The sequence below is a fragment of the Streptomyces sp. SP18BB07 genome (genome assembly GCF_036322545.1).
Classification (GTDB): Bacteria; Actinomycetota; Actinomycetes; order Streptomycetales; family Streptomycetaceae; genus Streptomyces; species Streptomyces deccanensis.
On the sequence record NZ_JAQYWT010000370.1, the window covers coordinates 1 to 230,686 of the forward strand.

The 230,686-nt window shown below is 70.3% G+C and carries 189 protein-coding genes, 1 other RNA gene, 5 pseudogenes and 1 riboswitch (1 of these 196 cut by a window edge); of the genes and pseudogenes, 103 read left to right on the forward strand and 92 right to left on the reverse strand.

Features of this window, described 5'->3' with window-relative positions:
• Positions 1–155: 155 nt before the first annotated feature.
• Both PUR53_RS45460 and PUR53_RS45465 read left to right on the forward strand, forming a co-directional pair.
• Positions 156–1,172, forward strand: a complete 1,017-nt coding sequence (locus PUR53_RS45460; protein ID WP_329901224.1) for a helix-turn-helix transcriptional regulator — start codon at positions 156–158, stop codon at positions 1,170–1,172.
• 61 nt (positions 1,173–1,233) lie between these two features.
• Positions 1,234–1,752 carry a DUF4240 domain-containing protein gene (locus PUR53_RS45465; RefSeq protein WP_329912614.1) on the forward strand — a complete coding sequence of 173 codons (519 nt, stop codon included), beginning with the start codon at positions 1,234–1,236 and terminating at the stop codon, positions 1,750–1,752.
• Positions 1,753–1,789: 37 nt separating this feature from the next.
• Here PUR53_RS45465 and PUR53_RS45470 read toward each other — a convergent pair whose 3' ends face one another.
• Positions 1,790–2,074 carry a hypothetical protein gene (locus PUR53_RS45470; protein ID WP_329912381.1) on the reverse strand — a complete coding sequence of 95 codons (285 nt, stop codon included), beginning with the start codon at positions 2,072–2,074 and terminating at the stop codon, positions 1,790–1,792.
• A gap of 110 nt (positions 2,075–2,184) precedes the next feature.
• Positions 2,185–2,985: a peptidoglycan recognition protein family protein gene (locus tag PUR53_RS45475; protein WP_329901282.1), complete on the reverse strand. Its 801-nt coding sequence runs from the start codon at positions 2,983–2,985 to the stop codon at positions 2,185–2,187.
• A 369-nt stretch (positions 2,986–3,354) separates the two neighbouring features.
• On the opposite strand from PUR53_RS45475, the gene PUR53_RS45480 reads away from it, so the two are divergent.
• Positions 3,355–4,539, forward strand: a complete 1,185-nt coding sequence (locus PUR53_RS45480) for a MarP family serine protease (protein WP_329901222.1) — start codon at positions 3,355–3,357, stop codon at positions 4,537–4,539.
• A gap of 72 nt (positions 4,540–4,611) precedes the next feature.
• On the opposite strand, the gene PUR53_RS45485 is transcribed toward PUR53_RS45480, so the two are convergent.
• Positions 4,612–5,100: a GNAT family N-acetyltransferase gene (locus tag PUR53_RS45485; protein WP_329901221.1), complete on the reverse strand. Its 489-nt coding sequence runs from the start codon at positions 5,098–5,100 to the stop codon at positions 4,612–4,614.
• 134 nt (positions 5,101–5,234) lie between these two features.
• On the opposite strand from PUR53_RS45485, the gene PUR53_RS45490 reads away from it, so the two are divergent.
• Together PUR53_RS45490 and PUR53_RS45495 are read left to right on the forward strand one after the other, a co-directional pair.
• Positions 5,235–6,155, forward strand: a complete 921-nt coding sequence (locus PUR53_RS45490) for a TIGR01777 family oxidoreductase (RefSeq protein ID WP_329912382.1) — start codon at positions 5,235–5,237, stop codon at positions 6,153–6,155.
• Positions 6,156–6,558: 403 nt separating this feature from the next.
• Complete coding sequence (locus PUR53_RS45495; protein WP_329912383.1) at positions 6,559–7,956, forward strand: NAD(P)/FAD-dependent oxidoreductase; 1,398 nt, start codon at positions 6,559–6,561, stop codon at positions 7,954–7,956.
• A 161-nt stretch (positions 7,957–8,117) separates the two neighbouring features.
• On the opposite strand, the gene PUR53_RS45500 is transcribed toward PUR53_RS45495, so the two are convergent.
• Positions 8,118–9,557, reverse strand: coding sequence for a regulator (locus PUR53_RS45500; protein WP_239753574.1), 1,440 nt, complete (start codon positions 9,555–9,557; stop codon positions 8,118–8,120).
• A gap of 398 nt (positions 9,558–9,955) precedes the next feature.
• Between PUR53_RS45500 and lipB the strand changes: the two genes are divergently transcribed.
• The 4 genes from lipB (at position 9,956) to PUR53_RS45520 (ending at position 13,357) form a co-directional block, all read left to right on the forward strand.
• Positions 9,956–10,747 (forward strand): lipoyl(octanoyl) transferase LipB, encoded by a 792-nt coding sequence (gene lipB, locus PUR53_RS45505; RefSeq protein ID WP_329901218.1) that lies wholly within the window; start codon positions 9,956–9,958, stop codon positions 10,745–10,747.
• Positions 10,748–11,069: 322 nt separating this feature from the next.
• Complete coding sequence (gene lipA / locus PUR53_RS45510) at positions 11,070–12,035, forward strand: lipoyl synthase (RefSeq protein WP_329901217.1); 966 nt, start codon at positions 11,070–11,072, stop codon at positions 12,033–12,035.
• A gap of 290 nt (positions 12,036–12,325) precedes the next feature.
• Complete coding sequence (locus PUR53_RS45515) at positions 12,326–12,529, forward strand: SCO2195 family GlnR-regulated protein (protein ID WP_239753577.1); 204 nt, start codon at positions 12,326–12,328, stop codon at positions 12,527–12,529.
• 126 nt (positions 12,530–12,655) lie between these two features.
• Positions 12,656–13,357, forward strand: coding sequence for a DUF4191 domain-containing protein (locus PUR53_RS45520; RefSeq protein WP_319100080.1), 702 nt, complete (start codon positions 12,656–12,658; stop codon positions 13,355–13,357).
• Positions 13,358–13,447: 90 nt separating this feature from the next.
• On the opposite strand, the gene PUR53_RS45525 is transcribed toward PUR53_RS45520, so the two are convergent.
• Positions 13,448–13,915 carry an RDD family protein gene (locus PUR53_RS45525; protein ID WP_329912384.1) on the reverse strand — a complete coding sequence of 156 codons (468 nt, stop codon included), beginning with the start codon at positions 13,913–13,915 and terminating at the stop codon, positions 13,448–13,450.
• A gap of 198 nt (positions 13,916–14,113) precedes the next feature.
• Between PUR53_RS45525 and glnA (PUR53_RS45530) the strand changes: the two genes are divergently transcribed.
• The 4 genes and pseudogenes from glnA (PUR53_RS45530) (at position 14,114) to pspAB (ending at position 17,653) form a co-directional block, all read left to right on the forward strand.
• Positions 14,114–15,523, forward strand: coding sequence for a type I glutamate--ammonia ligase (gene glnA, locus PUR53_RS45530; protein ID WP_329901216.1), 1,410 nt, complete (start codon positions 14,114–14,116; stop codon positions 15,521–15,523).
• A gap of 117 nt (positions 15,524–15,640) precedes the next feature.
• Positions 15,641–15,898 (forward strand): SCO2583/SCO2584 N-terminal domain-containing protein, encoded by a 258-nt coding sequence (locus PUR53_RS45535; RefSeq protein WP_329901215.1) that lies wholly within the window; start codon positions 15,641–15,643, stop codon positions 15,896–15,898.
• Between the two features lie 123 nt (positions 15,899–16,021).
• Positions 16,022–16,927: pseudogene (gene htpX, locus PUR53_RS45540) on the forward strand (zinc metalloprotease HtpX); the annotation flags it as partial.
• Positions 16,928–17,023: 96 nt separating this feature from the next.
• Positions 17,024–17,653 carry a PspA-associated protein PspAB gene (gene pspAB / locus PUR53_RS45545; RefSeq protein WP_329912385.1) on the forward strand — a complete coding sequence of 210 codons (630 nt, stop codon included), beginning with the start codon at positions 17,024–17,026 and terminating at the stop codon, positions 17,651–17,653.
• A 49-nt stretch (positions 17,654–17,702) separates the two neighbouring features.
• On the opposite strand, the gene PUR53_RS45550 is transcribed toward pspAB, so the two are convergent.
• A complete protein-coding gene (locus PUR53_RS45550) occupies positions 17,703–17,996 on the reverse strand; it encodes a hypothetical protein (protein WP_329901213.1) in 294 nt (97 codons plus the stop codon).
• A 200-nt stretch (positions 17,997–18,196) separates the two neighbouring features.
• On the opposite strand from PUR53_RS45550, the gene PUR53_RS45555 reads away from it, so the two are divergent.
• Entirely contained in the window at positions 18,197–19,132 is a 936-nt protein-coding gene (locus PUR53_RS45555) for a phosphotransferase family protein (RefSeq protein WP_329901212.1), read from the forward strand.
• A gap of 235 nt (positions 19,133–19,367) precedes the next feature.
• On the forward strand, positions 19,368–20,558 hold the full coding sequence (locus PUR53_RS45560) for a winged helix DNA-binding domain-containing protein (protein ID WP_329912386.1): 1,191 nt from the start codon (positions 19,368–19,370) through the stop codon (positions 20,556–20,558).
• 338 nt (positions 20,559–20,896) lie between these two features.
• On the opposite strand, the gene PUR53_RS45565 is transcribed toward PUR53_RS45560, so the two are convergent.
• Together PUR53_RS45565 and PUR53_RS45570 are read right to left on the reverse strand one after the other, a co-directional pair.
• Positions 20,897–21,544: a DUF4360 domain-containing protein gene (locus tag PUR53_RS45565; RefSeq protein ID WP_329912387.1), complete on the reverse strand. Its 648-nt coding sequence runs from the start codon at positions 21,542–21,544 to the stop codon at positions 20,897–20,899.
• 257 nt (positions 21,545–21,801) lie between these two features.
• The gene (locus tag PUR53_RS45570) at positions 21,802–22,116 is read right to left on the reverse strand and encodes a hypothetical protein (protein ID WP_239753587.1); all 315 of its coding nucleotides are present in this window, start codon (positions 22,114–22,116) and stop codon (positions 21,802–21,804) included.
• A 177-nt stretch (positions 22,117–22,293) separates the two neighbouring features.
• Here PUR53_RS45570 and PUR53_RS45575 point away from each other — a divergent pair, with 177 nt between their 5' ends.
• From PUR53_RS45575 to PUR53_RS45605, 7 genes are all read left to right on the forward strand, one after another.
• The gene (locus tag PUR53_RS45575; protein ID WP_329912388.1) at positions 22,294–22,653 is read left to right on the forward strand and encodes an arsenate reductase family protein; all 360 of its coding nucleotides are present in this window, start codon (positions 22,294–22,296) and stop codon (positions 22,651–22,653) included.
• Positions 22,654–22,829: 176 nt separating this feature from the next.
• Positions 22,830–23,546: a hypothetical protein gene (locus PUR53_RS45580; protein ID WP_329912389.1), complete on the forward strand. Its 717-nt coding sequence runs from the start codon at positions 22,830–22,832 to the stop codon at positions 23,544–23,546.
• 300 nt (positions 23,547–23,846) lie between these two features.
• Positions 23,847–24,878 carry a glutamine synthetase gene (glnII, locus tag PUR53_RS45585; RefSeq protein ID WP_239753590.1) on the forward strand — a complete coding sequence of 344 codons (1,032 nt, stop codon included), beginning with the start codon at positions 23,847–23,849 and terminating at the stop codon, positions 24,876–24,878.
• Positions 24,879–25,029: 151 nt separating this feature from the next.
• Positions 25,030–25,998 (forward strand): DUF6891 domain-containing protein, encoded by a 969-nt coding sequence (locus tag PUR53_RS45590; RefSeq protein WP_329912615.1) that lies wholly within the window; start codon positions 25,030–25,032, stop codon positions 25,996–25,998.
• Between the two features lie 334 nt (positions 25,999–26,332).
• Positions 26,333–26,959 carry a winged helix-turn-helix domain-containing protein gene (locus PUR53_RS45595; RefSeq protein ID WP_329912390.1) on the forward strand — a complete coding sequence of 209 codons (627 nt, stop codon included), beginning with the start codon at positions 26,333–26,335 and terminating at the stop codon, positions 26,957–26,959.
• Positions 26,960–27,022: 63 nt separating this feature from the next.
• A complete protein-coding gene (locus tag PUR53_RS45600) occupies positions 27,023–28,057 on the forward strand; it encodes an NAD-dependent epimerase/dehydratase family protein (protein WP_329901206.1) in 1,035 nt (344 codons plus the stop codon).
• A gap of 304 nt (positions 28,058–28,361) precedes the next feature.
• Positions 28,362–29,948: a DUF1996 domain-containing protein gene (locus PUR53_RS45605; RefSeq protein WP_329901205.1), complete on the forward strand. Its 1,587-nt coding sequence runs from the start codon at positions 28,362–28,364 to the stop codon at positions 29,946–29,948.
• A 90-nt stretch (positions 29,949–30,038) separates the two neighbouring features.
• Here the strand turns inward: PUR53_RS45605 and PUR53_RS45610 are convergent, their stop codons facing one another.
• Positions 30,039–30,491 (reverse strand): hypothetical protein, encoded by a 453-nt coding sequence (locus tag PUR53_RS45610; RefSeq protein WP_239753595.1) that lies wholly within the window; start codon positions 30,489–30,491, stop codon positions 30,039–30,041.
• Between the two features lie 115 nt (positions 30,492–30,606).
• On the opposite strand from PUR53_RS45610, the gene PUR53_RS45615 reads away from it, so the two are divergent.
• The 3 genes from PUR53_RS45615 to PUR53_RS45625 all read left to right on the forward strand — a co-directional run bounded on the left by PUR53_RS45615 (position 30,607) and on the right by PUR53_RS45625 (position 36,800).
• Positions 30,607–33,735 carry an alpha-N-acetylglucosaminidase gene (locus PUR53_RS45615; RefSeq protein WP_329912391.1) on the forward strand — a complete coding sequence of 1,043 codons (3,129 nt, stop codon included), beginning with the start codon at positions 30,607–30,609 and terminating at the stop codon, positions 33,733–33,735.
• A 305-nt stretch (positions 33,736–34,040) separates the two neighbouring features.
• Positions 34,041–35,993 carry a hypothetical protein gene (locus PUR53_RS45620; protein WP_329912616.1) on the forward strand — a complete coding sequence of 651 codons (1,953 nt, stop codon included), beginning with the start codon at positions 34,041–34,043 and terminating at the stop codon, positions 35,991–35,993.
• 114 nt (positions 35,994–36,107) lie between these two features.
• Positions 36,108–36,800 carry a TetR/AcrR family transcriptional regulator gene (locus tag PUR53_RS45625; protein ID WP_329912392.1) on the forward strand — a complete coding sequence of 231 codons (693 nt, stop codon included), beginning with the start codon at positions 36,108–36,110 and terminating at the stop codon, positions 36,798–36,800.
• A gap of 7 nt (positions 36,801–36,807) precedes the next feature.
• On the opposite strand, the gene PUR53_RS45630 is transcribed toward PUR53_RS45625, so the two are convergent.
• The 14 genes from PUR53_RS45630 to PUR53_RS45695 form a co-directional block, all read right to left on the reverse strand.
• Entirely contained in the window at positions 36,808–37,164 is a 357-nt protein-coding gene (locus PUR53_RS45630; RefSeq protein WP_329901202.1) for a 5-carboxymethyl-2-hydroxymuconate Delta-isomerase, read from the reverse strand.
• Between the two features lie 4 nt (positions 37,165–37,168).
• A complete protein-coding gene (locus tag PUR53_RS45635) occupies positions 37,169–38,776 on the reverse strand; it encodes a fused response regulator/phosphatase (protein ID WP_329901201.1) in 1,608 nt (535 codons plus the stop codon).
• Between the two features lie 87 nt (positions 38,777–38,863).
• Entirely contained in the window at positions 38,864–44,290 is a 5,427-nt protein-coding gene (pulA, locus tag PUR53_RS45640) for a pullulanase-type alpha-1,6-glucosidase (RefSeq protein WP_329912393.1), read from the reverse strand.
• Positions 44,291–44,403: 113 nt separating this feature from the next.
• Positions 44,404–45,786 (reverse strand): alpha-amylase, encoded by a 1,383-nt coding sequence (locus tag PUR53_RS45645; protein ID WP_329912394.1) that lies wholly within the window; start codon positions 45,784–45,786, stop codon positions 44,404–44,406.
• A gap of 188 nt (positions 45,787–45,974) precedes the next feature.
• Complete coding sequence (locus PUR53_RS45650; protein WP_329912395.1) at positions 45,975–46,868, reverse strand: S8 family peptidase; 894 nt, start codon at positions 46,866–46,868, stop codon at positions 45,975–45,977.
• A 41-nt stretch (positions 46,869–46,909) separates the two neighbouring features.
• On the reverse strand, positions 46,910–47,137 hold the full coding sequence (locus PUR53_RS45655; protein WP_329901197.1) for a hypothetical protein: 228 nt from the start codon (positions 47,135–47,137) through the stop codon (positions 46,910–46,912).
• Complete coding sequence (locus PUR53_RS45660) at positions 47,134–47,334, reverse strand: hypothetical protein (RefSeq protein ID WP_329901196.1); 201 nt, start codon at positions 47,332–47,334, stop codon at positions 47,134–47,136. The genes PUR53_RS45655 and PUR53_RS45660 overlap by 4 nt, the downstream gene beginning before the upstream one ends.
• 194 nt (positions 47,335–47,528) lie before the next feature.
• Complete coding sequence (locus PUR53_RS45665; RefSeq protein WP_329912396.1) at positions 47,529–47,723, reverse strand: hypothetical protein; 195 nt, start codon at positions 47,721–47,723, stop codon at positions 47,529–47,531.
• A 55-nt stretch (positions 47,724–47,778) separates the two neighbouring features.
• Positions 47,779–48,771, reverse strand: coding sequence for a hypothetical protein (locus tag PUR53_RS45670; protein WP_329912397.1), 993 nt, complete (start codon positions 48,769–48,771; stop codon positions 47,779–47,781).
• Positions 48,772–48,866: 95 nt separating this feature from the next.
• Positions 48,867–49,085 carry a hypothetical protein gene (locus tag PUR53_RS45675; protein ID WP_329912398.1) on the reverse strand — a complete coding sequence of 73 codons (219 nt, stop codon included), beginning with the start codon at positions 49,083–49,085 and terminating at the stop codon, positions 48,867–48,869.
• Between the two features lie 202 nt (positions 49,086–49,287).
• Entirely contained in the window at positions 49,288–50,970 is a 1,683-nt protein-coding gene (locus PUR53_RS45680; protein WP_329901279.1) for a glycoside hydrolase family 13 protein, read from the reverse strand.
• A 263-nt stretch (positions 50,971–51,233) separates the two neighbouring features.
• A complete protein-coding gene (locus PUR53_RS45685; RefSeq protein WP_329912399.1) occupies positions 51,234–52,142 on the reverse strand; it encodes a sugar ABC transporter permease in 909 nt (302 codons plus the stop codon).
• Positions 52,143–52,155: 13 nt separating this feature from the next.
• Entirely contained in the window at positions 52,156–53,160 is a 1,005-nt protein-coding gene (locus PUR53_RS45690) for a carbohydrate ABC transporter permease (protein ID WP_329912400.1), read from the reverse strand.
• Between the two features lie 87 nt (positions 53,161–53,247).
• The gene (locus PUR53_RS45695; protein WP_329912401.1) at positions 53,248–54,519 is read right to left on the reverse strand and encodes an extracellular solute-binding protein; all 1,272 of its coding nucleotides are present in this window, start codon (positions 54,517–54,519) and stop codon (positions 53,248–53,250) included.
• A 466-nt stretch (positions 54,520–54,985) separates the two neighbouring features.
• Here PUR53_RS45695 and PUR53_RS45700 point away from each other — a divergent pair, with 466 nt between their 5' ends.
• Positions 54,986–56,020 carry a LacI family DNA-binding transcriptional regulator gene (locus tag PUR53_RS45700; protein ID WP_329912402.1) on the forward strand — a complete coding sequence of 345 codons (1,035 nt, stop codon included), beginning with the start codon at positions 54,986–54,988 and terminating at the stop codon, positions 56,018–56,020.
• Positions 56,021–56,152: 132 nt separating this feature from the next.
• A complete protein-coding gene (locus tag PUR53_RS45705) occupies positions 56,153–57,016 on the forward strand; it encodes a phosphatase PAP2 family protein (RefSeq protein ID WP_329912403.1) in 864 nt (287 codons plus the stop codon).
• On the opposite strand, the gene PUR53_RS45710 is transcribed toward PUR53_RS45705, so the two are convergent.
• On the reverse strand, positions 57,006–57,947 hold the full coding sequence (locus PUR53_RS45710; RefSeq protein ID WP_329912404.1) for a LysR family transcriptional regulator: 942 nt from the start codon (positions 57,945–57,947) through the stop codon (positions 57,006–57,008). The two genes, PUR53_RS45705 and PUR53_RS45710, sit on opposite strands and share 11 nt — an antisense overlap.
• Before the next feature lie 72 nt (positions 57,948–58,019).
• Between PUR53_RS45710 and PUR53_RS45715 the strand changes: the two genes are divergently transcribed.
• Positions 58,020–58,997: a DMT family transporter gene (locus PUR53_RS45715; RefSeq protein ID WP_329912405.1), complete on the forward strand. Its 978-nt coding sequence runs from the start codon at positions 58,020–58,022 to the stop codon at positions 58,995–58,997.
• Here PUR53_RS45715 and PUR53_RS45720 read toward each other — a convergent pair.
• Entirely contained in the window at positions 58,948–61,959 is a 3,012-nt protein-coding gene (locus PUR53_RS45720) for a bifunctional [glutamine synthetase] adenylyltransferase/[glutamine synthetase]-adenylyl-L-tyrosine phosphorylase (protein ID WP_329912406.1), read from the reverse strand. The genes PUR53_RS45715 and PUR53_RS45720 overlap by 50 nt on opposite strands.
• A 691-nt stretch (positions 61,960–62,650) precedes the next feature.
• Between PUR53_RS45720 and PUR53_RS45725 the strand changes: the two genes are divergently transcribed.
• From PUR53_RS45725 to PUR53_RS45740, 4 genes are all read left to right on the forward strand, one after another.
• Complete coding sequence (locus tag PUR53_RS45725; protein WP_329901184.1) at positions 62,651–63,022, forward strand: hypothetical protein; 372 nt, start codon at positions 62,651–62,653, stop codon at positions 63,020–63,022.
• A 198-nt stretch (positions 63,023–63,220) separates the two neighbouring features.
• Entirely contained in the window at positions 63,221–63,667 is a 447-nt protein-coding gene (locus PUR53_RS45730; RefSeq protein WP_329901183.1) for a VOC family protein, read from the forward strand.
• A 66-nt stretch (positions 63,668–63,733) separates the two neighbouring features.
• Positions 63,734–64,324 carry a DUF4291 domain-containing protein gene (locus tag PUR53_RS45735; RefSeq protein WP_329901182.1) on the forward strand — a complete coding sequence of 197 codons (591 nt, stop codon included), beginning with the start codon at positions 63,734–63,736 and terminating at the stop codon, positions 64,322–64,324.
• 105 nt (positions 64,325–64,429) lie between these two features.
• Positions 64,430–64,993, forward strand: a complete 564-nt coding sequence (locus PUR53_RS45740; protein ID WP_329901181.1) for a dihydrofolate reductase family protein — start codon at positions 64,430–64,432, stop codon at positions 64,991–64,993.
• A gap of 83 nt (positions 64,994–65,076) precedes the next feature.
• Here PUR53_RS45740 and glnA (PUR53_RS45745) read toward each other — a convergent pair whose 3' ends face one another.
• Entirely contained in the window at positions 65,077–66,438 is a 1,362-nt protein-coding gene (gene glnA / locus PUR53_RS45745; RefSeq protein WP_239753628.1) for a type I glutamate--ammonia ligase, read from the reverse strand.
• A 406-nt stretch (positions 66,439–66,844) separates the two neighbouring features.
• Between glnA (PUR53_RS45745) and PUR53_RS45750 the strand changes: the two genes are divergently transcribed.
• From PUR53_RS45750 to PUR53_RS45760, 3 genes are all read left to right on the forward strand, one after another.
• Positions 66,845–67,510 carry a DUF3105 domain-containing protein gene (locus PUR53_RS45750; protein ID WP_329901180.1) on the forward strand — a complete coding sequence of 222 codons (666 nt, stop codon included), beginning with the start codon at positions 66,845–66,847 and terminating at the stop codon, positions 67,508–67,510.
• 113 nt (positions 67,511–67,623) lie between these two features.
• A complete protein-coding gene (locus PUR53_RS45755) occupies positions 67,624–68,247 on the forward strand; it encodes a DUF305 domain-containing protein (protein ID WP_329901179.1) in 624 nt (207 codons plus the stop codon).
• Between the two features lie 87 nt (positions 68,248–68,334).
• Complete coding sequence (locus PUR53_RS45760; protein WP_329912407.1) at positions 68,335–70,089, forward strand: NAD+ synthase; 1,755 nt, start codon at positions 68,335–68,337, stop codon at positions 70,087–70,089.
• Between the two features lie 66 nt (positions 70,090–70,155).
• On the opposite strand, the gene PUR53_RS45765 is transcribed toward PUR53_RS45760, so the two are convergent.
• The 5 genes from PUR53_RS45765 to PUR53_RS45785 all read right to left on the reverse strand — a co-directional run bounded on the left by PUR53_RS45765 (position 70,156) and on the right by PUR53_RS45785 (position 75,720).
• Positions 70,156–70,755, reverse strand: a complete 600-nt coding sequence (locus PUR53_RS45765; protein WP_443080442.1) for a GNAT family N-acetyltransferase — start codon at positions 70,753–70,755, stop codon at positions 70,156–70,158.
• A 42-nt stretch (positions 70,756–70,797) separates the two neighbouring features.
• Positions 70,798–72,027, reverse strand: coding sequence for an MFS transporter (locus PUR53_RS45770; RefSeq protein ID WP_329901177.1), 1,230 nt, complete (start codon positions 72,025–72,027; stop codon positions 70,798–70,800).
• A gap of 144 nt (positions 72,028–72,171) precedes the next feature.
• Entirely contained in the window at positions 72,172–73,221 is a 1,050-nt protein-coding gene (locus tag PUR53_RS45775) for an endonuclease/exonuclease/phosphatase family protein (protein ID WP_329901176.1), read from the reverse strand.
• A gap of 209 nt (positions 73,222–73,430) precedes the next feature.
• A complete protein-coding gene (locus tag PUR53_RS45780; RefSeq protein ID WP_329901175.1) occupies positions 73,431–74,063 on the reverse strand; it encodes a TetR/AcrR family transcriptional regulator in 633 nt (210 codons plus the stop codon).
• A 79-nt stretch (positions 74,064–74,142) separates the two neighbouring features.
• Positions 74,143–75,720: an MFS transporter gene (locus tag PUR53_RS45785; protein WP_329912408.1), complete on the reverse strand. Its 1,578-nt coding sequence runs from the start codon at positions 75,718–75,720 to the stop codon at positions 74,143–74,145.
• A gap of 191 nt (positions 75,721–75,911) precedes the next feature.
• Here PUR53_RS45785 and panB point away from each other — a divergent pair, with 191 nt between their 5' ends.
• The 3 genes from panB to PUR53_RS45800 all read left to right on the forward strand — a co-directional run bounded on the left by panB (position 75,912) and on the right by PUR53_RS45800 (position 78,914).
• Positions 75,912–76,778 (forward strand): 3-methyl-2-oxobutanoate hydroxymethyltransferase, encoded by an 867-nt coding sequence (gene panB, locus PUR53_RS45790; RefSeq protein ID WP_045562832.1) that lies wholly within the window; start codon positions 75,912–75,914, stop codon positions 76,776–76,778.
• Between the two features lie 295 nt (positions 76,779–77,073).
• Positions 77,074–78,099: an ATP-binding cassette domain-containing protein gene (locus PUR53_RS45795; protein WP_329912409.1), complete on the forward strand. Its 1,026-nt coding sequence runs from the start codon at positions 77,074–77,076 to the stop codon at positions 78,097–78,099.
• Positions 78,096–78,914: an ABC transporter permease gene (locus tag PUR53_RS45800; RefSeq protein ID WP_329901172.1), complete on the forward strand. Its 819-nt coding sequence runs from the start codon at positions 78,096–78,098 to the stop codon at positions 78,912–78,914. The genes PUR53_RS45795 and PUR53_RS45800 overlap by 4 nt, the downstream gene beginning before the upstream one ends.
• A 2-nt stretch (positions 78,915–78,916) precedes the next feature.
• On the opposite strand, the gene PUR53_RS45805 is transcribed toward PUR53_RS45800, so the two are convergent.
• Positions 78,917–82,297 carry an AfsR/SARP family transcriptional regulator gene (locus PUR53_RS45805; RefSeq protein WP_329912410.1) on the reverse strand — a complete coding sequence of 1,127 codons (3,381 nt, stop codon included), beginning with the start codon at positions 82,295–82,297 and terminating at the stop codon, positions 78,917–78,919.
• 121 nt (positions 82,298–82,418) lie between these two features.
• On the opposite strand from PUR53_RS45805, the gene PUR53_RS45810 reads away from it, so the two are divergent.
• Together PUR53_RS45810 and PUR53_RS45815 are read left to right on the forward strand one after the other, a co-directional pair.
• Positions 82,419–83,822: a recombinase family protein gene (locus PUR53_RS45810; RefSeq protein WP_329901170.1), complete on the forward strand. Its 1,404-nt coding sequence runs from the start codon at positions 82,419–82,421 to the stop codon at positions 83,820–83,822.
• 142 nt (positions 83,823–83,964) lie between these two features.
• The gene (locus PUR53_RS45815; RefSeq protein WP_329912411.1) at positions 83,965–84,762 is read left to right on the forward strand and encodes a site-2 protease family protein; all 798 of its coding nucleotides are present in this window, start codon (positions 83,965–83,967) and stop codon (positions 84,760–84,762) included.
• A gap of 11 nt (positions 84,763–84,773) precedes the next feature.
• Here the strand turns inward: PUR53_RS45815 and PUR53_RS45820 are convergent, their stop codons facing one another.
• The 3 genes from PUR53_RS45820 to PUR53_RS45830 form a co-directional block, all read right to left on the reverse strand.
• Complete coding sequence (locus tag PUR53_RS45820; protein ID WP_319100015.1) at positions 84,774–84,953, reverse strand: hypothetical protein; 180 nt, start codon at positions 84,951–84,953, stop codon at positions 84,774–84,776.
• A 91-nt stretch (positions 84,954–85,044) separates the two neighbouring features.
• A complete protein-coding gene (npdG, locus tag PUR53_RS45825) occupies positions 85,045–85,761 on the reverse strand; it encodes an NADPH-dependent F420 reductase (protein WP_329901168.1) in 717 nt (238 codons plus the stop codon).
• A gap of 37 nt (positions 85,762–85,798) precedes the next feature.
• Complete coding sequence (locus tag PUR53_RS45830; protein WP_329912412.1) at positions 85,799–86,881, reverse strand: sialidase family protein; 1,083 nt, start codon at positions 86,879–86,881, stop codon at positions 85,799–85,801.
• Between the two features lie 145 nt (positions 86,882–87,026).
• Here PUR53_RS45830 and PUR53_RS45835 point away from each other — a divergent pair, with 145 nt between their 5' ends.
• Complete coding sequence (locus tag PUR53_RS45835) at positions 87,027–87,632, forward strand: hypothetical protein (protein ID WP_329912413.1); 606 nt, start codon at positions 87,027–87,029, stop codon at positions 87,630–87,632.
• A 137-nt stretch (positions 87,633–87,769) separates the two neighbouring features.
• Here the strand turns inward: PUR53_RS45835 and PUR53_RS45840 are convergent, their stop codons facing one another.
• On the reverse strand, positions 87,770–87,997 hold the full coding sequence (locus PUR53_RS45840) for a hypothetical protein (protein ID WP_329901165.1): 228 nt from the start codon (positions 87,995–87,997) through the stop codon (positions 87,770–87,772).
• Between the two features lie 67 nt (positions 87,998–88,064).
• On the opposite strand from PUR53_RS45840, the gene map reads away from it, so the two are divergent.
• Both map and PUR53_RS45850 read left to right on the forward strand, forming a co-directional pair.
• On the forward strand, positions 88,065–88,922 hold the full coding sequence (map, locus tag PUR53_RS45845) for a type I methionyl aminopeptidase (RefSeq protein ID WP_329912414.1): 858 nt from the start codon (positions 88,065–88,067) through the stop codon (positions 88,920–88,922).
• A 211-nt stretch (positions 88,923–89,133) separates the two neighbouring features.
• Positions 89,134–89,802, forward strand: coding sequence for a biliverdin-producing heme oxygenase (locus tag PUR53_RS45850; protein WP_329901163.1), 669 nt, complete (start codon positions 89,134–89,136; stop codon positions 89,800–89,802).
• Between the two features lie 156 nt (positions 89,803–89,958).
• On the opposite strand, the gene PUR53_RS45855 is transcribed toward PUR53_RS45850, so the two are convergent.
• The gene (locus PUR53_RS45855) at positions 89,959–90,603 is read right to left on the reverse strand and encodes a PhzF family phenazine biosynthesis protein (RefSeq protein WP_329901162.1); all 645 of its coding nucleotides are present in this window, start codon (positions 90,601–90,603) and stop codon (positions 89,959–89,961) included.
• Between the two features lie 233 nt (positions 90,604–90,836).
• On the opposite strand from PUR53_RS45855, the gene PUR53_RS45860 reads away from it, so the two are divergent.
• From PUR53_RS45860 to PUR53_RS45885, 6 genes are all read left to right on the forward strand, one after another.
• Positions 90,837–91,853 (forward strand): FecCD family ABC transporter permease, encoded by a 1,017-nt coding sequence (locus PUR53_RS45860; RefSeq protein ID WP_329901277.1) that lies wholly within the window; start codon positions 90,837–90,839, stop codon positions 91,851–91,853.
• Positions 91,850–92,731 carry a heme ABC transporter ATP-binding protein gene (locus PUR53_RS45865; protein WP_329901161.1) on the forward strand — a complete coding sequence of 294 codons (882 nt, stop codon included), beginning with the start codon at positions 91,850–91,852 and terminating at the stop codon, positions 92,729–92,731. Before PUR53_RS45860 ends, PUR53_RS45865 begins: the two co-directional genes overlap by 4 nt.
• A 216-nt stretch (positions 92,732–92,947) precedes the next feature.
• Complete coding sequence (gene efeO / locus PUR53_RS45870) at positions 92,948–94,111, forward strand: iron uptake system protein EfeO (RefSeq protein WP_329912415.1); 1,164 nt, start codon at positions 92,948–92,950, stop codon at positions 94,109–94,111.
• 24 nt (positions 94,112–94,135) lie between these two features.
• Entirely contained in the window at positions 94,136–95,461 is a 1,326-nt protein-coding gene (efeB, locus tag PUR53_RS45875; protein ID WP_329912416.1) for an iron uptake transporter deferrochelatase/peroxidase subunit, read from the forward strand.
• A gap of 4 nt (positions 95,462–95,465) precedes the next feature.
• Positions 95,466–96,341: an iron uptake transporter permease EfeU gene (efeU, locus tag PUR53_RS45880; RefSeq protein WP_329901158.1), complete on the forward strand. Its 876-nt coding sequence runs from the start codon at positions 95,466–95,468 to the stop codon at positions 96,339–96,341.
• On the forward strand, positions 96,298–97,383 hold the full coding sequence (locus PUR53_RS45885; protein ID WP_329912417.1) for a hypothetical protein: 1,086 nt from the start codon (positions 96,298–96,300) through the stop codon (positions 97,381–97,383). Before efeU ends, PUR53_RS45885 begins: the two co-directional genes overlap by 44 nt.
• 34 nt (positions 97,384–97,417) lie before the next feature.
• On the opposite strand, the gene PUR53_RS45890 is transcribed toward PUR53_RS45885, so the two are convergent.
• Both PUR53_RS45890 and PUR53_RS45895 read right to left on the reverse strand, forming a co-directional pair.
• Positions 97,418–98,170, reverse strand: a complete 753-nt coding sequence (locus PUR53_RS45890; RefSeq protein ID WP_329901156.1) for a bifunctional DNA primase/polymerase — start codon at positions 98,168–98,170, stop codon at positions 97,418–97,420.
• Positions 98,171–98,390: 220 nt separating this feature from the next.
• Positions 98,391–99,026, reverse strand: a complete 636-nt coding sequence (locus PUR53_RS45895) for a TetR/AcrR family transcriptional regulator (RefSeq protein WP_329901155.1) — start codon at positions 99,024–99,026, stop codon at positions 98,391–98,393.
• Between the two features lie 100 nt (positions 99,027–99,126).
• On the opposite strand from PUR53_RS45895, the gene PUR53_RS45900 reads away from it, so the two are divergent.
• Complete coding sequence (locus PUR53_RS45900; RefSeq protein ID WP_329912418.1) at positions 99,127–99,321, forward strand: DUF6243 family protein; 195 nt, start codon at positions 99,127–99,129, stop codon at positions 99,319–99,321.
• 21 nt (positions 99,322–99,342) lie between these two features.
• Here the strand turns inward: PUR53_RS45900 and PUR53_RS45905 are convergent, their stop codons facing one another.
• Positions 99,343–99,885, reverse strand: coding sequence for a GNAT family N-acetyltransferase (locus tag PUR53_RS45905; RefSeq protein WP_329912419.1), 543 nt, complete (start codon positions 99,883–99,885; stop codon positions 99,343–99,345).
• Positions 99,886–99,974: 89 nt separating this feature from the next.
• Between PUR53_RS45905 and PUR53_RS45910 the strand changes: the two genes are divergently transcribed.
• Positions 99,975–100,637, forward strand: coding sequence for a hypothetical protein (locus tag PUR53_RS45910; protein ID WP_329912420.1), 663 nt, complete (start codon positions 99,975–99,977; stop codon positions 100,635–100,637).
• 77 nt (positions 100,638–100,714) lie between these two features.
• On the opposite strand, the gene PUR53_RS45915 is transcribed toward PUR53_RS45910, so the two are convergent.
• Positions 100,715–101,734 carry a small ribosomal subunit Rsm22 family protein gene (locus tag PUR53_RS45915; RefSeq protein WP_329912421.1) on the reverse strand — a complete coding sequence of 340 codons (1,020 nt, stop codon included), beginning with the start codon at positions 101,732–101,734 and terminating at the stop codon, positions 100,715–100,717.
• 81 nt (positions 101,735–101,815) lie between these two features.
• On the opposite strand from PUR53_RS45915, the gene PUR53_RS45920 reads away from it, so the two are divergent.
• Positions 101,816–102,757, forward strand: a complete 942-nt coding sequence (locus PUR53_RS45920; RefSeq protein ID WP_329901151.1) for an aminoglycoside phosphotransferase family protein — start codon at positions 101,816–101,818, stop codon at positions 102,755–102,757.
• Between the two features lie 390 nt (positions 102,758–103,147).
• Here the strand turns inward: PUR53_RS45920 and PUR53_RS45925 are convergent, their stop codons facing one another.
• Together PUR53_RS45925 and PUR53_RS45930 are read right to left on the reverse strand one after the other, a co-directional pair.
• Positions 103,148–104,350 carry a serine hydrolase domain-containing protein gene (locus tag PUR53_RS45925; RefSeq protein WP_443080443.1) on the reverse strand — a complete coding sequence of 401 codons (1,203 nt, stop codon included), beginning with the start codon at positions 104,348–104,350 and terminating at the stop codon, positions 103,148–103,150.
• A complete protein-coding gene (locus tag PUR53_RS45930; RefSeq protein WP_329912423.1) occupies positions 104,278–105,744 on the reverse strand; it encodes a multidrug effflux MFS transporter in 1,467 nt (488 codons plus the stop codon). Before PUR53_RS45930 ends, PUR53_RS45925 begins: the two co-directional genes overlap by 73 nt.
• A gap of 99 nt (positions 105,745–105,843) precedes the next feature.
• On the opposite strand from PUR53_RS45930, the gene PUR53_RS45935 reads away from it, so the two are divergent.
• On the forward strand, positions 105,844–106,881 hold the full coding sequence (locus PUR53_RS45935; RefSeq protein WP_329901148.1) for a Gfo/Idh/MocA family protein: 1,038 nt from the start codon (positions 105,844–105,846) through the stop codon (positions 106,879–106,881).
• Here the strand turns inward: PUR53_RS45935 and PUR53_RS45940 are convergent.
• Positions 106,868–108,547 carry an alkaline phosphatase D family protein gene (locus tag PUR53_RS45940; RefSeq protein WP_329901147.1) on the reverse strand — a complete coding sequence of 560 codons (1,680 nt, stop codon included), beginning with the start codon at positions 108,545–108,547 and terminating at the stop codon, positions 106,868–106,870. The genes PUR53_RS45935 and PUR53_RS45940 overlap by 14 nt on opposite strands.
• A 159-nt stretch (positions 108,548–108,706) precedes the next feature.
• On the opposite strand from PUR53_RS45940, the gene PUR53_RS45945 reads away from it, so the two are divergent.
• Positions 108,707–109,531: an SDR family oxidoreductase gene (locus tag PUR53_RS45945; RefSeq protein ID WP_329912424.1), complete on the forward strand. Its 825-nt coding sequence runs from the start codon at positions 108,707–108,709 to the stop codon at positions 109,529–109,531.
• Positions 109,532–109,865: 334 nt separating this feature from the next.
• On the opposite strand, the gene PUR53_RS45950 is transcribed toward PUR53_RS45945, so the two are convergent.
• On the reverse strand, positions 109,866–110,861 hold the full coding sequence (locus tag PUR53_RS45950) for an aldo/keto reductase (protein ID WP_329901145.1): 996 nt from the start codon (positions 110,859–110,861) through the stop codon (positions 109,866–109,868).
• Positions 110,862–110,930: 69 nt separating this feature from the next.
• On the reverse strand, positions 110,931–111,257 hold the full coding sequence (locus tag PUR53_RS45955) for a nuclear transport factor 2 family protein (protein WP_184894851.1): 327 nt from the start codon (positions 111,255–111,257) through the stop codon (positions 110,931–110,933).
• A gap of 159 nt (positions 111,258–111,416) precedes the next feature.
• Between PUR53_RS45955 and PUR53_RS45960 the strand changes: the two genes are divergently transcribed.
• The 6 genes from PUR53_RS45960 to PUR53_RS45985 all read left to right on the forward strand — a co-directional run bounded on the left by PUR53_RS45960 (position 111,417) and on the right by PUR53_RS45985 (position 117,720).
• Positions 111,417–111,962 (forward strand): DoxX family membrane protein, encoded by a 546-nt coding sequence (locus tag PUR53_RS45960; RefSeq protein ID WP_329901144.1) that lies wholly within the window; start codon positions 111,417–111,419, stop codon positions 111,960–111,962.
• A gap of 98 nt (positions 111,963–112,060) precedes the next feature.
• On the forward strand, positions 112,061–112,405 hold the full coding sequence (locus PUR53_RS45965) for a MazG-like family protein (protein WP_329901143.1): 345 nt from the start codon (positions 112,061–112,063) through the stop codon (positions 112,403–112,405).
• Entirely contained in the window at positions 112,398–112,934 is a 537-nt protein-coding gene (locus PUR53_RS45970) for a hypothetical protein (RefSeq protein ID WP_329912425.1), read from the forward strand. The genes PUR53_RS45965 and PUR53_RS45970 overlap by 8 nt, the downstream gene beginning before the upstream one ends.
• Before the next feature lie 469 nt (positions 112,935–113,403).
• The gene (locus PUR53_RS45975) at positions 113,404–115,614 is read left to right on the forward strand and encodes an MMPL family transporter (protein WP_329901141.1); all 2,211 of its coding nucleotides are present in this window, start codon (positions 113,404–113,406) and stop codon (positions 115,612–115,614) included.
• A gap of 115 nt (positions 115,615–115,729) precedes the next feature.
• The gene (locus PUR53_RS45980; RefSeq protein WP_329901140.1) at positions 115,730–117,004 is read left to right on the forward strand and encodes a sensor histidine kinase; all 1,275 of its coding nucleotides are present in this window, start codon (positions 115,730–115,732) and stop codon (positions 117,002–117,004) included.
• Positions 117,005–117,042: 38 nt separating this feature from the next.
• Positions 117,043–117,720, forward strand: a complete 678-nt coding sequence (locus tag PUR53_RS45985; protein ID WP_329912426.1) for a response regulator transcription factor — start codon at positions 117,043–117,045, stop codon at positions 117,718–117,720.
• Between the two features lie 24 nt (positions 117,721–117,744).
• Here PUR53_RS45985 and PUR53_RS45990 read toward each other — a convergent pair whose 3' ends face one another.
• Together PUR53_RS45990 and PUR53_RS45995 are read right to left on the reverse strand one after the other, a co-directional pair.
• Positions 117,745–119,193: a family 43 glycosylhydrolase gene (locus tag PUR53_RS45990; RefSeq protein ID WP_329901138.1), complete on the reverse strand. Its 1,449-nt coding sequence runs from the start codon at positions 119,191–119,193 to the stop codon at positions 117,745–117,747.
• Between the two features lie 22 nt (positions 119,194–119,215).
• Positions 119,216–120,685 (reverse strand): family 43 glycosylhydrolase, encoded by a 1,470-nt coding sequence (locus tag PUR53_RS45995; protein ID WP_329901276.1) that lies wholly within the window; start codon positions 120,683–120,685, stop codon positions 119,216–119,218.
• Positions 120,686–121,049: 364 nt separating this feature from the next.
• On the opposite strand from PUR53_RS45995, the gene PUR53_RS46000 reads away from it, so the two are divergent.
• Complete coding sequence (locus tag PUR53_RS46000) at positions 121,050–121,922, forward strand: LLM class F420-dependent oxidoreductase (protein WP_329912427.1); 873 nt, start codon at positions 121,050–121,052, stop codon at positions 121,920–121,922.
• 84 nt (positions 121,923–122,006) lie between these two features.
• Here PUR53_RS46000 and PUR53_RS46005 read toward each other — a convergent pair whose 3' ends face one another.
• Entirely contained in the window at positions 122,007–123,194 is a 1,188-nt protein-coding gene (locus PUR53_RS46005) for a TolB family protein (RefSeq protein WP_329912428.1), read from the reverse strand.
• Between the two features lie 88 nt (positions 123,195–123,282).
• Here PUR53_RS46005 and PUR53_RS46010 point away from each other — a divergent pair, with 88 nt between their 5' ends.
• Positions 123,283–124,002, forward strand: a complete 720-nt coding sequence (locus PUR53_RS46010; RefSeq protein ID WP_329912429.1) for a maleylpyruvate isomerase N-terminal domain-containing protein — start codon at positions 123,283–123,285, stop codon at positions 124,000–124,002.
• A 26-nt stretch (positions 124,003–124,028) separates the two neighbouring features.
• Here PUR53_RS46010 and PUR53_RS46015 read toward each other — a convergent pair whose 3' ends face one another.
• Positions 124,029–124,313, reverse strand: coding sequence for a DUF4190 domain-containing protein (locus PUR53_RS46015; protein WP_329912430.1), 285 nt, complete (start codon positions 124,311–124,313; stop codon positions 124,029–124,031).
• A gap of 276 nt (positions 124,314–124,589) precedes the next feature.
• Positions 124,590–125,586: pseudogene (locus PUR53_RS46020) on the reverse strand (ISL3 family transposase); the annotation flags it as partial.
• 157 nt (positions 125,587–125,743) lie between these two features.
• Between PUR53_RS46020 and PUR53_RS46025 the strand changes: the two are divergent.
• Both PUR53_RS46025 and PUR53_RS46030 read left to right on the forward strand, forming a co-directional pair.
• A complete protein-coding gene (locus PUR53_RS46025; RefSeq protein WP_329912431.1) occupies positions 125,744–126,262 on the forward strand; it encodes an ATP-binding protein in 519 nt (172 codons plus the stop codon).
• Between the two features lie 278 nt (positions 126,263–126,540).
• Positions 126,541–127,248, forward strand: a complete 708-nt coding sequence (locus PUR53_RS46030; RefSeq protein WP_329912432.1) for a hypothetical protein — start codon at positions 126,541–126,543, stop codon at positions 127,246–127,248.
• Between the two features lie 7 nt (positions 127,249–127,255).
• Here PUR53_RS46030 and PUR53_RS46035 read toward each other — a convergent pair whose 3' ends face one another.
• The 3 genes from PUR53_RS46035 to PUR53_RS46045 all read right to left on the reverse strand — a co-directional run bounded on the left by PUR53_RS46035 (position 127,256) and on the right by PUR53_RS46045 (position 129,299).
• A complete protein-coding gene (locus PUR53_RS46035) occupies positions 127,256–127,582 on the reverse strand; it encodes a hypothetical protein (RefSeq protein ID WP_329912433.1) in 327 nt (108 codons plus the stop codon).
• Positions 127,583–127,680: 98 nt separating this feature from the next.
• Positions 127,681–128,418: a hypothetical protein gene (locus PUR53_RS46040; protein ID WP_329912434.1), complete on the reverse strand. Its 738-nt coding sequence runs from the start codon at positions 128,416–128,418 to the stop codon at positions 127,681–127,683.
• A gap of 338 nt (positions 128,419–128,756) precedes the next feature.
• A complete protein-coding gene (locus PUR53_RS46045; RefSeq protein WP_329912435.1) occupies positions 128,757–129,299 on the reverse strand; it encodes an RNA polymerase sigma factor in 543 nt (180 codons plus the stop codon).
• A 161-nt stretch (positions 129,300–129,460) separates the two neighbouring features.
• On the opposite strand from PUR53_RS46045, the pseudogene PUR53_RS46050 reads away from it, so the two are divergent.
• Positions 129,461–130,993: pseudogene (locus PUR53_RS46050) on the forward strand (UvrD-helicase domain-containing protein); the annotation flags it as partial.
• Positions 130,994–131,040: 47 nt separating this feature from the next.
• Here PUR53_RS46050 and PUR53_RS46055 read toward each other — a convergent pair.
• The 5 genes from PUR53_RS46055 to PUR53_RS46075 form a co-directional block, all read right to left on the reverse strand.
• Positions 131,041–132,720, reverse strand: coding sequence for an SWIM zinc finger family protein (locus PUR53_RS46055; protein WP_329912618.1), 1,680 nt, complete (start codon positions 132,718–132,720; stop codon positions 131,041–131,043).
• A 41-nt stretch (positions 132,721–132,761) separates the two neighbouring features.
• Positions 132,762–134,012 (reverse strand): TIGR02679 family protein, encoded by a 1,251-nt coding sequence (locus PUR53_RS46060; protein WP_329912436.1) that lies wholly within the window; start codon positions 134,010–134,012, stop codon positions 132,762–132,764.
• Positions 134,013–134,119: 107 nt separating this feature from the next.
• Positions 134,120–138,400 (reverse strand): TIGR02680 family protein, encoded by a 4,281-nt coding sequence (locus tag PUR53_RS46065; protein WP_329912437.1) that lies wholly within the window; start codon positions 138,398–138,400, stop codon positions 134,120–134,122.
• Positions 138,397–139,842, reverse strand: coding sequence for a TIGR02678 family protein (locus PUR53_RS46070; RefSeq protein ID WP_329912438.1), 1,446 nt, complete (start codon positions 139,840–139,842; stop codon positions 138,397–138,399). The genes PUR53_RS46065 and PUR53_RS46070 overlap by 4 nt, the downstream gene beginning before the upstream one ends.
• Complete coding sequence (locus PUR53_RS46075; protein WP_329912439.1) at positions 139,842–141,503, reverse strand: TIGR02677 family protein; 1,662 nt, start codon at positions 141,501–141,503, stop codon at positions 139,842–139,844. Before PUR53_RS46075 ends, PUR53_RS46070 begins: the two co-directional genes overlap by 1 nt.
• Positions 141,504–141,767: 264 nt before the next feature.
• Here PUR53_RS46075 and PUR53_RS46080 point away from each other — a divergent pair, with 264 nt between their 5' ends.
• The 3 genes from PUR53_RS46080 to PUR53_RS46090 all read left to right on the forward strand — a co-directional run bounded on the left by PUR53_RS46080 (position 141,768) and on the right by PUR53_RS46090 (position 143,793).
• Complete coding sequence (locus PUR53_RS46080) at positions 141,768–141,914, forward strand: hypothetical protein (protein ID WP_329912440.1); 147 nt, start codon at positions 141,768–141,770, stop codon at positions 141,912–141,914.
• Between the two features lie 199 nt (positions 141,915–142,113).
• Positions 142,114–142,551: a hypothetical protein gene (locus tag PUR53_RS46085; protein ID WP_329912441.1), complete on the forward strand. Its 438-nt coding sequence runs from the start codon at positions 142,114–142,116 to the stop codon at positions 142,549–142,551.
• Between the two features lie 657 nt (positions 142,552–143,208).
• Entirely contained in the window at positions 143,209–143,793 is a 585-nt protein-coding gene (locus PUR53_RS46090; protein WP_329912442.1) for a hypothetical protein, read from the forward strand.
• 11 nt (positions 143,794–143,804) lie between these two features.
• On the opposite strand, the gene PUR53_RS46095 is transcribed toward PUR53_RS46090, so the two are convergent.
• Positions 143,805–143,993 carry a hypothetical protein gene (locus PUR53_RS46095; protein WP_329912443.1) on the reverse strand — a complete coding sequence of 63 codons (189 nt, stop codon included), beginning with the start codon at positions 143,991–143,993 and terminating at the stop codon, positions 143,805–143,807.
• A 149-nt stretch (positions 143,994–144,142) separates the two neighbouring features.
• Between PUR53_RS46095 and PUR53_RS46100 the strand changes: the two are divergent.
• The 6 genes and pseudogenes from PUR53_RS46100 to PUR53_RS46125 form a co-directional block, all read left to right on the forward strand.
• Positions 144,143–144,916: pseudogene (locus PUR53_RS46100) on the forward strand (IS481 family transposase); the annotation flags it as partial.
• Positions 144,917–145,295: 379 nt separating this feature from the next.
• Complete coding sequence (locus tag PUR53_RS46105; protein ID WP_329912444.1) at positions 145,296–146,573, forward strand: serine/threonine protein kinase; 1,278 nt, start codon at positions 145,296–145,298, stop codon at positions 146,571–146,573.
• Positions 146,574–146,776: 203 nt separating this feature from the next.
• Entirely contained in the window at positions 146,777–149,710 is a 2,934-nt protein-coding gene (locus PUR53_RS46110; RefSeq protein ID WP_329912445.1) for a DEAD/DEAH box helicase, read from the forward strand.
• 95 nt (positions 149,711–149,805) lie between these two features.
• Positions 149,806–155,088 (forward strand): class I SAM-dependent DNA methyltransferase, encoded by a 5,283-nt coding sequence (locus PUR53_RS46115; RefSeq protein WP_329912446.1) that lies wholly within the window; start codon positions 149,806–149,808, stop codon positions 155,086–155,088.
• Positions 155,088–156,509 (forward strand): AAA family ATPase, encoded by a 1,422-nt coding sequence (locus PUR53_RS46120; RefSeq protein ID WP_329912447.1) that lies wholly within the window; start codon positions 155,088–155,090, stop codon positions 156,507–156,509. Before PUR53_RS46115 ends, PUR53_RS46120 begins: the two co-directional genes overlap by 1 nt.
• Positions 156,506–157,132 (forward strand): DUF4276 family protein, encoded by a 627-nt coding sequence (locus PUR53_RS46125; protein WP_329912448.1) that lies wholly within the window; start codon positions 156,506–156,508, stop codon positions 157,130–157,132. The genes PUR53_RS46120 and PUR53_RS46125 overlap by 4 nt, the downstream gene beginning before the upstream one ends.
• A 126-nt stretch (positions 157,133–157,258) precedes the next feature.
• Here PUR53_RS46125 and PUR53_RS46130 read toward each other — a convergent pair whose 3' ends face one another.
• The 4 genes from PUR53_RS46130 to PUR53_RS46145 form a co-directional block, all read right to left on the reverse strand.
• The gene (locus PUR53_RS46130; RefSeq protein WP_329912449.1) at positions 157,259–157,696 is read right to left on the reverse strand and encodes a hypothetical protein; all 438 of its coding nucleotides are present in this window, start codon (positions 157,694–157,696) and stop codon (positions 157,259–157,261) included.
• Positions 157,697–157,710: 14 nt separating this feature from the next.
• Complete coding sequence (locus PUR53_RS46135) at positions 157,711–159,015, reverse strand: hypothetical protein (protein WP_329912450.1); 1,305 nt, start codon at positions 159,013–159,015, stop codon at positions 157,711–157,713.
• 139 nt (positions 159,016–159,154) lie between these two features.
• Positions 159,155–160,333, reverse strand: coding sequence for an inositol-3-phosphate synthase (locus PUR53_RS46140; protein WP_329912451.1), 1,179 nt, complete (start codon positions 160,331–160,333; stop codon positions 159,155–159,157).
• 689 nt (positions 160,334–161,022) lie between these two features.
• A complete protein-coding gene (locus PUR53_RS46145) occupies positions 161,023–162,111 on the reverse strand; it encodes a hypothetical protein (RefSeq protein WP_329912452.1) in 1,089 nt (362 codons plus the stop codon).
• A gap of 162 nt (positions 162,112–162,273) precedes the next feature.
• Here PUR53_RS46145 and PUR53_RS46150 point away from each other — a divergent pair, with 162 nt between their 5' ends.
• On the forward strand, positions 162,274–163,038 hold the full coding sequence (locus PUR53_RS46150; protein ID WP_329912453.1) for a nucleotidyltransferase family protein: 765 nt from the start codon (positions 162,274–162,276) through the stop codon (positions 163,036–163,038).
• A 445-nt stretch (positions 163,039–163,483) separates the two neighbouring features.
• On the opposite strand, the gene PUR53_RS46155 is transcribed toward PUR53_RS46150, so the two are convergent.
• Together PUR53_RS46155 and PUR53_RS46160 are read right to left on the reverse strand one after the other, a co-directional pair.
• Positions 163,484–163,678 (reverse strand): DUF397 domain-containing protein, encoded by a 195-nt coding sequence (locus PUR53_RS46155; protein ID WP_329912454.1) that lies wholly within the window; start codon positions 163,676–163,678, stop codon positions 163,484–163,486.
• Positions 163,675–164,526 carry a helix-turn-helix domain-containing protein gene (locus PUR53_RS46160; RefSeq protein WP_329912619.1) on the reverse strand — a complete coding sequence of 284 codons (852 nt, stop codon included), beginning with the start codon at positions 164,524–164,526 and terminating at the stop codon, positions 163,675–163,677. Before PUR53_RS46160 ends, PUR53_RS46155 begins: the two co-directional genes overlap by 4 nt.
• Before the next feature lie 416 nt (positions 164,527–164,942).
• On the opposite strand from PUR53_RS46160, the gene PUR53_RS46165 reads away from it, so the two are divergent.
• The 3 genes from PUR53_RS46165 to PUR53_RS46175 are packed head-to-tail and all read left to right on the forward strand — an operon-like array spanning position 164,943 to position 167,601.
• Positions 164,943–165,347, forward strand: coding sequence for a hypothetical protein (locus PUR53_RS46165; RefSeq protein ID WP_443080444.1), 405 nt, complete (start codon positions 164,943–164,945; stop codon positions 165,345–165,347).
• An 8-nt stretch (positions 165,348–165,355) separates the two neighbouring features.
• On the forward strand, positions 165,356–166,870 hold the full coding sequence (locus PUR53_RS46170) for a hypothetical protein (protein WP_329912456.1): 1,515 nt from the start codon (positions 165,356–165,358) through the stop codon (positions 166,868–166,870).
• On the forward strand, positions 166,867–167,601 hold the full coding sequence (locus tag PUR53_RS46175) for a hypothetical protein (RefSeq protein ID WP_329912457.1): 735 nt from the start codon (positions 166,867–166,869) through the stop codon (positions 167,599–167,601). Before PUR53_RS46170 ends, PUR53_RS46175 begins: the two co-directional genes overlap by 4 nt.
• A 13-nt stretch (positions 167,602–167,614) precedes the next feature.
• Here the strand turns inward: PUR53_RS46175 and PUR53_RS46180 are convergent, their stop codons facing one another.
• Positions 167,615–168,622, reverse strand: coding sequence for a hypothetical protein (locus PUR53_RS46180; RefSeq protein WP_329912458.1), 1,008 nt, complete (start codon positions 168,620–168,622; stop codon positions 167,615–167,617).
• A 505-nt stretch (positions 168,623–169,127) separates the two neighbouring features.
• On the reverse strand, positions 169,128–169,925 hold the full coding sequence (locus tag PUR53_RS46185) for a hypothetical protein (protein ID WP_329912459.1): 798 nt from the start codon (positions 169,923–169,925) through the stop codon (positions 169,128–169,130).
• 991 nt (positions 169,926–170,916) lie between these two features.
• On the opposite strand from PUR53_RS46185, the gene PUR53_RS46190 reads away from it, so the two are divergent.
• The 9 genes from PUR53_RS46190 (at position 170,917) to PUR53_RS46230 (ending at position 181,662) form a co-directional block, all read left to right on the forward strand.
• The gene (locus PUR53_RS46190) at positions 170,917–172,512 is read left to right on the forward strand and encodes a hypothetical protein (protein ID WP_329912460.1); all 1,596 of its coding nucleotides are present in this window, start codon (positions 170,917–170,919) and stop codon (positions 172,510–172,512) included.
• Between the two features lie 269 nt (positions 172,513–172,781).
• On the forward strand, positions 172,782–173,204 hold the full coding sequence (locus PUR53_RS46195) for a hypothetical protein (protein ID WP_329912461.1): 423 nt from the start codon (positions 172,782–172,784) through the stop codon (positions 173,202–173,204).
• On the forward strand, positions 173,201–175,270 hold the full coding sequence (locus PUR53_RS46200) for an Hsp70 family protein (protein WP_329912462.1): 2,070 nt from the start codon (positions 173,201–173,203) through the stop codon (positions 175,268–175,270). The genes PUR53_RS46195 and PUR53_RS46200 overlap by 4 nt, the downstream gene beginning before the upstream one ends.
• A gap of 314 nt (positions 175,271–175,584) precedes the next feature.
• Positions 175,585–176,127 carry a hypothetical protein gene (locus PUR53_RS46205; RefSeq protein WP_329912463.1) on the forward strand — a complete coding sequence of 181 codons (543 nt, stop codon included), beginning with the start codon at positions 175,585–175,587 and terminating at the stop codon, positions 176,125–176,127.
• Positions 176,128–176,257: 130 nt separating this feature from the next.
• Positions 176,258–177,484: a DUF262 domain-containing protein gene (locus PUR53_RS46210; RefSeq protein WP_329912464.1), complete on the forward strand. Its 1,227-nt coding sequence runs from the start codon at positions 176,258–176,260 to the stop codon at positions 177,482–177,484.
• Positions 177,477–178,610 (forward strand): AAA family ATPase, encoded by a 1,134-nt coding sequence (locus tag PUR53_RS46215; protein ID WP_329912465.1) that lies wholly within the window; start codon positions 177,477–177,479, stop codon positions 178,608–178,610. The genes PUR53_RS46210 and PUR53_RS46215 overlap by 8 nt, the downstream gene beginning before the upstream one ends.
• Before the next feature lie 72 nt (positions 178,611–178,682).
• The gene (locus PUR53_RS46220; protein ID WP_329912466.1) at positions 178,683–179,615 is read left to right on the forward strand and encodes a hypothetical protein; all 933 of its coding nucleotides are present in this window, start codon (positions 178,683–178,685) and stop codon (positions 179,613–179,615) included.
• Positions 179,616–179,660: 45 nt separating this feature from the next.
• Positions 179,661–181,073, forward strand: coding sequence for a CBS domain-containing protein (locus PUR53_RS46225; protein WP_329912467.1), 1,413 nt, complete (start codon positions 179,661–179,663; stop codon positions 181,071–181,073).
• 118 nt (positions 181,074–181,191) lie between these two features.
• Positions 181,192–181,662 (forward strand): ATP-binding protein, encoded by a 471-nt coding sequence (locus PUR53_RS46230; protein WP_329912468.1) that lies wholly within the window; start codon positions 181,192–181,194, stop codon positions 181,660–181,662.
• A 60-nt stretch (positions 181,663–181,722) separates the two neighbouring features.
• On the opposite strand, the gene PUR53_RS46235 is transcribed toward PUR53_RS46230, so the two are convergent.
• The 3 genes from PUR53_RS46235 to PUR53_RS46245 all read right to left on the reverse strand — a co-directional run bounded on the left by PUR53_RS46235 (position 181,723) and on the right by PUR53_RS46245 (position 184,509).
• Positions 181,723–182,850, reverse strand: a complete 1,128-nt coding sequence (locus PUR53_RS46235) for a hypothetical protein (protein WP_329912469.1) — start codon at positions 182,848–182,850, stop codon at positions 181,723–181,725.
• A gap of 6 nt (positions 182,851–182,856) precedes the next feature.
• Positions 182,857–183,063, reverse strand: coding sequence for a hypothetical protein (locus PUR53_RS46240; protein ID WP_329912470.1), 207 nt, complete (start codon positions 183,061–183,063; stop codon positions 182,857–182,859).
• A 396-nt stretch (positions 183,064–183,459) separates the two neighbouring features.
• Complete coding sequence (locus tag PUR53_RS46245) at positions 183,460–184,509, reverse strand: beta family protein (protein ID WP_329912471.1); 1,050 nt, start codon at positions 184,507–184,509, stop codon at positions 183,460–183,462.
• A gap of 260 nt (positions 184,510–184,769) precedes the next feature.
• On the opposite strand from PUR53_RS46245, the gene PUR53_RS46250 reads away from it, so the two are divergent.
• Complete coding sequence (locus PUR53_RS46250; protein ID WP_329912472.1) at positions 184,770–191,813, forward strand: DEAD/DEAH box helicase; 7,044 nt, start codon at positions 184,770–184,772, stop codon at positions 191,811–191,813.
• Entirely contained in the window at positions 191,810–194,071 is a 2,262-nt protein-coding gene (locus PUR53_RS46255; protein ID WP_329912473.1) for a UvrD-helicase domain-containing protein, read from the forward strand. Before PUR53_RS46250 ends, PUR53_RS46255 begins: the two co-directional genes overlap by 4 nt.
• 52 nt (positions 194,072–194,123) lie before the next feature.
• On the opposite strand, the gene rnpB is transcribed toward PUR53_RS46255, so the two are convergent.
• From rnpB to PUR53_RS46275, 4 genes and pseudogenes are all read right to left on the reverse strand, one after another.
• An RNA gene (gene rnpB, locus PUR53_RS46260) (RNase P RNA component class A) lies at positions 194,124–194,530 on the reverse strand.
• Between the two features lie 127 nt (positions 194,531–194,657).
• Positions 194,658–195,437 (reverse strand): annotated as a pseudogene (locus PUR53_RS48455) (DMT family transporter); the annotation flags it as partial.
• A gap of 19 nt (positions 195,438–195,456) precedes the next feature.
• A complete protein-coding gene (locus tag PUR53_RS46270; RefSeq protein WP_329912475.1) occupies positions 195,457–196,281 on the reverse strand; it encodes a helix-turn-helix domain-containing protein in 825 nt (274 codons plus the stop codon).
• 68 nt (positions 196,282–196,349) lie between these two features.
• Complete coding sequence (locus PUR53_RS46275) at positions 196,350–196,919, reverse strand: Uma2 family endonuclease (protein WP_329912620.1); 570 nt, start codon at positions 196,917–196,919, stop codon at positions 196,350–196,352.
• 175 nt (positions 196,920–197,094) lie between these two features.
• Between PUR53_RS46275 and PUR53_RS46280 the strand changes: the two genes are divergently transcribed.
• Entirely contained in the window at positions 197,095–197,880 is a 786-nt protein-coding gene (locus PUR53_RS46280) for a MerR family transcriptional regulator (RefSeq protein ID WP_329912476.1), read from the forward strand.
• 71 nt (positions 197,881–197,951) lie between these two features.
• A complete protein-coding gene (locus PUR53_RS46285; protein WP_329912477.1) occupies positions 197,952–198,548 on the forward strand; it encodes a hypothetical protein in 597 nt (198 codons plus the stop codon).
• Here PUR53_RS46285 and PUR53_RS46290 read toward each other — a convergent pair.
• Positions 198,499–200,040 carry an RNB domain-containing ribonuclease gene (locus PUR53_RS46290; protein WP_329912478.1) on the reverse strand — a complete coding sequence of 514 codons (1,542 nt, stop codon included), beginning with the start codon at positions 200,038–200,040 and terminating at the stop codon, positions 198,499–198,501. The two genes, PUR53_RS46285 and PUR53_RS46290, sit on opposite strands and share 50 nt — an antisense overlap.
• A gap of 289 nt (positions 200,041–200,329) precedes the next feature.
• Between PUR53_RS46290 and yaaA the strand changes: the two genes are divergently transcribed.
• Positions 200,330–201,112: a peroxide stress protein YaaA gene (gene yaaA / locus PUR53_RS46295; RefSeq protein WP_329901484.1), complete on the forward strand. Its 783-nt coding sequence runs from the start codon at positions 200,330–200,332 to the stop codon at positions 201,110–201,112.
• A gap of 83 nt (positions 201,113–201,195) precedes the next feature.
• Entirely contained in the window at positions 201,196–201,882 is a 687-nt protein-coding gene (gene eda, locus PUR53_RS46300; protein ID WP_329912479.1) for a bifunctional 4-hydroxy-2-oxoglutarate aldolase/2-dehydro-3-deoxy-phosphogluconate aldolase, read from the forward strand.
• Here the strand turns inward: eda and PUR53_RS46305 are convergent.
• Genes PUR53_RS46305 through PUR53_RS46315 form a run of 3 tightly spaced genes read right to left on the reverse strand, consistent with a single transcriptional unit; the run spans position 201,868 to position 205,112 of the window.
• The gene (locus PUR53_RS46305; RefSeq protein ID WP_329912480.1) at positions 201,868–203,475 is read right to left on the reverse strand and encodes a bifunctional RNase H/acid phosphatase; all 1,608 of its coding nucleotides are present in this window, start codon (positions 203,473–203,475) and stop codon (positions 201,868–201,870) included. The genes eda and PUR53_RS46305 overlap by 15 nt on opposite strands.
• A gap of 21 nt (positions 203,476–203,496) precedes the next feature.
• Positions 203,497–204,240, reverse strand: coding sequence for a zinc ribbon domain-containing protein (locus PUR53_RS46310; protein ID WP_329912621.1), 744 nt, complete (start codon positions 204,238–204,240; stop codon positions 203,497–203,499).
• Positions 204,237–205,112, reverse strand: a complete 876-nt coding sequence (locus tag PUR53_RS46315) for a Nif3-like dinuclear metal center hexameric protein (RefSeq protein WP_329901487.1) — start codon at positions 205,110–205,112, stop codon at positions 204,237–204,239. The genes PUR53_RS46310 and PUR53_RS46315 overlap by 4 nt, the downstream gene beginning before the upstream one ends.
• 194 nt (positions 205,113–205,306) lie before the next feature.
• On the opposite strand from PUR53_RS46315, the gene PUR53_RS46320 reads away from it, so the two are divergent.
• Positions 205,307–206,803, forward strand: a complete 1,497-nt coding sequence (locus PUR53_RS46320; RefSeq protein ID WP_329912481.1) for a hypothetical protein — start codon at positions 205,307–205,309, stop codon at positions 206,801–206,803.
• A gap of 384 nt (positions 206,804–207,187) precedes the next feature.
• On the opposite strand, the gene PUR53_RS46325 is transcribed toward PUR53_RS46320, so the two are convergent.
• From PUR53_RS46325 to PUR53_RS46345, 5 genes are all read right to left on the reverse strand, one after another.
• Positions 207,188–208,174 carry a 3-oxoacyl-ACP reductase gene (locus PUR53_RS46325; RefSeq protein WP_329912482.1) on the reverse strand — a complete coding sequence of 329 codons (987 nt, stop codon included), beginning with the start codon at positions 208,172–208,174 and terminating at the stop codon, positions 207,188–207,190.
• A 69-nt stretch (positions 208,175–208,243) separates the two neighbouring features.
• Complete coding sequence (locus PUR53_RS46330) at positions 208,244–209,320, reverse strand: Zn-dependent alcohol dehydrogenase (protein ID WP_329912483.1); 1,077 nt, start codon at positions 209,318–209,320, stop codon at positions 208,244–208,246.
• Positions 209,321–209,374: 54 nt separating this feature from the next.
• A complete protein-coding gene (locus PUR53_RS46335) occupies positions 209,375–210,235 on the reverse strand; it encodes a MaoC/PaaZ C-terminal domain-containing protein (RefSeq protein WP_329912484.1) in 861 nt (286 codons plus the stop codon).
• Positions 210,236–210,473: 238 nt separating this feature from the next.
• Positions 210,474–211,487 carry a hypothetical protein gene (locus PUR53_RS46340; RefSeq protein WP_329912485.1) on the reverse strand — a complete coding sequence of 338 codons (1,014 nt, stop codon included), beginning with the start codon at positions 211,485–211,487 and terminating at the stop codon, positions 210,474–210,476.
• On the reverse strand, positions 211,484–212,032 hold the full coding sequence (locus tag PUR53_RS46345) for a SigE family RNA polymerase sigma factor (protein WP_329901493.1): 549 nt from the start codon (positions 212,030–212,032) through the stop codon (positions 211,484–211,486). The genes PUR53_RS46340 and PUR53_RS46345 overlap by 4 nt, the downstream gene beginning before the upstream one ends.
• 217 nt (positions 212,033–212,249) lie before the next feature.
• Between PUR53_RS46345 and PUR53_RS46350 the strand changes: the two genes are divergently transcribed.
• A complete protein-coding gene (locus PUR53_RS46350; protein WP_329901494.1) occupies positions 212,250–213,752 on the forward strand; it encodes an MFS transporter in 1,503 nt (500 codons plus the stop codon).
• Positions 213,753–213,987: 235 nt separating this feature from the next.
• Positions 213,988–214,662 carry a class I SAM-dependent methyltransferase gene (locus PUR53_RS46355; protein WP_329901495.1) on the forward strand — a complete coding sequence of 225 codons (675 nt, stop codon included), beginning with the start codon at positions 213,988–213,990 and terminating at the stop codon, positions 214,660–214,662.
• Between the two features lie 35 nt (positions 214,663–214,697).
• On the opposite strand, the gene PUR53_RS46360 is transcribed toward PUR53_RS46355, so the two are convergent.
• Together PUR53_RS46360 and PUR53_RS46365 are read right to left on the reverse strand one after the other, a co-directional pair.
• A complete protein-coding gene (locus PUR53_RS46360) occupies positions 214,698–216,866 on the reverse strand; it encodes a restriction endonuclease (RefSeq protein WP_329912486.1) in 2,169 nt (722 codons plus the stop codon).
• Between the two features lie 128 nt (positions 216,867–216,994).
• Entirely contained in the window at positions 216,995–217,705 is a 711-nt protein-coding gene (locus PUR53_RS46365) for a hypothetical protein (RefSeq protein ID WP_329901497.1), read from the reverse strand.
• Between the two features lie 126 nt (positions 217,706–217,831).
• On the opposite strand from PUR53_RS46365, the gene PUR53_RS46370 reads away from it, so the two are divergent.
• The 4 genes from PUR53_RS46370 (at position 217,832) to PUR53_RS46390 (ending at position 221,576) form a co-directional block, all read left to right on the forward strand.
• Positions 217,832–218,812, forward strand: a complete 981-nt coding sequence (locus PUR53_RS46370) for an N-acetylmuramoyl-L-alanine amidase (RefSeq protein ID WP_329901498.1) — start codon at positions 217,832–217,834, stop codon at positions 218,810–218,812.
• Between the two features lie 417 nt (positions 218,813–219,229).
• Entirely contained in the window at positions 219,230–220,078 is an 849-nt protein-coding gene (locus PUR53_RS46380; RefSeq protein ID WP_329901499.1) for a hypothetical protein, read from the forward strand.
• A gap of 124 nt (positions 220,079–220,202) precedes the next feature.
• Entirely contained in the window at positions 220,203–221,213 is a 1,011-nt protein-coding gene (locus tag PUR53_RS46385; protein ID WP_329912487.1) for an LLM class F420-dependent oxidoreductase, read from the forward strand.
• Positions 221,214–221,288: 75 nt separating this feature from the next.
• On the forward strand, positions 221,289–221,576 hold the full coding sequence (locus tag PUR53_RS46390) for a hypothetical protein (protein ID WP_239753847.1): 288 nt from the start codon (positions 221,289–221,291) through the stop codon (positions 221,574–221,576).
• A 174-nt stretch (positions 221,577–221,750) separates the two neighbouring features.
• Here PUR53_RS46390 and PUR53_RS46395 read toward each other — a convergent pair whose 3' ends face one another.
• Genes PUR53_RS46395 through PUR53_RS46405 form a run of 3 tightly spaced genes read right to left on the reverse strand, consistent with a single transcriptional unit; the run spans position 221,751 to position 225,018 of the window.
• Entirely contained in the window at positions 221,751–222,818 is a 1,068-nt protein-coding gene (locus PUR53_RS46395) for a prenyltransferase (protein WP_329901501.1), read from the reverse strand.
• On the reverse strand, positions 222,815–223,579 hold the full coding sequence (locus PUR53_RS46400; RefSeq protein ID WP_329912488.1) for a class I SAM-dependent methyltransferase: 765 nt from the start codon (positions 223,577–223,579) through the stop codon (positions 222,815–222,817). The genes PUR53_RS46395 and PUR53_RS46400 overlap by 4 nt, the downstream gene beginning before the upstream one ends.
• Entirely contained in the window at positions 223,573–225,018 is a 1,446-nt protein-coding gene (locus tag PUR53_RS46405) for a glycosyltransferase family 4 protein (protein WP_329912489.1), read from the reverse strand. Before PUR53_RS46405 ends, PUR53_RS46400 begins: the two co-directional genes overlap by 7 nt.
• Positions 225,019–225,236: 218 nt before the next feature.
• On the opposite strand from PUR53_RS46405, the gene PUR53_RS46410 reads away from it, so the two are divergent.
• Positions 225,237–225,923 (forward strand): TetR family transcriptional regulator, encoded by a 687-nt coding sequence (locus PUR53_RS46410; protein ID WP_329901504.1) that lies wholly within the window; start codon positions 225,237–225,239, stop codon positions 225,921–225,923.
• Positions 225,924–226,286: 363 nt separating this feature from the next.
• Here the strand turns inward: PUR53_RS46410 and PUR53_RS46415 are convergent, their stop codons facing one another.
• Complete coding sequence (locus PUR53_RS46415) at positions 226,287–226,520, reverse strand: ferredoxin (RefSeq protein WP_239753855.1); 234 nt, start codon at positions 226,518–226,520, stop codon at positions 226,287–226,289.
• Entirely contained in the window at positions 226,520–228,010 is a 1,491-nt protein-coding gene (locus PUR53_RS46420) for an aldehyde dehydrogenase (RefSeq protein WP_329901505.1), read from the reverse strand. Before PUR53_RS46420 ends, PUR53_RS46415 begins: the two co-directional genes overlap by 1 nt.
• A gap of 164 nt (positions 228,011–228,174) precedes the next feature.
• Here PUR53_RS46420 and PUR53_RS46425 point away from each other — a divergent pair, with 164 nt between their 5' ends.
• Complete coding sequence (locus tag PUR53_RS46425; protein ID WP_329912490.1) at positions 228,175–229,206, forward strand: MBL fold metallo-hydrolase; 1,032 nt, start codon at positions 228,175–228,177, stop codon at positions 229,204–229,206.
• A gap of 70 nt (positions 229,207–229,276) precedes the next feature.
• On the opposite strand, the gene PUR53_RS46430 is transcribed toward PUR53_RS46425, so the two are convergent.
• Positions 229,277–230,077 (reverse strand): phosphotransferase, encoded by an 801-nt coding sequence (locus PUR53_RS46430; protein ID WP_329912491.1) that lies wholly within the window; start codon positions 230,075–230,077, stop codon positions 229,277–229,279.
• Between the two features lie 31 nt (positions 230,078–230,108).
• Positions 230,109–230,300: riboswitch (cobalamin riboswitch) on the forward strand.
• A 74-nt stretch (positions 230,301–230,374) separates the two neighbouring features.
• Here PUR53_RS46430 and PUR53_RS46435 point away from each other — a divergent pair.
• Positions 230,375–230,686, forward strand: the 5' end (the start) of a protein-coding gene (locus PUR53_RS46435) for a prenyltransferase/squalene oxidase repeat-containing protein (protein WP_329912492.1). Its footprint extends 1,026 nt past the window's final position; the window shows 312 of its 1,338 coding nt (coding positions 1–312); the start codon lies at positions 230,375–230,377; its stop codon lies off the right edge, out of view.

Consider the following 230,686-nt stretch of genomic DNA (forward strand, 5'->3'; position numbering starts at 1 on the left):
AAAGCAGGGGCTGCGCCCCATGCTTTTCATCGAAGGGCCGAAGGCTCCTTCAGGGGCGCGGGGACCTGCGCGACCAGCCCCCACCGGACCCGCACCCGAAGAACGCACCCGACAACCCACCCCCTTTTGTCACCCCGGCCCGGCATCATGTCCGCATGCGTGCTGCTCGGCTGATCAAGATGGTGTTGTTGCTGCAGTCCCGCCCCTCCATGACCGCCGCCGAACTCGCGCGGGAGCTGGAGGTGTCGGAGCGGACGGTGACGAGGGACGCCCAGGCGCTGTCGGAGGCGGGCGTGCCGGTGTACGCGGACCGGGGCCGTGCCGGGGGGTACCGGCTGATCGGCGGGTACCGGACGCGGTTGACGGGGCTGGCCCGCACCGAGGCCGAGGCGTTGTTCCTCAGCGGTGTGCCGGGCGCGCTGCGGGAGATGGGGTTGGAGGACGCCGCCTCCGCCGCCCGGCTCAAGGTGTCCGCCGCCCTCCTCCCCTCCCTCCGCGACGCCTCCCGTACGGCCTCCCAGCGGTTCCACCTCGACGCGCCGAGCTGGTTCAAGGAGCCGAAGACGCCCGAGCTGCTGCCCGACGTGGCGGACGCGGTCTGGGACGACCGCCGGATCGTCGCGCGGTACCGCAAGGGTTCCACCGAGGTCGAGCGGGCCCTGGAGCCGTACGGTCTCGTGCTCAAGGCCGGCGTCTGGTACCTGTGCGCCCGGGTCCCCGACGTGGACGCCCCCTCCGGCGCCGGCCCCCGGCCGGGTTCGGGGGTCTTCCGTACCTACCGCATCGATCGCTTCACCACCGTCGACACCGGCGACGACCGCTTCACCCGGAACGAGGAGTTCGATCTGCCGGCCTACTGGGACGAGCAGGCGGAACGATTCGCCCGGTCGATCCTGCGCGCCGACGTCGTCGTGCGACTGTCGGCGGAGGGGGTGCGGAGGCTGCCGCACGTGGTGGACCCCGTGTCGGCCCGGGACGCGTTGAGTGCCGTGGCCGACACCCCCGACGAGCACGGCCGGGTGACCGTCGCCCTCCGCGTGGAGTCGGAGGACGTGGCGTACACCCAGCTCATCGCATTGGGAGCGGAGGTCGAGGTGCTGGCTCCCGCCGGGCTGCGGGAGCGCTTCGCGGACGACGCGCGCCGCCTGGCGGAGCTGTACGAGGCGCCGTGAGACAAGAATGGGTCGTTCTTGACGTGCGTCCCACCCGCCCAGGCACGATGCTGGACCAGTGATGGACGAGACGGAGTTCTGGGAGTTGGTGGACACGGCCCGCGAGGACGCCGAGGGCGATCCGGAGGACCAGGCCGACCTGCTCGTGGAACGGCTCGGCCGACTGGACCCGGAGGCGGTGCTGGACTTCGCCCGCCACTTCGAGTCCCGTTACAACCGCGCGTACACCTGGGACCTTTGGTGCGCCGCCACGGTGCTGCTGGGCGGTGCCAGTGACGACGCGTTCGACTACTTCCGGTGCTGGTTGATCGGCCAGGGCCGGGAGGTGTTCGAGGGGGCGGTGCACGACCCCGACGCGCTCGCCGATCTGCTGGACGACTTCGACGAGGAGATCGACGGGGACGCCGAGGAGCTGGGATACGCCGCGGACGAGGCGTACGAGCAGCTCACCGGTGTGGTCGCCCCGGACCTCGGCATCCCGCCCCCGCCCGGCGAACCCGAGGGCACCCCGCTCGACTTCGAGGACGATTCCGCGCTCGCGGAACGCTGCCCGAAGCTCTGGGAGCGGTTCCGGGCCTAGCGACTCCGGGCCTGGGCCGGCCGGGGACCGTCGACGGTCACACGCGCAGTCCGCGGTTCGTCGTGCGGGGCAGGTAGGCGTACGGCTCGGTGGTGTACGGCCCGCCGTGGTGGCGTCGTTCCTTGCCCGGGGCCGGGTGTTCGGGGGCCGCGGCGCCGTGCAGGGGCGCCGAGTTGGCGCGCTCCAGCGCGGACGCGGTGACGGCGGACGGGCCGAGCACGACGACGGCGGTCGCGCAGGCCACCGTCCACGGGCTCCGCAGCGCCGAGGACCAGGACTTCTTCGGGTCTCGGGACTCGCGCTTCGTACGACTGCTGATCATTTTCCCCACCTCCGGTCGGCTTGACGACCACGAAGGTAGGGCGCGGATCTGGGAGAACTCTGTGAGGCGACGGCGCGCTGTCTGTGAACCTCATGAGATGTGCCGCCTGGCTAGATCCGGCCCTGGAGGCGGGCCGCCTGTTCGCGGATCGCGGGCAGGCGTTCGGCGAGGGCCGCGCCCGGGCAGCTGGTCATGTAGCCGTCGCTGTGGCCCGCGAGGGTGGGCAGCAGGACGGTGGTGCCTGCGGCGTAGCGGCTGAGGCTGTTGCTGGAGGTGAGCCGGACGCTGCCCCGGGGGTCGCTGTCGGAGAGCCCCAGTTTCCAGGCGGCGAGCGCGGCGATCGCGTCGGTCATGGCCTGCGGGACGGGGACGCCGGCGGTGAAGGTGCCGAGGGCCGCGATACCGGAGGTGCGGTGGTTGAAGCCCTGGGTGTGGGCGCCGATGACGGCGCGGTCGACGCCGCCCGCGCGGCCCTCGTAGATGGTGCCGCAGCGGTCGACGAGGAAGTTGTAGCCGATGTCGTCCCAGTGTTTGGCGTCGGTCTGGCCGGTGTAGAGGCCGCGGATGATGCGGGGCGCGTCGGCGCAGTCGTAGCCGTTCGGGGAGTCCGTGTGGTGGATGAAGACGGCGGCGACCTCGTCGTCGTAGCGGGCGGGCGGCTGGCTGGGCGCGTCCTTCTCCAGCCAGCGCGACCTGGGCACGATGGGGGGCCGGGGCGCCTGGTGCGGCTGTGCGGGCCGGGTGGTGGCGGGCCCGTCGGCGCGCTCGGCCGTACGGTCCACGCCGATCGCGCCCAGCACCAGGGCGAGCACGGCCGCCAGTCCGGCCAGACAGGCCAGCAGCAGGAGGACGGGCCGGGGCAGGTCCACGCGGGCCCGGGATAGGCGCGTACGCTCCCGGATCCGGCGCATCCGCTCCCGGGCGGGTCGCGTGCGGTCGTGGGACCGGCGTGGCCGCTGTCCGGACGGGTCCGGGGCGCGCGGGGTCCGCGCGCGGCGGCGCCACACGCGCGGCAGCCGCCGTATTCGCGCCCCCCGCGACATCCGGAACACACGCATGGCCCCACAGTCACCCGGATGCCCGTCGGCCGCGATGTGGAGTGGGCCACCCGGGGGAAGCGGAAGGAACCAACGCCGTGGTCCGGGACGTTTTTACGATTCGGGGCGGACACGACGCGGTACCGGCCGGTCGGCTCGGGTCACCGGGGTGCCGTGCGGCCACAGCTGATCACTGCACCCGTGCCGCGCGTACTACAGGGTCCCTGGAGAAAGGCGGTCGGAGTGGACGTGCTCGACATCCTGCTGATGCTGGTGATCCTGGCCTACGCGGCGTCCGGTTACCGTCGCGGCCTGGTCGCGGGATGTGTGTCCCTCGCCGGTTTCGTGGGCGGCGCGGCGATAGGCGTCTGGGTGCTGCCCTGGATGATGGAGCTGGTGGAGGCGGGCACCCCGGCGGCGACGGTCACGGCGGTGCTGACGGTCCTGGTGCCGGGCGTGATCGGGCACGAGCTGGCGGGCCGGCTGGCGCTGCGGCTGCGCCGGGAGATCGACCGCAGTCCGCTGCGGGTGGCCGACGGCGTCGGCGGGGCCGCGGCCAACACGGTCGCCGTGCTGATCGTGGCGTGGGTGGCCGCGAGCGTCCTCGGGGCCTCCTCGTCGGCGGTGGTGACCAACTCGATCCGTAACTCCGCGCTGCTCGGCGCCGTGCAGAACACCATGCCGGAGACCACCCCGGCCTGGTTCTCCAACGCCACCTCGGCGCTCACCGAGGCGGGCTTCCCGCAGGTCTTCAACCCCTTCGAGAACGAGGCGACGGCCGAGGTGGCCAAGCCGTCCGGCGACAGCGTCACCGCGGCCGCGACCGCCGCCGCCAAGCGCAGCACGGTGAAGATCGAGGGCGTCGCGGGCACCCAGGGCCGCGAGGGCAGCGGCTTCGCGTACGCCACCGAGCATGTGATGACCAACGCCCACGTGGTCGCCGGCATCGACGAGCCGAGCGTGCGGGTAGGCGGTGTGGGCAAGGCGTACGAGGCGAAGGTCGTGCTGTTCGATCCGGACAAGGACGTGGCGGTCCTGTACGTGCCGGGTCTGAGGGCCCCGCTGCTGAGCTTCGACGACAGTGCCGGGCGCGGTGACGCGGCGGTGGTGGCCGGCTATCCGGAGGACGGCGGCCTGGACCTCCAGGCGGCCACGGTCGCCAGCCGTATCGACGCGACCGGCCGGAACATCTACAACACCGACGCGGTCACCCGCGACATCTACTCCATCCGCTCCACCGTGCGCCCCGGCAACTCCGGCGGCCCCCTCCTCACCACCGACGGCAAGGTGTTCGGGGTCGTCTTCGCCCGCTCCACCTCGGACGCGGAGACGGGGTACGTGCTCACCGTGGACGAGGTCGCCCCCGACGCGGAGCGCGCGGCGAACGCGACGGCGCCGGTGGACACGGGCGACCTCGTGACCTCGTGATGCGGTGACCTGTGATGCGGTCACGTCGTCATCGGGTGACCTCGTGACGCGGTCACATCTGATCGGGGCCGCTCAGAGCCGACGGCCCATCAGTACGTCGTCCACGTAGGCCCCGTCGATCAGGAACTCCTCCGGCAGGACGCCCTCCACGACGAAGCCCTCGGACTCGTAGAGCTTCCTGGCCGGGGTGTTGTGGCCGAGGACCCGCAGAGTGAGCCGGCGGGCACCGCGCCGCCGGCACTCGTCCTGCGCGGCGCGCAGCAGGGCACGGGCGACACCCGAGCCGCGTGCCTCGTCCGCGACGGCGAGCCCCTGGATCTGGCGGACGTGGGCGTGACAGGCGAGGTTCGAGGGCAGGGCGAGGCGGATGTATCCGACGACGCTGCCGCCGAGCTCGGCCACCAGGTGGTCGTGGGGGCCGTAACGCTCGTTGAAGAAGGGCTCGTGCGGCTGGGTGGGCCGCTCCTGGACGGAGTGCAGGGTGGACCAGGTCTCGCGGTCCAGGCGGCCGAGCGTGTCCTCGTCGTCCGAGGTCGCGAGGCGTATGTGCGGAACGGGCATGACGGCCACTGTACGGGCGGCCCCTGCACGGGCGGCCACCGTGCGGGCGGCGGCACGGCGATCGGGGGCCGGTTCCCGCTGGTCGACGTGGTCCGGGTCCACGCTCGCGCCGGCCGCCGGGCAGGATGGTGGGCATGACCGTTGAATCACCCGTTCCGCCCGGTTCTCGTATCGCGATCGCCGGTGCGTCCGGCCTGATCGGTTCGGCGCTGGCCCGTTCCCTCACCAAGGACGGCTACGAGGTGCTCCGGCTCGTGCGCCGGGAGCCCCGGGCGCGGGGCGAGGTCCGCTGGGACCCGGGCGCGGGACGGGTCGACCTCGCGGGGCTCGCGGGGTGCGCGGCCGTCGTCAACCTCGCCGGCGCGGGGGTCGCGTCCCGCCGCTGGACCGACGCGTACAAGGCGGCGATCCGCGAGAGCCGGGTGCGCGGCACCCGGACCCTCGCCGAGGCCGCCGCCGCCCTCGACACTCCGCCGAGCGTGTTCGTCAACGGCAGCGCGATCGGGTTCTACGGCTACACGGGCGACCGGGTCGTGGACGAGTCGGCCGAGCCGGGGTCGGAGTTCCTGTCCGCGCTGTGCGTGGAGTGGGAGGGGGCGGCCGGGGTCGCGCGGGAGGCCGGGACCCGTACGGCGTTCGCCCGCACGGGGCTGGTGGTGGCCCGGGGCGGGGGTGCCTGGGGGCCGCTGTTCCCGCTGTTCAAGGCGGGGTTGGGCGGGCGGATGGGGGACGGCCGCCAGTACTGGAGCTTCATCTCCCTGCACGACGAGGTCGCGGCGCTGCGGCATCTGCTCTTCACGCCGTCGCTGTCCGGGCCGTTCAACCTGACGGCGCCGACGCCGCGCACCAACCGGGAGATCACGGCGGCGATGGGGCGCGTGCTGCACCGGCCCACCGTGTTCACGGTGCCGGCACCCGCGCTGCGGCTCGTCCTCGGGGGCGTCGCCGGCGATGTGCTGGGGAGCACGCGGGCGGTTCCTTCGCGGTTGCTGGAGTCGGGCTTCGCGTTCAGACATCCGGAGATCGACGAAGCGATTCGAGCTGCGCTCGGCTGACCGGGGGGTTCGTTGTCGGTGCGGGGGCGTTGTCGGTGCGGGTGCGTGGGGCTTCTCGCGCAGTTCCCCGCGCCCCTGAAAAGCAGGGGCTGCGCCCCGTGCTTTTCGGCCGCAGCCCCGTCGTTTTCCAGGCCCGCAGGACCGTGGTCTTCCAGGCCCGCAGGGCCTGGTCTTTCAGGGGCGCGGGGAACTGCGCGAGAAGCCCCACCGGGCCCGCAGTCGCCGACGCACCGGCACCCCCCGAACGCCCGGCGCACGGACACCCCGCCCATGCCCCCGTGCGAGGTCACACGCTCCTTCCCCGGACCCGGCCCCCACCTTCACTCTCGTGCCGAACTCAGGTATTTCAGATGGGTGTTGGGGGCATAACGTCCCCGCAGCCGCGCGACCTCGGGAGGGGCACGTGCTTGAGTCGGTGCACCAGTCGGCGTACCAGGCGGACACGCGGGACGTGGACGTGATCGTCGTAGGAGCCGGCGTGGCCGGCCTCGCTGCGGCCGGACATCTGACCAGGGCGGGTCTGCGGACCCTCGTCCTGGAGGCCGCCCCCGCCGTCGGCGGCCGTATGTCCACCGAGAAGATCGACGGCTTCCGCCTCGACCGGACGACGCATCTGCTGTCCACGTCGTACCCGGAACTGCGCCGCACCCCGGGCATGGACACCCTGCCCCTGCGCCCGTTCGCCCCCGGCGTCCTGCTGCACTCCGACGGGCGTCATCAACGGGCCGGCGCCACCCCCGTCCTGCGGAGCGCGAGGGGCGCACTCACAGCCGCACGCGCCCTCGCAAGCGCCCCCAGGCTCCCCCGGAACCAGGGTCGCGCCCAGGCCAGGGCCACGGGCACCCGACCGGGTCGGCTCGGCGCCCCCGCCGACCAGTCCCGGCTGGCCATGGCCCTGGCCCGGCTCGCCGCGACCGCGCCCGAACGGCTCCTTACCCGGGCCGAGGTCCCGGCCTCCCAGGCCCTGGCGTCCCGGGGCTTCCCACCCCGGACGATCGACGGTTTCGTCCGTCCCCTGCTGACCGCGCTGCTCGCCGACCCGACGCTGGCGACCTCCAGCCGCTGCGCCGACCTGGCCCTGCACACCTACGCGACAGGCCGGCTCTGCGTCCCGGAGGGCGGCGCCGACACCCTTCCCGAACTCCTCGCGGCCGCGCTGCCGCCGGGGTCGGTCCGTACGGGGGTGCGGGCGACCGCCATCAGCACGACCTCGGTGACCACGGCGGACCACGGTGAACTCGCCTGCCGGGCCGTGGTGCTGGCCACGGACGCCCGGTCCGCCGCCGAGCTGCTGCCCGGCCTGCGCGTGCCGGGGTTCCACCCGGTGACGGTCCTGCACCACGCCACGGACGAACCCCCGTTGACGGAACCGGCGCTGCTCCTCGACGCCGACCGCAGCGGGCCCGTCTCGCACACGGCGGTGATCAGCCAGGTCGACCCGAGCCGGGCACCGGCGGGCCGCACCCTGATCACCTCCACGGTCCTCGGCACTCCCCCGGACGCCGCGCACCTCGACGCCACGGTCCGCGCCCAACTGGCCCGCCTCTACCGGACGTCGACGACGCGCTGGGAGCTGCTCGCCGCGTACCACCTCCCCGAGGCCGTCCCCGCGATGCCCGCGCCGCACGATCTGCGCCGCCCGGTACGGCTCCTCGCCGGCCTCTACGTCTGCGGCGACCACCGCGACACCAGCACCGTGCAGGGCGCGCTCCACTCCGCCCGCCGGGCCGCCCACGCCGTCCTGACCGACCTGGACGCCCACCCCACGTTCCTGGAGGAACCGCTGGAAACGGCCGCGTGAGACCGCATGGGGCCACCGGAACCCGTGGGGGCCGTGGAGGCCGTGGAGGCCCGTGGAGACCCGTCCACGGCCCCAGGGGCCTCGTGGGGTGGCGTGGACGGCTTGAACGGCACAGGGGCGCCCGGAGTTGCCTCCGGGCGCCCCTGTCGTGTGCCGCACGCCTACAGCAGCGCCGCCACCTTGTCCCGGTAGCCCCGCACGGGGGCCGCGTCCCGGTACGGCTCCAGTCGGCGTTCGAAGTCGCGGACGTACTCCACGGCCCTGACCGACCGCATCTCGGCGGCCTGGCCCGCGGCCTCCGCGCCGAGCTGGCAGGCCTGGTCGAGTTCGCCGAGGCCGAGGCGGGCCGAGGCGAGGACGACACGGCAGAAGAGGCGGCTGCGGGCGTAGGCGGGCGCCCTCAACTGCAGCGAGCGTTCCGCGTGTTGGGCGGCCGCGCGGTACTGCTGGAGGTCGCGGTGGCTGTGGCCGAACTCGTCGGCGAGCTGCGCCTCGTCGAAGAACCGCGCCCAGTACGGGACTTCGTCCCCGGGCCGGGCCGTCTCCAGGGCGCGTTCGGCACGGACCAGCGCGGCCGTGGAAGCCCGGACCTCGCCCAGCACCGCGTGGCCGCGCGCCTCGACGGAGTGCAACAGCGACTGCACCACCGGCGGCACGGCCGACCCGACACCCTGCTGGGCGACGCGCGCGAGCTGCACGGCCTCCCGGCCATGCCCCAGATAGACCGCCTGACGGCTCATCGTGACGAGCACGTACGCCCCGTACGCCCGGTCCCCCGCCGCCTGCGCCAGCCTGAGCGCCTGCACGAAGTACCGCTGGGCAAGGCCGTGCGCCCCGATGTCGTACGAGGTCCAGCCGGCCAGCCGGGTCAGGTCGGCGGCGGCCGCGAACAGCCGTCGGCCGATCTGTTCGCCGTAGGCGCCGCGCAGCATGGGCTCGGCCTCGTGCTCCAGGTAGCGCACGAGGGCCTGGCGGGCGTGGCCGCCGCCGTAGGCGTCGTCGAGGGCGCGGAACAGCTCGCCCACCGAGCGGAGGGCGGCGATGTCCCCGCCGGTGACCTTCTGGCCGGGGCCGCGCTCGGTCTGGCTGCGCTGCCGGGGGACGACCGGGCGGCCCTGCGGGGGAACCCGGGTGGCTGCCGGATCACCGCGCCCGACCCGGTCGTCGGCCCGGCCGATCAGCCAGTCGCGGCTGGGGACGACCAGCCCGGCGGGCGTGAACGCGATCTTGCGGAGCTCGGCGTGGCTGCCGGAGTCCTTGCGCCACAGGCCGCCGACGATGTCGATGGCCTCCTCGGGGGTCGCGGCGAACTCCAGGCCCGCGTAGACGGGGGCGCAGGCGTCCAGTCCGAGGTCCTGGGCGGTGAGGCGGCGACCGAGGCGGCGGGTGAACACCTCGGCGATGAGTGCGGGTGTCGTCCCCCGGGGCTGCTGACCACGTAGCCAGCGGGTGACCGACGTCTTGTCGTATCTGAGGTCGAGGCCGTGTTCGAGACCGAGCTGGTCCACACGGCGCGCTAGTCCCGCGTTCGAGAACCCCGCTTCTGCGATGAGGGCGGCGAGCTGGCGGTTGGGGGTGCGCTGCGCGGGTCGTTCCGTCATCTGCGGTGCGGTCTCCTGCCTTCCGGGTGTCGGCGGGGTTTCCCGGATTGCCTGGTGAGAAGCCTTTTGCGGCCTGGTGAACGGCGCGAATGTAGCGGAGAGTAAGCGTCCGATCGCACACTTCCGCGTCCATTCATCCGATCGTGTGAGGATTTGCCGCACGGCTGACGTGGTCGGCCTCCGACACGCGCCGGCTGGGCCCCTCGTACGCCCGGCGGCCGCGGCGTACGACGAGCGTCGGCCCGCACCCTCGCGCCGCGTACGACGGCCGACGGAGGCCGCTCGAACAGGTCGCGGTCGTACGGTCGTACAGTGGCTTGGGCGCTGCACGCGCCTGACAGAGCCACAGGGCTATCGCGGTCCGCCGCCCGGCGGTACCGCCGAGGGAGGCGCTTGCCGTGAGTGGGTTGCGGTTCGTCCGCATGGGGTTCGGCGCGGAGATGGTCGAGTACCAGGAGGCGTGGGACGAGCAGCGCCGGGTGCACGCGGCGCGCTTCGCGGACGAGGTCCCCGACACCGTGCTGCTCCTGGAGCACCCGCCGGTCTACACGGCCGGGCGGCGCACGGCCGACAACGAGCGCCCCCTCGACGGCACGCCCGTGATCGACGTCGACCGCGGCGGCAAGATCACCTGGCACGGTCCCGGCCAGCTGGTGGGCTACCCGATCCAGAAGCTGCCCCGCCCGGTGGACGTGGTGGCCCACGTACGGCGGCTCGAAGAGGCACTCATCCGCACGTGCGCGGAGTTCGGCGTCGAGACCACCCGGGTCGAGGGCCGCAGCGGTGTGTGGGTGCTCGGCGATCCGGTCGAGCAGCGGCTCGGCGGGCTGTCGCTGGACCTCGACCCCCGGATGACCGACGACGAGTTCGACCCCCGGATGAACGGGCCGGAGTACGCGCCCTCCAACGCCGGGCAGCGGCGCGAGGACCGCAAGATCGCCGCGATCGGGATCCGGGTGGCGAAGGGGGTCACGATGCACGGCTTCGCGCTGAACGTGAACCCCGACAACAAGTGGTTCGACCGGATCATCCCGTGCGGGATCCGTGACGCGGGGGTGGCGTCGCTCGCGGGCGAGCTGGGGCGGGACGTGACGATCCCCGAGGTGCTGCCGGTGGTCGAGCGCCATCTGCGGGAGGTCCTGGAGAACGCGGACCTGCAGCCGCGGGTGGTGGAACGGGCGTCGGCGTAGCCCGGGCCGGGGTGCGCTGTCGAGTGCGGGTGCGTGGGGGCTGGTCGCGCAGTTCCCCGCGCCCCTAAAAGCCCAGGCCCTGCGGGCCTGAAAAAGCCGGGGCGCAGCCCCGCTTTTTTCAGGCCCGCAGGGAACTGCGCGACCAGCCCCCACCGGACGGACGCCTAGGGGTCGAAGGGGCGCAGCCCCTGGGATGGGACGGGTAGGGGCGGCGGGGGCGGGGGAATGCCGCCTCGAAGCCGAAGGTTGCCCACCCCGGTGGGCGAGAACCGTACGGGCGTACCCTGGTGGACGCCGAAGAATCGAAGCACAGGGAGCCGATGTGTCCGCAGTCGCACCCGACGGACGCAAGATGCTGCGCCTGGAGGTCCGCAACAGCCAGACCCCCATCGAGCGCAAGCCCGAGTGGATCAAGACCCGGGCGAAAATGGGCCCCGAGTACACGAAGATGCAGGGCCTCGTGAAGAGCGAGGGGCTCCACACCGTCTGTCAGGAAGCCGGATGCCCCAACATCTATGAGTGCTGGGAGGACCGCGAGGCCACCTTCCTGATCGGCGGCGACCAGTGCACCCGCCGCTGCGACTTCTGCCAGATCGACACCGGCAAGCCAGAGGCGCTGGACCGCGACGAGCCTCGCCGCGTCGGCGAGTCCGTCGTCACCATGGACCTGAACTACGCCACCATCACCGGCGTCGCCCGCGACGACCTGGAGGACGGCGGCGCCTGGCTGTACGCGGAGACCGTGCGCCAGATCCACCAGCAGACCGCGCAGCGCGCGGACGGCCAGACCAAGGTCGAGCTGCTGGCGCCCGACTTCAACGCCGTCCCGGAGCTGCTGGAGGAGGTCTTCGCCTCCCGCCCCGAGGTCTTCGCGCACAACGTCGAGACGGTCCCGCGGATCTTCAAGCGCATCCGCCCCGGCTTCCGCTACGAGCGCTCCCTGAAGGTCATCACCGAGGCCCGTGACTACGGTCTGGTCACGAAGTCGAACCTCATCCTCGGCATGGGCGAGACCCGCGAGGAGGTCAGCGAGGCGCTCAAGCAGCTGCACGACGCGGGCTGCGAGCTGGTGACCATCACGCAGTACCTGCGCCCGAGCGTCCGGCACCACCCCGTGGAGCGCTGGGTCAAGCCGCAGGAGTTCGTCGAGCTGAAGCAAGAGGCCGACGAGATCGGGTTCTCCGGCGTGATGTCCGGCCCGCTGGTCCGTTCCTCGTATCGCGCCGGACGCCTGTACCAGATGGCCGTCGAGAAGCGGGGCGCGTACATCGCGTCGCAGGCCGTCTGACCCCGTGTGACCCCCCTCCGACCCTTACGCCGAATGGCACGGAGTGCCACCCGATTCGTGTGAATCTGAGCACAAGAGGCTACTCGTCGGTAATGGCCGATTGACCGCGGTCCTGACCGTCCTCGCAGTTGAGGGCAGCGTCAGGGCCGCGTCGAGGTTTAAAAGCCGCGTATCAAGGCTTCACTGGCGTTTGACCGGTCGGTCACGCCCTGGTAACACCAATCAGTGACCCTGGTTTCACGCCCGGTACAGGGTCCTAGCCAGAGCAGCCATCCCGAGGGGGACCTCCCATGCAGGCCGCGCCCGTTCGAGCCACAGCGATCCCGTCGTTCACCGATGCACTCCGTGCCGTCGAGTCGCTGCTCATGAGCAGCGGCCAGCGCACCGCCCGTCGCAACGCCTGGACCTCCGTCCTGGAGGACCGCCGCCGCGCCAAGGACCGCGTCGAGACCGAGCGCGTCCTCGAGGCCGTCGTCGCCTCGCGCACCTCCTGACGCCAACCGCCGCACCACGCCGGCACCGCCGCCGCCCGGCGCCGCTTCCCCAGCGCAGCCGCCGGTCCCCGGTCCCCACCGGCACCGCCGTCGTACTCGCTTTCGCGGACACGTAGACTTCGTGCCATGGCGAGGAAGGAACCCGCAGCGGACGCTGCGAACCCCGGGCGACTCAAGCAGATCGCTCTGACGTACAAGATGACCCGCAGGGCCGACAAGAAGATCGGTCTTGTACTCGCGGCTGTCGGAATCATCACCTTCGGTGTCTTCCTCGCGATCGGTTTCTTGATCGGTCACCCCATCTATCTCGGCATCCTGGGCTTCCTGCTCGCCTTCCTCGCGACGGCGATCGTCTTCGGACGGCGGGCCGAGCGGGCCGCGTTCGGGCAGATGGAAGGCCAGCCGGGTGCCGCCGCGGCGGTACTGGACAACGTGGGCCGTGGCTGGACCACGACGCCCGCGGTGGCGATGAACCGCAGCCAGGACGTGGTGCACCGGGCCGTCGGCAAGGCCGGCATCGTCCTGGTCGCCGAGGGCAACCCGAACCGGGTGAAGAGCCTGCTGGCCGCCGAGAAGCGGAAGATGGCCCGCATCGTGGCGGACGTCCCCGTGCACGACCTGGTCGTGGGCACGGGCGAGGGCCAGACCGAGCTGAAGAAGCTCCGCACGACCATGCTCAAGCTGCCGCGCGTCCTCTCCGGCCCCCAGGTGACCGCCACCAACGACCGGCTGCGTGCCATGGGCGACCTGATGAGCAACATGCCGCTCCCCAAGGGCCCGATGCCCAAGGGCATGCGGATGCCGAAGGGCGGCCCGAAGGCCCGCTGACGACATGAGTACGACGATGGGGGGCGCCCGGATCACTCCGGGCGCCCCCCATCGTCGTACGCGTGCCATCGTCGTACGCGCGCGAAGGCCTCAGATCCTGACCTCGACCGTGCGGGCCAGCCGGTCGTGGAGGCCGCGGCCGTCGCGGTCCCAGACGAGAGCCGGGATGGCGAGGCAGAGGAGGGCGGAGCGGGCCAGGGCGCGCCACGGAACGACGGTGCCGGTGTCCTGGGCCACGACGCGCAGGCCGAAGAGGCGCTTACCGGGTGTGAAGCCGACCGTGCCCAGTGTCAGGGCGTGGAGCAGGAAGAAGATGAGCAGGGCCCAGTTGCTGGTGGCCTGGTCGTAGCCGTCGGTGATCAGGCTGTATGCGATCAAGAGGCAGAGGCCCCAGTCGACGGCGAGGGCACCGAGGCGGCGGCCGGGGCGGGCGATGGAGCCGGGTCCCTCCTCCGGCAGACCGAGCTGCTCTCCCCTGTATCCGAAGTCGACTCCGGCTGCCTCCGCGGCGTCACGGGGGCCGGAGAGCCACGATCCGATTGCTTGCCTCTTGTCCACTCGAACACGGTACTGCGACCGTTCTGCCATACGGACAGGTGGGGTGCCGGGCGGGATGTCCGGTTAACTTGTGCGAAACAAATGGGTCACGTACGAGAAATCACCCGTCCCTAGTGTCGAGAACAGCGTGTGCCACCGCACTGGCAGCACGAACGAACTACCACCCCGGCAGGTGACGTCGGGAGTAGGAGGAGCTGGATGTTCCAGAACGCCGACGAGGCCAAGAAGTACATCGCGGACGAGGACGTCAAGTTCGTCGACGTCCGCTTCTGCGACCTGCCGGGTGTGATGCAGCACTTCACGATCCCGGCCGAGGCCTTCGACCCGGCCGAGGAGCTCGCGTTCGACGGCTCCTCGATCCGCGGCTTCCAGGCCATCCACGAGTCCGACATGGCGCTCCGCGCCGACCTGACGACCGCGCGCGTCGACCCGTTCCGCCGCGACAAGACGGTCAACATCAACTTCTTCATCCACGACCCGATCACGGGCGAGCAGTACTCCCGTGACCCGCGGAACGTGGCGAAGAAGGCCGAGGCGTACCTCGCGTCCACCGGTATCGCCGACACCGCGTACTTCGGTCCCGAGGCCGAGTTCTACGTCTTCGACAGCGTGCGCTTCAAGACCTCGGAGAACGAGTCCTTCTACCACATCGACTCCGAGGCGGGCGCCTGGAACACCGGTGCGCTGGAGGACAACCGCGGTTACAAGGTCCGCTACAAGGGTGGTTACTTCCCGACCCCGCCGGTCGACCACTTCGCCGACCTGCGTGCGGAGATCTCCCTGGAGCTGGCCAAGTCCGGTCTCCAGGTCGAGCGCCAGCACCACGAGGTGGGCACCGCCGGCCAGGCCGAGATCAACTACAAGTTCAACACGCTGCTCGCCGCGGCCGACGACCTCCAGCTCTTCAAGTACATCGTGAAGAACGTGGCCTGGCGCAACGGCAAGACCGCGACCTTCATGCCGAAGCCGATCTTCGGTGACAACGGCTCGGGCATGCACGTCCACCAGTCGCTGTGGTCGGGCGGCTCGCCGCTCTTCTACGACGAGGCCGGTTACGCGGGCCTGTCGGACACCGCCCGCTACTACATCGGCGGCATCCTCAAGCACGCCCCGTCGCTGCTGGCCTTCACCAACCCGACGGTGAACTCGTACCACCGCCTGGTGCCGGGCTTCGAGGCGCCGGTGAACCTGGTCTACTCGCAGCGCAACCGCTCCGCGGCCATGCGTATCCCGATCACGGGTTCGAACCCGAAGGCCAAGCGTGTGGAGTTCCGCGCGCCCGACTCCTCCGGCAACCCGTACCTCGCCTTCTCGGCCCTGCTGCTCGCGGGCCTCGACGGCATCAAGAACAAGATCGAGCCGGCCGAGCCGATCGACAAGGACCTCTACGAGCTGGCCCCCGAGGAGCACGCGGGCGTCCCGCAGGTCCCGACCTCCCTCCCGGCCGTCCTCGACTCGCTGGAGCGCGACCACGAGTTCCTCCTCCAGGGCGACGTCTTCACGCCGGACCTGATCGAGACGTGGATCGACTACAAGCGCACCAACGAGATCGCCCCGCTCCAGCTGCGCCCGCACCCGCACGAGTTCGAGCTGTACTTCGACGTGTGATCGACGCGTAGTCCGTACGTTTCCACGGCGGCGCCCCCGTTCCTGTTTCTCGGGACGGGGGCGTCGTCGTATGGTTCTGGCACGACTGTTCGAGAGAGATGACGGGGAGACACGGGGATGCCCGAACAGGACGACGACGAGCGGGAGTTCGACATCAAGTGGGCGGACGGTGCCGAGCTCAAGGAGCCCTCCGCGCGGGCCCGGATGCTCGCGGCCCGGTGGAAGGAGAACCCGCCCGCACCCCAGCCCTTCCGCGCCGACCCCGGGCCGAGGGAGCCGCGCCGGTCGTCCTGGGTGTCGACGGTGATCGTGTTCGGCTGCGTGGCGGGGCTGATCGCGCTGATCGGATACGTCAACTATCGGTCTTCGTACTGAGGCCTCCTAGCGGCCTTTGCCCTGCCGGGGGGCGATCAGGACCACCGCGTGACCGCTTCATGGGGATGCCCGGGCGCACAATGGAAGCGGGACGAGCTGCTGCCTGAGTGCGGGGTGGTACGGATGGCTGAGCGGTTCCGGAGTGATCCTCGGCTGGCGATGCGGATGACGGTCACGTTGTTTCTGCTCGGGTTGCTCTATGTCGTGTTCGTGGCCGTGCTGATCGCGCTGCTGAGGTCGTGGGTGCTGGTCGTGGTGATCGCCGCGGGGCTGCTGGGGGCGCAGTACTGGTACTCCGACCGGGTCGCCCTCTACGCGATGCGCGGGCGGGTCGTGGAGCCGGAGGAGTATCCGCTGCTGCACGGCGTCGTGGACCGGCTCTGCGCGGTCGCGGACGTGCCGAAGCCGCGGGTCGCCGTGGCCGACATGGATATGCCGAACGCGTTCGCGACCGGGCGGAACGCCGATCACGCCGTGGTGTGCGTGACGACGGGGCTGCTGCGGCGGCTGGAGCCGGACGAGCTGGAGGGCGTGCTCGCGCACGAGCTGTCCCATGTGGCGCACCGCGATGTCGCCGTCATGACGGTCGCCTCGTTCCTCGGGGTGCTCGCCGGGCTCGTCGTCCGCTCCGCGTTCTACTCGCACATGTTCGGCGGGCGGCGGGACCAGAACACCGCCGTCGTGTTCAGCGTGATCATGGGCGTCTCCGCCGCGGTGTACGTCCTGAGCTTCCTGCTGATCCGGGTGCTGTCCCGGTACCGCGAGCTGGCCGCCGACCGGGCGGGCGCCCTGCTCACCGGGCGGCCCTCGGCGCTGGCCTCCGCGCTCACCAAGGTCACCGGCGACATCGCGCGCATCCCCACCCGGGACCTGCGCACCTCGCAGGCCTTCAACGCCTTCTACTTCACCCCCGCGCTCGGCGACCACCCCCATCTGGCCCACTTCTTCGCCACCCACCCGCCACTGGAGCAGCGGCTCGATCAACTGGCCCGTATCTCGGGGGAGTTGGATGCGGCCGCCGCGCCGGGGTCCGGTGGGTCGGAGGGGTCTGACGGGTCCGTGGAGCCCGGATCCGTGGAGCCCGGATCCGTGGAGCCCGGGTCCGGGAAGGCGGGCTGAGCGGGCATGGGACTGCTGGACATCCTCCTCGGCCGTACGAAGCCGGTCGCACCCGACCTCGACCGGCTCTTCGCCCTCCCCTCGGCCGCCGTCGCCCTGGAGGCTGCCGCCTCCCTCACTCCGACCGGCACGGGTGCGGTGTGCTTCGCGACGGTCGAGGGCGCGGCCTTCGACGGCGTACGGCGGGAGGTGCGGGCCCTGCTCGACGCGGACGCGGGGCGGACCGGGCCGCCGGTCGGGATCGAGCGGGACGAGTACGGCTACTCGTGGTTGGTCTCCCGGCGGGACCCGCGGGACCTGCCCGCGCTGGTGAGCGATCTGCACGCGGTCAACAGCGCCTTGGAAGGCGGCGGGTTCGGGCCTCAACTGCTATGCTCGGTCGTCGGTTTTCGCCGGGCGGGCGGGAGTGGGGACGAAGGCGGGCGCGCCGGTGAGGGTGGCCGTGACGGGGCGCGGCTCGGGATCGTCTATCTCTACAAGCGCGGGACGTTCTATCCGTTCGCGCCGCTGCCGGGTGACGGGCAGCGGCGCGACAACGCGCTGGAGCTACGGGTCCGGGCGGTGCTCGGGGACGAGCTGCGGGTCGAACCCGAGCTGAGCCGATGGTTCCCGGTCTGGGGTGCCCCGGGGCTGTGACCTCGGCCCCGGGACACCGTCACTCGTTGCTCCTTGTTGCTGCTCATCACTACTTCTTGCTCTTGTCGCGCTCCTGCCGACGGGTCTCGAAAGGCCGTTCGCGGCGGTAGCGGCGCTCCCACTTCGCCTGCTGGTCACGGCGATCGCGGTAGGCGCGGTAGGAGGCGGGCTGGGCCGAGCCGCCGCTCGCCGGGGGACCCGACGAGGACGCCGCCGAGCCTCCCCCCGTGCGGCCGTAGCGGACGTACAGGTAGAGCAGGGCGACTGCGGCCAGCCAGAGGATTTGGTTGGAGAAACCCATGACGACCAGAACCGCGGTCGCCGAAAGGATCAAGGTGCCCATGACGGGACTCCTCGGGGCGTGGCGTGGGTGATGACTGTGCGGGGAGGAGTAGTCCCGGGGCCGGAAGGTGGTGCCCGTCGTGCACGGGCCCGGCGTTCCGGGGGCCTTCGCTCCGCGTTTCCAGGATGCTCGTGTGACGGGTGCGGGGGCATCCCATTTATCGGGGACGCCGGCGCCCCCTCGTCGGCCATGCTGGCCGCATGACATTCGACGATCAGGAGTGGGCAGCGACCCGCGCGTGGGTGGCCGAGCAGCTCCCTGCGGGCCGCTCCATGCGGAACTGGACCGATCTGCGCGGCGGTTGGACATCACGGATGCGTCGGTTGGAACTCGACGACGGTACGGATCTTGTCCTGCGGTCGTTCGTGAAACCGTTCTTCCGGCTGCACGCGCCGGGGCTGTTGCGCCGCGAGGCCGACATGCTCACCCTGCTCGCCCGCTACGACGGCATACCCGCGCCCCTCCTGCACGCCGTCGACCCGACGGCCGAACTCGCCGACCACCCCTCGCTGTTGATGTCCCTGGTGCCGGGATCCGTGCGGGTCGCGGAGGACGCGGACCTGGAGAGCCGGCTGGACCTGCTCGCCGGGCAGCTCGCCCGGATCCACGCGGTCGTACCGGAGGAACGGCCTCGCACCTATCAGGCCTGGACCTCGCCCGAACGGGTCACCACGCCCGGCGGTCCCCTGTGGGATCGGGCCGTGGACGTGATCCGGCGGGAGGCACCCGCGTACGAGGGGTGTTTTCTGCACCGGGACTTCCATCCGGGGAACGTGCTGTTCACGGGCGCGGGCGCGCGGGGTGATCTGCGGATCGGCGGGGTGGTGGACTGGGTGGAGACCTCGTGGGGGCCCGCCGATCTGGACGTGGCGCACTGCTCGACGGCGGTGGCGCTGCTGTACGGGGCCGCGTACGGGACGGGGTTCCGGGCGCGGTACGAGGCGCGGGGCGGGCGCCCGCTCTCGCGGGACCGGGACCACGCGTACTGGCTGCTGCTGGACGCGCTCGCGTACGCGCCCGACGCGGAGAAGCTGGCGGGGCCCTGGCGGGAGCTGGGGCGCACGGATCTGACGCCGGAGGTGCTGGGGGCGCGGCTGGAGGCGTACGTGGGCGGGGTGGTGGAGCGGTACGCGTAGGGAGGGCCGGGGAGGGGGCTCGTCACCGGGCCGGCGTCACACGCCCGGCCTCGCCCGCATCACCCCGGCCCGATCGCGTGCGAACCGGGGATTGTCAGTGGGGACCGGGAGGATGTGGTCAGGGGGTCGGCTTCGGTGGTGTTCGGGGCCCTCCGGGGATGTGATGGGCTCGCGGGGGCGGAGGAGCTTCGGGGCTTGCTGGGCGGGACGCGGCGTGTGGGTGGAGGCGGTTGGTGTGGGTGACGGGCGTCGGTTTGTCGGGGTGGGCGAGCGGCGCGTGCGGTTGGGGCTGCGGCACCGGTTGGCCGGTTCGGCGCGGTCGGCGGGTCCCGAGGAGGTGGCCGGCGCGCTCGTCGCCCTGCACGGCTCGGATCCCGCGACGGTGTTCCTGGCCGTGGGCGCACGGCTCGCCGACGCCGCGCGGACGGTGACCGAGACCGAGCGGGCGCTCTACGCGGACCGGACGCTCGTCCGGATGCACGGCATGCGGCACACGGTGTTCGTGTTCCCCACGGAGCTGTCCGCCGTGGTGCACGCCTCGACCGGCCTCACGGTCGCCGCGCGGGAGCGGGCCGCGCTGCTGAAGGACATGGCGACGGCCGGCGCCCCGGACGCGGCCTGGCTGAAGGAGGTCGAGGAGGCGGCGCTGGCCGCGCTGGCCCGCCGGGGCCAGGCCACGGCCTCCGAACTCGCCGAGGACGAACCGAGGTTGCGGGAACGGTTCGTGTATGCGGCCGGCAAGAGCTACGAGGGGACGCACACCGTCTCGACCCGGCTGCTCAGGGTGCTGGGCGTGGAGGGCAGGGTCGTACGGGGACGGCCGCTCGGCTCCTGGACGTCGAGCCAGTTCCGTTGGGCCGTGGCACCCGCCCATCCCGAGCTGGACGCGGCCGAGGCCCAGGCGTCGCTGCTGGGCCGGTGGTTGGCGGCCTGCGGTCCGGCGACCGAGGCGGACCTCAAATGGTGGACGGGGTGGAAGGTCACCGAGGTGCGGCGGGCGTTGGCGGCGATCGGGGCGCGGGCCGTGACGCTGGACGAGGGCACGGGGTTCGTGACCGCCGGGGACGAGGAACCGGTCCCCGACTCCGGTGAGCCCTGGGCCGCCCTGCTCCCGGCGCTCGACCCGACGGCCATGGGGTGGCGCGACCGCGACTGGTACCTCGCCCCCGGTATACGGGCCGCCCTCTTCGACTACAGCGGCAACATCGGCCCGACGGTGTGGTGGAACGGGCGGGTGGTGGGCGGGTGGGCCCAGCGGGCGGAGGGGGAGGTCGTGTGGCGGTTGCTGGACACGGACGGGGTGGGGCGGGAGGCCGAGGAGAGGATCCGTGAGGAGGCGGCGCGGCTTCAGGGGTGGGTGGGGGGCACGCGGGTCACGCCGCGGTTCCGGACGCCGCTGGAGAAGGAGTTGGTGTCGGGCGGGTGAGGGGTGGGGCGCCTGATAGCTCGGGGGTACGGGTGCGTTGGCGGGTGCGGGGTGGGGCGCCTGATGGCTCGGGAGTACGGGTGCGGGTGGGGCGCCTGATAGCTCGGGGGTGCGTTGGCGGGTGCGGGTGGGTCGTGGTTGCTCGCGCAGTTCCCCGCGCCCCTGAAGGGGCCTTCGGCCCTTCGATGAAAAGCACGGGGCGCAGCCCCTGCTTTTCAGGGGCGCGGGGAACTGCGCGAGAAGCCCCACCGGCCCGCGGACGAGGTGCCGGCCCGCGCACGACAGGCCCACCCGAACGCCGGGTGCCCGCGCAGCGACAGGGCACCCGGCGCCGCGGCTCACTTCTCGGGGCACTCCTTCCAGGCCAAGTGGTAGATCGTGCTGATGTCACCGTCCGTCGAGTCCATGGTCATGAAGCTCGTGCTGCTCGCCGGCGACGACCCCCGGTTGACCCGCAGCTCGGTGTTGATGTTGAAGTTCCGCTCGACCCCACAGGGCGCCCACACCAGCTGGGCCCAGTCGGTCTCATCCGTGGCCTGCCAGTTGTCCTCGAGGGGGCCGTTGAACGTGTGGGTCCGGGCGGCCGTGTCGGGCGACCCCTGGAAGTAGTACGAGGCCTTCTCCACCCCGTTCGCACCGCGCTGGAGGGAGGCGAAGCCTCGGTAGTCGACGCTGGCGATGGCGTAGGTGAAGCCGCCGGGCACATGGACGATCAGGTTGAGCTGGCAGTTCTTGCGGAACGCGGTGGACGGGGCGCCACCGCCGACCTGGGCGAGGTAGTCGCTGTAGGTCACCGTGAACGCGGTGTTGTCCGGTGAGACGGCGACCGCGGCCGTGCCCGCGGGGCAGCCGGAGCCGTTCACCGTGGCGACCTTGATGACGATCTTGTCCGGGGGCGGGTCCTCGAACGGGGAGTCGGCCTGCGCGGGTAGCGCACTGGAGAAGAGGGCGGCCACTGCGCCGCCCAGGAGGAGACCACGAACCATGGGGGGTTCTCCTATCAGAGTCATGCACATGTCAACAAACATGCGCGAGGACCCCGCGGTCCGCGAGCACACAGCCATGCGGGCACAGTCTGTGAAACACCTGTGAAGACCGAGGGGCGACCGCATCGTATGGACCCGGGGCGGGCAGCACTAGGGCGATCTCCGGCCAACCCTGGCGGCCGGAGATCGCCCTTTTCTTGAGCACTCGAGCACCCGAGCGGCGTCAGCAGTCGTACCGCGTCAGCCGCCCCACCGCGTCAGCGGCTGTAGCGCATCAGCGCCCGCACCATGTGGCACGTGGTGTCCGACGGCGGGTGCACCCCGATGACCTCCGCCGTGCTCCGGATCGTCTCGTTGCGCGCCTGGTTCGGCGTGTGGACACCGGAGTCGAGCAGGGCGATCGCGAGGCGCATGGCCTTCAGGCGCCGGTTGTGGGTGATGTACCACTCGCGCGGGCGGCCCGGCGGCAGCGTGTGCTTCACCACCGGGGCGTAGGGCAGGTCGAGCAGTACGGGGTGCTGGACGGTGGACTGGGTGGGCAGCGGCTTCGACTTCAGTGCGGCAGCGGGCAAGACATCCTCCTGTCGCGGTCTGGGCGCCGCCGGAAATCCCCCGTCGGCAACCCTCGAACACTGCTTCTATTTTACTACCCACCACTGACAATCGCCCCTGGCCAGAAGGGATCTGAGGGGTCCTGTGACAGAGGTGGAACACGGGTTTCGCGGGCCCGGTTGGCTACGGTGGGCGGCATGGAGATCTGGATCAATCCGGCCTGTTCCAAGTGCCGCAGCGCCCTCAGCCTGCTCGACGCCGAGGGCGCCGACTACACCGTCCGCCGCTATCTGGAGGACGTCCCCAGCGAGGACGAGATCCGTGCCGTACTGGAGCGGCTCGGGCTCGAACCGTGGGACATCACCCGCACCCAGGAGGTCGCCGCCAAGGAGCTCGGCCTCAAGGAATGGGCCCGGGACGCCGGTACGCGCGACCGGTGGGTCAAGGCGCTCGCGGAGCACCCGAAGCTCATCCAGCGGCCGATCATCACCGCGGACGACGGCACGGCGGTGGTGGCCCGCACGGACGAGGCGGTACGGGACGCCCTGTCCAGGTGAATCGGCTCCCCTCAACGGCTCCCCCCAACGGCTCCCGCCCCCAACCCTGGTGTGGCCTGGGTCACTTGAGAGTTACCTGTGACCGTTGAGTAACCTCGTTCGGGATCTCGTACATAGCGGCGTACTCGTCCGATCCGGTGGCCCCGGCGAGGGTCCCCCGGGAACAGGAGGCGCGCATGTCGCGTAGGAGAACGCTCGGCACGAAGAAGAAGGTCGCGCTGTTCGTGACCGCGGCGGCGATGGCGGGAGGCGGGGCCTTCACCATGGCGGCCACGTCGAACGCGGCGCAGACCGCGGCGGATTCCAGTGTCTGCCAGGGTCTGGCCACCGCGCTCGGCAACAACGAGCGGTTCATCGCGAACCAGAAGGCGAACCCCGACGCCCAGTCGGCGGCCCGGATCGCCAACCGTGAGGCGGTCGTCACCCAGATCAAGGTCCAGCAGGAGGCGTCGGACTGCGTCGTCGGGGAGTCGGCTCAGGGCTCCCAGGCCGCACAGCCCGCGCAGCCGTCCGCGCCGGCCACGGAGACCGGGGGGTCGGCTCAGGACCCCCAGGGCGACGAGGCCGCGGGGAACGCGGGTGGCTCGGGGAACGCGGGCGGCGCCGGAGACGCGGCCGGCGGGAACGCGGGGAACGCCGGTGCGGGCGAGCAGGTCTGCAACGGCTCCACCGTCACCCTCTCCGGCGAGGGCGGCGCCCCGGCCGCGTCCAGCAACGAGTTCCCTGCGGGGACGAAGCTGCGGGTGACCAACCTGGACAACAACAAGTCCACCACCGTGGAGGTCACCTCCGTCTCCGGCAGCTGTGTCCTGCTGAACAACTCGGCCTTCGAACAGGTCCGGGAACCCGGCAAGTTCCTGATCCGCCGTGCGCTGATCGAGAAGGTGGGGTGAGCCCGGCCGGACCGGCGGGCCGGACCCGCTCGTTACGGTGAGGTGAAGGGCAGGCGATCGCCGCCCACGGAGGCCGGCCGCCGCGCACAGCGGTGGCCGGCTCCCCCGCGCGTACGACCAGCGGGTCCACCGGGACGTGAGTCACGCCACAGAGGCACCAGGTAACACGGGGTTCACATTCGAGCAATGACCGGGAAATCGCAGGTTGACAGGCTGCCCGGCAACAGCGCGGCGTTTCAGTGCCGCAGCGCCGCAGCACCCGCACATGCGCCTAGTGACCCACCCCGAAGGATGTGTCCCGTGACCTTCAAGGCTGAGTACATCTGGATCGACGGCACCGAGCCGACGGCCAAGCTCCGCTCCAAGACCAAGATCATCGCGGGTGAGCCCGCCGGTCTGGACGCGCTGCCGATCTGGGGCTTCGACGGGTCCTCCACCAACCAGGCCGAGGGGCACTCCTCGGACCGTGTGCTCCAGCCGGTCTTCACCTGCCCGGACCCGATCCGCGGCGGCGACGACGTCCTCGTGCTCTGCGAGGTCCTCAACATCGACATGACGCCGCACGAGTCCAACACCCGTGCCGCGCTGCGTGAGGTCGCCGAGAAGTTCGCCGCGCAGGAGCCGATCTTCGGCATCGAGCAGGAGTACACCTTCTTCCAGGACGGCACCCCGCTCGGCTTCCCCAAGGGCGGCTTCCCGGCCCCCCAGGGCGGCTACTACTGCGGTGTCGGCGCCGACGAGATCTTCGGCCGTGACATCGTCGAGGCCCACCTGGAGAACTGCCTGGCCGCCGGTCTCGGCATCTCCGGCATCAACGCCGAGGTCATGCCCGGCCAGTGGGAGTTCCAGGTCGGCCCGCTGGCCCCGCTGGACGTCTCGGACCAGCTGTGGGTGGCCCGTTGGCTGCTCTACCGCACCGCCGAGGACTTCGACGTCGCCGCCACCCTGGACCCCAAGCCGGCCAAGGGTGACTGGAACGGCGCCGGTGCGCACACCAACTTCTCCACCAAGGCGATGCGCGAGGGCTACGACGCGATCATCACCGCGTGCGAGTCGCTGGGCGAGGGCTCGAAGCCGCTCGACCACGTCAAGAACTACGGCGCGGGCATCGACGACCGTCTGACCGGTCTGCACGAGACCGCCCCGTGGAACGAGTACTCCTACGGTGTCTCCAACCGTGGCGCCTCGGTCCGTATCCCGTGGCAGGTCGAGAAGGACGGCAAGGGCTACATCGAGGACCGTCGCCCGAACGCCAACGTCGACCCGTACGTCGTGACGCGCCTGATCGTCGACACCTGCTGCACCGCGCTCGACAAGGCCGGCCAGGTCTGATCAGCGGCGGCTCCACAGCGTTTCCCGCGCTTTCCGTGAGGGCGTCCACCGGTTCCGGTGGGCGCCCTCCGGCGTTGTCGGTGGGGCGTGCCATGGTGGGGGCATGAAGATCGACGGGGGCGACCCGAACGACATGGCCGACCGTACCGACATGGCCGACCACACCGACCCGGCCGAACCGGCCGGACTGGCCGGACTGGCCGTCAGGGTCGAGACGGAGAACTGGGAGAAGCACGCCCGGATCACGGCGGAGCGGCTGCGGGAGCTGGTGTGCCGGATCGGGGACCACGGTGACCGCTTCCTGGTCGCGCAGCGGATACCGGACGTGCCGGACGTCTTCGTCCAGGTCTGGCACCAGCGGGCCGACGACAGCACCGACGGCGAGTACCAGCTGGAGCACCGAGAGGGCCGCGACCGGTTCTTCGGGGCCGTCCTCACCGACCCGGAGCGGGTCGCCGAGGCCATGACCGGCTGGGCGCGGCGGGCGGAGGGCTGGGACACCGGCATCGAGTGGACCCCCGTCGAGCACGACGCCCCCGAGGAGGTGCCGGAGCTCGACGACGACGTACGCGAGGAGACCGAGGAGCGGGTACGGGAGTTGCTGCGCTGCGGCTACGACGACCGCGCGCAGCTCACCGAGGCCGCCGAGGAGTACCTGGTCGAGGGCGACCACCGACCCGTCTCCCCCGCGCAGGCCCGGCAGCTCGTCGACCGGCTCTGGGTGGACCGGCTCGCCGAGCAGGACACCTGGGACGGGGTCACCGACCCCGAGCGGCTCACCCGTGCCTTCGAGGTGCTCCAGAGGACGCACGGCATCACCGCCCGGGAGAACTTCACGTGCTGCCGCACCTGCGGTACGAGCGAGATTGGCGCCGAAGGGCCCCCGGACGCCCGCGGGTTCGTGTTCTTCCACTCCCAGTGCACCGAGGGCGCCGCCGCCGGACACGGGCTGATGCTGCTCTACGGCGGGTTCGACGGCTCCGCCGAGACCACGACGGCGGTCGGACGGGAGGTCGTCGCGGCCCTCGCGGCGCAGGGGTTGTCCACGGAGTGGGACGGGGATCCCGGCACGGCCATCACCGTCACCCCGCTGGATTGGCGGAAACGCCTGGTCGGCTGAGGTCACGACAGACTCCCGTCATGTTCAAGAAGCGTCCAAGCAGTGAGAGGAGGCTCCTGCGGCGGGCGGGTGTCTGCTTCAATGGGGCCATGGCCAGCTTCCAGAACCGACGTGCGACGGGTCGCCATGACCTCGAGCCCTTCTGGCCTTCCCGTCAGCACCACGACTTCGACCGGGTGTGTTGCCGCGCGATGAACGCGCCGGCCCTCTAAAGCCGTACACCCCGGCCTTCGGTCGGCGCGGAACGACGTACGTCCCTCGGCGGGTCCCCGACCACGAACTCGGCCGCCGAGGTCTCCCGGACGAACCTCTCGCGCGAAAGAGCTGACCCCTCATGGCGAACACCCGTTCTCTGTCGACCGCCGCCCCGCTGACCGCCGCGTCGGGCTCCGCCCCCGTCGCCGTCCCCTCCGCCGGGCCCTCGCCCCGCCACCGGCTGCGTGCCGTGGGCCGGGACGAGGTCGTGGACATCACCGACTTCCTGCCGCCGGGGGCCACCTGGCTGCCCGCCCCCCAGCACACCCTGCCCACGCTGCCGGGCCGGCCGCCGATGATCGGCTACCTGGTGCTCGTGCCGGCCGACCAGCAGCCGCCGGTGCCGCCGTTCGCGGTCGCGGACGACGCCGCCACCGCTCCGGCTCCCGCTGCCGCTTCCGTCGAGGTCGGGGACGAGCTGCTCCGCGTGGACACGGCGCAGCGCACGGCTCGGGTCGACGGGCGGCCGCTCGACCTCACCTACCTGGAGTTCGAACTCCTCGCCCATCTGGTCGCGCACCCGGGCCGGGTGCACACCCGCGACCAGTTGGTCACCACGGTGTGGGGCTACGGGCATGTGGGCGACGGGCGGACCGTCGACGTCCACATCGCCCGGCTGCGGCGCAAGCTCGGCGCGGAGTTCCGTCAGTCGATCCAGACGGTGCGGCGGGTCGGGTACAAGTACACGCCGCCGCTGGCCCGTTGACCGCGGATCTTCTGAGAGCAGATTCCCGTCCGTAGCCGCCGCCCGGCGGGCAGAGTCGTCGGTATGAGACTTCTGATGCTGGGTGGTACGGAGTTCGTGGGCCGCGCCGTCGTGGAGTCGGCGCGCGCCCGCGGCTGGGAGGTGACCGTCTTCCACCGGGGACGGCACGCGCCTCCGGCCGGGGTGCGGTCGTTGCTGGGCGACCGCACCGCACCGGACGGGCTCGCGGCGCTCGTCGAGGCCTCCACCGCCGGTTCCGGTTCCGGCGGTGGCGGGTGGGATGTCGTCGTCGACACGTGGTCGGCGGCGCCGCGAGCCGTTCGGGACACCGCGCGGCTGCTGGCCGACAAGGTCGAACGGTATGTGTACGTGTCGAGTTGCTCGGTGTACGCCTGGCCCCCGGCCGCCGGGTACGACGAGGGGGCGCCCCTGGTGGAGGGCGCGTCGGCCGACGCGGAGCAGACCGACTACGCCCGCGACAAGCGGGGCGGGGAACTGGCGGTGGTCGAGGCGTTCGGCGCCGACCGCTCGCTCCTCGTGCGCTCCGGGCTGATCCTCGGCCCGTACGAGAACATCGGTCGGCTGCCCTGGTGGCTCAACCGTGTCGCCCGAGGCGGACCGGTCCTGGCGCCCGGTCCCCGGGACCTCCCCCTCCAGTACGTCGACGTCCGCGATCTCGCCGACTGGTTGCTCGGCGCGACGGAACGAGGGCTGAGCGGCGCCTACAACCTGGCCGGTCCTCCGGGCACGACCACCATGGGCGAACTGCTCGACGCCTGCGTGCGGGTGACCGGGGGACGGGCCGAACTCCGCTGGACGGCTCCGGAGTCGATTCTCGACGCCGGGGTCGAGCCGTGGACGGGCCTGCCGGTGTGGGTGCCGGAGGGGAGCGATCTGCACGACGCGCTGCACCGGGCGGACGTGTCACGGGCCGTGCGGGACGGACTGCGCTGCCGGGACGTCACGGAGACCGTGCGGGACACCTGGGAGTGGCTGACGGGGCTCGGCGGCATCGCACCGCACCGGCCCGACCGGCCGCCGGTGGGTCTGGACCCGGCGGTGGAGGCGAAGGTGCTGGGGCTGGGACTGGGGCTGTAGAACGGGGCGCACGGTTCGGCGGCAGAACGGGCAATCGGCACGCGGGCGGCGGTTCTCGCGTATCTTGACCAGGGCCGCCGAAACGATCCCTTCACGGACCCCACCCGGGACCCTCACCGCGCACACGCCGTAGACGGGCGACAACTCCCGGTGTTCCACGGGGTGTTGAAACCAGTTTGTCCCACGAATCTCTCAGCAATTTCTGAGTCGTCTGAACACTCCTGGGACTCACCGCGTATCTGATGGAGCCGCTTCACTCCTGTCGGGCGCCTCGATAGCCCCGCAAGGAAGTCAGAGGAGTTCCATGGGACGCAACACACGCAAACGACGTTCGCCGCTGGCCGTTCGGGCCATCGCCGCATCCGCGGCGCTCGCGGTCGCGGGCGGCGGCCTGGTCTGGGCGAACTTCTACGCCTCAGCGGGCGAGTCGAAGTCCGGGCAGAACAGCACGCTGGCCTCCGCGCAGGTGGCCACGATCGACTGCCCGGATGTCGGCCAGCAGCTGACGAACGTGCCCGAGCGGGCGCGCAAGGGTGTCGCCAAGGAGCTGGCGCTGCTGGACCAGCAGATCACCGAGGCCTACAAGCGCCTCGCTGACACACGCCAGGCCCAGGCGGGAGACGCCGGCTTCGTCAACAACGCCATCATCAGCCCGCTCCAGTCCAAGCGAGTCGCCACCCTCGACCGGATCGGCATCAACATCCGGAACGCGGGCGGGCAGGTTCCGCAGGGCATGGACCAGCTCGCCGGCTGCAAGGGCGTCGCCGACCCGAACCAGACCAACGCGGGTGAAGGCCAGGACCAGGGCGGCAACAACGACGGTCAGGACCAGAACCAGGGCGGCGACGGTCAGAACCAGGGTGACGACCAGAACCAGGGCGGTGACGGCCAGAACCAGGGTGACGGCCAGAACCAGGGCGGCGACGGTCAGAACCAGGGTGGCAACGGCCAGGGCGGCAACGGCCCGGTCGCGGGCGACTTCATCGACATCAACCAGGTCCAGCCGAACGGCGGCCCGAAGGGTGTCGGCGGCAACGGCCTCGCGGCCAACGGCGACGGCGGTTCGACGGGTACCTTCACCACGAACTGCGGCACCAACGAGAACGAGCTCCGCAACTCGGACAACGTGATCGTCGCCCCCGGTGTCAGCAACGGTGCCCAGCACCAGCACGACTACGTCGGCAACCAGAGCAACAACGCCTTCGCGAGCGACCAGGACCTGGCCAACGCGCAGACCACCTGCCAGAACCAGGGCGACAAGTCCTCCTACTTCTGGCCGGTCATCCGTCTGCAGGACGGCACCAACGACATCGACGCCAACGCGCCCGGCGGTGGCCAGGACGGCAACGTCGGCAAGATCGTCGAGCCGAGCCAGGCCGAGCTGAAGTTCGTCGGCAACAAGCAGGGTGACGTCGTCGCGATGCCGACCGCGCTGCGCATCATCACCGGTGACGCGAAGTCCTTCGTGAACGGTCTGAACAACGCCAACACGAACTGGAGCTGCACGGGCTTCGAGGACCGTGTGGTGACGGACAAGTACCCGATCTGCCCGCAGGGCAGCTCCGTGGTCCGGACGTCCTTCTTCCAGAGCTGCTGGGACGGACAGAACATCGACAGCGCCAACCACCGCACGCACGTCGACTTCGTCGAGCAGGACGGCAGCTGCTCCAACGGCTTCCAGGCCATCCCGCAGCTCCAGGTCCGCCTGGTCTACGACATCCCGGCCCCGTCCATCCAGAACGGGCAGCTGCAGAACGCGTACGCGATCGACTCCTTCCCGGACCAGCTGCACAAGGCCATCACCGACCACAACGACTTCATCAACTTCTTCGACGAGAACACGATGAACCAGGTGGTCGACTGCATCAACAGCGGCCAGGACTGCCAGTAGTCCTGAAGCAGCCACAGTCATCCTGAAGCGGTGACGAGGAAGCCGGCGGTGGGATTCCCACCGCCGGCTTTCGTTTTCCCTCGCGGTCGGTCAGCCGCTGTGGTTGCCGTTGTTGTGGCTGCCGCCGGGGTTCATGTGCGCGGACCCCTCCTGCACCTCTCCGCCGAGCGTGCCCTGCAGCCCGCCCACGGTCTTCTTCTCCCCGACGGCGACCCACTTGCGGCCGACGAGGTAGTAGCCGCCGTAGTCCTTGGCGCCGGCGAGCCATTCCGCCTGGCCCCGGTCGGTGGCGAAGGTCGCGAGGACGAACTTGCCGTCGAAGTCGCCGTCCTTGTTGGTGCAGAGGGCCTGCCGGATGGTGTCCGCGTCGGTCTGCATGTCCGGCTTGCAGCCCACCTCGCCCGCGATGTGCTCCAGCGTCCCGGTCGCCGTCTTCGGGACGGCGGCCTCGGCGTCGTCGCCCGAGCCGCAGCCGGTCAGCAGCAGCAGGGCGGCGACCGTGCCGGCCGCGCTCCCCGCAAGGCTCTTCCTCGTCAAACTCATCCGTACCTCCGCGTCCATTCCGGCGACGTGAACTCGCCAGCTCCGTGCGCACCGTTGTTCACGGACGGTCGCCCAGTTAGCGTGCCGCCACTGTCGACACAGGGGGCACACAGACATGAACAGTCCGTCGCGACGCACGGTGCTGGGCTCGGCCGGTGTCATCGGCCTCGGAACCTACCTGCAGTGGTCGGCCCCGGCCCACGCCGCAGAGAGCCCCGGCGAGGGCCCCGCCTTCGATACGGCTCCCGCGCGCTCCGCGCTCAATCGGCTGCTGCCCGGCCACGCCGGACAGTTCCGGCTCAGTCTGCTCGACCGCAGCGGCACCGTCGACCGGTTCAGGGTCACGGGCACCACCGGGAGCATCCGGGTTGAGGCCACGGCCCCCGCCACCCTGCTCATGGGCGTCCACTGGTACCTCAAGTACGTCTGCGGGGCGCACCTCGCCTGGAACGGCAGCCAGCTCGACCTGCCGAAGCGCCTGCCCGCGCCGGCCCGCCCCCTGGAGAGATCCACCGCCCTCCCCCACCGCTTCGCGCTCAACGACACCAACGACGGCTACACCGCCCCGTACGCGGACTGGCCGTACTGGGAGCACCAGATCGATCTGCTGGCGGCGCACGGCTGCAACGAGGTCCTGGTCATCGCGGGGATGGAGGCCGTCTACCACCGGCTGCTGAAGGACTTCGGCTACTCCGACGAGGAGTCCCGGGCCTGGCTGCCCGCGCCCTCGCACCAGCCCTGGTGGCTGCTGCAGAACCTCTCCGGCTACGGCGGCCCCCTCTCCCCCGAGCTGATCGCCCGCCGCGCCGCCCTGGGCCGGCGGATCGCCGACCGGCTGCGCGAACTAGGCATGTCCCCGGTGCTGCCGGGCTACTACGGGCATGTCCCCAAGGAGTTCGTCCAGCGCAACGGCGGTGACGCACACGTCGTCCCGCAGGGCATCTGGCACGGCTTCGAACGCCCCGACTGGCTCGATCCGCGCACCGACACCTTCGCCCGCGTCGCCGCCTCCTTCTACGGCCACCTTCAGGACGTGTATGGCGAGGCGTCCCACTTCAAGATGGACCTGCTGCACGAGGGCGGCACCGCGGGTGACGTGCCGGTGCCGGACGCCGCCCAGGGGGTGGAACGCGCGCTCCAGAAGGCCCGTCCGGGCGCGACCTGGGTGATCCTCGGCTGGCAGGAGAACCCGCTGCCCGAACTCCTGGACGCCATCGACCGGTCGAAGATGCTGATCGTGGACGGGGTGTCCGACCGCTACAGCAGCGTCACGAACCGCGAGCGCGACTGGGGCGGCACCCCGTACTGCTTCGGCACGATCCCCAACTTCGGCGGCCGTACGACCATCGGGGCCCGCGCGCACCTGTGGAACGACAAGTTCTTCGCCTGGCGGGACAAGGCGGACAGCGCGCTCGTGGGTACGGCGTTCATGCCGGAGGCCACCGACCGCGACCCGGCGGCCTTCGAGCTCTTCTCCGAACTGGCCTGGACACCCGAGAAGATCGACCGGGCCGCCTGGTTCTCCTCGTACGCCGACTTCCGCTACGGCGGCCGGGACGACGGCGCCCGCAGGGCGTGGCGGGCTCTGCACGACACCGCGTACCAGCAGCGGGCCGTGGAGCGCAGCGACCCGCACGACTCGCTCTTCTGCGCCCGCCCCGACCTGGCGGCGGACCGGGCCGCCGAGTACGCGCCGAGAACGCTGACGTACGACCCGGGCCGCTTCGACGCGGCCCTCGCGGGCCTGCTGGGCGTGGCGAGCGGGCTGCGCCGCAGTCCGGCGTACCGGTACGACGTGGTGGACGTGGCCCGGCAGGCGCTCGCGCACCGCGGCCGCCAGTATCTGCCGCAGCTGCGGGCGGCCTACCGGCGGGGCGATCTCGCGACGTTCCGTGCGCTGTCCACGCTCTGGCTGCGGCTGATGCGGCTGTCGGACGAGGTGACGGGGACGAACACGGCGTTCCTGCTCGGGCCGTGGGTGAACGACGCGCGGGCGATGGCCACGAACGACGCCGAGCGGGCGGAGTTCGAGCGGACGGCGAAGGTGCTGATCACGGTGTGGGGCGGGCGGGCGACGTCCGACACGGGGAATCTGCACGAGTACGGCAACCGGGAGTGGAACGGTCTCATGGCCGACTTCTACGTGCCGCGCTGGCAGAAGTGGCTGGACACGCTCGAGGACGCGCTCGCCACGGGGACCGCTCCGGCGGCCGTGGACTGGTTCGCGTTCGAGGAGCCGTGGACGCGGGAGCGGAAGGACTATCCGGCGCGGCCGGTGGGGGACGCCCACCGGGCGGCGGTGCGGGTGCGGGACGTGCTGGCGCGGGCGCCGTACCAGGGGTCGCTGACCGTCACCGCCGACCCGCCGGTGCTGCCGCCGGGCGGGCGGGCTCGGCTGTCGGCGGTCTTCCGCAACGTCAACGGGCTGCGGGCCACCGGGCGGGTGGACTTCGCGCTCAGCGGCTTCGCCGGGACGGTCGAGCCGGAGGGTCCGACATCGTTGGCGAGCGTCGCGGCGGCGGGCTCGGGGACGGTGCGCTGGCGCGCGGACGCGCCGGACGCGCCGCTCGACCGGCCGTTGCGGCCGCTGCCGTACACGGTGACGGTGACGTACGGGCCGCGTGGTGAGGACCGGGTCGAGGGACGGTTCGACGGAACGCTCTTCGAGGCGGGGGCGCTGGGTTCCGAGTGGCGCACCTACACCAACAACGAGGCCGTCTTCGGGCAGTTGGGGGATCGGTTCGGGATCGACGGGGCCGGGGCGGACCTGTGGCGGGGGACGGCGGAGTTCGGCACGCTCTATCGGGCGGGGGCGCTACGGGACGGTACGGCCGTGACGCTGCGGGTCGACGCCCAGGCGGCGACCGGGAACTGGGCGCGGGCCGGGATCGTGGTGCGCAACAGTCTCGGTACGGCCGGGTCGGCGGGGTTCCTGAATCTGGCGGTCACTCCGGCGAACGGGGTGGTGTTGTCGTACGACAGCACGGGGGACGGGACCCTCGACACGTATCGGCGGATCACGGGGGTGAAGGCGCCGGTGTTGTTGCGGTTGCGGCGGACGGGGGTGGGGGCGTTCACGGGTGAGTGTTCGACCGATGAGGGGGCCAACTGGCGGGTGGTGGCGTCGGTGGTGGTGCCGGGGGCGGGTGCCGGGGGGCAGGATGTGGGGCTCTTCATGAGCGCGACGAACGGGGGGAGCGGGGCACGGGGATTGGTCGAGTTCAGCGGGTGGTCGCTCGGCTGACCTTTGTTCGCCCCCGCCGCCCCTACCCGTCCCATCCACCAGGGGCTGCGCCCCTTCGACCCCCACCTGCGGGTCCGGTGGGGCTTCTCGCGCAGTTCCCCGCGCCCCTTGAGGGCCTACGGCCGCTCAGGGGGCGAAAAGCACGGGGCGCAGCCCCTGCTTTTCAGGGGCGCGGGGAACTGCGCGAGCAACCACGAGTCACCCGCAGCCGCCGACGAAACAGGCACCCCCACCCCAATGGGCGCCCCGGCCCACCCAGTGGAACGGTGTGGTGACCATCTGACCATTCGCTCGTTTTGTTGAACGTGCAGTCACAGGATGTCGCCCCGCGCCCCGCAGCTTCCCGCGCTCAGGAGTCGGTCGTGGATGTCGAGCAGGCGGAGGCCGCGCTCGTCGAGCACTACCCGCGTCTGGTGCGGCTCGCCTATCTGACGTTGCCGCCGAGCCTGGGCCGGAACCGTCGTGTCCTCACGGCGCACGCGCTGACGCAGCGGGCGCTGCCGAGGGGACGCAAGTCGGCCTCGTTGATCCCGGCCCAGGCGACGGGCACGGGAACCGTGGCGGGGCGCGAGCGCAACCCCGGGTACGCCTACGTCCGGCTCCAAGTGGTCCGCACCGCCCTGGAGGCCGGACTCCCGCTGCGGCGCAGGGCGTGGCCGAAGCGGTCCCAACTGCCGCCGCTGCTCCCCCGGGTGTGGGGGCTGCGGCTCTTCCCCCGCTCGGGCGGCGCCGACGAACTGGCCCTGGACCAGCGGCTGTCGACGCTCTCCTCGCCGGCCCGCGCCGCCTATGTCCTGCGGGGGCTGGAGAAGCTCCCCGACCCGGTGATCCGGACGCTCCTCGAAGAGGCCGGGGCCGACGATCCGGCCGGCGCGCTGCGGGAGGCCGACTCGGTGCCGGCGCGGCAGCACGCGCTGCTCCTCTCCCCCGAGTACGACCCCTGCTCACTGCACGCCCGCCCCACCGATCTGATGCGCCGCCGCCAGCACACGAAGGCCGCGCTGGCCGCCACGGCCGCCGTCGTGGTGTGCGGGGCGCTCCTCGGCCTGCCCGGGGAGGGATGGGGCCCGGACGGCGCGGCGGCGCCCCCGTACGCGCTCAACCCGGCGGCCCAGGAGGCCCTCGATCCGGGCCGGTTGACGAAGGCGTCGGCCGCGGCGTGGCAGGCGACGGGGCGGACCGACTTCACCACCTGGCCCGCGCGCGGCGATCTCGTCGAGGACAAGGCCCTGTTGCGGCGGGCCCTCGCGGTCTGGGCCCGCCCCGGCGAGTCCGTGCAGGTCGCGGTCACCCTCGGCACCCAGGCCGGTCCCCCGCCCGGCCCGCCGCGGCTGCTGTACGCGGGCGAGGTCGACAACCTCCGGGTCGTGCTGCTCCACGACGGCCTGCGGATCGCCCGGTACGCCGAGCCGCTCGACGAACCGGGCATGGCGGCCCTCGACCTGACCCGGGTGGACGGGGCGACCGGCGCCGGCGCGAGCGCCCTGGTGCTGGGCCGGGTCGACGGCAACGTCCGCTATCTGACGGCCCCTTGGGTGCGCGCGGCGGCCGTACGGGATCTGACGAAGGCCGACGGCGAGGTGCGGAGGCTGGCGCTGGCGAAGGACGGGACGACGGCCCCGTTCGCCAGCCCGGCGGTGCGGACCGGGACGTGCGGGTCGTGGAACGTCCTTCAGCTGACCGACGCCACGGGACGTACACGGCTGTTGAGCGATCTGGCGGAGGTGGTTCCCGCGCACCTCACCGTGGGCCGTCCGTCGACCGCGCCCGCCCGTGACGCGTCCGCCGCCCCCGCCGCCTGGGCGCCCTTCGCCTGCTCCCTCGCCGCCGTGCGGTCGCAGGGTGTGCGGACCGTCAACGCCTGGCAGTTCGCCCGCCAGCCGCTGCCCGACGGCAGCGGCACGGCCGACTGGGTGTGCACCCGCACCGAGACCTGGCGGGGCGCGGGCACCCGGGCGATGACCCAGTTCAATACCCCCGCCGGCGCGTATGTCACGGCCGCCGCCGACGAGGTCCCCGCCTGCGGCCCGGCCGACCCCCATGTCCTCGCCGTGGGGCCCTGGAAGTCCGCGGCCGGCGCCTCCTATCTGCTGGCCGCCGGCGGCAAGGACACCGTCTCCGTCGAACTGACCGGCGGGGCGAACGGATCGGCGCAGGGCAACCTGCTCGCCGTACCGGCCGAGGACGGCGCGCGGGCGGAGTTGAAGGGGACGCTGGCGAACGGCCGGGAGATCAACGGGCTTCAGCCCTCCCGGTGACCGAGAGACCGGTGACCGAGGGACCGGTGACCGTGAGACCCGTGACCAGAAGGCTCGAACACCTATACGCTATCCAGCCGATGATCGGCTGGAATGAATCGGTAAGGTGTTCGTATGCGAACCGGTGTGCGCCGCAGGATGGGTGTGGAGGAGCGGCGGCAGCAGTTGATCGGGGTGGCCCTCGAACTGTTCAGCCGGCGCTCGCCCGACGAGGTCTCCATCGACGAGATAGCCTCGGCGGCGGGCATCTCCCGCCCGCTCGTCTACCACTACTTCCCCGGCAAACTCAGCCTGTACGAGGCCGCGTTGAAGCGTGCCTCCGATGATCTGGCGAACCGTTTCGTGGAGCCCCGGGAGGGCCCGCTCGGCGCCCGGCTGCTCCGGGTCACCCACCGGTTCTTCGACTTCGTCGACGAACACGGCCCCGGTTTCTCGGCCCTGATGCGGGGCGGCCCGGCCGTCGGCTCGTCCCGTGCCAACGCCCTCGTCGACGGCGTACGGCAGGCCGCCTATGTCCAGATCCTTTCGCACCTGGACGTCGACGCCCCGCCGGCCCGCCTCGAACTCGTCGTCCGCTCCTGGATCTCGCTCGCCGAGTCGACGGCCCTCATCTGGCTGGACGGCCGCCGTATCCCGAGACAGGAGCTGGAGCTCCAACTCGTCCACGACTTCGCGGCCCTGGCGGCTGTCAGCGCCGCCCAGGACGAGGACATGGCGGCCCTGCTCCGCCGCGTCCTCGCCGACGAGCCGGCGGACGGCCCGTTCAGCGGACTGGCGGGCCGCCTGGTGGCTCTGGCCCGCGGCTGATCGTCGACTAGACCTCGAACTTCCGGTACGACGGATCGAGGTCCCGTACCTCCGCCGACGCGTGGAACGCGAGCCCCTCCCCCACCTTCACGTGCTCCCGGAGCAGTTCCAGCACGTTCTCCGTCAGCGTCACCTTCGTCTCGTCGGTCCGTCCGGCGAGGAGCCCCAGCGTGACGTGCACGATCGCGTGGCCGTCGGTGTCGGGCCCGACGACCGTGTCCTCGGTGGCCCGGAACTGCGTCTTGCAGGCCTCCGGCTTCGCGGCGGCCGTCCGCACGACCTCCTCGTGCAGGGCCTTGGCGAACGCGGGCCGGTCGAAGCCGTCGGAGAGGACGGCGGTGTAGTCAACAGTGATCTGCGGCATGAGGTCACCCTAACCGCAGCCGCAACGCCAGCATCGCGATGTCGTCCTCCCGGTCCCGGCCGAAGCAGTGCAGCAAGGTGTCGCACAACGCGACCGTCCCGGCCGGCGCGTCCGCCGCGGCGGCCCGCAGTTGCTCCAGGGAGAGCGACAGGTCGATGCCGCGGGTCTCGACGAGCCCGTCGGTGACCATGAGCAGCCGGTCCGTCGGCCACAGCACCGTCTCCGTGGGCTCGGGCCGTTCGAGCCCTAGCCCGAGGAGCGGCCCGGCGGCCTTCACGTACTCGGCCTCGCCGGAGTCGCGGACGATCAACGGCGGGATGTGGCCCGCGTTGGCGACCCGCACCCGCCCGCTGCCCGGCTCGACGAGGGCCAGGCAGACGGTGGCGGTGACATCGGGGTGGTAGTGCTGGAGCATCCGGTCGAGCCGCTGGGCGAGCGCCGCGGGGTCGGACTGCTCCACGCAGTAGGCGCGCAGGGCGTGCCGGATCTCGACCATCACGGTGGCCGCGTCCAGGGAGTGCCCGACGACGTCGCCGACGGCGGTGAGGACGCCGCCGGGGGTGGACAGGGCCGCGTAGAAGTCGCCGCCGATCTCGGTCTGGCGGGACGCGGGCACATACCGTACGACGACTTCGAGGCCGGGGAACTCGGGCACCCGCTTGGGCAGGAAGCTGTGCTGGAGGGTCAGCGCGACATGGCGCTCGACCTGGTACATCAGCAGGGGTTGCGCGGCCAGCGCGGTGGCCTGCGCGAGGCGGGCGACCAGCCCCGTCGTGTCGGACGCCGTGCCCCGGGCGCCGTGCACGGGTGTGGCGACGCAGACGGGCGTGCCGCTCTCGGTGCGGGCGAGGACCAGTCGGGCGTCCTCGGTGACGCCGGGCCGGAAGAAGCCCGCGGGCCACAGCGGCGCGGGGACGACGGTGTCGTGCGGGCCGGGGTCGCCGTCGGTGACGCGGCGGATGAGCCGGGCCACGGCCTCGTGCGCGCCGGCGTCGGGGAGGGTGGTGCGGGCCCTGGCCCGGGAGGTGCCGCTGTAGACGTGGCCGTCCTCGCCGAGCACGAACACGGCGGCGGGTGACCTGGTGAGCCGGGCGGCTCCCTCGGCGGCGGCGCCGGCCAGTTCCTCCAGGGTGCGGGCGGCCTGGACGTCGACGATGGTCTCGGAGAGCAGCGTGAGCCGCCGTACGAGGGCCTCCGCGCCGTTGCGCATCCGGGCGCCGCGGACGGCCGCGCGGACGACCGCCTGGATCTCCTCCGGTTCGGCGGGGACCGTCAGATAGGCCTCGCCGCCCGCGTCGAGGCCCCGGCAGCGGTCGATGGGGGCGACGGAGGCGGCGGAGAAGTGGACGACGGGCAGGGCTGCCGTCGGGGGCAGCGATTTGAGGCGGCGGCAGAGTTCGAACCCGCTCATGTCGGGGAGGCCGACGTCGACGAGGGCCACGTCCGGCAGGACCCCCGAGCGGAACCGCACGTCGAGTTCGGCGAGGGCCTCACCGGCGCTGGCGACGGGGACGACGCTGTGCCCGGCTCTGCGCAGCACTGCGCCCATCGCGTACCGGCTGGCGGCCGCGTCGTCGACCACCAGGACCGTGGTGCTTGCTTCGTCGGCCATCAGGCTCATGAGGCTCTCGTCGTCGCCGGCACTCGGATGGTGCGGACCGGGCCCCCTAACTCCGTCCGCACCACCCAAGCTAGCGCCCTACCGGTCGGAGCGTGCGAATACCGCCACGGTCCGCCCCGGAACGACGAAGGTCCCCGATTCCGCTTCGTACGACGCCTTCCGGACGGTAGAGTCCGCGCCCGACGCTTGGACCCGGTGCAGGGCGTACGCCGTCCCGGCCAGCTCGTCCACGGTCTGCTTCCGCTCCTCGGGGGTGGCGTTGAAGACGACGACGAGGTCACCGAGTTCCATGGTGATCACGCCCGGGGTCTCGTCCTTCCCCGACAGCGGGAACGACAGCTTCGACTGGACCTGTCCGGCCGTGTCGAGGGAGAAGACGTCCTCCGTCGTACGGATCCGCAGCAGGTCCCGGTACGCGGCCGAGGCGCCCTCGATCTGCTCGCAGCCGACCTTCACCGAGGTCAACAGGGGCTTGGCGTAGGGCCACTTGGACCGGTTGTCGGCCGCGAGGGGAAGGCCGCGGCCGAAGCCGTTGCCGTCCCGGCAGTCCCAGTGGATCGCGTTGAACCAGTCGCCGCTGTCGTAGGAGTTGCGGTCGAGGGACTTGGACCGCAGCAGGTCGGTGCCCGCCTGGGAGAGCGCCGGGCCCTGCGAGAGGACGGCCGTCGCCATGGCGAGGACCTGCATACGGGCCCGGTCGGCGGCGTTCGTGGCGGCCGGCAGTTTGAAGGCGAGCGCGTCGAACAGCGACTCGTTGTCGTGCGCGTCGACGTAGGCGAGGGCGTCGCCGGGGGCGTCCGCGTATCCGGCGGGGGCCCCGTTGTAGTCGACGTCGGAGCCCTTGACCTCGTTGCCGTCGGTGTCGGTGAACCGGTAGTTCGCGAGGTTGCCGCTCAGGCCGACCTTGATGAGGTCCTGGTAGTGCAGCAGCCGGGCCTTCTGCTCGGCCGGAGTGCCGTTGTCCTCCGAGGAGTTGGGCTCGGTGTGCAGACCGGACGCGAAGCCCTGGACGCCGGGGTCCTCGTCGAAGGGGCCGCCGCCGCGCACGGCGTCACGGGCCCGGTCGGAGAAGGTCGCGATGCCCGTCCCGGCCATGTTCTTCTGGGTGGCCTGGACGAAGCGCGCGTCGTCGGCCACCTCGCCGAAGTTCCATCCCTCGCCGTAGAGGATGATCCGCTTGCCGTCGACGCCGTCCTTCTCGGGCGTCAGCGCGTCGAGGGCCTCGCGCACCGCCAGGATGTTGGCCTTCGGGTGGTGGCCCATCAGGTCGAAGCGGAACCCGTCGACCTTGTACTGCTTGGCCCAGGTGACCATGGAGTCGACGACCAGCTTGCCCATCATGGTGTTCTCGGGCGCGGTGTTGGCGCAGCAGGTGGAGGTGGCGACCGAACCGTCGGCGAGGAGCCGGTGGTAGTAGCCGGGGACCACCTTGTCGAGGACGCTCTTGTCGGCCTGGCCGCTCGCCGGGGTGTGGTTGTAGACCACGTCCAGCACGACGCCGAGTCCGTCGTCGTTGAGCGCCTTCACCATCCTCCGGAACTCGACCGTGCGCCGCGTACCGTCCGGGTCGGTGGCGTACGAGCCCTCCGGGACGGTGTAGTGGTACGGGTCGTAACCCCAGTTGAACGCGTCCTTCGCCGCGACCTTCGCCACGCACTCCTGCTGCTGCTCGGAGTCGGCGGCGTAGGAGCCGAGGTCGCAGTCGACGGTCGCCTGGTCGGCCTTCTTCTCGGGGATGGTGGCGATGTCGGCGACGGGCAGCAGGTGCACGTACGACGTCCCGGCCTTGGCCAGTTCCCGCAGGTGCTTCGAGCCGTCGCTGCCCTTGTCGGTGAAGGCGAGGTAGGTGCCCTTGTCCTTCGCCGGCACGGTGCCGTCGCCGATCGAGAAGTCCCGGACGTGCAGTTCCTGGATCTGCGCGTCCTTCAGCGGTACGGCCTTCGGCTTGGTGTACGACGACCAGCCCTTCGGCGCCAGGGCCTTGTCCGCGAGGTCGACGACGAGGCTGCGCTCGGAGTCGGCGGTCAGGGCGACGGAGTACGGGTCGGTGACCTTGTTGGTGACGACCTCGCGGACGCTGGGCGCCCACACCTTCACGACGTACCGGTAGGGCTTGTTCTTCCAGGACTTCTCCCCGGTGACGGACCAGACGCCGGTGGCGTCGTCCCGCTTCATGGGGAGGGTCTGCCCGTCGAGTTCGAGCTTCACCGACTGGGCCGTGGGCGCCCAGACTGCGAGCTTCGGACGGCCCTTGGCGAACGTCGGTCCGAGGTCGGCGTCCGCCGCCTTCCCGCCGTAGAGATCGTCGAGGACACCGGCGAGCTGCACGCCCGTCGCCGCGAGAACCGCGCCGTTCGCCGCGCGCTGGGAGACGACGAGCTGGCCGCGCAGGGCCTCACGGACCCGGTCGCGGTCGCGGGGGTCGACGGTCCACGCGGTGGACGACTTCAGGTGCGGGAACCTCGCCTTCTGGGCGTCGGTGAGGGCCGACTTGGTCAGCCGCAGCCACCGCTCGTCGGTGCTGGTCAGCGCGCCGCCCTTCACCTTGATGGAGCCGGTGCGCGAGTACAGCAGCTGGGTGGAGGCGGCGGTGTCGTTCCCGTTCCAGGCGACGGTGTTCCGGTCGATCCAGACCGCCTTGGAGGTGGTGAGGTCGAGGGCCGCGGCGGAACCGGTCGGCTGCGGGAGCAGGTACTTCTCCTGCCCGTTCAGCAGCCACACCTCGGGCCCGTGGGTCTTGAGGTCGAGGGCCTGGTCGGTGGGGAGGTCCTTCTCGTCGCCCTTGTGGAGGATGTAGCTGAGGCTGGTGGCCCCGTCGGTGAGGGGCACCTCGAAGACGGCGCCGTAGGCGTCGGTCCGCACCGGTTCCAGGGGCTTGGCCCAGTCGGTGGGGTTCGCGGCGCCGGACCAGACGTGCAGGCCCCAGCCGTCGTAGTTCCCGTCGGCGCGGTGGTAGTGGAGGACCGCCTTGGACGGGTCCGGGGCCGGAAGGTCGGGCTTCTCCGTCAGGACGGCCTCCTTGCCCTGCTCGACCCAGATCTCGCCGGTCTTCGTGACGTCGATCGAACGGTCGGCGGAGACGTCCTTGGTGCCGTCCTTGTCGATGACGAGGTAACTGACGTTCGAGGCACCGGGCTTGAGCTTGACGTAGGCGAAGGCGCCGTACGCGTCCCGCCCGATGAAGTCGTGCCCCTCCGGCCAGGTCGTCCCCTCGCCCTCGGCGATGTCGCCCCAGGCGTAGAGCCGCCAGTCGGTGTACTCGCCGTCGGCGCGCTTGTAGTGGACGATCGCGTAGTCGCGCGAGGAGGCGGTGGGGACCTCGGGGGCGGGTGGGGTGCCCGTGGTGGAGGTCGCGGTGGCGCTCGCCGTACGTCCGGTTCGGTCGATCACCACTGCTTTGTACCGCAGGGCGGTTCCGGCCGGTACGTCCTCACCGAGGGTCTGGGTGACCTTGTACGGGGCGTGGTCGGCGGAGCCGAGGGTCTTCCACGCGCCGTTGCCGACCTGGGCGGCGAAGACGACCCGGTTGAGCTGTCCGCCGTCCACATCGGCACCGACCTCGACCGTGCCCGTGGCGCCGACGGCCGGGGCATTGAGGGCGAGCGTGGGCTTGGCGGCGGGCTTCGCGAGGGGGCCGCCGGCCTTGAGGACGATCGCGGAACCGGCGGGGACGGTGACGGTGACCTTCTTGTCGGCGCCGCTCGTCACCTTGGCGTCGGTGCCGTAGAGGCCCTTGAAGTTCATACGGGCGGAGCCGGTGGCGAAGGTCGCGGTCCTGGCGTCGTCCGCGTTGTTGAAGGCGACGACGTACTCGATGCCGGTGCGGGCGTCGGTGCGCGAGAAGGCGTAGACGCCGGCCCCGTCGGCCGCGTGACGCTCGGTCTGGACGCCGTCGGCGAGGGCCGGGTGCGCCTTGCGGAGCTTGGCGAGCGCGCTGATCCGCCGGTAGAGCGGCGCGTTCGTGTCGTACGCGTCCGTGGCGTGCGTTCGGTCCGTGCCGAGCAGGTCGTCGTCCAGGTAGTCGGCGGTCTTCGAGGCGAACATCGTCTGGCGGGCGTCCTTGTCGCCGCCCGCGCCGGTGAAGCCCTGCTCGTCGCCGTAGTAGACGACCGGGTTGCCCCGGCTGAGGAACATCAGCTCGTTGACGAGCCGGTCCTTGGCGAGCAGTTCGGCGTCCGTGGCCTTCGGGTCGTCCTGCTTGAGGAAGGTCCCGATGCGGCCCATGTCGTGGTTGCCGAGGAAGGTGACCTGCTCGTACGCGTTGGCGCGGCCGGTCGTGTACTTGTAGTCGTCCCCGAAGACCTGGGCCAGCTTCTTCGCGCTGCCGCCCTGGGAGACGTAGGACCGCGCCGCGTCCTGGAAGGGGAAGTCGAGCGTGGAGTCGAGGCGGCCCTGGGTGACGTACGGGGCGGTCACGGAGGTGTCGGCGGAGTAGACCTCGCCGAACATGAAGAAGTCGTCGCGGCCCTTCTTCGCGGCGTACGCGTCGAGGGCGGTGGCCCACCGGGTCCAGAACTCCATGTTGACGTGCTTCACGGTGTCGATCCGGAAGCCGTCGATGTCGAAGTCCCTGACCCACTTCTCGTAGATCTTCTCCATGCCGGAGACGACCTCGGGGCGTTCGGTCCACAGGTCGTCCAGGCCCACGAAGTCGCCGTAGGTGGCGGACTCGCCGGCCCAGGTGGAGTCGCCCCGGTTGTGGTACATCGTCGGGTCGTTGAGCCAGGAGGGGACCTTGGTCTTCTTCTTCGCGGCCGGGACGACGGGGGTCCTGGGGAAGGAGTCCCGGTCGACGGACGGGAAGTTCTTCCGCCCGTCCGCGTAGTCGGTGTCGTCGAAGGGCTTCCCGTCTTCGGTCAGGTAGGGGAAGGCACCCTTGGAGAGGTAGTCGTAGGACTTGTCCTCGTAGTCGACGACGTCGGCGGTGTGATTGGTGATGACGTCGAAGAAGACCTTCATGCCCTTGGCGTGGGCCTTGGAGATGAGGGTCTCCAAGTCCTTGTTGGTGCCGAAGTGCGGGTCGACCTGGGTGAAGTCGGTGATCCAGTAGCCGTGGTAGCCGGCGGAGGCGTTGGCCCCCGTCCCCTGCACGGGCTGGTTCTTGAAGATCGGGGCCATCCAGATGGCGGTGGTGCCGAGGCCCTTGATGTAGTCGAGCTTCTTGGTCAGGCCCTTGAGATCGCCGCCCTGGTAGAAGCCCTTGTCGGCGGGGTCGTAGCCGGTGGTGAGGCGCGAGCCGGTGAGTCCGCCCTTGTCGTTCGCCCTGTCCCCATTGGCGAAACGATCCGGCAGGACGAAGTAGAACTGCTCGCGGGTGAGGTCGTGACGAGCGGCGCTCTTCGCCAGCTTCGCGTCGGACGGCGGTGCGGGCGGGGTGGCGGCCCCGGCGGTGAGGGGCTGGACGAGCGCCGCGGTCAGCGCGGTCACGGTGACCGCGCCGATCACGGCGGTCCGTCCGGCGTGGGCGGTGCGGCGCCTCGACGGCGTCGGCCATCTCGGTATCACAGATGGACTCCTTGCGATGACGGCTCTGGTGGGTCCGACCCCGCGTGACCGTATCGCCGCCGAAAGTGTTTCAGCAAGAGGCTTGAAAGTAACGGTAAGGGCTTACAAGGCCGTCAGCAGCTGGTCTTGCCCGCGTAGACGGCGAGGGCGGCGTGGGAGCCGAGGGTCGCGGTGAGCTGGCCGGAGCCGTTCACGGTGACCGTCGTGTTGTCCTGCACGTTGCAGTAGGTGCCGGCCGCGAGGGAGGTCTGGTACGTGCGGCTGAGGCTGCTCGACTCGTGGTTGATGGCGACGAAGCCCTTGTTTCCCCGGCCGAACGCGATCGCGTCGCCCCCGTTGTCCCACCAGTTGGTGACGGCCTCGCCGCGGGTGGCGTTGCGGAAGGGGACCATGCGCATGATCTCCGGCCAGGCGTGCTGGCACTTCCACCCGTTCTGCCAACAGGCGCTGACCGCACCGCCGTTGGGCGGGCCCGCGTCATGGTCGGTGAACTCGTAGCCGGAGTTGATGTCGGGCGCGCCGTACGGGTGGGCCAGCATGAACACGTTCGCCAGCGTGTAGGTGGCGTTGTCCTTGTAGCTGAGCGTGGAGCCGTTGCGCTCGGTGTCGTGGTTGTCGACGAAGACCCCGGCGACCGAGCTGCTCATGTAGCCCCAGCCCTCGCCGTAGTTCTTCAGGTAGGCGAGGTTCTCGTTGTTGAAGACCCGCTTGAGGTCGAAGGCGTACCGGAACTCCTGTACGTCCCCGTTGCCGGTGTACTCGCTCGGCTGGACGGCCTCGCCGGAGCCGTGGATGGCCTCCTGCTTCCAATACGCGTTCGGGTTGCTCAGCCGCGACTTGATGTTGGCGAGGTCGGCGGCGGGGATGTGCTTGGCGGCGTCGATCCGGAAGCCGTCGACGCCGTACCCGAGCAGGGAGTTCATGTACCCGGCGATGGTCGAACGGACGTACTCCTCACCGGTGTCCAGGTCGGCGAGACCCACGAGCTCGCAGTTCTGGACGTTGGCGCGGTTGGTGTAGTCGCTGATGGTGGCGGTGCAGTCGTCGAAGTCGAAGGAGGAGTAGAGACCGGGGTAGGTGTACTTCGTGTACGACGAGCCGCCGGTTCCCGTGCCGCTGCCCGCCGACATGTGGTTGACGACCGTGTCGACGACGACCTTGACGCCGGCCGCGTGACACGTGTCGATCATGTTCTTGAAGGCGGTGGCGTTCCCGAGCCGTCCGGCGATCCGGTAGCTGACGGGCTGGTACGACGTCCACCACTGCGCGCCCTGTATGTGCTCGGCGGGCGGCGAGACCTGGACGTAGCCGTACCCGTTGGGGCCGAGCGTGTTGGTGCACTCCTTGGCGACGGAGGCGAAGTTCCACTCGAACAGGACGGCGGTCACGTCCTTGGTGCCGGGGGGCGAGGCGTACGCGGTCGTCGTGGGCACCGCGAGCGCGATCGACGCGCCGGCCGCGAGAGCGAGCGTGCCGGAGAGGGTTCTGCTGACCATGTGGGGTCCTTCTCCGTTGAAGGGGTCCGAAGGGGAGGTGCGCGGGCCGTGGACGGGCCCGTGCGGCAAGGCCGTTGCGGTTTCTTGCTGCAAGATGGCTGAAAACTTTCAGCCGAAAGGAAGGTACGAGTCCACTTGTCAAACGGTCAACCCTCCGGACGCACCTTCTTCACGCGCGCGAAATCTCTTCACAGGCAAGGGCGTTGAGGGCGGGTCCCCCGCATGCAACCCCCGTCATGGAGTGCCGTGTACGCGGACCACGCGTCCAGCAACGGAGGGGTCACCGAACCTCGTCGGCCGGGGCCATGGGTGAGCGCGTAGCGTACGGCCGCCGGGGTGGCCCGTGGGAACGCCGAGCGCAGCAGGGCGACCGTGCCCGTGACGAAGGGCGCGGCGGCGCTCGTGCCGCTCAGGACGAGGGGGCGGCCGTCGGTGACCGGGCCCGGGACGCGGTCACCGGGGGCGCCGACGCCGTTGCGGCCGACGGACCTACCGAGGTTGGACTGGGGCATGGGGTGCCCGGCGCGGTCGTACGCGGTCACCGGGACGACCCACGGGTGGTCGGTGAGGACGGAGGAGCCCAACCTGCCCTGGTTCCCGGCGGCGACCACCAGGATGACACCCCGGGCGGCGGCGTGGTCGAGGGCCTCCTCCAGCGCGTGGTCGCGGATCCCGGAGGGCGCCGGCTGGGCCATGCTCAGGTTCACGACATGGGCGCCCGCGTCGACGATCTCCGTGAGCGCCCGGGCCAGTTCCCCGGTCCGTACGCCGGACAGGCAGGTCGCGGGGCCGCCGTCGGCCGGACGGTCCGCGAAGAGGGGCCGTGACAGCAGGGTGCAGCGGGGGGCGACGCCCCCGTCGGCTACGAGGATCCCGGCCACGGCGGTGCCGTGCGCGCAGCAGACGTCGGTGCGGCGGCAGCGTCCCGTGTCGGTGGCCGGCCCCAGTTCCCGCACCGCGCGGGCCGCGAAGGCGGGGTGGTCCGGGGCGACGCGGCCGTCGATCACACCGATGACGATCTCGGGCCGGCCCGAGGTGCGTGCCATGAGCGGCGGAAGGCGCACCAGTTCCAACGGGTCCATGGCGCGCCCCTCTCCACGGCCGTCCGAGGGGACGGCCGGACTCACTCGTGCACGGGCTCGGGCGGACCGCAGGCGCCGAGGCACTCCGCCGCACAACGGTTCAGACAGTCGCCCGCCTCGTAGGACGGCACGTCCCGGCAGACGTCGGCGCAGAGATTGGAGCACAACGTGTCGCAGTACATGTCGAGTTGGGCCCGTAGCCGGTCACCGGCCCCGCCCCGCCGGACGAGCGGGACGGGAGCCGCCGGGACGAATCCGGGGAGGGTCACGGTGCGCTCCCCCACCACGCGGGATCCCGGCACCGGTCCGCCAGACAGGAGGCGTAGCACTCGTCGAACTGCTCGAGTCCTTCGCAGCGCGACCGGCAGAGCGGGCCCTCGACACGCTCGCAGGTGATCTCCTGCGGGCGCAGGAGATCACCCTGGCCCGTGGGGGCGGGGTGCCGGGCGAATCCGGGGACGGTCATGTCGGCTCATAGGGGCCGTAGCAGTTTTCCGCGATGCACTCCCGCACGCAGGCGGCGGGGTTCCAGGCGCGTCTGCACTGAACCCGGCACACCCCTCCGAGCTCCTCCTCACAGGTGATGAACTGGGGTACGACCCGGTCACCGGCCGGGGCGGGCGGGTCCGTCGTGGTGAATCCTGGCAGGCTCATAGCGGGTCACCTCTCCCACGTCTGCTCGCAGAGCTGCGCCAGGCACTTCCGCACGCACGCGCGGGGGTCGTAGGCACGGCGGCAGCGGTGGCGGCAGACCGGCCTCAGTTCCTCCTCGCAGGTGAAGTGCTGAGGAACCATCAGGTCACCGGCGTGCGCTCCGGGTGCCGTCGGACCGACGGCGAATCCGGGGATACGCATGTCCCTTCGCCTCTTTCCTCTCTCGTCTCTCGTCGCTCTCGTGTCCTTGTGCCGCTCACCGGGTGTAGTAGCGCTGGACGGGGGTCACCCGGAAGGGGAAGAGCCCCGCGAGACCCACGCGGACGAACCACTTCTCGGTGACGTTGGTCTGACGGTGGGTGTACGAGAAGACGACCGTGATGACGGTCTGCGACCCCACGCTGAGCCGGGAGAGGCCCGTCTCCACCGCGGACAGGACGAAGCCCTCGGAGCGCATCTCACTGGTCCTGCGGTAGATCTCCTGCTCCCGCACCGTCAGGTAGTTGAGGGCCCGGTGCGCCGGGTCGAGGCCCGCGTTGTTGTTGAGCTGGAGCACCCGGTCGAGGACCTCCCTGGCGGTCTTCTCGAACCCCTTGCGGGTGGTGTCTGCGGGGCGGTCGATCGCCTCGATCAGCTCCCTGCTGTCGAAGGCCCAGATCTTCTCGACATGGACGACCGGCACGGAGAGTCCCTGACACGCGCCCGGCGGCACGAGGGGGCCGAGGGTGCCGACGACGACGGCGAGGTCGCGGTAGTCCCGGACCGGGCGCAGGGCCTCCACGAGGTCGTCCAGGTCGGTGGGGTCGACGGGTTCCAGGACGTAGGTGTCGACTCCCTGCACGGACAGGACGTAGCACATCTGCCGGGCCAGGTAGCGGTTCTCGGGGGCGGACAGGACGCGGTGGACGGCGTCGGCGTCACTGGCGTCATGGGCTCCTCCGGCGCCTGCCGCCTGCAAGAACTCGTGCTGGACCGAGAGATCGGGAAAGACGGCGCGCACCTGGCCGATGACGTACACATAGCCGGGGGTGGTGTCGCCGCCCCGTCCCGCTCCGCCGCCGTCGTGGGATCCGGACCCGGCGCAGCCGCAACAGGCCTGCGTGACGCCGGACTCGACGGGCAACGGGGCCGCGTCGTCCGGATCGAACGACGCGGGGGGCGCGGCGGGCACGGTCCGTGTCCGGGTCCCGGTCCCGGTCTCCGGCGGGGGGCTCGCGTCTGTGGCGCCGTCTGTGATCTCGGGGTCCATGGGTCGGTCACTCCTCACGCAGGGCTCTGTGGGACTCCCGGTCCGGAGCGGTCGCGCACCGGGCCGCCTGGTCGGGCACGCGCCGTGCGCGGTGCTCAGCGTTGGCGCCCGCCACCGATCGTCATCCACTGGTTCAACGCCTCGGCCCGGCGTCCGCAGCCGCCGCAGGGCCGGATCCCCATCGCGGTGGTCACCCGGGCGACGGCGTCGCCCAGTCCGATCTCCGCGTCGTCGTGGGCGAAGCCGGGGATACGGACGCGGTGGCGGGACTTGCCGTGGCGGGACTCCCAGCCGCTCGTTGCGCCGTCAACCATCTAGCTCACATCCCGGTGTTGACCGATCTCACTCGGCGCCCCCGACACGTCCCCGCCCCCTTCCACTCTGCTCCTGCGGTTCCCGGGACGCACCTCGACCTGCCCTCCAGGCGGTGGACGCGGCAGGGCCCGCCACCCCGGGCTGGGGTGGCGGGCCCTGAAGGTCGACCGCGGCGGCCTCGCTGCCGCCGCTCGCGGAAGGTCAGCCGGTCGTCCACCACACGGTCGTGTCCCCCGGCAGCTTCGCCTCGTCGTCGGCCACCGTCAGTTCGCCGCTGGCGACCAGGACACGGCCGTACGCGGGGATCCGGACCGCCTCGCTCGTGGTGTTCGCGACGCACACGAAGTCACCCCGGCGGAAGGCCAGGACACCGGCGGGGGCCTTGAGCCACTCCACCGAGTCGCCCGCGCCGAGGGCGCGCTGGTCGCGGCGGACGGCGAGGGCCGTGCGGTACAGCTCCAGGGTCGAGTCCGCGACGCCCGTCTGGGCCTCCACGCTCAGGTCGGCCCACTCGGCGGGCTGCGGCAGCCAGGAGCCACCCGCGCCGAAGCCGTACGACGAACCGGCGCGGGTCCACGGGATCGGCACCCGGCAGCCGTCGCGGAAGCCGTCCTGGCCGGCGCCCCGGAAGTACGCGGGGTCCTGGCGGACCTCGTCCGGGAGGTCGACGACGTCGGGGAGGCCGAGTTCCTCGCCCTGGTAGACGTAGGCCGAGCCGGGCAGCGCCAGCATCAGCAGGGAGGCGGCGCGGGCGCGGCGCAGGCCCAGTGCGCGGTCGCCCGCGAGGCGGATCTGCGTGCCGAGGCCCGGTTCGTTGGCGAAGCGCGTCGCGTGCCGGGTCACGTCGTGGTTCGACAGCACCCAGGTCGCGGGGGCGTTCACCGGACGCATCGCGTCCAGGGTGCGGTCGATGACGACCTTCAGCTCCGCCGCGTCCCAACTCGTGCTCAGGTACTGGAAGTTGAAGGCCTGGTGCAGCTCGTCGGGGCGGACGTAGTTCGCGGTGCGCTCCACCGTCGGGGTCCACGCCTCCGCCACGAAGATGCGGTCGCCCGCGTACTCGTCCAGCACCAGACGCCATTCGCGGTAGATCGCGTGGACGCCGTCCTGGTCGAAGAACGGCATGACATCGTTGCCCAGCAGCTTCAGCTGGTCGTGGGCGCCGAGGTCCGGGAGGCCGTCGGCCTTGACCAGACCGTGGGCGACGTCGATACGGAAGCCGTCGACGCCGATGTCCAGCCAGAAGCGGAGGATGGAGCGGAACTCGTCGCCGACCGCGGGGTGCTCCCAGTTGAAGTCGGGCTGCTCCGGGGCGAAGAGGTGGAGGTACCACTCGCCCGGGGTGCCGTCGGGTTCCGTCACCCGCGTCCATGCCGGGCCGCCGAAGATGGACTCCCAGTCGTTGGGCGGGAGTTCGCCGTTCGCGCCCTTGCCGGGGCGGAAGTGGTAGCGGTCCCGCAGCGGCGAGCCGGGGCCCCCCGCCACCGCCCGCTTGAACCACTCGTGCTGGTCGGAGGAGTGGTTCGGGACCAGGTCGACGATGATGCGCAGGCCCAGCTCGTGGGCGTCGCGGATCAGCGCGTCCGCGTCCAGGAGCGACCCGAACATCGGGTCCACCGCGCGGTAGTCGGCGACGTCGTACCCGGCGTCGGCCTGCGGGGAGGCGTAGAAGGGGCTGAGCCACACGGCGTCGATGCCGAGGTCGCGCAGGTACGGGAGTCGGGAACGTACGCCCTCCAGGTCGCCCATGCCGTCACCGTTGCTGTCGGCGAAGCTGCGCGGATAGACCTGGTAGATCACCGCATCGCGCCACCAGTCGCTGCGCGGGGTGGTGGCGAGGGCAGAGGTCGGGTCCGGGTCGGCTGCGGAGTGCTGCTGGCTCATGGCGTCCTTGGTGCGTAACAGGGGCATGTGGTCAGAAGGTCTTGGGATCTGCGGTGCCGGGGTACCGGCGTTCCGGCGAGGCGGTCGCGGTGGCAGCGGGGTCGGATGGCCACCGCGACCGCCTCGGGTCTTTGGGCGCCCCCGGAGGGGCGCGGGGAACTGCGCGAGAAGCCCCACCGGAGCCGCGGACAGCAGACGGCCGACGCCGACGCCACCTCGCAGCTCAACCAGGCGGCCGGCCCCTCGCGGCTCGGCCCGGGCGGTCAGCCCTTCGTGCCGCCCGCGGTCAGGCCGGTCACCAGGTTCTTCTGCACGAGGTAGAAGAACGCGGAGACGGGGATCGCGACCAGCACGGCGGTGGCCGCCATCAGGTTGCGCTGGGCGTCGTGTTCGCTGACGAAGCTCTGCAGACCGACGGCGAAGGTGTACTTCGTGTCGGACAGCATGAACGTCGAGGCGAAGGCGACCTCCCCGAACGCGGTGATGAAGCTGTAGAACGCGGCGACCGCGAGTCCCGGCTTGGCGAGCGGCAGGATCAGCCGGGCGAAGGTGCCGAAGGGGGTGAGCCCGTCGACGCGTCCCGCCTCGTCGATCTCGAAGGGGATCGTGTCGAAGTAGCCCTTGAGCAGCCAGGCGCAGTACGGCACGGCCGTCGAGCAGTAGACGAGGATGAGGCCGAGATAGCTGTCGACGAGCCTGAGTTCCGACAGGATCTCGTACATCGGCACCATCAGGACGGCCACCGGGAACATCTGCGTGACCAGGAGCACCCACATGAACTTCCGGTAGCCCGGGAAGCGCATGCGGGAGACGGCGTAACCGGTGGTCGCCGCGATCAGCACCCCGATGACGGTGGTGCCGAGGGAGACGACAAGGGTACTGACCAGCCAGTCGAAGAACGGTGTCTCCTGGAGCACGTGCGAGTAGTTGGCAAAGGTCATTTTGCCGAAGATGCGCCCGGGATGCAGGTAATCGTCCTTGTCCGGTCCGAGGGACAGGAACACCAGCCAGGCGATGGGGAAGAGCGCGGCGAGGCTCGCCACGACGAGGATCGCGTGTGCGGCGAGGGAGCCGGCGAGGCTGTTCTCGCCGCGTCGGCGGGTCCGGCGCGGAGCGGCGGTCGTCGGCGTCGCGTCCGCCGGAGCCTTGGTCTCAACGGTGGTCGTACTCATGGGGGCTCCTGCCTCAGATCGCGAGCTGCTGCTCATCGCGGTTCAGCCAGCGGCGGTAGACGGAGGTGAAGACGATCAGGATGGCCAGCAGCAGGATGCCGTAGGCCGCCGACTGCGCGAAGTCACGTGGCTGCTGTCCGAAGCCGAGGTAGTACGCCCAGGTCACGAGGATCTGCGCCTCGGGCGCGGTGTCGCCGAACAGCAGGAAGATGACGGCGAACTGGTTGAACGTCCAGATGACGCCGAGGAGTACGACGGTGGAGCTGACCGAGCGCAGGCCCGGCAGGGTGACGTAGCGGAAGCGCTGCCAGGCGCTCGCGCCGTCCATCTCCGCCGCCTCGTACAGCGAGGAGTCGATGGACTGAAGACCGCCGAGCAGCGAGACCATCATGAACGGCACACCGCACCAGGTGTTGACCATGATCGCGGCGAACCGCTGCCAGAAGGTGTCCTCCAGCCACAGCGGGGCCGGCAGGTGCAGTGCTTCGAGGCCGGCGTTGATCACACCGCCGTCGGCGAGCATGAACCGCCAGCCGAACACGGTGACGAAGGTCGGCACGGCCCACGGCAGGACCAGGATCAGCCGGTAGAAGGTGCGGCCGCGCAGCTTCTGGTTGAGCAGCAGCGCGAGGCCGAGCCCGATGACGTAGTGCAGGGCGACGCAGAGCGCCGTCCAGACGATCGTCCAGATGAAGTGCGACCAGAAGCGGTCGTACGACGTCGGGCCCCACAGGATGTCGGCGTAGTTGTCGAGGCCGATGAACTCGTAGGTCGCCTCGATGCGGTTGGCGCCGATGGTGCGCGCCGAGTTGAGGCTGTTGGCGTTGGTGAGGGTGAGGTAGAAGCCGCGCGCCAGCGGATACAGCACCAGGACGCCGAGCACGACGACCACCGGGGCGATCATCGCGTACGCGTACCAGTACCGCTGGTACGACTGCTTCAGACGCGACAGCGGGCCCGGGCGCCCGCCCGGTTCACCTCGGCGCTTGCCGGTCGCTCGGTCGATGGCGACTGTCATCGTTCGACACCTTCTGGAAGATCACGGGAAGATCGGGGGCCGGGCCTGCTGGAGGGCCGGGCCGCTCGACGGCCCGGCCCCCAGGGATCACTTGCTGTAGTCCGGGACCAGCTTGGCGATCGCGGTCTCCGCGTTGCCCAGGCCCTTGTCCAGGGACTCCTTGCCACCGGCGATCGCAAGCAGCTCGGTCTCCAGCGGGCCCCACAGGGAGCTGTACTCGGGCAGCTCGGGGCGCGGCTGGGCGGCGGCGAGCACGGTCTGGTAGCCGGCGATGCCCGGGTCGGCCTTCACCTCGGCGGTGTAGGCGTCGTCGCGCGTGGGCAGCGTGGAGTTCTTCAGGGCGATGGTCTCCTGGGACTTCGCCGAGGTCATGAAGTTGATGAACTTCAGCGACGCCTCCTGGTGCGCCTTGTCCGAGCCGGCGTAGACGGAGAGGTTGTGGCCGCCGGTCGGGGCGCCCGCCTTGCCGCTGGAGCCGGCCGGGACGGTGGCGATGCCCAGGTTGGCCTTGTCCTTGAACGCCGTGCCCTTGTAGAAGTTCGTGATCTCCCACGGGCCCTGGACGATCGAGGCGACCTTGCCGTTGACGAAGGCGTCCTGGATGTGGGCGTAGGCGTCGGCGGTGGTGTCCGCCTTGTGCAGGCCCTTGCCGTCGAAGAGGTCCAGCCAGGTGCCGTACGCCTTCTTCGCCTCGGCGGAGTTCACGGTGATCTTCTTGGCGGCGACGTCGACGGTGTCGGTGCCCTCGCCGTAGAGGAAGGACTGGGCGTAGTAGGCCTGGGTGGAGCCCCAGTAGCCGTCGACGCCGGTCTTCTTCTTGATCGTGGCGGCGGCCTTCTTCAGGTCGTCCCAGCTCTTCGGGGCCTCGGCGATGCCGGCCTTCTCGAAGAGCTCCTTGTTGTAGACCAGCGCGAGAGTGTCGGTGACGAACGGGACGCCGTAGGTCTTGCCGTCGTACTGGGCCTGCTTGATCAGGCTGGGCTGGAACTTGTCCTCGTCCTTGAGGGCCTCGGTGCCGTCCAGCGGCAGGAAGAAGCCCTTCTTCGCGAAGGCGGGGGTCCAGCCGACCTCGGAGCGCAGGATGTCCGGCGCGCCCGTGGCGCCGGCGGCGGTGTCGAACTTGTTCTGCGCCTGGTCGAACGGCACGTTGACGTACTTGACCTTGATGTCCTTGTTGGCGGCCTCGAACTCCTTGACCAAGGCCTTGTACGTCGGCGCCTCATTGGTGGCGTTGGAGGTGTCCCACCAGGTGATGGTGACCGGACCGTCGGCCGAGTCGCCGCTGTCACTTCCGCCGCAGGCCGTCGCCGTGAGGGCGATCGACGCCACCAACGCGGTGGCCGCTATGCCACGCCGCATGAGATCTCCTTGAGGGTGAAAGCCCGTGTGCTGGGCGGAGGGCCCCGTCCGCCGCTCCTGCCGAGTTCCGGCCGCGCCATCGCCGCCGCCGGGCGAGGCCGAACGTAACAGCGTTGTAAGCGCGACGAAAGACCTTGCTGCAAAAAATTGCAACGGAGGGGGATGGTTACCGGCCCGTGACTTGTGCTCGACCTGGCCGAAACCTGACATCGGGGCCGCTCAGCGGGGGTTCACCGGGCTGTGCAAGACTCTGCAAGCTCTTGCCACCACTGGCGGTGGCGGCCATCATCACCCTGTCAGCGCCTTGCGAAGGTCACCTCCTTCCGCAAGCGGGCGCCCCCACGGACACCGACCAGAATCACGAGGGACCGCGATGACGCAGCAGCCCGCAGTGGGCCGCATCCCCGCCCGCCCCCGACGCCGGGCCGGTGTGCAAGCGCAGGTCCGGCCGGTACAGTCCAGTCCTGTGACCACACGGCTTGCCGACATCGCAGCCCAGGCGGGGGTCAGCGAGGCGACTGTCAGCCGCGTCCTGAACGGGAAGCCGGGCGTCGCCGCGACCACTCGCCAGTCCGTCCTGGCCGCCCTCGACGTGCTGGGCTACGAGCGGCCGGTCCGGCTGCGGCAGCGCAGCGCGGGCCTGGTGGGCCTCATAACCCCGGAGCTGGAGAACCCCATATTCCCGGCCCTGGCGCAGGTCATCGGCCAGGCGCTGACCCGGCAGGGGTACACGCCGGTGCTCGCCACCCAGACCCCCGGCGGGTCCACGGAGGACGAGCTGACGGAGATGCTGGTCGACCGGGGGGTCGCCGGCATCATCTTCGTCTCCGGTCTGCACGCCGACACCTCGGCCGACATGCAGCGCTACGAGCAGCTCCGCGCCCAGGGTGTGCCGTTCGTCCTCGTGGACGGTTTCTCGCCGAAGGTGCAGGCCCCCTTCATCTCGCCGGACGACCGGGCGGCGATGGCCCTGGCGGTGACCCATCTGGTGTCGCTGGGGCACACCCGGATAGGTCTGGCGCTCGGCCCCAAGCGCTTCGTGCCGGTCCAGCGCAAGATCGAGGGCTTCGTCCGCACGATGCAGGACCAGCTGGGGCTCGCCGCCGCGACCGTGGAGTCCGAGTTCGTCCAGCACTCCCTCTACACGCTGGAGGGCGGCCAGGCGGCGGCCATGGCGCTCATCGACCGGGACTGCACGGCGGTGGTGTGCGCGAGCGACATGATGGCGCTCGGCGCGATCAGGGCGGCCCGGCAGCGGGGGCTGGAGGTCCCGGACGACGTCTCGGTCGTCGGCTTCGACGACTCCCCGCTGATCGCCTTCACCGACCCGCCGCTGACGACCGTCCGCAAGCCGGTCCCGGCGATGGGGCAGGCGGCTGTGCGTACGTTGCTGGAGGAGATCGGTGGGACTCCGGCGCCGCACAGTGAGTTCGTGTTCATGCCGGAACTGGTGGTGCGGGGGTCGACCGCCTCGGCGCCCGGGGACAGGTCTCGTACCTGAGAGGGAGACATGGGGGGACGATGCGGTACGTACGGAGGAGAAGGCTCTCGGCACTACCCCGACGAACGTGCGTGACGAACCCGACCAGAGGATGATCGGTGGGGTACCGGATTTCTGGCAGACTCTGTGCCCATGGGTGAAACGACCGTGACGACACTGGAGGAAGGCCGGGAGCAGGCCGCTCCGCGGTCCGTCACGGGTGCGTCGGAGCAGAGGTTCCTGCATCGGCTGAGGGTTCCGCGAAGGCCTCGTCTCTGGTTCGAGATCCTGCTGATCGCGGTGAGTTACTGGACGTACTCACTGATCCGCAACGCGGTCCCCGAGCAGAAGACGCAGGCGCTGGAGAACGCCGACTGGATCTGGAGGATGGAGCACCACCTCGGGATCGCGGTCGAGGAGACGATCAATCACTCCGTGAACTCGGTGACATGGCTGATCGTCGGCATGAACTACTACTACGCGACCCTGCACTTCATCGTCACGCTCGGTGTCCTCGTGTGGATCTACCGTAGTCATCCGGGGCGTTACGCGGCGACACGTCTGGTCCTCTTCGCCACCACCGCCGTGGCCCTCGTCGGCTACTACTTCTACCCGCTGGCCCCGCCCCGCCTGATGACCGGCGAGAACTTCATCGACACCGTCGTCGTCCACCAGACGTGGGGGTCCATGGCCTCGGGCGACCTGAAGAACATGTCGAACCAGTACGCGGCGATGCCGTCCATGCACATCGGGTGGTCGCTGTGGTGCGGGCTCACGATCTTCGCGCTGGCGTCGGTGCCGTGGGTGCGGGTGCTGGGCCTGCTCTATCCCACGCTGACGCTCGTCGTCATCGTCGCCACCGCCAACCACTTCTGGCTGGACGCGGTCGGCGGCATGATCTGCCTGGCCTTCGGCTACACCGTGGCCCGCGTCTGGTACGGAGCCCTGCCGTACGCCCTCCCGCGCCAGGTGACGGGCGGCAGCCGGGAACCGGAGCTGGAACCGGTCAAGGCGTAGCGCCGGCGACCGGGACCACCGCTCGGCGGGATCGGGAGTCCGAGGTGTGGGCCGCTTCCCGCAGCGCTCCGACGAACGTCCGCAGGGCGGGCTGTGGCGGAGCCGTCTCGCGTACGGCCGCGTGGATGGAGCGGCGGGGTTCCGGGCCCGTGAAGCGGCGTACGACGACGTCGGGGTGGGTGCTGCCGAGGCCGAGGCGGGGGATGAGACCGACGCCGAGACCCGCGGCGACGAAGCCCTGCGCGGTCGCGTAGTCCTCGCTCTCCACCACGAACCGGGGCCTGAAGCCGGCCTCGGCGCACGCCTCCAGCTGGGCGTCCAGGCAGGGCCCCGGCCATTCGCTGCCGACCCACGGCTCGTCGGCCAGATCGGCCAGCGTGAGCTCGTGCCGCTCGGCGAGGGGGTGCGCGGCAGGCAGTACGGCGAAGTAGGTGTCGTCGAGCAGGTGCAGCAGCCGTACGCCGTCGGGGTCGGCGCCGCGCGGCCGGACGACGAGCGCGAGGTCGGCCCGCCCCTCCCTGACCGCCGGAAGCGGATCGTCGGGGTCGATGAGCTTCAGCTCGATGCGGACACCGGGGTGCTCGGCGCGCAGCCGGGCGACGGCGGGGGCCACCAGGGAGGCGCCGGCCGTGGCGAAGTACCGCACGGCCAGCCGCCCCGTGCGCCCGGCCCGCAGATCGGCCAGCGCGGCCTCCGCCTCCGCGACCTGCCGCCCGATCGCGCCCGCGTACTCGGTGAGCAGCAGCCCGGCCTCCGTGGGCCGCACCCCTCGCCCGACCCGCTCCAGCAGGGCGATCCCGGCCTCCTTCTCCAGCGCCGCGATCTGCTGGCTGATCGCGGACGGGGTGTAGCCGAGGGCGGCCGCGGCGGCCGTCACCGAGCCGCTGGTCACCACAGTCCTGAGCACCTGCATCCGCCGCACATCCATCATGCAGCTCAGCTTAAAGGTCCATGCAGCATTCTTCGCTTGTCCTTACGCATCCGGTGGCCGAGCGTAGTGCACATGCCTCTCGCGTCCACGCTCCGTATGGCCCTCCTCGCCCTCCTGTGGGGCTCGGGCTTCCTCTGGATCAAACTCGCCCTCAACCACGGCCTGTCCCCGCTCCAGATCACGGTGGCGCGCTGCGCGCTGGGCGCGGCGGTCCTGCTGGCCCTCGCCCTGGCCGCCCGCCAGCGACTGCCGCGCGACGGGCGGACCTGGGCCCATCTCCTGGTCGCCGCCTTCTTCTGCAACGCCCTGCCGTTCGCGCTCTTCGGCGTCGGCGAGCAGACCGTCGACTCGGGCACGGCGGGCGTCCTCAACGCGACGACCCCGCTGTGGGCCCTGCTCCTCGGCCTCGTCCTCGGAACGGACCGTCCTCTCTCCCCCGCCCGCCTCACCGGCCTCTTCCTGGGCTTCGCCGGGGTTCTGCTGATCTTCGCGCCCTGGCAGCGGGCGGGGCTGATGACCGGGGGCGCGCTCGCGCTGCTCGGGGCGGCCGTCAGCTACGCGGTGGCCTTCGCGTACATGGGCCGCCACCTGACGGGCCGCGACGCCCCGCTCGCCGTCTCCGCCGCGCAGCTGCTGACGGCGACGGGGTGGGCGGCGGCCGGGTGGGCGACGACGGGGTGGACGGCGGACACCGGGCCCGCCGGGAGCGCCGGCCCGGCCGGGGTCGATGCGACCGCCGTGCTCGCGGTGGTCGTCCTCGGGATCTTCGGGACCGGGGTCACCTTCTACCTCAACTACCGCCTGATCGCGGACGAGGGAGCGACGAACGCGGCGACGGTCGGCTATCTGCTGCCGGTGGTGTCGGTCGCCCTCGGAGCCCTGTTCCTCGACGAGCGGGTGGGGCCCCGGGTGATCGCCGGGATGGTGGTGGTACTGGCGGGGGTCGCCCTGACCAGGCCGCGACGCGCCGCCGTGGCCGCCCGCGACGAGGGCGCCGACCTCACCCCCCGTAGAACAACTCCTCCACCACGCCCCGAGCCCGTCGGGTGATCCGGCGGTAGTCGTCGAGCATGTCGCCCACATGGCCGGGCCCGTACCCCAAGTACCGTCCCACGGCGGCGAGTTCACGGCCGTGGGACGGGAACGTGTCGCCCGCGCGGCCCCGTACGAGCATCACGGCGTTGCGGACGCGGGTGGCCAGCACCCAGGCCTCGTCCAGGGTGGCCGCGTCCTCGGCGCTCACCAGGCCGGCGTCGCGGGCGGCGGCCAGGGCCTCGCGGGTGCGGGTCGTGCGGAGGCCCGCCTCACGGTGGCCGTGCTGAAGCTGGAGGAGCTGGACGGTCCACTCGACGTCGGAGAGACCGCCGCGACCGAGCTTGGTGTGCAGGGTCGGATCGGCACCGCGCGGCAACCGCTCCGACTCCATACGGGCCTTGATGCGCCGGATCTCGCGCACGGCGTCGTCGCCGAGCCCGTCCGCCGGATAACGGAGCGGATCGACGAGGTCGAGAAAGCGGCGGCCCAACTCCGCGTCCCCGGCGACCGGTTCGGCGCGCAGCAGCGCCTGCGACTCCCACACCAGCGACCACCGGCGGTAGTAGGCCTCGTACGACTTCAGCGTCCGGACGAGCGGGCCGGTCTTGCCCTCGGGGCGCAGGTCCGCGTCGATGAGGAGGGGCGGGTCGGCACTCGGCAGCTGGAGCAGACGGCGCATCTCGGAGACGACCGCGTTCGCCGCGCGGGCCGCCTCCTGTTCGTCGGCGCCCTCCTGCGGCTCGTGGACGAACAGCACGTCGGCGTCGGAGCCGTAGCCCAGTTCGTGGCCGCCGAAGCGGCCCATCCCGATCACCGCGAAGCGGGTGGGGAGGGTGTCGCCCCAGCCCTCGCGGACCACGGCGCGCAGGGTGCCCACGAGGGTCGCGGCCGTGAGGTCGGAGACCGCGCCGCCGACGAGGTCCACCAGGGCGCCCTGGTCGGCAGTCACCGGGGACGCCTCGGTGCCGTAGGAGCCGACGATGTCCATGGCGGCCGTACGGAACAGTTCCCGGCGGCGGACGCCGCGCGCGGCCGTCACACCCTGCTGGGCCCCGTCGGCCCGGCCCACGGCGGCGAGGATCTCCTGTTCCAGGTGGGCGCGTTCCCGGGGATCGAGACCACCGGCGCCACCGGCGACCCCGTCCCCGTCGCCGAGGAGGGAGACCGCCTCGGGGGCGCGCATGAGGAGGTCGGGGGCCAGACGTCCCGCGGAGAGGACGCGCGCCAGGTTCTCCGCCGCCGCGCCCTCGTCACGCAACAGCCGTAGGTACCACGGGGTCCGGCCGAGCGCGTCCGAGACCTTGCGGAAGTTGAGCAGGCCCGCGTCGGGGTCGGCGGAGTCGGCGAACCAGCCCAACAGGACGGGCAGCAGCGTGCGTTGGATGGCGGCCTTGCGGGAGACGCCGGAGGCCAGGGCCTCCAGGTGGCGCAGCGCCGAGGCCGGGTCGGCGTAGCCGAGGGCGACGAGCCGTTCGCGGGCCGCGTCGGCGCTCAACCTGGTCTCGCCGGGGGCGAGTTGGGCGACGGCGTCGAGGAGCGGGCGGTAGAAGAGCTTCTCGTGCAGCCGTCGTACGACGGCCGCGTGGCGCCGCCACTCGCGGTTCAGGTCGGCGATCGGATCGGTGCGCAGACCGAGTGAGCGGCCGATGCGCCGCAGGTCGTCGTCGCCCTCGGGGACGAGGTGGGTGCGGCGCAGCCGGTAGAGCTGGATGCGGTGCTCCATGGACCGCAGGAAGCGGTAGGCGGCGTCGAGCTGGGCCGCGTCCGCCCGGCCCACGTACCCGCCGGCGGCCAGCGCGCCCAGCGCGTCGAGGGTGGTCCCGCTGCGCAGGGAGGTGTCCGCGCGTCCGTGCACGAGCTGCAGCATCTGCACGGCGAACTCGACGTCACGCAACCCGCCGGGACCGAGCTTGAGTTGGCGGTCCACCTCGGCGGGCGGGATGTTCTCGACCACGCGGCGCCGCATGCTCTGCACGTCGGTGACGAAGTTCTCCCGCTCGGCCGCCTTCCAGACGAGCGGTTCGAGCGCGGCGATGTACGCCTCGCCCAGTTCCAGGTCTCCCGCGACCGGCCGGGCCTTCAGCAGTGCCTGGAACTCCCAGGTCTTCGCCCACCGTTGGTAGTACGCCAGATGGCTGCTGAGGGTCCGCACGAGCGGGCCGTTGCGCCCCTCCGGCCGCAGATTGGCGTCGACCGGCCAGATGCTGCCCTCGACGGTCGTCTCGGAGCAGACCCGCATCATGTGCGAGGCGAGCCGGGTGGCGGCCCGGATCGCCTTCTGCTCGTCGGCGCCGTCCGCCGTCTCCCCGACGAAGATGACGTCGACGTCGGAGACGTAGTTGAGTTCGTGGCCGCCGCACTTGCCCATCGCGATCACCGCGAGCCGGCACAGCGCCGCGTCCTCCGGCGCGGCCGCGCGGGCGATCGCGAGGGCGGCACGCAGTGTGGCGGTGGCGAGGTCGGCGAGCTCGGCGGCGGTCTGGGCGACGTCCGTCGTGCCGCAGACGTCACGGGCGGCGATGGAGAGCAGGCAGCGGCGGTAGGCGACCCGGAGGGAGACGGGGTCGGTGGCCTCCGCGAGCCCCCGCTCGAACTCCTCGACGCCCGGGTGCAGATCGCGCGGCTCGTACGTCACCAGCGCCTGCCAGTCCTGCGCGTGCCGGGCCAGATGGTCACCGAGCGCGGCGGACGCGCCGAGCACCCCCAGCAGCCGGTCCCGCAGCGGCTTGGCCGCTATCAACGTGTCCAGCACCGCCCGTCGGGCCGTACGGTCCGGTTGCGCCTCCAGCAGCCGTACGAGGCCCAGCAGCGCGAGGTTCGGGTCGGCGGTCGCCCCGAGCGCGTCCAGCAGGACCGGGTCGCCCCGTACGGCCGACAGTTCCTCGCTGTCCAGCAGGCGCTCGGCGGCGGCGGCGTCGGTGAAACCGTGCCGCAGCAGTCGCGAGAACGTGCTGCTCCTGCGCCCCGGCGCCGTCATCCCAGGCCTCCCGTCGGATCAAGCCCACTCGTCCACTCGTCCGCCCACCCGATCGCCCGACTCCACCGATCAAGGCCGTACGGGCACGAGCCTAACCGGAGTGCGTCAAGGAAGCGCCGGTCGGCCGGGGGCGTCAGCCGGATTGGTGGGGGTTGGGGGCGGGAGGCCGGCGGCGTGGGGCCGGACGGGGTCGCGGACCGGCGCCCTCCGCCCGGACCGGCGCCCTCCGCCCGGACCGGCGCCGGTCCGGACCGGTGCCGCCGCCCGGACCGGTGCCGCCGCCCGGACCGGTGCCGCCGTCCGAACCGGTGTGACCGTCCGAACCGGTGTGACCGTCCGGACCGGCGTCGCCGCCCAGACCGGTGCCCCACCCGTTCCGGTGCCAGCCGCCCACCGGTGCCCCGTCCGAACCGGAGCAGCCGCCCGGATCAGTGTCGCCCGCCCCGACCGGTGTCCCCGGCCGAACCCGTCTGGCTGTCCGGACCGGCGTCGCCGCCCAGACCGGTGTCGCCCGTCCTGACCGACGTTTCGCCCGTCCGAACCGGTGTGGCCGTCCGAACCGGCGTCGCCCGCCCCGACCGGTGTCGCCGTCCCGACCGGCCTCATTCGCCATGTTCACGATTACTCTGCGGATGTGGTCGGCGAAGAGGGTGGGGAGGGTGCCGCGGGGCGCCCTTCGTGGGGTTCGGTGATGTCCTCGGAGCCGGTGGTGAGCACGGTGCTGCTGGAGCTCGTCGGTCTCGGCGTCGCCGGGCTCGGCGCGCTGGTGGGGTGGCCCTTCGGCTGGCTGCCCGATCCCGCCCTCGTCGCAACGATCGTCGGCATGGCCGCGTTCGGGCCCGCCGTCGAGCGGTACCGCGCGGCCCGTCCACCGCGTGGGCGTGCGGTCGCCGCCGCGTTCCTGACGCTGGCGGCGGTGGCCCTGGCGGTGGCCGGCGCGGTGAACTGGGCCCTCCCCCCGGCGGCCGACCAGGGCATCGGACTCGTCGTCGGCTACCTCGTCGCCATGCCGGCCGCCGTCGCCGTGCTGGCGCGGCGGCTCGGCACGGTGGACGGGGGCTGAGCTTCCGGAAAGTGCGGCCGTTTTCGGCTCTTCGACGTACGCGACGGTCGTTTTCGGCACCGCGCGCGGCGGGCTTTCGTCTTCTCGGTGGCGCCCGGCACGGTTTTCGGCTTCGGTGAGGGGGAGCCGTACGGCCGGACCGGACACGGTGGCGATTCGGCTGAGGCGAAGAGTCAAAGGCGACTTGGAGGAGCAGGGATGCAGTACACGCTCGAAGTGATTCCGCTGCCCGTGAGCGACATCGACCGGGCCCGGGACTTCTACCGGGACAAGGTCGGTTTCCACGTCGACATCGACCAGGAGGTCATGCCGGGCATGCGGATCGTGCAGCTGACTCCCCCGGGCTCCGGCTGTTCGATCGCCCTCGGTGACGCCATCTGGGACATGGCCCAGGGCGAGACCAAGCCGACCCCAGGCTCCTACCAGGGCCTGCAGCTCTGCGTCGCCGACATCAAGGCCGCCCACGCCGAGCTCCGCGAACGTGGCCTCGATGTCTCCGACCCCGTCCAGTACACCCCCGACGACGGCGCCACCTTCATGTACTTCAAGGACCCGGACGGCAACGGCTGGTCGATCCAGGAGTACCGGCGCAGGGCCACGGAGCCGCTGCACCAGGTGCTGGCGGAGCTGGCGGAGCGGCAGTAGCCCGGCCGCGGCCGGGCGGGGATATTCGCTCGCGGCCGCCGCCCGGCGGCCGGCAGGGTGCCGGGCATGGCTGCCCCGTACGAGATCCGTGCCGACCACGACGCTCGCACGATCGTGGTGTACCAGGCGTACGCACCCGCGATCGCCGACGCGGCACTGCGTGCGGGCCGGTTCGTCGAGCCGTTCTCGTTCCGTCGGATGACGTGGATCAAGCCGTCGTTCCTGTGGTTGATGCACCGCAGCAACTGGGCCCGCAAGCCCGGCCAGGAGCGGGTGCTCGCGGTACGGATCACCCGTGAGGGGTGGGAGGAGGCGCTGTCGCGGGCCGTGCTGACGACGGCGGACCCGGCGGCGGTGGCCCGGGCCGACGTCCACGTCCAGTGGGACCCGGAGCGCTCGGCGCGCGGGGCCGCGCTGAACCACTACAGCATTCAGGTGGGCGTCGGCCGCCATCTGATCCGGACCTTCACCGACGAGTGGGTCGTCGGCCTCACGGACCTCACCCCTCAGGTCCGCAAGGCGGCCGCCCTGATGCAGTCCGGGCAGACCGCGAAGGCCCAGCGCCTGTTCCCGTCCGAACGCGTCTACCCGCTGCCCCCGGCGCTGGACGGCCTCCGCACTCCGCGCTCCGGGACGAGCCGCCTCCCGAACCGGTGAGCGGTGGCGTCGCACGCGAGCGGCCGCGAGCCGGGGCTCGCCCGTACGGCACGCGGTCGGCGTCCGGCGGCCGTACTGTCGGATGCGTCACCGAGGAGGCTCCTGATGCGCAGCGTGACCTATTCGATGAACGTGTCCCTGGACGGCTACATCGTCGGGCCGGACGGCAGTTTCGACTGGCCGGGGTTCGACGAGGAGATCTTCCGCTTCTGGATCGACGAGATCCGGGACGTCGGCGTCCACCTGATGGGACGGCGGCTGTACGAGACGATGCTGTACTGGGAGACCGCCGCCCAGGACCCCTCGCTCGGCGAGGCGGAGCGGGAGTGGGTCGCGCTCTGGAACCCGCTGCCGAAGGTGGTGTTCTCCAGGACGCTGTCGGCGGTGGAGGGCCGGGCCCGCCTGGCCTCCGGCAGCGTGGCGGAGGAGATCGAGCGGTTGCGGGCCGAGCCGGGAGAGGGCGAGATCGCGATCGGCGGCGCGACGCTCGCCGCCCAGGCGTCCGACGCGGGTCTGATCGACGAGTACCGGGCCATGGTCTACCCGGTGCTGGTCGGCGGCGGCACCCCCTTCTTCCCCCGCAACGAACACCGGCTGGACCTCGAACTCGTCGAGACCCGCACCTTCGCTTCGAAGGTCGCCTACCTCCGCCACCGAGTGACCCGCTAGCGGCGCCTCACCAGCAGGGGCCGACGGTCCACGACCGTCGGCCCCACGTGCCGTAACAGCGGGAGACCCGCTCCGACCTGCGGTTACAGCACCGGCAGGTTCTTCCGCAGCTCGAACGCGGTCACCTCGGAGCGGTACTCCTCCCACTCCTGGCGCTTGTTGCGCAAGAAGAAGTCGAAGACGTGTTCGCCGAGGGTTTCGGCGACGAGGTCGCTGCGTTCCATGAGGGAGAGCGCCTCGCCGAGGTTCTGCGGGAGCGGCTCGATGCCCATGGCGCGGCGCTCGGCGTCCGAGAGGGCCCAGACGTCGTCCTCGGCGCCCGGCGGCAGCTCGTAGCCCTCCTCGATGCCCTTGAGGCCGGCGGCCAGCAGCATGGCGTAGGCGAGGTAGGGGTTCGCGCCGGAGTCCAGGGAGCGGACCTCGACCCGTGCCGAGCCCGTCTTGCCGGGCTTGTACATGGGGACGCGGACCAGGGCGGAGCGGTTGTTGTGGCCCCAGCAGATGTACGAGGGGGCCTCGCCGCCGGCGCCCGCCGTGCGCTCGGAGCCGCCCCAGATGCGCTTGTAGGAGTTGACCCACTGGTTGGTCACGGCGGCGATCTCGGCGGCGTGCTTCAGCAGGCCCGCGATGAAGGAGCGGCCGACCTTGGAGAGCTGGTACTCCGCGCCGGACTCGTAGAACGCGTTCCGGTCGCCCTCGAAGAGGGAGAGGTGGGTGTGCATGCCCGAGCCCGGGTGCTCTGAGAACGGCTTCGGCATGAAGGTCGCCTGGACGCCCTGCTCCAGCGCCACCTGCTTCATGACCAGGCGGAACGTCATGATGTTGTCGGCCGTGGAGAGCGCGTCGGCGTAGCGGAGGTCGATCTCCTGCTGGCCGGGCGCGCCCTCGTGGTGGGAGAACTCGACCGAGATGCCCATGGACTCCAGCATGGTGATCGCCTGGCGGCGGAAGTCCATGCCGACGTTCTGCGGGGTGTGGTCGAAGTAGCCCGAGTTGTCGGCCGGGGTCGGACGGGAGCCGTCGACCGGCTTGTCCTTCAGCAGGAAGAACTCGATCTCGGGGTGGGTGTAGAAGGTGAAGCCCAGGTCGGAGGCCTTGGCCAAAGACCGCTTCAGGACGTAGCGGGGGTCCGCGAAGGACGGGGAGCCGTCCGGCATGAGGATGTCGCAGAACATCCGGGCGGTGCCGGGGGCCTCCGCGCGCCACGGCAGGACCTGGAAGGTCGACGGGTCCGGCTTTGCGATCATGTCGGACTCGTACACCCGGGCGAAGCCCTCGATGGCCGAGCCGTCGAAGCCGATGCCCTCGTCAAACGCCTGTTCCAACTCGGCGGGGGCCACGGCAACGGACTTCAGGAAGCCCAGGACGTCCGTGAACCACAGGCGTACGAAACGGATGTCGCGCTCCTCCAACGTCCGGAGCACGAACTCCTGCTGCTTGTCCATCTTCCGCTTCCACCCATTCCTTGCTGGTCAGGCCCTCTTGCTCCCGAGCCACGGGAGGCGGTCGGGCACCTGAGCATCCCACCACAACACCATTTCGTGCGCGTTGCGCACCTTGATCGACAGAGCGACCTCCAGGAGAACGCCCGGCGTACGGCAGGTGTACCGCCCGCTGTGCCGCCCAACCGCTCTGCCGCCCATCTTGCCTGCTCGCGCCGACATCCGTAACGCCCACGTGGACGGACATCCGCCGGGCGTCCGTCACGCCTGCCCCGAAAGCCGGGCGGCATCCGTGGCCGAGGGGCAGCATGGGAGACGGGATCCCTCGTTTACGAGAGGGAGCGGATCAAATTACGATCAGTCGATCCGACCGTCCCATCCGACCCATCCCCCACTAAGGACACATCCCATGGCCGCCAAGACCAACAGCAGCGGGGACCGCAAGGCGCGCATCGAGGCGATGCGCCGTGCCGAGCGCTCCCGTGAGCGCCGGAACCGCATCCTCACGATCGGCGCCAGCGTGCTGATAGTCGCCGGCCTCGTCGTGGGCGGGACGGTCCTGATCCGCTCGCAGTCCGACGACAACGGCGGCGACAGCGTGGCCAGTGACTCCAAGTCGAACGGCAAGTGGGAGACCGGCTCGGACGGCGTGAAGACCTGGAGCACCAAGCTCAGCCAGAACCACGTCACCAAGTCCGTGACGTACCCGATGGAGCCCCCGGTGGGCGGCGACCACAACCCGGTCTGGCAGAACTGCAACGGCGACGTCTACGACAAGGCGATCAAGAACGAGAACGCCGTGCACTCCCTGGAGCACGGCGCGGTCTGGGTCTCGTACAACAGCAAGGCCTCCGAGGCCGACGTGAAGGCGCTCGCGGAGAAGGTCAAGAAGACGCCGTACACGCTGATGAGCCCGGTCGAGGACCAGAAGGACCCGATCATGCTCAGCGCGTGGGGCCACCAGCGCACGGTGACCAGCGCGAAGGACCCGAACGTCGACAAGTTCCTCGAGACCTACGTCCAGGGCGAGCAGACGCCCGAGCCGGGTGCCGCCTGCACCAACGGCGTCTCCTGACGGCCGCGGGCGACGGACGAGTGACGACTGACGACAGCGGCTCCGGTACTGGTACTGGTACTGGTACTGGTACTGGTACTGGTACTGGTACTGGTACTGGCACAGTGGGAAGCATGAAGCACATCGGTTGGATCGCCTCCGGGGCCGCGGCGGTGCTCGTCGCGGCCGGGGCGATCACGTACGCGGTCGCCGACGGGGACGAGTCCGGGCTGAAGGCCCCCGCCGCCGACTCCGCCGACGCGGGGTTCGCCCGGGACATGGCCGTCCACCACCAGCAGGCCGTCGAGATGTCGTACATCGTGCGCGACCGGACGGACGACGAGGAGGTCCGGCGGCTCGCGTACGACATCGCGCAGACGCAGGCCAACCAGCGCGGCATGATGATCGGCTGGCTGGACCTCTGGGGTCTGCCGAAGGTGTCGTCCGAGAAGCCGATGGCCTGGATGGGCATGGGCGACATGGCCTCCGGCGAGGACGGCTCGCTGATGCCGGGGATGGCGACGAACGCGGAGATGGACAAGCTCGGCAAGCTGAACGGCAAGCAGGCCGAGATCTTCTTCCTCCAGTTGATGACCGACCACCACAAGGGCGGCATCCACATGGCGGAGGGCTGTGTCTCCAAGTGCACGGTCGGCGTCGAGAAGAAGCTCGCCCAGGGCATGGTGAACGGCCAGGAGTCCGAGATCTCCTTGATGACGCGCATGCTGAAGGAGCGGGGCGCCGCGCCGCGTTCCTGACGCCGGTAGACCGCGGCTGGGGTGTGGCGCTTCGAACGTGGGGCGGCCCACACCCCATAGCGTCGCTCTGACGATTACACTGGGCGCGTGCCTCAACTTCGTCTCGCTTTGAATCAGATCGACTCGACGGTCGGCGACATCGCCGGGAACGCCGAGGCGGTGGTCCGCTGGACCCGGCACTCCGCCGAGCAGGGAGCGCATCTCGTGGCGTTCCCCGAGATGGTGCTGACCGGATACCCCGTCGAGGACCTGGCGCTGCGCGGCTCCTTCGTGGAGGCGTCCCGCGCCGCGCTGAGAGCGCTCGCCGCGCGGCTCGCCGAGGAGGGCTTCGGGGAGCTGCCGGTGATCGTCGGCTACCTCGACCGTTCCGAGTCCGCCGCGCCGAAGTACGGCCAGCCGGCGGGCGCCCCGCGCAATGCCGGCGCGGTGCTGCACCGGGGCGAGGTGGCGCTCACCTACGCCAAGCACCACCTCCCCAACTACGGCGTCTTCGACGAGTTCCGCTACTTCGTGCCCGGCGACACCATGCCGGTGCTGCGGCTCCACGGCGTCGACATCGCCCTCGCCATCTGCGAGGACCTCTGGCAGGACGGTGGCCGCGTCCCGGCCGCCCGGTCCGCCGGAGCCGGGCTGCTGCTCTCCATCAACGCCTCGCCGTACGAGCGCGACAAGGACGACACCCGGCTCGAACTGGTGCGCAAGCGGGCCCAGGAGGCCGGTTGCACGACCGCGTACCTGGCGATGATCGGCGGCCAGGACGAGCTGGTCTTCGACGGTGACTCCATCGTCGTCGACAGGCACGGCGAAGTGGTCGCGCGGGCGCCGCAGTTCGCGGAGGGGTGCGTGGTCCTGGACCTGGACCTCCCGGCGGCGGCCGCCGAACCGGTCACGGGCGTCGTGGACGACGGGCTGCGCATCGACCGGCTCGTGATTTCCGAGGAGCCGCTGCCCGCCTATGAGCCGGAGCTGGCCGGCGGGTACGCGGAGCGCCTCGACGACGACGAGGAGGTGTACTCGGCGCTGGTGGTGGGCCTGCGGGCGTACGCCGCGAAGAACGGCTTCTCGTCCGTCCTGATCGGGCTCTCCGGCGGTATCGACTCGGCGCTCGTCGCGGCGATCGCGTGCGACGCGCTGGGCGCGCAGAACGTGTACGGCGTGTCCATGCCGTCGAAGTACTCGTCGGACCACTCCAAGGGCGACGCGGCGGAGCTGGCCCGGCGGACGGGCCTGAACTTCCGTACGATCCCGATCGAGCCGATGTTCGACGCCTACATGTCGTCGACCGAGCTGACGGGGCTGGCCGAGGAGAACCTCCAGTCGCGGCTGCGCGGCACGCTGTTGATGGCGATCTCCAACCAGGAGGGCCATATCGTCCTCGCGCCCGGCAACAAGTCGGAGCTGGCAGTGGGGTATTCGACGCTGTACGGCGACTCGGTGGGCGCGTACGGCCCCATCAAGGACGTGTACAAGACGTCGATCTTCCGCCTCGCGGAGTGGCGCAACCGGGCCGCGCAGGAGCGGGGCCAGACCCCGCCGATCCCGGAGAACTCCATCTCCAAGCCGCCGAGCGCGGAACTCCGCCCGGGTCAGGTCGACACGGACTCCCTCCCGGACTACCCGGTCCTGGACGCGATCCTCGCGCTGTACGTCGACCGCGACCAGGGCGCCGACGCGATCGTGGCCGCCGGCTTCGACCGGGACCTGGTCGTCAAGACGCTGCGCATGGTCGACACCGCCGAGTACAAGCGCCGCCAGTACCCGCCGGGCACGAAGATCTCCCCCAAGGGCTTCGGCAAGGACCGCCGGCTCCCGATCACGAACAGGTGGCGCGAGCAGGCGTAGACGCCGGGCGGAGGCCTGGGGGCGGCGTCTTCTCAGGCCTCAGGGCCCCTCAGGCCTCAGTGCCCCTCAAGCCTCCGGGTCGCGCAGGCCGACGCAGTCGAAGGCCCAGAACACGTCCGAGTAGACGAAGGTGCCCGTCATCCACGGCTCGTGGGCGGACAGACGGGCGACCTGGAACGCGACTTCGGGGATGCGCAGCGACGGCGAGCGGAAGCCCGCCGCCACGGCGCCCTCGAAGCCGCGCGCGCCGTAGTAGTGCGGCGACCCCTCCAGGAACACAAGCGGCACTTCCTGGGCGTCCGCCGCCGCGAGGGCGTGCGCGACGAGCCGGGTGCCGATGCCCTGACGCTGGAACTCCGGGAGCACGCCCAGCGGCGACAGGGTCAGCACGTCCACGATCCGACGCGGGGCGTCCAGGCGCCCCGCGCTCAGCAGGACGTGTCCGACAACCCGGTCGTCCACGGTGGCGACGAACGACATCGGCGCCGACGGTGCCTCCGCGACGCGCAGTGCCTCCACGAGCCCGGGGATCCGCTCGTCGTCACCGAAGGCGCGCGCATGGACCTCGCGCACCCCTCGGTGATCGTCTGCGGTCTCCTGCCTGATCACCGGCCCCGCACCGCTCGAAGCGAACGGCGGCCGGTCGGACGTGTCGTGTGCGGTCATGGCCGCGAGCGTAGATCCTGAAGCGGCAGACGGGCGAGGCGATTACGCCCCCACCCGCACCGTCTCCGACTCCCCCGGCACATGGGACGCCACCACGCGGCCGCGGTGCGGGGCGGGGGTGGGTGTCCGGCGGGTGTCGACGGCGTAGGACACCGCCGCGACCGCCAGGCCGATCAGGGCGAGGGCCGCGCCCGCGGTCGCCGGGGCCGTCGTGCCGAGGCCGGCGGTCAGGGCGAGGCCGCCGATCCAGGCGCCGCCGGCGTTGGCGAGGTTGAAGGCGGCCTGGTTGGCGGAGGAGGCGAGGGAGGGGGCGGCGGAGGCCTTCTCCATGACCATCAGCTGCAGGGGCGATCCGGTGGCGAAGGCCGCGACTCCGAGGAGGAGGACGGCGAGGGCGGCGCTCCACTGCGTGGCCATGAGGACCGGGAAGAGGGCCAGGACGAGGATCAGGGACGCCAGGCCGCCGAAGAGGGTGCCGCGCAGGGAGTGGTCGGCGAGGCGCCCGCCGGCCAGGTTGCCGATGGTCGCGCCGACCCCGAACAGCGCGAGCAGCAGGGTCACGCTGGTCTCGGCGTACCCGGCGGATTCCGTGAGCATCGGCGTGATGTAGCTGTAGGCGGAGAACAGGGCGCCGAAGCCGGCGACGGTGGTGCCGAGGGCGAGCCAGACGGGCAGGGAGCGCAGGGCGCCCAGTTCGCCGCGCAGGCCGGCGGACGGGGCTTCCGCCCGGTCGTCCGGCAGCAGGAGGGCGAGGGAGGCGATGGCGGCGAGGCCGATCGCGCTGACGCCGAGGAAGGTGATCCGCCAGCCGAAGTGCTGGCCCACGAGGGTCGCGGCCGGGACTCCGGCGACGTTGGCGATCGTCAGGCCCAGGAACATCAGCGAGACCGAGCGGGCCTTGCGTTCCGGCGCCACGAGGCCGGTCGCGACGACCGCGCCGACGCCGAAGAAGGCGCCGTGCGGCAGACCGCTGAGGAAGCGGGCGGCGAGCAGCCAGTGCTCGTCGGGGGCGAGCGCGGAGAGCGCGTTGCCGGCGACGAAGAGGAGCATCAGCCCGATCAGGACCTTGCGGCGGGGCATCCGGGCGGTGGCGGCGGCGAGCAGCGGGGCGCCGATGACGACGCCGAGCGCGTACGCGGAGACGAGGTGGCCGGCGGCGGGGATCGTGATGCCGAGGTCGGCGGCGACCTCGGGGAGGAGACCCATGATGACGAACTCGGTCGTGCCGATTCCGAAGGCGCCTACGGCGAGAGCGAGCAGGGCCAAAGGCATGACGAGGAGACCTTTCGAAGGGTGCGGTAGGACAGGGGGAGGGAAAGGAAGGAATCGGTTCCGTTCCATCGTATGTTCATTGACGGAACAAACTCGAACCGGTGGCCTATTCCCCTGTTCCGCTCCCCCGCCCCACCTGCGCCCTCAGCCTCCGGACGTGTCGATCGTCACCCGTGCCGCCACCGGCAGATGGTCGCTGCCGGTCTCCGGCAGGGTCCAGGACGCCCTGGGTTCCATGCCGCGCACCATGATCTGGTCGATCCGGGCCATCGGGAACGACGCCGGCCAGCTGAAGCCGAAGCCGCTGCCCGCGGCGCCCTGGGTGGAGCGCATCTGGGCGGTGACGGCGTTCAGGGCGCGGTCGTTCATGGTGCCGTTGAGGTCGCCGAGGAGGACGACCTGCTGGATCGGCTCGTCGGCAATGGCCTCGCCCAGGGCGTCGGCACTCTTGTCGCGCTGGCGGGCGGTGAACCCGGCCTCCAGCTTCACCCGCACCGAGGGGAGATGGGCGACGTAGACGGCGACGGGCCCGTCCGGTGCCGCCACCGTCGAACGCATCGCGCGCTCCCAGCCGAGCTTGATGTCGACGGCCTTGGTGTCGCTCATCCGGTACTTGCTCCAGAGCCCGACCGTGCCGACGACCTCGTGGTACGGGTACGTCGCCGCGAGCGCCTTCTCGTACACCGGCACCGCGTTCTCGGTGAGTTCCTCCAGCGCCACCACGTCCGCGCCGGAGGCGGCGACCTCGCGGGCCGTGCCGGACGGGTCGGCGTTGTCCGCGTTGACGTTGTGGGTGACGACAGCGAGGTCGCCGCCGCCGCCGGTCTTGCTGGTGACGAGTCCGCCGAAGATGTTCAGCCAGACGACCGTGGGCAAGAGGAGCGCGATGAGCGCCGTCGCCGATTTGCGGACCAGGGCGAGGATCAGCAGCAGCGGGATCGCGAGACCGAACCAGGGCAGGAACGTCTCGGTCAGACTGCCCAGGTTGCCCACGGTGTTGGGGACCTGGGCGTGCAACACCATCACCAGGGCGACGAGAACCGCGAGGACCGCGACGACGACGCCGCGCCGCCAGATCCGCCGGTCTCCTCTCCATCCGCCGAAGAGGCGGCCGAACAGGCGCCGGAACCGGGATTGTTCGCGGCCCTGCCCGGTGCCGCCGCCGCCCGTCTCCGTCATGTACGCCTGCGCCATACCGTCGCCTCACTGCCTGCCGTGCACTTCTTCCCCCCGCGCTCTCAAAACCCTAGGGGATGATCGCCTTCGTTCCCGCCGTCACCGGGCGGTCGTACGGGCGCAAGGACGCACAACCCGCTGTTCGGAGTTCCGAACCGCCGGACAGGCCCCGACGTCTGTAACGAAACGCGCACATCACTGTGACTCACTTCGCAGGCTGCCGGCGGTCAGTCAGGAGGGCGGAGCCCTTCGAGGACCGTGTCGACGATCCTCTCCGCGAGGTCCTCGGGGAGAGGGGCGTCCGGGCGCATGACGGTGCGGACCAGCATGGGGCCGAAGACCAGGTCGCCGACGAGGTCGATGTCCACGTCCGGCCGGAGTTCGCCGTTGTCCCGGCCCCGGCGCAGGACGTCGGCGAGGGCCCGGCGGCGGGGGGCGACGACGTCCGCGTGGTAGGCGTCCCAGATCTTGGGGCTGCTCTTCATCTGGGCGATGACGTTGTGCAGGATCGCCGAGGGCCGGTTGAGCAGCCCGCGCCGGCGTGCCGCCTCCAGGAAGACGACCAGGTCGTCGCGCATCGAGGTGCCGGGCAGCACCGGGTCCGGGGGTTCGGCGGCGCGCAGTACGTCGACGAAGAGGGCCTCCTTGCCGCTCCAGCGGCGGTAGATGGTCGCCTTGCCGACACCGGCGGTGCGCGCCACCCGCTCGATCGACAACTCCGCGAGCGGCACCCCGTCTTCGAGGAGTCTCATCACGCCCTCGATGATGGACCGCTCCACGGCCTCGCTGCGGGGCCGCCCGCGTACGGGCCTCCCGTCCCGGACCCGCCCGTCTCCGGCGTGGCTCTCGGCGAGGCTCAAGGTCGACTCCGTCTCTCGTGTGCTGGGCCGACGCACTCGTGGCCGGTTCGACCCACTCGCGCGTCGGTCCGATTCTCCGTCAGTGGTCGACGGCCACCAACTCCGTCTCCTCCTCGCCCTCTTGGCCGCTCTTCGGCCGTCCCGGCAGGAACACCGCCATGGCCACCGCGCCGAGGAGGGCGATACCGGCCCCGCACAGGGCGGTCACGTGCATGGCGTGCAGGAAGGCGTCGTGGGCCGGGGTGACCAGGGACTCGCCCCGCTCGCCGAGCCGGGCGGCGAGCCCGAGGGTGGCCTCGATGGACTCGGCGGCGGCGTGCGGGGCGCCGTCCGGCAGCTTGTCCTCGATGCCGCCGCGGTAGGCGGTGGAGAGCACCGAACCGAGGACGGCGATACCGAGGGCGCCGCCGACCTGCCGGAAGGTGTTGCTGAGCGCGGACGCCGAGCCGGCCTTCTCGCGCGGCAGGGCCTGCATGATGACGACGCTCAGCGGGGTCATGACGTGCGCCATGCCAACGCCCATGAAGAAGAAGACGACTTCGAGGATCCAGATCGGGGTGTCCGCCTCCAGCACCGCGAACGCGGCCAGCATGGCGGCGATCAGCGTCATGCCGGCCGTGCACACCGCGCTGTTGCCGAACCGGTCGACAACGAGGCGGGCGCGGGGCGCGAAGACGAGCTGCGCGACGGCCAGCGGGAGCATCAACAGGCCGGTCTGGAGCGGGGAGTAGCCGCGTACGGTCTGGGTGTAGAAGACGGAGAAGAAGGTCACGCCCATCAGCGCGAAGAAGACCAGGCCGATCACGCCGATGGCGGCGGAGAACACCTTGTTCTTGAAGAAGTCCATGTCGATGGACGGGTGGTCGCTGCGCTTCTCGAAGACGACGAAGGCGGCGAGGACCGCGAGGCCGCCCAGGCTGGGCGCGAGGACGGTGGCGTCGGTGAAGTCGGCGAGCTGGCCGCCACGGATGATGCCGTAGACGAGGAGGACGAGGCCGACGACGGAGAGCAGGACGCCGACGGGGTCGACACGGCCGGGGTTCGGGTCGCGTGAGTCGGGGACCAGCCAGAGCATCAGGCCGAGGGCGAGGACGACGATCGGCACGTTGATCAGGAAGACCGAGCCCCACCAGAAGTGGTCCAGCAGGAGGCCGCCCGTGATCGGGCCGATGGCGATGGCCAGGCCGACGCCGCCCGCCCAGATGCCGATGGCCTTCGGCTGCTCGTCGCGCTCGAAGACGTTCATCAGGACGGCGAGGGTGGCGGGCATGACGAAGGCGGCACCGAGGCCCATGACCGCACGAAAGGCGATCAGCTCGCCCGGGGAGCCCGACAGGGCGGCCAGCGCGGAGCCGATGCCGAAGACGACGAGGCCGCCGAGCAGCACCTTCTTGCGGCCGAGGCGGTCGCCGAGGAGACCGGCGGAGAACAGCAACCCCGCGAAGACCAGCGTGTAGGCGTTGATCGCCCACTCCAGCTCGCTCTGGGTGGCGCCGAGCCCGGTGGGCGCCGGGGTGGAGATCGTCTTGATGGCGACGTTGAGGATCGAGTTGTCGAGCACCACGATCAGCAGGCTCAGCATCAGCACACCGAGGATCGCCCAGCGGCGCCGGTGCACTGCCGCCGGTATGCGGGAGTCAGGGACTGCGGTAGTCATGTCGTCGACCCTAGACCTATTTCGATACGGGACCGTCTCGTATCGAAAATCTTTTACCCGGCTCTTACACGCCGTATGCCTGCACGGTCACATGTACCCGCTCTGGCCCTGTCCCGTCCTAGGTGCCACCATGGGACGTGGTCCGGGGACACCGTCAGGGTGCCTCGAGATGACATGAAGGAGCTGGAGCGATGACGCAGCTTTCGGCTGCCCAGACGAAGCCCTCCGACGGCAGCAAGGCGCTGTACGGGGGCAAGGGCACACGCCGTATCACGGTCCGGGACATCGCCCTCGCCAAGGAACGCGGCGAGAAGTGGCCCATGCTCACCGCCTACGACGCGATGACCGCGTCCGTCTTCGACGAGGCCGGCATCCCGGTGATGCTCGTCGGCGACTCCGCGGGCAACTGCCACCTCGGGTACGAGTCGACCGTGCCCGTCACCCTCGACGAGATGACCATGCTCTCCGCGGCCGTCGTACGGGGCACCAGCCGCGCCCTGATCGTCGGCGACCTGCCCTTCGGCTCCTACCAGGAGGGCCCGGTGCAGGCGCTGCGCTCGGCCACCCGGCTGGTCAAGGAGGCCGGGGTCGGCGCGGTCAAGCTGGAGGGCGGCGAGCGGTCGCACCGCCAGATCGAGCTGCTGGTCGAGTCCGGCATCCCCGTGATGGCCCACATCGGCCTCACGCCGCAGTCCGTCAACGCGATGGGCTACCGCGTGCAGGGGCGCGGCGAGGAGGCCGCACAGCAGCTGCTGCGCGACGCCAAGGCCGTCCAGGACGCGGGCGCGTTCGCGGTCGTCCTGGAGCTGGTTCCTGCGGAGCTGGCGGCTGAGGTCACGCGGGTGCTGCACATTCCGACGGTCGGCATCGGTGCCGGGGCCGAGACGGACGCGCAGGTGCTCGTGTGGACCGACATGCTCGGGCTGACGGGTGGGCGGGTGCCGAAGTTCGTCAAGAAGTACGCGGATCTCCGTACGGTCATGGGGGACGCGGCGAAGGCGTTCGCGGAGGACGTCGTGGGTGGGACGTTCCCGCTGGAGGAGCACTCCGTCCACTAGGCCCTCCGGGTCCGCTGGGCCGGGTGCGTTGTCGGGTGCGGGTCCGGTGGGGCTTCTCGCGCAGTTCCCCGCGCCCCTAAAAGCTTCAGGCCCCTGCGGGCCTGAAAAGACCACGGCCCTGCGGGCCTGAAGAGCATGGGGCGCAGCCCCTGCTTTTCAGGGGCGCGGGGAACTGCGCGAGAAGCCCCACCCACCCGCACCCGCCGACGAACCGAACCCCCACCCCCTCCCGCGCGTCGGCGGCTGTCGGTGGGCTGTCGGTGGTCTGTCGGTCGGCTCTGCGACCGTCGTCCTCATGACACGAATCGACAAGAACGCCAGCGGCGCGAAGGGCGCTGTCGCCGTGCGGGGGCTGGTCAAGCACTACGGGGAGACCAGGGCGCTGGACGGTGTCGACCTCGACGTACGGGAGGGCACGGTGATGGGCGTGCTCGGCCCCAACGGGGCGGGCAAGACCACGCTCGTGCGGTGCCTGTCCACGCTGATCACACCGGACGCGGGGCAGGCGACCGTGGCCGGGTACGACGTCGTACGGCAGCCGCGCCAGCTGCGCCGGGTGATCAGCCTGACCGGCCAGTACGCCTCCGTGGACGAGAAGCTGTCCGGCTTCGAGAACCTGTACATGATCGGCCGGCTGCTCGACCTGCCCCGCAAGGAGGCCAAGAGCCGCGCGACCGGTCTGCTGGAGCGGTTCTCGCTGACCGAGGCCTCCGGGCGCCCGGCGGCGACGTACTCGGGCGGTATGCGGCGGCGGCTCGACCTGGCCGCGTCCATGATCGGCAGCCCGGCCGTGCTGTACCTGGACGAGCCGACGACCGGTCTGGACCCGCACACCCGCAACGAGGTGTGGGCCGAGGTGAAGCGGATGGTCGGCGACGGCGTGACCGTGCTGCTGACCACGCAGTACATGGAGGAGGCCGAGCAGCTGGCCTCCGAGCTGACCGTGATCGACCAGGGAAAGGTGATCGCGGGCGGCCGGATCGAGGAACTGAAGGCGCAGGTCGGCGGGCGTACGCTCCGGGTCCGGACGGCCGATCCGGTGCAGCTGCGCCCGCTGGCCGGGGACCTGGACGGCCTGGGGATCACCGGGCTCGCCACCACCACCGTGGACCCCGAGACCGGCACCCTGCTCGTGCCGATCCTCAGCGACGAGCAGCTGACCGCCGTCGTCGGCGCGATCACCGCGCGCGGCGTCACCATCGCCTCGATCAGCACCGAACTGCCCAGCCTGGACGAGGTGTTCCTGTCCCTCACCGGCCACAAGACCAGTGCGGCGCAGGACGCCGTCCCGTCCCCCGCGTACGAAGAGGTATCCGTATGAGTGCCGCCACCCTGCCCACCACCGGCGAGGCCGACGGCCGGATCGGGCCGCGGGCCCATGCCCGGCACACCGGCGCGCTCATTCGGCGCAATCTGCTGTGGATCCGGCAGAACCCCGAGTCGATGTTCGACGCGGTCCTGATGCCGATCGTCTTCACCCTGCTCTTCGTGTACGTCTTCGGCGGCTCCATCGGGCAGGCGCTGGGCGGCGGCCAGGAGCAGTACGTGCAGTACGTGGTGCCGGGCCTGATGGCGATGACGGGCATGAACATGGCCATGGGGGTCGGCACCGGGTTCAACGAGGATTTCCAGAAAGGCATCATGGACCGTTTCCGGTCCCTGCCGATCGGCCGTTCCTCGGTGCTGCTCGCGAAGATCTTCGTCGAGCTGCTGCGCAACCTGGTCGCCACGACGATCCTGCTGACCGTCGGTGTCCTCGTCGGCTTCGACGTCACCAGCTGGCCGGGGCTGTTCGCCGCGGTGGGCCTGTCCGTCGTCTTCGGCTCGTCCCTGATGTGGATCTTCCTGGTGCTGGGCGTGACGCTGAACAGCGCGCAGTCCGTGCAGGGCGTCGGCTTCCTGGTCCTGTTCCCGCTGCAGTTCGGCTCGTCGATCTTCGCGCCGACGCAGTCCATGCCGGGCTGGCTGCAGGCGTTCACCGACTACAACCCGCTGTCGTCCCTCGCGGACGCGGCGCGCGGGCTGATGACGGGCGGGCCCATCGCCCATGACCTGCTGGTCACCGTCGGCTGGTCGGTGGCGCTGACGGCGGTGATGGCGCCCATCGCGATCCACAAGTTCAAGACGAAGAGCTGAACTCAGACGAGGGCGGCGGCCTCCGCGAGGGAGAGGGCGCCGCCCTCGGCGCACGCCCGCTCGTAGGCCGCGTCGTCCAGCAGTGCCCGGACCTCGCGCTCGGCCTGCGCGCGGCCCTCGACCTCCCACGGGCTGGAGAAGTGGCCCGGCGGCAGATGCGCGTCGGCGGCGCCGAGGAGGCGGGCCGCGTCCAGGGCGCGGGCCCCACCGTCGACCCCCGCGACGGACAGCGCGGCGGTGACGAAGTGGAGGGAGGGCATATGGGGCGTGACCACCAGGGACAGCTTGTCCAGGCTCCGCTCCAGGGCCTGACGGATCAGCCGCAGCGCCTCCTCGTGGCGTCCGTCCACGCCCTCCAGCCAGCCCTCGACACCGAGGACGTACCCGGCGAAGAGCACGAAGTGGGCGGCCTCGAAGTCCTCGCGCAGCAGGACGAGTTGCCTGCGGGCCTCGGCCTGCCGTCCGGTGCGGCCGAGCCGAACGGCGAGGAAGAGTCGGGCCGCGGGCATCGCCTCCCGGGCGGCGTGCCGCCCGGCGTCCAGCACGTCGAACAGCATCTTCTCGCCCCGCTCGCCCTCGCCGCCCTCCACCAGCACACTGCCGAGCCGGACGCCGAGGATGCCCAACTGGGCGTTGGTGCCGAGCCGTTCGGCGTACTCGATGGCCCGCTCGAAATCCGCGGCGGCGGCCGCGAACTCACCCTGGCGCTCCCGGGCCTCGCCGCGCGCCGAGAGCGCCTCGGCGGCTCCCCAGGCGTCCCCGAGCCGGTCGAAGATCTCCAGCGACTCGTCGGCGTCGACGGTGGCGTCGCCGGCCCAGTCGCTGCGGTTGGCGAGGATGTTGGCCCTCATCTGCAGGGTCTGCGCCAGCTCCCAGGTGTAGCCGAGTTCGCGGCAGGTGCGGATGTTGGCGTCCAGGATGGCGCGCAGCCGGTCCATGTCACCGGTCAGCAGGACGGCGTAGAACCACATGAAGCCGGGGAAGCGGCAGGTCTGCGGCTGGCCCGGCCGGTAGGTCTCGCTGATGACCCGCAGCCGCTCCTGACCCTCGGGCGTCTCCCAGGCGGGCAGATCCATGTCCATGCAGGCCAGATGGACAAGGTGCGCACCGCGCCGGGCCTCGTCGAGGACGTCCGGGCTCATCGGCGGCGGACTGTCGACGGCACGTCCGCGCAGGTCCGGCACGGGGCGCGCGGGGGCGGTGAAGGGGTCCGGGCCGAGTTCCTTGACCTGCGCGGACCAGTGCCGGGCCTCGGTCTTCAGGTCACGCATCTGCCAGTACCAGCACAGCGCCAGGGTCAGACAGAGCGCCTCCTGCTCGTCCCGCTCGGCGACGGCGCGTCTGAGGGCGGTGCGGATGTTCTCGTACTCCAGCTCCAGCAGCTCGATCGCGGCGCGCTGGCCGGAGCCGCGCAGCAACGGGTCGGTGGCGCGGGCGAGTTCGCGGTAGTACGTGAGGTGCGCGCGTTCGGCGGCGGGGCGGGTGCCCGTCTCGTCGAGCCGTTCGCCGGCGTACTCGACGACGGTCTCCAGGAGGCGGTAGCGCATCGCACCGGCCGCGGGAACCGCCGAAGGGGCCGCCACGACGAGGGACTTGTCGACGAGGGAGCCGAGCGCCTCCAGCGCGGCGGGACCGCAGACGGCCTCGGCGGCGGCCAGGTCGCAGCCGCCGGCGAACACCGACAGCCGTCGCAGGACGTCCCGTTCCTCCTCGTCGAGGAGCTCCCAGGACCAGTCGACGACGGCGCGCAGGGTCTGCTGCCGGGGCAGCACCGTACGGCTGCCCGAGGTGAGCAGCCGGAAGCGGTCGTCGAGACGGTCGGCGATCTGGCGGGGCGTCAGCATCCGCAGCCGGGCCGCCGCCAGCTCGATCGCGAGCGGCAGTCCGTCGAGGCGGCGGCAGATCTCGGCGGCGGCCTCCGGGTCGGCGTCGACGGTGAACCCGGGCCGGGCGGCCGCTCCCCGGTCGGCGAGCAGGCGCAGCGCGTGGGGTTCCGTCAGCGGTTCCACCGGGCGCAGCAACTCCCCCGGTACGCCGAGGTGTTCGCGGCTGGTGGCCAGGACGGTCAGCCCCGGGCACCGGCGGAGGAGGTGGTCGACGAGGTGGGCGGCGGCGTCCACGACGTGTTCGCAGTTGTCGAGGATCAGCAGCATGCGGCGGCCGGCGCAGTGCTCGGCGAGGCGGACCAGGGGGTCGTCGGGGCGGTCCGCCGCGACGCGCATCTCCTCGGCGCCGGCGCCCCTCAGGACGGTCTCGCGGGCGCCCAGGGCGGTGAGGACGGCCTCCGGGACGTTCGCGGGGTCGTCGACGGGGGCGAGTTCGGCGAGCCAGACGCCGTCCGGCATGGCTGCGGCCATCGCGTCGCCGGCCTCTTGGGAGAGGCGGGTCTTTCCCGCGCCGCCGGGGCCGAGGAGGGTCACGAGGCGGGTGGTGGTGAGGTCGTCGCGAATCGTGTCTATGTCGGTGTCTCGGCCCACGAAGGAGGTGAGGCGGGCGCGGAGGTTGCCCGGGGGGCGGGTGGGGTGGGGGTGCCGGTGCGGTTTTTCGCCCCCGCCGCCCCTTCCCGTCCCTTCCTCCAGGGGCTGCGCCCCTTCGACCCCCAGACGTCCCTCCGGTGGGGGCTGGTCGCGCAGTTCCCCGCGCCCCTTTCGGGGCGCGGTTTCGTTCGATCGCAGGAGTTCTGTGTGCAGTCTGCTGAGGACCGGGCCCGGGCTCGCGCCCAGGCGGGCTGCCAGGAGGCGGCGTATCTGCTCGTAGGCGGCCAGGGCCTCCGCCGTGCGGCCGGTGTCGCGGAGGGCGCGGAGGCGGAGGGCCTGGAGGGGTTCGTCGAGGGGGTGGGTGTCGCAGAGGGCGGTGAGGTCCGGGAGGGCGGTGTCGGGGCGGCCCAGGGCGAGGGCGGCGTCGAGGCGGGCGCGGTGGGCGTCGAGGCGGCGGGTCTCCCAGCGGGCGGCCTCGGCGGCGCGGTCGGGGAGGTCGGCGAGGGGTGGGCCCTGCCAGAGGGCGAGGGCGTCGTCGAGGACGTCGGCGGCCTTGGCCGGGTCACCGTCGGCGAGCGCGCGGGCGCCCTCGTCCACGAGGCGTTCGAAGCGGTGCAGGTCGATGTCGTCCCGGGTGGCCGTGAGCCGGTAGCCGCCGTTCACCGAGGCGACCGCGTCCGGGCCGAGCGCCCTGCGCAGCCGGCCGACCAGCGCCTGGAGCGCGCCCGGCGCGTCGGCGGGCGGGTCGTGGGTCCACACCTCGTCGACGAGGACGGGCGCGGGCACCGTACGTCCCGGTCGCAGCGCGAGCACGGTCAGTAGGGCGCGCAGGCGTGCGCCCCCGACGGGGACGGGGGTGCCGTCGGACTGCAGGGCCTGGGTGGTGCCGAGGATGCGGTAGCGCACGGAGTCATTCTCACTCGCCCCGCAGTCCTGACGAACTTCCTTTTAGCACGCCACCAGAGATCAGACAGCTAATTCATGGAACTCTCAGTAGCTTAGATACACCCACGCTACCTTCGCCGCCATGGGAAGATCTCTGCGAGCACTCATCACCGTCCGGCTGACTGTCCGAACCGAATCGACCACCAGTCCTGAGCGGCAAATCGAAGAGTGCAGCTCCTTTTGTGCGTCGCGCGGCTGGGAGGTCGTAGGGGTCGCCAGTGATCTCTCGGTCTCCGCCACCGCCGTGCCACCATGGCGACGTCCGGAGCTGTCCCGCTGGCTCGACGAACGCGCTCCCGAATTCGACGTCGTCGTCTTCTGGCGACTCGATCGGTTCGTTCGTCGAGTCAGTGATCTTCACAAGATGATCGAGTGGGCACAGAAGCACGGCGGCAAGGGCCTCGTATCCGCCACCGAACCGTTCGACCTCACGAGTCCGACGGGCAAGGCGACCGCCACCATGATCGCGACGTTCGCCCAGATGGAAGCCCGAGCCGCAGCCGAGCGGGTCACCTCTTCGCGTGCGCACCTCCTCACCTCCACACGGTGGGGCGGGAGTTCACCGCCGTTCGGCTACAGGACGTACGCGAGAGACGGAGCCCGTTACCTGGAGATCAATCCGGAGACGGCGGCTGTCGTGAAGGAGGCAGCCCAGCGCGTCATCGGCGGCGAACCGGTCAACGCCATCTGCCGGGACTTCGAGGCGCGAGGGGTACCTGCGCCCGCGGACACGTACCAGCGCAACAGGTCGGGGAAGGACTTCGTCTGGTATCCGCGCACGCTGAAGGGAATCCTCACCTCGCCCACGCTGCTCGGCTGGAAGACACGCAGCGTGGATGTGCCCGGTCGGAAGTACAGGAAGCGTGAACTGGTTCGCGATCAGGAGGGCGGTCCGGTCCGTGTGGCCGCAGGAGTGCTGGATCAGGAGACCTTCGACCGCCTGCAGGGCGTCCTGGCCGATTCAGCCGCCCCGTCGGGCCGCCGTCCCGCGACACCCAGGACCCCGCTCCTCAACGTGATCAAGTGCGGCGGATGCGGCAAGAACCTTCAGCTGCACACGACAAGGAAGCGGCGCAAAGACGGTACGTACCGGATCACCGAAAAGATCCGCTGCCTTTCGCGCGTCGGCTCCCCGGCCTGCCCTGGCTATGCGTTCGTTCCGGACGACGACATCGTCACCCCGATCCTGGGCATGCTGGTCAAGGCGTTCGGTGACACACCCGTCGTGCGCCGTGAGTACGTCCGGCGAACCGGAAGCAGAAGTGAGGCCGACCTTCCGCCCCGCGACATCGATGAGGATCGTTGGCAGTTCGTGCCACTGGGCTCGACCTTCGCCGAGCGGTGGCTGAGCATGGGGGTCGCGGAGATCGGCGAGGACCTGATCCGCGCCGGCATCACGATCAAATGTCATCCGCGAGAGCGCGGCGGCCATGTTCCGGACATTCCCGCAGACTTCCGGGAACGCCTTGCCAAGTTCCTGATGTGAGAGGGGTCCCACGGCAGGTGGGCAGGTGCTGAACGGAGAATCGTCCCGGGAGAGCAACCGTCTCTCAGAACGTTGTCCTCATGTTCACCATCACAGTCGATTCCCCCCGCGCACCGACGGACCCATATCAGGAGCCCTGTACATGACCATCACCTCTCGCACCAGCGACCACCGGATCAGCCCGGTCTTCCTCGGGATCGTCGCCGTCATGGCGGTCACCGGTTGGGCGGTGTGGACAGGCTTCGCATCGGCGCCGGGGCTTGCCGTCTTCCTTTTCGTCACCTCGGCCTGGGTGGTCTCCCTCTGTCTGCACGAGTACGCCCACGCCCGTACCGCGCTCCACAGCGGAGACATCACCGTCGGCACAAAAGGCTATTTGAGCCTCAACCCTCTCGCCTACACCCATGCCCTGCTCAGCATCGTGCTGCCCGTCGTGTTCGTGATCATGGGCGGGATCGGTCTGCCCGGTGGTGCGGTGTTCATCGAGCGGGGCCGGATCCAGGGCCGCTGGAAGCACAGTCTGATCTCGGCGGCGGGCCCGCTGACGAACGTGCTGTTCGCGGCCGTCTGCACCGCGCCCTTCTGGCTGGGGGTCACCGACGGCGTCCCGATGGCCTTCCTGTTCGCCCTGGCCTTCCTGGCGATGCTCCAGGTCACGGCGGCGATCCTGAACTTCCTCCCGGTGCCCGGCCTGGACGGGTACGGCGTCATCGAGCCCTGGCTGTCGTACAAGATCCGTCGCCAGGTGGAGCCGCTGGCGCCCTTCGGGCTGCTGCTCGTCTTCGCGGTCCTGTGGATCCCGGCGGTGAACGGCGTGTTCTGGGACGTGATCGACGCGTTCATGCGGGGCCTCGGGATCGAGGACCGGCTGTCCGACTGCGGCTACTGGCTCTACCGCTTCTGGCGCGAGGACAGCGACATCTGCCTCACGGGGATGTGACGGCCGGGGACTCAGCCGGCGGCGGAGCGCTCCAGCTTCGCCTTGCGCACGTAGTACCAGGTCATGTTGGACGACAGGCCGGCCATCAGCACCCACACGACTCCCAGCCAGCTGCCCCGGCTGAAGGAGACCACGGCCGCGGTGACCGCGAGGAGACAGACGACGAGCGCGTAGACGGCGAGGCGGGGCATGGGGGTCGGCTCCTGGGAAGGCGGTCGGACGAGGTGGTGCGTCGTCCAGTGTCCCCCATGCCCGTACGGGTGCGTACGTCGCCTCGGCGGGTCACACGTCCGTCAGGCGGATGCCCGCGTGGGCCTTGTAGCGGCGGTTCACGGAGATCAGGTTGGCGACCAGGGACTCGACCTGGTGGGCGTTGCGCAGCCGGCCGGCGAAGATGCCGCGCATGCCGGGGATGCGACCGGCCAGCGCCTGCACGATCTCGACGTCGGCACGCTCCTCGCCGAGGACCATCACATCGGTGTCGATCTCCTCGATCTCCGGGTCCTCCAGGAGGACGGCGGAGAGGTGGTGGAAGGCGGCGGTGACCCGCGAGTCCGGCAGCAGGGCGGCGGCCTGCTCGGCGGCGCTGCCCTCCTCCGGCTTCAGCGCGTAGGCGCCCTTCTTGTCGAAGCCGAGCGGGTTGACGCAGTCGACGACGAGCTTGCCGGCCAGTTCCGCGCGCAGCGATTCGAGGGTCTTGCCGTGCCCGTCCCACGGCACCGCGACGATCACGATGTCGCTGCGGCGGGCGGTCTCGGCGTTGTCGGCGCCCTCGACGCCGTGGCCGAGCTCCTGGGCGACGCCCTGGGCGCGGTCGGCGGCCCGCGACCCGATGATCACCTTCTGGCCGGCCTTGGCGAGGCGGTAGGCGAGGCCCTTGCCCTGCGGACCGGTGCCGCCGAGCACGCCGACGACGAGTCCCGAGACGTCCGGCAGGTCCCAGGGGTCCTTGGCGGGGGCCTTCGCGGTGGACTGCTGTGCACTGTCAGTTGAGGTCATGGGCCGACTTTACGTGCGGGTGCGGGGCGGGAGACCGTCAGGTGAGCGTGGTCACGGGGACCCGGCGGAACGTGATCGTCTCGTACGCGCTGAAGTCGCCCGTCTCGTAGAGCAGTCCGACGGTGTCCCGGTCGACGCGTACGAGGTCGGAGTACGCGGCGGGCAGCCCGTCGACGGTGTGCACCGGGCGCCAGGTGACACCGTCGTCGGTGCTGGCGCGGACGGTCATCAGGGCGCGGAAGCCGGGGTCGGCGGGGCCGGAGTGGAGGAGCAGGTCGGGGTCGCGGAGTTGGAGGACGCTGCCCTCGACGACCGGTCCGACGATGCTCGCCTGCGGCCGGAACGGCTTGATGAGGCTCTCGCCGCCGTCCGTGGAGTGGGCGTCGGCGCGGGTGCCGGGGGCCGGGGAGTCGTTGCGGGTGTTGAAGTAGACCCGGCCGTCGGGGAGTTCGGCGGCGGTGGTCTCGTTGGCGTTGATGTAGCCGTCGGTGTTGTCGTCGACGTATCCGATGCGCCAGGTGGCGCCCGCGTCGTCGCTCAGCAGGCAGTGGCCGCCGTTGTACTTGCCCTCCGTGCCGTTGTCCGCGCCGGCGGGCGGGAGGGAGTGGTTGGCGGGAACGACGACGCGGCCGGTGGTGAGCTGGAGCGCGTGGCCGGGGGTGGTGGCGTACCACCGCCACTCGGGCTTCTTGGTCTGCTGGGTGATCTCCCTGGGGTCGGACCACGTCCGCCCCTCGTCGTCGCTGTGCTGCACCCAGACGCGACGGCCGTCCGCCGCACTCACCGCGCCGCGGCGGATGGCGTCCTCCGTGGCGTGGGCGGCGTTGCGGATGTGGACCAGCAGGATCCGGCCCGTGTCGAGGACGACGGGGGCGGGGTTGCCGGCGAGGGCGTCGCCGTTCTTGGCGGCGACCTGGAGCGGGCCCCAGGTCCGGCCTCCGTCCGTCGACCGCTTCACCACGATGTCGATGTTCCCGAAGTCCTCCCGCCCGCCGACCCGCCCCTCGCAGAAGGCGAGCAGGGCGCCGGAGGGGGTGACGACGACCGCCGGGATCCGGAAGCTGGCATAGCCTTCGCGACCGGCCCGGAAGGGGACGCTGGACTGGGGCGTGGGGGTCATGGGGGGCTCCTGGGGTGGGGGGCGGCTCGTGGGGTGGTGGTGCGGTGGGCCCGTGGCGGTCGTTGTTCGGCCTGCGTGCCCGGCTCGGGCTAATTCGGGGTGAACACCGGGTCACGAGTGTCCGGTTGCGGCAGGATGCGGGCGCATGGATGCCGTACGGGTCGCGTTGTTGCGTGAGGTGCTCGCCGGGACGGAGTGGCTGGGGGCCACGCGCCGGTTCGCGGGGGCGTTGCGGGGTTCCGTGGTGTCGTACGGCGGTGGGCTGCTGCTCGTCGGCACGGCAGAGTACGAGCCGTGGCACCTCGCGGCGCACCTGGTGGACGAGGCGGCCTGGTCCGGTACGCCGGAGCTCTCCCCCACGCTCGTCCGGCACTCCGCGCGGGCCTCGGATCCGGCGCACCTCGCGGTGGGGCTCGGGCGGGTGTCGGCGGCGCGGCGGGGCGAGACCCTGCTCGTGGTGGCGCCGTCCGCGCCGGGCGCCGCGCTGCTGGAGCGGGTCCACGACGCGCGGCGGGCCGGGGCGACGGTGCTCTCGCTGGACACCGGCGACGGGGAGCTCGACGCGCTGACCCACGACTCGTTGACGGCACCGCCCGCCGCACCCGAGGTCGACCTCGACATGGTCCAGCACCTGGTCAGCGCGGCCGCCGGCGAGAACGCGCTGCCGGCGCCGAGGGGGCGACGCCGTTTCCGGGACCGCCTCTCCCGTCTCGCCGACCAGCTGACCGCCCCGCCGCCCACCCGCTGGTGACCCTGTCGGCCACCGGGACGGTTTCCCGCCGGGGCGGCCCCGGCGCTCCCGCGCGGCGGCGGGTTCCGCGCGGCGGCGGATTCCGCGCGACGGCCGCCCCTCCGCTCCCGCGGAGTGGTGAGGAGACGGCCGGCAGGTCAGGCGCCGGGCTCCCCGGACGGGGTGTCGTGCCAGCGCGGGTCCGTCTCCCACTCCGCGTTGCGTTCCTGGGCCGTCTCCATCGCCCGCTCGGCGTCCTGGCGGGAGGCGTAGGGGCCCATGCGGTCCTTTCCGGGGCAGTCGGGGCCCTCTTCGACCTTCTTGTGTTCCAGGCAGTAGAACCACTCACCGGGCTTGCCGGCCGTACGCCGTTTGAACAGGGGCATGACCTGAGTTCCCTTCGCCAGTCGTCACCGACATGGTCCCCCACCACCGCTGGTTAAACTCGCTGGCATGTCTGGCCAGTCGCTGCTCGCACCGGGGAAGCTCTCCCCCGCCCGCCCCGTACCGGGGAACATCCGCCGTCCCGAGTACGTGGGCAAGCCCGCCCCGACTCCGTACACCGGGCCGGAGGTGCAGACTCCGGAGACGATCGAGGCGATGCGGATCGCCGGCCGGATCGCGGCCCGGGCGATGGCCGAGGCGGCCGAGCACATCGCGCCCGGGGTCACCACGGACGAGCTGGACCGGGTCGCGCACGAGTACATGTGCGACCACGGGGCCTACCCCTCGACGCTCGGCTACCGCGGTTTCCCCAAGTCGCTGTGCACCTCGGTCAACGAGGTCATCTGCCACGGCATCCCCGACTCGACCGTGCTGAACGACGGCGACATCGTCAACCTGGACGTGACGGCGTACATCGGCGGCGTCCACGGCGACAACAACGCCACCTACCTGGTGGGAGAGGTCGACGAGGAGTCGAGGCTGCTCGTCGAGCGGACCCGGGAGTCGCTCGCCCGCGCGATCAAGGCCGTCAAGCCGGGGCGGCAGATCAACATCATCGGGCGCGTCATCGAGTCGTACGCGAAGCGGTTCGGGTACGGGGTGGTGCGCGACTTCACCGGGCACGGGATCAACTCGTCGTTCCACTCCGGGCTGATCGTCCCCCACTACGACTCCCCGCACGCCACCACCGTGATCCAGACCGGGATGACCTTCACGATCGAGCCGATGCTCACGCTCGGGTCGTACGACTACGACATGTGGGACGACGGCTGGACGGTCGTGACGAAGGACCGCAAGCGGACCGCGCAGTTCGAGCACACGCTGGTGGTCACGGAGACCGGTGCGGAGATCCTCACGCTGCCGTAGCTCCGCCCCCGCCTCGACGTGCGGAAAGAGCCCGCCCCCGGCCTCTGGTCGGCGGCGGGCTCTTTCCTGCGTGGATTCGATGTGGGGCCGGTGGGGATTCGGGGTACCGTTTTTACCGACAGGGAGTCGGGAACCTGTTGACTTAGGTAAGCCTAAGTATAGAAAATGGCGGCAGGTTCTCGTCCATCCCTCATCGGCACCGGAGGCCTCCATGAACGCGTCGGTCACCTCGGACACGGCGTTCTCCACGCTCATCCGCACCGCCTCGCACGAGCAGCACACGGAGGCGGAGACCACGACGTTCATGGGCGACATGCTGGGCGGCAAACTCGGCGTCGAGGCGTACACGCGGTACACCGAGCAGCTGTGGTTCGTGTACGAGGCGCTGGAGAGCGCCGCTCCGGGGCTGGCCGACGACCCGGTCGCGGGGCCGTTCGTCCAGCCCGAGCTGATGCGGCTGGGCGCGCTGGAGCGGGACCTCGAGCATCTGCGCGGCCCCGACTGGCGGGCGACGCTCACGGCGCTGCCGGCGACCGAGGAGTACGCGGCGCGGGTCGCTGAGTGCGCGCGCACCTGGCCCGGCGGGTATGTGGCCCACCACTACACGCGGTACCTCGGAGACCTGTCCGGTGGGCAGATCATCCGGGACCGGGCCGAGAAGACGTGGGGCTTCGCCAAGAAGGGCGACGGGGTCCGGTTCTATGTGTTCGAGCAGATCACCAACCCGGCCGCGTTCAAGCGGGGGTACCGGGAGCTGCTGGACCAGGTGCGAGCCGACGATCTGGAGAAGCAGCGGATCGTGAGTGAGTGCAAGCGGGCGTTCGCGCTCAACACCGCGGTCTTTCTTGCGTTGGGGGACGAGTTTCCCTTGAGTGCGTAGGCGCTGCGCTCGCTTGGGCGGTGGGGTTCGGGGACGCTGGGGTTGTGGGTTCGGTGCGGGTGGGTGGGGGCTGGTCGCGCCCACGCGGCGGAGCCGCATATCGGTACAGCCCCGCGCCCCTTAAAAGCAGGGGGTGCCCCCTGCCTTGAAAGGTCCCTAGCGTTCCAGGAACACCCTGCCCCCGACCTCCACCCAGCCGTGCGGCTGCGGGGCCGTCAGGAGTTGGGAGCCTGTGCCCTGGGTGATGTTCAGGGCTCGGCCCAGTTGGGCGGTGAGTTGCAGGGCCGCGGCGCCGGTGGCCTCGTCCTCGTCGATGCCGTCGTCGCGGCCGGGGAAGGCGCGGGCGCGGACGCGGCCGGCGGCCTCGTCCTCCCAGGCCCAGGCGTAGATCCACTCGCCGGGCGGGGGGACCCGTAGGTCGTCCACCTCGGCGGCGGAGCCGTACTGGCGGAACGTGCGGGGCGGGGCCCACTCCGGCAGGGCCTCGATCCAGCTGAACTCGCCGTCCAGCCGGGCCCCGACCACACCGGCCGGGGTGACCAGTTCGGGTACATCGAGCAGCCAGGCGGCGCCCACGCACGGGTAACCGGCGAACGGCAGGCGCAGCGAGGGGGTGTAGATGTCGATGACACCGCGCTCGGGGTCGTCCACGAACACGGTCTCGCTGAAGCCGAGTTTGGCGGCGAACTCCTGGCGCTCGGCGCGGTCGGGCATGACGGAGCCCTCGCGGACGACGCCCAGTTCGTTGCCGTATCCGCCGCGGGGTCCGCAGAACACCCGCAGCACATCGAAGTCGGTCACCCCCGCATTGAAACATCAACCAGACCCCGGGTCGTACCAGGTCACCGCACCCCCGGGGATCGACCGGGCAGGGCCGCCCCCATCCGTGAGAGGACCAAGTGACCGTACTGGACAAGCCGGTTGAGCCGGAGAGGGCCGACGGGCCCGACGGGACCGACAAGGCGCACGGGGGCGTGGCAGGTCGTCCGGGGAAGGGTGGGCAGGCCTCCGGTGCCGGGCGTCGGGGTGCCCCGCTGGTGCTGACCGTCGGTCTCGTCGTCGTGCTGTTCGTGCTGGTGCCGGTCGCCGGGGGGCTCGGGGCCTATCCCATTCCCACCGGTGACGTGGTCTCCTCGGTGGCCCATCGGATCGGGCTGGGCGGGGCGGAGCTGGCACGCGTTCCCGAGTCGGTGCTGTGGAACGTGCGGTTCCCGAGGATCGTGCTGGCGTTGCTGATCGGCGCGTCGCTCGGGTGTGCGGGGGCGCTGATGCAGGGCGTCTTCGGCAACCCGCTGGCGGAGCCGAGTGTCATCGGGGTCTCGCTGGGCGCGGCGGTGGGCGCGGTCGCGACGATCGCGTTCGGGATCACGTTCCTCGGGAACTGGACGGTGTCGGTCTTCGCGTTCGTCGCCGGGCTGATCACCGTGTTCGTGGTGTACGCGATGTCGCGGTCGGGCGGCCGGACCGAGGTTGTCACGCTGATTCTCACCGGCATCGCGGTGAACGCGTTCGCGGGCGCCACGATCGGGCTGTTCATCTTCCTCGCGGAGGACACGGCGGCCGTCAACCAGATCACGTTCTGGCAGTTGGGCTCGCTCGCGCAGTCGACGTGGCCGAAGGTGCTGGCCGTGCTGCCGTGCGCGGTGATCGGGCTGGCCGTGGCGCCGTTCTACGCGCGCAAGCTGGACCTGCTCGCGCTGGGTGAGCGGCCCGCGCGGCATCTCGGGGTGGACGTGGAGCGGCTGCGGGTCGTGCTGATCCTGGTCGTCGCGCTGCTGACCGCCGCCGCCGTGAGCGTGTCGGGTGTCATCGGGTTCGTGGGGCTCGTCGTCCCGCATCTGCTGCGGATGGCGGCCGGGCCGGGGCACCGGTTCCTGATCCCGGGCAGCGCGCTCGCCGGGGCGGTCGTCCTGCTGGCGGCGGACCTCGCGGCCCGCACGATCGTCCAGCCGGCCGAGCTGCCCCTGGGCGTCCTCACCGCCCTGATCGGCAGCCCGTTCTTCTTCTGGCTGCTCCGCAGGACCCGTCGCAAGCAGGGAGGCTGGGCATGAGGGGCTCATCGGGCACGGGGTCCCTGCGTGGGCTGATCCTGGGGCGACTGCGCTCGGGCGCTCCCACTCCCCCGGCCCCGGCCGGCCCCGGTGACGTCCTCGCCGAGGCCGATGGCGTCACCGTCCGCCTCGGTGCGCGCGAGGTCCTGCACGGTGTGTCCGTCGCGGCCCGCGCCGGTGAGGTGCTCGCGCTGGTCGGGCCCAACGGCGCGGGCAAGTCGACGCTGCTGGGCGCGCTGGCGGCGGACCTGCCGGTGGCCGGTGGGGTCGTACGGGTGCACGGGCGGCCGGTGGGTGAGTGGTCGGCGCCCGAACTGGCGCTGCGACGGGCCGTGTTGCCGCAGTCGGCCGCGCTGTCGTTCCCCTTCACCGTGGAGGAGGTCGTACGGATGGGGCGGGCGCCCTGGGCGCGGCAGCCGGACGGGGACGGCGCGGTGGACTCCGACGACGTGGCCGTGGCGGAGGCGATGACCCTGACCGAGGTCACCGGGTTCGCGGCGCGGCCCTTCTCCGCGCTGAGCGGCGGCGAGCGCGCCCGGGTGGCGCTGGCGCGGGTGCTCGCGCAGCGGGCTCCGCTGCTGATGCTGGACGAGCCGACGGCCGCGCTGGACCTCAGGCATCAGGAACTGGTGCTGCGGGTGTGCCGGGAGCGGGCGCGGGCGGGGGACGCGGTGGTCGTCGTCCTGCACGATCTCGGGCTGGCGGCGGCGTACGCGGACCGGGTGGCCGTGCTGCGCGACGGGCGGATCGCGGCGGACGGGCCGCCGGCCGGGGTCTTCGAGGAGGGGTTGCTGTCGGAGGTGTACCGGCAGCCGGTGGAGGTGTTCCCGCATCCGCGGACGGGCGATGTCCTGATCACACCGAAACGGGGTTCTTGACCGCGGATTGGGTCTCTTGACTGCGGATTGGGTCTCTTGACCGGCTCTTGACCGGACTATGGCGGCTGTTTTGAGCCACCGTGATCGGGCCGTGCTCGTACGGCTCGGAGGAGAGGGCTTCACTGGGAAGACAGCGTTTGGTGAGGTAAGCCTCAGATAACTACGGGGCCGCCTCACCTTCTCTGTGTGTCCCCTGTGTACTTCCTTGGAGCCGAAATGCGCCCCCTCAGTCGCCCCTTCAGACTCTCCGTCGTCACGGCTGCCACGACCGTGGCGGCTCTGACCGCCGTCACCGGCTGCACCGAGAAGAGCAGTGCGGGCGCGGACGGGGTCATCGCGGTGACCGCGACCGACACGACGTGCGAGGTGTCGAAGAAGGAGTTCCCGGCGGGCCACGTCGAGCTGGACATCGAGAACAAGGGCTCCAAGGTCACCGAGGTCTACGTCCTGTTCCCGGATGACCGGGTGGTGACCGAGCGCGAGAACATCGGCCCCGGCACCAAGCAGAAGGTCACCGCCGAGGTGAAGGAGGGCGAGTACCAGATCGCCTGCAAGCCCGGCATGAAGGGCGACGGCATACGGCAGGCCGTCACGGCCACCGGCAGCGGGAAGATCGCCGAGCGCGACCCGCGGCTCGACAAGGCGGTCGCCTCGTACCGCAAGTACGCGCAGGCGCAGGCCGACGAGACCATTCCGCTGGTGAAGGTGTTCGCCGAGGCCGTCAAGGACGGGGACGTCGAGGCCGCGAAGAAGGCGTACGCGCCCTCCCGTATCGGCTGGGAGCGCACCGAGCCGGTCGCCGAGTCCTTCGGTGACATCGACCCGAAGGTGGATGTGCGCGAGGACGGTCTGGAGGAGGGCCAGGACCCGGAGAAGGACTGGACGGGCTGGCACCGTCTGGAGCGCTCACTGTGGCAGGACGGCAAGCTCACCGACCGCGACTCGGAGCTGGCCGACCAGCTGGTGACCGACCTGGAGGACTGGCAGAAGCGGGTCGGCAAGGCGGAGATCACCCCGACGTCCATGGCCAACGGCGCCAAGGAACTCCTCGACGAGGTCGCCACCGGCAAGGTCACCGGTGAGGAGGAGCGCTACTCGCACACCGACCTCGTCGACTTCAAGGCCAACGTCGAGGGCGCCGAGGAGTCGTACGAGCTGCTGAAGTCCGTCGCCGCCGAGAACGACCCGGAGCTGACGAAGGAACTCGACCAGCAGTTCGCGGCGCTGAACACGCTCCTCGACAAGTACCGCGCGGACAAGACCGGGTACGACTTCGTCTCCTACGACAAGGTCGGCGAGGCGGAGCGCAAGGAGCTGTCGGACGCGGTCAACGCCCTCGCCGAGCCGCTGTCGCAGCTCGCCGCGGCCGTCGTCAAGTAACCGGGCGGGTACGGGAGTCGACTGATGACAGCACCGACGGGACCGACTGAACCGGCTGCACCGGCTGAACCGACGGGACCGGTTGAACCGACGGAAGCGGCAGGCAACGCACAGGCGCCCACCCGGCGTGCGCTGATCGGCTGGGGCGGTGCCGGGCTCGCGCTCGGTGCCGCCGCGGCCGGCGGCGCGGTCGCCGTGGCGCGCACCGGCGACGAGGCGGCCCCCGCGGCCGGTGCGGCCGTCGCCTTCCACGGCGCCCACCAGGCCGGGATCGCCACGCCCGTGCAGGACCGGCTGCACTTCGCCGCGTTCGACGTGGAGACGGACGACCGCGACGCGTTCGTGGCGATGCTGAAGGACTGGACGGCCGCCGCGCGCCGGATGACGGCCGGGAAGGCGGTCGGCGACGGCGCGTACGGCGGTCTGCCGGAGGCCCCGCCGGACGACACCGGGGAGGCGCTGGGGCTGAAGCCGTCCCGGCTGACGCTGACGATCGGGTTCGGGCCGTCGCTGTTCGAGAAGTTCGGTCTGGCGGGGCGGCGGCCCACGGCCCTGGTGGACCTGCCGCAGTTCGCCGGCGACAACCTCGACAGGGGCCGCAGCGGCGGGGATCTGTGCGTCCAGGCCTGCGCGGACGATCCGCAGGTCGCGGTGCACGCCATCCGCAACCTCGCCCGCATCGGCTTCGGCAAGGTGTCGGTCCGCTGGTCGCAGCTCGGGTTCGGCAAGACCTCCTCGACCACCCCCGAGGCGCAGACCCCCCGCAACCTCATGGGCTTCAAGGACGGCACCCGCAACATCGCGGGCACCGAGACGGACCGGCTGAAGAAGTTCGTGTGGGTGGACGAGAAGGACGTCGACGCGGACTCCGCCTGGATGACCGGCGGCTCGTACCTCGTCGCCCGCCGTATCCGGATGCACATCGAGCCATGGGACCGGACCTCGCTGCGGGAGCAGGAGGACATCTTCGGCCGCGACAAGGGCGAGGGCGCGCCCATGGGCAAGGCGAAGGAGCGGGACGAGCCGTTCCTGAAGGCGATGCTGCCGGACGCGCACGTACGGCTCGCACACCCCGACTCCAACGGCGGGGCCACGCTCCTGCGGCGCGGCTACTCCTTCACCGACGGCACGGACGGCCTCGGCCGGCTGGACGCGGGCCTGTTCTTCCTCGCGTACCAGCGTGATGTGCGCCGGGGGTTCATCCCGGTGCAGCGGAATCTGGCCACGGACGCGCTCAACGAGTACATCCAGCACGTGGGTTCGGCGATCTTCGCGGTGCCACCGGGCGTCCGGGACGCGGACGACTGGTGGGGGCGGGCGCTGTTCACCGGCTCATCGACGAAGGGCTGAGGCCGTGTTCGCGAACTATCTGATCGGTCTGCGGGAGGGCCTGGAGGCCAGTCTCGTCGTCTGCATCCTCATCGCCTATCTGGTGAAGACGGACCGCCGGGACGCGCTGAAGCCCATCTGGATCGGGATCGGGGTCGCCGTCGGGCTGGCCCTCGCCTTCGGCTGCGTCCTCGAATTCGGCTCCCAGGAGCTGACGTTCCAGGCGCAGGAGGCGCTCGGCGGCTCCCTGTCGATCATCGCGGTGGGCCTGGTGACCTGGATGGTCTTCTGGATGCGGCGCACGGCCCGCCATCTCAGGGCCGACCTGCACGGCAAACTGGACGCGGCCCTGCGGATGGGCACGGGCGCGCTGGTGGCGACCGCGTTCCTGGCGGTGGGCCGGGAGGGCCTGGAGACCTCGCTGTTCGTGTGGACGTCGGTCCGGGCGTCGAGCGACGGCACCGAGGGCCCGCTGATCGGCGTCCTGCTGGGCCTGGCGACGGCGGTGGTGCTCGGCTGGCTGTTCTACCGGGGCGCGCTGCGCATCAACCTCGCGAAGTTCTTCACCTGGACCGGCGGCATGCTGGTCGTGGTCGCGGCCGGTGTCCTCGCGTACGGCTTCCACGACCTCCAGGAGGCCGACTTCGTGCCCGGCCTGACGGACAAGGCGTTCGACATCTCCGGGACGATCCCGCCGGACAGCTGGTACGGCACCCTCCTGAAGGGTGTGTTCAACTTCCAGCCCGACCCGACGGTCCTGCAAGTCACGGTCTGGCTCCTCTATCTGATCCCGACGCTCGCGCTGTTCCTGGCCCCGGTAGGGTTCGCCTCCGGGAAGGGGAAGGTGAAGATTCCTGATGAGCAGGGTGCGCGGGGTTCGGAGCCCACTGGGGCTTCGTGAGGTTCGTACGGGCGGGAGGTTCCTCGGGCTGCTCCGCCGGGGCGGAGTTCGTCGTCGGGGCGGGCTTCTCGCGTACGGGCGTGGCGCGTTGGTGACCACGGCGGTGACCGCGCTGTCGTTGACGGCGAGCGGGTGCGTGGTGGTCCGGGGCGATCTGGAGGTCCTCCCGACCGCGACCCGGGCGGAGGCGGAGCGGGCGCTGCAGGACTTCACCACCGCGTACAACAAGGCGGACAAGGCCAACGACCAGTCCCAGGACGCCGCCCGGGTCACCGGCGCGCTCGCCGACATCGACGGCGGCAAGCTCCGCTCGGGTGCGAAGATCAACCCGAGCGGCAACCCGAACCATGTGCCGCTCGAGCTGGCCGACATCACGTACACGATCCCGGAGAAGGCGGGCTGGCCGCGCTGGTTCGTCGCCGACGCCACCGCCAACAAGGGCAACAAGACGGACCGTTGGCTGTTCGTGTTCACCCGGGACGGGCTGACCGATCTGTGGGAGGTCTCCTTCCTCACGATCGTGCCCGCCGCCGACATGCCCGAGTTCAAGAAGGACGCGGACGGCCACGCCCAGGCGGTGCAGCCCGACGACGCCGAACTCTCCGTGGAGCCCGCGCAGTTGCCCGACCGGTACGTGACGTACCTGAAGGAGGACAGCGCGCTCTTCGCGGACGGCCCGTACACCTCCGAGGAGCGCGCGCGGCGCCAGCGGAACGCGGAGAAGCCGGGCCTGGCGCGGCAGTACATCGACGAGGCCCTCACCAACGGCGACTACGCGCCGGTCGGTCTGCGCACCACGGACGGCGGGGCGCTGGTCTTCTTCACCACCCGCCACTACCAGAAGCAGACCGCCGCGCAGGGGGTGAGCATCCCCGTCAACGACGCGGCCGTGCGTGCCCTGATGACGGGCGAGCCGAAGCAGTCGCTGACCCTGGAGTTCGTGAACAACCAGGCGGTCCTCGACCCGGCGAAGACGCGGTCCGACCAGCAGGTGCGGGTCGTGAGCCAGGTGGGCGGGCTGACGGGGGCCAAGGGCGAGTAGGGGCCCTGACCGCCGGGCGGTCGCTCGGGTGGTGTCAGCCTCGGGACGGCCAGGCCGTGTTCGCGTGGTCCGGCTGCTCGCCCACGTGGCGTGAGCAGGCGTCGGTGAGGATCTCCAGCAGGCTCAGGGGGTCCGGCAGCGGGTGCTCGGGGCCGCGTACCCAGTGGACGCCGAGGTCACCGGGGAGTCGGGCCGGCGGAACGAGGACGTAGGACCCCCGGCAGTGCCAGCGCAGACCGGGGTGCTCGTCCATGGTCTCGGGGTGGCAATCCAGTTCGCAGGGCCACCACTCGTCCTCGTCCTCGGGGGTGCCCCGGGTGAGGGTGAAGAAGAGCAGCCGCCCGTTGTCGGACTCGGACTCGAACTCCGCGACGGGGCCGACCTCGATCCCGGCGGCGAGCAGCCGCTCCAGGGCCTCGCTTCCGGCGGCGAGCGGGACGTCCAGCACGTCGTGGACCATGCCGGTCGCGGTGATGAAGTTGGCCTGCGGCTGGTGCCGGGCCCAGCGCTCGATCTGGCCGCGGTCGGTGGTGGACTGCGTCTGCCAGGCGAACGACACCGGGTGCCGGGCGGGGGTGGGGCAGCCGACGCGGTCGCACGAACACCGGTAGCCCGAGGGGTACGCGGCGGGCGCGAGCGGGAGTCCGGCGGCGGCCGCGGCGAGCAGCAGCTCCTCACGGCCGGTGTCGTCGGCGGCGGGGTCGAGCGGGCGCCCGGTACGGCGGGCACGCAGCCACTCGGAGAACCTGCCCTGCCGACCGGTCCGGCCGCCGAACGTCGCGCTCATCTATCGCCTCGCCTCGCTGTGGTGCGGACAGCATGTCCCCATGGTCCCACCATCCTGCGCCGGGGGTGGCCGGAGCCCACATCCGGGGTAGGTGGGGCGATGCCGGAGCGCGGACGAGGATGGCGGTCTATCCCGCGTTTTGAGGGGATTTACCGCCCGCGGTCCGGCCCCGCTCGATCGGCACCGGGTCGTCTTGGTCACATCGGGCGGGGCGGCCCGGTCAGCGGGGTGCGAGGCCGTGCAGGGCGTACTCGACGAGGGCGTCCGTGTACTCGTACGAGATGGGGCCCGTGTACTGCAGCCAGCGCTGGGCGAGCGGGGAGACGAAGAGTTCCAGGGCGATGCGCGGGTCGATGTCGGGGCGTACGGCGCCCTGCTCCTGGGCCGCGCGCAGCCGCTTCACATACAACTGGAGCTGGGGTTCGAGCAGTTTGCCGACGAACTCGACGCCCAGCTCCCGGTTGATCACTCCCTCGGCGGCCAGGGCGCGGGAGGGGATCTCGAACTTGGGGTCGAGGAGTTCGTCGACGGTCGCGCGCAGGACGGCCTTGAGGTCGGCTTCGAGGTCCCCGGTGTCCGGGATCTCGTACTCGGCCCGCTCCCCGATCACCTCGGGCCGGGCCGCGGCGTCCGCCGCCTGCGCGCTCAGGTCGAGGAACGCCTCCAGCAGCACCTCCGCCTTCGAGGACCACCACCGGTAGATCGTCTGCTTGCCTACGCCGGCGCGGGCGGCGATGCCCTCGATGGTCGTCTTCTGGTACCCGACCTCACCGATGAGGGCGAGGGCGGCGTCGTAGATGGCGCGACGCGACTTCTCGCTGCGCCGGGCGGAATCAGGGGCGGTCTTTTTGGCCATGCCCCGAATTTACCAGGTTGACAAGACGGAGCGTCTCGCCTCATGGTGGTGGGCATAGGCGAGACGAACCGTCTCGCCGCGTTGCGAGAGGGAGACCGTCATGACCCGAGGTGGAGCAGGGAACATGCTGGGAGTGGGCGGCGCCCGCCGGAACCTCGGCCGCAAGGCCCTGCGCGGCGGCCACGGAAGCGGCCGCGTCGGCGGCGGCCTCGACCCCCAGGCCCAGAAGCGCGAGCTGCTGCGCAGGCTGCAGGAGAAACGACAGGAGGGCCGTACGGCCGACGGGGCGTCGTGAACGGATGAGGGGGCCGCTGCCTCAGCGGCCCCCGAGGCCGTGGTGGAGCTGGACCGGTTCCGATCCGCTCGACCCCGGTCCGGCCAGCTCCGGTTCGAGCGGTTTCAGTACGCCGACCGTCTGGTCACCGCTGGTCTCGCCCGTCGTGTGGAAGCCGAGGCCGAGGTAGAAGTTCTCCGGGCCGTCGGGGCCGGGGTGCCAGGTGACGAAGAGGCGGTCGCCGCCTCGGCGGCGGATCTCGGCGGCCACGGACTCGACAGCGAAGCGGCCGTACCCCCTCCCCTGCTCGTCGGCGGCGATGTTGAGCCGCCAGAGCCCGGAACGGATGTCGGTGCCCGAGCCGTCGCCCTTCCAGTCGATGTCGAGGAAGGCCATCAGAAAGCCGACCGCACGCTCCCCGTCCATGATGAGCCGGGGCCAGGCGACCCCGGGGTGGACGTACGCCTCGGCCAGCGACTGCGCGACCGGCTCCACCAGGTGTTCCTGATCGGGGCGGACGCGTACGCCGAGCGCGGCGTCGAGGTTGGCGGGAGTTATCTCGGCCAGGTGCGGGGTGGTTGACATGTTCGATGAGATAGCCGGAGACCGCGGGGGCGGCGCAACTGGTTTTCGGGTGCGCGAGAACACGCGGGCCGATATCGGGCAGGGTGACCATGACCGTTCTGATCACGGTGTGCGGGACTTCTCCCGGCATGGGCAAGTCGACGCTGTGCACCGAGCTGTACCGATGGCTGGCCGGCATGGGGCTGCGGGTGGACCACTTCCGCGAGGAGGAGATCCTGACACGCCCGCAGTTCACCGCGGTCGCCGAGGAGTTCCGGGCCACGGGCAGGGTCGAGCCGGGGACGTTGCTCTCGGCGACGGGACGGTTCGTCGAGTCGGTACGGGCGAGTGGCTGTGACGTCGTGATCGCGGACGCGTTGGTGCCGTATGTGCCGACGCTGCTCGCCATGGGCCACGACGAGGAAACGATCGATGCGTTCATGACCGACCTGACCGCGGTACTCGCACCGGTCCGCCCGGTCATGGTCTATCTCGACGGACACGCCGAGACCGCCTTGGCCCGCGCCGCGAGGAGAGAGGGCGCTGGGTGGCTGGACCGCTATGTCGGGAAGCTCGCCCGGTACGAGGTGCGCCCACCGGTGTCCGATGTCGCCTCGGCGGCGCGGTACCTGCGGCGCGAGCGCTCGGTGACCCTCGACGTGGTCGGACGGGCGCGCTGGGGGCTGGTGACGGTCGCACGAGCCGATGAGCTACCGCCGGATGAGGTGCTGTGGGTCGCACGGCGGGGGCTGGGACCCTCATTGCGGCCGTAGCGACGGCTGTGGAGACGGCCGTCGCGTCCGTGCTACGGCGTTCCGGTGTGGCAGTCGCGGCGTCTCGTCGGCCCGTCTCAGGGCGCCTGGTCGTCGTCCCCGGGCCGCGGCGGCCAGGCGTCGCCCCAGTCCGCGTCGCGGGCCGCCCGGTAGAGGAGGCCGTGGCGCTTCGTGACCGTGGTTCGGGCGAGGGTCGGCTCGGACTCGCAGAGGTCGAGGAGGACCTGGCCCTTGCGGATCTGGGGCCTGCGGACGATGCGGGAGGGAGCGGGCGTCGGGGGGAAGCGGGTGGCGGCGACGTAGCTGAACTTCTCGTCCTCGTACGGCAGGGAACCACCCTTGACCTGCCGGTGCAGGGAGGAGCGGCTGACCCGGGCCGAGAAGTGGCACCAGTCCTCGCCGGGGACGATGGGGCAGGCGGCGCTGTGCGGGCAGGGGGCGGCGATGTGGAAGCCGGCGGCGATCAGACGGTCCCGGGCCTCGATGACACGGGCGTAACCGCCGGGGGTGCCGGGCTCGATGATCACGACGGCCTGGGCGGCGGTCGCGGCCGCCTCGACGACGGCCGTGCGGTCGGCGGGGGTCAGCTCACCGAGGACGTACGAGACGGTCACGAGATCGGTGCCCTCGATCGTGAGCGCCGATCCGATACGGGAGCGCTGCCACTCGGCGGCCTTCAGTTCCGGGTTCGCCGCGGCGATCTCCCGCCCGAGCGCGAGCGCCGGCTCCGCCCAGTCGAGCACCGTCACCGGCCGCGCGCCCTCCCAGGTGGCGTTCACCGCCCAGGTCGCCGCGCCGGTGCCCCCGCCGACGTCCACATGACCGCCGGGCACCCACCCGGGCACCGCCGCCGCGAAGGCCTCCAGCGCCGAGCACACCGCCTCGAACGTCGCCGGCATCCGGTACGCCGCGTACGCGACGACGTCCGACCGGTCCCGCAGCACGGGCGCGTCCGTCGGCGTCCGCCCCCGGTAGTTCGCGATCAGCCGCTCGACCGCCTGCGTGGCCGACTTCGGCGGCAGCCCGTCGAGCAGGCCCGCGAGGGCGGTGCGGAGGGTGTCGGCCGAGGAGGAGGGGAAGGAGGCGGGGGCGTTCACGGGGTGATTCTACGAGGGGGCGCGGGCCGGGCGGCCCGCTCGGCGCTGGTCCCGGCCCGGGGCGGGCCATAGAGTGCCGGGATGATCGAGGTACCCGACACGTTCGCACGGAGCACGGTCGAGCGGGAGGGCGAGCCGGGAGCGGTGTGGCTCGCCGAACTGCCCCGGATCGTGGGCGAGTTGCTGGAGCGGTGGGGGTGTGTGCCGGACGGGGATGTCCTGCACGGCGGCGTCGGGGTGGTCGTCCCGGTGGCGCGGCGGGGGGAGCCGGCCGCCGTCCTGAAGGTGTCGTTCCCGCACCCCGGGAACGTCCATGAGCCGGACGCCTTCGAGGCGTGGGGCGGGTGTGGGGCCGTACGGCTGTACCGGCGGGACGACGAGCGGTTCGCGATGCTGCTGGAACGGGTCCGGGAGTCGACGCTGGCGGAGCTGGGCGACGAGGACGAGATCGTGACCGTCGCCGGGCGGCTGAGCAGGCGGCTGGCCGTGCCCGCGCCGGCCGGTCTGCCCCGGCTGCGGGAGCGGACCGGCGCCTGGGCGGAGGAACTGCGCGCGGACGCCGGAGAGCTGTCGCACGCGCTGCCCCGCCGCACGGTGGACGCCGCGCTGGCCACGCTGCGTGAACTGGGCCCCGACCAGCCGGAGACCGTCGTGCACGGCGATCTCCACGCCAGGAACATCCTGCGGGCCGAGCGTGAGCCGTGGCTGGCCGTCGATCCCAAGGGGCTGGCGGGGGACCCCGCCTACGACGGCGGCACGCTGCTGAAGTCGCGGGCGCTGAGTCTCATCGCGGCGGACGACCTCGGCACGGCCGTCCGCCGGGTGCTGGACGTCTTCGCCGAGACCGCCGAGGTCGACGGGGAGCGGCTGCGGCGCTGGGCGCAGGTGGAGGTTGTCCGCGCCGCGTTCCACGCCCGCCGCCACGGCTTCCGGGTGGCTCGCGGCGGCCCCCGCCTGGAATGGCTCATCGCGTTCGTGGACCACCTGGCGGAGCGACTGACCGCCCCGGCCCACCCGCACTGAACCGCGACACGACCAGCCACCGGCCGCGCACGCTGAACGGCGACTCGACCAGCCACCGGCCGCACACCCCGGCGACGTGCGGCACCTCGCGACCCGCCTGCCCGCCGCCCCAGGCCCCGCACGCTGAACGGCGACTCGATCAGCCACCGGCCGCACACCCGGCGGTATGCGGTACCTCGCGACGCACCTGCCCGCCGCCCCGGCCCACCCGCACTGAACCGCGACACGATCCGCCAGCGGCCGCGCACCCCCACGGCCCCCGGCCGCCGCGACCGCCTACCCGCCGCCCCGGCCCGCGCGACGCCTGCCACTCCTGCCGCTCCTCCCGCCCAGTCGGCTGTCGCCACCTTCGCGCGCCACGCAACGGGCCGGCTTCAGGGCTTCGGCCGGTCACATCCCCCGTACCGCCCGCGCCAGCCGGGTCCCCGCCGCCGCCCGGGCCCTGTTGATCGGGTCGCGGCGGCGGGGGTGGACCGCGTTGGTGAGGAGGATGAGGAAGGTGTCCGTCGCGCGGTCCAGGACCAGGGACGTGCCCGTGAAGCCGGTGTGGCCGGCCGCGCCCCGGCCCGCGAGTTCGCCCATGAACCAGGGCTGGTCGAGGGCGAAGCCGAGGCCCGGCGGGGTCAGCATCAGCTCGACGAAGTCGGGGCCGAGTATGCGGGCGGGGCCGTAGGAACCGCCTGCCAGCAGGGTGCGGCAGAAGACGGCCAGGTCGCGGGCGGTGGAGAAGAGACCCGCGTGGCCGGCGACACCGCCGAGCGCCCAGGCGTTCTCGTCGTGGACCAGGCCGCGGATCATGCCCCGGTCCGCCTTCGCCCAGGGCCGGCGCTGGTCCTCCGTCGCCGCGGCGGCCGGGCAGGGTCCGAAGGTCGTCGACACCATGCCCAGGGGATGGGTGATGCCGTCGCGGATCAGGACGTCCAGGGTCCGGCCGGTGAGGCGCTCCAGGACGTGCTGGAGGAGCAGGAGGTTCAGGTCGGAGTAGACGTGGGCCGTGCCGGGGGCCGCCGTCGGGGCCTCCGAGCGGAGCATCGCCAGCCGGGCCTCCGGCGACGGGCAGTCGTACAGCGGGAGTTCGGGGCGCAGCCCGGAGGTGTGGGTGAGGAGGTGCCGGACGGTGAGGCCGTGTGCGGCGGCGCCCGTGAAGTCCGGCAGGTACGCCGCCACCTTCGCGTCGATGCCGAGGGTGCCGCGCTCCAGTTGCTGGACGGCGGCCACGGCGGTGAACAGCTTGGTGAGGGAGGCCAGGTCGAACGGGGTGTCCGGTCGTGCCGGGACGCGTAAGGCGTCCGGCAGTTCCACCCCCGAGTCGGCGCGCTCGTCGTAGGCCTCGTAGCGGACGGCCCAGCCCGCGGCCTCCTCGACGGCGACGACGGGGCCGCGGCCGGCGAGGACCACGGCGGCGGGCGCCCGGGGGCTGTCGCCTTCCGTCAGCGCGCGCACCTCTCGCACGAGATGGCGCAGTTCCTCGGGGTCGAGTCCGGCCCGTTCCGGGGTGTCCGTGCGCAGTCTCGGCGCGCTCAGCTCTCCGCTCCCTCCACTGTCGTGCCGGTCGAAGTACCCACCGTCGTACGCCTGTTCCAAGGACGGCACAGTGCCACGAAGCAGGCCGCGGCCACCAGTGTCGCGGTCAGTTGGACGACGGCCATGGGGACGGCCGTGTCCTCGCCCGCGACGCCGACCAGGGGGGACGCTATCGCGCCGATCAGGAAGGACGAGGTACCCAGCAGGGCCGACGCGGAACCCGCCGCGTGGCGTACCCGCATCAGGGCGAGCGCCTGGGTGTTGGGCAGGGTGACGCCCATCGCGGACATCAGCACGAAGAGGGCCGCCGCCACCGGGGCGAGGCCGACCTCGCCGAAGACGCCCAGGGACATCAGCAGCAGCGCGGTCGCGGAGACGGCGACGATGCTCAGGCCCACCGCGAACACCTTGTCCAGGCTGACCCGGCCGACCAGGATCTTGCCGTTGATCTGGCCGACGAGGACGAGGCCGACGGAGTTGACGCCGAAGAGCAGGCTGAACGTCTGCGGGGAGGCGCCGTAGATCTCCTGGATCACGAACGGGGAGGCGCTGATGTACGCGAAAAGGGCGGCGAAGGCGAAGCCGCCGGCGAGCGTGTAGCCCATGAAGACGCGGTCGGTGAGCAGGCCGCGCATGGCGTGCAGCGTCTCGCCGATGCCGCCGCTGTGGCGTTCGGCGGGGGCCAGCGTCTCGGGGAGCTTCGCCCAGACGACCGCGAGCAGGGCGATGCCGATGGCCGTGAGGACGACGAAGACCCCGCGCCAGTCCGTGACGCGGAGGATCTGACCGCCGATCAGCGGCGCGATGACCGGGGCCACCCCGGAGATCAGCATCAGCGTCGAGAAGAACCGGGCCATCGCGTCACCGTCGTACAGGTCGCGGACGACCGCCCGCGCGATCACGATCCCGGCCGAACCGGCGAGCCCCTGCACCAGGCGGAAGGCGATGAGGGTCTCGATGGTGGGGGCGAGGGCGCAGAGCGCGGTGGCGACGATGTAGACGGCGAGGCCGAGGAGGAGGGGGCGGCGGCGGCCCCAGCGGTCGCTCATCGGGCCGATCAGCAGCTGGCCGAGCGCCATACCGGCGAGGCAGGCGGTGAGGGTGAGCTGGACCGTGGTGGCGGGGGTGTGCAGGGCGGTGGTGACCTCCGGCAGGGCCGGGAGGTACATGTCCATCGCGAGGGGCGGGGTGGCGGTGAGCCCACCGAGGATGAGGGTGACGAGGAGACCGGTACGGCGGAGGGCGACGGATCCGGGCTTCGACTGCGACTGCGACTGCGACTGCGGCTGCGGCTGCGACCTCGGCTGTCCTGATGCCGCGAGCTGCCCCGGCAATCCGGACTTCCCTGACGAACCGGGCCGCCCCGCCGAGTTGGGCCGCCCCGACGGCCCTGAATGTCCTTGCAGTTCCGCCCCCGTGTTCGACTCGGCCGGTGCCGAGCCCCGTATGTGCCCCTCGGGCATGTGCCCCTCCCTCTTCGTTGGATCCGCCACCTATGCTCTCAGCTCGTACGACGTGGGCGGGGTCACAGTCCCGCCCCGGGGCCGAGGACAGGGGTGGCGATGTCGAACGACGGACGTGTGCGGTGGGGGATCCTGGCGACCGGAGGGATCGCCGCGGCCTTCACGGCCGACCTCGTCGACCTGCCGGACGCCGAGGTCGTGGCCGTGGCCTCGCGCAGCGAGGACTCCGCGCAGGCCTTCGCGGAACGGTTCGGGATACCGAGGGCGTACGGCGACTGGCGCGCGCTCGCCGAGGACGCGGACGTGGACGTGGTGTACGTCGCCACACCGCACTCGGCGCACCGGACGGCCGCCGGGATGTGTCTGGAGGCCGGGCGGAACGTGCTGTGCGAGAAGCCGTTCACGCTGAACGTGCGCGAGGCGGAGGAGCTGGTCGCGCTGGCGCGGGAGCGCGGCCGGTTCCTGATGGAAGCCATGTGGACGTACTGCAATCCGGTGGTGCGCCGGCTCGCGGCGATGGTGCGGGACGGCGCGATCGGTGAGGTGCGCACCGTCCACGCCGATTTCGGCATCCTCGGGCCGGTCGCGCCGACGCACCGGCTGCGGGACCCGGCGCAGGGCGGAGGCGCGCTGCTCGACCTGGGGGTCTATCCGATCTCGTTCGCGCATCTGCTGCTCGGGGAGCCCTCGGACGTGACGGCGAAGGCGGTGCTCTCGCAGGAGGGCGTCGATCTCCAGACGGGCGCGCTGCTCTCCTGGGAGAGCGGTGCCCTCGCGTCGGTGCACTGTTCCATCGTCGGTGGCACCGCCACCAGCGCGTCGGTCACCGGCTCCGAGGGCCGGATCGACATCCCGGACGGCTTCTTCTTCGCGGACCGTTTCGTCCTGCACCGCGAGGGCCGCGAGCCTGAGGTCTTCACCGCGGACCCGGCGGACGGTCCCCGGGGCAGCTTCCGTCACGAGGCCCGGGAGGTCATGCGGGCCCTGCGTGCCGGCGAGACGGAGTCCCCGCTCGTCCCCCTCGACGGCACCCTCGCCGTGATGCGCACCCTGGACGCGATCCGCGACCGTATCGGGGTGCGCTATCCCGGCGAGGACGACCACCTGGGCGACGCCCTGGTGACTACGCCGGCGTGAGCCCCGGGTTGCCCGCCTCCACCGCGAACGAGGCGACGGTGGAGATCCCGGCCCCGGTCGTCGTCACGTACGGCACGGCCTTGAAGTCGGCGCGGGCGGCCTCGCGGTCGAGGGCGACCGTGAGGTAGCCGCGACGGCCGTTGTAGAAGCGCATGTGGGGGTTGGCGGTCATGTAGGTGTCCCAGTTCGCGGGCTTGTCGGAGCCGTTGCCGCCGCTGCTGATCGAGGTGGCGACGAGCTCCGTGCCGACGGTGCGGGACGCGCGGTCGTCGAAGTCGCGCTTGATGTCGAAGGCGTAGCCGACGTGGACGTCGCCGGTGAGGACCATCAGGTTCTCGACGCCGGCGGCCTCCGCGCCCGCGAGGAGACGCTCGCGGGAGGCGGTGTAGCCGTCCCAGGCGTCCATCGCCACCCGGTAGACGTCGCCGACGGCGTTGCGGCGCTGGGAGAAGGTGACCTGCTGGGGGACGACGTTCCAGACGGCGTCGGACCGGTTCCAGCCGTCCAGGAGCCAGCGTTCCTGCGTGGCGCCGGTCATCGTGCGGGCGGGGTCGGCGGCCTCCGGGCCGGGGATCTGCCAGCCGTCGCCCTGCGCCTGGTTGGAGCGGTACTGGCGGGTGTCGAGTATGTCGAACTGGGCCAGGCGGCCCCATCGGAAGCGGCGGTAGAGCTTCATGTCGGGCCCGTCGGGGCGCTGGGGGCGGCGCAGCGGCTGGTTCTCCCAGTACGCACGGTAGGCGGCGGCGCGGCGCAGCAGGAACTCCTCGGACGGCTCGCCGCCGTCGGGGTGGTCGCCGGCGTAGTTGTTCTCGGTCTCGTGGTCGTCCCAGGTGACGACGAAGGGGTGCGCGGCGTGGGCGGCCCGCTGGTCGGGGTCGGTCTTGTGGAGGGCGTACCGCAGTCGGTAGTCCTCCAGGGTGACCGTCTCGTGGTTGAAGATTTCGGGCAGGACGCGGTCGGTGTAGTTGCGGGCGCCGCCGACGGAGTTCACGGCGTACTCGTAGAGGTAGTCGCCGAGGTGGAAGACGACATCGATGTCCTCGTCGGCCAGGTGCCGGTAGGCGGTGTAGTAGCCCTGGTCGTAGCGCTGGCAGGAGACCGCGGCGAAGGAGAGGCCGGTGGCGCCGGTGAGGTGGGCGCGGCCGGGGGCGGTGCGGGTGCGGCCGGTCTCGCTGATCCAGGTGCCGGTGCGGAAGCGGTAGTAGTAGACGCGCCCGGGGGCGAGGAAGTCGACCTCGACGTGGACGGTGTGGTGGAACTCGGGGTGGGCGGTGGCGGTACCGCGTCTGACGATCCGTCGGAATCTCTCGTCGTGCGCCAACTCCCAGTGGACGGTGACCCGTTCGGCAGGCAGGCCGCCGTCCGGCTGGTACGGGGCCGGGGCGAGCCGGGTCCACAGCAGCACGGAGGTGGACAGCGGGTCGCCGGAGGCCACGCCGAGGGTAAAGGGGTCCTCGGTGATCCGTCGCGCGTCGAGCGTGGCGGCGGCCGCGGCTCCGGCCGCGGGGAGGTTGGTGGCGAAGGCGAGCGCGGCGGCGGCGCCCGTGACGGTGAGGAAGCGGCGGCGGTCGAAGTGACGTGCGGCGGCGCGGAGTTCGGCCGCGTGCGTGGAACGGGGCTGCGTCGACCTCGGCGAGTTCTGGGCGTTCTGAGCTGTGGGTGTCATCTGGCCCTCGTCTGACGGTAGTTGTCTCTTGGCATTGGAGTGGCCAGGTTCGACGATCTTCTGTCACGTACACAACACTCAGATGGCGGACGGATGAGTTCCGGATGGCGGGCCCTTCCTGCGCGGCCGGGTGCGCCCCCTCCTTTACGCTGCGAGGCCATGAACGCTATGCGAACCAAGATCGCGATCGTGACGGGTGCGGGCTCCGGCATCGGCCGTGCCGTGGCCCTGGAACTGCTGCGCACCGGCTGGTCGGTGGCGCTCGCGGGCCGCCGCGAGGACAAGCTCGCCGAGACCGCCGCCGAAGCCGGGGCGAGCGCCGAGGCCGGGGCGAGCGCCGGGGCTGGGGCAGGCGCCGGGGCCGGGGCGGACCCGCAGGCCCCCGACGCGCTGTGCGTCCGTACGGACGTCTCACGCCCCGGCGACGTGGACGCGCTCCTCGCCGCCGTGCGCGACCGGTTCGGACGGCTGGACCTGCTGTTCAACAACGCCGGCACGTTCGGCCCTGGCGGGGTGCCGGTGGAGGAGCTGGACTACGCGGCCTGGCGGCACGTCGTGGACACCAACCTCAACGGGGCGTTCCTGTGCGCGCAGGCGGCGTACCGACAGATGAAGGAGCAGGACCCGCGGGGTGGGCGGATCATCAACAACGGCTCGATCTCCGCGCACACGCCCCGCCCGCACTCCGTCGCCTACACCGCGACCAAGCACGCCCTGACCGGCCTCACCAAGTCGCTCTCGCTCGACGGGCGGCCGCACGGCATCGCGGTCGGCCAGATCGACATCGGCAACGCGGCGACGGACATGACCGAGCGCATGGCGACCGGCGTCCTCCAGGCGAACGGGCAGCTGGTGCCGGAGCCGGTGATGGACGTGACCGACGTGGCCCGGACCGTCCGGCACATGGCGGAGCTGCCGCTGGAGGCGAATGTGCAGTTCGCGACGGTGATGGCGACGACGATGCCGTACGTGGGGCGGGGCTGAGCCGGCCGAGACGGGTGTACACCGCACTCGTCCACCGCTCAACCTGCACAAACGGAAGCTGATGCTCCGATCCATAAGAGCACGTAGCAGGCATATGCTCAGGACGCGTCTCCACGAGAGCTTCACACTTGGAGGCAGTGGCTTCCGTGGCCAACCCGAGGGGGAGGCGGCAGCCGTTCCGCGTTCCGGATGGGGGCGGACCTCGCGTGGGACCGCGAGGTAAGCACCGGAGCGCGGAACGGCTGCCACCACATCACCGTCCGGACGAGCGCCTCACCCGCGCCGCGGCCGAGCCCACCGGCCCGGCCGCCCCGTCCGCCGCCGTACGGGCCCCTCAGCGCCCCAGGAGCCGGTCGATCTCGGCCAGCTGGTCCGCGGTGAGCGGCCCCTTCGCGAGGGCGCCCGCGTTCTCCTCGGCCTGGGCGACCGAGCGGAAGCCGGGGATGGGCACCGTCCGGGGGCTGCGGGCCCAGATCCAGGCGAGGGCGCCCTGCGCGAGGGTGCGGCCCCCGGTGGTGAGGATCTCGCGCAGCGCCTCGACCCGGCCGAGCCACTCCGGGTCCGCGCCGCCGTCCATGCTGAAGCCGGGCAGCCAGGCGGGCGGGGTGCTGCGGATGTCACCGGCCTCCAGCGCACGCCCGCCGCTGTGCTTTCCGGTGAGCAGACCCATGGCCAGTGGACTGCGGTTGATGCTCGCGAGGTTCGACTCCGCGCACAGCGCGAGGAGTTCCGGCGCGTCCTGGAGGATGTTCAGCCGGTGCTGCACGGCCGCGCAGTGCGGGCCCTCGGCGAACACGGCGGCCCGCTCCGGGTCGTCGGTGCTCCACGCGTACGCCCGGATCAGGCCCTCCCGTACGAACTCCTCGCAGATGTCGCGGAGTTCGGCCGCCCGCTCGGGGTCGGCGTCGGAGAGGTGCAGCTGGTACAGGTCGACGTGGTCGGTGCCGAGACGGTCGAGGGAGGCGGTGAGGGCGCGGCGGGCGTGGGCGGGGGTGTCGTCCTGGCCGGTGAGGGTGCGGGTGGCCTCGTCGAAGAGGTTGCCCCACTTGGTGGCCACGACGACGTCGGCGCGGCGCTTGCCGAGGGCCCGGCCGAGGACGCGTTCGCTGTGGCCGGCGCCGTAGGTGTCGGCCGTGTCGAAGAAGGTGACACCGAGGTCGAGGGCGCGGTGGACCGCCCGTACGGACTCCTCGTCGTCCACCTTGCCCCAGCCGAGGGGCTGTCCGTCGGTGTCCTGCCACTCACCGCCGATCGCCCAGCAGCCGAAGCCGAGGGCGCTGACCTGGATGCCGCTGCGGCCCAACGGCCTCGTGTACGTGTTCGTCTCCATGCCCACGGACGCTATGAGTTGGAGTGCACACGAACGCAAGCCCCCCAACCGTCCGGACCGCCCCGGGCGTTATGCCTGGCCCGTCTCGAACCGGCTGATCCTGCCGTCCTCCGACACCGTGAAGCGCCACGCGGTGCGCATCTCGCCCCAGGTGTCGTTGCGGTAGTTGGCGACCAGGGCACGGCCGCCCGCGGACTCCCGCTGCACCTCGATGTGGCCGTGCGAGGAGAAGATCTCCCGGTCGGTCCAGTCCGCGAGGTCACGGTCGGAGCCGTCGTCCGACATCGTCGCGTCCTCGGTGAGGAGGGCGAAGAAGGCGTCCTCGTCATGGGCGTTCACCGCGGCGACGAAGGCCCGGACGGCCGGGTCGCTGAGTTTGGCGGGTGCGATCGTCATGGCGGCCAGCCTCACACCGTTCCCGGGGGTGCGCCACCGGAGGCGCACGGCGGATCCGGGGCCACCCGAACGGCGGCCCGCACGGGCCCGGCGGGTGTGATCGGTGCGACGGTGGATACGCGGGAGGGGACCTACGCACCGGCTGCCCCGGGAGAGTTCATGACCTCATTCGACCGACGTGATCTGGGACTGCTGCTCCTCCGGCTGGGCGCGGGCGGTGTGCTCGCCGCGCACGGGACGCAGAAACTGTTCGGCTGGTTCGGCGGGCACGGCATCGAGGGCACCGGCGCGTTCATGGAGTCCGTCGGCTACGCGCCCGGCAAGGCCAGCGCCACCGCTGCCGGGCTCGCCGAGACGGGCGGCGGGGCCCTGCTCGCGCTGGGCCTCGCGACGCCCGCGGCCGGTGCCGCCGCGGCGGGCGCGATGGGCGGCGCGGCCGCGATCCACGCGCCCAATGGGTTCTTCAACGCCGAGGGCGGCTACGAGTACGCCGCGACCCTGGGCCTGGCCGCCGCGGGCCTCGCCGTCGCCGGGCCCGGCCGGCTCTCCCTCGACCACGCGCTGCGCCATGTCGTCGACCGGGGCTGGATGGTCCCGGTGGCGCTCGCCGGCACGGCCGCGGTCACCGCGGTGGTCGTGGGCATGCGCAACCAGCGGGTACGCAAGGAGAAGGAGGGCGAGCAGGAGGCGTTGTTCGAGGAGTGAGCTTCGAGGAGTGAGCTGCGCCGTTCCGGCAGATCGGCCGTCGTCACCCTTCCGGCGGATCGGCCGTCGTTGTCACAGGGGCGTGGCAAGCTGCGCCCATGAGCGAGCAGAACCACTCCCCCGACGACCTCTGGCAGTCCGTCACCGACCTGCATGCCTGGCTGGAGGCGGACCAGCCGTACGGTGGCCAAGAGGGCCTGCTGCTGCGGATGTTGAAGCTCCAGGAGGAGGTCGGCGAGGTCGCGCAGGCGGTGATCGGCGCGACCGGGCAGAACCCGCGCAAGGGCACCACCCACACCTGGGACGACGTGCAGTCGGAGCTGTGCGACGTCGTCATCACGGCGCTGGTGGCGCTGCGCACCCTGACGCCGGACGCCCGCGCGGTGTTCGCGGCCCACCTCGCCGGGGTCACCGCACGCTCGCTGGGCCCCCGCCATGGCTGACAACGCGTTCTGGATCGCCGCGCTCACCGCCGGCACGGCCGTGCTGGCGAGCTGGGTGACGAGCCGGGGGACGGCGCGCGCGGCGCGCATCCAGGCGGACACGACGGCGGGCGCGCAGCGGGTGGAGCGGCTGCGGGAGGCGCGGCGGACCGCGTACGCCGGGTTCATCGAGCAGGCGCAGCGGCTGAACGACGTGCACTGGAAGGTGTCCGACGTTGTGGTCCGGGGCGCCGAGGGCGGGCTCGGGCCGGAGCAGGTCGAGGAGCTACGGGGGCTGCGTGAGCGGCAGCGGGACGAGTACGCCGCGCTGCGGAACCTCACCTGGGTCGTCTCGCTGGAGGGGCCCGAGGAGGTCGCCGACCTCGCCAACACCGTCCGGCGGGCGACGAGCCCCTTCCACAAGGCGATCGAGGCCATGATCGAGGGCGACACCGGTGCCGCCGCCCGCTTCGACGCCTGCTACTCGCCGTTCTGGGACGCGCTGCGGGCCTTCATCAAGGCCTCCCGCGACACCCTGCACTCCATGTAGGCCGACTGTGGGTCCTACCGCTCCTGAAGACTGAGCAGGAGTGAACCTGACTCAGCCGCACGCCCCGAACGGTCTTGAGCGGACTGGTCCCCGGCGTACTCAACCCCGAGGCAGCGACACGCATCCTGTGCGTGGTCCGATCCCGGGAGGCCTGTTCCCTGTGCGACCTCTGACCAAGTGGATACGGCCAGTGGCGACGGGGAGGCCCCGAACCATCTCTCCGGTGGAGCGGGGGCCAAGACAGGAAGCCGACCATCACACGATCGAGTTAAAGCGGCCTTATGTGCGCTCCTAGGCCAGCAGTTGCCAACCGCGGCCGCCCGCGGTCATACCCCGGGGTGACCCGGCGCCGGCGGCGTACTGCGTACTGAGTACCCGCGATTGTCGGCAGCCGCACGACGACGGGACAGGGGCCGCGACGGGAGTCTTGGCACACACCCGAGACCTCTCACGTGGAGACCTGCGACCCATGGCAACCTTCCTTCATCGGCTGGGCCGACTGGCCTTCCGCAAACGCTGGTACGTCATTGTGATGTGGCTGGCGGTACTGGGCGCCGTCGGGGTCGGCGCCCTCAAGGCCCCGGGAGCCTCCGACGAGGAGTTCTCCATGCCGGGCATCGAGTCCCAGAAGGCGTTCGACCTGATGGAACAGCGCTTCCCGGGCGTCACGGCGGACGGCGCCACCGCCCGGGTGGTGTTCGTCGCCCCGAGCGGCGAGAAGGTCACCGCCGCCGAGAACAAGAAGGCCGTCGAGGAGACCGTGGCCGACCTGGCGGACGGTTCCCAGGTGGCGAGCGCCGTCGACCCCTTCCAGGCCGGGGCGGTGAGCAAGGACGGCACCACGGCGTATGCGACGGTCACCTACAAGGTCACCGCGAACGACCTCACCGACGCCAGCAAGACCCACCTGGAGGACACGCTCCACGCGGCGCAGGACTCCGGGCTGACCGTCGAGGCCGGCGGCACCGCCATGGCCGAGCAGGGCGGCGCGGGCGGCATGGCCGAGGTGATCGGTGTCGCCATCGCCTCCGTCGTGCTGCTGATCACCTTCGGGTCGCTGGCCGCCGCCGGACTGCCGCTGCTGACCGCGCTGGTCGGCGTCGGCCTCAGCATGGCCACGATCCTCGCCCTGTCCGACGCGCTCGGCCTGTCCACCACGACCGGCACCCTCGCGATGATGCTGGGTCTCGCGGTCGGTATCGACTACGCCCTGTTCGTCGTCTCCCGCTACCGCGAGGAGCGGGCCAACGGCCGTACACCGGAGGAAGCCACCGCCCTCGCCACCGGCACGGCCGGGTCGGCGGTCGTGTTCGCCGGGCTCACCGTCGTCATCGCGCTGGCCGGACTGTCCGTGGTCGGCATCCCGATGCTGACGAAGATGGGGCTGGCCGCCGCGGGCGCGGTCGTCGTCGCGGTACTGATCGCGCTGACGCTGGTCCCGGCCGTCCTCGGCTGCTGGCCGAACGCCGTGCTCTCGCGCAAGGCCCGCAGGAGCGGCCGTATCGCGGAGAGCGTCAAGGACAACGGCGGCACTCGCTGGTCCCGGTTCGTACTGCGCCGCCCGCTGCCCGTGCTGATCCTCGGTGTCGTCGGCCTCGGCGCACTCGCGATACCGATGACCGACCTCCAGCTGGGCATGCCCGGGGACGAGGCCAAGTCGACCTCGACCACCGAGCGCCGGGCCTACGACGCGCTCGCCGAGGGCTTCGGGCCCGGCTTCAACGGGCCGCTGACGATCGTCGTGGACGCCAAGGGAGTCGACGACGCCAAGGGCGCCGCCGACACGATCGCGAAGGAGATCGGCGCCACCGAGGGCGTCGTGTCCGTCTCCCCCGCGCGCTTCAACGAGGCCGGTGACACGGCCGTCTTCTCGGCGGTGCCCACCACCGCGCCGACCGACGAGAAGACCAAGGACCTGGTGACCGTCATCCGGGACGAGCGGCCCGGCCTGGAGTCCGAGACGGGGGCGACGTTCGAGGTCACCGGCACCACCGCGCTGAACATCGACATCTCCGACAAGGTGCAGTCCGCGCTGGTCCCGTATCTGCTGGTCGTGGTCGGTCTCGCCGTCATCCTGCTGCTGGTCGTCTTCCGCTCCCTGCTGGTCCCGCTCAAGGCGGCCCTCGGGTTCCTGCTGTCGGTGCTCGCCTCGCTCGGTGTGGTCGTCCTGGTCTTCCAGCAGGGCCACGGCGCGGAGCTGCTGGGCGTGGAGCAGACCGGCCCGATCATGAGCCTGATGCCGATCTTCCTGGTGGGCATCGTGTTCGGCCTGGCCATGGACTACGAGGTGTTCCTGGTCTCGCGGATGCGTGAGGCGTACGTCCACGGCGACCCGGCCCACGAGGCGATCACCAGCGGCTTCCGGCACAGCGCCCGGGTGGTCGTGGCCGCCGCTCTGATCATGATCGCGGTGTTCGCCGGGTTCATCGGCGAGAGCGACTCCATGATCAAGATGATCGGGTTCGGGCTGGCCTCGGCGGTCCTGTTCGACGCGTTCGTCGTCCGGATGGCGATCGTGCCGGCCGTGCTGGCGCTGCTCGGCGACAAGGCGTGGTGGCTGCCGAAGTGGCTGGACCGGATGCTGCCCCACGTCGATGTGGAGGGTGAGGCGCTGACCCGCCGCGCCGACCCGGAGGCGGCTCCGGCCGAGACGGCCGAGCTCGAAGTGACGCGCACCTGATCCGACCGCCCACCCCCACCGGGGGCCGCCCGTGGCGAAGGACACGGACGGCCCTCGGGGGCGTCCACCCCCGCGTCGACCACGATTGGTCCCAGTCCACCGACCGGAGTCACCCATGACACTCAGCAGCCCCAGCCGGGAACGGCGCTACGCGGACCGGCTGGAGGAGTTCTCCGACCGCCACCACTTCCTCGTCGACCTGGTCCTGGTCTCGGCGCTGCTGGGCTGCGCCTCCCTGGGCAGCGCGCTCACCCTGCCCGGCGCCCGGCCTCCGGACCAGGACAGCGTCGGCATGGCTCTCATGGGCGTGTCCTGTCTCGCGCTGCTCAAGCACCGCACCCACCCGCGCTCCGCCCTCGTCGTGACCGCGATCTGCACCGTCGTCACGGTCGCCCTGGGCTACCTGCTCACCCCCCTGCTGCTGGCGCCGATCATGGCGGCGCTGTACTGGCTGGCCTCGCTCACCGACCGCAGGACCACCCGCGCCTACGGCTGCACCACCATCACGGCGATGACCCTCGCGGCCGTGGTCTCCGACTCCATGGACCATCTGTCGCTGCTGCTCAGGACGATCGGCCCGGTCTTCTGGCTGCTACTGCCGCTCGTCGCCGGCCGAGGCACCCAGGTGCGTCGCGCCTACCTGAAGTCGGTGCAGGCCCGCGCCGAGCACGCCGAGCGCACCCGGGAGGAGGAGGCACGCCTCCGGGTCGCCGAGGAACGGATGCGCATCGCCCGCGATCTGCACGACGTGGTCGCCCACCATCTGGCGCTCGCCAACGCCCAGGCGGGCACCGCCGCGCATCTGACCCGTACCGACCCCGAGCAGGCCCACCGCATCCTCACCGATCTGACGGCCACCACGTCGTCTGCGCTGCGCGAGCTGAAGGGCACGGTCGGGGTGCTGCGCCGGCCCGACGACCCCGAGGCGCCGCTGGCCCCCACCCCCGGACTCCACCAGCTCCCGGAGCTGACGGCGGCGTGCGAGTCCGCCGGTCTCACGGTCGCCGTCACCACGGAGGGCACCCCCGGGCCGCTCGACCCCGGCGTGGACCTGACCGCGTACAGGATCGTGCAGGAGGCCCTCACCAACGTCAGCAAGCACGCCGCCGTGGACGCGGCGCGGGTCCGCCTCGTGTACGAGGATGCACATCTGACGATCACGGTCACCGACGAGGGCGCACCCCGCCCGCGAAGCGCCTCCGAGCCCGGCCGCGGCTTCGGCCTCATCGGCATGCGCGAGCGCGCCCAGTCCGTCGGAGGCTGTCTGAGCGCCGGTCACCGCCCCGGCGGCGGCTTCGAGGTCACCACCGACCTGCCGCTGCGGCCGTACCACCCTCGCCCCACGGAACCGGCACCGGACCCGGAACCGGCCCTCGACCAGCGGACCTAGTCACCGCGCCCCCGACCAGCGGAAGTAGCACAGCGCCCATGACCATTCGTGTCCTGCTCGCCGACGATCAGGCCCTGCTGCGGGCCACCTTCCGGATCCTCATCGACTCCTGTCCGGACCTGGAGGTGGTCGCCGAGGCCACCGACGGCCGGGAGGCGGTCGACCTCGTGCGGGTCCACCGCCCCGACGTGGTGCTCATGGACATCCGGATGCCCGGCACGGACGGGCTCACCGCCACCGCCGTGATCTGCGCCGACGAGGAGCTCGCCGACACCCGCGTACTGATCCTCACGACGTTCGAGATCGACGAGTACGTGGCGCAGGCGCTGCGCTCGGGCGCCAGCGGCTTCCTCGGCAAGGACGTCACGGCCGACGTGCTCCTCGACGGCATCCGCACGGTGGCCGCCGGCGACACGCTGCTCTCCCCCGCCGCCACCCGGACGCTCATCACCCGTTTCCTCGCCAGCCCCACCCCCGGCAACCGCCTCGCCGCCCCCGACCAGCTGACCGTGCTGACCACCCGGGAACGCGAGGTCATGTCCCTGGCCGCCGAGGGCCACTCCAACGACGAGATCGCCGAGAAGCTGTACGTGAGCCCGCTGACGGTACGGACCCACGTCCACCGGGCGATGACGAAACTGGGCGCCCGCGACCGGGCCCAACTGGTCGTCATGGCGTACCAGTCGGGCCTGGTGCGGGTCACCCAGCAGGAGTGATCACCCTCAACTCCTGGCTCTTCGCTACTCCTTGTAGAACGTGGCGTCCTGCCGGTCGAGGGTCGTGCTGACCGGCTGGGTGTAGAGCAGGTTGTTGAAGTGCCGGATGTACCGGCCGGGGAAGTTGAACGACTCGTACGAGACGCCGTCCGCCGTGTCGGCGAGACCGGCCCGCTGGAAGAAGGAGGCGTCCGCGTCGAACAGGGCGGTGCCGTCGTCCTTCTCCACCCACAGCTCGTTGTTCTTGTGGCGGAGGTAGTAGCCGGGGAAGTTCGCCGACTCCAGCGAGACCGTGCCGCTGCCCGTCAGCCCGGTGACGATCCGGAACTGCGAGTCGGCGAGGTTGGTGACGTTGCTCTCCAGCTTGGCGCGGTACTCCCAGTGCCGGATGAACTTGCCCGGGTAGTTGAAGGACGAGAGCCGGACCGGGGTCGCGCCGTCGGCGACGGGGATGCCGAAGTTGGGCGTGCCGTCGGCGTTCCAGTACAGCTTCTGGTAGCGGGTACGGCGGTTGGGGTCGTTGAGCGGGTCGCCGCTGATGTCCTTGTAGTTGCGGTCGTGGTAGACGAGGATGTCGGACTTTCCGTCCTCGGACGTGGTGAAGGTGTTGTGGCCGGGGCCGTACTGGCTGGTGGCGGCGTTGCTCTTGAAGACCGGGTTGGGGGTCTTGACCCAGGAGGCCGGGTTCATCAGGTCGGCCGAGTCGTTGGCGGTCAGCAGGCCGAGGCAGTAGTTGGCGTCGGTGGCGGCGGCCGAGAAGGTCATGAAGACCTTGCCGTTGCGCTGGATGACCGCCGGGCCCTCGTTGACGGTGTGGCCGACCTTCTCCCAGGCGTTGGTCGGCCGGGAGATCATGACCGGGCTGCCGCTGATGGTCCAGGGGTTGGACATCTTCGCCAGGTAGATGTTGGTGCCGTCACCGACCGCCGGGTCGTTCTGCGCCCAGCTCAGGTAGCGGGTGCCGCCGACGGTGAAGGTCGTCGCGTCGAGCGAGAAGGTGTCGAGCGGCAGGGAGATCCTGCCCTTCTCGGTCCAGGTGCCGGTGATCGGGTTGGCGGCGCTGGTCTCCAGGACGTACGGGCGGATCTTCCAGATGTCGTTGGAGGAGCCGGCGGTGAAGTAGATGTACCACTTGCCGTCGATGAAGTGGATCTCCGGCGCCCAGATGTGGGCGCCCATCTCACCGCTGGCGTGCTTGGTCCAGATGGTGGTCTCCGTGGCCGTGGCGAGGCCCTGGAGGGTGGTGGCCCGGCGCATCACGATCTTGTCGTAGGCGGGGACCGTGGCGGTGAAGTAGTAGTAGCCGTCGGTGTGCTTGAAGATGTGCGGGTCGGCCCGCTGCTCGGCTATCGGGTTGGTGAAGGTGACGGCCGGGGACGCCGGGACGGCGGCCTGGGCGGGGGCGGTCATGGTGGTGAAGACGGCGAGCGCGGCCGCCACGGCCACGACGGCCCGTCTGGTGAGGTGTCGCATGTTCTGTCTGGGCCTTTCGGGATCAGGCGGTGGTGGGGACGAGGCGCCACTGCTGGCAGTTGTTGTTCAGCCAGGACCACTGGCGTACGTCGGCGCCGTTGGCGGTGCCGCAGTCGGCGACGTCCATGACCTTGCCGGTGGCGGCGTTGACGATCCGGACGTAGTCGTTGCCGAGGTAGACCATGCGGAACTTCTGGCAGGTGTTGTCCAGCCAGGACCACTGCCGGATGTCGGTGCCGTCGGCGCTCGCGCAGTCGGTGACGTCGGCGACCTTGCCGGTGGCGACATTCCGCAGACGGCTGGTGTCGTCGGCGCGGTCCTCGATCCGCCACTTCTGGTTGGCCCCGCCGTTGCAGGTCCACTGGGCGATGTTGGTGCCGTCGGCCGTGCCGCCACCGGTGACGTCCAGGCACTTGCCGCTGTTGCGGTTCACGATGGTGTACGCGGTCGGGGTCGTCGCGGTCTCGCCGGAGGGCCCGGCGATGGTGGTCCCGAGGGCGACGGGGGTGCCGAAGTTCGGGGTGCCGTCGGCGTTCCAGGTGAACTTCTGCGCACGGGTCGTACGGCCGTTGTCGCAGCCGTCGCCCGCCGCGTCGTTGGCGTGGTAGACGATCCAGTTCTCGGTGCCGTCGGGCGAGGTGAAGAACCCGTTGTGACCGGGTGCGTACACGCTGTTGGCATCGCTGCGCTGGAAGACCGGGGTCTGCTTCTTCGTCCAGGAGGAGGCGAGCAGCGGGTCGGACCCGGTCAGCTCCAGCTGGCCGAGCTTGTAGTCGGGGCCCCAGCAGGCGCTGGCGGAGTAGATCAGGAAGGTACGACCGTTCCGGTACAGCGGCTCGGGACCTTCGTTCACTTCACCGCTCTGGGTCTCCCAGCTCAGGGTGGGGCTGGAGATGACGGTGAAGGTGGTGGAGGCGAGGGTGTACGGGTTGCTGAGCGGCGCGATGACGAGGCTCTGCTTGCTGCCGTTCACGGAGCCACTGCCCGCGAGGTAGAGCTTGTTGTTGTACTTGAGCACACTGGCGTCGATCAGCCAGCCGCCCGGGTTGAGGTTGGACCCGGCGAGCTGGTTCTTGAAGGTGTAGGGCCCCATCGGGTCGGACCCGGCGCTCTCCAGCACGTAGGTGCGCTGGTCGTCGCAGCAGGCGGAGGCGCGCGGCCCGGCGGAGTAGTAGAGGTACCACTTGCCGTCGAAGAAGTGGATCTCCGGGGCCCACATGTTCCAGTTGCGGGTGGAGGTGCTGTCCGACCACACCTGCACGCTGGGCGCGGTGCTCAGCCCGGCCAGCGTGGGCGACTTGCGCATGGTCAGCTCACCGGTGAACGAGGTCGTCACCAGGTAGTAGTTGCCGTTGTAGTACTCCAGCCACGGGTCGGCGCCCTTCTGGGTCTTGACCGGGTTGGTGTACGGCTTGCCGTCGGCGGCGACCGCGGGCGAGGCCGGCTGGACGGCGAGGAGTGACGCGAAGAGGGCCAGCAGCGCGGCCCCCATCGTCACCCAGTGACGGACTTGAATGCGGAACACGGCAAGTCCCTTCGGGAGCGGCTCTTGAGGGGGATCGATCGGTGTTACAGGGGGAGACATTGTTCGGTATTGCGAACGTTGTGCGTAACTTCGGCCAGAAGGTAAGGGTGAGGCGGGAGGGGCGTCAATGGATACGACACGATTTGATGCCACCGAGACCGTCGGGCGATGCCGACGAGATGGTCAGCCGACGCTGACGACACGGTCAGCCGATGCCGACGAAACCGTCGGCCGACCCGGACGAGACCGTCGGCGCACGCTGACGAGACCGTCGGCTGATACTGACGAGACCGTCGGAATAGATCGCGAAGGCGGGTGGGTTTGCGATTGCATGGCGAAACTGAACCTGGGTCGATACGGCATCTGGAGCATCGGACTGCGGACGGAGGACCCCGCTCGAAGCGATGAACTCGCCGAAGCGGCATCCGAGTTGGAGGAGCTGGGCTTCGGCGCGATCTGGCTCGGCGGCAGCACGTCGGTCCGGCACGCCGTGCCCCTCGTCGAGGCCACGTCGCGCATCACCGTCGCCACCGGCATCCAGAGCATCTGGCAGCACGAGGCCGCCGGCACGGCCGCACAGTACGCCGAGCTGGACGCCACCCACCCCGGCCGCTTCCTGCTCGGCCTGGGCGTGAGCCACGCGAAGCTCACGGAGCAGTACCGGCGCCCGTACGCCGCGATGGTCGACTACCTGGACGCCCTGGACGCGGCCGGGGTCCCCGCCGACCGCCGGGTGCTGGCCGCGCTGGGCCCGAAGATGCTCCGGCTCGCGCGGGACCGGTCGGCCGGCTCCCACCCGTACCTGGTGACGCCGGAGCACACGGCACAGGCCCGCGACGCGCTGGGGACGGACCGTCTCCTGGCCCCCGAGCTGAAGGTGATCCTGGAGACCGACGCGGACCGCGCCCGGGCGATCGCCCGCGCCCACCTCGCCTTCTACCTGGGCCTGCCGAACTACACGAACACCTTCCTCCGCATCGGCTTCACCGAGGCCGACCTCGGGGACGGGGGCAGCGACCGCCTGATCGACGCGGTGTACGCGTGGGGTGAGGACGAACGGATCCGGGCGCGGGTGGACGAGTTCCACGCGGCGGGGGCGGACCATGTGGCGCTACAGGTGCTCGACGGGCGGGAGGGCGACGCCCTGCCGAGGAACGAGTGGAGGCACTTGGCGGGGGTGGTGGGGGCGCTGGAGGCGGGCTGACCGGACGGGGTCGGAGGCAGCCGTTCGCTTCCGACCCCGTCGACCCCGCCCCTCAGCCGCCTGGTACGACCACGGAGCCTGGTGTCACCGCACCACGCGGGCGAACACATCCCCGATCAGGTTCGTGTCCTCGGGCACGAGCCCGGGGTGGTACGACTCGAACACGACCGTCGACTCGTCCCCGCTCAGCGCCGCGTCGCCGACGGTGACGGGCTTGCCGTCCTGCCCCGGGGACAGCAACTCCTCCTGCCCGGTGCACAGGTCGCGCAGGATCAGCCCGAGGGACGTACGGTTCGCGTCCGCCGTGTTGAGCAACAGCTTCGAGCCGTCGACGGACAGGTCGGACAGCAGCGTGAGATCGGTGGGGGCGTGGCCGTCGTACCGCTGGAGCTCACCGGTACGCAGGTCACGGACGAAGGCGTTCACGCCGTTGTTGGAGTCGGCGTCCGGGACCAGGTTGGTGGCCGCCGAGTTGAACCCGACCTTGGAGCCGTCGCCGCTGAGCACGGGAGCGAAGGCCGAGGTGCTCGCGGGCGCCCCGTCGTGGGTGGCGTCGGCGTGGACGGTACGCCCGCTGCGCCGGTCGTGGACCAGGATGTCGCCCTGATCGCCGCTGCCGGGCCCGGTGTACCCCTCCAGGTAGGCGACCCTGCGCCCGTCCGCGCTCATCGCGACCTGCTCGCACCGGTAGTAGGTCTTGGAACCGTCCGGCTCACGGCTGACCCGCCGCACCTCCTGCGTCTTGCGGTCCAGCAGCATGACCCGGCAGGGGAAGGCGCCCTGCGGATCGACGGCGTACCGGGCGACGAAGGCGACGTACCGCCCGTTGGCGCTGACCGGCGCGATGCCGTAGGACAGCTGGTAGCCGTCGTCCATCGCGGGCGTCAGGCGCTCGATGGTCCCGGTGCTCAGGTCCATGACATGAACGGAGGAGGTGGCGGTCGCGGTCGAGTACGACCCGAAGGTCAAGTACCGCCCGGACTCGGACAGTTGAGGCGTGGAGGTCGTCTCCCCCGGCACCACCACACGCTGCAACGGCTCCCCGGGCCCCGTCCGGTAGTAGACGCTGTTGCGCACATCGGTTCCCGGCCCCAGGTTGGTCGCGGACGACATGAAGGCCACGACTCGCCCGTCCGCGCTGACGACGGGGTCGGTGGAGTGACCGTTGCCGCCGGTGACGCCGTCGGGGGCCACACTGATCCGTTGGGTGGTCGGTAGGACGCCCGGTGCCTCGTCCTGGGCGACGGCGGACGTGGACGACACAGACGTCACGCCGACAGCCACCAGAACGGAACCGACGGCATGCGCCAGCACACGTAACACAGGTCTTTTCACTGGTTCCCCCTTCAACAGGAGCACGATGAAAGCGCGCTCCCAGCGAAGGGTCAATGCTTTGAACTACCTTGCGGGGACGGACCCTTTCGCAGCTTCCTGGGCAGCGTTGCGCGCGGCGGTGGCCAACCTCACGGACAAGGACTTCGAACAACCGTCGGGCTGCGCGGGCTGGCTGGTGAGGGACCTCGTCTGCCACCTGGTCATCGACGCCCAGGACGTCCTGACCACTCTGGCCACACCCGCCGGCACCGCGCCACTGACGGCCGACGCGACGACGTACTGGCAGGTCACGAACGGTCCCCCCACCGGCGAGGACCCCCTCGCCGCCCTGACGGTCCGCCTGGCGGCGGCGTACGAGGACCCGGCCCTCCTCAAATTCCACCTGGACGACGTGGGATCGGCGGCGGGCCGTGCGGCCGAACTCGCCGACCCCACGGCCCGGGTGACCACCCAGGACAAGGTCCTCACGGTCGCCGACTACCTCACGGCGTACGTCCTGGAATGGACCCTCCACCACCTGGACCTGACAGCCCACCTCCCGGCCCTCCCCGGCCCGCCCCCGGAAAGCCTGGCCCACTCCCGCACGGCCCTGGAGAACATCGCGGGCACGCACTTCCCCACGTCGTTCACCGACCGGGACGCCCTGCTGGTGGGCACGGGCCGCCGGACACCGACGGACAGGGAACTCACGGAACTGTCCGAACTGGGCTCCCTGGCAGCGAAGTTGCCGCTCGTACTCGGCTGACCGGACCCTCGCCCGACCCTCGCCGGTCAGCCTCCGACGTACCAGGTGAAACCGCCGTTGGAGGCGGCCACGGCGATCAGAACCGCGAAGACGATCAGGTCCACGACCCCGAGGACGATGCCGGCCTTGGCCAGGCCGCCGCCCCCTTTCACCCCCGCCTGCCGCAGGCCGACGGCACCCAGCACGATGGCCAGCGGCCCGAGGATCACATTGAAGAAGAAGATTCCGATGATTCCGCAGACCAGACTGGCGATGGCCAGACCGTTGGTGCGTGATCCGGAAGTGGCAGAAGGACTGCCGTAACTCGTCATCACATTCCCCTGATGTAGGCGTACTTGATGAGGGAGCTCCACTTCTCGGCGCGCTTTCACGCCCTGTGCTTTCCGGCGTTCCGAGTGCCCCTGTACCCCGGCTCTACTCCACTGCGGCGACGCCTTGGGCCGCGTGCTCGTCACAGGGTCAACCGCCCCGCCTCGGTCACGAGGAGTGACTCGTCGGACGACCGCTGCCCGAACCTCGCATCCCCTCCCTCGGGACTGTAAGACGTTCGGCTCTGTCACGTAATCGGTGGTAGCGCTGCGTGGTGATCACTGGAGGAGGATTCGGTGGCGGAGCAGGGGGAACCCGGCTCGGCCGTGCATCTGCCTCATGATCCGCTTGGTCCGCGTGTTGACGCCTTCGGTGCGGCCGTTGTGGTGCGGGAGGGTGAGTCCGGCGTCGACGGCGGCGCGGTCGAGTTCGAGGCCGTTCGCGAAAGAGCGCAGGTGGGGTAGGTCGGCGGCGCGGACTGTGGTGATCCAGTCGGTGAGCTTGGCGTCGTTGCCTTCCGCTGGGGTCAGTAGCTGAGCGAACTCGCCGGTGAGCCGGGCGAGTTCGGTCATCTCGGGGCAGGCTCTGGTGAGTTCCCGCAGCAGTGCGGTGTCCTTGTCGCGCAGGTTCTCGGGGCGGGTGAGCAGGAGGCGGGCGAAGCGCTGCGGGGTGGTGACCGGCTTGTCGCCCTCAGCGCGGCCCTGGGTGATGTAGCGGTAGAGCAGGTTGAGGCTGCCGGTGTATCCCAGCTCCTTGATCTCCCGGAAGAGTTGGAGGACGGGGACTGCCGGGTCGTCCGCGCGGCGGATGCGTCACGCGGGCGTAGCGCTTGATGGTGTTCAGGGCGACATCGAGGCGGCGGGCGCATTCGAGCAGGCCGACGCCTTGGCCGAGCAGATTGTGGACTCGCTGCCAGCGCTCGCGGGTGGTCTGCTCGTGTACGCCCCCGGGCCGGGCGGGGTTCACAGCGGTCGCCCAGCAGGCGGTGTGGGAGCGGACCTCGGACAGGACCTTGCCGCGCAGGTTGCTCCACAAGTGCCACCTGTCGCTGACCTGCACCGCCTCGGGGAGGGCCTGGCGGATCGCCTCGCCATAGGAGCCGGAGCCGTCGCGGCAGACGTAGCCGGACCCGGGATGCTCGCGCAGCCACGCGACCAGGGTCTGGGCGGTGCGGTCCGGCAGGACGTCGATCCGCTCGCCGGTCTCGGCGTCGATGATCACGGTGGCGTAGCGGTGCCGGCGCTTGAGAGCGAAGTCATCAATGCCGAGCACGCGCGTTGAAGTACGAGCTCGACCTCCCGGAGTGACCACGGGCCCCGCGCCGCCCGTCACTCCCCGCCCCGCCTACACCCACCGCCCCACCACGTACAGCAACCGCCCGTGTGCACGTCGTACCTCGTCACCACCGACCCGGCACGCCAACGTGGGGCACATGAACAACCAGACTCCCCCCACCCCGGGGGCCGCGCCCCGGCCGGTCCGCGAGTTCGCGATGCGCTTCACCTCGTCCACGCGCGGGGCACGCCTCGCCCGGCGTCTCGTCGCCCACCGGCTGGACTCCTGGGGGCACCCGTACACCAGCCACGCCAACGAGGCCCTGACGCTGATCACTTCGGAGCTGGCCGCCAACGCCGTACGGCACGGGCACGTCGCCGGGCGGGACTTCCACGTACGGCTCACGGAGACCGGCGGCTACCCGCACACGCTCCGCGTCGAGGTCACCGACACCCGCGCCGAACGCGTACCGCTGCTCGCGAGCCCGGAGCCGCCCGAGGACGAGGAGTCGGGCCGGGGCCTGATCATCGTCGACCAGTTGGCGACCCGCTGGGCAGTCGACCCGCGCGCCGGCGGCCCGGGAAAGACGGTGTGGGCGGAAGTGCGCCTCCGGCGGGAAACCGGCCCAACCGCCGCCAGGCCCCTGCCGCCCACGCGCACGCACGTCGGCTCCTGACGAGGAGACCGGACCCGCACACCGTGAAGTCCCGGTGCGCCACCTTGGTGTAGAGCTCGCCACGGAACTGAACACCGACGGGACAGGAACCGGCGCCGTGTCCGCCCCCGAGTGGCGCTCTTCGTCGACCGGCAGCCGAAGGGGCCGCCGCCAAAATGGAATATCACCTACCGGCGGAGTCCCCTTTCTCACTTTTCAAGGATCCTGCACAGCATCTCCCAGAAGTCACTCACGTACCCGTACGGTGCGTCTATCAACGACCGAAAGGGAACAGAACTGTGGGTAGATCCATCTATTTTTCGGCAGCATCTTTCACTGGTGGGGCAGCTTTGGTCGCCTCGTTACTGGCCATGGGCGCTCCGACAGCCGCCGCCGAAGGCATACCATCACTGCCGGCCGTCGCAGCAGAAGACAGCCGCAGCGAAGTCCAGAGCCTGACGGTGGACGAGCGCCTGACTCTCCAAGCGGAAATCGACGCAACCATCGCCGAGACCAACAATGGGGCGGCGCAGGTCAGCGCGAATGAAGTCTCCTGGAACGGCGGCGAAGTGATCATGGCGCTGCCTCTCCCCGGAGAGGCAGCCGCTCCGGCGCCCACCGAGGCCGCTCTCGCCCTCGATGGCGTGTCTGCGGCCGAAGTGGAAGCGGTGCAGGCGGAGGCGGCAAACTGGAACGGGTGCCCAGCCGGCGCGAACGACAATCGCTGGTATTGCTTCTACCAGTACGCGGGATTCGAAGGACGTCGAGTTCAGTGGAACCACGCCCATTGCTCTTCCGGTATCAACTTCGCCGACTACGGGTTCAACAACAAGACCACAGGAATCGTCAACACGACGAAAAACATCGACTTCTGGGGAATGAACCTGACCCTGTACCACGACTGGTTCTCAGGCAACGCACTCCGAGTGCCTCCGTACACCAAGATCTCACAGCTGGACTCATTCCACGACAACAAGTTCAGCAGCTTCCAGGCCTGCCGTAGGTAGGCGCGGATCACCCGTCGTCACGACCCAGAACCATGGACTCCAGAGTTTGAACGCGGCTGCTGAGTTCCTGGAGCCTCGCGGTCAGATCGGCCACCTGGGCGGCGAGTCCGGTGTCCGCCGGTTCCCGACCCGGGGTTCCAGGACCGACAGCGATGAAGTAGGTCTCCTGGTAGTCATCGTGCAGTTGCAGCAGGTCCTCGTCCCTGAGGCGCCTGATCGCCGACCGCACCTCGTCCTCCGACAAACCGTACAACCTCTCCACGACGGCGGTTTCCGGAAACAGCATCCCGCGCAGATACCGACGCTGCTCGATGCCGCGCCTCACGTCCCCCATCAGCCGTTCCGCAGGGTGCTCTTGATCGGCCGGCTGAGGCCCCGGAAGGGAGAGGGTTTCCAAACCGGATGGTCGTGCACGTTTCCTCTCGGGCATTCTCAGGACCTTTCGTCCGTGGTGGATACGGTCCGGCGCTTCAATGTCTCGGTCACTGCCAGTGTGGCCGGTACCCGGACGTTCAGGCTGCGCGGACTACCGAAAAGGGCCTCCTCGCTTCCCATCGGGTAACCGGTTGCGGGATCGAAGAAAACGGAGGTCCGCAGGGTGCTGCCCTTCCAGACCTCTTCCTGAGTCACCACGACCACCTTGCTGCCTTTCCAGGTGGTCGTGGACGAGACCCGCAGGCCCGGAGTGTCCGCCAGTACTCTGAGAGCCGCTGCTCGAAGTCCCGGAGCTACGGGGCCGGATCGCGACGCGTAGGTGAGCATGTCCGATACCCCGACGATGATCAGCCCTCCTTCCCAGTTCGCCATCTCAAGCTGCCGCGACAACCCATCAGGATTCTGCGCGAAGGGCTCGATGTCCTGCCAGGGGGATCCACCAGGGAACTGACCAGGCCCGTATTCGGCATCGCCGATCTTCTTCCCCGGGACGAGCCCGGCCTCCCGCGCCTCGCTCTCCTGGTCCGGGTTGGGGAAGATCGGATCCCCGTATGTACTGAGCTTCCGCCCGCCACCTTGCTTGTCGACCCAGGACTCGGTCACGGTCGGCACGGCCGCGTTGGCGACCCCACCTGGTACATCCCCTGCCGTATTCAGCCACCAGCCCCATGTCTTGGAGTACTGATAGCTTCCGCCGGAGTGCTCTTCGGGCAGAGCCTCCACCCGCTTGGCCATCTCCCGGAGATACTTCGCGGGAGTCTCCGGCACAGGCGACAAGGACAGCACCGGAGGTGTGACCGCCACCGCCGACGCCCCGCCCCCTTCCCCCGGCCACGGCAACCCACCGTTCAGTACGACAACCGATGCGCCTGCCAGGACCGCCGCGGCACCCAGCACGCTCCTGCGATTCGGGCCTGGCCGTGCTCGTACGGAGTTCTGTCGGGCGACTGAGCCTCGGAGCAGGGCGAGTTCCCGCTCCGCCCTCTCCGTCAGGCCCGCGGTACCGTCCGCTTGGTCCCTGGCGGGGTCGTCGTCCTGAGGCAGCAGCGCCCTCACCGCCTCCACGTCTCGGCTCATCTACTTCTCCCCTCCGATGCCAAATGCTGCTTCCGCACCGACGCCGGGCCCGCGTGGGCCAGCATTCGCTCCAACCGCACTCGGGCACGGTGCAGTTGGACGGCGAACGTCGCACGGCTGCGTCCCATGACCTTGGCCGCGTCACCCACATCAAGTCCGTCCCACGACACCAACAGCAGAACCTCACGGTCGGTCGCCGACAACCTGGCCAGGGCGCTCGCCGCGCCGAGGCGATCGAGCGCGGCTTCCTCGGCCGACGCCTGCGTAGCTTCGGACGTCGAGATCTCCAGACGTTTTCCCAGTGCCTCGAACCGATCGGTGGCACGTCGGTGGTTCGCGGCGACCTTTCGGGCTATTCCGTAGAGCCATGGCAACGGCTCCCCGTGCCTGTCTCCCCAGCGGCGCCAGGCCACGGTGAACACCTCAGCAGCGGCATCCTCGGCGTCGCCTGAGGGCAGCCTCCGTATGAGAAATCGCAACACGGGTCTGTAGGCGGCCCGGTAGACCACCTCGAAGGTGTCCCATTCGCCTTCGTCCACGCTCCCACCCACCCCACCCTCTTCCGGCCACAAGCGTCCTCCACCTCGTCTGTGTCCGGCAGCGCCCGCGCATTACAGTCTCGTTCGCCGCGCTTCCTCTGCTGTTCCGGACCAGATTCCGGCGTAGCGTGGTGCCGAGATGGAGTCCAGCACACGACGCTCGCTGGAAGGTCTTCCTCCACCCCACCCAGGCCAGACTGGTCGAACGGCGGTACAACGGCCCCGCCCGGGTGGGCGGCGGCCCCGGCACGGGCAAGACCATCGTCGCCCTGCACCGGGTGCGGCACCTCGTACGGCAGCTTCCCCCCGGCCGGGACAAACCCGTCCTCCTAACCACGTACAACAAGAACCTCGCCGCCGACCTGCGCTCCCGGCTGCTGGAGCTGGGTGGCGAGGAACTGCTGAGCCGGGTCGAGGTGAGCCACGTCGACCAGCTGGCCCTGCGCATCGTCCGTGAGGCCGAACCGGGCAGTGGCAAGCAGGCCATCGACGACAGTCAGGCCGTACGCGAATGGCGTGGGCTGCTCGACGAGTTGGGGGAGAACGGCTGGGACGCGGAGTTCCTGCACGACGAGTGGACGCAGGTCATCCTCGGCCAGGCCGTCGGCACACGCACCGACTACTTCCGGGCCCGGCGTGCCGGACGCGGCAGGAACATCGGCCGCGCGGAGCGCGCCGAGATCTGGCAGCTGGCCGAGCGCTTCGCGCAGCGGCTCGACCGGCTCGGGCGACAGACCTGGGACCAGGTGGCCGAGCGTGCCGCACGCCTGGAGATGGGCCGCGAACAGCGCATCCTTACCATCGACCGGCAGCGGGAGGCGACGGGCGGCCTCGACAACGTCCACGTCCAGGACGGTTCAGGAGGCTGGCTGCGCCACCGGTACCGCCACATCGTGGTGGACGAGGCACAGGATCTCCGGCCCGCCCACTGGAAGATGCTGCGTGCGATGACCGCTCGCGGTGCGGACGACCTGTTCCTGGTCGGCGACACCCACCAGCGCATCTACAAGAACCAGGTGACGCTGGGCAGTCTGGGCATCAACATCCGCGGCCGGTCCTCGAAGCTGAGCCTCAGTTACCGCACGACGCGACAGATCCTTCGCTCCGCCCTCGGTGCGCTGGGCGAGACGAAGTACGACGACCTCGACGGCAGCGAGGAGACCCTGGCCGGCTATCGGTCGGTGCTCAGCGGAGGGCGTCCGGCCGGGCACGCCTTCCCGGACTGGGCCGCCGAGCGGGAAGGAGTGGCCGCGCTCATCAAGGAGTGGGACGCCGACGAGGACACGGCCGTGCCGCACGAACAGATCGCGATCTGCGTGCCGACCAACCAGATGGCTGCCGAGATGGCGTACACGCTCAAACTGCACGGCATCGACTCGGTGGAAATCCGTTCCGACGGCCCGAACGGCTCCAGTGGCGTCCATATCGGCACGATGTTCCGGTTCAAGGGGCTGGAGTACCAGCGAATGATCATCGGGGGCGTGGCGGACGGGCTCGTACCCCGCGAGGGCGTCAACCGGCTGCGCGGTACGGACCCGGTCCGCCACCGGCACGAGATCCAGCGGGCGCGGTCCCTGCTATTCGTGGCGGCGACAAGAGCACGCGACAGTGTGGACATTTTCTGGCACGGGAGGCCGAGTCCGTTCCTTGACGGAACGTGGGAAGCGGCGGACCCTGCGGCTTCGACAACGTGAGTGAGCTGGAGCCACGCGCCGTCGTCGGCAGGGGGGGTGGCCCCGGCTCACAGACCGTGCTCGTCCATCAGCCGCATCAGGTTCCGCTTGCGTCGCAGGGAAGCCCGCAGAGCGGTGACGTACGTCGTGAACGCGTCCGGTGTGTCCAGGCGGCGGTGGCAGTCCCGGATGCTCAGCAGCAGGACGACGAGTTGCTCGTAGACCGCGTTGCCGGTCTGCGCCGTCAGGGGCTCGGCCAGGCGGAGGTAGACGGCGAGCGCGTCGGCGGGGCGGTCGGCGCGGACCTGGTCGGCGAGGGTGAGCCACTGCTTGTCGTGGGCGCCCGTTTCGGTGGCGGCCTGCCAGGCGGCCGTCGCGTCCCGGTCATCGAGGAGGGCGTCGACCAGGACCGAGCCTCCGTACCAGCCGCCCGGTTGCTGTCGCTCCGCGTCCGCCCGCAGCAGGGTCAGCGCCCCCTCGCGCTCGGCCGACCAACAGTCCGTGTCCCGTGCGGTGGCGCGCAACTGCTGGTACGCGAGCAGGGAGCGGCGGGCGGAGAAATGGGAGCGGCGCAGGGCTACGGCGTCGGGGAGGCGCCCTGCCCGTGCGTAGCGTTCGCAGAGGTGGTCGACGAGGGCGGTGTCGACGGTGGCGAGGTCCGGGGTCTCCCGGAGACCACGCTCCGCCCAGTTCAGGGCCTCGTCCGGGCGCCCGGCGGATTCCAGTTCGCGGGCGATGACCAGGTGCGTGTGGCCGTTCGGCGTGAGGTCGGCCGCGTGTACGGCGATCACCGTGTCGATGTCGCCCGCCGTCTTGGCCAGACGTTCCATCAGGTACTTCTCGGCCCACCCGGTACGGTTGCCCCGCCATGCCTCGACCACCAGCTTCCGCAGGGTGGTCATCCCCGCGTCGCCGAGGACGTCCCGGTAGTCGAGCGGGTCGATGTCGGTGAGGCCGGTGTCGAGGTCGCGGAGCGCTTGACCGAACAGCCAGTGCGCCAGCTCCTCCGGGTCGGGGCGGGCCGCACGGCATGCTTCGAGGTGGGCGTCGGCAAGGTCGACGGCCACCTGCCCGAGCCCTCCGTCGGAGTCGTCGACGCTCGTAGCGACCTCGGCCAGGAGCCGCATCGCCTCACGGGTCAACTCGATCGCGACGGTGGCCCGTCCGGAGCCGGTGAGCGCCCCGATCGCGGACACCGCCTGCCCGGCCTGGTCGGCGAAGGCGCGGGCGTCGGCGTACTCGACGTACCCGTACCGCGCGAACGGGCGTACGTCGAGCAGTTCGCGGACCTTCGCCCGGATCCCGGCGACGTCTCCACGGGCGCCCGCCGCCCGTAGCTCCAGGCGGCGGCGCAACCGCCGGTCCTCGCCGATCTGTTCCCGCACCAGAGTGAGCAACTCGTCCTTGGACAGGGCGGACAGCCACGCGTCGAGGTCGTGTGCGCGGTCCCGGGCCGCCTTCCGCTGCCGCGGCAGGCTGCTCCGCTGTGCGAGCAGGGTCAGTCCGAGGGCCACCAGGTGCTTGCAGAAGTTGCCCTCCATGCCGTACGGGCAGTCGCACCGCCCGGCCGGTCCGCCGGGCCCGTCCAGCGTCAGCGCGACCTCGTACCGGTCCGTGCCATGGACAGTCGCGGTCGCCCAGCCGTCCCCGACCTCCACCCCCGACACCGCGTCGAGGTAGCCGAGCCCACGCTCGTAGGAGCGGGCGCCTGCGCGGGCTTTGAGGTTCGCCTTGGTGAGGCCGCCCATCGTTCCTTCCAGTTCCTTCCGCCCTGTCTCACCGCTCCGTCTCATGCGAGGTCGTCCAGGAGGAGGTCCAGCGCCGCCTCCTCGTGCAGGGCGATCCCCAAGGCGTGCATCGTGGCGGTCAGTTCGGGGTCCCACGCCGCCTCGACCGGTGTGCCGGTGAGCGGGAGTGGTGGTGTGCCGTGCAGTTCGGCTCGCGTCGCGAGGTACTCGTAGTCCGGGGCGGTCATGCGCCAGGGCCGTGCTTCGTACCGTGCCGTGATCCGGTTGGCGAGGGTGATCCCCGGCCAGTCGAAGTCGCCGTGATAGGCGAAGGCGCAGTCGGTCGCGGCCAGCGTGTCCAGGAGGGTGAGGACGACCGTCGTCGCGCTGCCCGAGGTGCAGATCAGCGGGGCGGTGCGGCCGGCGTCCGCCGCGGCCTCCACCACGCGCGGGTTCTCGCAGACGTGGACGCGGGTGCCGCGGGGCAGTTCCAGGTGCAGGGTGCGCAGTTCGCGCAGGGTCAGGTGGGTCTCCAGGTGGTGGTCCGCGCGTTCCCGCAGGGCCGCCTCCTGCCAGGTGGCGCCCGTGGGGCGCAGTCCGTACGTCAGGACCGTGCTGGAGACCTCGTCCGGGGTGACCGAGGCCCGACGCCACAGGGCACGGCGGGACGGCGCGTCGGTGGGGAGGTCGACGTCCTGGGCCAGGGCGATGCCGCGCAGCACCAGGCGGGCGAGGAGGGTGCCGTCGTCCAGGCCGTGGGCCGAGCCCGTGGTGCGGGTGGCCAGTTCGCCGCGCCCCCAGACTACGGGGGCGAGGGCGGTGCCCCCGGCGGGAAAGAGGGTCGCGAGGGTCTGGATGGCTTGGGTGATGGTGGTCAGCGCGGTGCCGCGCGGCTGACGTGCGAGTGTGCCGGATCGCCGTATGTCCGTCAGCCACTGGTGGGCCCAGGGCTGGTCGGCCAGGGGCGTGGCGGCCAGAGCCGCTTCCGCCGCGGACCCCAGGCGGTGGCGTTCGGCCGCCACCGCGTCGCGGGCCGCTCGCCGGTCGGTCAGCGGCGGGCCCAGGGCGGCCAACGTCGCGGCCAGGCCGCGGCCGACCCCGCTGGCGCGCAGCCGGGTGTCCAGGTCGGGGAGGCGGATCGTGGCGGAGGTGCCGGTGAACGGCCGGGCCAGGAGGAGGGACAGGGATTCGCGTTCCTCCACGTCGAGGTGCTGGAGCCGGATGGTGCCGGTCGGTTGGAGGCCGCTTCGTTCGAGGCGGGTGCGTACCGCCGCCCAGAGGCGGCTCAGACCCGGCCGGGACAGGAACGCCACCGCCTCGGAGCCGAGGGGTGCCCCTGCCTTGGAGCCAACGGGTGCCCCTGCTTCGCGAGGAGGTCCGGGGTGGAAAGGCGGCCGCCCGCCGGTCGCCCGCGCGCTCGTCATACCGACACCAGCCTCCGCTGCCGCCCGTTCCACGTGTAGTGCAGCGTCGCCACACCCCGCACATGCGGGTCGCGCAGGCACTCGTAGATGTGCAGGGACGGTACGTCCGGCCAGTTACCGATGAGGCGTTCGCTCGTGAGGACGAAGTCGAGGTCCAGCTCGACCAGGATGCGGCCGAGGCGGGCGTGGGTGGGCTCGTCGACCTTGGCGAAGGCGTCGTCCAGGAGGATCAGGCGGGGTGCGTGGGGGGCCGACTCCGCGAGGCTCGTGAAGTGGGCGGCGGATGCGGCGAAGAGGACCAGGTAGGAGAGCACGCGTTGCTCGCCCTGGCTCATTCCGGTGCGGCCCGAGAGCTTGCGACGGCTCCCGGGGGCCGCGTCGCTCACCACCCAGGGCGTGAAGGAGAACCAGTCGCGGTAGTCGAGGGCCGTACGCAGGTGGGAGGCGTAGCCGGCAGCCGGGTCGGCACGGCGGGCGTCCTCGATACGCCGCTGGAGGACGTCGCGGAGTTGCTCGGACTGCTCACGGGTGCGCAGTCCGGAGGGGTTGCGCAACAGGTCCACGGCCGTCTTGACGTCCGCTTCCACGCCGTCGGCCAGCCTCCAGTCGAGGGTGACGCCCAGGCCGTGTGACGTACGGACCGTGGAGAGTGTGGTGTTCAGGGCGGCCACCAGCGCACCCGCGGCCAGGACTTGTGAGGACAGATGGTCGCCCAGTTCGCCGGTGAGGAAGCGCTGGAAGACCTCCCGTTCGCGTTCCGTCAGCCGGTTCCGGGCGTCGGCCGCCTGGGCGGCGATGCGCACACCGACGAGCGCGATGTCCTGCGGGCCGTGGTCGTCGACGAGCCGGCAGAGCTTGATGCCGTCGTGTTCCTCGATCGTCGCGTCGTAGCCGCCGGAGAGCTGGTCGCGCAGATCGGTGTGGCGGTTCAGGAGCGTCGTGTCCGAGATGTCGTCGCGTTCGGCGTCCAGTCGGTGATGAACGGCGTCGACGAGTCGGTGCAGGGCCTGAATGCGCTCCCGGGCGTCGCCATGCACCGGGTCGCGGGACTTCAGGGTCTCGGTCTCTCCACCGTGATCGTCCTCGTCGGCGTCGAGACCGGCGCCCTCCAGCACGCCGGGTCGCGACAGGGCCGTACGCAGACGTCTGCCACAGAGCAGCGCCTTGCCCTCCTGGGCGGCCAGCGCCTCGCGTCGCCCCTTCTCGTCCTCCTCCGCGCGCACTCGCGCGTCGTGCAGCTCAGCCATGTCCTGCCGTACGCCCGGAAGTTGGCGGGCCACCGCTTCCAGGCGGCGCTTCGCTTCGGCCTCACGGGCGAGGATCTCCTGCTCCGTCGCACCGAGCGCCTCCTCCAGAGCCCGGACGGTGCGGCGGGCGGCGTCCAGACGGTCGAGCGCCCGGGCGTGGTCGGTCTCGGCGTCCCGGCATGCCGCCACGGCCCGCTCGTGGTCCCTGCGGTGGCCGCCGTGTCCGTCGACCGCGGCCATGACCGCGCGGATCCGCCGCAGCAGTTGCTCCGTCCCCCGGCTCAGTCCCTTCAGGGCGAGGCGGACCGTGTCGAGTGCCGTCGGATCTGCCGGGAGGCCATGGGCGCCGGCCATCGCCTCGGTCTCCCTCCTCGCGGCGACAGCACGGGCTCTCGCCTCCTCGGCCTCCCGAGCGGCCGCCGTGGCCTGCCCGGCGAGGGACTCCGCGGCGCGCTGCGCCTCGGTCGTACGGGCCCACGCGTCGGTCAGACCACGTGCGGTGGGTGGTCGGCGCAGCACGTCGGTGACCAGCTTCCGGTGTCCGGTCAGCGCGCGCAGGCCCTGTTCGCCGCGCGCCGACTCGTCCTCCACCACGACCAGTCGACGGTCCAGTTCGGCCAGTTTCCGGCGTCGGGTCTCGGCACGCACCTCCGCGCCGACGTACTCGGCCGCCGGCTTGGTATGACGTCCACGCGCGATACCGAGTCTCCAGGAGCCGTCGGTGCCGAGGGCGGTAGGGGGTCCGTCGGCCGTCGGGCCACCCGCACCCCAGCCGTCCGGGAACGCCACCTGCTCCGGGAACGCCACCTGCTCCGGATCGGTCGGCTCCGTGACGCGCCGAGCACCGTCCCCGACCAGCGCCACCGCCTCCAGCACCCGCAGAACCTGCTCGGCGCCCACCCCGCTGTCCGGCACGTCAACCGGCCGCAGCACCCGCGCCAGCGTGGGCACGGCCAGCGGAGCGCCCGGAACCAGAAGGGTGTCCCGGGTGTCCGGGTCCAGGACCGTGCCGTCCGCCTGCACCCAGGCGTCGAGCAGGCCGCTCGCCTCCAGCGCGGCTTCGAGCCCGGCCCGTGCCTCGGGCGGGAGGCCGTCGGCGAAGTCCACCACCCGGTACAGGGGCGCGCCCGTACCGGCTGTGCGGGGCGCCGCACGATGGGGCGCGGCCGGCGGCTCGGGGTCGGTACGGCGTTCCCACTCCTCGCGATCGGCACGGAGCCGGTCCCGTTCGGTGTTCAGTTCCCGGAGGGTCAGGGCCAGGGTGTCGCGCTGCTCACTCAGGTCCTCCAGCCACGGGTCGACCGCGGCCCGGGCCGCGTCGGCCACGTCGTCGGGGGTCCGGGCAGGGAGGGGACCGTCGGCGGGGTCGTGGGTCAGCAGGCCTTCCACGGCATCCAGAGGCAGCCCCGTCAGGCTCCGCAACCGCTCGGCCCAGACGCGGGCCGCGTCGGCGTACGTTTCTCCCTCCCGCCCCGCTTCCCGCACACGCCGTTCGACCCGGGAGCGCGCCTGGTCCGTCTGTTCCTCCAGGCGCTCGCGGATCGCGTCCGCCTCCCGGGCCTCTCCCTGGGCCCGGTCGGACTCCCCGATGAGCGCGCGGAGTTCCGTGACGGACCGGGAGCGGTTTCTGATCACCGGTTGCGCGGCGTCGAGCCGGGCCTCCCATGCCTGGAGGGCAAGCGCGCAGGCCTCGGTGTCCACGGCCAGCACCTGACTGTGCCGTACGAGATGGAAGTCGCCTTCCGGAGCGGTCAGTTCGGCTGTCGTCGCGGGCAGCAGCGGTGCGGCGGGGGTCGCCTCGGGCTCCCCCAGGTGCACAGGGTCGAGCCCTGACCGCTCCGCCTCCCCGGCCAGTTCGCCGTGCATCGTGCTCAGTTCCACCAGCTCACCACCGAGCCGCCCGGCCTCGGCGGTGAGGCGCTGCCCCGCCTCCTCCTGATGGACATGGGCCTGCCGCAGCGACTTGAAGGCAGTGGTGGCCGCGCTGTGCAGGGCGGTGACGGTGGCACGCTTCTCGCCGAGTTCCGTCAGGCCGCGGTATCCGGCACTGGCGTGCAGCGCGGCCAGGTCGGTTTCCGCGTCGGCCTGCTCGCTCTCCAGCGTTTCGACGCGGGCGCCGAGCTCGGCCTCACGCTCACGGAGCGTCTCCGACTGCCTCGCCGCGTCGCCCGCGGCCTTGCGGTACTGCGCCAGTTGCTCCAGTTCACCGCCCGCGTCGTCCGCGTGGCGGCGCAACGCCCCGTGAAGATAGCCGCGGTAGTCGGCGAGGAAGGTGCGCAGTGCCTGGTCCGTCCGCTCCAGACGCCCGAGGTCGGCCCGTACGGCGTCGAGATCGTCGAGGTTGCGGGCCACCTTGTCCACGATCTCGTCGTCGAGGGCGGGCAGGGTCTCGGCGAGTACGGAGACCAGGCCGCCGGAGTCGATACGGTCGCCGATCGTCGGGCGGCGCAGCCGGTGGAGGAGGTGGAGGAGGTTGCGGTAGCGGGCGGGGTCGGTCAGGCCGAACAGTTCGCGGGCGACCCTGGCCCTGTGTTCCACGGCCCGGTCGGTGACGTTCTCCGGGCCGACGACGGACTTGAGCTGGTCGACGGGGAGCGGCTGACCGGCGGGGGCGAGGTGCAGCTCGTCGCCGACCCGGAGCGAGGTGGTGAAGAAGAACGGCTTGGCCGTCCTGGTCGACCGGGACGCGCGGATGGCCGCGCCGAGAGTGAGATGCCGGTGCGTGCCCTCCTCGTCGGTACGTGCGAACTCCACCCACAGATAGCCCAGTCGGTTGGTCTGTTCGAAGCCGTCGAGCATCAGCCACAGCAGGGTGGTGCGCCCGGTTCCCGTGGCGTCCAGGGCACGGGCATCGCCGTCGAGCAGGTACGGCAGCAGCATCTCCAGGGCCTTGGACTTGCCGGCGCCGTTCTTGCCGCGCAGCAGCAGCCGGCCGGCGCCGAAGGCGAACTCCTGCTCGTCGTACTGCCAGACGTTGCGGATCCCGGCGCGATGCAGTCGGTAGCGGTGCGGGGACGGCGGCTGGTTCACCGGGGCGGCTCCTTGGACGGATCGTCCGCGACGGACATCGGAGTCGCTGCCGATGCGGAGGTCGCTGAAGTTGGTGCGGATTCTGAGGGCGCCGGGAATTGATCGCCAAGGGAGTGGTCGGCAGGGGACGGGTCGGCAGGGGACGGGTCGCCAGGGGGCTTCACCGCCACGGTGGTGGCGTACCGGGCACCGGCGGCAAGCAGGATCCAGCCGCCCTTCGTACGGTCCTGGCCGCGCGCCCCCGAGACATCGGTGACGGCGCGGCCGTCGGCCGCCGACTCCTCGTACCCGTCGGGCACGCCGTGCCCGTCCGCGCGCACGGGCCCGACCGGCGCCATCAGGCGCATCCGGACGAGGAGGTCGAGGACGGCGGCGAGGAAGCCGACCCGGTCCTCCAGATGACCTCGTTGCCAGTTGCTGCGTCTGCCGTACTCGCCGACGATCTCGTCGAGCAGTTCGCGCAGCAGGCCGTCCGGGACGGCCACGCCGATGACGAGCCGCCCGCCGGTCGCGGGGTGGCCGGGGTCCGCGGGGCGCAGTCGGGCGACGAGCCTCTCCAGCAGGAGCAGCGCGGCTTGGGCCACGGTTCCGGTGCCGGGCAGGTGCAGGTCGGTGAGGTCGCCCTCGGGGTCCACCAGGGCGATGCCCTCGGCGCGGATCTCAGCCTCCAGACCGAGCAGTTCGGAGAACGCCTGGGCCTCGCGCCGCTGCCTGGTGCGCAGCCATTCACGCTCGGCGTCCGTGAGGTCGTCGAGGTGGACGACGGGGGTTTCGACAAGGCGCCTGCGGACGTAGGTGCGTGGCCCTCCGAATCCGGGGTCGGCGGCCCGGCGTACGAGGTCCGAGCCGTCGCGGCTCTGAGCGAGCGGGCCGGCGACGACGGCCCGCGCGATCTCGCGGTCCACGGTGAGCAGTGCCTCTCCGGCCCGTTCCTCGGCGACGGCGGAGACCTGGCCCTCGGTCTCCGTCAGGACACCCCAGTCGACGAGTTGCCGCAGCGCGGCGGCGAGGGTGCGCCGCTCGGCCTGCCGGCCGATGTCGGTGATCTCGATCCCGGCGTCGACGGCCGCGGCTCTCAGATCGGAGACGAGGCGGGAGAGCAGGAGTTGCTCCGGGGCGGTGACGAGCACCGAGAGGGCGAGGGCCAGATAGGAGTAGGTCCGTGGCGTGAACGGGGTCCCGGTGGACGGCCGCTCCAGGCGGTGCCCCGAACCGGGTCCCAGTCCCGCCTTGAACAGCCGGGCGTACGTGGCCTCCACCAGGAGGCGGTAGCCGAACACCTGTTGGAAGCGTTGGGCGAGCCAGTCCGCGTGACGTCGGACCAGCGGGAAGGTGTCGCTGTGCGGTCCGGAGCTGGTGACCAGGGGGTGGGCGAGCAGCAGCCGGGCGGCGGCGCGACGCTCGGCCGCGAGCGCGACGTCGTGGGCGGAGGGCAGGGCCATCAGGCGCTCGCCTCCCCGGACCTGTGCGGGGGCGCGTCCCGTACGGCATCCGCCCCAGCAAGACTCTCGACGGCGAGGGTGAGGTCGTCGACCGTCAGGTCGCCGTCGACGGAGCGCAGGACCGTATGCCGGCCGAGGGTGCGCCAGGCGGTCAGCCGTACGCCGAGATCCTCGTCCCTCGACTGCGCGCCGTCCAGCAGGAAGTCCTCGTCGTCCCCGCGCAGCCGGGCGTCGCCGAGGGCGATGGTCAGGAGCTCCAGAAGCAGGCGCATGCCGGGGGCACCGAGTCTCACCTGATCGAACCTGCCCGAGGCGCTGAGCAGTTCGTCGGCGGCCGCCCGCCGTTCCTCGGCCTGCCGCCGAGCCTGTTCGACGAGGCGGCGCTTCTGCTCGGAGTGGTCCTCCGCGGCAGCGGCCCGCCCGCGGGGAGCTCTGCTGCCACGCTCACGCAGCGCGACCGGCACGTCCACCACAGGGCCGGTCCACCAGCTCACATACGCGGGCACGGACCGGTCCGGGTCCGGCTCGACTCCCAGGTGCCGTGCGCCGTAGAGCCCGAACGCGGCGACCGCGATGTCGTGGGCCTCCTCGGGTTCCGCCGCGTCGAACCAGGCCGCCAGCCGCAGCAGGTCCTTGCGGCGGGACATCTCTCCGGACGCCGAGCGCAGCATCCGCTTGGCGTTGGCGAGGAGCGCCTGCAGGGCGCGCAGGGTGGCGTCCCGGAGCTGGTCCACCTGGCTCCCCTGCTCGTGCACACCGGTGTCGGTGAACCAGTCGCGCATCCCTTCCCAGTCCGCGAGGTCGCGTCCACGGCTGCGCTGCACCCGGGTCTCGGGCAGCCCGTCGGCGAGCGCCCCGATGCCGACCGTGTGCGTGTCGATCCGGGCGAGCAGGTCGGGCAGATGCGGCCATACGGCGTCCAGGTGCGCGGCGATGCGCGGGGCCCGGAAGGAGATGTCCTCGGTGATCGCCTCCACGTAGTCGAGCAGCAGCTCCTTGAACCCCTGGTACTCGGCGCCGTCGAGGTCGTAGCGCGCGAGCACCTGACCCAGGTATGCGTAGAAGTCCCGGACGGACTCGGCGAATTCGGCGAACTGCACGAAGAGTGTGCTGATCCGCTCCAGCGCCTGCTGAGGATCGGCGCCGCCCGCCGCACCGGCCATGGCGGCGACTTCGCGGAGCCCTCGGTCGACGAGGGTGAGCAACTCGCTGCTGACCTCGCGCGCGGCGTCCGCCCCGGCCAGCACCTCGTCCGCTTCGCGCTGCACCCGCTCCCCCAGCTTGGACAGCTGATAGCGCGACCTGGAACGTTGGTACTCGGCGATGCTGGTCGCCGTGACGCTGTGCGTGCTCCGCAGCAGATTGCCCCATTTCACCAGCCGTTCGAGCCGGTCGGTGAGCGTCTCCGCGTCGAGCCCCGCCCCTGGGCCGCCCGGCTCCGGGCTGCCCTGACCGCCCGCCCGGGCCAGCCTGGCCAGCACGTCCGGCACGGCCAGGTCCGCGAGCAGCGTGCCGCAGAACACCCGCATCACCGCGACGTACTCCAGGCGCTCGGGCGCGCTGAGGTAGGTGTAGGCGCTCAGCCGCTGCCAGAGCTCGCTGTCGCGCCCGCGATCAGGCCGGTCCTCGTTCGCTTCCTCGTACAGTTCGTCCCCCTCCATACCGACGAGCGTACGGATCGGCGCTGACACGCGAGACTTGGTTGGGAAGTTCGACGCCTCACGCACCGCTGCCCTGACCACCAACGCCATTCCCATTGGCCATGGGCAATCGGTCTGCGGGCACCGGGCAGCAGCATCATCCACTCCGATCACAAAGTGCATCTCGGGTCCTGGGCACTGCCTTGGCCGCTCGTCCGATGACTCTCTCCAAAGATCCGTGTCGAACCGGTCACGGAGGAGATCGCCGATGAAGCGACCGGCCTCTTGAAGGAAACGGGCCTGCACGGCCACCAGTACGCCATCGAAGCGGCTCTCGCCGCCGTCGCTCTGCGGCAGCCCGGCCCGGTCACCGTGTTCACGTCGGACGAGGACGACATCGCACGCTGTGCGCCGACCGCGTGGTCGTCGTGAAGCTCTGAGCCGGGCGCACCTGTCCCCCTTCTCGCTTCGTTTCCCTGCCGCCCCGATCCGAGGTCTGCTACTGGTCCGGATCGTGGGGGAGGATCCGGAGGTACGGGTGGCCACCGTGGCCACCAGCAACGGCACAGCCTCCCGCCGGACCCGCCCTCACCGTCGACGGGCATTGAAGTTCTGACACGGAAGAGGAGACATGACCAGAACGGTCAAGTATCGCCTGCGCAGCCCCATTGGCGGACTGACGGCCAACCTCACAGCACATGCACGGCCTTCCGCCGAATCGGACCCCCCGGACGTGCAGATCCACGGCAACGTACGCCTGGCTCTGCCGCCCGGTGGACTGCACTGGAAAGATCTCGCATGGCTATCCTTCGGCGTCGCTCTCAATGCACCGGAATTGACCAAGAGATTTCCTCAGGGAATCACCATCCAAGTCACCTCGATCGAAGCACCATTGAGCGACTACCGCTCAGAAGTCGCAGCGCTGGCAATGAACCTGTGGTTGCACGAAGAGTTCGAAATTCCCCTCAACAACGCCGGCGCGGAATACAATGCATCGTCCAGAGATTACGAATTCAGATGGAACGACGAGGGAGACCCATTCTCCGACCCTTTGATTGATCCGCGATAAAATGACGCATTCACTGGTTTGAATGGACTCCACATGTCGACCCGAAGCACGCGTGCGATGCAAGCACTCAGCAGGTTTGGAGAACTTGGCTGGTTTTCTCTGCCTTCAGAGAAACACCCTGTGCACGGACACCCACAGGTGCCGTATATGGGGTGGCGCTACACATCTACCCAAGAAGACGTCGCACGCCTCATGGAAGATGCCGTAGAAGCACTGCCAACAAAAGCAGAATGGACACTCGACAGGACAAGAAGAAATTGGCTCCTGGTCCCAACGAGGATTCTGCGTGAAGCACATGGGCTCGACAGCCCAGCATTCGCCAAAATTGTCCACTCCATAAACACTCGGGACCACGAATTTTGTTCAAGAGCGCTATCAGACCTCGACCTCACCCTCCAGCGCCTGCAGCAGGTCCCGATCCCGAAAGAATGATCATCTACTACGGTCTGGAGCGTCGGCACACCGAGCGGATCTGCGCCCTCGACGCCCGTGAACGGCCCCATGAGGGTGGCGGGGCGCCGCGCGAGCAGGAGCCGAGCGTGGGCACGGGGCACTGCCCAGCGGTGGCCCGAACGAGCCACCGCATCCGCCGAACTCGGCCGCATCCGCGCCGACGCAGAGGCCAACGCGCGTGAGCGGGGAAGGACACAGTAAAGCGTGCAGGAATCGAGTGCATGGAATGAGGGATCCAAGATCGATCCCGCCGCATTGAATCCACGGAACATCCCCCTCCGTTCAATCGGCGAACTGGAAGACCTGGCCTCCAGAAAAGATGGACCTGCTATCGAATGGCAGGTGTGGCAGACACTGCACACATTTGCAGTGGGCCGGATGAACGATGCCGGCCTGAGTGCTGAAACTCGCCTTCGCTGGGTCCGCCTTGCCTTGACCGCACTCAAGCGGAAAGGTGAGAATTCCGAGCCCGACACTGCAGCCGCTTTATCCGTTGAGGCCTACATTCGCGCCTACGCAATCCGAGAGTTCGGCGCCATGCAGGACGGGGGTATCCGCGACCCTGCAGATCTGTGCAACTCGGTGTTCCGGGAGATCGGAATAGCAAGAGCCGAGGTACACGCTCAGACCACGGACTGGCACACCCGACCAGTTCCGGAAATCTTGCACCTCCGACGCATCAAGAACATGTTGACCCCGCTGCGGGATCTGGAGGGCGTAATCCCTGTGAACGATCCAGCACGCGACGAGCTATCAGCCTGGTTGCCCTTGATCCATGATCTGCCCTGACAGATCATGGATCAGCGCGCCTTCATTTCCCTCCACTTCGGCCCGGCTTCGTTCTGCGCAGCCTGGGTGTAGTTGAGGTGTCTGTGGCGGTGGACTTCGAGGCCGTCTGGCTCCCCGAGGAGGATGATCGGCCGCTCGGAGATCTTGCTGCCGATCACTGCGGTCTGGACGAGCCGAGAGTCAAAGGCGACCCGGGCCATGACATGTGGCTTCCGTTCCGGGCGGGCGCTAGGTGTTCTGTCCACGGAGGTTGGTGACGGAGGTCTCGGCTGAGGGATCTTGAAATGGGTGAGGGCCTTCTGGCTCGGTGTGGATTGCGACATCTGCACCGGCGACCAGAAAGGCCCTCGTGCCCCACCGCAATGCACCCCTGACCGAGACCGGACGACTGCGCCTGGCCCGCTGCGTCGTGGACGACAACTGGCCCCTGCGGCGGGCCGCGGAACGCTTCCAAGTCCCCGTGAGCACCGCCAAGCGGTGGGCCGACCGCTACCGCGCGTTCTGCGAGGCGGGTATGGCCGACCGCTCCAGCCGCCCCCACACCAGCCCACGGCGGACCCCGACGCGGACCGAGCGGCGGATCATCAAGGTGCGCGTGCTGCGCCGCTGGGGACCCGCACGAATCGCGAGCCTGCTGCGGCTGGTGCCCTCCACCGTGCACCGGGTACTGACCCGATTCGGTCTGGCCCGCCTGACACACCTGGACCGGGCCACCGGCCGCGTCATACGCCGCTACGAACGCAACCGGCCCGGCGAACTGGTCCACGTCGACATCAAGAAGCTCGGCAACATCCCCGACGGCGGCGGCCACAAGGTCCTCGGCCGCCAAGCAGGCCGCAGGACGCGTTCCGGCGCCGGCTACAGCTACATCCACACCGCCGTCGACGACCACTCCCGCCTCGCCTACAGCGAGATCCTCGCCGACGAGAAGAAGGAGACCGCCGTCGCCTCCTGGAGCCGGGCACAAGCGTTCTTCACCTCCTGTGCGATCACCGTCGAACGTGTCCTGACCGACAACGGCTCCTGCTACAGGTCCCGCCTGGGGCGCGACGCCCTGGCCGCAGCCGGGATCACCCACAAGCGCACGCGCGCCTACCGGCCCCATTATCGGCGGAGCGTCAAGGCGCACACCTAGGTCCCGAGGCACGTCGCGGGTGGAGGAGAGGGCCCGGAACCGGGTGTACCGGAAAGGCCCGTGCATCACCCTCGTCGTCGACGTCATGGCCGAACAGCTCACCCTGGCCCTACTGTTCCGCGGACTCGGCCTGAGCGCCGCGCACGTCCAGGGCGACGCCACTCGGCCCCAGCGCAGCCGGCGGCTGCAGGTCAGGCTCGCCGCACGCGGGGAACACTCATCGCTGTCCGAGGGACTTCCGCGGGACGTTTCGCCATAGGAGTTCACATGGTCCGCTCGATGCGCTCAGGCTGTCGGCCGGATCGGCTAGCTTGTTGCGGAGCCGCTTCGACAGCTCCCGCCCAACGAGCCCGACCGAAGGACAGACGTGCAGACGACGCCGCTCAGCCCCGAAGATCCGGCACAGATCGGTGGCTTCGAGCTGTTGGGCCGGATCGGGCAGGGCGGCATGGGACAGGTGTACCTGGGCGAGTCTCCGGGCGGTGAGCCGGCCGCGGTGAAGATCATCAAGCCGTCGGTCGTCGATTCGACCGCTCGGCTGCGTTTCGCGCAGGAGATCGAGATCCTGAAGACGGTCTGGGGCGCGCGGATCGCGCAGCTCCTCGACGCGGACGCGGAGGCGGAACAGCCTTGGCTCGCCACCGAGTACGTGGAGGGACCGGATCTCGGCAAGCACGTCATGACACACGGCCCGCTGCCCGCGCTCCTCGTCCTGTCGCTCGGCGCCACTCTCGCCGAAGGCCTGGGTTATGTGCACAAGCAGGGTCTGCTGCACCGGGACCTGAAGCCCGCTAACATCCTGCTCGGCCCGAACGGTCCCAAGATCATCGACTTCGGCCTGGCCGTCTTCGCCGAGTCGAGCGCCTCCCTCACCGCCGCCAACACGGTCGTGGGCACCCCGTCCTGTATGCCGCCCGAGCAGGCCAACGGCGTGAAGCCGCTCACGAGCGCCGTCGACGTGTACGCACTGGGTACGGTTCTGCTGTTCGCCGCGACGGGCCACCTGCCGTACCACGCGAACAACATCCACGTGCTCTTCCACATGGTGACCGATCCGGCGACCGCCCCCGATCTGACGGGAGTGCCACCCGAGCTGGTCCCCCTCCTGACGGCCATGCTGTCCCACCAGGCTCAGGACCGGCCCACGATCCCCGAGGTGGTCCAGCAGTGCCGCAGCCTGGTCGAGGTGCAAGGGCTGAAGCTCGCCCAGGCACGTCGGCGCCTCACCACCTACACGGCCGCGCCTCCTCAGGACTTCCCGACGCTGCTGGCGGCGCCGGTGCCGGAAAGCGCGACTCTTCCAGCTCCCGTCCCGGCCGTATCCGATCCCGCAACCACGCCGCGCCAGGACGAACCGCCGACCGTACCCATGATCGTGGACGGGCCCACTGCGGATACCCAGCCCACCATGCATCTCGCCGCGCCACAGCAGGCAACGCCGACCGAGCCGCCTGTACACACCGCGCCTACGGCCCCGGTGGCTCCGAGCACGGAGGACGAGCAGAGCCCCCGGAACACACCGGACGTGCCACTGCGGCCCCGGCCCACCGGGCGGCCGCCGGCTCGCTCCCTGCGTCATTCCGCCCAGGCCCGCCGCACCGCCCAGCAACTGCGCGAGGCCTACGCGGCACGCGCCGCGTTCTGACCCACGTCCCATTCGTTCCGGGCCCACCCGGTGCCCTCACACCCCACGCCATTGACCTGCGGGTCTGCCCCGGTGAGGGTGGTTCACGCGCTTTGCCTCCCATACGGCACAGTGGAGCGGTACAACAGCGTGAGCGGCAGGTGTGCCCGAGCCGGGGGACTTCCGCGACAACAGCACAGCACGACGGACACGGGAGGCAGCGGGTGACCGCCCAGCAGAGCAGCACCGCACCGGTCGGTTCTCGCCCCGACGGGGAGGACCAGTTTCCGGCAGGCGCGCAGGTCTTCGTGCGCGACGAGGTGTGGCTCGTGCGGAACTCCGTGCGCACCGAGCACGACGGCGCGAAGGTCGACGTCGTGGGCGTGTCCGACTTCGTACGGGACCAGGAGGCCGTGTTCTTCACCGGCCTGGACACGATCGAGCTGATCGACCCCCGCCGTACGAAGCTGGTCCGGGACGAGTCGTCGAACTTCCGCCGCTCCCGTCTCTTCCTGGAGGCGGTCCTGCGCAAGACCGCGCTGCCGCAGTCCGAGCGCCGGCTGGCCCTCGCCGACTCCTTCCTCCTCGACTCCCTCCCCTACCAGCGCCGCCCCGCCGAGCTGGCCCTGTCGGGCCGCAACCTGCGCCCGCGGCTGCTGATCGCCGACGTGGTCGGTCTGGGCAAGACCCTGGAGATCGGTCTGACGCTGGCCGAGCTGATCCGGCGGGGGCGTGGCGAGCGGATCCTGGTGGTCACCCCGCAGCACGTCCTGGAGCAGTTCCAGCACGAGCTGTGGACCCGGTTCGCGATCCCTCTCGTACGGCTGGACTCGGTCGGCATCGAGCGGATCCAGCGGGAGATCCCGGCGGGCCGGAACCCGTTCACGTACTTCAAGCGGGTCATCGTCTCGATCGACACCCTGAAGAACACCGACCAGTACAAGCACCACCTGGAGCGCATCAACTGGGACGCGGTCGTCATCGACGAGTCGCACAACCTGATCAACCGCGGCTCCCTGCGCAACCAGCTCGCTCAGATCCTCGCCCCGCGCACGGACGCCCTGATCCTCGCCTCCGCGACCCCGCACAACGGTGACGCGAAGTCGTTCGCTGAGCTGATCGGCCTTCTCGACCCGGCGGCGATCCGCGATCCGGAGCACTACCGCGCCGAGGACATCGAGCACCTCTTCATCCGCCGTACGAAGATCAGCCCTGAGGTCCGTGAGCAGATGAAGGGCCAGTGGGCTGACCGCGGTCCCTCCCAGTCGGTACGGTGTGCGGCCACGCCCGCCGAGGAGAAGATCTTCGAGGAGCTGGCGACGGTCTGGCTGCCCGGCGAGAACGGCACCTCGGTGAGCGGCGTGCCCCTCTTCCCGTACACGCTGCTGAAGTCGTTCCTGTCCTCGCACGCCGCGCTGAAGGCGACGGTGGCCGCGCGCATCAAGACGCTGGAGAAGAAGGACGACCCGACGGCGACCCGTGCCGAACTCGCCGCGCTCCGCACTCTCCAGGAACTGGTGGCGCCGCTGACGGAAGCCGACTCGGCGAAGTTCGCGGCGCTGGTCGAGCAGCTGAGGGCGATCGGTGTCGGCCCGAAGTCGGACGCGCGGGTGGTGGTCTTCTCCGAGCGGGTGCAGACCCTGGAGTGGCTGCGTACGGTGCTTCCGGCGGCCCTCGGTTTCCGGGGCCGCGCGGCCGAGGAGGCGACGCGGGTGATGCACGGCGGCCTGTCGGACGAGCAGCAGATGCAGTGCGTGGAGGACTTCGGCCTCGCGGACGCGCCCGTACGGATCCTGCTGACCGGCGATGTGGCGTCCGAGGGCGTCAACCTGCACCGCCAGTGCCACCAGCTGATCCACTACGACGTGCCGTGGTCGCTGATCCGCATCGAGCAGCGCAACGGCCGTATCGACCGCTACGGCCAGGCCCACCAGCCGCAGTTCCGCGCGCTGATCCTCACCAGCGAGGTGGAGGGCGCGAAGGACGACACGGTGGTGGCGGAGCGGCTGCTGGACCGGGAGGACCAGGCGCACCGGGCGCTGGGCACGGCCGAGGCGGTGACGGGCCTGTACCGGGCGGAGGCCGAGGAGAAGTCCCTCATCCAGGATCTGCTGCGCGGCCGTACGGTGGACGAGTCGCTGGACGCGCACCGGGCGGAGGCCGAGGCGGACGCGGCCATGGACGACTTCCTGGCGGACTTCTTCGGTTCGGTGGGCGACGCCGAACCGGGCGCGGAGGACGGCGATCCGCAGGAGGCCCAGGGAAGCGGTGCCGACGCGTCGGCACCGGGCGGCACGGGGGCGGGAGCGGGCAACGCGGCGGTGCCGCGCCTCTTCACCTCCACCGCCGAATTCCTCGACGAGGCGCTGCGCGAGGTGTTCCCCGACGCGACCACCAGCCTGGACCTGCACCGGGACACCGAGACGGGCCTGCTGTCGTTCCGCCCACCCACCGACCTGGTGCACCGGCTCAAGGCACTCCCGCTGGACTACGTACGCGAACAGCGCCTGCGCGAACGGCTGTTGGTGACCTTCAACCGCCGGCTCGCCGAGCACTCCCTGAAGCGGGCCCGCGAGTCGTCCACGTCCAGCTGGCCGGAGATCTCCCTGCTCACGGATCTGCACCCGGTGGTGGAGTGGCTGACGGACAAGGTCCTGGTACGCCTGGGCCGCCAGGAGGCCCTGATCATCACGGCGGACGTGCCGGAGCCCACGTACCTCGTCCAGGGCGTCTACTCCAACGCGCTGGGCCGTCCGACCGTCGTCAAGTGGATGGGCGTGACACGGGGCGGCACGGTCGAAGACGACATGGTCGGCCTCCTGCGCCGCTCCGGAGTCGGACCGACCATGGCCAACCCGATGCGCCACAGCGAACCGGCGACCGCGCTGGAGACCGGCATTCCCGACGCCCTGGCCGCCGCCGAGCAATTCCTCGACCGGCACCGGGACGCCTGGGACGAGCCGCTGCGCAAGCCGATCGACGACTACAAGGCACGCCTGGGCGACTGGGAGCAGCCCACCCTCGCCGGGGAGCGGACGAAGAAGTCGCTCGCCTCGTTCGCGGACTCACTGCTGACCACCGGCCGCCCCCTGATGCGGGTCCTCGCCGTCCTGGTCCCCGACCCTGAGGCGCCCGCGCGTCCGCCGTCCACGGCCTGAGCCCGCGCGCGGGCCCTCCCCAGGCGGCCCGGCCCGCCGGGCGCCCGCCCGCCAGACTTCCCGACGACCTGTGATCCCCTGAGAAGAGACCGGACATGACGTACGACTCCCTGGTCAACCGAGGAGACTACTTCTCGGCGCACTACCTCGCCGAGGTGCTGCCCAAGGACCTCAAGTCGGGCCTGCTGGCCACCTGGAAGCAGCGCGAGGACGAGGCGAGGGCGGAGGCCGAGCGGGCGGCCACGGCGGGAGCCGACGGGACGGCGTCCGAAGCGGCGTCGGGGGAACCGGACGCCGACGCCCTGCCGGTCACCCCGCGCGCGGGCCTGCGTGAGCTGCGTCGCCGCTACTTCCGGGCCCGTTCCTCCTTCGCGCTCCCCGAGGACGAGGACGGCACGGCCGCCGCCCAGGACACCGAGGACGACTCGGCGACGTACGACTCCCCCGCCTGGTGCGAGCGGGTCCGCGCCCTGAACGCGGAGGTGCTGCGCGCGCTCGGCTACGACGCCAAGCCGCGCACGATGACGGTCACACGCGCCGACCAGCCGTACGAGGTGCGGGTGGCGCATGCCGAGAAAGGTCTGGTCGCGGTCGACTGTGGCTGGGCCGCCGAACCGGACGCCGCCCTCGACCCGGAGGGCCCCGGCCGCCTCCTGGAGCCGGTACCGCTGGAGGGCCGGAACACCGTACCGACGGGCTCGAAGCTCGCCTCGTTCCTCTTCGCCTGCGAGGACGCACCCCGCTACGTGCTGCTGCTGGTCGGCGGGGTCGTCGTCCTCGCGGACCGGATGGTGTGGGGCGAGGGCCGCTACCTCGCGGTCTCCCTGGACGCGGCCCTGCAACGCAACGACACCAGGGCGGGCGGCGAACTCGACACGATCGCGGCCCTGTTCGGCGCGGACTCGCTGCGCACCCCGGAGGAGGGCGGCGAGAACCCCCTCGCGGAACTCGTCGGCAAGTCCACCAAGCACGCGGTGGGCGTCTCCAGCGAGCTGCGCGACGGTCTGCGGCTGAGCGTCGAGCTGATCGCGGGCGAGGTCCTGGCCCGGCTGCGCGAGCAGGGCGTACGCCCCGAGGACATCGGCGAACTGTCCGACCTCGGCAAGCAGTTGACCCGCGAGTCGCTCCGCTACCTCTACCGCGTCCTCTTCCTCCTCTACGCGGAGGCCCGCCCCGAGCTGGGCATCCTGCCCGCCGACTATCCCGAGTACCAGCAGGGCTACGGCCTCGGCCGCCTCGGCGAACTGATCGCCGAACGCGACCTGGTCGACGAGAAGTCCCGCCAGGGCACGTACCTGTACGAGTCCCTGGACCTGCTCTTCCGCAAGGTGCAGGAGGGCTACCGTTCCCGCCGCACACACGGCCCTTCGGCTGTGGAGACGGACGGCGTCGAGGTGGACGCCGTCAAGACCAGCGAGGACGTGGGCCTGCGTTTCGAGCCGCTGCACTCCAAGCTGTTCGAGCCGGAGTCGATCCGGCTGATCGGCCTGGGCGCGATCCCGCACCCCCACGACGACTCCGACGAGGACGACGAGCACGATGCCGAGGCCGGCCTTGAGGGCTCAGGCCGCCTCCTGGACACCCGACTGCGGAACGCCACCCTCTACAAGGTGCTGCGCCTGCTGATGATCACGCGCGGCAAGAAGGGCGAACGCGGCGGCTTCATCTCGTACGCCCAGCTCGGCATCAACCAGCTCGGGGCCGTGTACGAGGGCCTGATGTCGTACAGCGGTTTCATCGCGGGCGACGAGGATCTGTACGAGGTCGCGAAGAACGGCGACCCGAAGGACGGTTCCTGGCTGATCCCGAAGTCGAAGATCGACGACTACGCGCCGAACGTGTTCGTCTACCGCCGCGACGAGGAGACCGGCGAGGACGTCCGCGTCCACTACACCCCCGGCTCGTTCGTCTACCGCCTCTCGGGCCGCGACCGCCAGACGTCCGCCTCGTACTACACCCCTGAGTCCCTGACCAAGGTCACGGTCCAACTGGCCCTCCAGCACCGCCTGGACCAGGACGGCACGACGACCGAGGCGCGCGAACTCCTCGACTGGAAGATCTGCGAGCCGGCGCTCGGCTCGGGCGCGTTCCTCAACGAGGCCATCAACCAGGTCGCGGCGGAGTACCTGCGCCGCCGCCAGGAGGAGCTGGGCACGCCGATCGACACGGAGAAGTACGCGGTCGAGCTCCAGAAGGCCAAGGCGTACGTCGCCCTGCACAACTCCTACGGCGTCGACCTCAACGAGACCGCCGTGGAGCTGGCGGAGGTGTCTCTGTGGCTCAACACCATGCACCCCGGCATGGAGGCCCCGTGGTTCGGCCTGCACCTGCGGCGCGGCAACTCGCTGATCGGCGGCCGGCGTGAGGTGTACCCGCCGGAGAAGCTGAAGAAGGCGGCCTGGCTCGGTACGACCCCGGAACGCTTCCCCCTGACGGAGGCGGCGAACGGACTCCCGGTGACGGTGACCGAGCGCACGACCCGCAGCGGTTCGGTGCAGCGGGTCACCGAGAACGCCGTCCACCACTTCCTCCTCCCCGCGAAGGAGTGGGGCGCGGTCGCCGCCGAGAAGGAGGCGAAGGCGCTGGCCCCGGAGGCGGCGCGGACGCTGGGCAACTGGCGCAAGATGATCACACGCACGCCAACCGCCAAGCAGGCGGAGCGACTTCAGGCCCTGGCCCGGCGGGTCGAGTTCCTGTGGGAACTGGTCGTACGGCGCCTGGAGATCTCCGAGCGGGACATCTCGCGGCGGATCGACGTGTGGGGCGCGGAGGACGGCTGGCTGCGGTCACCGGAGGTCGCGGTGCAGCGGGAGAAGGTCGTCGCCGACCTGACGGCACCGGACACCCCGTACTGGCGCCTGAAGACACTGATGGACGCGTGGTGCGCGCTGTGGTTCTGGCCTGTGCAGGAGGCTGGGCTGCTGGACGGTACGGCGGCGGTGTACGAGCGGGGGGCTGACGAACTCCCTCCGGGCGCTGTGTCAGAGGGGTTGCGGGCGGCGGACGAGTCCGGCGTGCTGATGTCCTGGGAGACGACTGACCTGTTTGGCGAGGTGACGGGTGCTGGTGAGCTGACGGCGGCGTCGGTGGAGCGTCGGCGGACGGGGCGCCGCAAGGAGGCGATCGGGGGTGCCCGGAAGCGGGCGGTGGTTCCGCTGGCGGGGCTGGACGACTGGCTTGAGTTCGCCGAGTCACTGATCGGCACGGAGGATGTGCCGGCGGACTCGCTGGTGGCGGAGTTCGGGTCGCTGGCGGAGCTGGAGCCTTATGAGGATGCGCTGCCCGACCTGATGGGGATGGAGCACTTCCAGCAGTTGGAGCTGCGGTTTCCTTGGGCTTCGGTAGCGGGGGATGTGGCTAAGGAGCAGGGGTTCTTCCATTGGGAGCTGGACTTTGCGCAGGTGTTCGCGCGGGGTGGGTATGACTTGCAGGTGGGGAATCCGCCTTGGGTGCGACCCCGGTGGCAGGAAGACATGGTCCTAGCGGAAGTAGAGCCCTGGTTTGCGCTAACGGAGAAGCCAGGCATGGCTGAGTGGCGGCTCCACAAAGAAGGGGTGCTGGGAGAGTCGATCGATGCCAACTCTCAATATTTCCTAATGGAGCTAGCTGCAAACACTGGCATGGTTGCAATGCTGGGAAGCTCCGCAACGTACCCGCTTCTCACAAGTACGCAGCCGGACCTATATCGGGCTTTCATGTGTCGAGCATGGGGGAATCTAGGCCCGAACGGGATCGCCGGGCTAATCCACCCCGACACACATTTTGGCGGCACCAAGGAGGGGCAACTCAGGGAAGCGGCCTACGCCCACCTGCGCCTCCACAGTCAGTTCATGAACAAGTTGAAGCTTTTTTCTGAGATCAGCGATAATGCCCTCTTTGGCCTGCACGTGTATGGGCGACGCCAGGCGACTTCATTCGCTCACGTGAGCTGGCTTTTTGCAGCAGAGACCCTAGTTGGCTCCCTTAAGCACAATGGAAAAGGACGAGCTCCCGGCATACGACACATGGGCGCATGGGACCTCCGCCCACACCTTACGCGAATTATTTGGGTAGACGATGAGCGATTGAATAGCTGGCGACGGCTCTCGGACGAGACTGCCGCGCCACTCACCCAAACGCCTCTTCTGCACCCAGTGACCACCCTGGAAGAGGGAGCGATCGACGCGCTAAGCGTGGTCAGAAATCGGGCAGTTGACCAAAGGCCCCGGATCAGCAGCGGCTACCACGAAGCCAACGGTAAGAAGGACGGCTACATCCGGTGGGTGAACAAGGCAGTCGCCGCTCTGGACGACGTTGTACTTCAGGGTCCACATTTTGGCGGCGCACTTCCGTTCGCCAAGGAACCCAAGATCCCCTGCCGAAGCAACAATGACTGGCTCCCCGTAAAACTATCGGACCTTAAAACCGACTTCGTCCCCAAAACAAACTACGCGCGCGCATGCGAATTGGACCGATATAGGGAAGCTCAGGATGTCTGGGATGGTCGCCGGTACACAGAACATTTTCGCCTTGCCTGGCGACGCATGATCCCCTTCAACAGCGAACGCAGTCTATTCTCGGCCCTCATTCCACCCGGACCCGCGCATGTCAATGCCGTCCATTCCATGGCATTGGACAACAATCGACTCACCGCCCTTAGTGCAGGTTTCTGGGCATCTCTGCCACTGGACTACCTGTTGCGCATCACGGGACGGGCGGATCTTCAGGTTGGAGGCGCACCGGACATGCCCGCCCCTACCTCAAATCATCCTCTAGCGCACCCTCTCCTTCTCCGCACCCTCCGCCTGAACTGCTTGACCGGCGCCTATGCTTCCCTTTGGCAGGAACTTTTCCATGCCACCTGGCTTGGCTACGAAGGCTGGGCCGTAAAATGGCCCAGCCTTTCACCTCTTTCGGAAAATCTCACATCCAATTGGACAACCGAGACACCCCTCCGCACCGAATACGAGCGCCGCGCCGCTCTCGTCGAACTCGACGCCCTAGTGTCTGTATGGCTTGGCATCACCGCCGATCAGATCACCGCAATCTATAACTCTCGCTTTCCCGTCCTTGCGGAACGCGAAGCTGAAATGTACTTCGACGCAAATGGACGCAAGGTCGCCCGCGATTCGTACGCCTACGGCCACGGCCAAACCAAGGAGACCTACCTCGCCCTCATCTCCCACCTTGAATCTCCCGACACCACCCCACCCCCCGAGGGATATGAGCCCCCCTTCTATAAGGCGGACCGCGAGGCCGAGATGCGGGGCGCTCACGCGCACTTCCAAGCCCGCCTGGACGCCGAGATCGCCGCCGGTCGCTGGTCCCCGCCTACACCCGCTTCCACTCCTACGCTGAGCAACGACGCGACACATGACTCGCCGGAGGCGGATGCCTGATGCTCACCCGACTGGAAGTCCACGGATTCAAGAACCTGCTGGACCTGTCCATCGATTTCGGGCCCTTCACCTGTATCGCGGGCGAGAACGGCACCGGCAAGTCGAATGTGTTCGACGCGATTCAGTTCCTGTCCCTGCTGGCCGACAAATCGATGATGGAGGCAGCCCAGGAGGTTCGAGGCGTTCACGGAGAACGTCACGGTGATCCACGCGACCTATTCTGGAAGGGCTTTGCCTCAGGCCACCACCGCATGCGGTTCGCGGCCGAGATGATCGTCCCCCTCGAGATCGAAGACGACTTCGGTCGGGCTGCCAAGCCAACGACATCCTTCCTCCGCTACGAGCTGGAGATCGGTTACCAGGAACCCTCCGGCTTGGACCGGTTCGGTCGGCTCACGCTTCTTCGAGAGAACCTGCGCCACATCACAAAGGGTGAAGCCAAGCAGCATCTGCGCTTCCCGCACAGCGCAGGCCAGTTCCGCAACACTGTCATCGCCGGTCATCGCAGTGGCGCACCCTTCATCTCGACCGACACGGACGCCACATCGGGCGAACCCATTGTCAAGATCCACCAAGACGGTGGCAGCCGAGGCCAGCCAAAGCCCGCCGCAGCCTCGCGCGCTCCCGCCACCGTCGTATCCACCATCACTTCCAGCGACGACCCGACCATCCTCGCGGCTCGCCGCGAGATGGAGTCCTGGCGGCGACTGGCTCTTGAGCCTTCGGCCCTGCGCAGCGCCGACCGCTTCATCGACCCCCAGGTGATGGGGGTCGATGGATCACATCTGCCAGCCGCTCTGTACCGCGTCGCGCACACCACGCCCAGCGGAGATCCCGAGCAGGTGTATGCGCGGGTCGCCGGACGCCTGTCCGACATGACCGGTGTCCAGGTTCGGGACCTGGGAGTGGACCAGGACGAAGTACGTCAACTGCTGACCGTCCACGTACGTGAGCCGGACGGCATGATGCTCCCCGCCCGCAGCCTCTCCGAGGGCACGCTTCGTTTTCTCGCCCTGTGTGTCCTGCTGGAAGACCCCACCGTCCGGGGAATGGTGTGCATGGAGGAGCCGGAGAACGGCATTCATCCGGCGAATCTCATTCCCATGGTCGACCTCGTCAGAGATCTCGCAGTCGATCCCACAACCGCTCCCGGCCCGGACAACCCATTCCGGCAGGTGCTCATCAACACCCACTCCCCCGGTGTCGTCCAACTCGTGTCACCCGAAGACTTGCTTTTCGCGGAGACGGCCGTTCACAGACTGGAGGACGGCTCGACCGCTCGCGCGCTACGGCTGCGCCCGCTTCACGACACATGGCGAGTCGCCGAGGGACGGCGCGACTATGTGACCAAGGCAGATATTCTCCCGTACCTCACCACTCCGCCAGGCGCCCAGACCACGCTCAGTTGGGGTGCCGCATGACCCTGCGGATCCTGTTCACCGGCGAGGGCACAAGCGATGACGGGCTTGTCCCGCATATCGAGGCGGTTGCCGCTTCTGCCGGTCAGTCGGTCTCCATCACGTCTCCGGACTTCGGTCGGCTGGGGTTCACCTCCTGCCACGCGGTCCCGGAGAAGTTGCGTAAGGTGCGTGAGTTCGGCGACGACTATGACTTGATCATCGTGCACCGGGACGCGGACGGGACGTGCGCCAACGATCGCAGAGCAGAGATCGCCAAAGCGGTCGCCGCCGAATGGCCCGCCCACCCTCACATCGCAGTAGTTCCGGTGCGAATGCTGGAGGCATGGCTTCTCCTCGATGAGGCCGGCATCCGACAGGTGGCCGAGAACCCGAACGGTCGGACGAAGCTAAGCCTCCCTAAAGGGGTGGCCGCCGAGAAAATCGTCGACCCCAAGAAGCTCCTTAAGGACACCCTCGCCACCGCGAGCGGCTACACGGGCCGACGCTTGTCAGGTTTCCAGAAGCGATTCCCCAACCATCGCCACAAGCTCCTCGAACGCCTCGACCCGTACGGACCGGTGTCTCAACTGCCGTCCTGGCAGGCCTTCATGGACGACCTCAAGACAGCGATTCGAGCCGTATAACCTTCGATCGACCACCCTCGCGGTAGTCGGTGTGCCCTGCGGCTCCTTCCGGAATCACAGGGCAAGGTCTTACGGCTGAGGCAAGGCTGGCACCAGAGAGATGGGTCTGCTGTGACAGTCCCAGGATCAGTCCTGGAGGCCGCGCAGGTCGGACGCGATCTGCGCGAGCACGGGCTCAGAAGTGCTGACGTCAATCATTTCCACCGCCTTTGGCCATGCCGCGTCGACCCATTCAACCCCGTACTTCTGCTGAACAGATGAATACCGCGGAAACACGTGGAAGTGCACGTATGGGTCCTTCATCATCGCAGCAACGTAATTGAAACGCTCTGCGGTGTACAGCACGGTGGCCTGCTCCTCGAACCAACGACAGACGTTGGGGAGTTCCGCGGCCTCGGTCGCCGACATCGCACCGAGGCTCGCAACCGGTCGTCGCAGAAGGATCACCGCCGAGCCTAGTGTCACTTGCTTGCCCCGCACCACGATCAGCCAGTTCTCGAAGTCACGTACGGTGAGTTCCTCGGGCCGAAACTTCTTCCAGTGGTCTAGAGATTCAGTTGCCATGGATTATTTTCTTCCTAACTTACGAGTGGAATGAGTTCTTCGTCGATGAACCTGAGGAGACCTGCGCGACTCCTACGATCCGGGGGAGACCGCTCCCATATTATCTCGAAATCACTGCCGAATGAATGACCGATACGCACACTGTGAACAAATATGGCGTTGAGACGCTGAAGGTCACTCACGCCAATGGCCTCGTGCATGACCACCAGCCTTCCGTCTACCAGTTCGTACTTGAACGGCAGCGGATCTGTGGTGATGGCCACGTTGTAGTTGTCGTACATGGCTATGGCTTGGCGCCAACGCTCGACCGTATCTCGCATCTCACCACTGGACAGGAGCACCGACCGGGAATGCCGACGTGATGTCACGTAGGAGATGAGCTCGGCCTCATTGTAGACCTCACGACAGCGCATACCGCGTGCGAGAGCTCCGAAGAACTCGCGTCTGCGGGCTTCATGTTCCTCAACATATTCGATTACCGAGGGGGAACCGTCCCCAAAACGCTGCTGAGCGATGGACCGGACCGTATCCTCACCCTTGAACATGACCGACAACCGCTTCGGTATGCGGTCGACGACCGTCGCACCGGCTTCTGCTGGCACGATCCGGGACCGATAAGCGCCGGGTGAAGACGTCGTGAAAACCTTGGCGGCAGCCTCCGGTTGGTGAGCCCAGGAAAAGGCTTCCTCAGCAGTCGCAAGAATGACATCAGCCAGTCTTCTGACGTGAGGGATCGAGGAATCGACGGATGTCACTGCCCGGTAGAAAACCTGATTGCTGTTCTGAAGCGCCGCACTTCCGTAGCCGAAATAAACCGTCGACCCAGCTAACACAATCTGCCATTCGCTCGGGTAGCTGAGCTGACCGCTCCCTACCACTCGATGCCTGCTCGAAAGGCCGATATCAGAGGGATTCTGTATACGTTCGTTGCCGACGAGTTCGAAGCTGATTCCCTGGGCCTCCGCCTCCCGCAGCACCGGGCCAAGAAACGACGTGTTCTCGAATAGTGCGCCGAGGTCGGGAGAAACCACCCGGACGCGCCGCACACGTGCCATGTCTTCTCGCAGACAACGGCGGAGTTCCTCCACGTTGTCACTGGTGAAACATGCGGAAATACCTGTCAGGGCTGCTAGTTCCGAGGTTGTTGGCGGTGACGCCCGGTGGCCGCCGAGGCGCCGGTTCACGTATACGCCGTGCAGTGCCAAAGGGAGCAGGGCGACGAGCAGAGCATTGAGGGTTCCATTGCTCGACGGCATCACGTAAGCGAGCAGACCACCCAGAACGTATGACGCGGAAGAGTACGACAGGAACAGCCCCACAGAGAAGCCGGGCTCTGACGGTGACTGGCCACTCCGCGGCCTGCGCCAGCACGTCGCCGCGGTGGGAACGCCTGCGGTCGCCACACCCGCGAAGACCCCGACCACCGAACCGTCGAAGAAGCCGTTAGGTGTCAAAGCATCACGACCGCTCAGCAAGGGCGCTGAAATGTTGCACCATTTCCCTGTGAAGATCCGCTGGGGATATCCCTTCTCGTAGCAACGGCCTCTTGAAGAAGTAGCCGAGTTCGGGACGCAGGCCGTACTGGCCGTGCCGCCTCCCGTACTCCATTAGGCGCACGAGGTCGAATATCATGGGTGCAGCCAACATGCTGTCCGCTCCACGCCAGTTGACACGCAATTCCAGTCTGCTGCCCGCCCAGCCCTCGACCGTGACTGCGTCCCAGGATTCCTTCCCGTCTCCCCACGATGGGACGTAGTCGATGGTCACTTTATGGTCGAAGTCGTCGTAGCCCAATAGAGTGGGAAGCCCATCATGTTTGTCCGCGAACTTGATCACTGCATGTTCGGGAAGTGACAATACGTAACCATCATGGTTGCCGATTACATTCGTGCTGTACCAAGCACGCACACGAAGTCCACGGGAGCGCAGAAGGTCCCCCAGTGTCATCTTCAGCATCGTCTGCCCGGTGCTTCCGTCGCGTCCGGCCAACTGCACTCCTCGGCGCGTGGCAAAGTCCAGCAACACCGGGTACTCAAGGCACCGGCCAGGAGTGAAGTCGACGAAATCGGCTCCTGCCCGCACCGCGCCCAGAGCGTAGATCAGCGAGGCCGGCACCGGGGACTCGGAGCGACGCAGTTCGTCCCAGGTCTGCGGTACGTCGCTCGTCGTGGCGCGGACAGCGTGCGGGGAGCCCAGATAGACGACGACAGCGCTCGCCGCGCCCGTGCATTTCTTGAAGGATTCGATGTCCTGCTCAACCCGGTGCACTTGCTCTTCGAGCGAACCAGCGGGACCGATGTTATCGTGCGCCGGCTCGTGCGGTATATCCAACTCCGTTCGAATGGCGGGCCAGGGTCTTATGGCCGCCAGTTCGGCTCGCACGGAGTCGTCGGTCACCGGGAAGATGCCATGCCTATCCACCACCGTCAGTAGGTCGTCCGAGCCCAAGTCCCAGCCGCCGAAAACCAGGTTGGCCGGGCCCGCCAGGTCGAGAGCGCCAAGAGCACCGCGTGTAGTGGAGGAGTCAGCCGGAGTCCCACCGACCGCGATCTGCATGACGGTGGCCACGGTGGTCGAGGCGGTGGCGCCCAGGACACCCGCAAAGATCACTGCAGTCTTGAAGTCATCGACGCTCATTCACCCTCACTCCATTTCCGTCTCAAGTCTTTGTGCCTGCAGGGCATAGAATTCACCGTCTGGTGTTACGAGCCACTCCACTTCCAGGGGCTCGCTCACCCTGCCCAACGGGGCCAGAGAACGAAGTGTTTTGACCATGAGGGCGCGGTGGTGTCCCAACTCGCGCTCCTGGTCGCTCTGTCCAGAGACGAGCGGAGAACCAACCCTGCCCGACAATCGATAACCCGACTCGGTACCGGCCGCCAGGCGCGAGAGGTGACCTGGAGTCCAGACTGAACTCAAGGACCCATCCACGCCGACGTGGCTGATACCCGAGATCTCAGCTGTCAGGAGCGGTTGTAGCAAGCCGGTGACTTCGGGGGGTTCTATGCCGAATGTGCGTACACGATCGAGGGCTTCGCGGTCACCGCGGCTTTGCCTGACTGTCTTGACACGCTCCGGCAGAACAGACCGCGACTCGACCTCGACAGACGCGTACAGCCCGGACAGACGGGGCAGAAGCTTCCAGGAAGCCAGGGGTGAGGAGCGCAAAATCCACCGCCCGTTGGGACTGGGCGGGAAACCCTGAAAGGTGCGCTGCCAGTCCTCGCGTTCCACGGCTACAAGAACTGTCGCCGGTATCACCATACCCCAGGCGGAAAGCATTTCCAGCCCTTCGCCCTTTGCTCCTAGGCGAGAGTATGCGGCCGTCACGTATTCGCCTCTTCTGCGACAGCAATCATTTCCGATATTGAGAGCACACGAATCTCTTCCTCACTCAGCCCTGAATCCAGCATAAGAAGATCCACCACGGCACCGAAACGCGAGAAAAGAAGTTTATTTAGCGCAAACTTCCATTCTTTTAAAACTTCCACCTCGGCGGCATGCGAAATTCGCTCAAGCGATCTCGAGCTCAATCCAGATGAATGCGCTAGCAGCCATTCCAGCGATTTATTTCGATGGTTCGCGATTTCACCGGAGGGCTCCGTTTCAGGCAGCGGGCTGGGGACTCGCACCTGAAGAAGGTCCTTGCGATTCTGTGGATTTAGCCGATCTTGCCATTTTACGATTTCGGGACTGAGGAGCACGTCAAAGAACTCCTCGACCACCGAGCCCGGAAGTTCATTCACGAGCTGCTCTCGGGTAGCCAGAAATACATCTTCATAGGTACTGTGCAGGAGCAGGTGGACAGAGAAATAATCAGTCAGCATCGAATACAGAGAAGCCAGAGCTTCAGCAGTCTTTCCCGCATGGAGAGGAAAACCTCGCAGGCGCTTCACCAATCGCCCGTACACGTGCTCCTGCTTACTCAGGAACGGGGCAGAGGCGACAGTGTCGCAGGCGATTTCTGCTATCGCGTCACCTGAAGGTGCACCGATGAACCAAAGAAGATCTTCCTCGGCGAAAACCTGGACTCCATTGCCACCCAAGGCTGTCGCCGAGCGCCCAAGTCCTTCGGTCATCACGGAAGCGGTCATCCGGTCGTAGCGGCGATGCGACCAGTAACAGCGTCGCACCACCTTCATCGGTTCCTTCTCGACATCCCACTCGCAGATCTCGTGCCGCGGAGAGCGGAACCACTGAGACCGGTCACGCCGAGAATCCGGGGAGACCGAGGCAACTGGTGGCCGGGTTCCCGAAATCCAGAGATCGGGACCCTCGATGTTCAGAACCATGCCTGGCGACAGGCTGCCAAATCCCTCGATGTCAGTGATCCATAATGGCTTACGCTGCTGCGCTGCACGCAGAATGTTTGCTCCGTGACACGCGAAGCTACCATTCCGGGTGAGCACAGCCACCGCTCCGGAGCGGACCGCAGCATGTGCCACATTGATAGTCAAAGATTCAGCCAGGAGGGCTGTGTCTCTCTCGATGACTACGTTAGGGTGCCATTCCGCCAGGACGACTCGTGCGCTCCCGGGGAAGACAGCATGGCCAGACCAACGGATGGGAGTGTAAGCATGTCGAAGGTGCGAAGCGCCGGAATAATGGCCGGCGGCTCCGGCTCCAGGCTGGTTGCCGATGGAATCCATACACCGAAACCATTTCTTTTGGTCAACGGCCGTCCGTTGATATCATTTTTCCTCGATGATGCCCGAACCGCAGGAATTGAACATATTGTCGTTGCCATTCGTCCGGACGACGACGCGTTGCCGGAATTCCTGTCACGAGATGAGCGGTTCTCGTGGGAATTCGTCGAGACCAAGGGCATCGGCACACTCGAGGCGATCCTGGCCCTGACAGACAGACTGGGATCTGAGGACCACATCATCAGCACCTGTGACGTGGTCCTGCCGCCAGGGAGCACAGTGAGACTGATCGAAGCTGCAGAACGCTTTCGGGGCGAGCAGCCAGCCATCGTTTTGCTGGGAACGGACCTCGTGCACGACACCACACCGATCTGGCTGCACAGGGACCCCTTGCGACCGCACGTACTGACGAGACTCGGCAAGAGTGAGAAACCGTCCCCGATCGTATTCGGCAATGTGCGGTGGGTGCGCAAGAATCTTGGGAACCTTGTGTCGCAGTACGCCGAGGGCCTCCAGCGTGACACCCACTTCCTGAACCGCCTGACCAAGTCCCGTCCCGGAAGCGTCTTCTTCCACCTCCAGCCGGACGTCATCGACGTGGACGACCGGGACGACTTGGAATTCGCACAGCAACTGGTGGCCACCAGCTCGCTGTACCGAGTCAACGGCTCCGAATCAGGCCCCATGTACCTATGATCGCTGACACCACCAACGCACGGAAGGCAGTTGCCCGAACTGGCAGGGATTGCTTCCAGTTCAGGAAACTCCCTCACCGGGCATGGCTTCACGCCGAGTGCCCGCGTCCGCTGATCGCCGAGGCGGCTTCATGTTCCCGGTAGGAGTGAGCTGTCGGTGGTGCCCCAGAGCCAGAGGGCGTGTTCGGGTGCGTCCCAAAGCGCGCGGGTGGTCTTGGCCTATGTTGTCCCCATCCCAGCAGCCGCAGTCTGCCGATGGCCAGGTTCCACAAAGAGGCCATCGCCCGCGACGCACTGCCGGTGTGGACGGTGGAGGCATCCTCAGGGAACACCACATCTCGGACGTGGTGGCTGGAATTTTCGATTCCCCAGTGCCCGCGCACGTATCCGCCCCAGGGCCCTGGGGAGAGTTGAGGGCCACTGCCCTGCCCCCGTACGACGGCGCCTCAGCCGATCTGTTCGACGGCGTACCCGACGAACGCCGCCCATACCTCTTGGCCAACAGCCAGTCCAGGACGAACAGGGTCCTTGGAGTCCCGTACATGGACAGCCTTAGAACAGGTAGCTACCTCGACGCACTGGCCACCCTCACCGCTGCTGTAGGTGCTCTTGACCCAGGTCAGTTCCGTTGCGCCCTTCATAGCTCTCCCAGCAGTCCCTCAATGAAAGCCATCGACTCTCGTGGAGTAAGAGCCTGAGCCCGGATGATCCCATACTGCGCCTCAAGCTCCCGAACGGGTGTCCGCTCGGTGTAAAGGTGGCTGCTTTTCTGCACCTCTGCGTATGCGATCCGCTGTCCCGCCTTGGTCTCGATGAGGGTGAACGGACCTGCGAGTCCCGCATGATCCTCCCGCTGCAACGGCATGACCTGGATCTCGACGTTGCGGTTCTGCCCAGTGAGCATGATCTGCTCAAGTTGGCCGCGATGAACCTCAGCACCACCGATGGGGCGGCGCAGTACAGCCTCCTCGATGACAAAGCTCATCAGCGGTGCGGGCCATCGCGAGAAGATCTCTTGCCTGAGCAGCCGAGCGGCCACCCTCTGATCGATCGTCTCCTCGTCCAAAAGCGGTCGGCGCATCGCGAACACGGCCCGCGCGTACTCCTCCGTCTGCAAAAGCCCGTTGGCCAAGTGTGTGTCGTACACATGCAGCTCAACCGCCTCCGCCTCCAGCCGAGCCGCATCCCGAAAGAACGCCGGGTACTGCGCCCGCGCCACCTCCTCCTTCATCTCCTGCAAGACGCCACCCGCATCCAGCAGTTCGTCCGCCACGTCGATGAACCGAGGCGACGGCACCCGCCTCCCCTGCTCGAACGCCGCGATCGTGGAGGCCGAGTATCCGGTCCGCGCCCCGAAGTCCGCCCGTTCCAGCCCCGCCCGCAGCCGGAACCGTTTCAGCTGCCGTCCGAAGACCCGAAGGATGCCCGACCCCGGTTCCGGTGACCCCAGAGCCTCCGTCTCGGCATCCGAGTCCGCGTCTCCAGCCACGGTCCCGTCCGGCTCCCGTACCAGTTCACTCACCCGCTCGCTCACCTCCACCGCCCGTACTCACCGACGCCCACGCTAGAAAGCACACGCTCACCACGCCGCCGAACCTCGAAAGTTCACCCGCACAAGTGCTCACCGTCGGTACCGGCTCACGCGGCCGAGTAGACCGGTTCGGCCCTCTGGCGACCATGCCGTTCCCTGCAATCCCGGCCGCGGGGCCGAGTCGTGAGTCGCGAGTCGTGAGTGGACCTGAACTGCTGCTCACACGCAGGCGGTTGATAGATTTGCGTGAGCGACGGAAGGCAGCCATCGCACGGCTCGCCGAAGCATGACTGGGGACGGGACGGGGGAGCGCATTGGCTTGGGAAGAGTGGGAGAGGGCCAAGGCTGCGGCGTCGGAGGGCCAGGCTGCGCGGATGCAGCTGAATCAGGCCGGGGCGGCAGGTGCTGGTGACTCGGATCTCGTGGTGCACCAGGACGACCTCGGGGCCGTCGGTCACGAGGCGTTCATCCTCCACGGCGAGCTGAAGAAGAAGGCCGACATCGTCGGTGCGGGCGTGGACAAGAACGGATCCGGGTCCACCATGCAGGCGGCCGCCGCGCTCAAGAGCCACAACCTCGGGCTCGGTGCGGAACTGGAGTCGACCGTCGAGGTCTGGACCTCGCAGGTGAAGCACGTTCTCCAGGCCTGCGCGCACATCTCCAACCACCTCGACTACAGCAAGAAGCTGCATGCGCAGGAAGACGCCAGGATCGCCGCCGAAATCCGGGGCCGTACCGGATCGTTGCCCGTCTCAGCGCTGAACGACTACTTCAAGTAGGTCGCGCCATGGGAGATTTCTCGTACTCGGACCTCATGGCCCTGGACCTCACCAAGCTGGGCACGGCTGCGTCCGACTGGAGAACGATGGCCGGCGATCTGGCCAAGCTCACGACTGACGTACGGGACGGCTTGACGAAGAAGTCCGACGGAGCCCGTTGGAAGGGCGTCAACGCCAGCGTGACCAGGGACTTCGTGCGCAAAACGGCCAAGGAGTTCACGGACCTCCAGACAGAGGCCGAGAGCATCGCCAACGTCCTCGCCGACGCTCACGCCGAACTGACGCGGTATCAGCAGCAGGCGCAGAGCCTCACCGACTCGGCGCGCGAGGGCGACCCGGCCCACAATCCGCCGGACCCCGGGCTCCTCGTCTTCGACGGTCCGGGCGGCGTGGTCCGCGTCTCAGAGGCGATGTGCACTCCCGATGGCCCCGACCAGCGCACCAAGGACCGGATCCAGTGGTACGCGGACACTCTTACCGGAATCGTCCAGCACGCCGCCGAGGTCAACGCGGCGGCGGTACGCGCCCTGCGCAAGAGTCACGGCAACGACCCGCACAACGCGGGCCATGCCAGGTACACCTCCCTCGACGAGGAACAACTGCCGCGCGCGAAGGAACTGGCTGCGCTCGGCGGGGACGCGAGCCCGAAGCAGCGGGCCGAGCTGGGGCGCCTGTGGGAGTCCCTGAGCCCCGAGGCACGGGCACAGCTCTGGCTGACGCAGAAGGACGACCTGGTGGCAGCAGGCATTCTGAGTCCCACCATGCCGCAGATCGCGCCGGACGCGGGCTCGGGAAAGCACGGGTCCGAGTCACCGGGCTTCGACGAGTGGGCCACCAAGCAGAAGATGGAGTTGCTGACGGAGGGCGCCGACTGGAAGGGCATGACGGACGCGTCCCGTCACATGGCCCACTACCTGGGAAACAGCGGCAGCCCCATGAACTTGCCCGTGGACAAGATGATGACGGATGTCCCCGCCTTCAAGACGTACGTCGACGACATAGTCCGACTGAACCAGGACGACTGGCGCAAGCACGCTCTCGCGGAGTTCGAGAAGAACGGAGGAAAACCGGTCGCCTTCCCGGTCGAGGCGAAGCAACCCGAGGGCTTCTACTTCACTCAGCAGGCCGACCCCAACTGGTTCTACGCGGTGGGCGGTGCCAATACCAACGTCACCGGTGTGGTGACGGCCGTTCCGGATGCGAATGGCGACCCCAAGATCAGCGTCGACTACCAGGCAAACGTCTGGGACCGCTACAACTGGGACGAGGGCAAGGGCGTCAACGTCGGCCCGCTGGACATCCCCGACGGAGAGATGGCCAAGCTGCACCGGGTGGGCCTCTCCCAGGAGTTCGACATGTCGGGCAGCAGCAGCGTCAGAAACTACGATCTCGGCTCCTCGGAGCCCAACGACAACCCGCTACCGGGTCCCGACGACAGCAGGGACGGACGCTTGAATCCCGGCCGAGAGCAACAGCAGGACCGTACGACCGGCAGGGCGGCGGAGAGGGTGGACGGCCGATGAACGACGTCTACGCGTACCGGGCGCCCGAGGAAGGCGGAGGCGGCGGAAACGGCGGTCGTGGCGGCCACCGCTGGTGGCTCATCGCAGGCGTGACCGTCGGCGTACTGGCCCTCTCGGGCGCCGTGACCGCAGGGGGGTGGCTCCTCGCCGACCAGGGCGGCGACGGCGCCGGCGACCGCGTGGCGGAACAGGCGGCTGACGCGAGGTGGGCCGAGGGGATCTCGCCGGAGTGGATGAGCGAGCAGATGGGTCTTGACGTCCCGGTCACGGCCCGGTCCCCACAGGCCGCGTACGAGGTCACCTCCCGCTTCGACACGGGCCTGCTCACCTTCACGCTGACGAGGTCCGAGGCGGAGACCTACCTGGAGGAGCATCCCCCGGAGGGCAAGTGGCTGGAGCCCTCCTCCGCACAGGCCGACGTCACTCCCCATGACTTCGCCCACCTCGGGCTCCCGGAACCCGAGACGTTCAAGGACGGCATCCGCTACGGCTACGTCTGCCCCGACGCCGCCAAGGCCACCGAGGATCCCAGCGCCTCCGGCACCCCTGACAACCCGTTCGGCATGTCCGACGCGTACGACACGTCCGACGAGCGCTGCGTCCGTCTGTACGCACACGAGTACGCGGCGAAGCGCACCCGCATCTACCTCCGCGCCCACTTCGAACCTGGCATCAGTCCTCTTCCTGCGACCCCGTCCTCATCGGCATCGGCATCGGCATCGGCAGACTGAAGACCTCGTCCGATCAGGCGGCCGAGTGGGCTGGTTCGCCCGTGCGGGAGTCCCTGCGTTCCCGGCAGTCACGGCACAGGGCGCGCGGGTCGGACGAGCGGAAGCCGCGGTCGCAGCCGTCGCAGTTGATCATCTCCAGCGGCCGCGACGGGGGCGCCACCGTCGCCGTACGAGCGGGTCCCGTCGGCAACGGCGGCGGGAGAAGGGTGGTCAAGCGGTATTCGAGGAGGCTCGCCGGACGGCGGATGGGGACGGCCTCGGACGGGAGGCCCGCGGTGAGCGTGCGGGTGATCTGGTCCGGCGTCGCGGCACGGGCGAGCCAGGTCTCGACAGCGGGCGCGAGCCGCTGAACGTCCCGCTCGGACAGCAACAGCCGGGCGTCGGCGAGGCGTAGACGCGCGAGCAGGTCGGCCGCCGGTCCGGTGGGCGCCGTGACGGGTTCGGGGACAGCACGCCTCGCACGTACGGAAGCCGGCGGTGAGTCAGGCCGTGAGCCCTCCGCCTGGCCCAGAACAGCCACCGGCCCCGGAGCAGGACGAGCCTCGGGCTCATCCCTGGCGGCAAGGGACGGCCCCGGAGCGGCGACCGCCTCCGAGCCGCTGCCCCGCACAGAGGCTCGTACGACCACCCCCGGATGATCGAGGAAGAACGTACGCGTCGCGATACGCCCACCCCCGAGCGGCACCCGGCGGCGGACGAGATACCCGGCGGCCTCCAGCTCCCGCAACGCCCTGCCGATCGTCACCTCGCCCTCCCGGAAGCGCAGGGTCAACGCTTTGACGGTGACCGAGGCGCCGTCGGGGAGGGACTGGATGTGGACGCCGATGCCGATCGCCGTGGCGGAGAGGCTGGGGTGCTGGGCGAGGTGGTTGCCGACGACGGTGTAGCGCTCGGTGTAGCGGTGTCGTACGTGGAGGACTCCGGCGCGGGGCGCGTCCGGCGGGAGTTCCGGAGGGGCGGGCGGCGAGTGCTCGGGCGACGGGTACGCGGGCAGGGCCGCGTTAGACTGCGGATCAGCCATCGGGAAGGTCTCGTCTTCCTGGTTGGTCAGGCCCTCGCCGGGATTGCCGTCCTGTCGGGGGCCGTTCTCTGTTTGCGGTTGTGTGCGGCGACCGTACCCCACCCGCCCGACCCGCTGACGCTCCCATCACTCGAACGAGTGGCACCCCAACTCGCGCACGAGCGGGCTGGGTTTGGTGGGGTCGGTAATTTCCCCAAAGGCTTTTAAGGACATCGCGCACGACCGGGGCACGGGATCCCGCGCCCCGGTACTGAGCTGGGCAAATACCTGGTCACCGTGCCGTCCGACTTCCGTCTCGTCCACCCCGGGACCGCGCGAAAGCGCACTCCTCCCCATCCGCCACTGGCAAGGAGCCCATTTCCCTCCGCGTCCCTCCTCACCCCTTCCGCGGGCGTGGATCAGACCCCACGGCTCGCTACGATCCATCGACCCGTAAGCGGTCCCACCCAAGCTCCAGGCCCTGATCGACGCGGTCACCACCGGACACGGCAGGCCGGTTGGAGAATCACCGGCGGGGGGATGTGTCCTCGTCCGACGAAGACGATGCATCAAGAATGGTTTCGACCTCGGGCGTGGACCGCCTTGCCCTGCCCGACCGGACGCGCTTCTCATGCTGGGCACCACCGACACTCGCCTGCGGGTAGTCGTTGAGAAACTCCGTTGCTTCGTGATACGGGTTGGCCTGCCGCCGGAGCGCGCTACGGATGTGCTTGATCGCTCCCGGCTCGCGAACCGCCTCGGCGTTGGCGATTCCCATCAGCATCGCCGCTGCCCGGCACTGTTCGTCGCTCAGACCTTCGATATCCTCCTCGCTCAGTTCCCGCCCCTTCAGCGCGTCGACGAGAAGGTGGAATTGCTCGGCGTCGAGTGTGGGGATCAGGCCGGTGAACTGATTCTCTTCCTCACGGACGTAGCGGTCGTCGCCCTGGGTACCCGGATACTGCTTCTTGTTGGAGCTGATGTACGGAGCCCCGCCGCGTCCGGGGCGCTCGTTGTACGGACCGAACGAGGTTTCGTGCGTGGTGAAGCTCTCTGCCTGCTGGGCACCGCCGCGTCCAGTGTCGCGCTTGGCCCAACGTTCCCGGCGAGCGTTGGCTTTCTCACGATCCTCGTCGGTGACCCTCTGCACATACGCGGCGGCGGCAGCGTTCCCCGCCATACGCTGCACGGCCCGGACAGACGCCTGCGTGACTTGACGGTTCCCCAGGAAGCGCGCCGCATTGGCGCTCTGAGTCACTGAGGTTCGAGGTGGCAGAGCCTTTCCTTCCCGCTCGCCAGTCTCTTTTTTCCGGTCGAAGCCCATGACGCTGCCGCTCCCTGTAGTGGGGTCGGGAGCCGGGCGTAGCACCCCGGCCCCGAACCGTTCCGCCAGTATCTTCGACGGTAGGCGTACCGGAGGCGTCCGTACATGTCCACGAGGGCAGTCCTCCGTCTCACACGGGCACACCTGTTTCAGTGAGAGATCCGCAGTACCCCAGATTGCCCTTCACTGGATCACCGGCGTCGGCGCCAGCCCAATGACCAGCTAATTCAGGTTGAACAACGCTCAGTCGCAATCGGTAAGCAGCTCTGTGCCCGCCATCACTGGTGTGGTTATGTGCTGCCATGGAGGACGCTGAGACGGTTCCCGCCGTTGACACCAGGTATCGGCTGGAACGACGCCTGGGGGGCGGGGGCCAGGGGGAGGCTTGGCTGGCGTACGACGTGCGCCTGCGCCGCCGGGTAGTACTGAAATAGTTCAAGGTTCCTGAGGGAGTATCAGCCGAGGAGCGAGAGGTTCTCCTAGCGCGGGCCGAGCGTCAGGCCCGCGCGGCCGGAAAGCTCAATCATCCGGGCATCGTCACCGTGCACGATCAGTTCTCCGACAGCAGCGGCCTGCCCTGGATGGTGATGACGAGGCTCTGACGGGCTGGAGTCTGTTTCACGTCGCCAGGTGCGCAGAGGGCTCCGGTGATCTCCCACATGCAGGCGAGCACTATGCGCGCGCCTTGGAGATCGGCTCCCGAATCCACGACAAGTGGATGGCCCGGGAAGCCGCGGAGGGACTCGTGCGCATCGCCGATCCCAACTGACCAGCGTCAACTTTTCATGACGGCCCGTCGGTTCTACTGCATCCGCTCATCGTCCATGGTCACGAAACGTGCGAGGCCGTATGGATTGTCAGACCGCGCGGATAATCTGTCGGGGTGTACGACATGACGGACCCGGTAGCCGCTCGTCAGGCGGCGAAAGCCGCTGAACAAGAGCGCCTGAAACGTGCGCGTGAACGCCGGGAGAGCCAGGGCTCCTCTGGCGTGAGCGGTTTCGTTCAGCGCAAGTGGCGTTGGCTCGGCGTCGGGGGCGGCGAGGCGGTCGAAGCCGTGCTGGCCATGCTCACGGAGACAGCGGCCGCCACCGGTATACCCGAGGCGGAGCGGGCCGTCCTCGCGCAGGCCCTCGAAGGCGATCCGGACCGTGAGACCCTGCTGCCCGCGGTGCGTGCGGGGCTGAGCCTCCTGCCGCCGGAGTCGGTCCTCGGGCATCTGCGGAGCCTCTGGGCCACCGGTGTGCGATGGCTCAACGAGCCAGGCCTGGAGCGGTGCAGGGTGTTGTGTTCGACGGCGCCCAGCCTGGACCTGGTCAGCAAGCGTTCGCACGCGGTCTCGGGCGGCCCCGCCTTCAGCCTCTTCGCGACCGCGGCCACACGCGGCGCGATACCCGTGCCGAACCGCTATCTCGACGAACTCCTCGCATGGGCGCCCCTGTCCGTCATCGACGATCTGATCGACCACGGCGGCCTCATGCCCGAGGACGCGCCCTGGACGAGACGGGGCGCGGAGGAAGGCCTCTATCTGCGTGCGCGGCTCACCCCCGCCACCATCACCGGCGAGCAGGCCGAACGCCTCGCATGGCAGGCGTATCTGCGCCGGCAGTCCTTCCTCATCGGTGACACCCTCGTCCGACAGGAACCGGACGATGTGTGGGACCTTCTGTACGACGTCGTCATGGACGGCGACGTGACGGCCTTGAACGCACTCGACGCGGCCCTGCCCCGGCCCCAGCAGATCGAGCTGCGTGACCTCAGGTCGGGTGCGCTGTCCGGGCAGTGGCAACCGAGCATGACCGAGGACCGGGGACTCTGGCTGCTGATGGCCGCCCTGTGGCGCCCAAGCAACCTGGTCGACGCCGGACGGAGTCCGTTCTACGCCCTCGTCGCCCTGAACCGCGCCTACGACCTCGTGAAGGCCGGTGACCTGGATGCGGCGGCCCAGCAAGCTCACTCCCTCACCAGGGGCAGCGTGAGCAACCGCAAGGTTCCGGCCGACCTGGTACAGGAGGCCCACGCCATCGCGGCGTACGCGGCGGTGGGCCAGAGCGAGCGGCTCGATTCACCGACGGTACGGGACAGGCTGCTCGACTCCGCCGAGGAGCACGCCGAGAAGGCCGCCGCGCAAGGAGGCGCCGTCGCCGAACGCAACCTCCGGCTCCTTCGCGCCTGGAGAGGGACGAGAAGGAACGACCGCGGCCCGTTCAGTGATCCCTTCCTCGACATCGGCCTGGATCACGGGGCTGACGGATGGGAGGAGCGCTGCCGGGAGATATTCCGGCAACACGAGGGCGACGCCAGGGCCCAGTCGGAGCTGAACATGGCCGAGGAACGCATCCGTGGCGCGCTGCGCGGCGAGGCGGGCTGGGACGTCTTCTACCAGCTGCCGCTCGACTGGTCACGGTACGTCATGCCCTCTCAGGTTCCGAAGCATCTGGTGCCCCCGGCGGAGCCCCTGTCCCGCCGGACCTCCGTAACGAGTGGCAGCGAGTTGGAGGCCATCCGTGCCCGTGCCGCCGTGGAACTCCTCAACGACTTCCGGACGACCGCGCCGCGCCTCGACCGCCACAGCTCCGTACGATGACCGCTTCGGCGCCGTCGTCCTGACCCACCGTCCGAGCCGAACGAAGCAGAGCAGCCCTGATGCCTCCCAAGAAGAAGATTCCCAAGAGGGAGCGACCACACCGCCCATGCCCCGCGTGCGGCCAGACGCAACCCGGGGCGCAGAGCGCGCCGCCACCCCACAAACCCGGAGGCCTGAAGCGCCGCAAGGAACGGCACACGGATGCCCCGGTCAAGCCTGCGGAGACCAGCGTCAGCGAAGCTCCGCCTCGTCCTGAACCGATCGACGCGATGACGGTCATCAAAGGAGTGGCGGCCCGCGTACCGGAGGCACTGGAGGCTGCCGGGGCCGACGACGTGCCCCCGGCCGGCGCGCTCACCGCTGCGGTACGCAGAGCGGTCCTGGACGAGTTCCGTACACGCGCCCAGTTCGCCGGACGTCTCGCCGAGATCGACGCGCTCCTCTGGTCCCGGGCGGGAGACAGCCGCGAGACCGTCGACGGCGCGATGACGGCGCACTTGCGGGAACTGCGGCTGCTCCGGGTGACGGAGCCCGAGGAGAACGACCGGTTCGTGGTGACCGAGGGCGAGGGAGACGCCTTCGAGCTGCTGAGTCCGGCATACGTGGACGAGTTGACAGGGAAGGTCATTCTCGCGGGGCAGCTCCGGCGCATCGCCGGGTCCGCGGGCGTGAAGGCGGGGGAGGAAGCATGACGGCAGCCGGAATCGACTTCGGGACCACCAACTCGGTCGCGGCCCAGTGGAACGGCGAGTACGTCGAGATCCTGGAGATCGGTGGCCAGGGCCTGGATGCGAACTGGAGGCGCGAGGGGTTCGAGCTGCTCTACCCGTCGGTCGTCGGTACGAGTTCCCTGCGGCCGGGCACCCTGTTCGGCTGGGAGGCGAAACTCCGCTCCGAGCAGGCCGTCGAGGCGTGCAAGCGGATGCTGCGCGAGGAGCCTTTCGTCAAGCTGGGCGGTGAACGGTTCGCCGCGACAACCGCCGCCGCCGGCGTCTTCCACGCCATCGCGGGCGCCGCTGAGGAGGAAGCCGCCACCGAGATCCGCGAGGCCGTCATCACTGTGCCCGCCAACGCGACCGGGGCAGCCCGCTTCCGGACCCGTGAGGCCGCGCGTGCCGCGGGCCTCACCGTCCGCACCCTGCTGAACGAGCCGACGGCGGCCGCGATCGCGTACGCGCACGAGATGGAGGTCGACGGCGAGTTCCTGGTCTTCGACTGGGGCGGCGGCACAATGGATGCCACCCTCCTCCTCCACGACGACGGGTTCTTCGACGAGAAGGCGAGCCGGGGCGTCAACCGCCTCGGCGGCCTGGAGATCGACGCGCGGCTGCGCCGTATGGTCCTCGACCGGGCCCCCGCGCGCGGGCGGTGGAGCGATTCCGAGAAACGGATGTTCGCCCTGGAGATCGAGCGGGCCAAGATCCTCCTCTCCCATCAGGAATCGGTCCGCGTCCAGACGCCCGACGACGCCACCGTCGAGATCGGGCAGGACGAGTTCTCCGAGGCCATCCAGGACCTCATCAACCGGGCCCTCGACCCAGTGGAGGAATGCCTGGAGCAGGCTCGGATCGACCCGCAGGACCTCACCGCGGTGCTGATGATCGGCGGCAGCAGCCAGATCCCGGCGGTACGCGCCGCGGTCTCCGAAGCACTCGACTGCGAACTCGTGGACACCTCCCTGTGCGACCCGATGACCGCGGTGGCCGAGGGGGCGGCCATCAGCGCCGCCGCCATGGACGGCGAGTTGAAGAGCATCATCCGGGTGGTCAACACGCACGCCCTGGGCACGACCACCACGGACCGTGAGGGCAGGCGGAAGTTCAGCGCCCTGATCGACCGGAACCAGCGACTTCCGCAGCAGCGCGTGAAGTCGTACGAGCCGAACAAGGACAACGTCTCCCAACTGACCGTCGAGGTCTGGGAGGGAGACCCGGACCGCGAGGTCGACCACCCGGACAACGTCAAGCTGACCGACCTGGTCCTTACTTACCCCGAGCGGTGCAAGGCCGAGGACGGTGTCTTCGACCTGGAGTACACCTACAGCAAGGAGGGTCTGCTGACAGTCAGGGCGACCCTGCAAAAGACGGGCGAGGTCGTCCTCGACGGCGAGGTGAAGGTGTTCGGGGACGGGAACGTGCTGCCGGAGGTGAAGAAGGAGCTCGACCGGCTGCTCGCCCTCGCCCCGGCCGCCCGGCCCGCGACCACGCCGACCCATCCCCAAAAGGCGAAGGCAGACAGCCGGGGCAACGGTGCGCCCAAGCCCGCTCCTCCTCGTTCCGCGACCCCGACGGCCGGCGCGGCCGTGGCCGCGCCGGCGCTCGTCATCGACGGTTCCAACCTCGCGTGGAACGGGCGGCCTCCACGGACGGCAGGCGGCAAGCCGAGCTTCGCGGCGCTACAAGCCGCCGTACGGTCGCTGCGGTTCAAGCACCCCGACAGTGACATCCACGTCGTCGTCGACGCCACCCTCCGACACGACGTGTCCGCCGAGGAACGGCCTCTCGTGGAGAAGGCCATCGCCGACAACACCGTCGTGCAGCCCCCCGCCGGAACCGAGGGCCGGGGCGACGCACTGGTGATCAGCATCGCCCACGAAGTCGGCGGGGTGATCGTCTCCAACGACAACTTCGCACCGTTCCAGAGGGCGAATCCGTGGCTGCGGGACGCAGGGAGGGTCATGGGGGCCACCCACTCGCAGGGGGTGTGGGTCTTCAACCGACGTGTACCCAATCCGGCGGCGCCTGCCCAGCGAAGGTGAGCCGCTCGCATACGTGAACCCGCTCGGGCTGACAAGGACAGAAGCCACGCCCTGGTGCCTTCAGACACAGCCGTCGTCCCGAGCAGCAGGACAGTGAGGGGAGGCCACCGGTGAAGCGCGCGGGTTGGTCTGTCGTCGCAGTGGTCGCCTGGCTTCTCGCCACCGGCTGCTCGGCTCAACCGAGCACCGGTCAGGCGGAGAGTGACGTCTGTCCACCCGTCGCGTCAGACGTCTCCGCCACTCCCACTCGCGCGTCCGGGCACGCACGCCACGTCGAGTTGAGCGACTTGTGGTGCTCGGATGCGGACTCCGGCTTGACTGCTGTGGACATCACGGTGAAGAACACCGGCCGGGGCGAAGCCAACTACTACGTCACCGTCGAGTTCATCGACTCCGAGCAGCACTCGCTCACCACTGAGCACACGTACTTCGGCCGTGTAGGCGCCTCGGCGACCATGTCGAGGACGGCCTACGCCGTAGTACGGCCGGCCGACGGCCGCGGGCTGGGCGTCCGCCTCGTCGAAGTGAAGCGCGAGGTCGTTCCGACGAACGCCCCGGCAAGTGCCCTGGACAAGGCGGTGAATGTTTTTGTGGAACAGGGCCTCGTACCCGCCGGCACTCCGTACGGGGACTGCCCGGACACCGCTCCCCAGGCCTATTGGATCGGCGACCGAGGAAACTGCTGGGCGGCCGTCCGTACCCTGCCACCTCTGCCCGCCACGCCAACACCGGCGCAACCCACCCGCCCGGCTCCCACACCCACTCCGGTGTTCCCCGGAACCGTGTGCGCCGACGGTTCTGTCTCCAGGTCCAGTGGCCGCGGCACCTGTTCCCACCATGGCGGAATCGGGCGCTGAGTCCGGCCGGGGACTGCCATGACAGCACGGCTCCTTCGAGCCGAACGCAGGGCGCCGACCGTAGTCGATCAGCTACTGTACGGACACGTTCGATTCATGGGCGGTATGTACGTATGCGGAGGGGCACATCTTGGTCGGCAGCGCTCCCGTGCCGGAGCCGGAACAGTCGTCACCGGACCCCGCGTCCGCCGTGTCCTCCACACCGCGGAACGACGAACCGCTCGTCGAGCTGACCGACACCGGACTCAGCGCCGGCATCGAAGCGGAGGACCTCGGCCCGAGCCACCGGGCGCCGTTCGACCCGGAACTGATCGACGTCTATCCGCGCGCGACGACCATCGATCTGATGCTTCAGCGGCTCAAGCGCGGGCTCATCGATCTGCAACCCGACTTCCAACGGCGCTCCGGCATCTGGAACGAGACGGCCCAGAGCAGGCTGATCGAGTCCCTTCTCCTGCGCATCGCGCTGCCCACGATCTATGTGGCGGAGGAGGCCGACGACTCCTGGACCGTTGTGGACGGGGTGCAACGGCTCACGACTATCGTCCGGTTCGTCAAGCCTGAGGCGGCCGGGCTGGAACCGTTGGTGCTGAGCAACCTGGAGTACCTCGACTACAACGGCAAGACGTTCGAGGACCTGCCGGGGCGGATGCAGACCCGCGTCCTGGAGACCGAGCTGTCCTTGCTGCTCATCCGGAAGGGCACGCCCGAAGAGGCCCGGTTCAACATCTTCACGCGGATCAACACCGGAGGGCTGCCCCTCAGCCAGCAGGAGCTGCGGCACGCGCTCATTCCGGGACCAGCACGGGATCTGCTGGCCAGGCTCGCGGAAAGCCTGTTTTTCCTGTACGCGACGACACGCAGCGTGTCCCCCAGCCGCATGGCAGAGCGCGAACTGTGCCTGCGATTCCTGGCGTTCTGGATGACGCCACCGGAGCGGTACGTCACCCAGGACTTCGACGGCTTCCTGCGTGAGGCCATGCGCCATATCAACACTCTCACGCCGTCGGAGCTGCTCGACCTGGAGAGACGCTTTTACCGCGCCATGCTCGCCAGCGCCCGCGTTTTCGGGGAGCACGCGTTTCGTAAACAGTTCGCCGGATCGGCACGCCGCTACCCCATCAACAAGGCTCTATTCGAAGTACAGGCTGTCACCTTGGCCCAGTGCACCCCGGAAGAGACCAAGATCCTTTGCCAACGGGCGAGCCTCGTCGAGGAGAAATTCAAGAAGCTTACGGACGACCCGGCCTTCTTCGACGCAATCTCCTCCGGAACGGGCGACGCCGACAAGGTCAATTACCGCTTCCAGTCCATGAAAGAGCTGTTCCGCGAGGTGTTGGAGTCCACGGATGCTTGAGTCGCTCACTCTCACCAACTTCAAGGCGTTCGCCCACCAGGAACTCCGTCTGGCCCCCTTCACTCTGCTGACCGGGCTCAACTCCTCCGGCAAGAGTTCCGTGCTCCAGTCCCTCGCGCTGCTGCGGCAGTCGTACGAGTCCGGTGACCTTGCCCCGGTCGGTGGCGGCGAGGCCGGGCTGCTGCTCAACGAGGAGCTGGTGCAGCTCGGCATCGGACAGGACGTACGGCACGAGTCGTACGACGAGACCGGTCCACACATCACGCTCGCGGTGCGCGGCGACGGAGCTGCCGTCCGATGGAGTGCCGTCTACGAGCGGGAGGCCGACCATCTGAAGCTGCTGCCGGACCAGGACGGGGGCATGGTCGGCCGGGAGCCCGCCGGTCTACTGCCGACCCTGTTCGGGCCGGGCTTCCAGTACCTGAAGGCCGACCGCGTCTCGCCCCAGGTCAGCTACCCGCGCTCGCACCACGCAGTTTCCACACGCGGCTTCCTCGGCGCGCACGGCGAGCACACCGTGAACTACCTACGCGCTCACCAGGACGACCCCGTCGAAGCGTCAGCGCTCGTCGTACCCGACGCGGCGTCCATCACGCTGCTCGGTCAGACGGAGGCCTGGATGCAGAAGCTCTGCCCCGGTGTGAGTCTGGAGGCGGCCGGCATCGACGGCACCGACACGGTCCGGCTCAGCTACCGCTTCGGATCGGGTGTCTCCCAGTCCAACCGGTACCGCCCCACCAACGTCGGGTTCGGACTCACGTACGTCCTGCCGATCGTCGTCGCCTGCCTGTCGGCCAAGCCGGGAACGCTGATCCTGCTGGAGAACCCTGAGGCGCATCTGCACCCGCAGGGCCAGACCTGGATGGCGTACCTGGCGAGCGCGGCTGCTGCCAGTGGGGCGCAGGTGGTGATGGAGACGCACAGCGACCACGTGCTGAACGGGCTGCGGCTCCGCGTCAAGCAGGGGCTGCTGAGCGCTGACGCGACCGCCGTGCACTACTTCCGCCGCAAGGATCAGACCTCGGAGGTCGTCAGCCCGGTGATCGGGCCGGACGGACGGCTCTCCGAATGGCCCGAGGGCTTCTTCGACGAGTGGGAGAACTCCCTCGACCAGTTGCTCGACTGAGCAGGCACACGGAGTCAACGACGTGCCCCGGGGGGTCGGGGCCAACGGCGCGGAACAAGAATGGGGTGGGGCGTGCCGCTGCTTGTGTTTCTCAACGAACAGTCCTGTGCGACGAAGTGCGGGCCCGACGAAGTCGCCGCGGGCATGCGCACCTTCGTGGACGTGCTCCGGGAGTTACGGCGCTGGCGTGACATCAGCCTCGCCACGCAGAGCCCGCTCGACCAGGCGGAACTCGCCCACGGCTACTACTACGCGCAGTGGCGCAACGACGCCCGCAACAGAGACGAACACCGCTTCATCCAGCGGATGCGCGACCGCTGCACGACCTTCACGGCCGCCCTCCACGGCGCTGCGGCATCCGGCAGGGACGACATCTCGCACCGGCACAACGGTGTCGACGTACAGGGGCTCGGCGCGGCCCTGATGGCGGACGGCCTCGCCGTGAGCCTGCCGCTCGCCCCGGACTGGGACACGGCCTGGCTGGAACTTCGTATCGAGGAACTGTCGGAGGACCCCGAAACCGGGGATACCGTCGTCGACGAATATCCGGAGACGATTCGGCATGCCTCTCAGAAGGCGCACCTCGGTGAACACGAGGAGTGGGGGCGTCTGGAAGGACTGGACCGCGTCTCCAGCGGGGCTGAACTCTGGGCGGGGCACGAGGACTTCTTCCCCAACCTTCAGTTCCTCGACCGAGTGCGGGAAGATCTGGAGAACCTCGACCCGAAGTGGTTCAAAGGCGCGCGCCGGTTGCTGCGCCAGCTCCAGGCGAGCGCGGCAGCATGGGACCCGGTCACCTCCCCCACAGGGCCACACTGGGAAGCCCCGAACATCAGGCCGGAGCACGAGAACGCACGCAGGAACCGGTTCTGGGAGGACAAGGACGGCGAGAGCCGTTGCTTCGAACTCCACGGGAACCTCAACCGCAACGCCGGCCGCATCTACTTCCGCCTCGTTCACGACGAGAAAGCCATCCGCATCGCCCACATCGGGCGCCACCTCTGAAGCAGACACCCACGGCCCACTTCCACCAGCAAAGGCGCAGGTGACATGACTGATTCCGCCGCCGGTCCCGCAGAGACGCAGTCCCGCGCCCGCTACCTCCTGGACGGACGGCGGGTGACCCTCTCCGACCTGCTCAGCGCCGGACTTCTCGCGGAGGGCGAACACCTGACGTTCGTACGGCCCCGGATGGGCGAGACGCACGAGGCCACGGTCACGGCCCGAGGATGGATCCGGCTGGCGGACGGGGAGGAGTTCCGTTCACCGTCCAAGGCGGCCATGGTCGCCGTCGGGTACGGGACGTTCGACGGGTGGGAGGCGTGGCAGGTGGACGACGGCAGGTTCCTGATGCAGTTGCGCCAGGAGCTGCTGGACCGGGCCGCCGAGGAAGCCGACCCCACAGAGCCGGAGGAGCAGCGACAGACGTCGCTGTCGCCCAGCGAGCGGCACGCCCGGCTGAAGAAGGCCCGTGAGTCGGCCGAGGCAGGAAGGCCGTTCACCCTCTCCGTGCAGGAGCTACTGGGGTGGTGGGGTGCGACAGGTCGAGGACTTGTCAACGAGCAGATCGAGGCCGAGCTCGCCAACCACAGCCTCGTCACCTCGCCCGAATTCGACAAAGTTCCCCTGACCACCACGGTCCAGTTGGTCAAGGCCGCGGAAGAAGACACTGAGGACGTTCCCCTCGCCGGGGACCCGGCGACCACCACAGTTCCGGCCAGTACATCCGAAGAACAGGAATCACGCGAGACCGGGCTGACCGTCGGCACCCTGCCGTCCGCCCTCGGCGGCGTCGTCAGCGTCAAGCCGACGGCCACCTTCGAGGAGGTCATCACGCTGATGGTGCTCCACGACTTCTCCCAGCTGCCCGTCCTCGCCGGTCCGCACAACCTGCGGGGATCGGTCTCGTGGAAGTCCATAGCCCGCGCCCGGCACGCCGATCCCGGCGCCCACCTCTCCCAGGCCATCGTGGACGCGCGGGACGTCCGCTACGACCACGACCTGATCGACGTCCTCCCCACTCTGGCCGAGCACGACTTCGTCCTCGTCAGGGACCAACGGAACGCCATCGCCGGCATCGTCACCGCCGCCGACGTGGCCCGGGCCTACGGTGATCTGGCCGGACACTTCCTCCTGATCGGGGAGATGGACCGCAGGCTGCGGCAAGTCATCGCGGGGGCCTTCACCCTGCCCGAGGTCACGAAGCTCTGCGACCCGGAGGGCGAACGCATCACCTCCTTCGGTGACATGACCGTCGGCGACTACCAACGCGTACTTGAGAACCCCGGGCTGTGGGAGCAACTCGGATGGCCGCTCGACCGCAAGGTGTTCATCGCACGGCTTGAGGAGATCCGCAGGATCCGCAACAACGTCATGCACTTCAACAGCAGCGATCCCCTGCCGAAGGGTGACGTGGACAAGATCCGCAACCTCAACAAGTTGCTGAGGGAGTACGGGGAGTAGGTCCACAGACTCGCCACCACACATCCCCGCGTACACGGAACACACCGTCGCCTACGGCGCCTCGCTGTGTGCGCGTCGGACCTGGGCACGTCAGGGCCCGCCCGGCAGCGTAGACGCCATGAACAGCGAGCACTCCCCCACGCCCACGGCCGCAACGCGTAGTGCGACCGAAGTAGGCACCACGACCGACGAGTTCACGATGCGCTTCAGCTCCACGCCGCGCGGTGCCCGCCTCGCCCGCCGTCTGGTCTCGGACCGGCTCGACGTGTGGGGCCACCCGTACACGTCCACAGTCAACGAGACGCTGACGCTCATCACCGCCGAGCTGGCCGCGAACGCCGTCACACACGGCCGCGTATCAGGCCGGGACTTCGAGGTCCGGCTGACCGCCAACGCCGGAACCCTGCGCGTCGAGGTATCCGACACCCGGGCCGAACGGCTCCTCCCGCCTTGTCCCCACGAACCGCCTGACGACGTGGAGTCGGGCAGGGGTCTGATGCTGGTTGCGGCTCTCGCCGACGACTGGGGTGCCACGCCGCGCGCGGACGCTCCTGGGAAGACGGTATGGGCAGGGCTGACTCTGCCATGAGGCGGCACCCGGCGTGAGCAACGAGGCGACAAGTGGGGCCTGGAAGGGACGCTGCCCCCCTCACAAAGGGCCGAGGTATTCGGCAATCAACCGGCCGCATTCAGTCAGCGGTGGAACCGCCTCTGGGCTCAAGGAGATGCCCACGACAAACAGTGCAGCGCCCAGCGCAGTATGGAAGAAGCAACTCACCACAACTGTGCCGTCGTCTTTTTGCCAGGCATACGCCAGCCTAGCGAAGAGAATGAGGAGGGAGGTGAAACCGACAGCCAGGAGTACAGCAGTCACCGGGAAGAGGATGCTCCACACCACTGACACACCGGGGTTCCGGGAGTACACCAACCGAATGGCAGCACCGACCATCGGCATCGGCAGACCGGCACCGACGAAGAACATGCGCCCCAGATTGCACCGGACTCGCCCGGGTCTGACCGTTGGTGCAATGCGTTGCGGTCCGCTGGGAGCCGCCGGTGGTACCGGACGCCGGGTCGACGCCGCCGTTGTGACACCAGCCAACGCAGATTCGTTCGACACAGCCTTGCCGAAGCGCTGGTCTTGCGGTGATTCCGACACAACCTCACCGCTGACGACCCGGTCACCGCCCGAGGGTTCCTCGTCCCTTCCGAGATCACTCGCCAGCGAACTCAACTCAGACCGGATCAAGCTCAGTTCATGGTCTGCTGATGCCAGGATGTCCTCAAAGGCACGCTCATCGTCCGGCCGCTCCCACGGTTGTGTCGGTTGTCGCCTCGCTGCTTCCGCTTCGTAGCGGGTCCTGGCCATGAGGGCTTCTAGGCGCTCACGCTCTCGCTCGGCCTCTCTTTTCTTTTCTTGCGCCCTTATCACGCGCGACTCCGCGTCGCGCAGCTTCTCTTGCACCTCTCGAAGTGCTTCACGGCGGCCCTCGGCGCGCGCACGTCGTGCCTCCTCCGCCAGCTCGGCGCATTTCTTGCGGAAATGCTCCACTGCCAACGCCAGCGCCTCGATGACGAGCTGAGTGTGTCGCTGAGCACCCTCGGGGGTGACGCGCGCACCGATCTCTCTGGAGCCGTTCAGACCTGTCGCCGTACCGACGTGCAGGTTCAGGTGGGTCACGGTCTGATCGCCGACTGCCTGATATACGCCACCGTTGTCGGACGCCATTCCGGACAGGTGGATCTCACCGGCCAAAGGTTCAGGTGACTTGTCCATACGTCGTTATCGGTAGTTGTTCACGGTCTGATCACGTACGGACTGATAGATCTGCCCGTCCCCCTCGGCGCGGGCCTCGAGGTGCACTCCTCCGCTGATCGCCTGCCCGCTCGGGCCGACGGTCAGGTCCTCCAACAAGGAAGACAGCTCGGCTGCGGCTTCCGGGTGCTGGGCCAGCAGAGCTCCAAGTCGGAGCTGCCATTCACTCTCCACGCTGTCTGGTTGCCCTCCAGCGAGGAGAACATCTCGTGACCTGGACAGAAGCCCATCGATCTCGTCTGCAGCCTCTGGCCGAAAACGCCTCCAGAGCGTTGTCACCCCGCGCCTGGTCTGCCCCCATGCGTCGGTCACCAGCAGGGTGACGACAGTTGTACCTGCGGTTCCGGCAAGCGCTAGCAGGTTCTGGTCCACGAGATCCCCCTCGACGAAGTGGATGAAGTCCGGTTCTCCTGCCCCGGCCTGGACTCGGCGTAGGACGGAACGGAATGCAGAAGCGTATCTCAACTGCCTTGGCCAGCAAGGAGGATGCGATCTCGATGCGCCGGTGAGAGCGTCCGGTGCCGCTGCCCCTCTGCAGACCGACCGGTCGCTGAGCTAATCGACCACGGATCAGCCAGTCTGCTCATGCATGGAGTTCGCCACGAACGTCATGTGTTGAACATTTCCCACACGGTTCCACGTCGCGTGATTGCCCGTACTGCTCGTGCCCCGAGCGCGGTCGCGCAGCCACCTCTCGCCAGGGCCCGCATCCGGGCCCCGGAAGTCCGTGAGCCGCGTGAGGCATCGGGCAGCCTCGCGGTTGGCGTCGTCGTACTGCCTGCCGTGCGGGACCTTGGACAGGTGGTAGGAGCGGGCGGTGGTGTAGCGGAGGATGCCCCACGGCGGGCCTCCGCCGCGCGCTGGCGGGGTCTGGGTGACGTACGTGGCCGGGTGGATTGCGTAGTCGCCGTAGTGGAGCCGGGGGAGGTACGGGCGTTCGCCGTGCTGGATCTCGTGCCAGGTCTCCCAGTCCGTGCGTGGGGCCTCGTGCGGGACGCCTTCCCGGAAGTCCTCCGGCGGCTCGGGGAAGCCGCCCGCCACCACGGTCACGGTGCGCCACGAGGTGAGCGGGATCAGGGAGTCCAGGGCGCGCAGCGCCTCCTTGGCGGCTTCGGGGCGGTCGGGCAGGACACTGCAGAGGTCGAGGAAGAGGGCGGCCGGATGGCTCACGGGAAGCCGGTCCAGCAACTCGCGGACGTCCGAGGCCGTGCCGTCGTTCCACTCGCCGGGGAGACGCACCCGTACACCGAGTACGTCCTCGCGTCGCCGTGCCACGGCGAGGGCGAGTGACTGCTGCGCGGCGGGACGCCCGGGTCCGGTGACCGGCCGCAGGTTGCGGTGGTCCCACCAGTCGGGGGTGAGGGCGTCTGCCAGCACCGCGGCTTCGGTGTCGTCGGCGAACGGCGCGTCCAGCCACGCGGATCCGTGGCGCTGTGCGGCGGTGACATCGTCGACGTCCTTGCCGATCCGTTCGGCCAGCGGCTTCGGCGGCATGCCGGGGCGGGGAGGCAGCGTCCACAGCGGGGCGACCCGGCGCTGTAGGTCCGGCGTCAGCTCACGGTAGGCGGCCGTGGCGTGCGGCCGGGTCGGCAGGACGGGAACGTACAGCGGTACGGACATGGCGTCCCCCTCGGCGCTGCCCGTGCACGGTGTTTTCCTTCAGGGTGAAACCATCGGCTCGGGTCGGAAAGGGCGCCAATCGGCCACCGGATCGGTTCTGGGCACAAGCCGCTGCGGCAGCGGACCGGGGGATTCACCGGACCACGGGTGTACCCGTCCCCTCACACACTGTCCGACCTGCGCTATACGGTTGATCCGCACCACACGAGGCGACCGCTGCCACGCAAGCGTCTCGGGAGCCACAGACGAAGGGGAGCGTCGTGAAACCCACTCTGGCCGCCGCGCAGCTGCGGGGCAGTCTGACGCAGTACCTCACGACGACCTACGCGCTGGCGGACGACGACACCCGTCGGGCCCTGGAGCGGTTTCTGGGGGACCCGGAGTCGGGGATCTTCCGAGGGCCCTATCTGCGGATCAGGACGCCGTTCCACAAGGCGCACGACGGGTGGGAGCGGCATCTGGAGCGGCGGCCCGGGTTCACGCCGTGGCGGCACCAGGCCAAGGCCTGGCAGCGGCTCAGCACGCTGGGCGGCAGAGAGGCCGAGCCGACGCTCGTGACGACCGGTACGGGTTCCGGAAAGACGGAGTCGTTCCTGGTGCCCGTGCTCGACCACTGCCGGCGGCAGAAGGCTCTCGGGCGGCGCGGGGTGAAAGCCGTCCTGCTGTATCCGATGAACGCGCTCGCCACCGACCAGGCGGGCCGCATCAGCGACTACCTGACCTCGCCCGACCTCGCCCAGGTGACCGCCGGGCTGTACATCGGCGACCGGCCGGACACGGACTTCCGGCGGGTCATGACCCGCCGCGAGGAGATGCGCGTCTCCCCGCCGGACGTGCTGATCACCAACTACAAGATGCTGGACCTGCTGCTGCAGCGCGGTGAGGACAGGGTGCTGTGGGAGGGCGCGGACGTCGCGTACGTGGTGCTGGACGAGTTCCACACCTACGACGGTGCGCAGGGCACCGACGTGGCCATGCTGCTGCGCCGGCTGGCGACGGCGGTCGGCGCCGCGCGGCCGGACCGGCCGCTGGGGCGGATCTGCCCCGTGGCGACCTCCGCGACGCTCGGGGCAGGCAGGGCGGGCACGTCAGCCGGAGGCATTCTGGACGTGGCGGCACAGGTGTTCGGCATGCCGTTCACGGCGGACGCGGTCATCGGCGAGGAGCGGATGACCGCCGAGGAGTTCACCGGCGAAGTCGACTACGCGCTTCCCGAGCCGCCCACTCCGCAGGAGGTCATCGCGGCGTCGGGCGGCGTCGGAGTCGAGGCGAAGCCGGACCTGCTGGACCTGGACGGGCTCGCCACCCGCATGCTGGGGCGGCAGGGTCTCGACGCGTTCCGTATCGGCCGTCTTCTGAAGCGGCACGACTTCACGCAGGGCGTGCTCGCGCTGCTCGACGGCGAACCGCTGGACGAGTGGGGTCTGCGGGACCGGCTCGCCCGCTTCGGATACTCCTGGGGGCGCACCGCACGGCAGAATCCGCAGCTGGTTCTGCAGGCCCTGTCCCGTTTCGTGGCCCTGCTGTCCGCCGCCCGGGACCCCGACTCCGACGAACGGCGTCCGCGTCCCCTGCTGCACGTGGAGGCCCATCTCTGGGTACGGCCGGTGACGCGTGTGCTGCGCGGGGTCGGCCGGACCCCCGAGTTCCGCTGGTACGAGGACGACCGTGCGCAGGCCCGGCGTGCCGCCCTGGCCGCCGCTCCCCCGTCGGACGAGGAGGACAGTCTCTCGGCAGGAAGTGGCTCCTCGGCCGGGGCGAACCGGCCGCGGCCTCTGGCGGGTACCGATACGGCGGTGCGCCCCGCGCAGGTGCACCTGCCCGCCGTGTATTGCCGCGCGTGTGGGCGCTCCGGCTGGGCGGCGCTGTCCCCGGAGTCCGATCCGCAACAGCTCGTCATGGCGCAGGACCGGATCTGGCGGGCCGGCGTCGGCCGTGACAAGCGCCGCATCCGCTACTTCATCGCCGCGACCGAGCCGGAGCGGCGCCAGGCACTCGACGCGCTGGCCGGGCGGCTGCCCGCGGGCAGCGGCGTCGATCCGCTCTCCGTGGTGGTGCTCGACGGGGCCCAGGGCACCTACCGGTTGCCGACAGCGGGAGACGACGGGGACCTGGTGGACGCCTGGTTCGCGCTCGCGCTGCTCGACAAGAAGACCGCCGACAAGGCGGCCAGGGACGACCGCTGCCCTGCGTGCAACACCGACAACAGCATCAGGTTCCTCGGTACGGCGCAGGCGGCCCTCGCCTCGGCCACGGTCACCCAGCTCTTCACCGGCGGGGACATCGCGCTGGTACCGGAGGAACGCAAGACGCTGCTGTTCAACGACTCCACGCAGGACGCCGCGCACCGTGCCGGATACGTCGCCAACGCGTCGTACAAGTTCTCGCTGAGGTCTCTGCTGGCGCACAACCTCGACGAGTCCGGGGCGGCGACCGCGCTCAACGACCTGATCGGCAACGTACTCGACTCGGTGGACGACCCCGAGGCGCTGGCCGCCGTCGTACCGCCGGACCTGCACGACGAGCCGGGTGTCGACCGGGTGTTGTCGGGTCACGGTACCGGCGACGCCCGTACCTGGCGGCTGATCGGTGAACGGCTGGCGTTCGCCACGATCATGGAGTTCGGGCTGCGGTCACGGCTCGGCCGCACCCTGGAACTCACCCGGACGGCCGCCGCCGAAGTCGTCGTCGAGAACCCCGAGCGGGTCACCGACCTCGCCCGCGATCTGCACCTCGCGTTGCCCGGCCAGATGGTGATGACGGGCGGGCTCCCCACGCCCGAGCGGTATCTCGCCTATGTGCGAGGCCTTCTGGAGCGGCTGCGGCTGCGCGGCGCGATCCGGCACCGGTGGCTGGAGCAGTGGATGCGGGAGGCCGGAGCCGACCGCTTCCTGATCAGCGGAAGGCGGCCGGACGGCATGCCCGCGTTCCCGGAAGGCATCGCCCCACCGCGGTTCCTGTTGGACGGGCAGAAGGACAGGACGGAGTTCGACGTCGTCACCGGCCGGCAGGCCTGGTTCCAGGACTGGACCCGCCGCTGTCTGGGGCTGGACGCCGCCGGGGCGACCGAGTACCTCCGTCGGCTGCTGCCCGCTCTCGCCGACGAGCACGCGCTCAGCGTGCGGACGGCGAAGGACCGCACCACGCGCGTCTACGGTCTCCAGCCCGGCCACATCCAGGTGCGGCTGCTGGACGACTCGATCGTCAACAAGGCGTTCGTGGCGTGCGAGGACTGCGGCTGGCAGCAGGTCGTGCCCCCTGAGCGGCGCACCCGCTGGTACGGCCATCCGTGTCCGCGCTACCGGTGCAAGGGGTACCTGACGCCGCCGCAGCCGGGGATGCGCCTCACGGCACCGGCCGAACCGCACGTTGGCAGCGGGGGCGTCACCGGCACGGGCTTCGGCGCTCTGCAGGAGCGTGACTACACGAACGACTACTACCGGCGGCTGTACCTGACGGGCGGCACCTTCCGTGTCGTGACGGCCGAGCACACCGGCATGCTGACCCGTGCGCAGCGTGAGCAGGTCGAGCGGACCTTCCGCGCCGGCACGCACTACACCGACCCGAACGTGCTGTCCTGCACGCCCACACTGGAACTCGGCATCGACATCGGCGACCTGTCGGCCGTGCTCATCGGATCGCTGCCGAAGGGGCCCGCCAACTATGTGCAGCAGTCGGGCCGCGCGGGACGCAAGACAGGCAACGCGTTGGTCGTAGCCTTCGGCGGCCGCAGGGCCCGGGACCTGTACTACCTGGACCAGCCCCGAGAGATGATCGCCGGCGACATCGTGCCGCCGGGCTGCTACCTGTCGGCGGTGGAGATCCTGCGCCGCCAGTACACCGCGTGGCTCCTGGACCTCGCCGCGCGGGGCGGGCTCAGGACGGCGGACGGCGAGCGGTTGCAGCCGGTGCCCCGGCTAGCGTCCGCTCTCTTCGGAACGACGGGCTGGTGCCAGGACCTCGCGGACGCCGCACAGACGCACGGGGCGGCACTCGTCGAGCAGTTCCTGGCCCTGTTCCCCGAAGGCGAGTCCCCCGCACAGGGCCAAGGTGACTCCGCCGCTTTGGACGCTGACGACGCCGGGGTGTCCGCGCACGCCGCCGACGCACTTCGGGAGTACGCGACCGGCGGCATCGTGCGCGCGCTCCAGGAGGCGGAGGAGGACTGGACCGGTCGGCGGGAGGAGCTGCGGCGCAGGATCGCCGCGATCGACGAGGCCGTCGACTCGCTGGCCCGCACGGACGAGGTCCAGGACCGGGAACGGCGGGAGCTGCTCGCCGAGCGCCGCAGCACCGGCGATCTGTTGCGCGACCTGAGCCGGACCAGCGCGCACGGCACCCTCGTCGAGCTGGGCCTCCTGCCGAACTACAGCCTGGCCGACACCACGACCCAGCTGGAGGCCACGCTGTACTGGTCCGAGGTTCCCTCGGACACCGACGAGACGCCGGGCGGGACCGACGCGCCGCAAGAACACCGAGCCCCCGCCGGTACGTCTCGCGTCTACCGCAGCGAGACCCGCGACTACGAGCGCTCCCGCAAGATCGCCCTCACCGAACTCGCCCCGGGCAACAGCTTCTACGTCAACGGCTACAAGCACGTGGTACGCGCCCTCGACATCGGCAGCCCGGAGCGGCGTGCCTGGTCAGTGTGGCGGCTGTGCCCAGCCTGCGGATACGTGCGCACACGCGACGCCCAGACCGACACCTCCCCCTGTCCTCGCTGCGACGGGCGCGAGATCGCGGACGCGGGCTGTGTCCAGTACGTGCTCCAGCCGCGCCGGGTCGTGGCGCGCGACAAGCGGGACGACGCACGCGTGCGTGACGACCGCGACGAGCGCGCCCGCAGGCAGTACGCGGTCCTCACCACCGTGGACATCGACCCGGCGCACCTGGCGACCGGTTCCTGGCGGCACGACACGGCCACCTTCGGCGTGGACTTCTCCCGCCGAGCCGTCATCAGAACACTGAACCTGGGACTCGACCGGCAGGACGGCAGCTCCACGGTTCCGCTGGCGGGCGAGGACGTCCGGATCAACCCGTTCTACGTCTGCACGAGTTGCGGCGGGGCGACGGCAGACGGCCGACCCGTCGTCGACCAGTCACAGCACGCGCTGACCGAATCGGGCGCCGCTGCCACGAAGGGGAGCCTCCACCATCTGCTGTGGTGCCCCCGGCGACGTACGCAGAGCTCCGGGCACGGTGACAGGCAGGGGGCGGGTCAGGACGTACCGCTGCTGCTCGCGCACGAGTTGACCACGGAAGCCGTACGCATTCTGCTGCCCGCCTCCGTGACGCGGGCCCGAGAGCGGCTCGCTTCCTTCACCGCGGCGCTGTTCGCCGGTATCGCGGCGCGCTACGGCGGCGACCCCGACCACATCGAGATCGCCGCGGCCTCGATGCCGGACAGTCCGGAACAGCTCGGCTCCGACTTCCCGCGGCGCTTCCTCGTCGTCTACGACCGGTTGCCCGGTGGGACCGGCTATCTGCACCGGCTGGCATCCGCGGCCGGGTTCCGTGAGGTGTTGCTGAAGGCGCGCGAGGTCATCGAGAACTGCCCGTGCCAGCAGAAGGAGTTGGACGGCTGCCACCAGTGCCTCCTGCGCAGGGTGCCCCCGTCGGACTACGACCGGGTCTCCCGCCGCGAGGTGCAGTCCATGCTGGACGAACTTCTGGGCGCTGACGGCGAACGCTGGCGGACCTCACCGGTCTCGACGACCCGCCAGATCCCGCTGGAACAGCAGGCGGAGAGCGACTTGGAGGTCATGTTCGTCGACACGCTGGAGGAGTGGGCCAAGCAGCCCGAGTCCCGTGCGGCAGCGGACACGTACACCACCCCGGCGGGCACCCGGGCGCTGGATCTGCGGCTGACGACCGGCGACGGAGCCACCGTGAGCTGGCGGGTCTCGCAGCAGCGCGTCCTCGACGGGACCCGTCCCGACGTGCTCTTCGAGCGGCTCGACGCTCCCGGTCCCCGGCTCGCCGTCTATCTGGACGGATACCGGTATCACGCGAGCCCCGAGCACAACCGTCTCGCGGACGACGCGACGAAACGCGCCCGGCTGCGAGCCGACGGACTGCGGGTATTCCAACTGACGTACTACGACGTCAAGGAGTGGCGGCGCCGCGTCCGCGACACCGGCTATGCCGGAGTCGCCCCCGTCGACCCGGTGTGGATGCCGTACGACCGGGCGGCGCAGGACCGGGCACGCTCCTACTACGCCCAGACCCGGGGCGGGCTCCCCGGCGAGCTGTCGGAGACGGTCTGGGTCAACCCGACCGATCTGCTGCTCGCCTACCTCCGCGCCCCTGACGCGCGACAGTGGCACCACCGCGCCGAAGCCACCGTGGCCGGACTCATCGGTACCCCCGGGCTACGGGACTCACCGGTCGGGGCGGAAGCGGTCGGCCGAGCCGTCGAGGCGGCATTGCGTGACGGGGTCGTGGACGAACCGAAGGGACCTCTGCGTGTCCTCGCGGCGACGGACAAGTCCGAATGCCGGCTCGTCCTGGTCGCCGACGTGCGGCACCGGCCCCCGAGGTGGACGGGACTGACACTCCTGGACGACAGTGCCCACGCCGTCACGGACGAGAAGACCCACAAGCGGCGTTGGCAGGCCTGGCTGTACTGGAGCAACCTGCTGCAGTTCCTGGAGCACGGCGGGGGCGACAGCGCCCAGCTCACCACCACACTGCTCGACGGCTTCACCGCCGACGTGCTCACCGTGACCGGCGGCCAGGGGTGGCTGTCCTCGACACGGGTCACGCAGGTCGTCAACGGCGAGCCTCAGCGGGCATCGGACAGCCTGCCACCGGTTGCCGTGACCGCCGGACTACCCGCGGTACCGGCGAGAACAACCGAGGAGCCGCCGTCCGAAACCCGGCCCGAGCGGGACGGCGCCTGGGACGCGGTACTGGAGTACGTGGACCCCGACGAGGCCGGCCTGGCCGAACTGGCTCACGCGCTCGCCAACCTGGGCGTTCCCGCGCCTGAGGACGGCTTCGAACTCGACGAACACGGCTGGCAGGCCGAACTGGCCTGGCCGGACGCCCGGCTCGGCGTGGTGCTCACCCCGCGGGGGACACCCGAAGAGCCGGACCACGAGGCACAGGACCGTGACCGTGCCTTCGCCGCCGCCCATTGGGACGTACGTCCGGCGGGCGAGTGGACGGCGGAGGAGATCGCCGGACGCCTCGGCCTCGCTGCCGCACGGACACGCGACGGTGGTCGTACGGATGCGGGGCGGGCTGACATCGGCACGACCGAGAACAACAAGAACGAGAACGAAGACGGGGAGTCGGCATGACGAGGACCGGGGGCGTGACGCTGCGCCTGCTCGACAAGGCGGACAAGGAGATCCTTCGGCTCCCACGCACGGTCAAGGGCGCGCTGTTCGACTTCCAGCACAAGTTCAAGGAGAACCCGCGGACCCCCGGGCTCAAGCTCAAGCAGCTCAAGGGCGACAGCCGCATCTGGTCCGCTCGCATCAACGACGAGTACCGCGCCCTCCTGCTCAGACTGGCCGAGGACGACTGGCTCATCGTCTCGGTCAAGCACCGCAAGGAGGTCTACGACCGGCTGGCGTACGGCATCAACACCGTCACCGGCGGTATCGAGTACGTCGACCTCCAGGTGGTGGAGGACAGCGTGCTGCGGCGCATCCCGCCGCAAGGGCCGCCGCCCACCGCCCCGGCCGTCCCAGCCCCGCCCGCCGAAGCCCAACCGCTCGCTCCCGAGCCGCTGTTCGCCGCCTGGACCGACGGGCAGCTGATCGAACTGGGTGTGGCCGAGCCCTTGGTTCCGGTCATCCGCTCCCTCACCACCGATGACCAGCTCCTCGGTCTGATCGAGTACGCGCCCCAGCTCACCGGCGAAGTCCTGCTCGCGCTCTACGACGGAAAGCCGTTCGAAGAGGTACGGGACGAGGTCACCGCCCCTGTCGCGGCTCCGGAGCCCGTCGACACCGAGGACTTCCAGACAGCCGCCGAACGGCCGGCCACCGTCGTCACCACGTCCGACGACGCGCTGCGCGAGGCGCTGGAGGCAGGGGACTTCGGCCGTTGGAAGGTCTTCCTCCACCCGGCTCAGTCCAAGCTGGTCGAGCGCCGCTACTCCGGTCCCGCACGGGTCGGCGGCGGCCCGGGCACCGGAAAGACCATCGTCGCCCTGCACCGCGTCCGCCACCTCGTGTCCCAGCTGCCGCCCGGTCACAACAAGCCGGTGCTGCTGACCACCTACAACAAGAATCTCGCTGCCGACCTGCGCTCCCGCCTCCTGGAGCTGGGCGGTGAACACCTGCTGTCACGGGTGGAGGTGAGCCACGTCGACCAGCTCGCACTGCGCGTCGTGCGGGAAGCCGAGCCCGGCAGCCGCAAGCAGACCATTGACGACAGCCAGGCCGTACGGGAATGGCGGGCGATGCTCGACGAACTCGGCGAGAGCGGCTGGGACGCGGAGTTCCTGCACGACGAGTGGACGCAGGTGATCCTCGGACAGGCAGTCGGCACCCGCACCGACTACTTCCGGGCCCGCCGGGCCGGGCGCGGCAAGAACATCGGCCGGGCGGAGAGAGCTGCCATCTGGCAGCTCTCGGAACGCTTCGCGCAGCGTCTGGACCGGCTCGGACGCCAGACATGGGACCAGGTCGCCGAACGGGCCGCCCGCCTGGAGATAGGGCGGGAGCAGCGCATCCGCGCCATCGAACGGCAGCGGGAGGAAGCGGGCGGTCTGGACAACATCCACCTCCAGGACGGTTCGGGCGGCTGGCTTCGCTACCGGTACCGGCACATCGTGGTCGACGAGGCTCAGGACCTGCGCCCCGCTCACTGGAAGATGCTGCGCGCCATGACGGCCCGCGACTCGGATGACCTGTTCCTGGTGGGTGACACCCATCAGCGCATCTACAAGAACCAGGTGACGCTGGGCAGCCTCGGTATCAACATCCGGGGCCGGTCCGCGAAGCTCAGCCTCAGCTACCGCACAACACGGCAGATTCTGCGCTCCGCGCTGGAGGTACTGGGTGAGGAGACCTACGACGACCTCGACGGGAACTCGGAGACCCTCGCCGGATACCGTTCCGTGCTCAGCGGCAGCGCACCCGGCACGCACCCCTGCACGGACTGGCAGACGGAACGGGAATCGATCGCCGCACACATCCTGGCCTGGGACGCCCACCCGGAAGAGCGGATCGCGCACGAGCAGATCGCCATCTGCGTTCCCACCAATGTGATGGCGAGTGAGCTGGCGAACACCCTGGGGGAACACGGCATCCGGGCCCTGGAAATCGGCGCCGACGGTGCGCGCGGCGAGCCCGGAGTGCACATCGGGACCATGTTCCGGTTCAAGGGTTTGGAGTACCAGCGCATGATCATCGCCGGAGTCAGTGACGGTCTGGTCCCACGCGAGCAGGTCAACCAGTTGCGCCAAGTGGACCCCGCCCGCTACCGGAGGGAACTCCAGCGGGCGCGATCCCTGCTGTTCGTGGCAGTGACCCGGGCACGCGACAGCCTCGACATCTTCTGGCACGGCACCCCGAGCCCGTTCCTGCATCGTCTGCCGTCCTGAGCGGAGCGCAGGAAGACGTAGGCCCTTTCCAAGGCCAAGCCGCAGGCAGCGGCAGACGAGTCGGGCTGTACGCCGGGTTCTGTCACCCGACTGCCTCGCGGCGGCCGGGGAGACGGCCATCCATCTAGGGCCGGCGTTGCCGTCGGCCTCGTGCGGTCTACCCGCGGACTCGGGCGGGCAGCCCTCGAACGTCCGCGCAGGGTCGCTTTTTACGGCGGCCCCTCTTGACCTTGCTCCGGGTGGGGTTTACCTAGCTGCCCAGGTCACCCTGGGCACTGGTGGTCTCTTACACCACCGTTTCACCCTTACCGAGGACCGAGGTCCCCGGCGGTTTGTTTTCTGTGGCACTGTCCCGCGGGTCACCCCGGGTGGCCGTTAGCCACCACCCTGCCCTGTGGAGCCCGGACGTTCCTCGGGAAGCCCCCTAGGGGGACTCCACGCGGCCGTCCGCCCGGCTCGTCTGCCGTGTGGACCATGCTACCGGGCGCCCGCCGCTCCTCGGTCCCGATGGCCTCGGTGACGCCGTGGCCAGGAACGAGCCCGCCAGGATCAGGGCGAAGGAGACGGCGATCGCGGGGGTGAGGCGCTCGTCCAGGAACAGGGCTCCCGCCGCCACCGCCACCGCCGGGTTGACGTACGTGAAGACCGTCGCCCGGGTCGGGCCCACCTCCCTGATCAGCTCCAGGAACGCCACGAAGGCCAGGGCCGTGCAGATCACTCCCAGGGCGGCCAGGGAGATCAGGGCCGGGGTCGACGGGAGGGTGGACGGGCGGGTCAGGGACGCCGCGGGGGCGTAGACCAGCGCAGCCAGGAGCAGCACCGGGGCTATCAGCTGGAGCGTCGGGACCTGCTTCAGATGGCGGGCCATGATCAGGGGAGCGGTCGCGTAGCCGATCACCGTGATCAGGACCTCGGTGAGGGAGAGGACGTTTCCGCCGGTGAGGTGGGGGACCGTGAGGACCGCCACGCCTCCCAGGCCCAGGGCCAGGCCCGTCATCCGGCGGGCTCCCAGCCGTTCCGCGTCGCCGAAGAAGCGGGCAAGCAGCACGCTCACGATCGGGACGCCCGCGATCAGGAGGCCGGCCGTGGAGCTGGAGAGGTGGCGTTCCGCGTCGGTCAGGGTCCACCAGGGGCCGATGACCTCGATCACGGCGAAGGCCAGCATCGGGCGCCAGTGCTGTCGGACTACGCGGGTCAGGTCTCCCTGGCGGATGGCGAACGGGAGCAGGAGGGCCGCGCCCAGGGCACAGCGTACGAAGACCACCGTGGACGGGGAGACCTCGTCCACAGCCACTTTGATCATCAGGTAGGGGATGCCCCAGAGGACTCCCATCAGGGAGAAGAGGAACCAGCCGCGTGCAGTCATGCGGTGAGTCTCGGGCAGGTCAGCGGTGTGCGTCTTGAACGCTGTTGCGGTACGCCGCCGGGGTGACCCCCAGCACCTTCCTGAACCAGCGCGTCATGTGCGCCTGGTCCGCGAACCCCACCTGCCCCGCCACGTCCGCCGGGCGGGCGCCCGCCTCCAGCAGGCCTCGGGCCCGGCTCACCCGGTGCTGGGCCAGCCACGCGTACGGGGGCATGCCCATCGTCGTACGGAAGGCTCGCAGGAGCTGGTAGCGGGAGAGCCCCAGGTCGGTGGCCAGGTCGGCGAGGGAGGGCGGGGAGAGGAGTTCGTCCGCCAGGCGGTCGCGTACGGCGAGGGCGATCGTGCCGGCGCCGGGGAGTCTGTCGGAGGTGAGGCGGGACGTCGAGTGCCTGCGGGCCAGGGCCGTGAGCAGCCAGGGGAGGCGGGACTCGGACTCCAGGGGGTCGGGGCAGGTGCTCAGCTCGGTGTGGGCGGTGCGCAGGGCGGCGGCGAGTTCGGGATCGTGCAGGAGGGGGTCGCGGAAGTGCGGGGTGCCGCCGAGGAGGCCGTCGGCGAGGAGAGCGGGGGCCGGGTAGAGGGCGCGGTAGGCGTAGGTGCCGAATGCCGATTCGCCGGTGTGGACCTCGCCGGGGGCCAGGACGACGATCGAGCCCTCCCCCACCGTGAGGGCGCCGCCCCGGTAGTCGATGCACGAGGCGCCCTGGACACAGATGCCGATGCTGAATTCCTCGTGGGTGTGCGGGGCGTAGCGGTGGCGGGCGAAGCGGGCGGTGAGGAGGTCCAAGGGGTGGTCGGGGCGGCCGAGGGTGGTGCGGGTCCAGCGAGTCTCGCCGTGTGTGCTCACCGCTGCCGCCCCCGCTCCACTTCGCCCCCGCCGGTCTTCAGGCTACGCCCGGCGGGGACAGGGTCGAGTCAGAGAAAGTCGGAGGTCTCCAGGTCGAAGGCGAAGGGTTCGGGGAGGGTGAGCGGTTTACCGAAGGGGACGGTGCAGCGCTGGCGGTAGTCGTCTCCTCGCGGATCGCCGAGGAGGGTCGCCTCGGACGTGTCGCGGTCGATGAGCAGGTAGAGGGGGATACCGCCGCGGGCGTAGCAGTGGCGCTTGACCTCACGGTCGGCCTTGGGCCTGGTGGAGGTCACCTCCAGAACCATGGAGCCGCCCTGGCAGGGCATCCATGGTTCCGCGCCCCGGTAGAGACGCAGGGTCCGGGGAGCGAACGTGCCGTCCGGGATCAGGTGGTCCTTCGGACACCCCTCCGCTTTCCCCAGCTTCAACCCCTTGTTCCCGGAGAACTGCATGTCGGTGCGGGACCGCCTGTAAACCTGCTGCACGATCAGCTCGATGTAGTCCTCGTGATCCCCGTCCGGCGGCGGCGTCACAACGATCTCCCCCTCGATCAGCTCCGCCCGGAATCCCTCCGGGGTGTCCAGGGCGAGGAAGCCCTCCAGCAGGACGTCTTCCTGCGAGAGCGGCTCGTGGGCCATGGCAGTCATGTCACGCCCCTCCTTCTTCGGTCGCTCGCCAGACTGGGACATCGGCTGATCACCTGGCCCTGAGATCGGGAACCGTTCCCTCGATCGTGGCACATGATCCCGGTCACCGTCAGTCACCCGGCCCGAGGCTTGACCCTGCCGCAGCGTCAACGTTTCTACTGGTCGTATGCGGATCGGAGAACTCGCCGCGGCCGTCGGTGTCACGCCGCGTGCCGTGCGGCACTACCACCATCTCGGGCTGCTGCCGGAGCCGGACCGGCGGGCCAACGGGTATCGGGACTACACGTTGCGGCACGCGGTCGTGCTCGCGCGGATCCGGCGGCTGACGGAGCTGGGGCTCGGACTGGCCGAGGTACGGGACGTGCTCGCGGACGACGCCGGTCGTGAACTCGTCGAGGTGCTGGGCGAGTTGGACGAGGATTTGGCCCGGCAGGAGGACGAGATCCGGGCGCGGCGGGGGCGGTTGCGCGTCCTGATGGGGGAAGCGCGTGCCGGGCGGTTGCCGGCCGAGGGGCCTGTTTCACCTGAACTCGCCGCCCTCTTCGGGAAGTTCGGGCACGCGCCGCACTCTCCGATGGCCGCCAAGGACCGTGAGGTGTTCGCCCTCCTGGAGACCACCGCGACACCCGAGGTACGGGCGGAGATGCTCGCGGGGCTGGAGAGCATGATGTCGGTTCCGGGTGCGGTGGAGCGGGCGCACGAGGCGTACGCGCTGCTCGACGCGCTCGCCGACGCCGAGCCAAACGACCCCCGGGTGGCGGAGGCCGCCCGCGTCCTGGCCGGCCTCATCCCGCCGGAGATGGTCCCACAGGGCGCCGGCATCGATCTCGACAACAGCGGGGGCGACGGCGGCACCGGCAGCTTCCTGCGCGCCTTCTACGCCGACTTCGCCCCTGCCCAGGCGGAGGCCATCCGCCGCACGCTCCGGATACTGAGGGAGGACCGCCCGTGAGGACGATCGGGACCAGTAGGAGAGGTAGCGCCTATAGGGCGTGTCGGGCCTGTAGGGTCGCCCGCTCCCTCGTGCGCCATGAACTCCTGTTGCTGGCAAGCCTGTTGCGTTGGGCGGTGCGGCGGCCGCACGGGGTCGGGGAGGAGGGTGCACGGGCGTACGGGTACACGCGGGGACAGGGCGCCATGATGTTCGGGTTCGGGTTCGTGTGTGTCGTCGAGACCGTGACCATGTCCGTCCTGCTGCGCGATTTTCCGCTCGTGCACTCGGTGTTCCTCGTCCTCGACCTCTATACGATCCTCATCGTCGCCGGGCTCCACGCCGCCTCCGTGACCCGCCCCCACGTCCTCACCGGGACCACCCTGCGGCTGCGGCGCTTCGCCACCGTGGATCTGTGCGTCCCGCTGGGCGCCATCGCCTCCGTCCGTCGCGAGCTGCGTACGACGCACGAGAGACGGGACGGGGAGCTGAACCTGGAGGTCGGGTCACAGACCACCGTCACAGTCGAACTGGACGCTCCCGTCTCCTACTTGACCTTCTTCGGTCGTCGCAGGGAGGTACGCCTGGTGCGCTTCCACGCCGACGATTCCGATCAACTCGTGCGCAGCGTGGAAGAGTTCAGACCTGAGCGAACCGCACCTTCGCCGCTCCCGGCTCGGCCTGCGTGAGCCGTACCCGCAGCCGCTCCCCCAGCGGCAGCCGGTCGCCGGGGGTTCCCGTCAATCGGCCGATGACCGCGGGGGACTCCAACTGCACGGTGCCGACGGCTGGTTGCCCTTCCTCCACGTCCACCACGTATCCCTCGAACACCTCCCCGACCCGGTCCTTCAGCAGCGCCGCCTCGACGAGGTCCACGCACTCGCGCTCCACGCGGCCGGCCCGGCGGGTGCCCTCGGCCATCTCGTCGGGGAGGGCCTCGAAGGCGGCCAGGACCCAGTCGGGGGTGGGGGTGCCGGCTGCCGCCGCGAGGCAGATCTCGGAGGAGTAGCGGTCGACGAGGCGGCGCAAAGGGGCCGTGCAGTGGGCGTAGGGGGCGGCGACGGCGGAGTGCGTGGTGATGTCGGGGAGGTCGCCGTCGCGGAAGGGTGTGTAGTGCGCGCCGCGCAGCAGGGTCGTGCACTCCAGGAGGAAGGCCGCGTGACGGGGGTCGTGCGGGTCGAGGGAGCGGACGAGGTGCGCGTACGAGACGTGGTGCGGCCAGTCGATGCGCAGGGCGTCGGCCGTACGACGGAGGCGGCCCACCGCGCCGTCCGGGGCGGCCGGGAGCGTGCGCAGGACGCCGGTGCCGTGGGCCAGCATCAGGTCGGCCGCGGCCATGCCGGTGAGGAGGGAGATCTGGGCGTTCCAGCGTTCGGCGGGGAGCGGGGCGCGGTACGTCAGCTCGTAGGTGACATCGGCAACCTGGTGAACAGTGGTGTCGGCGAGGGCCGCGGCTGCGGCTCGGTCGGCGGGGGCGGCGTGCTCGACGATCTCCTGTTCGGGGATGCCGAGGGAGATTCCGCCGCGTTCGACCTCCAGGTGCTCGCGCAGCCGGCCGATCTCCCGGAGCAGGGCGAGGGGTTCCTCCGCGGTGCCCTCGTCGATCTTCTTCTGTGCGTCGGCGTAGCTCAGTTTGGCCCGGCTGCGGACCAGGGCCCGGCGGACGTCGACGGTCTCGGTACGGCCGTCCGCGTCCAGGTCCAGGGTCCACAGGACCGCCGGGCAGGGGTGGCCGGGCAGCAGGCTGGCGGCGCCCTCGGAGAGGCAGGCGGGGTGCAGGGGGACCTTGTCGTCGGGGAAGTAGAGCGTCGTCACCCGGCGGTGGGCCTCGGCGTCGAGTGCGCCACCGGGGGTGACGAAGGCGGCGACGTCGGCGATGGCGTAGCGGACGCGGTAGCCGCCGGTCCCCGGACCCGTACCCGAGGCCGAGCCCGAGCCCGGTCTGCGTGACAGGTGCATCGCCTGGTCGAGGTCGGTGGCGGTGGGCGGGTCGATGGTGAAGAGGGGGAGGTCCGTGGCGTCGTACGACGGCAGGCGCGGTGATTTCGCGGCGTGCTCGGCCTCGACGAGGACCTGGAGGGGGAAGGCGCCGGGGACATCGAGTTCCGCGCGGAGTGCGCGCAGGGCCGCCCGCAGGGGAGCCTCGGGGGCGCCCTTGCCGCGTAGATGGCGGCGGGGCATAGGACGAGCGTAGGGCGGGGTGGGCCGGGTGGCATCCCGACGGCAGGTGCTTCCCGACGCCGGGCGGCATCCCGAGTGCAGCCTTCCCGGCGCCGGGGTGCTTCACGACGGCAGGTGTTTCCCAGTCGGGTTGCTTCCCGACGGCAGGTCTTTCCCGGCCGCGGCTGCTTCACGTCGGCAGATGGCAACCCCCGCGGCAGGCGTCGTCCGCACGGTAGGCGGCCGGGGCGCCGGCGGTCGGTCCCGCACCCCGTACGCTGTCGCGGAGCCCCGAGAACAAGGAGTACCCGTGCTCGTCCTGCTGCCCCCGTCCGAAGGCAAGGCACCCTCCTCGGGTGGCGCTCCCCTGAAGCTGGAGGGGTTGTCGCTGCCGGCGCTCACCGGGGCGCGGGAGGCGGTCATCGGTGAGCTGGTGGAGTTGTGCGCCGGCGACGAGGACAAGGCACGTGAGGTGCTCGGGCTGAGCGAGGGGCTGCGCGGTGAGGTCGCCAAGAACGCGGAGCTGCTGACGGCGGGGACGCGGCCGGCCGGGCAGGTCTACACGGGTGTGCTGTACGACGCCCTCGACCTGGCCACCCTGGAGACCGCAGCGAAGCAGCGGGCGGCGCGTTCGCTGCTGGTCTTCTCGGGGCTGTGGGGCGCGGTCCGGGTGACGGACCGGATCCCCTCCTACCGTTGCTCGATGGGCGTGAAGCTGCCCGGCCTCGGGGCGCTCGGCACGCACTGGCGTACCCCGATGGCGACGGCACTGCCCGAGGCCGCCGGTGACGGGCTCGTCCTCGACCTGCGGTCCTCCGCGTACACGGCGGCGTGGAAGCCGAAGGGCGAGGTCGCCGGGCGGACCGCGACCGTACGGGTGCTGCACGCGCCCACGCGGAAGGTGGTCAGCCACTTCAACAAGGCCACCAAGGGCCGCATCGTGCGGAGCCTGCTGTCCGCCGGGATCGCCCCCAAAGACCCGGCCGAGCTGGTGGAGGCGTTGCGGGACATCGGGTACGTGGTGGAGGTGGAGCCTGCGGCAGGCGCCGGGCGGGCGTGGACTTTGGATGTGCTGGTGGACGAGGTCCACTGACCGACCGCCACCGCCGATCCGGCGGCATTGCAGCATGCGCAACACTCGTTGTGCATGCTGTGCACCCCGGGCAGGATGACGGCATGTCCTCGTTGCCGCCCCCACCCCCTCCCCCGCCCTCGGTCCTGTCCTCGCACCGCTCTGTCCTCGACCTGGCGCCCGTCCTGCCCGTGGTCGTCGTCGACGATCCCGCCGACGCCGTGCCGCTCGCGCGGGCGCTGGTCGCGGGCGGGTTGCCGGCGATCGAGGTGACCCTGCGGACGCCGGGCGCGCTGGACGCCGTACGGGCCATCTCGGCGGAGGTGCCGGGCGCGGTGGTCGGCGTGGGTACCGTCATCACGCCCACACAGGTGACCGACTCCGTCGCGGCGGGCGGGCGCTTCCTGGTCAGCCCGGGGTGGACGGACATGCTGCTGCGGGCGATGCGGGCGTCCGGGGTGCCGTTCCTGCCGGGGGTGTCGACCGCGTCGGAGGTCGTGGCGCTCCTGGAACGCGGCGTGCGGGAGATGAAGTTCTTCCCGGCCGACGCGGCGGGCGGTACCGCGTATCTGAAGTCGCTCGCCGGGCCGCTGCCGCAGGCGCGGTTCTGTCCGACCGGTGGGGTCGGGCCGCTCAACGCGCCGGAGTACCTCGCCCTCCCCAACGTCGGTTGTGTGGGCGGCACGTGGATGCTGCCGCCCGAGGCCGTGGCCGCGCGGGACTGGGCGCGGATCGAGGGGCTGGCGCGGGAGGCGGCGGGGCTGCGTGACCGTGGTTCAGCGCAGGTGTGACGTGTCGTTGAGGAGGCGGAGGGTGGCGTTGCCGTCGGCGTAGTACGCCAGGGCCGACAGGGAGGCCGCGGAGAGTTCCATGCGGAACAGGGACTCCGGGGGTGCGCCGAGGGCGAGGCGTACGAGGGTCTTGATCGGGGTGACGTGCGTGACGAGCAGGACCGTGCGGCCCCGGTACGCCGCGACCAGGTCGTCCCTGGTGGCGGCGACGCGCTGGGCGACGGCCGCGAAGCTCTCGCCGCCGCCGGTGGGTTCGGCGTCCGGGGAGGCCAGCCAGGCGTTCATGTCGTCCGGGTAGCGTTCCCGCACCTCGCCGAAGCTCAGGCCCTCCCACGCGCCGAAGTCCGTCTCCCGCAGCCCGTCCTCCACAACCACCTTCAGGCCCAGTCGGGCCGCCACGATCCCGGCGGTCTCCCGGCAGCGGGCCAGTGGCGACGACACGACCTCCTGGATCGTCCCACGAGCGGCGAGGGCCGCGGCGACCCGCTCTGCCTGATACCGGCCGACATCGGAGAGGGACGGGTCCGACCCCCCGCTCCCCGAGAACCGCTTCTGTGGGGTGAGGGGCGTCTCACCGTGACGCAGCAGCACGAAGGTGGCGGGGGTACCGAGATCGGGGGCGGCGGAGGCGACGTTTCTGACGGCGCGGAGGTCGGCGGCGGTCTTGGCAGCGGAGTCGGCGCCAGTCCTGGCGGCCGCCTGGCTCGCGCCCGTGGCGGCGGTCGCGGCTCCTGCTGTGTCCTCGGCCGCTGCGGACCGGCTGCCGCCGGAAGCGCCGGAAGCGACGGGAGCGACGGGAGCGACGGGAGCGACGGGATCAGGCGAAGCTGCGGGGGCCGATGGGGAGGCGCCCAGCGAGGGGGCGGCACCGGAAGCCGACTCGGCGTCGGCAGAGGCAGAGGCAGAGGCAGAGGCAGCGCCAGAAAGACCGGCCGAAGCCGACTCGTCCACCGAAGCCGCACCCCCCGCCGAAGCCTGCCTATCCGCTCCCGAGCCAGGTCCGCGCCCCGTCTTCCCCCGCGCCCCCGCCAGCGCAGCCCTCGCCCTCGCCGCGCCCGCCGCCGCGTCCCCGGGCGGGCCCGACGGCTCAGGCTCGGCAGATGCGGCGGTCGCGGCAGTCGTGGTGGACCGGGTCGCGCGGGTGTCCAGGTCCGCCGTGGACGTGGCGGCCGACCACTGTTCGCCCCGCTTGCCCGCGTCCATCGCCTCGTTGGCGAGGCGGTCGGCGTGCTTGTTCTGGTCGCGGGGCATCCACTCGTACGTCACGCGCCCGGGCGGGAGAACCCGCCCGGCCTCGGCGGCCAGGGGCTTCATGTCGGGGTGCTTGATCTTCCAGCGGCCCGACATCTGCTCGACGACGAGCTTGGAGTCCATCCGGACCCGGACGGAGGCCTCCGGGTCCAGCTCCCGCGCCGCCTTGAGGCCCGCGATGAGGCCCCGGTACTCGGCGACGTTGTTCGTGGCGACCCCGATGTACTCGGCGGCCTCCACCAACGTCTCGCCCGTCACCGCGTCGAGGACGACGGAACCGTAGCCCGCGGGCCCCGGGTTGCCCCGGGAACCCCCGTCGGCCTCGACGATGAACTCCCGCACGCCGAAAGCCCCTCGCCGTCCTTAGAGGCCCGACTCGGACGTACGAACCAGGATGCGGCCACAGTTCTCGCAGCGGACGACCGTGTCGGCGGCGGCCTTGCGGACGTCGTTGAAGTCGGTGATCGACAGCTCCTGGCGGCAGCCCTGGCAGGTGCGCTGGTACAGCTTGGCCGCGCCGATGCCGCCCTGCTGGTCGCGCAGCTTGTCGTAGAGCTTGAGGAGGTCCGCGGGGACCGAAGCCGCGATGACCTCGCGCTCCTTCGTCACCGTCGCCACCTCGCCGTCGATCTCCTCGAACGCGGCGTCCCGGCGGGCGGTCGCGTCGTCGACCTTCCCCTGGACCGCGCCGACCCGCTCGGTCAGCTCGGCGACCCGCTCCTGCGCGGACTCACGGCGCTCCATGACCTCCAGGACGATGTCCTCCAGGTCGCCCTGCCGCTTGGCGAGCGAGGCGATCTCGCGCTGCAGGTTCTCCAGGTCCTTCGGGGAGGTGATCGCACCCGAGTCCATGCGCTGCTGGTCGCGGACGGCGCGCTGACGCACCTGGTCCACGTCCTGCTCGGCCTTGGTCTGCTCGCGGGCGGTGTCGCTCTCCTCGGTCTGCGCGGCCACGAGCAGGTCGCGCAGCTGGGTGTGGTCCTTCGTCAGCGACTCGATCTCGGCGTGCTCGGGCAGCGACCTGCGCTTGTGCGCGAGCTGCTGGAGACGTACGTCGAGGGCCTGGACGTCGAGGAGTCGGATCTGGTCGGCGGGCGCGGCGTTCAGTTGGGGGCTCCCAGTGATTCGGTGGCGGTGGTGGACGCCGCGTGGGCGGTCCAGGGGTCGGTGACCGTCTTGGAGACGTGGACGCGCAGGTCCCATCGCTCCCGGTCGGAGATCTCGTCGAGCTGGGCGGCCGCCAGCTCGCACCAGGGCCACTCGGTGGCCCAGTGCGCCGCGTCGAGCAGCGCGAGAGGTGTGTGGGCGGCTTCCGTGGTGCGGGCCACGGCCTCGGACGCCGGGTGGTGGCGCAGGTCCGCGGTGAGGAAGGCGTCGACACCGGCCGCGCGTACGTCGTCGAAGAGGCTGTCGCCGGAGCCGCCGCTGACGGCGACCGTGCGGACGAGCGCCTCGGGGTCGCCGGCGACCCGGATGCCCTGCGCGGTGGCGGGCAGCCGCTCGGCGGCCCGCGCGGCCAGTTCCCGCACGGTCAACGGGTGGTCCAGCTCGCAGACGCGGCCGAGACCGCGCCGCCCGGCGGGGTCGGCGGGGTCCGGTACGAGGGGGCCGACGACCCGGAGGTCCAGCGCGCCGGCGAGGGCATCGCTGACACCCGGGTCGGCGGTGTCGGCGTTGGTGTGGGCGACGTGCAGCGCGATGTCGTGCTTGATGAGGGTGTGCACGACGCGGCCCTTGAAGGTGGAGGCCGCGACCGTCGTCGTACCGCGCAGATAGAGGGGGTGGTGGGTCACCAGCAGGTCGGCGCCCAGCTTCACCGCTTCCTCGACGATCTCCTGGACCGGGTCGACGGCGAACAGGACGCGGCCGACCTCCTGGTCGGGATCGCCGCAGACCGTGCCGACCGCGTCCCACCCCTCGGCCCTCTCGGGCGGCCAGAGGGCGTCGAGCGCGGCGATGACTTCAGACAGACGGGGCACGCACAAAGGCTACCTGCACTCCTCCCGTCCCCGACCGGCCACGGGTCACTTGACCGGCCGCCCCCCGACCAGCACATCCGTCGCCGTTCCCTCAGGCGAATCGCCGGACGAACACCCTTATGTGTGAAGGGGGTGCGGGTTGTCCCACGTCTGTGCGTACGAAAACTAGCTTCGTCGCCGGAGGTGATCGAACGATGACGGCCTGTACACCCCCCTCCCCCACCACGGGCCACGGGAACGACGCGGGACGGGAGAAGGACGGAACGAACGCCGACCCGCCAAGCGCGGATCGCGGCGATCACGGTGAGAGCGGTGAGAGTGGTGAGTACGACGCGTACGACAGGTACGACCGGTACGACGGCAGAGGCGGCGGTCCGGGCGGAGGCGCTGGAGGCGACGAGCCCCCGGCGCCCGGCTGTGTGATCACCGCCGACGGGACGTACGCGGCGCGGCTCGCGCTCGACGGCGAGTCCTGGTTCCCCGAGCGCTGGACCCTCGACGGCCACGAGCCGTACGCCGTCCCCCTGCCCGGCAACCAGCCGGAGGAGCCCGGCACCGAAGTGCTCCCCATGACCGACGGCCGGGTCCTCATCCACCGGGTGGCCGCCCACCTGCACCTGTTCTCGCTCCTCTATCCCACCGGACCCGGCACCGGCGAACTCCCGCTCGGCGCGGTCGAATGCGCCGACCCGACGACCCGGATGCGGCTGCTGCCGCCCTCGCCGTGCGGGGAGCGGGCGTACGCCCTCGCCCTCAGCCGGACGGCTACGGCGGTGTGGCTGGTGGCAGGCGGAACGTTCGGGCCGGAGCTGCTGGCACAGCTGCCGGGCCGGTGCTCGGGCGGCGTCTGGCTGGACGCGACGGGCCGGCTGCTCGCCCTGGACCAGGAGTCGGGCGGCCGGACGAAGTCGGTGGCCGTCGATCTGGAGCAGGGCGGCGCGGTCTCACCGCTGTTACAGATCGCGGACGACAGCAACGACCGGGTGCTGCTCGCCGACCCCGACAGCGGACTGCTCCTGATCCGCTCGGACGCCCCCTCCCCCGGCCACGACCGGCTCGGCTGGGGCGTGTTGGGCAGTACGCTCCCGGTCCGTTTCCCGGAGTGCCTGCGAGCACCCGAAGGCCATCGCATCACCCCCTTCGCCATCCAGCCGGGGCAGATCCTCACTCCCGAGAGCTGCGCGGTCGCGTTGCGCGTCGACGGCCCGCGCGGCAGCTGGGTCGGCGTCTGGCGCCCGTCCGCCCGCCGCATCCTCCATCTGCCCGCGCCCGACGGCTGGTTGGCGGGCGCCGGACTGTGGAGCCGAGAGGGCGTGCTGCAGCTGCCGTACGCCACAGGGGTGGTGCCGTGCGGGGTGGCTCGGGTCGGGGTGCCTTGGGCGGAGGAGCCGGAGGAAGGTCCGGAGGAGTCCCGGTCCCGGGAGGGGGCCGGGGTGGCGGCCGGGAAGGGAGTCGGGGAGGGGACGGGACCATTGGGCGCCGGAACCTCGGGTGCCGACCCGTCGGGAGCCATGTCCGTCGACGCACCGCCGGTCGACGCACCACCGGTCGATACGCAGTCGGTCGGCGCGCCCCCGGTCGGCGCGGAGCCGGTCGGTGCGGGGCCGTCCGTGCCCGTCGTCGCCCGGCCCGTGCCGTTGCAGCAGGCGCCGTTGGAGGGGCGAGTGCCCGAGGAGGTGACCGTCGGGTGAAGGGGTTGTGGGGGCCGCGGACCAAGTGGACGCGACGCGGGCGACACGCGCTCGGGCGGCTTCGGGGCGAGCGGGGCGGCCCGTTAAAATCACCCGCCGGTAAGAAGATCATTCGACGGGGAACACTTCCAATGAGCGACGTGCACACAACCCAGCCGCCCACTGCCGACCCCCACGAGGCGGAAGGCCACGGCAGGCACCGGGGCCAGATCTCGGCCCACGAAGCCGAGAAGACGAGCCCTCGCGGACGCCACCGCAAGCCGGCCGAACACACGGAGAGGACGACGTCAGCCTGAACGGCGACGGAAGTCCTGCCTGGTCACCTCTGGAGAAACGTCAATTCGACACCGGAGGCGACCAGCACCATGGCACCGGCCCCGCCCGTCACGAACGGGCGGGGCCGGCCCCGTTCCCCGGCTCATGTCGCAGCCCCAGTACCTCCGCCGCCGCGAACGTCTCGCCCTCCGGCCGGTCCATGTAATAGGACGTCAGCAGGCCGTCCAGTTCGTCATACGTGAACGCGTCCTGCTTGGTGTCGAACTTGGCCTGCACACGCGGGCGTTCGACGATCGCCACCATGCCGCCGTGGACGACGAGGAGCTGGCCGTTGACCTGTGCGGCGGCGGGCGAGACGAGGTAGCCCACGAGGGGGGCGACGTGTTCGGGGGCGAGGGGGTCGAGGCCGGTGTCGGCGCCGTCGGGCGCCCCCGGAAGGCCCGCGAAGACGTCCTCGGTCATCCGGGTGCGGGCGCGCGGACAGATGACGTTCGCGGTGACCCCGTACTTGGCGAGCGCGAGGGCCGTGGAGGTGGTCAGCCCTACGATCCCGCCCTTCGCGGCGGCGTAGTTGGGCTGCCCCGCTGACCCGGCGAGGAATGCCTCGGAGGAGGTGTTCACCACCCGCCCGTAGACCCGCCCCCCGCCCTCGCCCGCCTTCGCCCGTGCCCGCCAGTGGGCGGAGGCGAACCGGATCGTGTTGAAATGCCCCTTGAGGTGCACCCGGACGACCGAGTCCCACTCGTCCTCGGACATGGAGAAGACCATCCGGTCGCGGAGGATGCCCGCGTTGTTGACGAGGATGTCGAGCTTGCCGAACCGGGCGACCGCCAACGCGACCAGCTCCCGGGCCTGTTCATGGTCGGCGACGTCCCCGATGTGCGCCACCGCCTGACCGCCGGCCGCACGGATCGACTCCGCGACCTCCTCGGCGGGCCCGGTGGACACCTCACCGGAACCGTCCCGCCCCGGTCGGCCGTAGTCGTTGACGATGACGGCCGCGCCCAGGCGGGCCAGTTCCAGCGCCTCGGCCCGGCCGAGCCCACGCCCCGCGCCGGTGACGATCGCGGACAGTCCTTCAAGGGGCAGTGCCACAGCCGAGTCCCTTCCGCCGAAGCCGATTCACTCGCGAGCCGGAGGCATGATGTCGCGCTCCGGGAACCGTCAGATCTCTATACAGGTGCGGAGCGCCACGCCCGTCCGCATCTGGTCCAGCGCCTCGTTGATGTCGGTGAGCGGCACCCGGTGGGTGATCAGCCCCGCGAGGTCGATACGGCCGGCGCGCCAGAGGGCGATGGCCCGCTCGTAGGAACGCAGGACGTCTCCGCCGCCGTACATGGAGGGCAGGATGCGCTTCTCGTCGAAGAACAGCTCGAACATGCTGAGTTGGAGGAAGTCGTCCAGCGCGCCCGCGCCGACCACGACGAGGGTGCCGCCGCGCCGGGTGGCCTCGTAGGCGGTGCGGGCCGTGGTGGAGCGTCCGACGACCTCGAAGACGTAGTCGAATCCCTCGCCGCCGGTGACCGACTGCTTGACGTCGGCCAGCTCCTCCGGCGAGATCGCCTTGGTGGCACCGAACTTGAGCGCCGCCTCGCGTCGTGAGACGACCGGGTCGACGGCGACGATCTCGGCGGCGCCCTTGAGCCGGGCCCCCTGGATCGCCGAGATGCCGACACCGCCGCAGCCGATGACCGTGACCGACGAACCGGCCTCCACATCGGCGGTGTTGAGAGCGGCGCCGAGCCCGGTCGTGACGCCGCAGCCGATGAGGGCGGCGATGTCGAAGGGCACGTCGTCCGGTATCGGCACGGCACAGCCCGCGTCGACGACGACCTCCTCGGCGAACGTACCGGTTCCCGCGAAGCCGAAGACGTCCCCGGCGGGCCGCTTGAAGTTGGGCGTGCCCGCGTTCAGGAATCCGGCGAGGCAGAGGTGGGTCTGGCCGCGCTTGCAGGCGGGACAGGTGCCGCAGGCCGGGAGCCAGCACACGACGACGCGGTCGCCGGGCTTCAAGTGGCCCACTCCATCCCCGACTTCGACGATCTCACCGGCGCCCTCGTGGCCGGGGACGAACGGTCCGGGCTGCGGCAGCACCCCGGCCATGGCGGACAGGTCCGAGTGGCACAGCCCGGTGGCCCGCACCCGGATCCTCACCCTGCCCGGCCCGAAGCCCACCGCCTCGACGTCGTCGAGCACGTCCAGCTTGTCCTGGCCGATCTCGTGCAGTACGGCTGCGCGCATGGTGCGGCTCCCCTCGGAAATATCAGAAGTACCCGTGATCCGCTGATTCGCTGCTCATGCGTGGTCGACGAGCGTGTCCGCGAGGACCGGGGCGTCGTCCCGCTCGACGGCGGTCACCGTCACCCGTACCGTCCGGTCGTCCGTCCGCCACATCCGGATGCGGAGCGTCTCGCCCGGGAAGACGACGCCCGCGAAGCGCGTCCCGTACGAGCGGACCCGGCCGACGTCCCCGCCGAGGACCGTGTCCACCACGGCCTTCAACGTCATCCCGTAGGTGCACAGCCCGTGCAGGATCGGCCGGTCGAACCCGGCGCGCCCCGCGAACTCCGGGTCGGCGTGCAGGGGGTTCCAGTCGCCGGAGAGGCGGTAGAGCAGCGCCTGGTCCTCGCGGACGGTCCGCTCCACCTCCTTGTCGGGCGCGGTCGTCGGCGGTTCCTGCCGGGCGGACGGGCCGCGCTCCCCGCCCCAGCCGCCCTCTCCTCGTACGAAGATCTGCGCCTCGTTGACCCACAGCGGGCCCTCGGCGTCGGCGACCTCGGTCCGCATCACCAGGACGGCCGCCTTGCCCTTGTCGTACACCGCCGCCACGCGTGAGGTCGCCGTCGCCCGCCCCTCGACCGGGATCGGCCGTCGGAGCTCGACGCGTTGGCCGCCGTGCAGGACCTTGGCGAGGTCGACGTCGACACCGGGTGCGTTCAGCCCGCCGATCACATCCGGCGAGCCGGCACCTGCGACGGTCGCGAAGCTCGGCAGGACGTGCAGTCGCGACTCCAGTGTGTAGCGCAGTTCGTCGGGGTCGGTCGCGGGGGTGCCCGCGCCGATACCGAGGTGGTAGAGCAGGACATCCTTCCGGGTCCACGCGATCTCGGCGGAACGGGGGTCTGCCGCGAGCGCCTTGGCTGCGTCGATGGGCATGGGGCTCCTGGGCGGTCCGGGGCGGGTGGCGTGGGCTGAGGAACCTCGGTACGACCGTCCGCACCAGCGGCCGCACCGAGGTCGTCACGGCCGACCCGGAACCCGCCCACCTAGAACGCGTTCCAGTCCGGCGACCCTCTGTATAGCCCAGCCTCGTGCACATGTGAAGGCTCCTGACAGTACGTCAGATGCAGTCCGGAGGAGAGGGACAGACGGGAGAGGGAAAGGGGAGTGGGGCTCACCCCGTCACCTTCGCCGACTCGTATGCGACCCCTTCCGGTGCCAGTGCCACGAACCAGCTCGCACGGGCGCCCTTCGGGTGGACGATGCGGGGGTTGCGCAGGTCCGCGTGCCAGCCGTCGTCCCTGTTCCGCTCCACGTCGACGAAGGTGCCGTCGGACCAGGTGACGCGCACTTCCTGGGCGTCGGGGGCGACCTGGCCGATGACCAGGCGCTTCGAGGCGTCACCTCCGCCCTTGTCGCCGGTGGGCAGGGCCGTCGCGAACACCTCCAGATCCGTGCCGGAGAACAGGTCCGCCTCGCCGTCGAGCACCGTGTCCGTCCTGTCCTCGCCCACGGTCAGATGAACGAAGTGCCAGCTCTTGCCCACGAGGTCGGCGGCGTCGTCCACACCTGTCGGCACGTCCCCGAAGAGGCCTGCCGCGGCGAGTTGCTCGGCGGCCTCCGCCTGGCCTCTCGGCGCATCCCAGACGTCTATCGCCACCCGCCAGACCGTGCCCTGGTCCCGCCCCTCGGCCAGCGTGCTCCGCCAGGGTTCGTGCATCTTGCGCGCCTCGGGAGTCGCCGGGGTCGCCGCCGGCACCACGCGGCCCCCGCCGTCACCACCGCCCGGCGCCCCGGCCAGCGCGAACGTGCCCGTGGCGCCCGCGATCACCACCGCCGCGGCGGCGGCCACCGCCCAGCGACGGGCTCTACGGCGCCTGCCACCCCGTACGACCGCCTGATAGGGAGCTATGCCGACCTCGACCTCACGGGCCGCGTCCGCGAGGAGCAGGGCGATGTCTCTCTCGACGGGGGTGGCGTACGTCAGATCGTGGGGGGTGAGGCCGCCGTCCATCCCGTCACCGTGCAGGCCGTCGCCGCCCGTGCCGCCACCGCGCGTTCCGTCGCCGCCCATGCTGCCGCCGCCCACGCCCTCACCGTGCTTCATCCGCTGCTTCGCCTTCCCGTCCCAACGATCCGTGCCACCCGCGCCGCCGTCCGTGCGCCCCGCACCCGCCGCGTCCCTCACGTCCGGCTCCCCTGCGTCGCCATCTCGATCAGTCCCGGTATGGCACGGAGCTTCGCCAAGCCCTTCGACGCGTTGCTCTTCACCGTCCCCACGGAACAACCCATCGCCTCGGCCGTCCGGCTCTCACTGAGGTCCTCCCAATAGCGAAGGACCACGGCTTCGCGCTGGCGCGGCGGCAGTTGCGACAGGGCCCTCAGCAGGGCACTGCGGTCGTCGGCCTGGGCGATGCGGTCACCGCTGTCGGGGAGCTCGGGCACGAGGTCCGCGTCGCTCCGGGGCGCGAGGAACTCCTTGAGGCGTCTGCGATGCCTGCGCGCGTGGGCGTTGATCATCACGCGCCGGACGTAGGTGTCCGGGTCGTCCGTCGCACCGACGCGGCGCCAGGCCACGTACACCTGCTCCAGCGTCGTCTGGACCAGGTCCTCCGCGGCGTGCCGCTCTCCCGTGAGCAGGAACGCCGTCCGCATCAGCCGAGGCCAGCGGCCGACGAGGAAGCTCTGGAACCCTTCGTCCCGAGCGTCCCTGGCCTGCTTGCGATCCCCCATGAGCACCTCCTAGATGCTTTTAACAGTCCATGAGGGCACGGATCCGTTGCCTCGACCCGCGAGAAGATTCCGTGCCCCCGCGCCCCGCCCTGATGCCCCGTCACTTCCCCATGAGCAAGTCAAACTTTCATTAGTCACCCGAAACAACGGAATAGTTGCCCAGGCGCACGAGGTTCAGATGGCACACACCTTTACCCCGGCCAGGAGGCCCCGCTCCATGACACAGCCGCACACACCGCCGACCCTCGAGGGCCCCACCACGCGCGCCGGCGGAGCGATCGTCCCGGTGCTGGCCTTCGCGGGGATCGTGGTCGCGGTGATGCAGACCCTGCTGGTCCCGGTGATCAAGGATCTCCCCCAGCTGCTGGACACCTCGGCCGGCAACGCGACCTGGGTACTGACCTCGACCCTCCTCTCCGGTGCCGTGGCCACGCCGATCATGGGCCGTCTCGGCGACCTCTACGGCAAGCGCCGGATGCTGCTCGCCAGCCTGGCCGTGATGGTGGTCGGGGCACTGATCAGCGGTTTCACCAGCGCGCTCGTTCCGATGATCGTCGGCCGTACCCTCCAGGGCGTCGCCATGGGCGCGATCCCGCTGGGCATCGGCCTGATGCGCGACGAACTGCCCCGTGAACGCCTCGCCTCCGCCATGGCCCTGATGAGCTCGTCCATAGGCGTCGGCGGCGGACTCGCGCTGCCGTTGGCCGCCGCGGTCGCCCAGAACACCGACTGGCACGTCCTCTTCTTCGCCGCCGCCGGTCTCGGGGTGCTCTCCATCGTCCTCACCCTCGTCGCCGTACCGGAGACGAAGACGCGTGCGGAGGGCAGCTTCGACTACGTCGGCGCGTTCGGTCTCTCCCTCGGCCTCGTCCTCTTCCTCCTGCCGATCACCAAGGGCAGCGACTGGGGCTGGACCTCCACGACCACGCTCGGGCTGTTCGCCGCGTCGGCCGTGGTCCTGCTGCTCTGGGGTGTTCTGGAGCTGCGTATCGCCGCCCCGCTGGTGGATCTGCGGACCACCGCCCGCCGCGAGGTCCTCCTCACCAACCTCGCCTCGATCATGGTCGGCGTCTCCTTCTACGTCGTCTCCCTCGTCCTGCCGCAGCTCCTGCAACTGCCCTCCGCCACCGGGTACGGGCTCGGGCAGTCGATGGTCGTCGCGGGTCTGTGCGTGGCCCCGCTCGGGCTGACGATGATGTTCACCGCGCCGGTCTACGCCCGGATCTCCGCCAAGTACGGGCCGAAGAGCACGCTCATCCTGGGCCTGCTGATCATCGCGATCGGCTACGGGGCCGGGCTCGGCCTGATGAGCGCGGCGTGGCAGACCGTGGTGGTGTCGGTGGTGCTGGGCGCGGGTATCGGCCTCGCCTACTCCTCGCTCCCGGCGCTGATCATCGGTGCGGTCGATCCGTCCGAGACGGGGGCGGCCAACGGGCTCAACACGCTCATGCGGTCCATCGGTACGTCCATGTCGAGCGCCGTGATCGGGATGGTGCTGGCGAACACCGCGAACGAGGTGGGTGGGGTTGCGATCCCCACGATGCACGGCTTCCGCGTCTCCTTTGTCATCGCCACGGGCGCGGTCGCTGTCGGCCTCGTGCTGGCCCTCTTCCTGCCGGGCCGGCGGCCTGCGCTGACGCTGCGGGCGAGCGGTGAGGGTGGGGCCGGGGAGGCGGACGCGGTCTCCGGGGAGGGCCAGGTCGTCCTCGCCTCTCGTTAGGGCGGGCATCTGCGGGTCCGGTGGGGGCTGGTCGCGCAGTTCCCCGCGCCCCTAAAAGATCAGGCCCTGCGGGCCTGAAAGACCAGGGGCTCGCGGGCCTGAAAAGCATGGGGCGTAGCCCCTGCTTTTCAGGGGCGCGGGGAACTGCGCGAGAAGCCCCACCGGACCCGCACCCGCCGATCACCCGCATGACAACATGGGGCGCCCCCACGCCGTACGACCACACGGAGGACCCATGTCCGCGGCATCGCACCCCACTCCCCCGTCGGCGCCCAAGCCGGAGATCCTCCGCGCCTTCGAGGGGGCCAAGGGGTTCATGCCGCTGAAGGAAGGGCTGGCGTTGTACGCCGCGGCGGTCGAGGCGGGGCGGCTGGGGCTGCCGTTGCTGGAAGTGGGGACGTACTGCGGCCGGTCGACGATCCTGCTGGCGGACGCCGCCCGCGAGGCGGGGGTCACGGCGATCACGGTCGACCACCACCGGGGCAGCGAGGAGCAGCAGCCGGGCTGGGAGTACCACGACGAGTCCACCGTCGACCCCGAGGTCGGCCGTATGGACACGCTCCCCACCTTCCGCCGCACCCTCCACCGCGCCGGCCTGGAGGACCACGTCGTCGCGGTCGTCGGCCGTTCCCCGCAGGTCGCCGCGTTCTGGGGCACCCCCCTGGCCTTCGTGTTCATCGACGGCGGTCACACCGACGAGCACGCCACCGCCGACTACGAGGGCTGGGCCCCGCACATCGCCCCGGACGGTCTCCTCGTCATCCACGACGTCTTCCCCGACCCCGAGGACGAGTTCACCGGCCAGGCCCCGTATCGCGTCTACCTCCGCGCCCTGGCCTCCGGCGACTTCACGGAGGTCTCGGCCACGGACTCCCTGCGGGTGCTGCGGCGGACGGGCACAGGTAGCTGAGGCACAGCTAGCTGAGGCACAGGGGCGGGGCCCGGCTACGCCACCTCTATGCCGTAGTCCTGCACCAGTTCCTCCAACCCGCCCCGGTACCCCTTCCCCCCGACGACGAAGTCCCAGTCGCCGTTGGCGCGGCGGCGGAAGGAGCCGAGGGTCAGGGCCGTTTCGGCGGCGCGGCCGTCGGAGACGTCTAGGCGGCCCTGTTCGGCGCGGGACGGGTCCAGGAGGCGGATGCCGGCGTCGGTGAAGCCGGAGAGGTCTGCGTCGGGGTTGGCCGCCGGGTCGATCGCGGCCACCAGGACGAGACGGTCGGCCTCCGCGGGCAGCGCGTCGAACGAGACCAGGATCGCGGCCTTGTCGGGTGCGGTCGGCGGGACGGCGCGGACCGTGCCGTCGGGGGTGCGGTGGTTGTTGTAGAACACGAAGTGGTCGTCGCTGAGGACCCGGTTGCCGTGGCAGACGAGCGCGCAGACGTCCAGGGCGACGCCGCCCGTCCAGTACATGCCGAGCACGCTGTGATCCTCGGGTGACGGGTCCGGGGCGGACGGGGGTGCGCCGGTCCGCTGGGCAGGCATCACCACGGTGGGATCGGCCGTGGGCATCACCACCGTGGGATCGGCCATCGGCAGCACCACCGTGGGATCGGTCGACGACACCGGCGCGGGGCGCTCGTCGGTGCCCAGGCGCCCCCGCAGCCCGTGCCGGTGGAGCAGGTCGACGAGTTCGCGACCGGAGATCAGCTCCAGTGGTTTGCCGTTGGCGAAGGTGTGGGAGCCGGGCCCGAACTTGGACGTCGTCACCAGGACGCCCTTGTTGGCCCCGGCGTCCTGGACCGTGCCGTAGAGGTCACGCACGGCGGACGGCGGGACGGTGTTGCGGTAGCGCTTGACCTGGACGACGATCTTGCCGCCGCGGATCGGGGTGGGGTCCAGGGCGTCGACGTCCACCCCGCCGTCGCCCGAACGCTGGGTGGTGACGGCCTGCATGCCCATGGCCCGGAAGAGCTGCGCGACCAGTGCCTCGAAGGCGAGGGGGTCCATGGCCAGGAGGTCGGGCTCGTCCTCGCCGCCGTGGATGACGACACCGTCGCCGACGTCGTCGGGCCTGCGTCCGGGGCGGACGGGGGTGCGCTGGTCCGGTCGCGCGGACAGGTGGCCCCGGAGGCCGTCCGTCAGGCAGTCGACGGCGCTCACCTGCTCCAGGTGAAGCCCGGCGAAGACCGGCCGGGGCACCGTGACGGTCACCAGGAAGAGCTCGGCGCGGCGCCCGGTCACCGGGTCGTGGTCGTCCACGAACCCGTTGAGGACGACCGACTCCAGCGCGCCGAACTCGTCGGCGGCGAACAGGTCGTGGAGCACCAGCAGGGTGCACTGCGCGAGGACGTCGCGGTAGAGGGCCCGCCGCTGGGTGATGGGGCGCGGGCGCTCCTTGTCCTGGTCGACGCTCGGCATGTAGACGACGGTCTTCGTCTCGGGGACGACGTCGTAGCGGGGCAGTTCCCAGTCCAGGACCAGTTGCCGTGCCGCCGGGTCGTAGGCGGCGCGGACACCGCGGGGAAAGCCCTCGGGCCAGGCCGGCGAGGCGTAGAGGGCGGCGGAGAAGTAGTCGACGGCGGCTTCCGGGTCGCCGTCGCGCAGGGCGCTCGCCATCTGGGCGAGTCCGGCGTTGTGCCGACGGATCTCGGTCCGCTGTCCTTCCACCCATTGCTCGTACTGCCGCTGGTACTGGGCCAGTTGCTGCTGTCGGCGGGCCTCGGCGGCCTGCGCCGCGTGCCAGTCGTGCTCGAACCGGGCGCGTGCCTCGGCCTGGGCGCGCCGCTGGGCGCCCCAACCGCCCTGTGCCTGGTAGTGGTTGGGGTCCGGCATGGGCACGGGCCGGCCGAGCGGTCCCGGTGAGAACGGCTCCAGGCGCTCGGAACGGGAGAGGGAGGCGGCCCGGAACGCCGGGGCTCGGCAGCCCGCGACCAACAAGCCCTCCAAGGCCCGTACCCGCGCGTCCAGTTCCTCCGTACGCCGCCGCGCCTCCGCCTCGCGCTGCTGCCGGTACGCCACCTGCTGCTCCCGTTGGCTGCGGGCCACCTCCCGCTGGTACGCGCGCTGTTGTCGCTCGTACTCACGCTGCTGGCGGGCCCGCTCCTCCGACTGACGCTGCTGCTGGCGTTGTGCCTCGGCCCAGATCCCGGCCAACCCGTTGGAGCGACGACTCATGCGCTACAGGCCCTCCCACCGGGGCCCCGACCGCCCGCGAGGCCCCGCCCCCACAACCGGACGTAATCGCACGACTTTATCCCGCGACGGCGCGCACGCCTACCGCTGGTCAGCCGCTGATCGGCCGCTCAGCCCAGGTACCGGACGAGCAGGTAGGCGGCCGCCGTCACGACCACGATCACCGCGACGACCGCCGCCCGGTACGCCCCTGTCGGGAGGGGACGGGGCGGCGGGGGCGGCGGGGTGGCCTGGCGCGGCGAGTGGGCGCCGCCGGCGGGGTTGCCGCTGAGCAGGGGGACCGGCAGGGGCCCGACGATGGGCGCGACGGGCGGCTGCCAGTCCGTCCCGTCGCCGGTGCCGGACGCCGCCCATGGCTGGAGTTGTCCGGTGGCCAGACGGCGCCAGCGGCTGCCGGAGGAGTCGGTGAACTCGACGGAGCTGAGCAGCGGCGAGGGCGGTGAACCGGTGGCGGAGGTCATGGGGAGGTCGACGGTGAGCCGACCGCCGGCCGGAAGGATCTCGCGGCCGTCGAGGCGTACGCCGTCGTAGTGGACGGCGACCTGGACGAGCGGCTGGTTGCTGGTGTTGACCGCTTCGAGGTGCCACCGCGCGTAGCCGTCCGCGAGCACCGAGGGGCTGCTGCCCATGGTGACGTGCAGCATCGACGACTGGATCAGCTTCTCCCGCTGGTCCGCCTCGCGTTCCCGGTCCTCGATGCGGCGCTCCCGCTCGGCCAGCCGGGCGGCCTGGCGGACGTTGTGACGGTGCCCGGCGATACTCACGACGAGCGCCGAAGCCCCCACCACGGCCCCGAGGACCGCGATCACCACCTCGATCATCCCCGTACTCTGACCTGCCGACGGCCGCCCGGTCCAGCCTGTGCCGCGACGCCGGGCACGGCGCTCCGCGGGAGCGCGCGCAGGGGTGTCCCGCCCGTGCGCCGCCCGACCCGTAAGGTGGCAGGCGTGTCGTACGTAGGCCCGGACTTCGATCCGCCCCAGCCCCGCCGTTCCGTCCTCCGCCGGCCGCTGACCGTGGCGGTGGCCGCGGTCGTGGTGGGGGCGGTGGCCGGGTGGGGGGTGTGGCAGGTCGCCGGGGATTCCGGGGGCGGGAACGGCGGGTCGGACAGCGCGCGGGTGCCGGGGACACGGTCGGCGACCACGCCCCCGGCGAGCGGGGAGCCCAGCGCGTCCACCGACGCCCCCGACGGCGAAGGCGGCGACGACAAGAAGGCGAGCCCCTCGGATTCCGCCTCCGCGCCCGCCGCCACCGGGCCGCTGAAGGGCAAGGTCGTCGTCATCGACCCGGGCCACAACCCCGGCAACTTCCAGCACACCACCGAGATCAACCGCAAGGTGAACATCGGGACGCACGCGAAGGAGTGCGACACGACGGGGACGACCACCAACGACGGTTACCTGGAAGCCGAGTTCACGCTGGACGTCTCCCGCCGACTGCGGACGCTTCTCCAACAGGAGGGCGCCACGGTGAAGTTCACGCAGGACGACGACCGGGCCTGGGGCCCTTGCATCGACGAGCGGGCGCGGATCGGCAACGAGGCGGAGGCGGACGCGGTGGTGTCGATCCACGCGGACGGCTCCGGGTCCGGCAACCGCGGCTTCCACGTCATCCTGCCGGGCTCGGTGAACGAGGGCGCCGCGGACACCCGGCCCATCGTCGCCCCCTCCCGCGATCTAGGCGAGCGCATCGCCGGCTACTTCGTCCGCGCCACCGGCAGCGCCCCCTCCAACTACGTCGGCGACGGCACCGGCCTCGTCACCCGCACCGACCTCGGCGGCCTCAACCTCTCCACCGTCCCGAAGGTGTTCATCGAGTGCGGCAACATGCGCGACAGCAAGGACGCGTCCCTGCTCACCAGCGGCGCCTGGCGTCAGAAGGCGGCCCGCGGAATCTCGGACGGCATCACGAGCTTCCTGAAAAACTGAACAACTTTCCCTTTCGGAGAAACACAGGGGACTTCGAGGGTGCGGCCCTTCGGACTCCGGGCGCAAAGCCGAAGTACCACGGAATGACGTGCGCGCGGTCTCAATCTGTCAACGGTTCCCTCCGAGTTCGTCGGGTGCGCGGGGATACGCGATATCCATGACGGGGCGCCGCTGACCAGCGGTGCCTGGGCGAACAGGAAGCGCGCAGGGGAACCTCTGAGGGAATCGTGAGTTTTCTGCGCGGGTAGGGGGCGAGTCGTGATCATCGCGGTGAACCCGGCGGACACCCACGTCGGTCGGACGATAAGGTCGTCCCTACGATGAGGGGCCACCCCCGCGCTTCCCACCACGGCCTGACGGCGACATGGTGACGGCGACGCCTCCACCGATGACGAGACGACTGACGAAGGACCTGAAGTGAATATCCGCTCCCTCACCAGAGGCGACGGCGTCGTGATCGGAGCAGCGGTATTGCTGTTCATCGCGTCGTTCCTCGACACGTTCGACGGCTCCGGCGACGACATCCCCAATGCCTGGGACAACCTCGGCTTGGTGATGAGCATGTACGTCGGCGGCATCATCGGGGCGGTGCTGATCGTCATCGCCCGTGCGCTGCCGCAGCCGCCCAAGGTCGTCGGTCTCGACCTGGGCCAGCTCGGGGTGGCTCTGACGATCTTCGCCGCGTGGACCTCGTTCTGGTCGATCATCGACCCGCTGGGCGCGATGGAGGAGTTCTTCGGCGGCCTCGGGGGCTCCGAGCCGGAGTCCGGCGCCGGTCTCATCCTCGGTCTCATCGCCGCCCTGCTCCTGGCCGCCGCCGCCATCGCCACCCCCCTCGTCCCCGCTCTCAAGGCCGCTCTCGTCGGGGCTCCGCGGCCGGCCGCGCCGCAGCCGTACGGGGGTCAGCCGCCCGGTGGTTACGGGTACCCGGGCGCCGGTGCGCCGGGGCCGTTCGGGGCGGGGCAGCCGGGGCCCGGGCAGCCGGGACAGCCGGGACAGCCGGGGCCGGGGGCGCCGTTCGGTGGTGCTCCGCAGCAGCAGGCCGCGGCGCCGCAGCCGCCGGCCGGTGACTTCTCGCCGTTCTGGTTCGCGGTGCCGGTGGCCCGTCCGCTGTTCGCGGAGGACGGTTCGCAGTCGGCGATCGCCGAACTGGCGCCGGGCACCTGGTACCTGGCGGTCGAGCAGCGCGGCGCCAACCTCGTCGCCCAGACGCAGGACGGCCGTCGCGGTGTCCTCCAGGACACCAGCGGCATCCAGCGCGGCTGAGCCACCCCTCGCCACACAGTCGTACAGCCGTAGTACAGCGGCCCCTCGCCCTTCCGGGCGGGGGGCCGTTGTCGTACAGTCGCCTCCCTCCCATGCAGCTGACGATCCGTCAGGAGGCAGGCGTATGCGGCTCGGTCTGGCACTCGGTTACTGGGGACGCGGTCCCTCGGCGGACCATGTCCCGCTCGCCCAGGAGGCGGAGCGGCTCGGGTACGACTCGGTGTGGACGGCCGAGTCCTGGGGCTCGGACGCCTTCACCCCGCTCACCTGGATCGCGGCGCGGACGTCGAGGATCAAGCTGGGTACGGCGGTCGCGCAGATGGCGGCCAGGTCGCCCACCACCACGGCGATGCACGCACTGACCCTGGACCACCTCTCCGGCGGTCGGGCCCTGCTCGGGCTCGGGCTCTCCGGGCCGCAGGTCGTCGAGGGCTGGTACGGGCGGCCGTTCCCGAAATCGCCGCTGACCGCGACGAGGGAGTACGTCGACGTCGTACGCCAAGTACTCAGGCGGGAAGGCCCTGTTGAGCTCGACGGGCGTTTTCACCCCCTCCCCTACGACGGCCCGGACGGGAGCGGCATCGGCAAGGCACTCAAGCCCATCACCCACCCGCTGCGGGCCGATCTCCCCGTCCTGCTCGGCGCGGAGGGGCCGAAGAACATCGCACAGACGACCCGGATCGCGGACGGCTGGCTGCCGCTGTACTGGTCGCCGTCGCGGACCGAGGTCTACGAGGCCTCGCTGACCGACGTGCCCGAGGGCTTCCTCATCGCGCCCATGGCACGGGCGCGGGTGTGTGACGACGTCGCCGAGGGGCTGTTGCCCGTGAAGGCAATGCTCGGCTTCTACATCGGCGGGATGGGGCACGCCCGGCGCAACTTCCACGCCGAGCTCATGGCCCGCATGGGGTACGAGGAGGAGGCCCGCCGCATCCAGCGGCTCTTCCTGGACGGGCGGCGCGAGGAGGCCGTACTCGCCGTGCCGGACGCCTTCGCGGACGAGATCTCGCTGGTCGGGCCGCGTGAACGGATCGCGGAGCGGCTGGAGGCATGGCGGAAGGGGCCGGTGACGGACCTGCTGGTGCTGGCCCCCGATCCACACACGCTGCGGGTGCTGGCGGAGCTCAACTCCTAGGTGGAGCTGAGGCGTCGAGGGGGCTCGTGGAGGCGGGCCAGGTTTCGTCGGGGGCCGACGGGCAACCCGTCAGGCATGTCTCGATATAGCGGTTCCAATCAGGCGGGCCGGGTCATAGCGATCGTCGCCGATGTCATGGCGTTCATCCTGGGCCTGTGGATCCTGATGTACCTGCTGGGTGCGAACGGCGCGAACGACTTCGTGCAGTTCGTCCATGACGCGGCCCGCTGGCTCGCCGGCTGGTCGCACGACCTGTTCACGTTCGACGAGCAGTGGGCTCGGGTCGTGGCCGGTTATGGCCTGGCGGCCGTCGTGTACCTGCTGGTGGGCCACGCCATCGCGAACCGGATGCACCGCCACTGAGCGGGTGCGGCTCCGGTGGAGGCTGGTCGCGCAGTTCCCCGCGCCCCTGAAAAGCAGGGGCTGCGCCCCGTGCTTTTCAGGCCCGCAGGGCCTGCTCTTTTAGGGGCGCGGGGAACTGCGCGAGAAGCCCCACCGGCCCGGCAGCCGACAACGGACCCCCCGGCTCAACGGCGCTCAACAGCACTCCGCGTCCAGCCCGAGCGGCAGGCGCTCCCCGCCGAAGACCGCGCACGTGGCCTCGTCGCCGCCCAGCGCGGCCACGGCCAGCAGGAGCGAACCCGCCGTCCAGGAGGTCAGTTCCTCGGGCCAGACGGCCCGGTCCTCGAAGACGTAACCCGTCCAGTACAGGCCGGAGTCGGGGTCACGGAGGTGCTGGATGGACTGGAGTATCTCCAGCGCCCGGTCGGACTCGCCCATCACCCAGAGCGCCAGGGCGAGTTCGGCCGACTCGCCGCCGGTCACCCACGGGTTGGGGACGACGCAGCGGACACCGAAGCCAGGGACGACGAAACGGTCCCAGCCCTCCTCCACCCGGGACTTGGCCTCGGCGCCGGTGAGCGCGCCGCCGAGCACCGGGTAGTACCAGTCCATCGAGTAGCGGTCCTTGTCGAGGAACCGCTCGGGGTGCCGCCGTATCGCGTGCCGGAGCGCGCCCACCGCCAACTCCCAGTCGGGCTGCGGCTCCTCCCGCTGCTCGGCGATGGCGAGGGCGCAGCGCAGCGCGTGGTGGATGGACGAACTGCCCGTCAGCAGGGCGTCGTTCACCGGTGTGCCGTCGTCCTCGCGCTTCCAGCCGATCTGGCCGCCGGGCTGCTGGAGCCGCAGGACGCATTCGATCGCCGCGTAGACGGCGGGCCACATGCGGTCGAGGAAGGTGTCGTCGCCGGTGGCCAGGTAGTGGTGCCAGACGCCGACGGCGATGTAGGCGACGAAGTTGGTCTCGCGGCCCCGGTCGGTGACGTCGTCGGCGTCCCCGTCGGCGTACGCGGCGTACCAGGAACCGTCCTCGTTCTGGTGTCGGCGCAGCCACTCGTAGGCGCGCTCGGCGGCGTCGTGCTCACCGGCCGCGTCCAGGGCCATGGCCGCCTCGGTGTGGTCCCACGGGTCGAGGTGGTGTCCGCGGAACCACGGGATGGCACCGTCCGCGCGCTGCACCGCGAGGATGCCGTGCACGGTGGCGGCGGCCTCCTCGGCGGTGAGGACCCCGGGCAGGACCAGGTGTTCTGTCCGGGGGGTCGTCACTTGGCGTCCGCCCCGGCCTCGGTCCCGGCTTCCCCGGCGATCCGGGGAAGGTGCGGCTTGGTCGCGTACGCCACGAAGCTCTTGCCGATCAGCGGGTTCAGCGCCTCCTCGGCGACCCGCGTGGCCAGGGGCTTCTTCATGATGTCCCAGACCAGCAGCTTGTGGTACGCCCGCACGGGCAGCGCCTTGTCGTTGTCGACGCCGAACGCGCACTTCAGCCACCAGTAGGGCGAGTGCAGGGCGTGGGCGTGGTGGGTGCCGTACGGCTCGAGGCCCGCCTCGCGGATCTTGGCCAGCAGTTCGTCCGCCTTGTAGATGCGGATGTGGCCGCCCTCGACCTCGTGGTATGCGTCCGAGAGCGCCCAGCAGACCTTCTCGGGGCCGTAGCGCGGCACGGTGACGGCTATCCGGCCGCCGGGCTTGAGCACCCGGACCATCTCGGCGAGGACGCCCTTGTCGTCGGGGATGTGCTCCATCACCTCGGAGATGATGACGACGTCGAAGGACTCGTCGGGGAAGGGCAGCGCGAGGGCGTCGCCCTCCATCGCGGTGGCGGTGGCGCCCTCGGGGGCCTCGCCGGCCTCCTTCATCGCCGCGAACCACTTGGCGACCTCGCGGATCTCCTCGGCGTTCTGGTCGAGGGCCACGACCTGGGCGCCGCGCCGGTAGCACTCGAAGGCGTGCCGGCCCGCTCCACAGCCGAGATCCAGGACCCGGTCCCCCGGGGCGAGCGGGAACCTGGAGAAATCGACGGTCAGCACGTGGCCCTGCTTTCGCGGTCGGCGCTTTCGCGGTTTGCTTCGACTACTTCATCGACGGCTCGGTCGGCCTGGTCGGCTTCGGGGGCTCGGTCCGCCTCGGCGGCTCGGTCGGCTTCGGCGGTCGTGCGGGCGATCGCCTCGCGGTAGTGGGCGACCGTGCCCTCGGCCGCCTTGGCCCAGGTGAACCGGCGCAGTACGCGCTCGCGCCCCGCACGGCCGAGCCGCTGCCGGAGGCCGGGGTCGCCGAGCAGCCGGCCGAGCGCGGCGGCCAGGGCGCCCGGATCGCCCGGGGGCACCGCGAGGCAGGTCTCGCCGTCGGGTCCGGCGACCTCCGGTATGGCTCCGCCGGTGGTGGCGACCAGCGGCGTGCCGGTGGCCATGGCCTCGGCGGCGGGCAGCGAGAACCCCTCGTACAGCGAGGGCACACAGGCGACCTCGGCCGAGCGGACCAGGTCGACGAGTTCGGCGTCGGAGATGCCCTTGACGAACTCGACGGCGCCTTCGAGGCCGTACCGCTCGATCGTCTGGGCGACCGGGCCCTCGGTGGGCCGCTTGCCGACGACGACGAGATGGGCGGTGGTGTGCTCGGCGCGCACCTTGGCGAGCGCCTCCACGAGGAAGACGAGTCCCTTGAGCGGCACGTCCGCGCTGGAGGTGGTGACGATCCGGCCGGGCACCTGCGGCACCGCCGGATTCGGCGAGAAGAGGTCGGTGTCGGCGCCGATGTGCACGACGTGCATCCGGTCGTCGCGCACGCCGAGGTGGTCGACGATCTCCTGGCGGGAGGTGCCGGAGACGGTGAGCACGGACGGCAGGCGGCGCGCGACCCGCTTCTGCATGCGGGTGAAGGCGTACCAGCGGCGTACGGACATCCGGCGCTGCCAGCCCTCGGCCGCGTCCAGCTCCAACTGCCGGTCCACGGTGATGGGGTGATGGATGGTGGTGACGAGCGGCGCGCCCACGTCCCCCAACAGCCCGTACCCCAGGGTCTGGTTGTCGTGGACGACATCGAACTCGCCGCGCCGGGCGCGCAGATGGCGGCGGGCGCGGAGCGAGAACGTCAGCGGCTCGGGGAAACCACCGGTCCACATCGTCGCCACTTCGAGGGCGTCGATCCAGTCGCGGTACTCGTCCCGCTTCGGGGTGCGGAAGGGGTCGGGCTGGCGGTAGAGGTCGAGGCTGGGCAGCTCCGTGAGGGAGATCCCGCCCGGCCCGTCAACCGGGACGGCGTCCTCGTCGAGCACGGGATAGGGCTGGGAGCCGATCACCTCGACCCGGTGGCCGAGACGGGCCAGCTCGCGCGAGAGGTGCCGTACGTAGACGCCCTGGCCCCCGCAGAACGGGTTCCCTTTATAGGTGAGGAGCGCGATATCGAGCGGTCGCCCGCCGTCGGCGGCAAGGTCACGTCGGGACCCCGCCCGACTGGCCTCAGCGGTCACTCCTGGCCCCCTTCTCACTGCGATTTCCCGTGAGATTACGACGAGACGGTAATCTAGAACAAGTTTCAGAGTTGATCGTTCACGAGGCTCCGAATCTACCGGCTGGTAGAACCGCTGTGAGAGATGGATCAGGTGATTCACGCCACGGCACACACCCTGGCATGCTCTTTGATCGCATATCCTCACCGACCGTCACGACTGCCACGGGAACGAGACCCATGCCTGCGGAAGCCAAGGTGGAGACCAAGCTGGAGGCCAAGGTGGAGGTCAAGGTGGAGGCCAAGCAGGGCGCCGGCACCGCGCGAACCGACTCGCCGCCCCTCACGGAGCGCCAGGAGGCCCGTCGGCGCCGCATCCTGCACGCGAGCGCCCAGTTGGCCAGCCGGGGCGGTTTCGACGCCGTGCAGATGCGTGAGGTCGCGGAGTCCTCCCAGGTCGCCCTCGGAACCCTCTACCGCTACTTCCCCTCCAAGATCCATCTGCTGGTCGCCACCATGCAGGACCAGCTGGAGCACATGCACGGCACGCTCCGCAAGAAGCCCCCGAGCGGCGAGACGGCCGCCGAGCGCGTCGCCGAGACCCTGATGCGCGCGTTCCGGGCCCTGCAGCGCGAGCCCCACCTCGCGGACGCCATGGTGCGCGCGCTCACCTTCGCCGACCGCAGCGTCAGCCCCGAGGTCGACCAGGTCTCCCACCAGACCACCGCGATCATCCTCGACGCGATGGGGCTGGACGACCCGACCGCCGAGCAGCTCTCCGCCGTCCGCGTCATCGAGCACACCTGGCACTCGGCCCTCATCACCTGGCTCTCCGGTCGCGCCTCCATCGCCCAGGTGAAGATCGACATCGAGACGGTGTGCCGCCTGATCGACCTGACGGCCCCGGAACGGCGGGCTCGGACGTAGGAGGCGTAGGAGGCCGCAGGGGGACGCAGGAAGACGCAGGAAGCGGGCGCTCCTGGAAACGGGCGCACGAAAAGACCTACGAGACGGGTTCCCTGCGCCGGTATTACCCGGATCAGGTGCTGAAGGTCGCCTTCCGGCCCTGTCCTGCAGCCTTCCGGCCTCTCAGCCCGACCGTCGACGTCGGCATCGGCGGATCTGCTACCTCGCGCCCATGTCGGCTACTCCGGTCGGCTCCCTCACTCGTCTCGTAGGCTGATTTCTACGATAGAACGCCCATATGAGAACACAACCCCCTAAAGGGATTTTTTACCCTTCAGGCCAAGATTTCTGACGCCGCGCGGCCGGGGCGCAGGACCGACGTCCCTACTCCTCCGGTGGGAACACCGGCTCTCCACTGTCGAGGAGGGTGATGGTGATCGCCTCCACCGGGCAGCCCTCCGCCGCCTTCAGGACGCGTTCGTGGGCGTCGGTGTCCGGTTCGACGGGGTGGGACTGCATCGCGGAGTCGAGGCGGAAGGCGTCCGGGGCGAGGTGGACGCACTGGGCGGAGCCGATGCAGAGGGCGCGGTCGACCTCCACGTGCCAGCGGTCGCCCATCACCCGACCCCCTTGCCCGCGGTGACACCGGCGGGCGGCTCGTAGCCGGCGGGCAGGTGGATCATCTTGTGCTCCAGGTACTCGCCATAGCCCTCGGGGCCGAACTCGCGCCCCAGCCCGGAGTTCTTGTAGCCACCGAAGGGGCCGAGCATGTCGAGGCTGAAGGTGTTGACCGAGTAGGTGCCGGTACGGACCCGGCGGGCGACGTCGATGCCGCGCTCGTCGTCGGCGGTCCAGACGCTGCCGCTGAGGCCGTAGTCGGAGTCGTTGGCGATACGGACGGCCTCGGCCTCGTCGCCGTAGGGCAGGAGGCAGATGACCGGGCCGAAGATCTCCTCGCGGGCGATGCGCATGGAGTTGTCGACGTCGCCGAAGAGGGTCGGCTCGACGTACCAGCCGCGCTCCAGGTGTGCCGGACGGCCGCCGCCGGTGAGGATCTTGGCGCCCTCCTCCTGGCCGATGCGGATGTAGTCGAGGCTGCGGCGCTGCTGGCGGGCGGCGACCAGCGGGCCGAGTTCGGTGGCCGGGTCCAGGGGGTCGCCGACCTTCAGCGCGGAGGCGTAGGCCGCGAAGGCCTCGGCGAACTCGTCGTAGCGGGTGCGCGGGACGAGGATGCGAGTCTGGGCCACGCACGCCTGGCCGTTGATCATCCAGGCGAAGGGGGCGATGCCGTTCACGGCGGTCTGCGCGTCGGCGTCGGGGAGGATCACGGCCGCCGACTTGCCGCCCAACTCCAGGGTGACGCGGGTGAGGTTGCGGGCGGCGACCTCCATGACGCGCTTGCCTGCGGCGACCGAGCCGGTGAAGGAGACCTTGTCGACGCCCGGGTGCCCGACCAGGTACTCGCTGACCTCACGGTCGGCGGGAAGGATCGAGAGGACGCCCTCGGGCAGGCCGGCCTCGGCGGCTATCTCCGCCAACAGATAGGCGTCCAGGGGGGTTTCGGGCGACACCTTCAGGATCGCCGGGCAGCCGGCGAGGAGGGCGGGGGCGAGTTTGGCGGCGGCGGTGAACTGCGGCACGTTCCAGGGGACGACCGCCGCGACCACCCCGACCGGCTCGCGCCGGACGAGGATCCGGCCGAGCACGCCGTCGCGGCGCTCCTCGTAGGTGAAGTCGCGGGCGGTGGTGATCGCCGCGTCCCAGGCCATCATCGACGCGAGGGCCTGCACCATCACGCTGGAGGTGAACGGGGTGCCGTTCTCGGCGCTGATGATCCGGGCGAACTCCTCGTGGCGTACGGCGAAGGCGTCCTTGATCCGGGTGACGACCTCGATCCGTTCGTCGAGGGTCGTGCGGGGCCAGGGGCCGTGGTCGAAGGCATGGCGTGCGGCGGCCACGGCCCGGTCGACGTCCGCGCGCGACGCGTGCGGGACGCGGCCGATGACCTCCTCCGAGTGCGGCGAGACCACCTCGATGACGTCCGCGCCCAGGGGGTCGGTCAACTCCCCGCCGATGAACAGCTGTCCGTGTTCCACGAGTTCGGTCATGGCCGTTGCCTCCCGGAGCCACTTCTCTGACATACCGTCAGTTTCGAATAGGGAACTGATACCAGTTCCAGGGGAAGGAGTCCATGTCGTGCGCCACCCGGCGGAGACTCCTGCGTCTTCCCGCACCCATCCCTGGTGGAACTCGTTCTAGTTATAGTGACTTCATGACACAGGTGACCGATCACGGCGGAGGCGTACGGTCCATCGAGGTCCCCATCCCGGACAACCCGCTCGGCCACACCCTCGTGTACGTCGTCGACGCCGACCGCGGGCCTGTCCTCGTCGACACCGGCTGGGACGACCCGGCGTCCTGGGACACGCTCGCCGCGGGCCTGAGCGCGTGCGGCACGTCGGTCGCGGAGATCCACGGGGTCGTGATCACCCACCACCATCCCGACCACCACGGCCTGTCGGGGGCCGTGCGCGAGGCGTCCGGGGCATGGATCGCGATGCACGCGGCGGACACGGCGATCGTGCGGCGCACGCGCGGGACCGGGCCGGACCGCTGGTACTCCTACATGACGGACAAGCTCACGGCGGCGGGAGCACCCGAGGAACACCTCGCGCCGCTACGGCCCCCGCGCCGCCCGCGCGCCGCCCTGCACGGGTTCTCCCCCGCGCTCCCCGACCGCGAGATCGTGCCCGGTGAACTCCTCGACCTCCCCGGCCGCCGCGTCCGCGCGATCTGGACGCCGGGCCACACGCCGGGGCATGTCTGCCTCCATCTGGAGGAGGCGCACCCGGGCCAACTCCCGGGTCATGGACGGCTGTTCTCCGGCGACCATCTCCTCCCCGAGATCAGCCCGCACATCGGCCTCTACGAGGACCCGGACGACGACACGGTCACCGACCCCCTGGGCGACTACCTCGACTCACTCGAGCGTGTCGGCCGTCTCGGCGCCGCCGAGATCCTTCCCGCCCATCAGTACGCGTTCACCGATACGGCCGCGCGCGTACGGGAGTTGCTGGCCCACCACGAGTCACGCTTCACCGATCTACTCACCCTCCTCGCCTCCCCGCTCACCCCCTGGCAGCTCGCCGAACGCATGGAGTGGAACCGTCCCTGGCCCCAGATCCCCTTCACCTCTCGCAACATCGCGGTCTCGGAGGCGGAGGCGCACGTGCGACGCCTGGTGAAGCTGGGCAGGGCCGAGGTGGTGCCGGGGAGCGATCCGGTGCGGTATGTGGCGGTGTGAGGGGGGTGGGGGTACGGGGCGGTTGTCGGCCGCGGGTTCGGTGGGGCTTCTCGCGCAGTTCCCCGCGCCCCTAAAGGCCTGCGGCCTTCTCAGGGGCGTCACGGATCAACTCTTCTGCCCTGGCCAGGAGTTCGATCTCGTGGGGGGACATGGTCGGGTTGGATGCCCGGCGATGGCTCGCTTCGGTCAGGTCGTGGTGGGTCAGGGTGTTGTCGGGGCGGTGGGCCAGGAGGGAGCTGAGGGTGGCGTGGGCCATGGGGGCGCGGGCGTCCGTCGGGTCGACGGCGACCTGGGCGAGGATCATCGCGGAGACGGCCCAGTCGAGGCCGGGCGGCCCCTCCTCGGCGTTGCTCCAGTCGATGACCTGCGGGCCGTGCGGGGTGAGGAGGACGTTCTCCGGGTGGAGGTCCAGGTGGAGAACCCGGGCACCGGGGCGGCGGGGCGGGACGGCGTGGAGGGTGCGCAGGAGTTGGGCCAGGGTGGCGCCGACCTGCGGCGGGGTGACCTGGCCGGCGGCGCAGGCCTCCAGCAGGGTCGGGCCCGGCAGGCGTTGCAGCACCATCTCCGTACGGGTCGCCGAATGAACGCGCGGGACAGGGTAGCCGTGGCTGCGTACGTACTCCATGACCTCGGCCTCGGTGGCGGCGTCGCCCCACCCCTCTCGGTAGCGGCGTAGCACCCAGGCGTCACCCTGTCCGACACCTCCGGTATGCCTGTCGGCTCCGTCACTGTCGGCGACGCCTACCGGGTCACCGGCCTCGGTCAGCGCGCCGAGGCCGCCGTGATCGTCCGGCCCGGACTCCCCCTCGTCGGCGTGGAGTTCGTACACGTCGGCCGTGCGGCCCGCGCCCAGCAGTCTCCCCGTACGCATGGCCCGAACCTATCGCGGCCCACAGGCGGCCCTCAGGATCCCGGCTACCGGCAGGTAGAGTGACCGCGTCGTCATCACACCCGTACAGGGGGAAGCCGGTGCAAATCCGGCGCTGACCCGCAACCGTGAGCCGACCTCGGCAGAGGGCGGCAAGTCGGACTGCCCTGGACGGAATCATGACCGGCTCGCGTCACCGGCGGCCCGCCGGTGCACGGCACCGTCGAGGAATACGGAGCCGAGCCGCCCGGCGCTCCGCCGTGCCGCCCGGCTCCCCGTCAGGGAGAGGCAGCCGCCGATATGAATGTCCGCCGCAGCGCCGCGGTCGTCGCCGTACTGACCGTCACAGCCGGACTCGGCACCGGACTCGGGCTCGCGCCGGCCGCCTTCGCCGACGGTACGGCCTCCGAGGCGTCCACCGCTCCCTCCGCCTCGCCCTCCGCCTCGCCCTCCCAGGCGATACCCACCGGTCTGTACGGCTCCAACGACCCCACGTACGACGGTGTCTGGCGGCAGTCGCTCACCCTGCTCGCCCTGGACGCGGTGGGTGAGAAGCCCGGCGCCGGGGCCGTGGAGTGGCTGGTCGGGCAGCAGTGCGCGAGCGGGGCGTTC

Coding starts and splice junctions, on each gene's coding strand:
- PUR53_RS46015 (WP_329912430.1), bottom strand. CDS start 124,313: ATGACGAGTTACGGCAGTCCTTCTGCCACTTCCGGATCACGCACCAAC.
- PUR53_RS45935 (WP_329901148.1), top strand. CDS start 105,844: ATGTCGAACGACGGACGTGTGCGGTGGGGGATCCTGGCGACCGGAGGG.
- PUR53_RS46120 (WP_329912447.1), top strand. CDS start 155,088: ATGCTCACCCGACTGGAAGTCCACGGATTCAAGAACCTGCTGGACCTG.
- PUR53_RS46010 (WP_329912429.1), top strand. CDS start 123,283: ATGAAAGCGCGCTCCCAGCGAAGGGTCAATGCTTTGAACTACCTTGCG.
- PUR53_RS45905 (WP_329912419.1), bottom strand. CDS start 99,885: ATGTCAACCACCCCGCACCTGGCCGAGATAACTCCCGCCAACCTCGAC.
- PUR53_RS46200 (WP_329912462.1), top strand. CDS start 173,201: ATGACGGCAGCCGGAATCGACTTCGGGACCACCAACTCGGTCGCGGCC.
- PUR53_RS45520 (WP_319100080.1), top strand. CDS start 12,656: ATGGCGAGGAAGGAACCCGCAGCGGACGCTGCGAACCCCGGGCGACTC.
- PUR53_RS45705 (WP_329912403.1), top strand. CDS start 56,153: ATGGGTGAAACGACCGTGACGACACTGGAGGAAGGCCGGGAGCAGGCC.
- PUR53_RS45735 (WP_329901182.1), top strand. CDS start 63,734: ATGGCTGCCCCGTACGAGATCCGTGCCGACCACGACGCTCGCACGATC.
- PUR53_RS45595 (WP_329912390.1), top strand. CDS start 26,333: ATGGCGAACACCCGTTCTCTGTCGACCGCCGCCCCGCTGACCGCCGCG.
- PUR53_RS45680 (WP_329901279.1), bottom strand. CDS start 50,970: ATGAGCCAGCAGCACTCCGCAGCCGACCCGGACCCGACCTCTGCCCTC.
- PUR53_RS46035 (WP_329912433.1), bottom strand. CDS start 127,582: ATGGGGGACGTGAGGCGCGGCATCGAGCAGCGTCGGTATCTGCGCGGG.
- PUR53_RS46155 (WP_329912454.1), bottom strand. CDS start 163,678: ATGAAGGGCGCAACGGAACTGACCTGGGTCAAGAGCACCTACAGCAGC.
- PUR53_RS46420 (WP_329901505.1), bottom strand. CDS start 228,010: ATGACCGAACTCGTGGAACACGGACAGCTGTTCATCGGCGGGGAGTTG.
- PUR53_RS45485 (WP_329901221.1), bottom strand. CDS start 5,100: ATGCCCGTTCCGCACATACGCCTCGCGACCTCGGACGACGAGGACACG.
- PUR53_RS45490 (WP_329912382.1), top strand. CDS start 5,235: ATGACCGTTGAATCACCCGTTCCGCCCGGTTCTCGTATCGCGATCGCC.
- PUR53_RS45850 (WP_329901163.1), top strand. CDS start 89,134: ATGAACGCGTCGGTCACCTCGGACACGGCGTTCTCCACGCTCATCCGC.
- PUR53_RS46280 (WP_329912476.1), top strand. CDS start 197,095: ATGCGGATCGGAGAACTCGCCGCGGCCGTCGGTGTCACGCCGCGTGCC.
- PUR53_RS45685 (WP_329912399.1), bottom strand. CDS start 52,142: ATGAGTACGACCACCGTTGAGACCAAGGCTCCGGCGGACGCGACGCCG.
- eda (WP_329912479.1), top strand. CDS start 201,196: ATGTCCTCGTTGCCGCCCCCACCCCCTCCCCCGCCCTCGGTCCTGTCC.
- PUR53_RS45990 (WP_329901138.1), bottom strand. CDS start 119,193: ATGCGACACCTCACCAGACGGGCCGTCGTGGCCGTGGCGGCCGCGCTC.
- PUR53_RS45800 (WP_329901172.1), top strand. CDS start 78,096: ATGAGTGCCGCCACCCTGCCCACCACCGGCGAGGCCGACGGCCGGATC.
- PUR53_RS45550 (WP_329901213.1), bottom strand. CDS start 17,996: ATGGGCACCTTGATCCTTTCGGCGACCGCGGTTCTGGTCGTCATGGGT.
- PUR53_RS45980 (WP_329901140.1), top strand. CDS start 115,730: ATGACACTCAGCAGCCCCAGCCGGGAACGGCGCTACGCGGACCGGCTG.
- efeB (WP_329912416.1), top strand. CDS start 94,136: ATGACAGCACCGACGGGACCGACTGAACCGGCTGCACCGGCTGAACCG.
- PUR53_RS45515 (WP_239753577.1), top strand. CDS start 12,326: ATGCAGGCCGCGCCCGTTCGAGCCACAGCGATCCCGTCGTTCACCGAT.
- PUR53_RS45725 (WP_329901184.1), top strand. CDS start 62,651: ATGTCCTCGGAGCCGGTGGTGAGCACGGTGCTGCTGGAGCTCGTCGGT.
- PUR53_RS45765 (WP_443080442.1), bottom strand. CDS start 70,755: ATGACCGCACACGACACGTCCGACCGGCCGCCGTTCGCTTCGAGCGGT.
- PUR53_RS45890 (WP_329901156.1), bottom strand. CDS start 98,170: ATGAGCGCGACGTTCGGCGGCCGGACCGGTCGGCAGGGCAGGTTCTCC.
- PUR53_RS45565 (WP_329912387.1), bottom strand. CDS start 21,544: ATGGTTCGTGGTCTCCTCCTGGGCGGCGCAGTGGCCGCCCTCTTCTCC.
- PUR53_RS45910 (WP_329912420.1), top strand. CDS start 99,975: ATGACCGTTCTGATCACGGTGTGCGGGACTTCTCCCGGCATGGGCAAG.
- PUR53_RS46125 (WP_329912448.1), top strand. CDS start 156,506: ATGACCCTGCGGATCCTGTTCACCGGCGAGGGCACAAGCGATGACGGG.
- PUR53_RS45695 (WP_329912401.1), bottom strand. CDS start 54,519: ATGCGGCGTGGCATAGCGGCCACCGCGTTGGTGGCGTCGATCGCCCTC.
- PUR53_RS46055 (WP_329912618.1), bottom strand. CDS start 132,720: ATGGGCGGCCTCACCAAGGCGAACCTCAAAGCCCGCGCAGGCGCCCGC.
- PUR53_RS45610 (WP_239753595.1), bottom strand. CDS start 30,491: ATGAGTTTGACGAGGAAGAGCCTTGCGGGGAGCGCGGCCGGCACGGTC.
- PUR53_RS45865 (WP_329901161.1), top strand. CDS start 91,850: ATGAGGGGCTCATCGGGCACGGGGTCCCTGCGTGGGCTGATCCTGGGG.
- PUR53_RS46070 (WP_329912438.1), bottom strand. CDS start 139,842: ATGGCCCTGCCCTCCGCCCACGACGTCGCGCTCGCGGCCGAGCGTCGC.
- PUR53_RS45600 (WP_329901206.1), top strand. CDS start 27,023: ATGAGACTTCTGATGCTGGGTGGTACGGAGTTCGTGGGCCGCGCCGTC.
- PUR53_RS46355 (WP_329901495.1), top strand. CDS start 213,988: ATGTCCGCGGCATCGCACCCCACTCCCCCGTCGGCGCCCAAGCCGGAG.
- PUR53_RS45635 (WP_329901201.1), bottom strand. CDS start 38,776: ATGGCCGACGAAGCAAGCACCACGGTCCTGGTGGTCGACGACGCGGCC.
- PUR53_RS46410 (WP_329901504.1), top strand. CDS start 225,237: ATGCCTGCGGAAGCCAAGGTGGAGACCAAGCTGGAGGCCAAGGTGGAG.
- PUR53_RS46245 (WP_329912471.1), bottom strand. CDS start 184,509: ATGTCCGTACCGCTGTACGTTCCCGTCCTGCCGACCCGGCCGCACGCC.
- PUR53_RS45820 (WP_319100015.1), bottom strand. CDS start 84,953: ATGCCCCGCCTCGCCGTCTACGCGCTCGTCGTCTGTCTCCTCGCGGTC.
- PUR53_RS45840 (WP_329901165.1), bottom strand. CDS start 87,997: ATGCCCCTGTTCAAACGGCGTACGGCCGGCAAGCCCGGTGAGTGGTTC.
- PUR53_RS46085 (WP_329912441.1), top strand. CDS start 142,114: ATGACCAGAACGGTCAAGTATCGCCTGCGCAGCCCCATTGGCGGACTG.
- PUR53_RS45835 (WP_329912413.1), top strand. CDS start 87,027: ATGGATGCCGTACGGGTCGCGTTGTTGCGTGAGGTGCTCGCCGGGACG.
- map (WP_329912414.1), top strand. CDS start 88,065: ATGTCTGGCCAGTCGCTGCTCGCACCGGGGAAGCTCTCCCCCGCCCGC.
- PUR53_RS45710 (WP_329912404.1), bottom strand. CDS start 57,947: ATGATGGATGTGCGGCGGATGCAGGTGCTCAGGACTGTGGTGACCAGC.
- PUR53_RS45580 (WP_329912389.1), top strand. CDS start 22,830: ATGTCGCGTAGGAGAACGCTCGGCACGAAGAAGAAGGTCGCGCTGTTC.
- PUR53_RS46415 (WP_239753855.1), bottom strand. CDS start 226,520: ATGGGCGACCGCTGGCACGTGGAGGTCGACCGCGCCCTCTGCATCGGC.
- PUR53_RS46275 (WP_329912620.1), bottom strand. CDS start 196,919: ATGGCCCACGAGCCGCTCTCGCAGGAAGACGTCCTGCTGGAGGGCTTC.
- PUR53_RS46215 (WP_329912465.1), top strand. CDS start 177,477: ATGCTTGAGTCGCTCACTCTCACCAACTTCAAGGCGTTCGCCCACCAG.
- PUR53_RS45960 (WP_329901144.1), top strand. CDS start 111,417: ATGACCTCATTCGACCGACGTGATCTGGGACTGCTGCTCCTCCGGCTG.
- PUR53_RS45605 (WP_329901205.1), top strand. CDS start 28,362: ATGGGACGCAACACACGCAAACGACGTTCGCCGCTGGCCGTTCGGGCC.
- PUR53_RS46335 (WP_329912484.1), bottom strand. CDS start 210,235: ATGCCCATCGACGCAGCCAAGGCGCTCGCGGCAGACCCCCGTTCCGCC.
- PUR53_RS45665 (WP_329912396.1), bottom strand. CDS start 47,723: ATGCGTATCCCCGGATTCGCCGTCGGTCCGACGGCACCCGGAGCGCAC.
- PUR53_RS45785 (WP_329912408.1), bottom strand. CDS start 75,720: ATGACTACCGCAGTCCCTGACTCCCGCATACCGGCGGCAGTGCACCGG.
- PUR53_RS46390 (WP_239753847.1), top strand. CDS start 221,289: ATGTCTCGATATAGCGGTTCCAATCAGGCGGGCCGGGTCATAGCGATC.
- PUR53_RS46235 (WP_329912469.1), bottom strand. CDS start 182,850: ATGGACAAGTCACCTGAACCTTTGGCCGGTGAGATCCACCTGTCCGGA.
- PUR53_RS45475 (WP_329901282.1), bottom strand. CDS start 2,985: ATGCGCCGGATCCGGGAGCGTACGCGCCTATCCCGGGCCCGCGTGGAC.
- PUR53_RS46115 (WP_329912446.1), top strand. CDS start 149,806: ATGACGTACGACTCCCTGGTCAACCGAGGAGACTACTTCTCGGCGCAC.
- PUR53_RS46140 (WP_329912451.1), bottom strand. CDS start 160,333: ATGAGCGTCGATGACTTCAAGACTGCAGTGATCTTTGCGGGTGTCCTG.
- PUR53_RS46000 (WP_329912427.1), top strand. CDS start 121,050: ATGGCGAAACTGAACCTGGGTCGATACGGCATCTGGAGCATCGGACTG.
- PUR53_RS45995 (WP_329901276.1), bottom strand. CDS start 120,685: ATGGGGGCCGCGCTGCTGGCCCTCTTCGCGTCACTCCTCGCCGTCCAG.
- PUR53_RS46345 (WP_329901493.1), bottom strand. CDS start 212,032: ATGGGGGATCGCAAGCAGGCCAGGGACGCTCGGGACGAAGGGTTCCAG.
- PUR53_RS46425 (WP_329912490.1), top strand. CDS start 228,175: ATGACACAGGTGACCGATCACGGCGGAGGCGTACGGTCCATCGAGGTC.
- PUR53_RS46230 (WP_329912468.1), top strand. CDS start 181,192: ATGAACAGCGAGCACTCCCCCACGCCCACGGCCGCAACGCGTAGTGCG.
- PUR53_RS46170 (WP_329912456.1), top strand. CDS start 165,356: ATGGGAGATTTCTCGTACTCGGACCTCATGGCCCTGGACCTCACCAAG.
- PUR53_RS45770 (WP_329901177.1), bottom strand. CDS start 72,027: ATGCCTTTGGCCCTGCTCGCTCTCGCCGTAGGCGCCTTCGGAATCGGC.
- PUR53_RS45920 (WP_329901151.1), top strand. CDS start 101,816: ATGATCGAGGTACCCGACACGTTCGCACGGAGCACGGTCGAGCGGGAG.
- PUR53_RS45625 (WP_329912392.1), top strand. CDS start 36,108: ATGCGAACCGGTGTGCGCCGCAGGATGGGTGTGGAGGAGCGGCGGCAG.
- PUR53_RS45575 (WP_329912388.1), top strand. CDS start 22,294: ATGGAGATCTGGATCAATCCGGCCTGTTCCAAGTGCCGCAGCGCCCTC.
- PUR53_RS45795 (WP_329912409.1), top strand. CDS start 77,074: ATGACACGAATCGACAAGAACGCCAGCGGCGCGAAGGGCGCTGTCGCC.
- PUR53_RS45660 (WP_329901196.1), bottom strand. CDS start 47,334: ATGACCGTCCCCGGATTCGCCCGGCACCCCGCCCCCACGGGCCAGGGT.
- PUR53_RS45730 (WP_329901183.1), top strand. CDS start 63,221: ATGCAGTACACGCTCGAAGTGATTCCGCTGCCCGTGAGCGACATCGAC.
- PUR53_RS45615 (WP_329912391.1), top strand. CDS start 30,607: ATGAACAGTCCGTCGCGACGCACGGTGCTGGGCTCGGCCGGTGTCATC.
- PUR53_RS45555 (WP_329901212.1), top strand. CDS start 18,197: ATGACATTCGACGATCAGGAGTGGGCAGCGACCCGCGCGTGGGTGGCC.
- PUR53_RS45965 (WP_329901143.1), top strand. CDS start 112,061: ATGAGCGAGCAGAACCACTCCCCCGACGACCTCTGGCAGTCCGTCACC.
- PUR53_RS46385 (WP_329912487.1), top strand. CDS start 220,203: ATGCGGCTCGGTCTGGCACTCGGTTACTGGGGACGCGGTCCCTCGGCG.
- PUR53_RS45630 (WP_329901202.1), bottom strand. CDS start 37,164: ATGCCGCAGATCACTGTTGACTACACCGCCGTCCTCTCCGACGGCTTC.
- PUR53_RS45815 (WP_329912411.1), top strand. CDS start 83,965: ATGACCATCACCTCTCGCACCAGCGACCACCGGATCAGCCCGGTCTTC.
- PUR53_RS45690 (WP_329912400.1), bottom strand. CDS start 53,160: ATGACAGTCGCCATCGACCGAGCGACCGGCAAGCGCCGAGGTGAACCG.
- PUR53_RS45775 (WP_329901176.1), bottom strand. CDS start 73,221: ATGGCGCAGGCGTACATGACGGAGACGGGCGGCGGCGGCACCGGGCAG.
- PUR53_RS45830 (WP_329912412.1), bottom strand. CDS start 86,881: ATGACCCCCACGCCCCAGTCCAGCGTCCCCTTCCGGGCCGGTCGCGAA.
- PUR53_RS46195 (WP_329912461.1), top strand. CDS start 172,782: ATGACGGTCATCAAAGGAGTGGCGGCCCGCGTACCGGAGGCACTGGAG.
- PUR53_RS45975 (WP_329901141.1), top strand. CDS start 113,404: ATGGCAACCTTCCTTCATCGGCTGGGCCGACTGGCCTTCCGCAAACGC.
- PUR53_RS46175 (WP_329912457.1), top strand. CDS start 166,867: ATGAACGACGTCTACGCGTACCGGGCGCCCGAGGAAGGCGGAGGCGGC.
- panB (WP_045562832.1), top strand. CDS start 75,912: ATGACGCAGCTTTCGGCTGCCCAGACGAAGCCCTCCGACGGCAGCAAG.
- PUR53_RS45590 (WP_329912615.1), top strand. CDS start 25,030: ATGGCCGACCACACCGACCCGGCCGAACCGGCCGGACTGGCCGGACTG.
- PUR53_RS45500 (WP_239753574.1), bottom strand. CDS start 9,557: ATGACGGAACGACCCGCGCAGCGCACCCCCAACCGCCAGCTCGCCGCC.
- PUR53_RS46150 (WP_329912453.1), top strand. CDS start 162,274: ATGTCGAAGGTGCGAAGCGCCGGAATAATGGCCGGCGGCTCCGGCTCC.
- PUR53_RS45985 (WP_329912426.1), top strand. CDS start 117,043: ATGACCATTCGTGTCCTGCTCGCCGACGATCAGGCCCTGCTGCGGGCC.
- PUR53_RS45460 (WP_329901224.1), top strand. CDS start 156: ATGCGTGCTGCTCGGCTGATCAAGATGGTGTTGTTGCTGCAGTCCCGC.
- PUR53_RS46130 (WP_329912449.1), bottom strand. CDS start 157,696: ATGGCAACTGAATCTCTAGACCACTGGAAGAAGTTTCGGCCCGAGGAA.
- PUR53_RS46330 (WP_329912483.1), bottom strand. CDS start 209,320: ATGCGCGCAGCCGTACTGCACGAGATCGGCCAGGACAAGCTGGACGTG.
- glnA (WP_239753628.1), bottom strand. CDS start 66,438: ATGGACAAGCAGCAGGAGTTCGTGCTCCGGACGTTGGAGGAGCGCGAC.
- PUR53_RS45930 (WP_329912423.1), bottom strand. CDS start 105,744: ATGCCCGAGGGGCACATACGGGGCTCGGCACCGGCCGAGTCGAACACG.
- efeO (WP_329912415.1), top strand. CDS start 92,948: ATGCGCCCCCTCAGTCGCCCCTTCAGACTCTCCGTCGTCACGGCTGCC.
- glnA (WP_329901216.1), top strand. CDS start 14,114: ATGTTCCAGAACGCCGACGAGGCCAAGAAGTACATCGCGGACGAGGAC.
- PUR53_RS46350 (WP_329901494.1), top strand. CDS start 212,250: ATGACACAGCCGCACACACCGCCGACCCTCGAGGGCCCCACCACGCGC.
- PUR53_RS46225 (WP_329912467.1), top strand. CDS start 179,661: ATGACTGATTCCGCCGCCGGTCCCGCAGAGACGCAGTCCCGCGCCCGC.
- PUR53_RS45740 (WP_329901181.1), top strand. CDS start 64,430: ATGCGCAGCGTGACCTATTCGATGAACGTGTCCCTGGACGGCTACATC.
- PUR53_RS46365 (WP_329901497.1), bottom strand. CDS start 217,705: ATGATCGAGGTGGTGATCGCGGTCCTCGGGGCCGTGGTGGGGGCTTCG.
- PUR53_RS45470 (WP_329912381.1), bottom strand. CDS start 2,074: ATGATCAGCAGTCGTACGAAGCGCGAGTCCCGAGACCCGAAGAAGTCC.
- PUR53_RS46180 (WP_329912458.1), bottom strand. CDS start 168,622: ATGGCTGATCCGCAGTCTAACGCGGCCCTGCCCGCGTACCCGTCGCCC.
- PUR53_RS46040 (WP_329912434.1), bottom strand. CDS start 128,418: ATGGCCAAGCGGGTGGAGGCTCTGCCCGAAGAGCACTCCGGCGGAAGC.
- PUR53_RS45895 (WP_329901155.1), bottom strand. CDS start 99,026: ATGGCCAAAAAGACCGCCCCTGATTCCGCCCGGCGCAGCGAGAAGTCG.
- pspAB (WP_329912385.1), top strand. CDS start 17,024: ATGGGACTGCTGGACATCCTCCTCGGCCGTACGAAGCCGGTCGCACCC.
- PUR53_RS45750 (WP_329901180.1), top strand. CDS start 66,845: ATGGCCGCCAAGACCAACAGCAGCGGGGACCGCAAGGCGCGCATCGAG.
- PUR53_RS46430 (WP_329912491.1), bottom strand. CDS start 230,077: ATGCGTACGGGGAGACTGCTGGGCGCGGGCCGCACGGCCGACGTGTAC.
- PUR53_RS45970 (WP_329912425.1), top strand. CDS start 112,398: ATGGCTGACAACGCGTTCTGGATCGCCGCGCTCACCGCCGGCACGGCC.
- PUR53_RS46185 (WP_329912459.1), bottom strand. CDS start 169,925: ATGGGCTTCGACCGGAAAAAAGAGACTGGCGAGCGGGAAGGAAAGGCT.
- PUR53_RS45720 (WP_329912406.1), bottom strand. CDS start 61,959: ATGACGGCGCCGGGGCGCAGGAGCAGCACGTTCTCGCGACTGCTGCGG.
- PUR53_RS46095 (WP_329912443.1), bottom strand. CDS start 143,993: ATGGCCCGGGTCGCCTTTGACTCTCGGCTCGTCCAGACCGCAGTGATC.
- PUR53_RS45755 (WP_329901179.1), top strand. CDS start 67,624: ATGAAGCACATCGGTTGGATCGCCTCCGGGGCCGCGGCGGTGCTCGTC.
- PUR53_RS45885 (WP_329912417.1), top strand. CDS start 96,298: ATGAGCAGGGTGCGCGGGGTTCGGAGCCCACTGGGGCTTCGTGAGGTT.
- PUR53_RS45950 (WP_329901145.1), bottom strand. CDS start 110,861: ATGGAGACGAACACGTACACGAGGCCGTTGGGCCGCAGCGGCATCCAG.
- PUR53_RS45645 (WP_329912394.1), bottom strand. CDS start 45,786: ATGGTCAGCAGAACCCTCTCCGGCACGCTCGCTCTCGCGGCCGGCGCG.
- npdG (WP_329901168.1), bottom strand. CDS start 85,761: ATGACCTCAACTGACAGTGCACAGCAGTCCACCGCGAAGGCCCCCGCC.
- PUR53_RS45465 (WP_329912614.1), top strand. CDS start 1,234: ATGGACGAGACGGAGTTCTGGGAGTTGGTGGACACGGCCCGCGAGGAC.
- PUR53_RS45955 (WP_184894851.1), bottom strand. CDS start 111,257: ATGACGATCGCACCCGCCAAACTCAGCGACCCGGCCGTCCGGGCCTTC.
- PUR53_RS46290 (WP_329912478.1), bottom strand. CDS start 200,040: ATGCCCCGCCGCCATCTACGCGGCAAGGGCGCCCCCGAGGCTCCCCTG.
- PUR53_RS46165 (WP_443080444.1), top strand. CDS start 164,943: ATGCAGCTGAATCAGGCCGGGGCGGCAGGTGCTGGTGACTCGGATCTC.
- PUR53_RS45810 (WP_329901170.1), top strand. CDS start 82,419: ATGGGAAGATCTCTGCGAGCACTCATCACCGTCCGGCTGACTGTCCGA.
- PUR53_RS46075 (WP_329912439.1), bottom strand. CDS start 141,503: ATGGAGGGGGACGAACTGTACGAGGAAGCGAACGAGGACCGGCCTGAT.
- PUR53_RS45670 (WP_329912397.1), bottom strand. CDS start 48,771: ATGGACCCCGAGATCACAGACGGCGCCACAGACGCGAGCCCCCCGCCG.
- PUR53_RS45535 (WP_329901215.1), top strand. CDS start 15,641: ATGCCCGAACAGGACGACGACGAGCGGGAGTTCGACATCAAGTGGGCG.
- PUR53_RS45650 (WP_329912395.1), bottom strand. CDS start 46,868: ATGGACCCGTTGGAACTGGTGCGCCTTCCGCCGCTCATGGCACGCACC.
- PUR53_RS45940 (WP_329901147.1), bottom strand. CDS start 108,547: ATGACACCCACAGCTCAGAACGCCCAGAACTCGCCGAGGTCGACGCAG.
- PUR53_RS45900 (WP_329912418.1), top strand. CDS start 99,127: ATGACCCGAGGTGGAGCAGGGAACATGCTGGGAGTGGGCGGCGCCCGC.
- PUR53_RS46025 (WP_329912431.1), top strand. CDS start 125,744: ATGAACAACCAGACTCCCCCCACCCCGGGGGCCGCGCCCCGGCCGGTC.
- PUR53_RS45715 (WP_329912405.1), top strand. CDS start 58,020: ATGCCTCTCGCGTCCACGCTCCGTATGGCCCTCCTCGCCCTCCTGTGG.
- PUR53_RS46360 (WP_329912486.1), bottom strand. CDS start 216,866: ATGAGTCGTCGCTCCAACGGGTTGGCCGGGATCTGGGCCGAGGCACAA.
- PUR53_RS45675 (WP_329912398.1), bottom strand. CDS start 49,085: ATGGTTGACGGCGCAACGAGCGGCTGGGAGTCCCGCCACGGCAAGTCC.
- PUR53_RS46320 (WP_329912481.1), top strand. CDS start 205,307: ATGACGGCCTGTACACCCCCCTCCCCCACCACGGGCCACGGGAACGAC.
- PUR53_RS45945 (WP_329912424.1), top strand. CDS start 108,707: ATGAACGCTATGCGAACCAAGATCGCGATCGTGACGGGTGCGGGCTCC.
- PUR53_RS46255 (WP_329912473.1), top strand. CDS start 191,810: ATGACGAGGACCGGGGGCGTGACGCTGCGCCTGCTCGACAAGGCGGAC.